Source organism: Bradyrhizobium sp. U531, assembly GCF_051710265.1.
In the GTDB taxonomy this organism is placed as follows: Bacteria; Pseudomonadota; Alphaproteobacteria; order Rhizobiales; family Xanthobacteraceae; genus Bradyrhizobium.
In genome coordinates this window covers 1-226128 of sequence record NZ_JASVEN010000003.1, presented here as the reverse complement: position 1 = coordinate 226128, position 226128 = coordinate 1, and the positions used below count along the sequence as shown (strand labels likewise).

Sequence of the window (226128 nt, the reverse complement as noted above, 5' to 3'; positions counted from 1 at the left end):
TCGAGATTGATGACGGGGACGACGCCGATCTTGAGGTCGGCATAGCGCGCGACGTTGACCTTGTCGGTGACCACGGCGCCGTGCAGGCCCTCGTAGAACAGCAGGTCCGAGCTCTCCGGCAGCTTCTCCCATTCGGTGAAGGTGCCGGGGGCCGCGCCGTGCAGCGCGGATTCTTCCGCGTCGTGGACGTAGTGCCGCGTCACCGCCGTGCCGGTCTCGCCGTAATCGCGAAAGGCGCGCTCCAGCTCCCCGAACAAATTGGTCTCGGGGCTGAAATGGCTGAAATGCCTGTTGCCGCGCTCGGCTTCCTTCGCCATCTGCGCGCGCATCTCGGCGCGGTCGTAGCGATGGAAGGCGTCGCCTTCGATATAGGCGGCGTTGACCTTCTCGCGGAAGAATATCTGCTCGAAGGTCTTCTTGACCGAGGTGGTGCCAGCGCCGGAGGAGCCGGTGATCGAGATGATCGGATGCTTCCTGGACATGCGTGACCTCGCTCAGAGCCGGAAGAATCCGCGCCGCGCGAACAGCGGCGCCGAGACGCTGGCAACCAGCAGCGGATCGCAATGCAATTCCGCGACGCGCCGGACCTCGTTGCTCGAGCCCATGATCAGCGGCACGCGCTGATGCAGGCTGTCCGCCGCGAGGTCGAGGATGCGCTCGCGTCCGGTGGAGGCCGAACCGCCGGCCTGCTCGATGATCATCGCCATCGGATGCGCCTCGTAGGTCAGACGCAGGCGTCCGTCGCCGTAACCGGGGCGCGCATCCGAGGGATACAGGAACACACCGCCGCGGGTGAGAATGCGATAGGCCTCCGCAACCAGCGAGCCGACCCAGCGCATGTTGAAATCGTGGTTGGCCGGACCTTCGACACCGGCGAGGCATTCGTCGACGAAGGCGCGCACGGGCTGATCCCAGTGCCGGCGGTTCGACGCGTTGATCGCGAACTCCTCGCAGGCCTCTGCGATCTGCACGCCGCTGCGGGCGAGACGGAAGCAGCCCGCCTTGCGGTCGAGCGTGAAGATGTCGACGCCCTCGCCGAGCGTCAGCACCAGCGAGGTCTGCGGGCCGTAGGTGACGAAGCCCGCCGCGAGCTGCGCCGTGCCGCGCTGGTGGAAGGCGAGCGAGAGGTCGTCGGGCGCGGGCAGGATCGAGAAGATCGTGCCGACGGTCATGTTGATGTCGATGTTGGAGGAACCGTCGAGCGGATCGATCGCGATGCAGATGCGGCCCTCGCGGTCGCCGATCTGGGCCTCGCGCATCTCTTCCGACGCCAGCGCCGCGATCGGCAGCTTGCTGAGGCAACGGCGCAGGATCGCATCGGCCTGCACATCGAGATTGCGCTGCACGTCGCCGTCGCTGTTGCGGCCGATGGTCAGGCCGGAGGCATCGGCGAGATCACCTGACGCGATGAGGTCGGCGATCTCGATGGCCGCTGCTGCGATGGCGTCGACGGCAGCCGCCACGGCCAGCGCGTGGGGTGCGGTCTCGGAATACCGTTGAAGGTGATCGTCCAGCCTGAGTTGCCCGGTCATCGCGTCCATCCCCTTTGCCGGCGCCGCGTCCATTCCCTCCCCTCTGGAGGTCGGCGCGGTCAGTCCCGGCATCAGGAGATTGACAGGGGCAACTTAATAAGGAAAATTTCTATTCATAATGAGCGTCAAAGATTTTTCTTATAATGGCTCAAGCCATGCGGCAGCCCAGCTCCGGCATCTGACGATCCGGCAGCTGCGCTCGCTCGCGGCGCTCTCGGCCAAGGGCAGCGTGACGGCCGCTTCGGGTCATCTCGGGCTGACCCAGCCGGCCGTGACCCAGCAGCTCCGCCAGCTTCAGGACCTTGCAGGTTTGCCGCTGGTGCAGCGGACCGGCGACGGCATGCTGCTGACCGAGGCGGGCAAGGAGGTGCTGACGCTGGCCGAGCGGGTCGAGGCCGCCATCACGGACTGCCAGGGCGCGCTCGACCTGCTGGCCGGCCGCACCGGCGGCACGGTGCATCTCGGCGCGGTCTCGACCGCCAAATACTTCGTGCCGCATGCGATCGCGGCCTTCTCCAAGCGCTACCCCAAGATCGAGATCAAGCTGACCATCGGCAATCGCGAGGAGATCCGCGAGGCCATGCACGGCTACGACCTCGATTTCGCGGTGATGGGTCGGCCACCGGCCGACGTCACCGTCGACGTCCGCCAGCTCGGGCGCAATCCGCACATCATCGTCGCGCGCAAGGGACACTGGCTGGAGAAGGATTCCGGCCTCAACCTGACCGACCTCGTGCACGAGACCTTCCTCACCCGCGAACCCGGCTCGGGCACGCGGACGCTGATGGAGGGCATGTTCCAGCGGTCCGATCTCGAGCCGATCATCGGCATGGAGATGAGCAGCAACGAGACCATCAAGCAGGCGGTGATCGCCGGGCTCGGCATCGCCTTCATCTCGGCCCACACGGTGGCGCATGAACTCGCGGAGGGCCGGCTCATCGTGCTCGACGTCGCCGGGCTACCGATCGTGCGGCAATGGTACGTGATCCGCCGCAGCGACAAGGTGCTGCTGCCGCCGGCGCAGGCGATGTTCGATTTTCTGGGCTCGGAAGGGGCGAACTATCTGCCCGACGTGCCCGAGTTCGGCGGATGATAGCCCGCCGGCGCTCAGCTCATCAGCTTCATCGCAACGGTCGCCGCCAGGATCAGGATGATCTGGAGCAGGCGCTCGGTCGTGAAGATGCGGTTGAACGTGATCATCGCTTGCCCCGGCCGAGATGAGGGAGGTTTCGGTCGGCCCGTTGCTAGCACAGACGCACCGCGAGACAACTCCGTAATTGCCACGGGGCCAACCTGCCGTCCGCCTGTTGCAAGCGGACCGCACCTCACGCCCTCCCCGGCAGATGATCGTTCCACCATGCGAGGCTGCGCGCGACTCCCTGCTCGAATCCGACGACGGGCGTGCCTGCGGTCACGCCGCGCAGGCGGCGGATTTCTGCGGCAAGGATCGGCTCGGCGTCGACGCCAGTCGCATCGATGGCACCGAACCTGACGAGCCGACGTGCTTTGAGCAGCCCCGCCACATGCTCGATCACGCTGCGCAGGCTGCGTACTTCGCCGCTGGCCAGATTGACCGCGCCAGCGATCTCGCTGTCGAGCACGGCAGCAACCATCTGCGCGAGGTCATCGACATACACGAAGTCGCGCAGTTGCTCGCCATGCGAGCAGGCGAAGCTCTGTCCAACGCGAAGGCTCCGGATCAGCGAGGGGATGAGGCGCGCCTCCGCCTCGTGCGGACCGAACGGAACGAACACGCGGCCCCAGGCCGCGCCCGCTGTGATATAGGCTTCGGCCGTCGCAAGCTTGGCTTGCCCGTACAATGTCGTGGGACGACATGGGCTGGTGCGTTCGTCGCACAGCCCGCTCTGGGGGCCATATTCGAGGCAGCTTCCGATACCTAGGATGCGGCCGGTGCCGCAGGCACGCGCGCGCTTGAGCAGATCGATACTCGCCTCCGTCCACCGCCGGTTGACGGGATCCTCGCGATAGCGGCCCGGCCGCGCTTCCCAGGCGAGATGGACGAGATGCGTCGGCCGCGCCGCGGAGAGCGCCTGCTCACGGCCTGCTTCGGTGAGGAGATCGGCCGCGTGCCACCTCACGCCTGGCGTCGCCGGTTGCGTTGCGCGCGCGATGCCATGCACCTCGAAGCCGCGAGACGCCAGAGCGGGCAACAGCGCACGGCCGACGAAGCCAGACGCGCCCGTGACCAGCACCCGTTTCATGCGAGATACGGCAGCGCGCGGTCGCGCGCGGACAGGATCGGATCGGAGAGCGGCCAGGCGATCGCCAGCGACGGATCGTCCCAGCGAATGCCGGCCGCGCCTTGCGCGTCAAAGGGCACGTCGATGCAGTACATCAGCTCGGTCCGGTCGACGAGCGTCTGGAAGCCATGCGCGCATCCGGCGGGGATGAACACGGCATTGGCACGGTCGGCGCAGAGCTCGACCGCGCACCATCGTCCATAGGTCGGCAGCGATCGGCGCAGATCGACGATCACGTCGAAGGCGCGGCCGGCAACGCAGCGCACCAGCTTGGCCTCCGGCCGGCTGGCCTGATAGTGCAGACCGCGAAGGGTGCCGGCGCGTTCGTTGCGGGACAGGCTGGCTTGCGCGAAATGCGTCGGCAATCCCTGCGCCGCGAACGCCTCGGCATCGAACAGCCGGGCGAAGAATCCGCGCGCGTCGGTTTCCGGCTCGATGTCGATTTCGACCACGCCTGGCAGAGCCAATGCCGTGAACTTCATCTCGCCCCTCCGCGTCGCGACGCCGCCGTTGCGAACGTCCGTTCACCCGAACGCCTTTTCGGTTGCATCATGCGCAACCTTGTCGGAGTTTCCGTGGCTTGTGGGAATTCACTAACAGCCGCGACACGGCGGCACAACGGGACGATCCGGTCATGGACGGGCATCGATGCCGCTTCTGCGCGCGGGAGCTCGACGAGACCTTCGTCGATCTCGGCCTGTCGCCTCTGGCGAATTCCTTTGTGCCGCCGGAGCGGGAGGATGCCGTCGAGCCGGCCTATCCGCTGCACGCCCGTGTGTGCCGCGCCTGCGGGCTGGTCCAGCTTCCGCAATTCGAGCCTGCGGCCAACATCTTCGATCAATATCTCTATTATTCCTCCTATTCCGAGAGCTGGCTGCGGCACTCCGAGGCCTACGCCGCGGACATGATGGTCCGCGCAAGGCTCAACTCCGCATCCGAGGTGATCGAGATCGCCAGCAATGACGGATATCTGCTGCAGTATTTTCGGCGCGCAGGCATCCGCACGCTCGGGGTCGAGCCGGCCAGCGGACCGGCGGCCGCTTCCATCGCCAAGGGCATTCCAACCCGCATCTGCTATTTCGGCCGCGATGCTGCGACGGCGCTGCGCAGCGAGGGCCACGCGCCCGAGCTGATCGTCGCCAACAACGTGCTGCCGCACGTCAACGACATCAACGATTTCGTCGCGGGCCTGCGTATCCTGCTTCCCGACACCGGACGCGTCACGCTGGAGCTTCCGCACCTGCTGCATCTGATCGAAGGGATTCAGTTCGACACGATCTATCACGAGCATCTGTCGTATTTCTCGCTCGCAACCCTCGAGACGGTGTTTGGCGCACATGGATTGCGCGTCTTCGACGTGGAGGAATTGCCGACCCATGGCGGCTCGCTGCGCCTGCATGTTGGTACGGAAGCGGCTGGTGCGAGTCCTTCCCCCGCGCTCGCGCAATTGCGTCGGCGCGAGGCCGCCGCGGGGCTCGACCGGCCCGCGATCCATCGTGATTTCCCGGCGAAGGTGGCGGCGAAGCGCGAAGCGATCCGTGATTTTCTCGCCGCCGCGCAGCGCGCGGGCAAAACGGTGATCGCCTATGGTGCGCCCGCCAAGGGCAACACGCTGCTGAACTATTGCGGCGTCACGCGCGAGCTGATTCCATTTACCGTCGACCGCAATCCGCACAAGCAGGGCTTGCTGCTGCCGGGAACGCATCTGCCGATCCGCGATCCCGCCGAGCTGATCGCGGCCAGGCCCGATTACGTCTTCATCCTGCCCTGGAATCTGAAGGACGAGATCATCGCCCAGCTGGCGGCGATTCGCGCCTGGGGCGGGCAGTTCGTGGTGCCCGCGCCCGAGCTCACGATCATATCGTGAGCGTTGGTTAACGATCAGGCCGCGAGCGGCGCGGCATGGTCCATGCGCATCGCGAAATAGGCTTCCAGCTCCGACAGCGCCCGCTCTTCCCAATCCTTCGCCTGCTCCAGGAGCGACCAGCTCTGGCCCGGGCGGAATGCAGCGGTCTGGCGATAGAGCGATGCGATGCCGCGATAGCGTCGCACGTTCTCCAAGATGGCGTGACCGTTCATGTCCGAAAACTCCCTCGTCATTCCCGGGGGAGAAACTGCGGCCAAATCTTTTTCGAAAAGTTAGCGGCGCGCGGCAGCTGCGCGGATGGTTGCCGGACTGTTGCGCGCAGGCAACGCGCAGCACCGCAGCCGGACGATTTATTGCGGATTCGTTGCCGCGCTCTCGCCCGGAGGCTTCAGGTCGCCGCTGTTGGCGATCCTCATCGTCACGCGGCAGAGATCGGCAAGGCCGATCAGCAGCACGGCGAGCAGGCAGAATAGATTGACGGAATCGGCATTCGCGCTCGACAGCGGACTGAACTGGAAGAAGGGCGGTATGAATGCCCACCACACCAGGGGGATGGTGAACAGCGCCGCAAACGCCGCCGCCGGCGCGCCCGCGACGAGGGCGAGCACGAACAGGCTGGGCAGGAACGCTGCGAAATAGAGTTTTGCGCCGAGCGCGACGCAGATGCCTTGGAGCACAGCCGACACGGCGACAACGATGCAGCCGAGCAGGAACGCCTGCCACGACCACGGCCGTACTTGCGGTACGCCAAACAGCCCCGCCTGCCTCATCAGCCTCCCCCTGCCACCCGTTAACCGGGACCGCTTGAGACGAAAGTACTACAGCCGCAGGCAAACCGCGAGATGGAAATTGCGGCAGAGGCGACCTCGCCGCGGCTCGTGCCCGGGGCTTGGTAAACGGCCGCATCGCACAATTCCGCCAAACCGGCGTCTACTCGGTCGCCGCGTAGAGCAGGCCCGCGACCGGCAACGCGAGGCCAATGGCCGAGGCGAGCGGCCAGCCGCCTTGCGCGAAGGCGTAGGCGCCGATAGCGGAGCCGGCGGCGCCGGCCGCAAAGAACGTCGCCATGTAGAGGCCGTTGAGGCGGCTGCGGTTCTCGTGCCCGAGTGCGAAGATGGCGCGGAAGCCGAGCACGACATTGCCCTGCACGCCGATATCGATGGCGATCGCGGCGACCACCAGGCAGGCGAGGTTCAGCATCGAGCCGGCCGCGCCGACATAGCTCACGAGGAAGCCGCCGGCGGCGAGCAGCATCGCAACCAGCGTCGCCATCCGGCTATGGCCGCGATCGGCGAGCCGCCCCGCGATCGGCGCCGCGAACACGCCGGCGACGCCGGCCAAAGCGAACAGCGCGATGCCGCGCTGGGTGAAACCGAAGGCGTCCGCGAGGTGGAGCGGCGCCACCGTCCAGAACAGGGTGAAGCAGCCGAACAGGCTCGCCTGGTAGAGCGCCCGGCGCCGCAGCAGCGGCGTGCTCAAGGCCAGATGCGGCATCGACAGCAGCAGCGTGCCGTAATGCATGCGCGCGACGGGCTTGCGCCGGGGCAGCGCCAGGCGCAGCACCATTGCCAGCACGATCATCAGCGCGGCGGAGGCGAAGAACACGGTGTGCCACGACGAAGCGGCGGTGACGAAGCTCGACACCGGTCGCGCCAGCATGATGCCGAGCATCAGCCCGGTCGAGACGTTACCGACGACGCGGCCGCGGATCGCCTCGGGCGCCAGATGCGCCGCGTAGGGAATGATGATCTGCACCGCGACCGAGCCGAGCCCGATGAACAGCGCGGCGATCAGGAACGGCAGCGCATGGGTCGAGACCCCCGCGGCCAGCAGCGCCGCGGCACCGAGCATGATGACGGAACAGATCAGCGCGCGATTCTCGACGAGGTCGCCGAGCGGCACGATGAACAGCAGCCCGACGCCATAGCCGATCTGCGTCATGGTCACGATCAGCCCTGCCGCCTCATGCGACAGGCCGAGCGCGGCGCTGATCGGCGCGATCAGCGGCTGGGCATAATAGATGTTGGCCGCGACCATGCCACAGGCCGCGGCAAGCACGAAGGTCAGGCGCTGCGACACCGCATCCGGTTCGGGCGCGGTCTCGATGGTGGCATTCATCGTCATTCCAACAGGCTCCAGAGATCGGGAACGATCGTTCCCTAATAAGACAAAGATTCAGGCGAGCAGCTTCATCGCGACGCCGACCAGGCGGTCGCCGTCGAGCGGCAGGCGGGCCTTGCCGACGACGCGCATGCCTTGCGTGATGCAGATCATCAGCCGCGCGGTATCGTCGACATCGACATGGCCTGGAATCGAACCGTCGGCCTGGCCCTCGCGAATGAGGCCGGCGATGAAGGCCTCGTTGGTCTCGATCTGTGCGTTGACGCGGGCGCGGACTTCCGGGTCGAGCGCGGCGAGCTCGACCGTGCCGCCGACCACGATGCAGCCGCGGCGGCCTTCGATGCCTTGCGAATGCTCGACATAAGACAGCAGCATATGTCGCAGCCGCTCCCGGCCGTTGCTGCCGCGCGCCGCCGCGCTCCGGGTCTGCTCCCGGCGCACCGCGGCGTAACGGTCGAACGCCGCCAGGAACACGGCCTGCTTGTCGCGAAACGCCTTGTAGACGCTGCCGGTGGCCAGCCGCATCGCGGCGGTGAGATCGCCGATCGAGGTGGCGTGATAGCCCCGCTCGCAAAACACCCGCACGGCGCGGTCGAGCGCGGTGTCCATGTCGAATTCCCGGGGACGGCCGGGCGGACGCGGGGCGGCTTGCGATCTGCGAGCGGTGTTTTGCATTGCGGGATAATAGGGAATGATTGTTTCCTAATCAAGGCACGGAGTTGTGATGGGATGGGGGCAGCGGGAAGAGGATTGCAGCTGGGCTCCCGCGTGTCCCGGACGCGCTGCGGCACGTAGTGACGCTGCGCAGAGCCGGGACCCAGGAGCGGCGCGGCGCGCTGCAAAATGGGCCCCGGCTCTGCAGCGCACCACCCCGGACGATGCTCCGCATCGCCGGGCCGCTGCGCTGCGTCCGGGGCACGAGAGCGGTGGGTGTGAGCACGGGCTCTCTCAACGTCATTGCGAGCGCAGCGAAGCAATCCAGGATCTTTCCGCGGAGGGACTCTGGATTGCTTCGCTGCGCTCGCAATGACGGTGGATGACGCGACGGCTTCGCTCTTCCGCAGCATCTTGCTTGCGGACATGCCTTTCCGTTCTCGCGGCTAGTTCGCCCGAGCTTTGCTTGATCTCATCGCCCTCAAATCCAGGAGGGCGCAGGGAAGGCCGGGTGCCGACTACGCACCCGCGGTCCGCTGCGCGAAATGCACACGCAGGAAGAACCGCACAGCAGCATACAGGTGGCGCCGATCACTCGGCCTTCCCTGCGCGGTGGTCGGACGGCTTATGCCGTGCTCTCCCGGGAGCCGAACTTTCCTTTGGCCTCCCTCGCCGTTCGAATTGACGATGCCGTCTGCCCGGTAGGGCTCGCGCGCATCTTCGAACGGCTTGACCGTAGCAACGACGGCCAGGACCACACGGTTTTGCCGTATGCGCGGTTCGCCATTTCGCCGCAGTTTTCCCAGCCCCGTCGACGAAGCTGGAAACTTACAGGCGAGACGAAGCCTAGCAGCGCCGTCGTCCGCACGAAGCCTCGGGCTCACAGGGACACCCCGCCCTGCCCGCACCTCTCATGCCGACGCTGCCGCGTCCACCGCAAGCCCGGCTCGCGATCAAGACGACCTCGAGATCGCCCCTCCTGGTGAGCCGGGATGGGCGAGTGATACGCCGAAACCGAATTTCGGTAAAGTGGAATATTTTTGCGGGGGCGGATTGACAGAGGGCGACCATAGCCTCGGTCCCGTAGCCCGGATGAGCGCAGCGACATCCGGGTCTCCGCGCGCGCTGTCCCGGGTATCGCTGCGCTCACCCGGGCTACGAGAGCGAGAGCGTCACCCCTTCGGGCGCACCGGCGTCCCATCCGCCATCGTCGTCACGCCCTTGCGCTCCACGATCATGCCATAGGCCTGCGGCTGGCGATGGACGTCGAAATTGAAGGTGGTGCGCTTGTAGGAATTGCAGAGATCGAGATCGCAGCGAGCGATCGCGAGCTCGTCGCCCTTGGTCGTGCACCGCGCGATGATCTCGCCCGAGGGCGCGATGATGCAGCTGCCGCCGATGTGGTCGACGCCCTCCTCGACGCCGGCCTTGGCGACGCCGACCACGAAGGTGCCGTTCTGGTAGGCGCCGGACTGCATGACGAGATGATTGTGGAACAGCGAGAGATCGTCATGCTCGGGCGCAGGCGGATTGTGCACCGGCGTGTTGTAGCCGATCATCACCATCTCGACGCCCTGCAGGCCCATCACCCGGTAAGTCTCGCTCCAGCGGCGGTCATTGCAGATCGCCATGCCCATCACGCCGCCGAAAGCTTCCGTCACGCCGAAGCCGCGGCCGGGCTCGAAATAGCGTTTCTCCAGATGCTGGAATTCTCGCCACGGCTCGTGCTCGGCATGGCCGGGCAGATGGACCTTGCGGTACTTCAGGACGATCTCACCGCTCTTGTCGACCAGGACAGTGGTGTTATAGCGGCGGACGATGCTGTCCTCGACCGTCAGCTCGGCATAGCCGAGATAGAAGCCGATACCGAGTTCGCGGGCGAGACCGAACAGGGCTCGCGTCTCCGGTCCCGGCATCTCGCGTTCGAAGAAGCTGTCGATCTCGGCCTGATCCTCGAAATACCAGCGCGGGAAGAACGTCGTAAGCGCAAGCTCGGGATAGACGATGACGTCGCAGCCGTTGGCGTGCGCCTGGCGCATCAGCGCCATCAGCCGCGCCACGACCTCCGTCCTCGTCTCGCTCCTTGCGACGGGACCAAGCTGGCCGGCCGCAACAGTCACAAATCTTGCCACGCGTCATTCCCTCGTTGTCCGGAGCGCGTCCGGCCTGAAAGGCCGGTCCGCCTCATCATCACGACGTGCCACAATCAAATTTCGTGCCGGTGGGTATCATCGTGCAGCGCCCGCGCGGCGTTCGCAAAACATGCCGGGAACTTCGTTGCGAATCTGCAACGGTTCCCCACGGTCTGAAGCCGGACAAAACAAACTCCCATTCCGGCCACGAACCCCTCTCACAAGGCCGTGAGACTATCAGGGGAACGACGATGCGTGCACAACGCGTTTGGAAAGTGAATGGGGATGCCAGCATCGGGCATCTCCAATCGAGACTGGACGATCTGAACAAGCGTCTGGGGCAGCTTGAAAACCAGCATCCTGCGAGCTGGAAGCTCGAAGAGCTCAAGGCGAGCGCGCTCAGCCTGTCGCGCGAGATCGACGACATCCGCTGCGCCGAGGCGACGGCGGCCCTGAGCGAATTGCTGCGGAAGTAGTCAGCACGCGATCCGCCGTAGGATGGGTAGAGCGAAGCGAAACCCATCGACCTCTCTTGCGGAGAGAAGGTGATGGGTTTCGCAAGGGCTCTACCCATCCTACGAGCTCTACGATTGCATCTGGCGCACTGGAACCAACGTCGCGCCCCGCCATTTCCATGAGAGCATGGAGCACGATCATGACCAGGCACCTGACGCGAGCCCATCTCGCGCGCGGCGTAGCCGGCGCGGTGTCCACGCTGGTCCTGTGCGCGACGGCGGCCTTCGCCTTCGCGCGCCATTTCGCGCTGTGAGGGATTTCGCATGACGTCCGATCCCGAGGAATCCGTAAGGCTGCAAGGCTTTGGCGAGATGACGTTGCGCACGGCGGTGGCAACACTGATGCAGCTCGCGCCGCGCGAGCGAGCGGAGGCCGCCATCTTCCGCGTCCGCGACGGCGTGCGCCTCGCGGAAAGCGAGGTCGCCGAGCTGGCATCGCAATGGGGCATCGAGGCCGCGCCGAAGGTGCGATCGCCACGACTGGTCCCCGAGCAGCGCTGGCCCGACATCGTCCGCGGCATGGTGCGCGAAGCACCGCTGCCGGCGCTGCTGGTGGCGTTCCTGGTGGGAGTGGTGGCGACGCGGAGGTAGCCGCGCCGCTACTTGCATGATTATTTCTGCTCGTTCGCCCGCATCTGCTCCGCGAAGGGACGCAGCGAGTCGGACATGGCGTCGAGGCGCTTCTGCCATTCCGCGCCGGGCAGGAAGGCGATCACCGGCTCATCCCCGGGCGAGCTCGCGAGATAATCGGGATTGCGCAGACCCTCTGCAATGCCGGCCTCCAGCTTCTTGACGATGTCGTCCGGAACGCCCTTCGGGACCGCGAAGCCGCGTTCGGCCGTCGTCACGACCGCAAAGCCCGCCTCCTCGGCCGTGGGAACGTCGGGCAGCGCCGCAAACCGCTTCTTCGAGAGGATCGCGATGACGCGGAGCGGTCCCTTGTTGGTGCCATGCAATTCGGGGATCTCGCTCAGACTGACCATCCCGACTTCCAGATGGCCGCCCAATAGATCGGTGCGCTGCGCCGCCGTTCCCCTGTAGGAGATTTCGTTGGGCTCAACCTTCGCGGCGGCCGCGAGCATGCGAATGGCGAGGTGACCGTTCGTGCCGGCACCGTTGTGGCCAAAGGTCACCGAACCCGGCTTGCTGCGAAGTGCGGCAACGAGATCCGGCAGATTCCGGAATCTGCTGTCGGCGGGCACCACCATCACGTTCGGATCTTCGACGACGCGGGCGACCAGCCGGATGTCGTCCGTGCTGTATTGGGTCTTGCGGGTCATCGGCAGGAAATTGTAGCCCGGCACGTTGACGACGCCCATCGCATAGGCGTCGGGTGCCGCGCGCGCGATCGCGGCAAACGCGATCTCTCCGCCGGCGCCGGGCTTGTTGAGGACGACGAACTTCGCCTTGCCGCCCAGCGCGCGCTCGACAATGGGGAGCAGCTTGCGGGCCATGACGTCGGTGCCGCCGCCCGGCGCAAAGCCAACGACGACTTCGATGGGCTTGTCGTCCGGCCACGCGGCCCATGCCGACCCGCAGGCAGCAAAGCCAAACGCTGCAACGAGCGCGACGATTGTCTTGTTCATGATTTCCAACCCTGTTTCTTGTTATTGGCCGATCGCGCTCTCGCACGCGCGAGCGGCTGTGCGTTCATCTAGCCGTCGGCCTGAGCGGAGAGCAACCGGTTATCCCGGACGCGGGGTGACCGGCGGTGATGGTTCGCCAAGCAATTGTGGAGGCATCGCGAGCAAGGGTTGCTTCGCTGCGCGCGGGGGCCGCGTCACGCGCGTGATCGGCGGGGGTCGTCTTCTGGCCGACTTTCCAAGGCGGGAGTCGTACATGCCGGCCATGGCAAGCCATGCCGCTGGAACAAGCCGCCCTGCCCGGCCAAATCGGCCGTGGACCCGATCCCGAAATCGTTGCAAAAAGGCGTTCCGAGGCGGCGGCGGCCGGTCTGCCAAGCCTCTGGAAAACGTCGACTTTTGGAAGAATGGTCGGAGTGGCAGGATTCGAACCTGCGACCCCTGCGTCCCGAACGCAGTGCTCTACCGGGCTGAGCCACACTCCGACAAGAGGCCGGCTTATAGCGTCGGGTTTGGCGCACCGCAAGCGGCCGAGATGAGGAATTTTGTCCCTGTGAAAACGGGTGTTGAAACGCTGATTTTACCGGCCGGCGCGGCCGGCGCGGAAGCTGCCGCCCGGACCCTGGCCTCCGGCGGGCTGGTCGCGTTTCCGACCGAGACGGTTTACGGGCTCGGGGCGGACGCGGCGAACGCGACCGCGATCGCCCATCTCTATGCCGCCAAGGGGCGGCCGGCCTTCAATCCGCTGATCGCCCATGTGCCTGATATCGCCGCCGCGCGCCGGATCGGGCGGTTCGATGCGCGCGCCTTGGAGCTGGCCGAGGCGTTCTGGCCGGGGCCGCTGACGCTGGTGGTGCCGAAGACGGACAACTGCCCGGTGGCGGATCTCGCCACCGCCGGGCTCGACACGGTCGCGATCCGCATTCCCGCCCATCCCGTGGCGCAGGCGATCCTGCGCGCCTTTGGCGGGGCGGTGGTGGCGCCGTCCGCCAACATCTCCGGCCACGTCTCGCCGACGCTGGCCGCCCATGTCGCGAGCGACCTGTCGGGGCGGATCGACCTGATCGTCGACGGCGGGCCCGTCTCGGTCGGCGTCGAATCGACCATCGTCGGCTGCTTCGACACGGCCATGCTGCTGCGGCCCGGCGGGCTGTCGCGCGAACGAATCGAGGCGGTGCTCGGCGCGCCCCTGGCCCGGCCGCCAGCGGAGGCCGAGAGCAACGACAGCCAGCCGCTGGCGCCGGGCATGCTGGCCTCGCATTACGCGCCGCGCGCGCCTGTGCGGCTGCGCGCGCAAGAGGTGGCGCCGGGCGAAGCCCTGCTGGCGTTCGGGCCTGAGCGCCTGCCTGGCCTCGAGGCCGCCGCCGCCGTCATGAATCTGTCGCCCAGTGGTGATCTCGATGAAGCCGCCGCCAACCTGTTCGGCTATCTTCGCAGCCTCGATGCGAAGAGCCCGCGGGCGATCGCGGTGATGGCGATCCCGGACGAAGAATTGGGCGAAGCGATCAACGACCGGCTGCGGCGGGCCGCGGTGGCACGATAAGAAGCTTGAGAAGAGGCACGACAATGAACATCAATCAACCCGCCGCGCCTCCGCTTGCGCCCGAGCTGATCGCGCAATTCCGTGAAATCGTCGGCGACAAGCACGCCATCACCGATGCGAGCGACATCCAGGCTTACGTCACCGAGGAGCGCAATCTGTTCCACGGCCGCTCGCCGCTGGTGCTGCGCCCGGGCTCGACTGCCGAAGTCTCCGCGATCTGCAAGCTCGCCTCCGAGCACAAAATCGCGTTGGTGCCGCAAGGCGGCAACACCGGCCTCGTCGGCGGCCAGACCCCGCACAATGGCGAGGTCGTGATGTCGCTGCGGCGGCTGGACAAGATCCGCGAGGTCGACACCGCCTCCAACACCATGACGGTCGAAGCCGGCGTGGTGCTGCAGGTGGCGCAGCAGAAGGCCTCCGACGTCGACCGGCTGTTTCCGCTGTCGCTCGGCGCCGAGGGCAGTTGCACCATCGGCGGCAATCTCTCGACCAATGCCGGCGGCACCGCCGCGCTCGCCTATGGCGTGGCGCGCGAGATGGCGCTCGGGCTCGAGGTGGTGCTCGCCGACGGGCGCGTGCTCAACGTGCTGTCGAAGCTGAAAAAGGACAACACCGGCTACAATCTGCACAATCTCTTCATCGGCGCCGAAGGCACGCTCGGCATCATCACGGCGGCGACCTTGAAGCTGTTTCCGAAGCCGCGCTCGATCGAGACGGCCTATGTCGGGCTGAAATCGCCGGCGGCGGCGCTCAAGTTGCTGACGATTGCGCAGAGCGAGGCCGCCAATGCGCTCACGAGCTTTGAATTGCTTTCGGAGATGGCGGTGGACTTCTCGGTCCGCCACGGCATCGACGTGCGCGATCCGCTTAGCCAGAAGCATCCCTGGTACGTGCTGATGGAATTGTCCTCGCCGGGCGATGACGCCCGCACGCCGCTGGAGACGATTCTCGCCCGCGCCATGGAGGAGGAGATCGTCGACGACGCCGTGATCGCCGCGAGCCTTGCCCAGCGCAACAATTTCTGGAAGCTGCGCGAGGAGATGTCGGCGGCGCAGAAGCCCGAAGGCGGCTCGATCAAGCACGACATTTCGGTGCCGATCGCGGCGGTGCCTGAATTCATCGAGGAAGCCAACGCCGCCGTGGTGAAGCTGATCCCGGGCTCGCGCCCGGTTCCGTTCGGCCATCTCGGCGACGGCAATCTGCATTACAATGTCAGCCAGCCCATCGGCGCCAACACCGCCGATTACCTCGCGCGCTGGCATGAATTGAACGCCGTTGTGTTCGAGATCGTGCTGCGCATGGGCGGCTCGATCTCGGCCGAGCACGGCATCGGCGTGCTCAAGCGCGACGAGCTGCCCGAAGTGAAGGACAAGACCGCGATCGAGCTGATGCGCGCGATCAAGGCGATGCTCGACCCGCAGGGCATCATGAATCCGGGGAAGGTGCTGTGAGCGCCTCCCCTGCCCCGCTCGCGATCGACGCGATCACCGATGCCGACGTCGAGCCCGTCGTCGCGCTGTGGCAGCGCTGCGGCCTGACGCGGCCCTGGAACGATCCGCATGCCGACATCGCTTTGGCGCGGCGGCGCGACAATTCCACCGTGCTGGTCGGACGGCACGATGGCGCGATCGCCGCGACCGTCATGGTCGGCCATGACGGCCATCGCGGCTGGGTCTATTACGTCGCGGTCGATCCCGACACCCGCAAGCGCGGCCACGGCCGCGTCATCATGGCGGCGGCCGAGGACTGGCTGCGCGCCGCCGGCATTTCGAAGCTGCAGCTCCTCGTCCGCCGCGAGAATGCGCAGGCCAATGCGTTCTACGGCTCGCTGGGCTTCGAGCTGTCGACCTCCGTGATGTTCCAGAAGTGGCTCGACGGCCGCGCCCCCACGCCCTCATCCTAACTCGAATGTCGAAGCCATTGCGACAGCCTGTCGCGATGGCGCCGAGGCGACGATTTTCCCGTTTTGCCACTTGATTGTTGGCGACGTTTGATACACGCTTTAGTAGTTTTTTGAATTCGTTAATTACGAAGGTGGAGGCGCATGCTCGCGATCCACCGCGATCCTTATTTGAATCATTTCAGGGGGCTGCGATGAGCAACATGCAGAACACGATTCTAATCAGTGCCGGCGTCGTTTCGGCACTGCCTTTGATCCCACTCGTTCATTATATCAACCGTGGGTGGACCGTGCGGAAGCAGCAGATCGTGTCGCGGTTTTCCGATGCAGCGGTCAAGCTCTACCGGGACACGTTTTGCCCCCAGAGCGAAACGGAAACCGCCGACGCTTTCGCCAGGGAATATGACCAGCGCTACGGCCGCCAATACTTCGTCGTCCCAACATTGCTGTTCGCCGCAACACTGTTGTTCGCGGCGTTCCACAGCATGAGCTGGATTTTCAAACAGGATTGGATGGGTACAGGCGAGATCGCACCAAAAATCGCGATCTCTGCCTTGGCCGGCGCCTATATCTGGGTGACCTATGATCTGATCAGTCGCGTGCGTCGGAACGACGTGGTGACGTCCGACGTCAATCGGGCAACACTGCGCCTCCTGGTCTCCGTTCCATTCGGCTTCGCGATTGCAGCCTTTGCTGGCACGATCTCCGGAACAAATATCACGCAAGCTGCGCTCGCCTTCTTCGTCGGCGCGTTTCCAACCGACACGGTAATGAAGTTCATGCGCCGGACGGGATCTACGTCGTTAAAGCTCGACGCAGGCTCCTCAAGCGATGATGTCAAGGAACTGCTAACAATTGACGGCGTTGCCACTCCGATCGCGGAGCGCTTTGTCGATGAAGGTATTAACACCAGGTTGCAGCTCGCCTATGCCGATCCGGTCGTGCTGACCATCAAAACCGGGATGGATTTTGCATTCATTCTTGACTGCTGCGGACAGGCTCTCGTCCGAGAATATTTCGACCAAGAGCAAATGAAGATCTTGAACAAATTCGGACTGCCCACAAGCATTGAGGTTATCGGCCTAATTGATCCGCTAGATGAATTCGATAAGGTCACCAAGGATGCAATCGCAAGCGGTAACCAGCCGCCTCCGGCGTCCCCGGCGCAAGATCTAGCTCAACAGCAGCTCACAGTGGTGGCGGCTGCTTTGGCCTTAAATATGACCTCGACACGATTCATTTTGGGGCAAATCGCGGGAGATCCTTACTCGCGCTTTGCATTTGAAATCAGGTGATTTCTGAGTCAGATCTCCTGCTGTCTAACGGGGGCATCGCCCCGAAGAATCAGGAGAATGGTTTGTCAATTTCCGACCGCGTCCGCATCAAGGACGTCAGCGTGCTCTCGAACAACTGGACGCCGCTGAAGAACACGACGTTCGAGTACCGGCGCGCCAGCGGCGAGTGGCAGACGCAGAAGCGCGAGACCTATGAGCGCGACAACGCCGCCGCGGTGCTACCCTATAATCTCGCGCGGCGCACCGTGATCCTGGTGAAGCAGTTCCGCCTGCCGGCGTTCATCCGCGGCTATGACGATCTGCTGATCGAGGCGGCCGCCGGCGTGCTCGACGACGCGGAGCCCGAGGTACGGATCCGCGCCGAAGCGGAGGAGGAGACCGGCTATCGGCTGCACCACGTCCACAAGGTGTTCGAGGCCTTCATGAGCCCCGGCGCCATCACCGAGAAGCTGCATTTCTTCGTCGCCGAGTACGAGCCGGAGATGCGCGTCAGCGACGGCGGCGGTCTGGCGCACGAGGGCGAGGACATCGAGGTGATGGAGCTGTCCATCGACGAGGCGCTGGCGATGATCACCGACGGCCGCATCATCGACGCCAAGGCGATCATGCTGCTGCAATACGCGGCGCTGCATGTTTTCAGGTAGATAAGTCTATCCGCACACGAGGTGCAAACCCTTCTCCCCTTGTGGGAGAAGGTGGCGCGAAGCGCCGGATGAGGGGTCTGCCTCCGCAAATTCGAAAGCGCGAACTCGTGGAGAGAGACCCCTCACCCGTCTCGCCGCTACGCGGCGAGCCACCCTCTCCCACAAGGGGAGAGGGAAAACGAGCGCGGCGAGCCGTTGCGCAACGCAATTCAGACCTGCGCTCCGGTCGCCCCCATTGAGCGCCCCCGAAACTATCTCTAGTCTGGCGCCAACCAAGAACCAGGAGACGCGCCCATGTCCGCCTCGCGCGACGATGAATTCGGCTTTGCGCCCGACTACGATGCACCGATCCCCTACATGCAGCGCACCCGCGATTATTACGCGGCGATCGGCTACACCACGCCCTATCGCTGGGCGCATCACACCTCGGCGCCGTTCCAGCCGCTGAAGAAACCGCTGGCGAAGTCGCGCGTCACCATCATCACCACGGCTGCGCCCTACGATCCCGCCAAGGGCGACCAGGGGCCGGGCGCGGCCTACAATGGCAGCGCGAAGTTCTACCAGGTCTATGACGGCGACACCTCGCAGGCGCATGATTTGCGCATCTCGCACATCGGCTACGACCGCAAGCACACCACCGCGACCGACAACGGCACCTGGTTTCCGCTGCCGCAGCTGTTGAAAGCATCCGCCGCTGGGCGGATCGGCGAAGTCGCACCGCGCTTCTTCGGCGCGCCGACCAACCGCAGCCACCGCGTCACGCTCGACACCGACGCGCCGGAAATTCTGGCGCGCTGCCTCGCGGACAAGGTCGACGTCGCCGTGCTGGTACCGAACTGCCCGGTCTGCCACCAGACCACAGCGCTGGTGGCGCGGCATCTCGAGGCAAACGGCATTCCGACCGTGGTGATGGGCTGCGCCAAGGACATCATCGAGCACGCCGCCGTGCCACGCTTCCTGTTCTCCGACTTCCCGCTCGGCAATTCCGCCGGCAAGCCGCACGACGTCGCATCCCAAGCGCAGACGCTGGAGCTGGCGCTCCAACTGCTGGAGAGCGCGAGCGGCCCGCAGACCACGATGCAGTCGCCGCTGCGCTGGAGCGAGGATGCCTCCTGGAAGCTCGACTACAACAACGTCGCGCAGCTTTCGCCGGAAGAGCTGGCGCGCCGCCGCGCCGAATTCGACAAGCAGAAGGAGATCGCGCGCGGCAACCGCGCCGCTTGACCGTCCTCCGATAAGAACAAACAAGGGGAGAGCGACGTGACGCGACCGTTCGAGGGCGTGAAGATCCTGGACTTCACGCAAGTGCTGGCCGGCCCCTATGCGAGCTATCAGCTCGCGCTGCTGGGGGCCGACGTCATCAAGGTCGAGCGGCGCGAGGGCGAGGACATGCGCCGCACGCCGCTCTCTCGCGAATGGGCAGAGCGCGGGCTGGCGCCGGCATTCCAGGCCATCAACGGCAACAAGCGCAGCCTGACGCTCGACCTGCAGAAGCCGGAGGCGATCGCGATCGTCAAGAAGCTCGCCGCGCAGGTCGACGTCGTCATGGAGAATTTCCGCCCGGGCGTGATGGACAAGCTCGGCATCGGCTATGAAGCGCTCTCCGCGATCAATCCAAAACTGATCTACTGCGCGGTGTCGGGCTTCGGCCAGACCGGCCCGGACCGCCTGCGGCCCGGCTATGACGGCAAGATGCAGGCGCTGTCGGGCATCATGGCCATCACCGGCCACCCCGAGACTGGACCGACGCGTGCGGGCTTTGCGGTCTGCGACGTGCTGTCGGGCGCCACGGCTGCGTTCGGGGTCTCGAGCGCGCTGTATCAGCGCGACCGCACCGGCAAGGGGCAATTCGTCGACGTCTCCATGCTGGAGGCGACGATGGCGTTCCTCTCCGGGCAGATCGCGGACTGGTCGGTCGCCGGCCATCGCCAGACACTCTCGGGCAATCAGGCCGTGAGCCGCAGGACCACGGCGAACCTGTTCAAATGCGGCGACGGCCACATCCTGCTCGCCGTCAACAACGAAAAACAATACCGCGCGCTGATGGCCGCTCTCGGCCGCGAAGACGCGCTGAGTAATCCGCGTTTCTCCGACTGGTTTTCGCGCAACGAGAACGAGCCGGCGCTGCGCGCCATCATCGAGGAAGCGCTCGCCGCAAAGCCGGCGCGCGAATGGGAGCGAATCCTGGAAGACGCCGGCGCGCCTTGTTCCAGCATCTGGAAGGTCGAGGAGGTGATCGACCATCCGCAAGTGAAGGCACGCGGTGCGATTCAGGAGCTGGATACGCCCTATGGCCGCCTGCGCTTTGCCGGCAGCGGTTTCAAGCTCGCCCATGGCGGCGGCAAGCTCGACCGGATGGCGCCGGAGCTCGGGATGGATACGGACGCCGTGCTGGGCGAGATGGGGTTCGATGCGGCGGAGATCGCGGCGTTGCGGGCAAGGGAAGTTGTGTAGAGCGCCACGCCCTTAGCTAGAACAACGAGCCCTGCCCGTCGTCTGATGACGACGCCGCGGCCTTCCGCACCGCCTTCTTCGGCTTCGCCGCCTCGGCCTCGGCTTCCATCTCCTCCGCACTCATCGGCAGCAGCAATTGCTCGTCGTCATTGGCGACGCGGTTGACGCGTGTGGAGACGGGGTGCCACGCGAACTCGCCGATACGCGAGGCCCTCATCAGCGGCAGGATGGCATCGACCTCGTCGCCCTTGGTGTCGAGCCAACGCTCGAAATCGCGTTCGCTGATGGTGACGGGCACGCGGTCATGCAGCGCGGCGAGATCCTCGCCCGCCGCAGCCGTCACGATCGCGACGGTGTCGAGCTCCTCGCCGTTCGGCCCGGCCCAGGTTTCGAACACAGCAGCGAAGCCGAGCGGCGCACCGTCGGCGCGGTGGATGAAGAAGGGCTGCTTGCGGCCGCCCTCCGACTTCCACTCATAGTAGCCGTCGGCCGGAACCAGGCCGCGGCGGCGGCGAATCGCCCGCTTGAATGCGGGCTTCTCCAGCACGGTCTCGGAGCGGGCATTGATCAGGAGCGTGAAGCCTTTGGGATCCCTAACCCAGCCCGGCAGCAATCCCCAGCGCATCAGCCGAAAATGGCGCGCGCCGTTCTCGACCAGCACCACCGGAATCGGTTGTGTCGGGGCGACGTTGTACCGGGACGGGAAGTTCGGCTGCTCGACATAGCCGAACAGTTGCCGCAAGGCCGCAGGGGCCGAAGTTATGACGAAGCGTCCACACATCCCAGGGCTTCTATATAGGGTCCGTTCAGGTCCTTTTAACCCCGAACGTTAACACTGCGGCAGATGAGCTCAACGGCCTCCCAACCCGCGCGGACGCTTGCACAGACGGGCCCCGAGGCTGCCGCCTGGGCCGAACGGCTGCGCGTGGCCAATATCAACCCGCGGACCGGGCTTGCCACTGACTATCTCAACCATTTCAATGAAGCCGTGATGCTGCTGGAGATGGTTCCGGACATGCCGGAATGCGCGGAAGATTTCTTGACCTGGTCGCCGCTGTCCTATGCCGAGCATTTCACGGCATCGAATTTCAAGGCGCGGGATTTGGCGATCGAAGCCTATGAGAAGGCCGATCCCAACGTGCGCGCCCAGTTCGACCACCTCACCGATACCATGACCTCGATCCTGACCGCGGTCGGCTCGGCCATGCGCGAGGTCGACAAGGATTCGACCCGAGTTCGCCTCGCCGAACAGGCCGCCCTCTGGGTCAAGCCGCTGATCGCGGCCTGCGGCGGCATCATCCATGGCGGGGCCGAAGCCGACGTCGACACCATCATGGCGAACTGAGCCGGGTCCTTAAGAAAATGGCCTCGGTCGTCCAGCCCACCCATCCCCAGCTCGCCGTCAGCGCCGCGATTTTCCGCGACGGCAAGGTGCTGCTGACCCGCCGCGCCCGTTCTCCCGCCAAGGGCTTCTATTCGCTCCCCGGCGGCCGGGTCGAATTCGGCGAATCGCTGCACCAGGCCCTGAGCCGCGAAGTGGACGAGGAGACCGGGCTCAGGATCGACATCGTCGGCCTTGCCGGCTGGCGCGAGGTGCTGCCGGCCGCGCCCGGAGCCGGCCATTATCTGATCATGTCCTTTGCGGCCCGCTGGGCGGCCCTGGAGCCCGTCCTGAACGACGAGCTCGACGATTACCGCTGGATCGCGCCCGACGCCCTGTCGAGCCTCGGCGACCTCAAGCTGACCGGGGGGCTGGAAGAGGTGATTCAGTCGGCCGCGCGGCTGGTTGGGGCTTGACCGGAATTCGTCATGCCCGGGCTTGTCCCGGGCATCCACGTTCTCCGTGCGGTCCGGCAAGACGTGGATGGCCGGGACAAGCCCGGCCATGACGCTGTGGGCGCGTTCGATACATCCCTCACGTCATCTTGCGCCAACGGGCCCAAGGGGGCATACACCCCGCCGATGTCGACGCGATTTCTGGCCATTTTTGCCTTGATCCTCGCCTGCGCCTCGGGGCCCGCGAGGGCTCAGGACGTGGCGGCGCCGTTTGACGCCGATTTGCAGCGCCTGGCCGAGATCCTCGGCGGCCTGCACTATCTGCGCGGCATCTGCGGATCCAACGAGGGCAACAAATGGCGGACCGAGATGCAGGCGCTGATCGATGCCGAAACCCCCTCGGGCGAGCGCCGCACCCGCATGATCGCCGGCTTCAACCGCGGCTATAACGGCTTCCAGCAGACCTATCGGAGCTGTACGCCCGCCGCGACGGTCGCGATCCGGCGGTATATCGAGGAAGGCTCGAAGATCTCGCGCGATCTGACGGCGCGCTACGCGAACTGAAAATCTCTCACGGTCATTCCGGGGCGCGCGCAGCGCGAGCCCGGAATCCATTCATCCAGCGTCTTCGCGGCCTGATGGATTCCGGGCTCGCGCTTCGGCGCGCCCCGGAATGAGAGCGTTCGGGTCGCGCGCGCACGCGCATCGGGAACCTGTCATCGACTTTGTACACAGCCGTTAACCGTTCTTAAAGATGTGGCCTAGCGGTCGTTAATGTGCGTGCTACACCTTCGCGCACAGCGCATCGCCGTGGATCGCGCCCCAGCCCCGATCGAGTTTCATGAGCCAGCCGATTTCCTACGCCCCCGCCCGCGCGCCGCTGCCCGATCACGAGCAGAAGCAAGCCGCACTGAGCTATCTCAACGAAGCCTGGGCCGAGGCGCGCCATGACGGCGTCGACGGCGACTGCCTGGCGCAGGCGAGCCTGTTTGCCGCCTTCGCCGAGCTCGTCGGCACCTATGGCGAGGACGCGGTCGCCAAGTTCGTCGAGGGCTTTCCCGGCCGCATCCGCAACGGTGAATTCTCGGTCGACATCTGCAGGCAGTAAGCCCTACCGAAAATGACCCCGCCACGCGGGCGGGGCCAGTCAACGGATGAATGACCCTGCGAAGCGGATCTGGCGAAACGTCTCGCAAAGTCTGCCGCGTTTATCGCACGACCGCTGCTTTCGGCGGCCAAGCATTAGTCTCGCGGCCGTCGGGACATGTTCCCGCAAGCCTCGGGAATGCGCTCCCTGCCCTCATGGCTCGACCTTGAGCGTCGCTTTCATGTTGGGATGATAGCGGCAGTAATAGTCGATCGTTCCCGCCTTCTTCAGCACCGAAATCGCCGATTTTTTCGGCGGCAATGTCACGTCGAAATCGCCGGTCTTCGCCGTGGCGGTGTGGGCGAAGACGTCCTTGTTGATCCACACGATGCTGTCGCCGACCTTGGCCGATATCTCGGCCGGCGAGATCTCGAGGTTCTCCATCGTGATCTCGATCGTCGCGGCCTGCGCCGGGACGACCATCGCCGCGCAGAGAAGCGCGACAGCAAGCGAGAACGGTCGCCCCGACATCATCGCACACTCCCTACTTCAGCTCGGCCGCGACGTGCTCCGCGTGCTGCTGATGGCCCTGGAAGATCTTCAGGCCGGTCTGCAGCAGGCTTTTCAGCTCGGCATTGCCGGCGGAGGGAATGAGCTGAGTTTCCAGCGCGCCGTTGACAGCCTTGTGGTAGGCGACCTCGTTGGCGACATAGGCCTTGTCGAACGCAGCGCCGCTCAGCTTGTCGAGCTCGGCCAGCTTGTCGCTCGCCTGCTTCGACAGCGCCTTGCTGGTGTCGTTGTCCTCAGGGGTGACGTTGAGCTTCTTGACCAGCGCGAGCGCTTGGCTGTTGACGGCCTCGTGGTCGCGCAGCATGTCCTCGGCAAACGCCTTCACGTCCTTGCTCGTCGCCTTCTTCTGCGCCTGCTTGGCCGCGTTGATGTCGATGACGCCAGCAGTATAGGCGATATGGGCGATCTGCGGATCGCTCGGCTTGTCGGCTGCGCGTGCGCTTTGCAGCAGCACGGGGCTGGACAACAGAATGGCTGCGGCCGCTGCCGCGCTCCAACGGAGAAACATGGTCTGACACTCCTGTGCTGCCGGACTTTGGCCGGCGTTGCTTCACGGGAGTTGGATGGAATTTTGTCGCGAACGTTCCCGATAAATTTCAGCCGCCGACGCCCAGCCGCTTCAGCACCGCTTCGGTTAGGCGCTCGCAGCGCCAGCCCGCGAACGGAAATGCATCCATCACGACGGGACCGATCTTCTTCTCGACGTTCTCGCGCAAGAGGGCGCGCGCACGGTGCAGCCGCGTCTTCACGGTCTCGGGCTTGATGCCGAGCAGCTCGGCCGTCTCCTCCATGCTCATCCCCTCCATCACGCGCGCGATGAAGACCATGCGGAAAGTGTCGGGCAATTCATCGACCGCGTGTTCGACGACGCGCTGGATCTCGCGTTGAGCCATGGATTTTTCCGGATCGGTTGCGGCGGACGAGAGGGGAAACTGAATGATCTGCGCTTCGAGCGCTGCCTCCGGCAGAGATCCCAGCTCGACCTGCGGCTTCCGGCCGCGGGCACGTCCGAGCGCCTCGTTGATGGCGATGCGCGACAACCAGGTCGACAGCGCCGACGCACCGAGAAAGCCGTCGAGATGGGTGAAGGCACGGACATAGGTTTCCTGCACCACGTCCTCGGCCTCGCTGTCGCTGCGCAGGATCCCGCGCGCGAGGCGATAGAGCCGGCGGTTGTTGGCCTGCATGATCTCGCGGAGCGCGGCCTCGTCCCGGCGCCGCGCACGGTCGATCAGCTCGGATTCCGACCTGCTGACACCGGCGGACAGGCCGGCTGCGGTCCCTGGCATGGCGGTCACCTCGTCTCCTTTGGCTCCGGACATTGGATGCAGGCGCCGGGGAAAGGTTCCGGGATTTCTGGTCCTGATCTTACCGTCATGGCCGGGCTTGTCCCGGCCATCCACGTCTTTGCCCGGGGCACTGAGAACGTGGATGCCCGGGACAAGCCCGGGCATGACGACCTTCTGTGCAGGTGCAGGCACGATCACCTCACTGAAAGGGCAAGAGCTGCTCTCTAATCCGTCTCGATCGGCAGGGCCGGGTCCCTCGCCCATTCGCCCATCGAGGCGTCGTAGAGGGTCAGCTTGTCGTAGCCGAGCTGGGTCAGCATCAGGAGGTCGATCGTCGCCGAGATACCGCCGCCGCAATAGAGGATGACATGCTTGTCGCGCGTGACACCAGCCGAAGCGAATTTGGCTTCGGCGTCGGCGAGGCTCGTCAGCGTCTTGTCGGCATTGGTGAGCGTGGCCGCGGGGACGTTGACGCTGCCGGGAACGCGGCCGGGCCGGCCGTAGCGGCTCGGCTCGAGCCCCCTGTGAAACTGCGGGGCGAGCGCGTTCACGATCACGGTCGAGGGATCGCCGATGCGTGCCTGCACGGCGGCCTTGTCCACGAAGAAGCCGGCGCGCGGCGAAGCCTTGAAGGTCGTGGCCGGATAACCCTTCGGTGCGCCCGTCTCGGTCGGCCGCGCCTCTTCCTTCCATTTGTCGAGACCGCCGTCGAGCACACGGGCCTCGACGCCGAGGGAGCGCAGCATCCACCAGAACCGCGTCGACCACATCATGGTGCCGATGCTGTAGAGCACCACGATCTTGCCCGCATCGAGGCCGTGGCGGCCGAAAGCAGCCTCCAGCTGGGCCACACCGGGCATCATGAAGAACTGCTGCGCGGAGACGTCGGAGAATTCGCCTTGCAGATCGAGAAAATCCGCGCCGGGAATGTGGCCGGCCGCGAACGTCTTGTCGCCGGGCACGGCGCGGTACGGCACGTCGCTGCCGGGCGGGACGGGCTCGTTATACGTCGTGCAGTCGTAGAGGCGGAGATTGGGATCGCCGAGGATGGCGGCGAGCTGCTCGGTGGTGATGAGGGCGGCTGGTTGGGACATTGGACTACTCTCCCGTTCGAGAGGGAATGTAGGCCTCTCCCCTCGTCATTGCGAGGAGCTCTTGCGACGAAGCAATCCAGGCTGCCGCCACGGAGAGATTCTGGATTGCTTCGCTGCGCTCGCAATGACGGGGATGGTAGGTTCGTCCCCCGACAGAAGCAACCTACTGCTTCAGCGTCTCCAGAAATTGCACCGCCTCGCCCTGAGCGGGCGTGACCAGCTCGCCCTGCCACATCACGCGGCGGCCGCGGATGAAGGTGCCGACGGGCCAGCCGGTGACGCGCACGCCATCATAGGGCGTCCAGCCGGCTTTCGACGCCACCCATTTGTTGGTGATGGTTTCGCTGCGCTTGAGATCGACGATGGTGAAATCGGCGTCGTAGCCGGCGGCGATGCGGCCCTTGCAGGCCATGTTGTAGAGTCGCGCGGGGCCGGCGCTGGTGAGGTCGACGAAGCGGGCGAGCGACAGGCGCCCCGCGTTGACGTGATCGAGCATCAGCGGCACCAGCGTCTGCACGCCGGTCATGCCCGAGGGCGAGGCCGGGTAGGTCTTCTGCTTCTCTTCCAGCGTATGCGGGGCATGGTCGGAGCCGAGCACGTCGATGATGCCCTGCTCGATGCCGCGCCAGATGCCGGCGCGGTGATCGGCACCGCGCACCGGCGGGTTCATCTGCGCCAGCGTACCAAGCCGCTCGTAGCACTCGGGCGCGACCAGGGTGAGATGGTGCGGCGTCGCTTCGCAGGAGGCGACATCCTTGTGGTCGCGCAGGAACTCGATCTCTTCCTTGGTCGAGATGTGCAGCACATGGATGCGCTTGCCGGTCTCGTGCGCGAGCTTGACGAGGCGCTGCGTCGCCATCAGCGCCGCGGTCTCGTCGCGCCACACCGGATGCGAGCGCGCGTCGCCCTCGATGCGCAGCGATTTGCGATCGTTGAGGCGATATTCGTCCTCGGCGTGGAACGCGGCGCGGCGGCGGATCACCTGGAAGATGCGGCGCAGGCTCTCGTCGTCCTCCACCAGTAGCGCGCCGGTGGACGAGCCGATGAACACCTTGACGCCCGCGCAGCCCGGCGCGCGCTCCAGCACCGGCAGATCCTGCACGTTCTCGCGGGTGCCGCCGATAAAGAAGGCGAAATCGCAATGCATGCGATGATGGGCGCGCTTGATCTTGTCGGAGAAGGTCGCCTCCGTCACCGTGAGCGGCGAGGTGTTCGGCATCTCGAACACGGCGGTGACGCCGCCCATCACGGCGCTGCGCGAACCGGTCTCGAGGTCTTCCTTCTGCTCCAGCCCGGGCTCGCGGAAGTGCACCTGCGTGTCCATCACGCCGGGCAGGATGTGCAGACCCTTGCAGTCGATGACCTCGGCGGCGGAGGCCTGCGACAAAGGACCCAGCTCGGCGATGCGGCCGCCCGTGATGCCGATATCGCGAACATTCTCGCCGTCCTGGTTGACGACGGTGCCGTTCTTGAGGATCACATCGAAGCGCTGGGTCATGGCTGAGGGCCTCTCTCATCCCCAAGCGCAGGGCTCGAGGTCTTGTCGTTCTTCGCTTGCGGGCTTACGTTCCGGAGCAACATGTCGCAAGAGATTTTCGCATGAAATCAGCGTTTCTTCCCGCCCGGGGCGTCATCAAGGTCGCGGGCGAGGATGCGCGCAACTTCCTCAACGGCCTGGTCACGACCGATGTCGACAGGCTGAAGCCGGGGCTGGGGCGATTCGGCGCGCTGCTGACGCCGCAGGGCAAGATCATCGTGGATTTCCTGATCACCGAGGTGCCTGCGGGCCACGGCGGCGGGTTCCTGATCGACTGCCCGAAGGCGCTGGCGGACAGCCTCGCCACCAAGCTGAAATTCTACAAGCTGCGCGCCAAGGTCACCGTGGAAAGCCTCGATCTGGGCGTGCTCGCGGCCTGGGACGGCCAGCCTGCGGCGCAGCCGGACCTTGCCTTCGTTGACCCGCGCAACGAAGGGCTCGGCACCCGCATCCTGATCCCGGAGGATCTCAAGCAGAAGCTGTCCGATCTCATCGGTGCCGAGCTGGTCGACGCCGCCGAATACGAAGCGCACCGCATCGCGCTCGGCGTGCCGCGCGGCGGGCTCGACTTCATGTACAGCGATGCCTTCCCGCACGAGACCAACATGGACCGCCTCGCCGGCGTCGATTTCGACAAGGGCTGCTATGTCGGCCAGGAGGTGGTCTCGCGCATGCAGCATCGCGGCACCGCGCGCACCCGCAGCGTGAAGGTGCTGCTCGACGGCCCCTCGCCCGAAGCCGGCGCGACCATTCTCGCCGGCGACAAGCCGGTCGGCACCATCGGCTCGACCTCGGGCGGCAAGGGCATTGCCCTGGTGCGCATCGACCGCGTCGCCGACGCGCTCGATGCCGGCGAGCCGCTCACCGCCGGCGGCCTCGCGCTGAAGCTGGCAGACCCCGACGTCGTCCGTATCCCCCTGAAGCAGCCCACCACATGAGCCGCGCTCCCCGCCTGCATCCCGACGGAAAAACCCGCTGCCCCTGGCCGGGCGAAGATCCGCTCTATGTCGCCTATCACGACACCGAATGGGGCGTGCCGGAATATGACGACCGCGCGCTGTACGAGAAGCTGATCCTCGACGGTTTCCAGGCCGGCCTGTCCTGGATCACGATCCTGCGCAAGCGCGACAATTTCCGCAAAGCCTTCGACGATTTCCAGCCGGAGAAGATCGCGCGCTACACCGACAAGAAGGTGCACGCGCTGATGAACGATGCCGGCATCGTGCGCAACAAGGCCAAGATCGACGGCGCGATCCTCAGCGCGAAGTCCTATCTCGACATCATGGAGAAGGGCCCGGGCTTCTCGAAGCTGCTGTGGGACTTCATGGACGGCAAGCCTAAGGTCAACCACTTCAAGACCACGGCGAGCGTTCCGGCCTCGACGCCCCTGTCGGCGCAGATCTCCAAGGACCTGTCCTCGCGCGGCTTCAAGTTCGTCGGCCCGACCATCGTCTACGCCTTCATGGAGGCGACCGGCATGGTCAACGACCATCTGGTCGACTGCCATTGCCACGCCAGCTGCGGCAAGACGCAGCGCAAGCCGCGCCTCAAGGCCAAATGAGCGCGAAGAAAACGGCAGGCGGCGCGGACACCCGCGCCTGGCAGCGCATGCTGTCGGGCCGGCGGCTCGATCTGCTCGATCCCTCTCCGCTCGATGTCGAAATAGCGGACATCGCGCATGGGCTGGCGCGCGTGGCGCGCTGGAACGGGCAGACCACCGGCGCGCATATCTTCTCCGTCGCGCAGCACACGCTGCTGGTGGAGACCGTGCTGCGGCACGAGATGCCGAATGTCGACCAGCGCATGCGGCTCGCCGCACTGCTGCACGATGCGCCGGAATATGTCATCGGCGACATGATCTCGCCTTTCAAGGCCGTGCTCGCCGGCAATTACAAGGCGGTGGAGATGCGCCTGCTCGGCGCCATCCACATCCGCTTCGGCCTGCCGCCGGTGCTGCCGGAGGAGATCACGCAGGCGATCAAGGCCGCCGACCGCGGCGCGGCCTATCTGGAGGCGACCGAGCTTGCCGGCTTCAGCGCGGCCGAGGCCAAGCGCCTGTTCGGCAAGGATCCCGGCCTCGCCGACAGCGTCCGCCGCGATTACCTCACGCCCTGGACCGCGGCGCGGGCCGAGAAGCAGTTTCTGGAGCGGTTCGGCGCGCTGTTTGCGTAGACATCATCCCTTCGTAGGGTGGGCAAAGCGACTTGTCCGCCATAGCTCGGAGAGCGACGGCGGAAGCGTGCCCACCAAACCGGCGAGGTGCGCGCAATTGCGAGATCGCGCTTTGCGCCTTTGCCCACCCTACAAGCGCTCGCTATAATCGCCGGCAAAAAGGTCCGCCATGATCCACGTCTGCTCCCTCGCCGCGCTTCCCGAAACCGTCCGCCTCACCAGGGCCAGCCACGTGCTGACCGTGATGGCCAATGTCGAGCAGGTGGCGCGGCCGGTCTCCGTGCTGCCGGCCAATCATCTCAAGGTGTCGATGGACGACATCACCGAGGAGATGGACGGGTTTGTCGCGCCGTCCGAGACGCATATCGATCAGGTGCTGAATTTCGTGCGCGGCTGGGACCAAGCTGCGCCGCTGGTGGTGCATTGCTATGCCGGCATCAGCCGCTCCACCGCGAGCGCGTTTGCCGCGGTCTGCGCCCTCAATCCCAATCGCGACGAGATCGAGATCGCCAGGAAGATCCGCGCGGCCTCGCCGATCGCCTCGCCGAACCGGCGCATCGTCGGCCTCGCCGACCGCGCCCTCGGCCGCAACGGCCGCATGCTGCGCGCGCTCGACGAGATCGGCCCGGGCGCGATGATGGTCGAGGGCCGCCCCTTCGTGATCGAGCTCGAATGACAGCTGCGATGTCAGTCGCATGAGCGAGACGCTGCTGACCCCGATCGAGATCGGCCTGACCGCGGCGATCGTCGCGATCGAGGGGCACGAGCCGCTGATCCTCACCGCACGCGGCGGTGACGGGCTGGCCGGCCTGCCGTCCGGCCCGTTCGACGCGCTCGCGCACCGCACCTTCGAGATCGGCCTGCGCGCCTGGGTCGAGGAGCAGGCGGGCTTGCGGCTCGGCTATGTCGAGCAGCTCTACACGTTCGGCGATCGCGGCCGCCATGCCGAGGCCGGCGACACCGGGGCGCATATGGTGTCGATCGGTTATCTCGCCCTGACGCGCGCGGTGGACGGCGAGCTCGCAGCCAACGCGGCGAGCTTCGCGCCATGGTATCACTTCCTCCCCTGGGAAGACTGGCGCGAGCAACCGCCGGCGATCATCGCCCGCGACATCATTCCTGCGCTGACCGAATGGGCCGCGGAGGAGACGCCGGAGAGCACGCGCGCGCTGCCGCGCAAGGATCGCGTGCGGTTCTATTTCGGCCTCGACGGGGCTGCCTGGGACGAGGAGCGCGTGCTCGACCGCTACGAGCTCTTGTACGAGGCCGGGCTGGTCGAGGAAGCGCGGCGCGACGGCCGCCCTGCGGCATTGGGGCGCGAGACGCTGCCTCCGCTCGGGACCTCAATGCGGTTCGACCACCGCCGGATTCTCGCCACGGCGATCGCCCGGCTCCGCGCAAAACTCAAGTATCGTCCTGTGGTGTTTGAACTTTTGCCGCCCGAATTCACACTCACAGAACTGCAGCATACGGTGGAGGCGATCTCCGGCCGGCACCTGCACAAGCAAAATTTCCGCCGCCTGGTCGAAACGGAAGCCCTGGTCGAACCGACCGGGGTGATGTCGACACAGACGGGCGGACGGCCGGCGGCGCTTTACCGCTTCCGCCGCGACGTGCTCCAGGAGCGGCCCGCTCCGGGGTTGCGCGTACGCTCCCGGCGCTAACTCAAGACTTGCGTGATCGGTCCCTGCCCGCCGATCACCTGGAGGCTACATGTTCGACGGCCCGTTCGACGTCTTTGCGCTGATCATCGCGATCATCGCCATCCTGATCGCCATCAAGGCCTCCAGCCAGGCAGCCGAGCTGCGTCGGAAGTTCAACGCGCTCGAAGAGAGGTTCTACGCGCTGCGGCCGGTGCAACCGCCTCCGCCATTGCCCGTACAGACGCAAGTCGAAGCGCCCGCGACGGCTGCAGCCGCCGAGCCCCCGCCGCTCGCCCCTGAGGCCGACGCCGAAGCGGCCATGCCGCCGCCCGTCACTGCAGCGCTTTCGCCGCCCCCGCTCGCAAGCGGCCCGCAGGCCGATGCTCCGCCGCCGCCGCTGCCCGCGCGCGCGCCTGATAGCCGAGAACCCGGCTTTGAGGAGCGGCTCGGCACCCGCTGGGTGGTGTGGATCGGCGGCCTTGCGCTCGCGCTCGGCGGCTTCTTCATGGTGCGCTACTCGATCGAGGCCGGCCTGCTCGGCCCCGGCGTGCGCGTGTTCCTGGGCGGCCTGTTCGCAGCGGCGCTGCTGGCGGCCGGCGAATGGACACGGCGCAAGGAGAGCATCTCCAACATCGCGGCGCTGCCGATCGCCAACATCCCCGCGATTCTCACCGCGGCGGGAACGGCGGTGGCGTTCGCCACCATCTACGCCGCCTACGCGCTCTACGGCTTCCTGGTGCCCGCCACGGCCTTCGTGCTGCTCGGCATCGTGGCGATGTGCACGCTCGCTGCCGCGCTGCTGCACGGCCCGGCGCTTGCCGGCCTCGGCGTGGTCGGCGCCTTCGTGACGCCGCTTCTCGTCTCCAGCGGCAAACCGGACTATTGGGCGCTCTACATTTATCTTGCCGTCGTCACCGCCGCGAGCTTTGGCCTTGCCCGTATCCGGCTGTGGCGCTGGCTTGCGGTCACCACGATCGCCTTCGCGGTGCTCTGGCTCTTCCCGGGTCTCGACACCGAGCAGGTGCAGGTCGCGCCGCACGCCTTCCATGTCATCGCGGGCTTCGTGCTGGCCGCGCTCCTCGTCGTCTGCGGCTTCATGTTCGGACCTGCGATCGAGGACGGCGAGATCGAGCCGATCTCCTCGGGCGCGCTCGGTGCCTATCTGTTCGGCGCGATGCTGATCGTGCTGTCGAGCGCGCATGCCGATCTGGCGCTGGTCACGTTCGCGCTTCTCGTCGGCGGCACCCTGTTCGTCGCCTGGCGCACGTCCGCCGCCACCGGCGCGATCGGCGCGGCCGCGGCGACGGTCTTCATCGTGTTCGCCGAATGGGCGGTACGCGCCAACCCCGACATGCTGGTGCTGCCCGGCGGCCCCATCGCGGGCATCGGCCCCACCGCGACCGACAGCTCCGTCACGCTGCATCTGGTGACGGCCGCGATCTTCGCCGCCGGCTTCGGCATCGCCGGCTTCCTCGCACAGGGCCGGTCGAACTCGGCGATCATCCCCGTGGTGTGGTCGGTCGCGGGCGTTGCGACGCCGATCGCAATCCTGGTCGCGCTCTACGCGCGGATCGCCCATCTCGACCGCTCGATCCCGTTCGCTATCCTCGCGGTGCTGCTCGCAGCAGCCTTCGGCGCGGCGACCGAGGCGCTGACGCGCCGCGAGACCCGGCCGGGCACCATGATCTCCGCCGCCCTGTTCGCAACCGGCACGCTTGGTGCGCTGGCGCTGGCGTTGACCTTCGCGCTGGAGAAGGGCTGGCTGACGATCGCACTGGCGCTGATGTCGCTCGGCACCGCCTGGATCTCGCTGCAGCGGCCGATCCCGTTCCTGCGCTGGCTCGCCGCGATCTTCGCCGGCCTCGTCACCGCGCGCATCGCCTACGATCCGCGCATCGTCGGCGACGCCGTCGGCACCACACCGATCTTCAACTGGCTGCTCTGGGGCTATGGCCTTCCGGCGGCATCGTTCTGGGCCGCGAGCCTGTTCCTGCGCCGCCGCGCCGACGATCCGCCGCTGCGCATGGTCGAAACCGCCGCGATCCTGTTCACTGCACTGCTTGCGTTCACGGAGATCCGGCACTTTGCCACCGGTGGCGACATGATCTCGCCGCCCTCGCTGCTGGAGTTCGCGCTGCAGGTCTGCGTCACGCTCTCGATGGCCATCGGGTTGGAACGCTTGCGGCTGCGCAGCCACAGCGTCGTGCACGATGTCGGCGCCGTCATCCTCACCGCGATCGGCGGGCTCGTCAGCGTTGGCGGCCTCCTGATCCTGGAAAACCCGCTGATCTGGCGGATCGACGTCGGCGGCGCGGTGTTCAACCTGCTGCTGCTCGGCTATGCGCTGCCGGCCGTGCTGATGCTGTTATTGTCCTACGCGGTGGCCGGATCGCGCGGCAAGGCCTACGCCAACACCATCGCCGGCGGCGCGCTCGTGTTCGCGCTGGCCTATGTCACGCTGGAGATCCGCCGCTTCTATCACGGCCCGATCCTCTCGACCGGGCCGACGACCGGCGCCGAGCAATACACCTATTCGATCGGCTGGCTCGGCTTCGGCGTGGTGTTGCTGGGGGTCGGCATTCTCGTCAACTCCGAGCGCGCACGGCTGGCGTCGGCCGCCGTCATCGCCCTGACGATCCTCAAGGCCTTCGTCATCGACATGTCGACGCTGACCGGCGTCTACCGGGCGCTGTCGTTCATGGGGCTCGGCATCGTGCTGGTCGCGATCGGCTGGCTGTACCAGCGCATCCTGTTCCGGCGGCAGGTCGCGCCGCCGCCGGCTCCGCAATCGGGAAGTTGAAGATCAGGCCGCGCGGACCGATTCCAGGAACTGCGCGACCTCGACCTTCAGACGCGTGCTGTCGGTCGCCAGCGATTTCGCCGCCGACAGCACCTCGACGGAGGCTTCGCCCGTCTCGATCGCACCGCGCTGAACGTCAGTGATGTTCGCCGAAACCTCCTGCGTGCCGACCGAGGCCTGCTGGACGTTGCGCGAAATCTCCTGCGTGGCCGCACCCTGCTCTTCGACGGCAGCGGCAATCGCCGCGGACACTTCGGACAGCCGCTCGATGGTGCCGCCGATCTCCTGGATGGCGCTGACGGATTCCTGCGTCGCGGCCTGGATGCCCGACACTTGCGCGCCGATCTCGCCGGTCGCCTTCGCGGTCTGCTCGGCCAGCGCCTTGACTTCGGAGGCGACGACCGCGAAGCCGCGGCCGGCTTCGCCCGCGCGCGCCGCCTCGATGGTGGCGTTCAGCGCCAGCAGATTGGTCTGGCCCGCGATGGTGTTGATGAGCTCGACGACGTCGCCGATGCGGGAGGCAGCCTGCGACAGCGCGTTGACGCGTTCGTTGGTCCGCGCGGCCTGCTCGACGGCTTCCGCCGCCATCCGCGCCGAATCCTGCACGCGGCGGCTGATCTCGGTGATGGAGGACGACAGTTCTTCGGATGCGGAGGCGACTGCCTGCACGTTGGTGGAGGCTTCCTCGGACGCCGCCGCGACCACGGTCGCGAGTTCCTGGCCGCGCTGCGCGGTGCCGGTCAGCGTCGAGGCCGACGCCTCGAGCTCGGTCGAGGCCGAGGAGACGGTACCAACCACTTCGCCGATCATGGCTTCGAACTTGGTGGTGATGGCATCGACGCGGCGGCCGCGCTCGATCTTGGCTTCGGCATCGAGCCGGGCCGCCTCGTCCGCCGCCCGCTTGGCGATCAGCGCTTCCTTGAAGATCTGCAACGCATCCGCCATCGAGCCGATCTCGGTCTTCTCGCCGCGATGCGGCACGTCGGCCGAGAGGTCGCCTTCGCCGAGCGACTGCATCGGCTTGATGATCGAGGCGATGCCGCGCGACACGTCGCGCACGAGATAATAGGCTGCGGCGATCGCGATCACGACCGAGAGGACGATGATGCCGACCAGCACGCGGAAGATCATGGCATAGCTGTCGGCCGCCTGTTTGGTCTCCAGCTCGGCGCCGCTGTTATTCATCTCGATGCCCTTCTGGAGCAGCGGATCGGCCGCCTGCGCCATCTTGGCGACCTTGGTCTGCAGCATCTCATTGGCGTCGGCCGGGAACTTGCCGACGCTCTTGCGCGACAGCGCCATCACGTCCTGCACGCCGGTCAGATAGTCGGCCCAGGCCTTGGTCCACTGCCCATAGAGCGAACGTTCCTCGGCCGAGGTGATCAGCGGCTCGTAGACCTTGCGGGTCTGGTCGATGCGCGCCTGCAGCGAGGCGAGGCGCTTCTCGGCGGCTTCCTTGCCCTCGGCCGTGTCCTGCATCAGATGCAGGCGAAGCGCGACGCGCAGCTCGTTGATGTCGGCGCGCATGGAGCCCAGCGCACGCACGCTCGGCAGCCAGCTCTCGGCGATCTCGACGGTGTGAGAGTTGATGTTCTGCATCGTGCCGATCGCCGTGACGCCGACACCGGCGAGCGAGAGCACGAGGACCGACAGCACGGTCAGCAGCTTGAAGACGATCGACAACTTCGACATCACACAAATCCCGATGAAACCCAAAACGCACAAATCACCTGCGCCGCAATCGTCACGACGGACGACAGGGCGGGGTCATTCCAACAATGCTGGCTGGTTCTTATCCCGTAAGATTGCGCTCATAGTTGCAAACAGGCGTTAACAGGACGCTACGTTGAACTACGGAATTCGGCAGCGGCGCCGTTATATGATTCGCAACAATCCGTTACCGCGGGGCCGGCATGGTGCGTTGCCACATCAGCGCACCGGCCACCTGGCGCGCCGGACCGGCCGGCCGGCCGATCAGGCCGCCCGCACCGTCTCCAGGAAGCGCGAGACCTCGCTCTTCAGCCGGTTGCTCTCCTGCGACAGCGATTGGGCCGCCGAATGCACCTGCGCCGAGGCAGCGCCGGTCTCGCCCGCGCCGCGCTGGACGTCGCCGATATTCGCGGAGACGTCGGAGGTGCCCTGCGCGGCGTGCTGGATGTTGCGTGAAATCTCCTGCGTGGCGGCGCCCTGCTCTTCCACCGCCGCGGCGATGGTCGAGGAGATCTCCGACATGCGCGCGATGGTGTCGCCGATTTCCTTGATCGCGCCGACCGAATCCTCTGTCGCGGTCTGGATCGCGTCGATGTGCTGGCTGATCTCGCCGGTGGCCTTCGCGGTCTGCTCAGCCAGCGCCTTCACTTCGGTCGCGACGACGGCGAAGCCCTTGCCCGCCTCGCCCGCCCGTGCCGCCTCGATGGTCGCGTTGAGCGCCAGCAGGTTGGTCTGCGCAGCGATGGTGTTGATCAGATCGACGACGTCGCCGATGCGGGAGGCGGCCTTCGTCAACTCCGCGACACGCGAATTGGTACGCTGCGCCTGCCCGACAGCGACATCGGCGACGCGGGCGGATTCCTGCACCTGGCGGCTGATCTCGGAGACCGAAGAGGTCAGCTCCTCGCTCGCGGACGACACCGACTGCACGTTCGCGGAGGCTTCTTCGGAAGCCGCGGCCACGGCCGTGGCGAGGCTGTTACCCCGCTCGGCCGCGTGCGTCAGCGTGTTGGAGGACGCTTCCAGCTCGGTCGCCGCCGACGACACGGTCTCGATGATCTCGCCGACCGCGCCTTCGAAGCCGTCGGCGAGCCGCTGCATGTCTATCTTGCGCTGCTGGCGGAGGCGCGCCTCCGCCTCGGCCTGCTCGGCGCGCAACCGTTCGGCTTCAGCCATGTTGGTCTTGAAGACCGCGACCGCGCCGGCCATCTCGCCGATCTCGTCCTTGCGGCCGACGCCGGGGATCACGACGGAGGTATCGCCGTTTGCGAGGCCAGTCATCGACCGCACCATGGCGATCAGCGCGGACGAGATCGAGCGGCCGATGAAGAAGGACACGCTTCCGACCAGCAGGATCGAGCATCCCAGCGCGACCCACATCCACAGCTTGATCGAGGCTCGCGTCGACGCTTCGGCGGCCTGCGCCGCATCGTAGCGCTGAGCAACGCTCTTCTCGATCTCTTCGAGGACTGGTTCGATCACCCGAAACTCCTTGGACATCGCCGAGCCGTGCGCGGTGAGGTCCTGCGCGCCGGCCGCCCAGGCCGAGAAGTCGCCCTCATATTTGGTGAGCTTACTGCCGATATCCGTCTTGATCGCCGCGGGAATCGTCGACGCGTCCACCAGCTTGGAGAACTCCGCGGCGGTCTTCTTGAGAGCCTCCACGTATTTCTGGTCCCGTCGCAGCATGAAGTCCTTCTCGTGACGACGCATCATCAGCATTCCGCTGGTGAGCCTGGGGTCGTCGACCTCCTTGAGCTTGGTCTCGATGTCATGGACCGCCGCGCGCAGCGAGCCCGACAGGCCGAGGGTCTCGTTCAAGCCGAGCTTGACCTCGGCCTTCTCGACGGCCGCAAACTCGGTCACGTATTTCTTGAACCCGGTGCGGGCCTGCGACGCCTTCTCGCCAATCGTCGCGTATCCCGCCGCACGCGCTGCGCCGCCGAGGCCGTCGAGGTTGCGGACGATGTCGGAGGCGAGCTCGGCGTGATGCTTCGCGTAGGACTGGTCACGGCGGAGCTGGAAATCCTTCTCGGCCCGGCGCGCTTCGAGCATTTGCTGCGAGACCCGCTGGTTCAGATCGGACATCCTGCGCGCGCTGTCGGCGGCATCGCGAGACGCGTCCTGGGAGAGGCTGCCGATCTGGTAGATCGAGCCGAAGGCAACGAGCCCGATGAGACCGAACAGTCCGATCGCCATGACCTTGTGCGTGAGGCGAATGGAAATGCCGCTCATGAACCCGCTCCAACGATTGAGACGCAATACGCAATGGGCGACTCAGCACCCGGGAAATTGCGGCAATCATGACCGCATCGGTTTTCCGGAACGTTAATCCTGCGCGCACGAAAATCGCAGCGAAGAACTACGAGAGCGCGCAGCCGCCGCGCAGTCACGCGCGACGGTTGCAGATTGTCTATCGAGAGACGTCGCCGTCAGGCGGCGCGCACGGTGCCGAGAAACTTGCCGACCTCGAGCTTGAGGCGGTTGCTGTCGCCGGACAGCGATTGCGCAGCCGCCAGCACCTGCGAAGACGCCGAGCCGGTCTCGCTCGCACCCTGCTGCACGTCCGTGATGTTCGAGGACACCTGCTGCGTGCCTTTCGACGCCTGCTGCACGTTGCGGGAGATTTCCTGCGTCGCCGCGCCCTGCTCTTCGACGGCCGCGGCGATGGTCGATGAGATCTCCGACAGCTTCTCGATGGTGTCGCTGATGTCCTTGATGGCGCCGACCGAATGCTCGGTCGCGGTCTGGATGCTGGCGATCTGCTGGCCGATCTCGCCGGTCGCCTTCGCCGTCTGTTCCGCGAGCGCCTTGACCTCGGAGGCGACCACGGCAAAGCCGCGGCCCGCCTCGCCGGCGCGCGCGGCCTCGATAGTCGCGTTGAGCGCCAGGAGATTGGTCTGGCCGGCGATGGTGTTGATGAGCTCGACCACGTCGCCGATCCGCGCCGCCGCCTTCGACAATTCACCGACGCGGTCGGTCGTGGTTCGGGCCTGGCCGACCGCCTCGCTCGCGACGCGGGCGGATTCCTGCACCTGCCGGCTGATCTCGTTGATCGAGGACGACAGTTCCTCGGTCGCCGAAGCCACCGACTGCACATTGGTGGAGGCTTCTTCCGACGCTGCCGCGACCAATGCGGTGAGCTCCTGCGTGTGCTCGGCGGTCGAGGTCAGCGTGGTCGCGGAAGCTTCGAGCTCGGTCGAGGCCGAAGACACCGTGCCGACGATCTCGCCGACCGCGGACTCGAACGTGTCCGCGAGCTTGTGCATCTCGACCTTGCGCTGCTCGGCCGCGACCGCATCCTGCCGCACCTTGGCTTCCGCTTCCTCGCGCGCCTTCTGCTCGGACACGACCTTGAATTTCTCCACGGCGCCCGCGACCTCGCCGACCTCGTCCTTGCGGCCGAGGCCCGGGAGCACCACCGAGAAGTCGCCGCCGGCGAGCTTCTCCATCGCCGAGGTCAGCGCGCGCATGGGCCGCGCAATGCTGAAGACGGAGAAGATGCACGTGCCGATCAGGACGAACGCGACCAGCGCGCCTGTGATCATCGACGTCCGGGCCACCGACTCGGCCTCGGCTTCCGCTTCCGCGCGCGCCTCGACGCTCTTCTGCTTGGCGAAATCGGTGATCTGGTTTGCCAGCTCGGAAATTTCTTCGTTGATCGGCGCGAGCGTTCCTTTGCGAATGCGATCGATCTCACTCGCAAGCTTGGCGAACTGCTCCGCCGCTTCCGCGTCCCTTTTCCCTTCCAGCGCGAGCTCCTGCTTGCGAATGGCCGCGATCTGCTGCTGGCCCTTGCCGAATTCGCCGACCAGCGTGGTCAGGCGGTCGATCCGCTTGCGGTTTTCGGGCGAGCGCGAGAGCTTCGCCATTTCGTTCGCAAACTTCGTGGCAGCGGTCTGCCGGTCGTTGAAGTAGGTGGCTGCCTTCTGCATGTCGGCCAGCGAGGCGGACGTCAGAATATCGCGAATGCCGATCTGCATGCCCCGGACTGATGCCTTCGCTTCAGCGGCATTTTGCGCGATCGCCTGCTGTCCCGACGCGGCATTGCCGAGCTTCTGGACATCGGCATTTCCGCTCATCTGCAGGAAGATCATGAGCGCGACGAGCCCGATGGTCAGCGCGGACGTGACGGCGAGCTTGGTGCCAATTCGCAGGTTCTGAATGAACATCATCGAAGTATCCCCGGAGGTACGCATTTGCCGCGACGAAGCGCGTGCTTAACCCGGGAACGCTAACCGCGAGGTACCTCATTAACGTTAAGCAGGGCCACGGGTGAGCTAGGTAGAAATACTGAAAAGCTGTCTAACCTTCTGCGTTCTCGCAGCTTTTGCGTGCAATGAAGTTTAGTTCGCGAATTCGCACGCATCGGCACCGTTAACGCGGTGCCGTCCACGATCGTCAGGGTATGCTCTCGCCGAGCAGGCTGATGCGAAACACCGGCTTCTTGTTCTCGTCGAGCAGCTCCATGCACCACTCGGCGTTGGGCTTCAAGCTGCGTGCGATGCCGCCAAGCAAATTGGCACAGACCTCGGTCATCTCGGTCCAGGCGGCTGTGCGATCCTCGAATTCGTACGGCTGGTCGGCAGCACCGGAATAGCGACCGGTACTGATGCGGAAGAAGTACAGCGACATCGTTGAACCCTTTTATCGGGCCGCGCCCCCCGGCCGTACGCAAACTGGAGCGCGAACAGCTACCAACGCATGAAAGCCGCCGTCCGTATGACTACGGCGCGGCGGCTTCGTGTTCGATGGAGGTCTTCAACGACAAAGTGCGCGGACCGTCCCGCGCGACCGTCTCACTGGGTCGAGCGGCGCAGCTCCAGTGGGCCCTCGTTCCTGGCAGGCTCCGACTTGATCTCCGACTTCACCGGCTCGAGCCGGCTGCTCTCGACGCGCGGCGTCTCCACGCGCGCGGCGACTTCGGTGTTGGCCGGGGTGACCGAACCGGTGTGCTCGGCCCTGTGCAGCGAGCGCGGCCGCGCCGCGGCGCGCGCCATCAGCATCTGATTGCCGCCCTGGTGATGGAAGTCGCAATAGGCGAAGCCCATGCCGGAGACCGAACCGCGGAAGCTGCGATCGTCGGTCTTTTCCAGGTTGAAACAAGGCTCGAACGGAATGCCTTTGATCGAGGCGCAGACGTTCTGGCCGCGGATCTGGAGCGTATTGCCGGGGAGCCGGAGATGCTTGACGGGGCCTGCGCCCGAGAACTGCACCGCACCGGCGGCGCCGAGATCGTCGAGGATGCGGCCCGCACCACGGGTGCCGTCGAAACAGGTGAAGGCAAACACTTTGCCGGCCACGAAGCGACGCGCCTCGTCGGCGTTCATGCCTCCGGCAATGGCCGGCGCAATCGTCGCCGCCGCCGCGACAGCCCCCAACACAATACGCGCAAGCATGCTCAACTCCGAACTAACCCCCGCAGCGGGCGATGCCTTATCTCTTTACCCGCTGCTTACCATACTAACCAAGGCGACATTGAAGCAGCTTGGTTGGTAAAGTCTGAACGCGGTTAAACAATTTTTACCACGATTCGACCGCGGACCTCGCCGGCCAGGATTTTCGCGCCCCATTGGGGCACCTCGTCCAGCGAAATTTCATGAGTAATTTCAGATAGTTTTGCCCGATCCAGATCGGAGGCCAGACGCTGCCAGGCGGCTTTGCGCGGCTCGATTGGGCACATCACGGAATCGATGCCGAGAAGGCACACCCCGCGCAAAATGAAGGGTGCGACAGAAGACGGCAGGTCCATGCCGGCCGCCAGGCCGCAGGCCGCGATCGCGCCGCCGTACTTCGTCATGGACAGGAGATTCGCCAGCGTCGTGGAGCCGACGCTGTCCACGCCGCCCGCCCAGCGCTCCTTGGCGATCGGCTTCGCCGCCCCCGACAATTCGTTGCGGTCGATGATTTCGGCGGCGCCGATGTGCTTGAGATAGTCGGCCTCAGCGGCGCGGCCGGTCGAGGCGATGACGTGGTAGCCGAGCTTCGAGAGCACGGCGGTCGCAACCGAGCCGACGCCGCCGGCAGCGCCGGTCACCACCACCGGGCCGCTCTTCGGCGACAGGCCGTGCTTCTCCAGCGCCAGCACCGACAGCATCGCCGTGAAGCCGGCGGTGCCGATCGCCATGGCGTCGCGCGCCGAGAGCCCTTGCGGCAATGCCACCAGCCAGTCGCCCTTCACCCGGGCCTTCTCTGCATAGGCGCCGAGATGGGTCTCGCCCATACCCCAGCCGGTGCAGACGACCTTGTCGCCGGCTTTCCATTGAGGATGCGAGGATGCCTCGACCGTGCCGGCGAAATCGATGCCTGCGATCATCGGGAAGCGGCGCACCACCGGCGCCTTGCCGGTGAGCGCAAGGCCATCCTTGTAGTTCAGCGTCGACCATTCCACGCGGACGGTGACGTCGCCTTCCATCAGCTCGGCTTCGTCGAACTGCGTCAGCGCGGCGGTGGTGCCCTTGTCCGCCTTGTCGATCCGGATCGCCTTGAATGTGGCCACGACTGAACTCCCTGACTTGTTTGTCGGGATTGTTTAGCCGATCAGGCCGGCTGCGCAACCGCCCGGGCCACCGGTTTCTCCACGATCGGAAGGTTGATCAGCGCCGAGAGCACGCCGAACAGGATCGAGAGCCACCAGATCGGCGTATAGGAACCGAACTTCTCGAACACGAAGCCCCCGAGCCAGACGCCGAGGAAACCGCCGACCTGATGGCTGACGAAGGCGAAGCCATAAAGCGTGGCAAGCCAGCGCGTGCCGAACATCAGCGCCACCAGCGCCGAAGTCGGCGGCACCGTGGACAGCCAGGTCAGGCCGGAGACCGCACCGAACGCGATCGCAGAGAACGGCGTGATCGGGAACGAGATGAAGGCGAGCGTCGCGAGCGCGCGCGTGAAATAGATGACGGAGAGGATATAGCGCTTGGGCACGCTGTTCTGGAGATAGCCGACGCTGAGCGAGCCGATGATGTTGAACAGGCCGATCGCCGCGATCACCCAGCCTCCGGTTTGCGCGGAGATGCCGCGATCGACCAGGAAGGCCGGCAGATGCACGGTAATGAAGGCGAGCTGGAATCCGCAGGTGAAAAAGCCGAGCACCAGCAGCACGTAGGAGCGGTGGCCGAAGGCTTCGGCAAGCGCCCTGGTGAAGGTCTGCTCGTCCGCCGGCGCAGCGTTCGCCGCATGCGCGACCGGCGGCGTCGAGAGCGCCAGCGCCAGCGGGATGATCAGCAGCATCAGGAAGCCGAACACCGAGAGCGCCTGCTGCCAGCCGAAATTGTCGATCAGGGCAACGCCGATCGGCGCGAACAGGAATTGTCCGAACGAGCCTGCCGCGGTGCCGGCGCCGAGAGCAAGACCGCGCTTCTCGGCCGGAAGCAGTTTGGTGAACGCCGACAGCACTAGGTTGAACGAGCAGCCGGCAAGGCCGAAGCCGACCATGACGCCCGCACCGATGTTCAGCGACAGCGGCGTCGAGGAATAGCGCATCAGCAAGAGGCCGCCGGCATAGAGCAGCGCGCCGACGCACATCACGCGGAACAGGCCGAAGCGATCGGCGACCGCGCCGGCGAAAGGTTGACCCAGACCCCACAACAGATTCTGCACGGCGATCGCGAGACCGAACACATCGCGGCCCCAGGAGAATTCATGGCTCATCGGCTGCACGAAGAAGCCCAGCGCCGAACGCGGACCGAAGCCGAGCATGCCGATGGCGCAGCCGCAGAGAATGATGACGGCCGGGGTACGCCAATTGGCGGAACGGGGGGCGGGAGCGAGTTCGCCGATCTGTGCCGACATGGTGTTCCTCGTCAGTCGTTGGCGGGAATCTGCAATGAGCAGCCGCGAGTGAGCCCGTTTAATGCATCTGCATGGAAACCCCAAGTCAAAAACGATTGCATTCCATGAAGAGCTGCCGCCGGAGCATTGCGTTTCAATCTGGCCTTCTACGACGCGAGGAGGAATTGACGGGAATGTGTGCGGCACGGCCTAGCGGCCTTGCCCCAGGCGTGTTATCTTCTATTTACTCAAGTTGAGCATATATAAGCTCGGCGAAACCCGCCCCGGCCTTTTGGCCGGATTTCTCGGGCTCTATATATACTCATATTGAGCATAACTGACATGCGAGGGAGGCTTTCATGCCGATCACTGGAATCTACGGTCCCGACGACTTCGCCATCCGGCCGCAAGGCCACATCCCCGCTCCACGCGCGCCGGTGCCGCTGCGGCCGGCATCGGTGCTGCCGATGCCTTCGCTGGAATGGACCGAAGAGGTCGAGCGCGCCACCGCCCCGGTCTACGAGCGCCTCAAGCACGTGATCCCGCCGATCGAGTGGCCGCTGATGGCGCCGACGATCAACGCGATCAATGAGCTGAAACGTGCGCGCGGCGCGGTCATCCTCGCGCACAATTACCAGGCGCCGGAGATCTTCCACGGCGTCGCCGACATCGGCGGCGACTCGCTGCAACTCGCGATCGAAGCCACCAAGGTGAAAGCAGACATCATCGTCCAGTGCGGCGTGCACTTCATGGCCGAGACTTCGAAGCTGCTCAATCCGGACAAGACCGTGCTGATCCCGGATTCGCGCGCCGGCTGCTCGCTCGCCGCCAGCATCACCGGCGCCGACGTCCGCCTGCTCCGCGAAAAATTTCCGGGCGTGCCCGTGGTCGCCTACGTCAATACGTCGGCGGAGGTGAAGGCCGAGGTCGACATCTGCTGCACCTCGTCGAACGCGGTGCAGGTGGTCGAGAGCCTGGGCGCTGAAAGCGTGATCTTCCTGCCCGACCGCTATCTCGCGAGTTACGTCGCCACGAAGACCGACGTGAAGATCATCGCCTGGAAAGGCGCCTGCGAGGTGCACGAACGCTTTACGGGCGCGGAGCTGCGCGAATTTCGCGAGGCCGATCCCTCCGTGCAGATCATCGCGCATCCCGAATGTCCGCCTGACGTGCTGGCGGAAGCCGACTTCACCGGCTCGACTGCACACATGATCAACTGGGTGCGCGAACGGCGGCCGCGGCGGTTGGTGATGATCACGGAATGCTCGATGGCCGACAATGTGCGGGCCGAACTGCCCGACGTCGAGATGCTGCGGCCCTGCAATCTCTGCCCGCACATGAAGCGCATCACGCTCGCCAACATCCTGGAGAGCCTGCTCACGCTCCGCGAGGAGGTGACGATCGATCCCGCGCTGGCCGATCGCGCGAGGCGGTCGGTCGAGCGGATGATCAATCTGAAGAACTGAGGGCAACCCGTAACAACACACACCGCTGTCGTCCCTGCGAACGCAGGGACCCATAACCACAGGACGATGTGTGGCGAAGAACAGCGTTGAGCAGCTTCGCAAAACAATTTCCGCCGCGGCGTATGGGTCCCTGCGTTCGCAGGGACGACGGCGGAGTGAATGGAGAGAGTCATGACAAACAACATCCACAACCTCAGCCGCGACACCGACATCGTCATCGTCGGCGGCGGCCTTGCCGGGCTCTTTTGTGCGCTGAAGCTTGCGCCGCGCCCGGTAACACTGATCTCCGCGGCACCGCTCGGACAGGGCGCGTCATCGGCATGGGCGCAAGGCGGCATCGCCGCGGCCGTGGCCGAGGGCGACACGCCGGAAGCGCATGCTGCCGACACCATCGCCGTCGGCGGCGGCCTCGTCGACGAAGCGGTCGCGCTTGGCATCGCGCGCGATGCGGCACCGCGCATCCACGACCTGCTCGCTTACGGCGTGCCGTTCGATCGCGATCTCGAAGGCAAGCTCGCTGTCGGGCGCGAGGCGGCGCATTCGGCGCGACGCATCGTGCATGTGCGCGGTGATGGCGCTGGAGCTGCAATCATCGCGGCGCTGAGCGAGGCCGTGCGCCGCACGCCGTCGATCCGCATGGTCGAGGGTTTTATCGCCGAGGCGCTGTTGACCGCGGACAATGCTGTCACCGGGCTTCAGCTTCGCGAGGCCGGCAATCCCTCGGCGACGCCGTTCCTGCTCGCCGCGCGCGCGGTGGTGCTGGCGACCGGCGGCATCGGACATCTCTATGCCGTCACCACCAATCCGCGCGAGGCCTCTGGCTCCGGCCTTGCCATCGCCGCGCGTGCGGGGGCCGTGATCGCCGATCCCGAATTCGTCCAGTTCCACCCGACCGCCATCATGACCGGAGGCGATCCGGCACCGCTCGCGACCGAAGCCCTGCGTGGCGAAGGCGCGACGCTGATCAACGACAGGGGCGAACGCTTCATGGCGGCGCGCCACCCGCTGGCGGAGCTCGCGCCGCGCGACATCGTGGCCCGCGGCGTGTTCGCCGAGATCGAGGCCGGACGCGGCGCCTTCCTGGATGCGCGGCAGGCACTGGGCGCACGCTTCGCCGACAAATTCCCGACCGTCTATGCAAGCTGCATCGCCGCCGGCATCGATCCCGCACGGCAAGCCATCCCGATCGCGCCGGCCGAGCACTATCATATGGGCGGCATCGCCGTGGATGCGAATGGTCGCAGCTCGATTGACGGGCTCTGGGCCGGCGGCGAGGTGTCGTCCACCGGAGCGCATGGCGCCAACCGGCTTGCCTCGAACTCGCTGCTCGAGGCCGTGGTCTATGCCGCGCGCATCGCCGAGGACATCGCCGGCCGCGACCTCCCCTCGCCTGTCCGCCTCTCCGAGGCATCGCTGACACCGCACGGCGGCGCGCCGGACGCTGCGGCCGTGGCGCGGCTGCGGGCGATGATGAGCCTCCATGTCGGCGTCATCCGCGACGGTCGCGGGCTTGCCGAAGCCGTGCGCCACTTCGCAGCGCTCGAACGCGGGGCAGCGAGCCTCGCGCTGCGCAACATGGCAACGACGGCCCTGCTCGTCGCGGCCTCTGCGTGGCGCCGGTGCGAAAGTCGCGGCGCGCATTTCCGCACGGACCATCCGGCGGACGCTCCCGCCATGGCCCGGCGAACGATGACCAACCTCGCCGCAGCGCGCGACGCCGCGAAACTCCTGGGCGAGCGTCCGCTCTCCCACGCCGCCCAACCCGCAATCGCCTGAAGGACCCCCGAGATGACCCCGACCTCCCTGCTCTATCCCGATGCCTTCCTCTCGCCGCTCGCGATCGAAGAGGCCGTGCAGCGCGCGCTCGACGAAGACCTCGGCCGTGCCGGCGACATCACCTCGCTCGCCACGATCCCCGAAGCCACCAGAGCGCAGGCGATCCTCGTCGCGCGCCAATCCGGTGTGATCGCCGGCCTGCCGCTCGCGGTCGCGACGCTGCAAAGGCTCTCGCCCGATATCGAGATACGTGCGCATGTCCGCGACGCCGCGCGCGTCGCCCGCGGGCAGCATGTGCTGACGATCTCGGGGCCGGCGCGCGCCATCCTCACGGCGGAGCGGACCGCGCTCAACTTCGTCGGCCGCCTCTCAGGCGTTGCGACGTTGACGGCCGATTATGTCGCGCGCACAGAGGGCACAAGAATGCGCATCTGCTGCACGCGAAAAACCACGCCGGGATTGCGTGCGCTGGAGAAATACGCGGTGCGCTGCGGCGGCGGCTTCAACCACCGCTTTGGCCTCGACGATGCGATCCTGATCAAGGACAACCACATCGCGGTCGCCGGCGGCATCCGCCCCGTGCTGGAGCGCGCCCGCAGCCGCGCCGGCCATCTCATCAAGATCGAGATCGAGGTCGACACGCTGGCGCAGCTGCGCGAGGTGCTGGACACGGCACTGGCCGATGCCGTGCTGCTCGACAACATGGATGTTGCGACGCTACGCGAGGCGGTGCGGATCAACGAGGGACGGCTCGAGCTGGAGGCGTCAGGCGGCGTCACGCCGGACTCGATTGCCGCCATCGCTGCGACCGGTGTCGATTACGCATCGGCGGGTGCGCTGACGCACTCGGCGCCGAACTTCGACTGCGCGCTGGATATCGAGGCGTGACGTGATCTGCTCGCTCTCCCCGCCTGCGGGGAGAGGGCGGTGAAAACTGGACTCGCGGAGAGTCCCCCTCACCCGGATTGCATCTTCGATGCAATCCGACCTCTCCCCGCAAGCGGGGCGAGGTAAAGGAACCTACCGCCGCTCAGTATTACCCATTTCCGCGGAGCTCTTGGCTTCCTGCGCGAGCTCGGCCGACAGCGCGGCGGTCTGGGCGGGCGTGCCCCAGCTCGGTTCCTCGCTGCCGTCGCCCCAGTTGCGCGGGCGGTAGAAGGTGTGCACGCCGGTCTTGTACATCTTCTTCATCTCGGCGACCCAGGACGGGCGCACCCAATAGGCGTGGTAATGCGTGGACTTGCCGACCTCGGGCAGCCAGATCTGGCCGTCGAGCATGGCTTTCGCGATCTTCTTGGCGCGCTCCCACATCTCGGGTTCGCGGATCACGTCGGCGTTGTTGTCGCAGGCAAAGGTGAACTGGCAGGCGAGATGGCGGTGCTTGTTCTGATAGACCGCCCCGCACACGGTGTCTGGATATTTGCCGGAGAACACCCGGTTCATCACGACCTGCGCCACCGCGATCTGGCCGCGCACGGCCTCGCCGCGCGATTCGAAATAGACGGCTTCGGCAAGACATTTTTCCGACTTGGCGCGCGACTTGTCGTCGAGCGCGAGCCGTTCCGCCGGCGATTTGGTGCGCTGGTTGTCGGCGTTGACCTCGCCCTTCGGCGCGACGCTCTCGCCGCTCTCGATATCCTTGCCGATCTCCGCCGTCGGCGGCATCAGCGAGGCCGTCACCTTCATGTCGGGGTCGGGCATCACGATCAGCGGCTCCGCGCCCGGCTGCCAACTCTCGATGCTCTCGACATTGCCGCCGAGCGAGGAGCTGCCGAAGAACAGGTTGGAGGTCTTGACGCTGAACGGGTCGCGCACGGGCGTCGTCGGCGCGGTGGCGCGCTTCAGCGCTTCGAGCGGCTGCACCGCGAACGAGCGGGCGACGTCGCTGGCCTGCGGAGCATTGGTGTATTGCCGCAGCGGCGGCGCGCGGAGCGCTTCCTGCAGCTCGGGATCGAGCGCGGCTGCGGACTCCGGCGACATCGCTTGTGACAAGGCGGCGGTCTTGGCGCCGAACACCGAGCTGTTCGAGGTCGCGGGATCTTGCTGCGCCGGGCCCGCTGCGGGTGCGTTCGCTTCAGGCGCCTCGGTCGGCGTCACGGTTGCGAGGCGATCACCCTTCATGGAGCGATCAACCCTGGGAAAGTCCGAGGCCTGGTAGCGCGGCGCCGTCTGCAGCGCCGGATTGCGGCTGATCGCGCCGGTGACGTCGCGGCCGTCGAGGCTCGCGAGGCGAACCATCGCGCTCTGCGGAACCGATGTCCCGATGGGACGGGAAAAACTGTAGGTGGCGAGCTGGATCGAGGACGCCGCGGAGAACACCTGCTTCTGCCAACGCTCGGCGACGCCCGGTTGGCGCGCCAGCAAGGAAGCAATGTCCTGATAGCCGGTCTCTCTCGGCATCAATGCGAAGATGCAGAGACCGATTCCGAAGGACGCGAACCGCGCGCCCCTCGGATGGTTACGCAACACTGACATCGTTACGCTCACGCTACGCTTACGCCAGAAAAATCGAACGGCAGTACATCCGTGCAATTCGACCTTTCTCGTAAGTATCCAATTTAGGTTGCCGGGGCGTTAATCGGCGTTGCGCGTGCGGCACACTCAAGCGAACTCAGGTGTTTTCACGGGGCGATTGCGCGCGTGGTGAATGCCGGGTGACGTGAAGCGGTAAACAACCGGTCAACGCGAATGGTGAAGGAACTCTTGCCGGCGCGTATCAATACGGGACGCACGATAGTTCCCAGTGCTGCAAGAAGTATCGCGACGTCCGCAACTGTCATGCCCCGACTTGATCGGGGCATCCAGTACGCCGCCGCCTCTCGGTTCAATCACGAACGCCGCAGCGTACTGGATCGCCCGGTCAAGCCGGGCGATGACAGTTCGTGTGTGGCGCGCACCCACTCCGTCATTGCGAGCGCAGCGAAGCAATCCAGAGTCTTTCCACGAAAACAGTCTGGATTGCTTCGTCGCATCTGCGCAAAATTGCTACGCAATTTTGTCGCTGAGCTCCTCGCAATGACGCGTGGAGAGAGCAGACGTCAACGAAAAGAGGCGGAGCTTTCGCCCCGCCTCTTTCATTCCTGAATTTTAGTTCGTCTTACGCCTGGCTCGCGGCCGCCTTGCCGAGCGCGGCTTGCGCGGCGGCGAGACGAGCGATCGGCACGCGGTAGGGCGAGCACGAGACGTAGTCGAGGCCGATGTTGTGGCAGAAGGCAACGGAAGCGGGATCGCCGCCGTGCTCGCCGCAGATGCCGACCTTGAGCTTCGGACGCGTCTTGCGGCCGCGCGCGACGCCGATCTTGACGAGCTCGCCGACGCCTTCCTGATCGAGCGCGACGAAGGGATCGACCGAGAGGATGCCCTTCGACACGTACGGGCCGAGGAAGCTCGCCGCGTCGTCGCGGCTGATGCCGTAGGTGGTCTGCGTGAGGTCGTTGGTGCCGAACGAGAAGAACTCGGCGCTCTCCGCGATCTCGGCCGCGAGCAGACAGGCGCGCGGCAGCTCGATCATGGTACCGACCTGGTACGCGATCTTGGTGTTGTTGTCGCGCATCACCGCCTTCGCAGTGGAGTCGATGCGCGCCTTGACGAGATCGAGCTCCATCTTGGTCGCGATCAGCGGCACCATCACCTCGAGGCCGACGGCCTTGCCGGTGCGCTTCTCGGCCTCGACCGCCGCCTCGAAGATCGCGCGGGCCTGCATCTCGGCGATTTCAGGATAGGCGATCGCGATGCGGCAGCCGCGGAAGCCGAGCATCGGATTGAACTCCGAAAGCTCGCGCGCGCGGTCGGCCAGGCGCCGCGGGTCGGTGTTCATGGCACGCGCCACTTCCTCGACCTCGGCATGGGTGTGCGGCAGGAACTCGTGCAGCGGCGGATCGAGCAGACGGATCGTGACGGGCAGGCCCTTCATGATCTCGAACAGCTCGACGAAGTCGGCGCGCTGCATCGGCAGCAGCTTGGCCAGCGCGGCGCGGCGGGCCTGCTCGTCTTCGGCGAGGATCATCTCGCGCACGGTGCGGATGCGGGTCTCCTCGAAGAACATGTGCTCGGTGCGGCAGAGGCCGATGCCCTCGGCGCCGAACTTGATCGCGGTGCGCGCATCGTCCGGCGTGTCGCCGTTGACGCGGACGCCGATCTTGCGAACCTGGTCGGCCCAGTTCATCAGCGTGCCGAACTCGCCGGACAGCTCCGGCTCGATCATCGGCATGCGGCCGGCGAGCACCTGGCCGAGCGAGCCGTCGATGGTGATGACGTCGCCGGTCTTGAAGGTGCGCGAGCCGATGCTCATGGTGCCGCGGCCGTAATCGACGCGGATGGTGCCGCAGCCGGAGACGCAGGGCTTGCCCATGCCGCGCGCGACCACCGCCGCGTGCGAGGTCATGCCGCCGCGCGTGGTCAGAATGCCTTCGGCGGCGTGCATGCCGTGGATGTCTTCCGGGCTGGTCTCGATGCGGACCAGAATGACCTTGCGGCCGTCGCCCTGGAGCTTGGCGGCTTCATCCGAGGAGAACACGATCTCGCCGGAGGCGGCACCCGGGGATGCCGGCAGGCCGGTCGCGATCACGTCGCGCTTGGCGTTGGGATCGATGGTCGGATGCAGGAGCTGATCGAGCGACGCCGGATCGATGCGGGTGACCGCTTCCTTCTTCGAGATCAGGCCTTCATTGGCGAGCTCGACCGCGATGCGCAGCGCAGCCTTGGCGGTGCGCTTGCCGCCGCGGGTCTGGAGCATCCACAGCTTGCCCTGCTCGACCGTGAACTCCATGTCCTGCATGTCGCGGTAGTGCTTTTCGAGCAGCGTGTAGATCCGCGTCAGCTCCTTGAAGGCCTCGGGCATCGCCGCTTCCATCGACGCCTTGTCGGAGCCGGACTCCTTGCGCGCTTCCTCGGTGATGTCCTGCGGCGTGCGGATGCCCGCCACCACGTCCTCGCCCTGCGCGTTGATCAGGAACTCGCCGTAGAGCTTGCTCTCGCCGGTCGAGGGGTTGCGCGTGAACGCAACGCCGGTCGCCGAGGTCTCGCCCATGTTGCCGAACACCATGGCCTGCACGTTGACCGCGGTGCCCCAGGATTCCGGAATGTCGTGCAGCTTGCGGTACGTCATCGCGCGCGCGTTCATCCAGGATGAGAACACGGCGCCGATCGCGCCCCAGAGCTGGTCGTGCGGATCCTGCGGGAAGTCCTTGCCGGTCTCGCGCGCGACCGCGTCCTTGTACTTGCCGACCAGATCGACCCAGTCGTCGGCGGACAGGTCGGTGTCGAGCGTGTAGCCCTGGCTGTCCTTGAAGGTGTCGAGGATTTCCTCGAAGTGATGATGCTCGAAGCCGAGCACCACGTCCGAATACATGGTGATGAAGCGGCGATAGCTGTCATAGGCGAAGCGGCGGTCGCCCGACAGCTCCGACAGCGCTTCCACGGTCTGGTCGTTGAGGCCGAGGTTGAGCACGGTGTCCATCATGCCCGGCATCGAGGCGCGCGCGCCGGAGCGCACGGAGACGAGCAGCGGGTTCTTGGCATCGCCGAACACTTTGCCGGTCAACTTGCCGACATAGTCCAGCGCCTTCTCAACCTGCGACTGCAGCTCCTTCGGATAGGATTTGTCGTGGGCATAGAAGTAGGTGCAGACCGAGGTGGGGATGGTGAAGCCGGGAGGCACCGGCAGGCCGAGATTGGCCATCTCGGCGAGGTTCGCGCCCTTGCCGCCGAGCAGGTCGCGCATCTCCGTCCGGCCCTCGGCCTTGCCGTCGCCGAACGTGTAGACCCATTTCCCGGCCTTGCCCGCGGCCGACGCCGCCTTGGCGGGCGCGGCCTTCTTCGGCGCAGGCTTCGCGGCAACCTTCGGCGCAGCCGCCTTGGTCACGGCCTTTGCCGCCGGCTTTACAGCGGGCTTGGCAGCAGGCCTGACAGCAGCTTTGGCGACCGGCTTCGGGGCGCTCTTGGCCAGCGCCTTGCGGGCCGCCGGCGCGGCTTTCGCCTTAGCGGAGGTCTTTGATTTCGCTGGGATTTTCGCGAGGGTCTTCTTCGGCTTCGAGGCGGCTTTGGCCATAGCTTGCACACAACCTGCGAGAGGAATGGGAATTCGCGGGCCTTACACCATTTTGGGCGGGCCCGCGCAAGTCAGACAGTTCCGGAAAATGAACGCCTAGAGGTGGAGCCACTTCAGGAGCCCGAGCCCGATCGCGCCGTTCACGATGAGGAAGATCGCGACAATGAGGTTGAGGAGCCGCGGCATGATCAGGATGAGCACGCCCGCAATCAACGACAGGATCGGCGAAATGTGGGCGACGGTGATGTGCATGAACTATCTTTCTGTGGAGGCAGGGCGAATCGCGGGCGGATCATAGCCCTCCCGGTTCCGCGAGTAGAGACGCGCAACGGGCGAGTCGAGTTCCGCTCCCCACCAAAACTGCCTGAAATTGCCGCGAATGCGGCAGGGCTTTTCCCGGAACATTGCCATCACGCATGCATTGGCAACCGGTCGCGCCACTGGCGCGTCCGAACCATCACGTTGAAGGAGTTGTCCATGCGGAACAGGATTCTTGCTCTTGCAGCGCTCGCGGCCGCGATCGGCTCGCCCCTTGCGGCGCAGGCGCAAAGCGGTGTCACCGTCGGACGCGCGCCCACCGTGGTCGACAGCGCACCGACCATTGCGTCCGACCAGCGGCCGGCTTTCCGCGAATATGTCGTCGAGCAACGTGTGCCGGCCTTCCGTATTCCCGATCGCGTCGTGGTCGGCGCCACCTTACCCGAAAGCGGTGTCACTTATTATGACGTGCCGCAACGCTTCGGCGCCACCACCTATCGCTACACCGTCGTGAACGGCGAAACCGTGCTGGTCGAGCCGCGCTCGCGCCGCATCGTCGAGGTCATGGACTAGCACTGATCGGCAACGAGCACTGATCGACTAGATGTCCGGCGCGTCACTTCAATCAGGCTGGCGCGAGCAGTGAAGCGGACATCAGGCCCCGCCCGGTCTTCCCCCCGCCGGGCGGGGCATTTTTTTGACTGTCATTCCGGAGCGCACTCTCGTGTCCCGGACGCGACGCAGCGCGCAGCGGTGCGGCGCAGAGCCGGGACCCAGAAGCTACGAGCACGCGGCGGCATGGGCCCCGGCTCTGCAGCGCACCGCCAAGTGGCGCTGCGCTGCGTCCGGGGCACGAGTACCGCGTGGCCGCAGCCTCAATCCTGGATCTTCGAGAAATCCGCCACCGCACGCGTGGCGCTGCGGATCTCGTTCAACAGCTTCAGGCGGTTCTCGCGCACCCTAGCATCGTCGTCGTTGACGCGAACCTTGTCGAAGAACGCATCGACCGGCGGACGCAGCTTTGCCATCGCGCTCATGGCGGCGGCAAAGTCTTCCTTGGCGACCGCGGCGCCGGCTTCCGCCTTGACCTCGCCGATCGCCTTGGCCAGCGCCTTTTCCTCATCGAGGCTGTAGAGCGCGGCATCCGGCGCTCCGTCGAAGCTGCGCTTGTCCTTCTTCTCCTCGATGGAGAGAATGTTGCTGGCGCGCTTGGTGCCGGCGAGCAGGTTCTTGCCGTCGTCGCTCTCCAGGAATTTGCCGAGCACCTCGACGCGGCGGACGATCATCAGGAGGTCGTCCTGGCCGCCGAGCGCGAACACGGCATCGACGAGATCGTGCCGCGCGCCCTGCTCGCGGAGCTGGACTTTCAGGCGGTCAGCGAAGAAGACGAGGAGGTCGGCAATCGTGACGTCGGCCTTTGCAGTAACTCCGTGACCACTTGTTGCGTGCTCGTGCCATTCTCTTCGCAGGAGTGGTGTGAGGGGCAGTTTAATGTTGTTCGAAACGATCAGGCGAATAACGCCAAGAGCAGCGCGCCTCAGCGCGTAAGGATCCTTTGAGCCTGTTGGCTTCTCATCAGCAATCCAGAATCCAACCAGCATACCGAGTCTATCCGCGAGACCAACCGCCACACTTATCGGGTGGCTTGGCACGCTATCCGCAGGTCCCTGCGGCTTGTAATGTTCCTCGCTCGCGGCGGCGACGAACGCATCTTCTCCCTGCGCCAGAGCGTAGTACTTGCCCATCAGGCCCTGGACTTCCGGGAATTCGCCGACGACTTCGGTCAGCAAATCTGCCTTTGCCAGACGCGCAGCCCGCTTAGCCTTCGCAACATCAGCACCGATAAGCGGAGCGATCTCGGCAGCTAGCCGCTCGATGCGCTTGATGCGTGCGGCCTGGGTTCCGAGCTTCTCGTGGAAAACGATCTGCTCGAACTTCGGCAGGCGATCCTCGAGCTTGGTCTTGAGATCGGTCTCGTAGAAGAACTTCGCATCCGACAGGCGCGGACGGATCACGCGCTCGTTGCCCGAGACGATGGTCTTGCCGCCGTCGGACGCCTCGATGTTGGCGGTGAGGACGAACTTGTTGGTCAGCTTCCCGGTCTTGGAATCCCTAACGACGAAGCACTTCTGGTTGTTGCGGATGGTGGCGCGGATCACCTCGTCGGGGATCGCCAGATATTCCGCTTCGAACGATCCCATCATCACCACGGGCCATTCGACGAGGCCGGAGACCTCGTCCAGCAGCACCTGATCCTCGACCAGCTCAAAACCTTGGGCAAACGTCAATTCCTTGGCGTCGGCGAAGATGATGTCCTTGCGCGCCTGCGGATCGAGGATGACCTTGGCCGCCTTCAACTTGGCTTCGTAGTCTTCGAAGCGGCGTACCGAGATGGCGGCCGGTGCCATGAAGCGATGGCCGTACGTGGTCTGGCCGGTCGCGATGCCGTCGACCTCGAACTTCACGACATCGGGCTCTTCGGTCTCGGGCCCGAAGGTCGCGACGATCGCGTGCAGCGGACGCACCCAGCTCAGCGAGCCGGGCTTGCCCGAGCGCGCGCCCCAGCGCATCGATTTCGGCCAGGGGAAGGTGCGGATGATGACGGGCAGAATCTCCGCAAGCACCTCGATCGCGTCGCGACCCGGCTTCTCGATCAAGCCGATGTAGAAATCACCCTTGGGATCGCGCTGGATCTTGGCTTCGTCCAGCGACTTCAATCCCGTCGCCTTCAGAAAGCCCTGCACGGCCGCATCGGGCGCGCCGATCTTCGGTCCGCGGCGTTCGGTCTTGAGGTCAGGCTGGCGCGCGGGAATGCCGTGCACCGTGAGCGCGAGGCGGCGCGGCGTCGCGAACGCCTTCGCGCCCTCATAGACGAGACCTTCGGCAACCAGCTTTTCGGTGACGAGGCGGCGCAGATCGTCGGCCGCTTTCGCCTGCATGCGCGCGGGAATTTCTTCGGAGAAGAGTTCAAGCAAAAGATCGGGCATCAGGCCGCTCCGCCCGCTTCAGTATGGATCCACGCTTCGCCGCAGGCTTTCGCCAGCTCGCGCACGCGAAGAATATAGCTCTGCCGCTCGGTCACGGAGATCACGCCGCGCGCGTCGAGCAGGTTGAAGACGTGGCTCGCCTTGATGCACTGGTCATAGGCCGGCAGCGCCATCAGATGCGCTTCGCGCTTGTCGTCCTTCCAACCCGCGTCGAGGTATTTCCGGCACGCCGCCTCGGCCATCTTGAACTGCTCGAACAGCATCGCGGTGTCGGCGACTTCGAAATTGTGCTTCGAATATTCCCGCTCGGCCTGCAGGAAGACGTCGCCATAGGTGACCTTGGCGTCGCCGTCGCGGCCGTTGAAGTTGAGGTCGTAGACGCGGTCGACGCCCTGCACGTACATCGCGAGGCGCTCGAGCCCGTAGGTGAGCTCGCCCGCGACCGGCGCGCATTCGAAGCCGGCGACCTGCTGGAAGTAGGTGAACTGGCTGACTTCCATGCCGTCGCACCAGCACTCCCAGCCGAGACCCCAGGCACCGAGTGTCGGGCTCTCCCAATCGTCCTCGACGAAGCGGATATCGTGCACGGCGGAATCGATGCCGATCGCGGCGAGCGACTTCAGATACAGCTCCTGAAGGTTCGGCGGCGACGGCTTCATGATCACCTGGAACTGGTAATAGTGCTGCATCCGGTTCGGATTCTCGCCATAGCGGCCGTCCTTGGGCCGGCGCGAGGGCTGCACATAGGCGGCATTCCACGGCTTCGGGCCGAGCGCGCGCAGCGTGGTCGCCGGATGGAAGGTGCCCGCGCCCATTTCCATGTCGTAGGGCTGCAGGATCACGCAGCCCTGCTCGGCCCAGAATCGCTGGAGCGCGAGGATGAAGCCCTGGAACGAGCGTTCCGGGCGCATATGGGCGGGCAATGAGGCGTCCATCGTCAGATCAGGCTCTCGCGGGGGTTTTGAATCGCGCGGGACCGTATCGACGGCGGGGGTGGGAATCAAGGCAAAGGGGGCGGAAATGGCCGTCATTCCGGGGCGATGCGAAAGCATCGAACCCGGAATCTCGAGATTCCGGGTTCGGTCCTGACGGACCGCCCCGGAATGACGGCATGTGCGAAATTGCGGAGCGAACTAACCCGGCCTATACGCTCCGGTCACGGGGTCACGCTTCAACGTCTGGATATCCCCCATATGGGCGGCCTCGGCGACGCGCGACAGGCGCATCTCCTCCAGCTCCTGGTTGATCCTCACGGCGGTCTTGTAGGCCCAGCGGACCACGGCAAGCCCACCCAGCACGCCCGCAAATGCAACGAACGGCGGCATCGGTCGATCCTCGTCTAGTGCTCAACCCCCACGCACATTCTTGCGCAGACCGGCCCGCGCCGCAATTGGCTCGGGCTGGACCAAATGGCGCGGGAGCGTGCCGGCTAGAACCCGAATTTCGCCCAAATCGCCCGCGTCTCCACCGCCGAGATCAGATCGTCCGGCAGGCCGGCCATTGATTCCATAGCCGAAAGCTGGCCCGCGCCGGGGGATTTCCGGCCCAAAAGGCCGGAGAGCAGCCCCGTCGGCTGTGCGATCACGGGGGTGAGAACCTTCTCGCCGTAGCGGGCACGAAGAGTTGAGCGGAGATCGCCGATGCTGTCGGCGAGCCCGAGCGCGACCGAGCTCTCGCCGGCCCAGTATTCTCCCGTGAACAGGGTGTCGTCGGCGCCCTTGAGGCGCGCACCGCGGCTCTCCTTCACGAGCGAAATGAAGATCTGGTGGATCTCGCGCTGGAGCGCCTTGAGCTTCGCAACGTCATCCGGGTTTTCGGGCAGGAACGGGTCGAGCATCGCCTTGTGTTCGCCCGCCGTGTAGAGCCGCCGCTCGATGCCGAGCCGCTTGATCGCCTCCTGGAAACCGAAGCTGCCGCCGACCACGCCGATCGAGCCGAGGATCGACGAGGGATCGCAGATGATCTCGTCGCCCGCGCAGGCGATCATGTAGCCGCCGGAAGCCGCAACGTCCTCCACGAACACGAGCACCGGCAGCTTCTTCTCCGCGGCGAGTTGCTTGATGCGCAGGTAAATCTGGCGCGACTGCACCGGCGAGCCGCCGGGTGAGTTGATCACCAGGGCCACGGCTTTGGCGTGACGATACGCGAACGCACGCTCCAGCACCTTCGCGACGCCGGCAAGCGTCATGCCCGGACGCAGCGGCGTCACCGCACCGATCACGCCCGACAGTCGCACAACCGGCACCACAGCGGTGCCGGGGCGGAAGCGCGCCGGCAGATATTGCATGAGCTTGTCGGCCAGGCCGGAACTCTCACGATCGTTCAATTGTTCGGCCATGCCGTTACCTCTGATTAACCATTTCTTATCACGCGACTGTCATTGGAAGTGCCTGGAACGTGTTTTGCAGATTTTCCGTTGAGAAGCTGCAATGAGGCAGCGGAGAACACCATGAAAATCTATCTGCTGATGCTGCTGATCGGTGCGCTGTTCATGGCGATCCGCCTGACGACGCCGCAAGAGCGGCAGTCGGAATCGCTTCCCCAGTAAGCCGTCACGGTTCCACCAGCGGCAAAACCGCTCTTCCCTCCAAAATCTCCGTCACCTCATATCTCGGCACGCGTGCCTCGTCATTGAGCATGAGGCCCGGCAGCAATCGCGCCGGAGCCCGGCCGCCCTTGACCGCGCGCACCAGCACGCGGATCGCGGGACGCCCCGCTTCGCCGTGTACCGGCAGGATCGCAAGGCTGCCGAAGCCGCGCGACAGGACCGCCAGGACGTCGGCGATTCCATCTGCACGCCAGATCAGTGTCAGCACGCCATTCGATCGGAGGATGCGCCGCGCTGCATGCACCCACGCATTCAGCGTCTCCGCCGTTGCCACATGCGCGGTGTGACGCGCCTCGTCCGGCGAGCCGCGATGCCGGGCGGGATCGTTGAAGGGCGGGTTCATCAGCACCGCATCGACGCTGTCGGGGGACAGCCCATGTGAAGCAAAGGTCTCGGCATCGGCCGTCACGTCGAGCACGATCGTCTCGGCGGCGATCGCGTTTCCCGCCGCGTTGTCGCGCGCGAGCCCGGCCAGCTCCGGGTCGATCTCGACGAGGCCCAGCCTGATACCGGGAACGCGCCGGGCCAGCGCCAGCCCGGCCGTGCCGACGCCGGCGCCTAAATCGACCACGCGGTCGCCGGGGCGGGCCTCGGTCGCAGCGGCAAGCAGGATGGCGTCATGACCGGCGCGATGGCCGGTCCGCTTCTGCTTCAGGCGCAACTGCCCGCCGAGAAAGCCGTCCTCGGTAATATTTGCGGCCTCACTCATCGCCGCGCAGTTCGTGGCTGAGGCCGGCTTCGGTGAGCAGCGCCCGCGCCTCCTGGGCGTCGTCCTCATGAACCAGGATCCGCCGCGGCAAAATGCCGAGCGAGCCCTCGATGATGCTCATGTTCTGGTCCAGCACCAGATGATGGATGTTGGCGCCGTCGAGCAGAGCGCCGATCGCCGACACCAGCACGATATCGTTGGTCCGAACCAGTTCGCGCAAATCACGGGTCTCCTGCCTGGAGGGGGGTCGAGCGGCAAATGTCAATGGTTCCGCAGCACTTGCCGCGTCCGCCTGCAGTTTCTATTGTCTTTCCGTCAGAATAGCCCCTCCGGGGCAAATATTGGAGACCGGCGTGGCCGTCATCGTACCTTTCGAAACTCCCGGCGCGTCGATCGAAGAGCTGGTGGCCCTTGTCGCCCCTGATATGGAGCGCGTCAACGCCACGATCCTGTCGCGGACCGGTTCGGACGTGACCATGATCCCGGAGGTCGCCAACCATTTGATCTCCTCCGGCGGCAAGCGGCTGCGCCCGATGCTGACGCTGGCCATGGCCAACCTCGCCGGCTACACCGGCGACGGCCACATCAAGCTCGCCGCGTCCGTCGAGTTCATGCACACCGCCACGCTGCTGCACGACGACGTCGTCGACGAGAGCGAGATGCGCCGCGGCAAGCTGTCGGCCCGCATGCTCTGGGGCAACGAGGCAAGCGTGCTGGTCGGCGACTTCCTGCTCGGCCAGGCTTTCCGGATGATGGTCGAGGTCGGCTCGCTTCGCGCGCTCGACATCCTCTCCGCGGCCGCCGCCACCATCGCCGAGGGCGAGGTGATGCAGCTCGCCGCCGCCAAGAACACGGCGACCACCGAGGACGAATATCTCGCCGTGATCCGCGGCAAGACCGCCGAGCTGTTCGCCGCCGCCTGCGAGGTCGGCCCCGTGATCGCCAACCGTCCCAAGGCCGAGCAGACGTCCTGCCGCTCGTTTGGCATGAATCTCGGCATCGCCTTCCAGCTCGTCGACGACGTGCTCGATTACGGCGGCAAGAGCGCCAAGCTCGGCAAGAACACCGGCGATGATTTCCGCGAAGGCAAAATCACCCTGCCTGTGGTCTTCGCCTTCCGCCGCGGCAACGACACCGAGCGCGCGTTCTGGATCCGGGCGCTCGAGCGCGGCGAGATCGGCGATTCCGATCTCGATCACGCCATCGGCCTGATGAACAAGCACCGCGCGCTCGAGGACACGCTGAGCCGCGCCCAGCACTACGGCGCCATGGCCGTCGACGCGCTGGCGCTGTTCCCGTCCTCGCCGATGAAGAGCGCGCTGGAGCAGGTGGTGGCGTTCTGCCTGGCACGGTCGCATTGAGCGACTGACGACCGAACGCGCGCCGTCGTCCCTGCGAAAGCAGGGACCCATACCGCGTGATCCATCGAGAAAGCCCAGTGTCAGTACCGACAGCGACCAGTCTTCGCCAAACCCCTCCCTGTGGTTATGGGTCCCTGCTTTCGCAGGGACGACGGCGGTGATTTAGGGCCGACTGTCTCCCCCTCGTCATTGCGAGCGCAGCGAAGCAATCCAGAATCCCTCCGCAGAAGCAGTCTGGATTGCTTCGCTGCGCTCGCAATGACGGAGCAAGGTGAAACGGCACCGTTTCCTCTCGCGTCCCGGACGCGCAGCAGCGTGCAACGCTGCTGCGCAGAGCCGGGACCCACGCGCGCCCGGAGATCGGCACCATGGGCCCCGGCTCTGCAGCGCACCGCACCGGACGATGCTCCGCATCGCCGGGAGCGCTGCGCTGCGTCCGGGGCACGAGAGCCCGATCCTTCGGCACACCGTTCTCACCCCAGGACTAGCCGGCGCTTTCTCCCCGCTCCCTCCACCTGCATCGAGCCGTTCCTCCAGTCACTTGCATTTTGCAAGTCACTACCCTACCTTCCGGCCATGCAGCCCAAATCCCCCTCGATCCTGGAATGCCCGGTCGGCCGCGCCGTCGAGACGGTCGGCGAATGGTGGAGCATCCTGATCCTGCGTGATGCGTTTCAGGGGGCGACGAAGTTCGACGAGTTCTCGCAAAGCCTCGGCATCGCGCCGAACATCCTGTCGCGGCGGCTGGCCCATCTCACGGCGTCGGGCATGTTCGTGCGCCGCCGCTACCACGCGCGGCCGCCGCGTTACGAATATGTGCTGACGGACAAGGCGCGGGATTTCTTTCCGGTCATTGCGGCGCTGCTGGCCTGGGGCAACAAGCATCTGGCGCCGCGAGGCGAATCCATCCTGCTGGCGAGCCGCGACGACATTCGTCCGCTCGATCCCGTCGTCGTCGATGCCGGCAGCCTGCAGCCCATCACGCTCGCCAATACGGTCGCAATCGCCGGGCCGCGCGCGAGCCGGGGAATGCGTCGCCGCATCGCGTCGCTCAAGGCCATGAACCCGGCCATCGCGCCGGCGGGAGACTGACATGCGTCGTATCGTCGTGACGGGAATGGGCGCGGTGTCGCCGCTGGCTTGCGGTGTCGAACTGTCCTGGCGCCGCCTTCTGGCCGGTCAGAGCGGGCTGCGCAAGCTGCCGGAATGGGCGCAGGCGCTGCCGGCGCGCATTGCCGGCCGCGTGCCCGACAAGGCCGGCGACGCCGAGGGCGGCTTCGATCCCGCGCTGGCCGCCGCGCCAAAAGACCAGCGCAAGATGGACCGCTTCATCCTGTTCGCCCTGCTCGCCACCGCCGAAGCGGTCGCACAGGCCGGGTGGATGCCGCAGGATGCCAGCGCGCGCGAACGCACCGCGACGATCATCGCCTCCGGCGTCGGCGGCTTCCCGGCGATGGCGGAAGCGGTGCGCATCACCGAGCAGCGCGGCGTGCGCCGGCTCTCGCCGTTCACGATCCCCTCGTTCCTCGCCAATCTCGCCGCCGGTCACGTCTCGATCAAATACGGCTACAAGGGTGCGCTGGGCACGCCGGTCACCGCCTGTGCCGCCGGCGTGCAGGCCATCGGCGATGCCGCGCGCATGATCCGCAGCGGCGAGGCCGATGTCGCGATCTGCGGCGGCGCGGAGGCCTGCATCGATATCGTCAGCCTCGGCGGCTTTGCGGCGGCGCGCGCGCTGTCGAGCGAATTCAACGACGAGCCCGCACGCGCCTCGCGTCCGTTCGATCGCAAGCGCGACGGCTTCGTGATGGGCGAAGGCGCCGGCATCCTGGTGGTCGAGGCGCTGGAGCATGCACTGGCGCGCGGCGCCACGCCGCTCGCGGAGATCGTCGGCTACGGCACCACGGCGGACGCCTACCACATGACATCGGGGCCGCCCGACGGCGAGGGCGCGCGCCGCGCCATGGAGATCGCGCTTCGGCAAGCGAACCTCGCGCCCACCGATCTGCAGCACTTGAATGCGCACGCGACTTCGACGCCGGCCGGCGACGAGAGCGAGCTTGGCGCGATCGCCGCGCTGTTCGGCCGAAATCGTGGCATCGCGGTGAGCGCGACGAAATCCGCCACCGGCCATCTGCTCGGCGCCGCCGGCGGCCTCGAGGCGATCTTCACCGTGCTCGCCTTGCGCGACCAAACCGCGCCGCCGACGCTCAATCTGGAAGAGCCCGACGCGGGCGCGGAGGGCATCGACATCGTCGCCGGCGCCGCGCGGCCGATGGCGATGCAGCACGCCATCTCCAACGGCTTCGGCTTCGGCGGCGTGAACGCCAGCGTGATCTTCCGCCGCACGGGTTAAACCAGGGCCTCAAACGAAAGGCTTGAACGAGAGTCTTGCAATCGCGGCCCGCTCCGTTACGAAAACAGGATGATCGAAACGAATTTCTGGCTGTTCCTCGCCGCCGCCTGTCTCATTGCCGCCGTTCCCGGCCCCGGCATCTTCTACGTCGCGGCACGGACCTTGTCGGACGGGCGCGCGAGCGGCTTTGCATCGACCGCGGGCACGGCGCTGGGCGGGCTGGTTCATGTGGTCGCCGGCAGCCTCGGCATCTCCGCCATCATCCTGGCGAGCGCCGAATTGTTCGCTGCCGTGAAATTCGTCGGCGCGCTCTATCTGATCTGGCTCGGCATCAGGACCTTTCGCAGCGCCGGCCGCGCGCCGTCGTTCGAGAGCGAGCCGGCCGGAGACACGCGCGCATTCCGCGACGGCGTGCTGGTCGAGGCACTGAACCCGAAGACCGCCGCATTCTTCCTCGCCTTCATTCCGCAATTCCTCGATCCCGCGGGATCGAACCCCACGCTGCAATTCATCATGCTGGGTGCGATCTCGGTGGCGTTGAACACGCTCGCCGACATCTTCGTTGTGCTGACGGCCTCCGCGACACGCGCGCAGCTGATCGGGCGGCCGCATCTGATGCGGCGTCTCACCCAAGGCTCCGGCGTCTTCATCGCCGGCCTCGGCCTGTCGCTCGCGCTGGTCCGGCGCCCGGTGAATGGATAGCGCCAAGATGATCGCTCCGAAAAGCTGCTTCTACGAGTCCCATGGCCTCAAGCTGCATTACGCCGATTGGGGCAACGAGAGCGCACCGCCTCTCATCCTGGTTCACGGCGGACGCGATCATTGCCGGAGCTGGGACGTCATCGCCCGCTCGCTGCAACCGCATTTTCACGTGGTCGCACCCGACCTGCGCGGTCACGGCGATTCCGACTGGACCCGGGGCGGCAGCTACGCCCTGACCGAATATGTCTACGATCTGACCCAGCTCCTTCGCATCATCGCAGCGCCCGAGGTGACGCTGATCGGCCATTCGATGGGAGGCATGGTGAGCCTGATCTTCACCGGAGCTTTTCCCGAGCAGGTCAGGAAGCTGGTCGTGCTCGACGGCGTCACCATGCTGCCGGACACGCCGAAACCGCCGGCGCATGAGCGCATCGGCAAATGGGTCACCCAGCTCGACAAGCTTCACGACCGCACGCCGCGCCGTTATGCGACCCTCGAAGCCGCCGCCGCGCAGATGGTGCTTCACAACAAGCGCCTCGCCCGCGACCTCGCGCTGCATCTCGCCACGCACGGCACGCGGCAGAACGACGACGGCACTTTCAATTGGAAGTTCGATCCCTATCAGCGCACCTCGGCGCCGCACCGGCTCTGGCCCGACGATCACGTCGCGCTGTGGTCGCGCATCGCCTGCCCGACGCTGCTGCTCAATGCCAGCGAGAGCTTCCTCGGCGGCACGCGGGCCGCGGGCTTGGAGCGCTATTTCCAGGATGCGCGCATCGAGACCATCTCAGGCGCCGGACACTGGCTGCAGCACGACAAGCCGGACGAGGTGCTGGGCGAGATCCGGCGGTTTTTGGGGCTAGACGAAGAGCGCCGCTAGCCCCGCTGTAGTAGCCCGCATGAGCGAGGCGACATGCGGGGCGCCACGAGCAAGAATCCCGGATATCGCTCCGCTCATCCGGGCTACGGCCGTCGCGGAAGAATCGCTAGCTCAACGTCCCCGCATGCACCCACCAGCCCGGGTGTTCGCGGCGGATCATGTCGGCGGCGGCCTGCGCCTCGTTCGCCGCGCCATAGATCGCAAAGCAGGTCGCACCCGAGCCCGACATGCGGGCCAGCTTGACGCCGCCGGACGCGCGCAGCGCTTCCAGCACCTCGCCGATGACAGGCTGGATGCGCAGCGCCGGTGCTTCGAGATCGTTGGGGACCTTTTCGAGAACCGCGACCCAATCGGCGATCGATCCGCCCTGCTCCGGCCAGGCCGGAGCCCGCAGCACCGCCGTGGCGCCGACCAGAAGCTCGCCGTTGCGCAGGCCGAGCTCCTTAAACACGTCCTTGGTGGCAACGGGCACGCGGGGATTGACCATCACGCAAGGCATGCTCGGCAGCTCGAGCGGCAACAGCTGCTCGCCGACGCCGGTCATGTCGCAGGCGCGCGAGAACAGGCACACCGGCACGTCCGCGCCGGTCGCGAGCGCGACCTTCTGCAGGCGGGGATCGTCGAGCGACAGATCGTTGAGACGCGCCAGGAGCCGCAGCGCCGCCGCCGCATCGGCCGAGCCGCCGCCGATCCCGGCCGCCACCGGCAGCACCTTGTCGAGCGCAAAGGCGCCCAGCTTCAGGTTCGGCACGGCCTCGGCCAGCAGCTTGGCGGCCTTGAACACCAGATTGTCGGATGTGTCGCCACAGGCCGCGGCCAGCGGCCCGGTGGTGGCGAGCCTCAGCTCGCCGCCCGGCTCCAGCGTGAGCCGATCGGCGCAGTCGGCAAACGCGACCACGCTTTCGAGATCATGATAACCATCGGCACGACGGCCGATCACGCGAAGGCTCAAATTGACCTTCGCCCGTCCTTCTTCAATCAACGCCGGCATTCGCGACGACCCCTTGCCCCTCGTTCGGATCAACCGCCCTTGCCGTCGTCCTTCTTCTTGTCCGCCTGCGCGGCCGAAGAGTTCGAATTGTCGTCGGTCATGCCGTTGGCGATCTTGGCCTCGATCTTCGGAAGCTCTTCCGGCTCGGGCTTGAGGTCGCGGGCGTGCGCCCACTGGAATTTGGCTTCCAGCGTGCGGCCGACGCGCCAATAGGCATCGCCAAGATGGTCGTTGATGGTGGGATCCTCGGGCTTGAGGTCGATCGCGCGCTCGAGGTTCTTCACCGCTTCCTCGTAATTGCCGATGCGGTAATGGGCCCAGCCGAGCGAGTCGACGATGTAGCCGTCGTCGGGACGCTGCTCGACGGCGCGCTTGATCATCTTCATGCCTTCGTCGAGATTCACGCCCTGGTCGATCCAGGAATAGCCGAGATAGTTGAGGACGTGAGGCTGGTCCGGCTGCAGCTCGAGCGCCTTCTTCATGTCGGCTTCGGCCTTGGCCCACTCCTTGGAGCGCTCCTCGCAGATGCCGCGATAATAGTACCAGACGCTGTTGGCCTTGTCGGCGCCGGCCGGCAGCACCTCGATGCCGCGCGAGTAGGTCGCGCCGCAATCGCCGAACTTCTTGCGGCCGCGCTCGATGTTGCCGAGCGCCATGATGGCTTCGAGATCCTTGGCATCATCGGTCGTGACGCCCTTGAGGATCTTGATCGCCTCCTCGGTGCGGTCGGCGGAATCCAGATCGATCGCGAGCTGGATCTGCGCGTTGCGCTTGAGCGGCGAGCTCGCCGGCACGCGCTCATAGACCTTGATCGCCATCTGCGGCCGCTTCACCGATTCATAGAGATCGGCGAGCGAGAGCAGCGCCAGCGGATGGGTCGGCTGCAGGTAGAGCGCGAGCTGCAGATAGACCAGCGCCAGATCCTCGCCGCCGCGGCGGGTCAGCGTGGCGCCGATGCCGTAGAGCGCTTCGGCAGCGCCTCCTTGCGCGGAATCGACCAGCGGCGGCATCTTCTTGCCGGCCTTGGTATCGCGCAGGCCTTCCACGATCAGCGGATGACGCGCGAGCTTCTTGTCGAAAGCCTGGTAGACATTGGTCGCGGCAGCGGAATCCTTGTTGCGCGACAGCCAGCGCCCATAGGCCTCGGTCACGCGCAGCATGGAATCGTCGAGCTTGTAGGCGCGCTCGAAGCGGGTGCCGGCGTCCTTCTCCTTGCCCGCGAGCTCGAGGATCATGCCGGCATGCAGGTCCTTGAACAGCGGATACCATTCGGGGCCGGCCAGCTTGTCGATGGTGGCGACGCCACCCTTAGAATCGCCCGCACCATAGGCCGCCCACCCCGACAGCAGCGTGGCGACGAGATCGGTGATCGGACCGCGGATCGACTGGTTGATGTTGGTCTGCGCCGCCGCGTACTTCTTCACCTTGAGGTCATGCACGCCGACGACGAGACGCGCGACGCGGTTGGTCTTGTCGATGGTGAGGATACGCTCGGCGAGCTTGACGGCTTCCTCGATGTCACCGTCGGCGACCGACGATATGAAGGCGCGATCGAGCAGCTCGTTGTTCTTCGGATCGGTACGCAGCGCCGAGCGGTAGAACGCGGCGGCGGAGGCGGCGTCGCGCTCGACGCTGGCATGGCGGGCGGCGAGATAGCTGCCGGCGGTGGTGAGCGACTTCAGATCGTTTCGGGTCGGAAACTGCGCCGCCGTATCGGAGGGATGATCCGGCGTCTGCGCCAGGACCCTGCCGGGGACGGTTGCGATCGCTGTGCCCATGAGGGCGATGGCGGCAACAGTCCAGCGGTTGAAACGATTTGAGAACATCAGGGCTCGCCTTGAGTTGGTAGTGCCTGGGTTTGCAGCAAATGGCCGTACCGCATGCGAACGCGGCCGGAGGCATCCGGACCCGGAACCGTCAGTCCGACAATGCCGCTTTTGGCGCGTCGCCGCAAGGATTCGGACCGGACGTCCCCCTCCGCTTGCCCCAAATCGGCCGGTAACTGGTCAGGAGCAGCCCCAAGACGCCGCCACTATGGCCGTATCGTGGCCGCGCCCCGTGGCCGCGGCCCCCTCCTCACGCGAACGTGCACCGGATCACCTTCGTGATCAGGTCCGCCCGTCCTGGCCGCCCTTACATCGCCTCGTAGTTCGGACCGCCGCCGCCCTCCGGAGGAACCCAGGTGATGTTACCGTTGGGATCCTTCACGTCGCAGGTTTTGCAGTGGACGCAATTCTGGGCGTTGATCTGGAAGCGCGGGCTCGCGCCCTCCTCGACCCACTCGTAGACGCCGGCCGGACAATAGCGATTCGAAGGACCGGCGAAGACGTCGTGCTCGGAGGTCTTCTGCAGGTTCATGTCCGCGACCTTGAGATGTACCGGCTGGTCCTCCTCGTGGTTGGTATTGGACAGGAACACCGAGGACAGCTTGTCGAAGGAGATCTTGCCGTCCGGCTTCGGGTAGCTCTTCGGAGTGTGGCTCTTCGCCACGTCGAGCGTGGCACGGTCGACCTTGGCATGCGACTGGGTGCCGAACAGCGAGGCGCCGAACAGCGTGTTGCACCACATGTCGAAGATTCCTAGCCCGGCGCCGATGAAGGTGCCGAACTTCGACAGCAGCGGCTTGGCGTTGCGGACGGGATAGAGGTCCTTGCCGACGACGGAATCGCGCCATGCATTCTCGTAGTCGACGAGCTCGTCATTGGCGCGGCCCGCGGCGAGCGCGCCATTCACATGCTCGGCAGCGAGCATGCCGGTGCCCATCGCGTTGTGCACGCCCTTGATGCGCGGCACGTTGACGAAGCCGGCGGCGCAGCCGATCAGCGCGCCTCCGGGGAAGCTCAGCCGCGGCACCGACTGATAGCCGCCTTCGGTGATGGCGCGGGCGCCATAGGCCAGCCGCTTGCCGCCCTCGAGCGTGGCACGCACCGCAGGATGGTTCTTGACGCGCTGGAATTCGTCGAACGGCGACAGATAGGGATCGTTGTAGTTGAGGTGGACGACGAAGCCGATCGACACCAGGTTCTCGTCGTAATGATAGAAGAACAAGCCGCCGCCGGTATCGTTGTTCAGCGGCCAGCCGACCGCGTGCTGGACCAGACCCTTCTGATGCTTGGCGGGATCGATCTGCCAGACTTCCTTGAGACCGATGCCGAATTTCGGCGGCTCGCTCTTGGCGTCGAGCGCGTATTTCGCAATGAGCTGCTTGGACAGGCTGCCGCGGGCGCCTTCAGCGAACAGCGTGTACTTGCCGAGCAATTCCATGCCGCGGGTGAAGGAATCGTTCGGCTTGCCGTCACGGCCGACACCCATGTCGCCGGTGGCGATACCGCGCACGGCTCCCTTGTCGTCGTAGAGCACTTCGGCTGCGGCGAAGCCCGGATAGATCTCGACGCCGAGCGCCTCGGCTTTGCGCGCCAGCCAGCGGCAGACATTGCCGAGCGAGCCGATGTAGCAATGATGATTGTCCATCAGCGGCGGCATGATGAAGTTCGGCAGCTTGATCGAGCTGGTCTCGGTGAACCAGAAGAAGCGGTCGTCCTTCACCTGGGTCTTGAGCGAGCAATCGGGATCGTCGCGCCAGTCCGGAAACAGCTTGTCGAGACCGGCGGGATCGATCACGGCGCCGGAGAGAATATGTGCGCCGACCTCGGAGCCCTTTTCCACCACGACGACGTTGAGATCGGCATTGAGCTGCTTCAGCCGGATCGCGGCCGACAGGCCCGAGGGGCCGGCGCCGACGATGACGACGTCGAATTCCATGGATTCGCGCGGGGGAAGTTCTTCGGTGCTCATCTGATCTCAGCCCTTGGACGGTCCTCGGTCGTTTGCGCCCCCTTGTTTCCGATTTTTCCGGGTAGGACAACCTCGGAATCGCATTTCGCCGGGATGCAAGTCCGGCCAAGGTGCTATAAAAGTCAGACTTTCCCATGATCCCCGAACCCGCACCCACCGTCCGAGAGCTTCTCGCCTTCTATCTGGAGGCCGGCGTCGACTGCGCGCTCGCCGAGGAACCGATAGACCGCCTGGCGGAAATCGACGCGCCCCCGCCGGCCCCGCGCGCGGTGCCAGCCGAGGCGCCTCGCCCGGTGGCCGCGCCTGCCACGATGCGCGGCGAGGCCGCGCCTGCGCCCGACATCGCCATCGCGTCGGCGCGCGAGGCGGCGCGCACCGCGCCGACGCTGGAGGCACTGCGCGAGCTGATGCAGAATTTCGAGGGCTGCGCGCTGAAACACACCGCGACGCGGCTGGTGTTCGCCGACGGCAATCCGCAGGCGCGCATCATGTTCGTCGGGGAGGCGCCGGGCCGCGACGAGGACATCGAGGGCCTGCCCTTCGTCGGGCGCAGCGGCAAGCTGCTCGACCTCATGATCGGCGCGATCGGCCTCAACCGCAGCACCGCCTATATCGCCAACGTGATTCCCTGGCGGCCGCCCGGCAACCGCACGCCGACGCCGCAGGAGACGCAGATCTGCCTGCCCTTCATCCAGCGCCACATCGAGCTGGTGAATCCCGACGTGCTGGTGACGCTCGGCAATCCCTCGACCCAGACGCTGCTGGGAACACGCGACGGCATCATGCGCACCCGCGGGCGCTGGTTCGAGTACGAAACCGGCCAGCGCACCATCCGCGCGCTGCCGACGTTCCATCCCGCCTATCTGCTGCGCTCGCCGTCGTACAAGCGCCTGGCCTGGCAGGATCTGCGCGCGATCGCGAAGGTGCTGGCGGGCTAACAGGCTGCCTGGGGTGGCGGGTTGGTGAGGGGCGGAAATACTCCCTCCCCGTCATTGCGAGCGCAGCGAAGCAATCCAGAATCCCTCCGGGGAAAGATTCTGGATTGCTTCGTCGCAAGGGCTCCTCGCAATGACGCCGGAGAGAGCACGTTTGCAGCTCACGTCCCCTTCGGCCGCACGATGGCCCAGCCGACGCGCAGAAGCTGCTGGCGTCCGGTCACCAGCCATTCGAAGGCGCGCGGCACTTCGGGCACGATGCCGGGAAAGCGCTTGAGGATGTCCGGCGGCGGCGTGCCCGCGGTATCCGCCGCGCGCCAGACCACGACGCCTCCGGTCTCGGCAAACTTGGCCTGGTTCATCCAGGGTGTGCGGGCGGGGTCGGCGTCGATGAAGAGATGCGGCCGGCCGGAATGCAGAGTGATCAGGCTCGCCAGCTGCGTCTCGCCCGCGACGGCGCGCAGGCGATGGTTGGTGCGGCGGGCAAAACTCTCGTCGAAGAAATCAGAGATCGCGCGCGCCGGCATCGAGGTCGCGATCTCGTTGGCGCCGGTAAAGGGCAGCAGCAGCACGGCGAGCACGACACCGATCGCGGGCGCCACGACGGCGGCGGCCCAGACCATCCGCAGCATCCGTGCGCGCCGCATCGCGATGAGATCGCCGGCCGCCACCACCACCGCAAGTCCGGACACGACCAGCACGACCCCGGCACCACCGACGAGGGAGTCGAGCCCGAGCAGGCCGGAGATCAGCACCGCACCGAGCGCCGGCGCCAGCGCGAAGAAGTAGACGAAGTTGCGCGCGAGCGGCTCGACCGGCGGCCGATAGATGATCGGCGGCTCCTCACCCTTGCCGGAAAACATGCTGGTGTTGAGGAAGGCCAGCGCGGGAATTGCGGCGGCCCCGAGGACGAGGCCACCGAGCAGCCAGGCCGCATGGATCGCGCGCGCGTTCAGATCGGTGACCGCAGGCAAGGTCGGCAGAACCAGCGTCTCGGCCCGCATCAGCCACGCCGCATAGGGCAGCGCCAGCACGGCCACGACGATCAACGCGAACAGCGGATCTAGCGCGAGCAGCGTGCGGCGGCCGCCAGCGGTCGAGAGCGCGAAGACGACGAGCAGGAGCAGCAGGAAGATCGCGGAAGGCGTCGTCAGCAGCAACAGGCCGGCCTCGATCGACCAGGCGAACCAGGCATTGCCGCGGCGCTGGCCGATGATCTGCCAGGAGTGCAGCAGCAGCAGCGCCCAGAGCGGCCGCGCCAGCACCAGCGGCCCGAAATCGAGCGCGGACGACGAGAAAGCGAGCGCCGTCATGGTCAGGAGCACGGCGAGCACCGCCTGCTGCGAGCCGACCACGGCGCGGGAGAGATAATAGAGCGTGATGAAGGTGGCGATCTCGCAGAGCTCGGCGAGCACATAGACGCCGAACATGTGGCCGCCGGCGGCGCGATAGGCGATGTCGGCGAGCCAGATCGGCAAGGGCGGGCCAAGATCAGTGCCGACCTGGTATTCGCGCCCGAAGGCCAGCAGCGTCGCGAGGCTGCCCGGCGGGCTGCGATAGAACGCCAGCGCCACGAACAGCCACATCGCGGCCTGAAGCAGCACGGCGATCCACACGATCAGCCGCGGCCGGGCGCGAATGAGCTCGATGACCAGGGAGGTAAACCGCATGCAACGTCCGAAAGATGCAGCCAACCCGTCCAGCCGGCCCTATTCGCTCACGACTACTTTGATAAGGGGCGTGACGCGTTGTGGCAACGACCGTCTGCTCGTCATGCCCGGGCTTGTCCCGGGCATCCACGTTCTTCGGAGCGAGCGGCCAAGACGTGGATGGCCGGGTCAAGCCCGGCCATGACGATTCGGAAACTGCGGGGGCTAGACCCTAGAGCCCAACCGAAGCGTCGACCTCGACGACTGCTTCCACCTGCACCTCGGTGACCGCAAACAGATCGGGCACCGGCGCGACGGTCCAGGGCATGTGCTTGGCGCGTGCGGCCGCGACGGGGGCGAAGAAGCTGCGGTGGTGGACGGTGGGACCGAGGCGGTTGAGCGCATCGAGATGATCGGGGACGCCGTAGCCCTTGTGCTGCTCGAAGCCGTAGCCCGGGCAGTCCTGTGCCAGCGCGCACATCAAGCGGTCGCGCGTCACCTTGGCGACGATGGAGGCCGCCGCGATCGAGAGCACGATACCGTCGCCGCCGATCACCGCCTCGCAATCGCACGCCGTATCGAGCCGGTCGCGGCCGTCGACGAAGACGTGGCGGGGCGCCTCGGGCAGCGCCACCACGGCGCGCTTCAGCGCCCAGAGCGAGGCCCTCAATATATTGTCGCGGTCGATTCGCGCGCGCGAGGCGACAGCGACCGAGACCTGTGCGGTGGCGCAGATCCTGTCGAACAGCTTTTCGCGCTCCTCGGCCGTCAGGCGCTTGGAATCGTCAATGCCGCGCGGGATGCGGTCGGGATCGAGAATCACGGCGGCCGCCACCACCGGGCCTGCGAGCGGTCCGCGGCCGGCCTCGTCGCAGCCGGCGACCGGCCAGATGCCGCGCTTGATCAGCGCGCGCTCGCGGCGGAAGCTGGGGGATGCGACGGCGATGATGCCCTTCTTCGCGGCGGGAGCTTTCGACGTCTTGCCCGCAGCCGCTTTCGCCGCCTTGGCGGGCGCAGCCTTCTTGGCGGCGTCCTTCTTGGCAGCGTCCTTCCTGGGCGCGCCTTTGGCTGGTTTCGTCGCGGACTTGTCCCGAATCATGGCCGGGATCGTGCGCAAGCAGCCTTGCCGGCGCAACCGGGAACCAGGCGCAATTCCCGCTATTCAGGCCGCCGCCCTACTCCGCCAGATGCACCCGCCGGTCCTCGCCGACCTCGATGCCCGGCGCGACCACGACCTCCCAGGGATGGCCGTCAGGGTCGGTGAAATAACCGGAATAGCCGCCGTAATCGGTCTCGTGCGCGGGCTTCAGCAGCCTTGCGCCCTTGCCGAGCGCGAAGGCCAGCACGGCATCGACCTCCTCGCGCGTGGCGCAGTTCCATGCGAGCGTCATGCCGCGGAAGGTCGCCGGCCTGGGATCGTCAGGCAGCCTGGCATCGGCGGCGAGCTGATCCCAGGGAAACAGCGCGAGCACCGGACCGCCGGTATCGTAGAACGCCACCGCCTCGCCAGTCGCTTTCAGCCGGCGCGAAAAACCGAGCGCGTCGTAGAAGGCGATGCTGGCGCGGATGTCGCTTACACCCAGGGTGATAACGGTGAGCCGGGGGACCGGCGGATGAAGTTCCTTGACCATGCAACGCCTCTTCCACTTTCGCTCAGAACAGACTGAGCTGATCGCCGTTCCGCTTCGGCCGCGCAAAATGATCCGTCGTCAGCCTGGAGCGCCGCTTGTTGAGCCCGAGCCGCTCGCAGGCGATCTCGAAGCGGCGGCCGATGGTCCAGGCCATCGGTCCCGTGCCCTTCATCCGCTCGCCCCATTTGGCGTCGTAGTCGCGGCCGCCGCGCATGTCGCGGATCAGGGTGAAGACGTGGCGATAGCGGTCCGGATAATTCGCCATCAGCCATTCGCGGAAGAGGTCGCGCACCTCCAGCGGCAGCCGCAGCAGCACATAGGAGGCTTCCCCGACGCCGGCATGGGCGGCGGCATCGAGGATGCGCTCGATCTCGGAATCGTTCAGCGCGGGGATCACGGGCGCGACCATCACGGTGGTGGGAATGCCGGCGTCCGAGAGCTGCTTCAGCGCCTCCAGCCGCTTCGTCGGCGTCGAGGCCCGCGGCTCCATGGTGCGCGCCAGCTTCGGATCGAGCGAGGTGACCGATATCCCGACCTTGGCGAGGTTGCGCTTGGCCATGCGCTGGAGAATGTCGATGTCGCGCACCACCAACGCCGATTTGGTGACGATGCCGACGGGATGGCCGGCACGCTCCAGCACTTCGAGAATGCCGCGCATGATTTTGCGCTCGCGCTCGATCGGCTGATAGGGATCGGTGTTGGTGCCGATCGCGATCATCCGCGGCTCGTAACCGGGTGCGGCGAGCTCCTTCTCGAGCAGCGCCGGCGCCTCCGGCTTCACGAACAGCTTCGATTCGAAGTCCAGTCCCGGCGACAGGCCGAGATAGGCGTGGGTCGGCCGCGCGAAGCAATAGACGCAGCCATGCTCGCAGCCGCGATAGGGATTGATCGAGCGGTCGAAGCCGATGTCGGGGGAATCGTTGCGCGTGATCACCTTGCGCGAGGTATCGACCGCGACGGAGGTCTTGAACGGCGGCAGCTCTTCCAGGCTCTGCCAGCCGTCGTCGAAGGCGACGCGGGCCTCGGCCTCATAGCGGCCGCTGGCATTGGACTGGGCTCCGCGCCCTCGCCGGCGCGCCCGGTCGATGGCGACGCCAAGTTCTGGAAAATCGGCCGGAAAGTCAGAGTCCACACCCGCCGGCTCGGAGGGCGCCTTGACCGGCGGGTGCTTGAGAGCATGAGAGGATGCTGCTGGACTCATGCAGGCAAGATAGCACGCAAATGGAACAAATCAAGAACACAAACGAAAAACTCGAAAACAACCCCCATGCAAAGTAGCCCGCCCAAATTTCGGGCGGGGTCCTTTGACCTCACGCAACACGCCCGTCGCAACCATTTCGTTTGATGCGGATCAGGGATCGATCGTCGCGGAACAATGTTGGTGACGATCGCTGGGTGAAGGTCAGCAGGAACATGACGAATCAACAACAATCGGCCTCAGGACACAGCGACCTCGAACTCCTCGATCGCTATTGGCGCGCCGCGAACTACCTCTCCGTCGGGCAAATCTACCTGCTCGACAACCCGCTGCTGCGCGAGCCCTTGCGCGCCGAGCACATCAAGCCGCGCTTGCTCGGCCATTGGGGCACGACGCCCGGCCTGAACTTCATCTACGCTCATCTCAACCGCGTCATTCGCGCACTGGATGTCAGCGTGCTCTATGTCTGCGGTCCCGGCCACGGCGGGCCCGGCATGGTCGCCAACACCTATCTGGAAGGCAGCTATAGCGAGATCTACCCTGATATCGCGCGCGATGCGGACGGCATGCGCAAGCTGTTCAGGCAGTTCTCGTTCCCCGGCGGCATTCCAAGCCACGCGGCGCCGGAGACGCCCGGCTCGATCCACGAGGGCGGCGAGCTCGGCTACGCGCTGGTGCATGCCTATGGCGCGGCGCTGGACAATCCTGATCTGATCGTTGCCTGCGTGGTCGGCGATGGCGAAGCAGAGACCGGCCCACTCGCGGCGTCCTGGCACTCCAACAAGTTCCTGAACCCTGCGCATGACGGCGCCGTGCTGCCGATCCTGCATCTCAATGGCTACAAGATCGCCAATCCGACCGTGCTGGGGCGGATGAAAGATGCGGAAATCCGCGATCTCTTCCGCGGCTTCGGCCACGAGCCGCTGTTCGTCGAGGGCGACGATCCCGGATTGATGCACCAGGCCATGGCGGATGCGCTCGATGTCGCGTTCGCCAGCATCCGTTCGATCCAGCAGCACGCCCGCGACGGACGGACAAGCATCGAGCGGCCGCGCTGGCCGATGATCGTGCTGCGCAGCCCGAAAGGCTGGACCGGCCCGAAAGAAGTCGACGGCAAGAAGGTCGAAGGTTTTTGGCGCGCGCACCAGGTGCCGGTCGCGGGCTGTCGTGAAAACCCCGCGCATTTAAAGGTGCTCGAAGACTGGATGCGCAGCTACGAGCCGGAAAAACTGTTCGACGCGAGCGGCGCGCTCATTCCCGAGCTGCAGGCGCTGGCGCCCGACGGCACCAGGCGCATGGGCGCCAATCCGCATGCCAATGGCGGCCTGCTCAGAAAGGAGCTGAAGCTGCCGGACTTCCGCAGCTTCGCCGTGAAGGTGCCAAAGCCCGGCGGCGTCACCGCGGAAGCGACGCGCGAGCTCGGCAAATTCCTGCGCGACGTCATCCGCCTCAACGCCGGGGAACGCAACTTCCGCATCATGGGGCCGGACGAGACCGCGTCGAACCGGCTGGACGCGGTGTTCGAGGAGACCGAGCGGGTCTGGATGGAGCCGATCGAACCTTACGACGTGCATCTGGCGCAAGACGGCCGCGTCATGGAGGTCTTGAGCGAGCATCTCTGCCAGGGCTGGCTCGAGGGCTATCTGCTCACCGGCCGGCACGGCTTCTTCTCGTGCTACGAGGCCTTCATCCACATCATCGATTCCATGTTCAACCAGCACGCCAAATGGCTGAAGGTGACGCGGCATCTGCCATGGCGGCGCCCGATCGCCTCGCTCAACTATCTCCTGACCTCGCATGTCTGGCGGCAGGACCATAACGGCTTCAGCCATCAGGACCCCGGCTTCGTCGATCTCGTCGCCAACAAAAAGGCCGACATCGTCCGCATCTACTTCCCGCCAGACGCCAACACGCTGCTGTGGATCGCCGATCACTGCCTGCGGACCTACAATCGCGTCAATGTCATCGTCGCCGGCAAACAGCCGGCGCCGCAATGGCTGTCGATGCAGGACGCCGCCACACATTGCGATGCCGGCATCGGCATCTGGGGTTGGGCCGGCACCGAGGACGCAGGCGGCGAGCCCGACGTGGTGATGGCCTGCGCCGGCGACGTGCCAACGCTGGAGACGCTCGCCGCCGTCGATCTGCTGCGCAAGGCGCTGCCGGACCTGAAGATCCGCGTCGTCAACGTCGTCGATCTCATGACGCTGCAACCGAAGGAGCAGCATCCGCACGGCCTGTCCGACCGCGACTTCGACAGCCTGTTCACGACGGACAAGCCCGTGATCTTCGCCTATCACGGCTATCCTTATCTCATCCATCGGCTGACCTATAACCGCACCAACCATGCCGGCATGCATGTGCGCGGCTTTGCCGAGGAAGGCACCACGACGACGCCGTTTGACATGGTCGTGCTCAACGAGCTCGACCGCTATCACCTCGCGATCGAGGTGATCGATCGCGTGCCCGGGCTTGCGACCAGGGCCGCGCAGGCCAAACAGCAATTCCGCGACAAGCTGATCGAGCATTCGCGCTATGTGAGGGAATACGGCGAGGACATGCCGGAGATCCTGGGTTGGGTCTGGCCCAACAGCTCCGGCGGCAACACCCCGGCCGGAGCCGGCGACTAGCCATGGCGGACACGGTCCTCGTCCTCAATTCGGGATCGTCGAGCATCAAGTTCGGCCTGTTCGATATTTCGGCGACCGAGCCCAGCCTGCTCTGCAAGGGCCTGCTCGACGAGCACGAGGCCAAGCCCCGGCTCGTGGTGCGCAGTCCTTCGGGCGAAGACCTGTTCGAGACGCGAAGCGACGCGGCGGATGCCGAAGGCAGCCATCTGTTCGCCGATGTGCTCGCCTTCATCGAGGAGCGGTTTGGCGAACGCAGCCTGCGCGCCGTCGGCCACCGCATCGTTCACGGCGGACCGGATTATTCAGGTCCTGTCGTGTTGACGGACGAGGTCACCGCGAAGCTCGAAGCCTTGACGCCGCTGGCGCCGCTGCACCAGCCCCGCTGCCTCGCGCCGGTCCGCACGCTCGCGGCGATCCGGCCCGCGCTGACGCAGATCGCCTGTTTCGACACCGCTTTCCACCACGGCCTCGCGCCGCCCGCGAGCCGCTTTGCGATTCCGCGGCGTTTCGAGGCGCGCGGTCTCCGCCGCTACGGCTTTCACGGCCTCTCCTTCGAATATGTCGCAGGCCGCCTTGGAGAGATCGCGCCGGAGCTCGTCGCTAAGCGCACCGTGATCGCGCATCTCGGCAACGGCGCCAGCCTGTGCGCATTGCGCCACGGCCGCAGCGTCGACACCACGATGGGGCTGACGCCGCTCGACGGTCTCGTGATGGGCACACGCTCAGGCACGATCGATCCCGGCGTGCTGCTCTATCTGCAACAGCACGAGAGGATGTCGCTCGAAGACGTCCAGCATCTGCTCTATCACGAGTCCGGCCTCCTCGGCGTCTCCGGCCTCTCCGCCGACATGCGCACCCTGCTGGCGAGCGGCGAGGCCGCGGCGCGGGAGGCGGTCGATCTCTTCACCTTCCGCGCGGCGCAAGCGATCGCGATGATGGCGACGACGCTTGGAGGGTTCGACGGCCTGGTCTTCACCGGCGGCATCGGCGAGCATGCCAAGGAGATCCGCAGCGCGATCGGCGAGCGGCTCGGCTGGCTCGGCGTGCGGATCGATGCGGCGGCGAATGACGCGGCGCGCGAGCGGATCAATGCCGACGACAGCGCCGTCGATGTGCTCGTGATCCCAACCAATGAAGAGCTGACGATCGCGCGGCACTGCGCTGCCCTGATCGGCGGACGTCACATCACGTGACATTTTTATGAATGATCTGCCGCAACGAGACCGTCAAAGTCTCGTGGCATAGGTGCCGCATCAATCATCGAGCGGACAGATCATGAAGACCCACATCATCGAAGAGCTCGGACAAGGCGGCATCCTGTTGCCCGCGCTGATCGCGGAAGGGCTCGCCGCCAACGATCGCATCAAGGTGCGGATGAGTGCATTGCAGGCGGCGGCACAGCATGCGCAGGATCCTGGCCGGCCCGCGAGTGACCTTGCCGTCGAAAGCCAGACGGCGGGCATTGCTCCCACCGTCATCGCGACACTGATCGGCGGAGCCCATCTGATCAGTCACGGCCGGCTCGCGGCGCCCGAACTGGCGAAGCTGATGCAGGAGATCGCGGACGATGCGGCGACCATGATCCGCGCCGTCGGCGCCGGCGCAGCGAGCGAAGGCGAGAGAGCGCAGACGCGCCTCGAGGCGATCCGCGCGGCCGGCCTGCTCGAGCCCAAAAGCGAGATCGCTCTGTCCCACATTGCGCGTCTGACGGGGGTCGCGGATGCGGGCGGCGACAGCCTGCATCGCCTCGTCATGGATCTGCACAAGCAGCTCAACAGGCTCGCAACGAGTTGCGCGGAAGAAACGCTCGACGGCGCCCATGTCTTCGGTCTGCACAGCGAGGACCGGACGGCGGTCGCCGCTTTCATGAAGGGTCTGAACGCGACGCGCGGTCTCAAGTTCAATCACCCCGGCCTCGACACGATGGCCACGCGAACCGACGGCCGGCTGCTGATCCAGAACGACATCGGCACCACGGACGCTCATGTCGTCGTGATCACGGTGAAGAAGAACGCGGTCACGGTGACCTACACCGACGTGCATCTGGCGCGCGCGAAATTCTTCATCTCGCTGTTCGACAAGTTCGAGGCGAATTGGAGCGGCCTCGATCGTCACACCGCCGCGGGCCTCGGAGACGACAATTCCTTCTATCTCGTCACCGGCCAATACCAGCCCGGACACGCCGCCGATCGTAACGAATTCCTCGCGGCGGTGGGTGCCGCGCTGGTCTTTCTGATCGACTGGAACAAGGCACGCAAGCTGCTCAGGACCTGGGTTGCCAAGGACGACGCGGTGCACATACTGGAATGGGGCGCGCGTCAGCGGATCGGCCATCGTGGTTTTCTCGAACTCGGCGGCAACGATCTGCTGGGCTCTGCGGTTCGGAACGCCGCCCCGGCGCGGATCGGCTTCGGCGAGCGGCTCGACCAGGCGCTCGGCCGCAGCGCCGCAATCGATTTTCTGAAGGCTTCGCTGCGCGCTTCCACCGAGGCATTGATCGCGGGCCGCTCGGTCAGGACGGTGCGCGACCAGATCGAAGCAGATCTGATGCGGCATCTGGATCGCGTTGACGGAGCTTTGCTGGCGGCGGTGCTGCGTCAAATCGGTCTCGCCCACGATCTCGTCGCGGCGATCTCGCGTCATATCGCAGCCTTGCGCTCCGGCCGGCCCGCCGACGCCACCCAGCTGACGCGGCGCTGCGGCATGATCGAGCAAAAGGCCGACAGAATCGCATTCGAGGGCCGCAACGAGGTCGACCGCCTCAATGCGCGACCGCTGATCGGGCAACTGATCGATCGTGCCGAGGAAGCCGTCGACGAGCTGGAACAGGCCGCCTTCATCGCCTCGCTGATGCCGGAAAGAACCGATCCGTCCCTGCTGGCGGCATTGGCAGAGCTTTGCGCCGTGGCAGAGACCGCGACCGAGGTCGCCGCGAGCGGCGTCGCCGCCGCGATCGACGTGCCGGAAGGACGGCACGCCGATTCCGAGGATGCTCTCGCCGCCGTGACCCGCCTGATCGATGCCGAACACGCCGCGGACAACCGCGAGCGCGCGACGACTGCACTGGTCTTCGGCGGCGGCTTCGACGTCGCGACCTCGCTGTCGGTGATCGAGCTCGCCCGCGCCGTCGAACGCGCCACCGACCGCTTCGCCGCGTTCGGCCATCTGCTCCGCCGTCACATCATGATCGATCTCGCAGCCTGAGGAAGCCACCATGCATATCGTGCGTATCGGCGCTGAAGCCTCCGAATTGCGGCCCGCCGAAGAGATCGGCGCCAAGGCCGCCAACCTCGCCCGCATGGCGGCCCTGGGCCTGCCGGTGCCGCCTGCCTTCGTGCTCCCGGTCAAGCTCTGCGCGGACATCGTTGCCGGCCATGCCCACGCCGCGCGGCATTTACGTGACGGCCTGGAGCAAGGGATCTCGTTCCTGGAGACCATCACCGGAAGGCGCTTTGGCGACCGCCGGCGGCCGCTTCTGGTGTCGGTGCGCTCGGGTGCGGCGCGGTCGATGCCGGGCATGCTCGACACCGTTCTCAATGTCGGCTGCACGCTGGATGCCGTGCATGGCCTGATCCGTGCGACCGGCCGGCCACGGCTCGCCTGGGATTGCCGGCGCCGCTTCCTGGAGAGCTTCGGCGAGACCGTGCTCAAGCGCGACCAGGTCGAATTTGCAACGCACATCTCCGAGCTCGTCGCGACCGAGGACGCCGGCAGCGACCGCGAGCTCGACAGTGAGGCGCTCGAGCGGCTCGCCGGCCGCGAGCAGTCGCTGATCGAGGATCGCGCCGATGGCTCCCTGGAGGATGCCTTCGCGCAGTTGGAGGCGGCAGCCCAAGCGGTCTATCGCTCCTGGATGAGCGAGCGTGCGCAGACTTATCGAAACCTGCAGCACCTCGAAACGCTCGAGGGCACCGCCGTCACCGTACAGGCGATGGTGTTCGGCAATGGCGGTCTTGCCTCTGGCGCCGGCGTGGCATTCTCGCGCGATCCGTCGACGGGCGCCCCCCGCCCGATGATCGACCTCGTGCTCGACGCGCAAGGGGAGGACGTGGTTTCCGGAAGGCGCGCGCCTGACACCGCCGAGGCCATTGCTCGCGAGCTGCCGAAGCTCGAAGCGGAGCTTGGCGATGTCCTGAGACGGCTCGAGCATGCCTTCGCCGACGTTCAGGACGTCGAATTCACGGTCGAGAATGGCCGGCTCTGGATCCTCCAGACCCGCACCGCCAAGCGCACGCCACGGGCCGCCGTCAGGATCGCGATCGACCTCGTGCATGAAGGCCTGATCTCGAAAGAGGAGGCATTGGGACGGATTGCGGGGATCGACCTCGCCTCACTCACCGAAACCAGACTGGTGTCCTCCGGCAAGCCCGCGACGACCGGCATCGGCGCCTCCGGCGGCATCGGGATCGGACGCGCGGCGTTCTCGTCCGAAAGCGCTCAGAGCCTGTCGGCAGCGGGCGAGCCGGTCATCCTGCTTCGTCCCGACACCAGCACGGCCGACGTCGCAGGCTTTGCCTTGTCGGCGGGCATCGTCACGTCAGTCGGTGCACGCACCTCGCATGCAGCCCTGGTGGCGCGGCAGATGGACAAGCCCTGCGTGGTCGGCTGCCGCGAGTTGAAGATCGATCCTGTCGCAAAGCGGGCCCAGATCGGCGATCTCGGCTTTGCCGAAGGGGATTGGATTACGATCGAAGGCGACACGGGTGAGCTTTATCTCGGACGCTGCGAGACGATCCGGACCCGGCCCGAAGCGGAGCTGGCCGAAATCGCGGCGTGGCAGACGCAAGGCCATCATGGCAGTCACGCGACCGCAACTCAGTGAATGCCGGCAAAGATCTGAAAGCACCCGATCGCGACCTCGATCACGATCAGGACCACGACCGCGATCTCCAGACGCAGCGAGCGCTGGGTGTCGATGATGTCGGTCAGGGCGTTGGCGGTCTCCGACACCGCCGAGAGCTTGCGCTCGAGCGTGTCGAGGCGTTCCTTCAACTCGTACTCGTCCTCGAGGCGGGAATAGAGGCGATCGAGCTCGGGCTTTTCCCAGAGCACGTCGGGCTTCTCGGCGATCGCGACGCGGCCGGCGACGCGCTGCTGCACCAGTAGTGCATTTCCGATCAGTCGCAGAATGCCCTTGCGCCGACGCGGGGTGCGGCCGTGTTCGGCGAGCTCGCGCGCAAAGGGCTCGATCACGTCGAACACCGCGGCGACGCGGCGCTCGTCGCGCGCCAGCGACGTGCTCTTGGCGAGCGCGTCCGCAACCAGCAGCAGCCGCTCGTCCGAGAATTTGGCGAGACAGATTGGACCGCCCGGCTGGATCGCCTCGGCGGCTTCGTCGTTGCAGAGCTGCGCCTGGGCGATCTCCTCCTCATACGGGCTGAGCTCTGCGGTCACGCGTGACTTCAGGTTGTCGATCAACACCTTCTCTTCGGACGGAAGCAGTCCGATCAGCACGACGACGCCGTAGCGGAAGATTACGGCAAGACCTGCATGGACACGGAAGGCGGCCGGCGTCGAGGACACCAACGTGCCGATCTCGAGGCCGGAAGGGTTGATGCGGTCGCCCAGCATAAGCGCGCGGATCCGCAAGGTCGGCACAGCCCCCGGCTTCGGCGATGTTGGCACCGTGCCAACGGCGAGTTGATCTGCATTCATATGGGGCCTCCCCCGGCATTGGGATCACGCATCTGTCCGGCCTTTCCTGCACGCTGCATCCACTTTGGCGAGAGACTGCCCATGCGCATCGCCGTGGAATTACGGTCAATTCGCTCGGGATGAGCTCGTGCCGAAACATTCGGCAACATTGCCAGCCTGCCCGTGACACAATTGGCTGCGATGAGGACCGCGGTTTACCATCGCACGCCGAAAGCGCCGCCGGAAAGTTGCCGACGGCAATGCTACGGGTCTATGACTGCCTCATGACGCGCGACGCGTCTCCCGAAATGCGGACACTGAAGCCTCGAGCATGCTGAGCGTCATCATTCCGACTGAAGGTGTCGAGCAGACGGCGGTGGCAACCCTGGCCGCGCTGGTGCCCGGCGCCGCTGCCGGCCTCATCCGGGAGGTGCTGTTGGTGGACGGCACCCGCAACGGCGTCATCGAGCGGGTCGCCGACGTCGCAGGCTGCCGGTTCGTCGGCTTCGAGGGCTCCTCCCAAGGCGCGGCGCTCGCCGCCGGCGCGCTCCAGGCGCGTTCGCCGTGGCTGATGTTCCTGCCCGCCGGTGCGGTGCTGGACACCGGCTGGATCGACGAAACCACCCAATTCATCCAGGCCGTCGCAACCAGCGGCCGGGATCGGGCCGCGGTGTTCCGCTATGCGCGCTCCCCTTACGCCGATACCGGATTGCGCGACATCCTCCGGGCCGTGGCGCGCAGGCTCGTCGGCCCCCTCGGCGACCAGGGGCTCCTGATCGCGCGCGATCATTACGACCGGATCGGCGGCTACCCACCGCAGGCCCGCCGCTCCGAGGCGCGGCTGCTCCGGCGGCTCGGCCGCTCGTCCCGGACCATGCTGCGCAGCCGGATCGTCATGGTCGGGTGAGCCGACCAGATACTTGCCAAAGTCAAATAATTATTTGACAATGGCAAGTATCGAGGTGTCCCATGCCATTCGAAGCAACCGACGACCAGATCGCCGCCGTCCGCGCCTTCAACCGCTTCTATACCCGCAAGCTGGGGGTACTCGACCAGCACCTCGGCAAGACCCCGTTTTCGCTGAGCGAAGCCCGGGTGCTCTACGAGCTCGCCCATCGCGACGATCTCGCGGCCAAGGAGATCGGCAACGAGCTTGGTCTCGACCCCGGCTATCTCAGCCGCATTGTCCAAAACTTCGACGAAAAGGGGTTGATCACGCGAAAGCCCCTCCCCGCCGACCGCAGGCAATATCAGCTCAGTCTCACCGCCAAGGGCCGCCAGACCTTCGCGAAGCTGAACGCGAGCTCGCAGAACGAGGTCGCGGCGATGCTGGCGCAGCTTTCGCCCGATGATGCAGCGCAGCTGACGCGGGCCATGGCGACCATCGAGACCGTGCTGGAGCCGCAACAAAGCCGGCCCGCGGCTTTCATGCTGCGCAGCCATCGCGTCGGCGACATGGGGTGGGTGACGTCCCGACAGGGCATCGCCTATGCCGCGGACTACAATTGGGACGCCAGCTACGAGGCGCTGGTCGCCGAGATCTGCGCGCAGTTCATCAGGAATTACGACGCCGCGCGCGAGCATTGCTGGATCGCGGAAATCGGCGGCGAGCCGGTCGGCTCGGTCTTCCTGGTCAAGGCCACCGACGAGATCGCCAAGCTGCGCCTGTTGCAGGTGGAGAAGAAAGCGCGGGGCCTCGGCGTCGGCCGCGCGCTGGTCGAGCAATGCATGCAGGGCGCGCGCGAGCGAGGCTACAAGAGGATGACGCTGTGGACGCAGAGCATCCTGGTCGCCGCACGCGGCATCTACAAGAGCGCCGGCTTCGAACTGGTGAAGGAGGAGAAGCACCACAGCTTCGGTGCCGATCTCGTCGGGGAGACGTGGGAGCGGGATCTGTAGAGCTGTCGCTACTCGTCAAAATCGTCGAGTGAAAAAAGTCGCATCAGCGCCGTGCCACGGACCGTGCGTTACGGACAGAGATCGTGGGCACGCTTCGCTTTGCCCACCCTACGATACTATTGACGCGGAGACACTCCCCGAGAACCATCCGCCCTACGCCGTCGCGCCCTGCGCCTTTGGCCTTCGCAGGTGCTCGTCCAGCCGCGGCATGATCTCGACGAAATTGCAGGGGCGCGTGCGGTAGTCGAGCTGGGCCGCCAGGATGCCGTCCCAACCGTCGCGGCAGGCGCCGGGCGAGCCCGGCAGGCAGAAGATGTAGGTGGCGCCGGCGACACCCGCGGTGGCGCGGCTCTGGATCGTGGACGTCCCGATCTTGGCGTGGCTCAGCATGTGGAAGGCGATGGAAAAACCGTCCATGCGCTTCTCGAACAACGGCTCGATCGCCTCCGGCGTGACGTCGCGCCCGGTGAAGCCGGTGCCGCCGGTGGTGATGACGACGTCGACGCCGCTATCCGCGATCCAGCGGCGGACGACGGCACGGATCGCCTCGACATCGTCGGTGACGATCTCGCGCGCGGCGAGATGATGGCCGGCCGCGGCCAGACGATCGGCCAGCGTCTGGCCGGACTTGTCATCGCTGAGCGCGCGCGTGTCGGACACGGTGAGCACCGCGATATTGAGCGGGATGAACTGTTTGGTTTCGTCGATCGAGGCCACGATTTCACTCCTGCTTCCCACCCAGCGCCGTCATCCTGAGGTGCGCGCCGTGCGGTGCAAGCGCACCGCAGGGCGAGCCTCGAAGGATGGGCCGCGGGCTCCGCCATCCCCCAGGGCCCGCCGAAGAGGCGGGCACCTCAGGATGACGCCACTACTCCCGGATTCCCAGACGCACAATTGCGCATCATAATTCCCGCAGCGTCCGGGGCACGAGACCTTGACGACTATCCCCCGCCACCGAACGTGTTGCAGGCCTGGACCGTGCCCTGCTGGTAGCCGGTCATGAACCATTGCTTGCGCTGCGCCGCCGAGCCGTGGGTGAAGGAATCGGGCACGACGCGTCCCGTCGCCTGGCGCTGCAGCGTGTCGTCGCCGATCGCGGTCGCCGTGGTCAGCGCGGCGTCGATGTCGCCGGGCTCGAGGAAGTTCGGACGCTTCTTCGCCTCGCGGTTGACCCAGACGCCGGACAGGCAGTCGGCCTGCAGCTCGACCTTGACCTGCAGCGCGTTGGCCTCCGCCTTGCTGCCGGCCTGCTGCTGCATCCGCGTCACGCGCGGAATGATGCCGAGCAGGTTCTGGATGTGATGGCCAGCTTCGTGCGCGATGATGTAGGCGGTGGTGAAGTTGCACGCCGACTTGCCGGAGCAACCGCGGAAGCGCGTCTCGACCTCGCGGAAAAAGCCGGTGTCAAGGAAGATGGTGCGGTCCGGCGGGCAGTAGAACGGCCCCATCGCCGATTCTGCCTTGCCGCAGCGGCCGCCATTGGTGACGTTGCGGAACAGCACGACCTTCGGGCCGGTGTAGGACTGGCCCGAAGCCTGGAAGATCTCGCTCCAGCGATCGTCGATCTCGCCGAGGATGCCGGAGATCATGCTGCCCATCTCGTCGGTCGGCGCGCCGCGCTTGGCCTGGGACGACGGGCGGTCGCTCTGGTAGCTCGGGGCCTGGCCGCCGCCGGTGAGGATCTCGGCGCCGCCGATCAGGATGCGCGGATCGATGCCGAAGGCATAGCCGACCAGGCCGAGGATGATGATGGTGCCGATGCCGAGCCCGCCGCCGCCCATGGGCAGGCCGAACCCGCCGCCGCCACCGCCGCCAAAGCCGCCACCACCTTCGTCGCGACGATCCTCGACATCGTCGCTGCGGCGGAAGTCATCGTAACGCATGGCGGCTTTCCCTCGGGTCCCGGATTGCAGTTTATCGTGCACAACAGCGCGAAAGCTCAACGCGCCACAGGCGTAAAATTTCCGTTGCTTTTATCAATATCGTGGCCGGCAAAAATTGCCTAGTGCGACAGCATGCCGGGGCGAGCAATTTTTTCCGGGGTCTGGCAATTTTTTCCGAGAGAAAATCGACGCCTTTTTGGCGCCACGATCACTCCCGCGACGCGGCGAAACGCGAAATACGCTGAAAAACAAGATGAATGCGCGCGAGCGATCGCGCGCGACGCGCGTCGCGCGATGTGCTCACGAAAGCGGCGGGTTAAGTCGATTTTTACTTTGCCGCTTCATTGTAACGGTCAGTCGGTTGTTTGGTCCCGCGTCGCCGACAGCGTCGCCTGAGTCAGAGTTCTTGAGTCATGGTAGAGTCGCGTCGCGGGGCGTCTGCAAGGGCGCCCCGCACAAATTTTGAGTCTCCGTCGCATCGTATCATCCTCGGCGATTGCGTCGCCGAGATGTCGAAGCTTCAGGCAGGTAGCGTCGATCTGGTGTTCGCAGATCCGCCCTACAATCTCCAGCTCAAGGGCGATCTCAAGCGCCCCGACGAATCCCACGTTGACGCCGTCAACGACGATTGGGACAAGTTCGAGTCGTTCTCCGCCTATGACGACTTCACGCGCGCCTGGCTGCTGGCCGCGCGCCGTGCGATGAAGCCGTCGGCGACGATCTGGGTGATCGGCTCCTATCACAACATCTTCCGCGTCGGCGCGATCATGCAGGACCTCGGCTTCTGGCTCCTGAACGACATCGTGTGGCGCAAGTCGAACCCGATGCCGAACTTCCGCGGCCGCCGCTTCACCAACGCGCACGAGACCATGATCTGGGCCGCGCGTGACGAGAAGGCCAAGGGCTACACGTTCAACTACGAAACGCTGAAGGCCGCCAATGAGGACGTGCAGGCACGCTCCGACTGGCTGATCCCGCTCTGCACCGGCGAAGAGCGCCTCAAGGGCGCCGACGGCAAGAAAGTGCATCCGACGCAGAAGCCGGAAGGCCTGCTCGCGCGCGTGCTGCTGTCCTCGTCAAAGCCCGGCGATCTCGTGATCGACCCCTTCAACGGCACCGGCACCACCGGCGCCGTCGCCAAGCGCCTCGGCCGCTCCTATATCGGCTTCGAGCGCGACAAGACCTACGCGAAGGCCGCGGAGCAGCGCATCGCCAAGGTCGTGCCGCTGCCGGAGGAAAGCCTCGCCCCGTTCATGACCGCGCGCGAAGCGCCGCGCGTGGCGTTCTCCGAGCTGATCGAGCGCGGCATGATCATGCCCGGCACGAAGCTGTTCGACGCCAAGAAGAAGCTCGGCGCGCTGGTCCGTGCCGACGGCGCCATCATGTTCGGCGACAAGGTCGGCTCGATCCACCGCATCGGCGCCGTGGCGCAAGGCGCCCAGGCCTGCAACGGCTGGACCTTCTGGCACATCGAGACCAAGAAGGGTCTCAAGCTGATCGACGAGCTCCGCGCCGAGATACGCGCCGGCATGGCGGCGGAGTAGCGTCCTCTCCGTCATTCCGGGGCACGCGAAGCGTGAACCCGGAATCCATCCAACCACGTCCATGCTGCCCAATGGATTCCGGGGTCGCGCCAAGAGGCGCGCCCCGAAATGACGGCGTCAGTGGTTGAATGCCGCGCCAGCCAGGACTAATCTCCCCCGATCAGCCCGTCCTGATCGGTCTTCCCATGCGTCGACAGTCCGAGACATTGCTGCTGGTGCCGCTGCTGCCGATCTTCCTGATCGGCATGTTTCCGATGTTCCTGATCGCCCTGCTCGGATTCTTCGGCCTCGCCCTGTTCGGCGTGCTGGTGATCTGTGTCGGGCTCGCCAGCAGCAACGAGGCGCACGACAATTTCAATCACGACATCATCGTGCACGGCTATGCCCGCGGATCGGAGCGCGCGGCGCGGGCTTCCCAGATGCATCTCGCCGCACGCCTCGGGCTGCGCCTGGAGGCCGTCGGCGCGGCGATGGTCCTTACGGCGGCGATCGGCCTTTGTTACGCCGGCTGATCTGCGTGCCGCGCAGATACCGCCCGGCAAACTCGCCGGTTGCCCTCTCCAACGCGCTTCGGGCAAGACAAGGCGGTCCCGCGGCGACGGCGCTGCGGTTGCCCTCGACAAAAAACTCTGGGGAGATGTGTGATGCTCAAATTCTATTTCAACGGCTCGCCGAACCCGACCAAGGTCGCGCTTTTCCTGGAAGAGGCCGGCCTGCCCTTCGAACCGGTCAAGATCGACACCCGCAAGGGCGAGCAGTTCGCACCGGACTATCTGAAGATCAATCCGAACGGCAAGGTGCCGGCGATCGACGACAACGGCACGATCGTGTTCGACTCGAACGCCATCCTGCTCTATCTCGCCGAGAAGACCGGCAAATTCCTGCCCGCCGCCGGCGTGCGCGGCGAGACGCTGTCATGGCTGATGTTCATCGCAACCGGCGTCGGCCCCTATTCCGGCCAGGCGGTGCACTTCAAGCATTTCGCGCCGAAGGACCAGAACCACGACTACGCCCATAACCGCTACCAGTACGAAACCGATCGCCACTACAGGATCCTCGACGCTCACCTCAAGGACCGCAAATACATGGTCGGCGACGATTATTCGATCGTCGACATGGCGCTGTGGGGCTGGGCACGGATGCTGTCGTTCAAGCTGGGCGACGACGCCGTGGCGCGATATCCCAACGTGAAGCGGCTGGTGGACGAGATCTCGGCACGGCCGGCGGCGGCCCGCGCGATCGCGCTGAAGGACAAGTTCACCTTCAAGGCCGAGATGGACGACGAGGCCCGCGCCAACATGTTCAAGCACATGGCGACCAAGGTCGCCTGATCGCACCACGCCGACTGCCGGGCCACGCGCATGCGCGTGGCCCTTTGCTTGTGACGCCTCAGGCGGCGTGAACCGAGCTCAGGAACTTGGCGACTTCCTGCTTCAGGCGGTTGCTGTCGGCCGAAAGCGAGCGTGCCGCGGACAGCACCTGCGACGAAGCCGAGCCGGTGTCCGAAGCGCCGCGCTGCACGTCGCCGATGTTGGACGACACTTTTTGCGTGCCATGCGCCGCCTGCTGGACGTTGCGCGAGATCTCCTGCGTCGCCGCGCCCTGCTGCTCCACGGCGGCCGCGACCGTCGAGGAGATCTCCGACAACCGCTCGATGGTGCCGCTGATTTCCCGGATGGCGCCGACGGATTGCTCGGTGGCGGCCTGGATACTGGAGATCTGCTGGCCGATCTCGCCGGTTGCCTTCGCGGTCTGCTCGGCGAGCGCCTTCACCTCGGAGGCGACCACGGCAAAGCCGCGGCCGGCATCGCCGGCGCGCGCCGCCTCGATGGTGGCGTTGAGCGCGAGCAGGTTGGTCTGGCCGGCGATGGTGCTGATCAGCTCGACGACGTCGCCGATCCGTGCGGCGGCCTTGGAGAGCTCGCCGACGCGCGCATTGGTCCGGCTCGCCTGACCGACGGCCTCGCCGGCGATGCGGGCGGACTCCTGCACCTGTCGCGCGATCTCGGACACCGAGGAGGACAGCTCTTCGGTCGCCGAGGCCACCGCCTGGACGTTGGCAGAGGCCTCTTGCGAAGCGCTGGCGACCTCCGTCGACAAATCCTGCGCCCGCGAGGCGGTCGTGGTCAGGGTGCCGGCGGAGGCTTCGAGCTCGTTCGACGCCGACGACACCGTGTTGACGATCTCGCCGACCGCCTGCTCGAACTGATCGGCGAGCCTGACCATGTCCTTCTTGCGGCTTTCGGCCTGCCGCGCCTCGAGCTCGGTCTGCTCGGCGCGCATGCGCTCGGTGTCGATCATGTTGTCCTTGAACACCTGGATCGCCTTGGCCATGTCGCCGATCTCGTCGGCCTTGCCGCGGCCGGGAATCTCGACCGCGAGATTGCCGCCGGCGAGCAGCCCCATCGCGCGCGTCATCGACGCCAGGGGGCCGACGATGCTGCGGGCGATCACGAAGGCGACGATGACGCCGAACAGCACGGCAAGACCGCCGGCGATCTCCTGGATGGTCGTCGTGCCCGCGATCACGGCTTCGGCCTGGCTGCGCGAGTCCTGATAGTCCTTCTTCAGGGTCGTTTCCGCGGCCTTGAGCCTGCCGATGCTGCCGACGATGAGGGGCGCGAGGTTCTTGTGATAGATCTCGTCGGCCTGAAGTATCGCGGCGGAGGTCGTCTCGAACGCGGATTTGTAGACGCCGAGCGCGGTCTTCACCGGCGCGAGCGTGGATCGCAACTCCGTCGCCTGCGGGCTCTTCTCGATCGCCGCGAGCCGTTGTGCCGCCCTGTCGACGTTGGCCCGGAAAGTCGCCGGTCCCTGTGCGTCGCGCAGCGCCAGGAAACGCCAATTGGCGACCCGCACGAGGAGGATCCTGGATTCGAGGTCGGCGACGAGCGCCGCGGTGTCCTCGTCGACGGCTGCGCGTGCCGTATCGGCCAGCTTGCCCATCTTGACGGCGAGATCCTCACCGCTCGGCAGCAGCGTCGCTTTGCCTGTCCTCGCCTCGTTGACGGCGTCTCCGAGGTTGTCACGCAGGCGTCGCATTTTGGCGATCTCGTCGACGAGGCCGTTGTAGAGCGCCCGCCGCTCTTCCGAGAGCGTCCCCTTCGCGCCGACCTGCAGCAGCTCGGTCGCCGCGGCTTCCCGCTCCTGCGCCTCTTTCATCGCCGGCTCGTTGGCGTCGTAGACGTAACGCAGATTGGCCCGCTGGATCGCCTGAAGATGCGCCGATATCTCCAAAACCCGCGCCGTGCTGTCCGAGAGTGCGGATTGTCTTGCGACCTGATCCTGCACCGACCGTAAATTCCAGACGGCAACCACCGCCATCACGAGACCAACCGCCACCAGGGCCATGAAGCCTGCGTACAGGCGTCCCCTGATCCGCAAACGAAACTTCGGCATTCCCACTGTCCACCCAGATGCATTCCACTTCGAGCGGCCGAACGATTCCGGCGATCGTCACCGGCCACCCTGGCAGCCGCGCGTCGCATCCTTGCGACCCACGCTGCACCGCGACACAATGGGGGACACTCGTTAATTGAACCTTCAAATTCTTCGCGCGTGCGCGCATCGACGCACCTGACATCTGCTGATTTTATCGGCAGCTATGCAGAGTCGTGCAGAAATTCGCAGCGGCGCGCACAGCTCAGCTTGGCTCGGCGCTGGCCCGCTGCAATTTGCCGAGCGCGTGCTCGACCACTTCGAGCGTATACGGCTTCTGGACGACCGGAGCCGACGCCAGCTCCTCCGGGATCGGCGCGCGCTCGCCATAGCCGGTCGCGAAGATGAAGGGCACGCCGATCTCCGTCAGCTTCTGCGCCACCTTGATGCTGCTCTCGCTGCCAAGGTTGAGGTCGAGCAGGGCAAAGCCCGGCCGCGTGCGTTCGATCGAACGCAGCGCCTGATCGACGCTCGCGGCGGTGTCGACGTGGCGGGCGCCGAGATCGAGCAGGATGACCTCCGCCGCCATTGCGATGATCAGATTGTCCTCGACGATCAGCGCGGTCTCGGACAGCCGGGGACGGCTGGACTTCTGTTCCTCGATGCGCATGGCGGCTCCTGCTATTGATGGCACCAGTTCGACGAAGTTGGCGGGAATGACGAACTTCGCCTGCACGCCCAGAAGGTCGAAGCGAATCTCGGCGTCGCCCTTGAGATCGAACGGCACCGACCGCTCGATGATCGTGGTGCCGAAGCCGCGCCGCGAGGGTGGCTGCACCGGCGGGCCGCCGCTTTCCTTCCATTCGATCACGAGGCTCGACGAGGGATCGAGGCGCCAGACCACCTCGACACTCCCCGTGGAATCGGCGAGCGCGCCGTATTTGGCGGAGTTCGTCATCATCTCGTGGACGACGAGGGCGAGCGTGGCAAATGCCTTGGGATCGAGCGCGACGTCCGGCCCGCCCATCTTCACCCGGCCCGCGCGCGCCCCGAGATAGGCGCCGGCCTCTGATTCGACGAGGGTCCGCAGCGCCACCGGCGCCCAGTTCAGATTGGTGATCTGGTCATGCGCGCGGGCCAGAGCCTGGATGCGGCCGCCGAGCACGCCGGCAAACTCCTCCACGCTCGTCGCGGTATCCTTGCTCTGCGCCACCAGCGCACGGACAAGGCTGAGGATGTTGCGGACGCGGTGATTGAGCTCGGCGATCATCAGCTCCTGCCGCTCCTGCGCACCGCGCCGCTCGCGCGCGGCAAGGTCCGACAATTGCAGGATCACTTCCAGGAGAGTGACGCGCAGGCTCTCGGCGATACGGATGTCGGCCACCGACCACGGTTTCGACTGTCCCGCCACCGTCTCCTGCCAGAGCTCGAAACTCTTGCGCGGCGTCAGCCGAGGCCCGTTCGGGCCCTCCTCGTAGACCTTCTCCGGCGCGCCCGCCCATGTCACCGAGCGCAGCACCTCGCGACGGAAGAAGATCAGGCAGTCGCGCGGCGTGCGCGAAATCGGGATCGCGAGAAATCCCGCCGCCCTGTCCCTGAAGGATTCTCCGGCGGCATAGACCTTGGCGATCTCCGCGCTGGCGCAGATCCGGCCCGGCGAGGTCCGGTTGATGAACGCGACCAGCTCCTTCACCTCGTCCTCGGTCGGCGTCTCGCCGTCGAGCGTGATCTTGTTGTCGGACCAGACGGCAGCACCGTCGCAGGCGATCATCTTGCGGAAGTCGGCGACGAAATCGACGATCGCCCGACGGCTATGCTCGTGGGAGGCTGCCGACTCGATCAGGCGCTCCTGGATCTGGTGGGCCCGGGCCTCGTAGGCGACGTCGCCTTCCCGCTCGCGTCCTTCCACGATCCAGGAGAACATCTGGCCGAACAGCTCGGACGCCGTACGCTTCTCGAACGAGATGTAGCGCGGCGAGTAATGATGGCAGGCAAACAGCCCCCACAGCTTGCCGTCGCGCAGGATCGAGACCGACATCGAGGCACCGACGCCCATGTTGCGCAGATATTCGATGTGGATCGGCGAGACCGAGCGCAGCACGCTCATCGACAGATCGAGCAGACCCGCATTGTGCGTGGCGGTCGACAGCAGCGCTGCGGGGGTCTGGTTGATGTCGGCGATGATGCGCAGCCAATTGCGTTGATAGAGGATGCGCGCCTGCTTGGGGATGTCGGAGGCCGGATAGTGCAGGCCCAGAAACTTTTCGAGGCCCGCTTCGGCGGCCTCGGCAATCACCTCGCCGGACCCGTCCGGGTGAAACTGATAGACCATGACCCGGTCGAAGCCGGTCAGCGCCTTGAGCTGACGCGCCGCCTCGCGCGCGAGATCGGTCATGCCGCGCGTCTTGCGGATCCGGTCGAGCATCAGGCGGACGAGCTCGCCTGAATTGACGCCCGGCTCGTGGACGCTCGGCTCCGCCTCGATGATGAGATAGACGCCGGAGAAATGGATCGAGAGGTCGTAGAGCGGCTTGCCGGCCTGGAGCGCGACGCCGAACAGGCGCTCGGTCGCATCCGGCCCGCTCAAATGGTCGACGCGGCTGCGGATGGTCTCGACGGCAGCCTCGGAGATGACGCCAGCCAGGGGCCGCTGCAGCAGGTCGGCGACGTCGCTTCCGAGAAAGCCCTCGACATTGTCGGAGGCCATGCAGATCGTGAAATCCGAGAGCACGGCAAGCATGAACCCGAACGGCTGCACGCTGCCGGGGATGTGGATCGGCTCGCGATCGCAATTGGTGAGATTAACCGCCTCGCTCATGCGCGGTCCGCCGCCCGCTCGAACGCGGCGAAGGCCGCCCTCGCCGCCTCGATCACCTCATCCTCGTCGTAAGGCTCCTCGCAGGCCTCTTCACTTTGCAGCCTCGACAGAAAACTCTGCCAGAGCCGCTTGCCGGCGCCGTGGCCGAGATAGGCCGTTGCTTCGCCGATCCGCGGATCGGCAGAATTCGCGATCGTCTTGAGCAGGAATTTCGCCCCGAGGCGCGAGCCTTCGAGCACATACATCGTCCCCAGCACGCCGCCGGGCGTCATCGGCGGCACCGAGACGGTCGCCTGCGCGTCGCGGCCGAGCCGCGCCAGATCCGTCGCGATCGCCTGGCTGCGCGCCCGCTCCGGCCAGTCCGGAAACATCTCGGCGACACCGGCTTCGACGAGGGCGGCCTCGAGCGGCAGCAGGGCGCCGGCGTTGGCCTGAAGGAAGCGGCGATAGCCGGAAAAGACCGTGAGATCGAACGAGGAGAGCTGGGCGTCGAGCTCGCGGTGCGCCGCCGATGTCGCGTCTCTCAATCTTTCACGGAGTCCGGAAAGGCTATGGCCAACCCGTGTCGAAACGTCCAAAGCCCCAGCCAGCATGAAATTCCCAAACGCGCGCAATGCCTGGGGCGCGATTGCCCCGGACCCCTGCAAACGCGGCTGGAAACTCAAAGGTTCCCGAAAGGATCCTAAAAAAATCGAGGCGGGAGAATGGCCCCGCCTCGCCTGTCCGCCTTACCGGGGCCGACAGAGCTCGTACTCGATCTCCGCCCGGGTGATGCCGCAGTCCTGAAGCTCCCGGTCGGTCATGGCGGCAAGGCGAGACCGGGTTTCGGCCCGCTGCCGCCTGAGACGGACCCCTTGCATCAGCGCCCGCCACCACGGCGCGACCATCGCCGACCGGATCGGACGACGCCGGCCGGCCGACGAGATCATGGCTAGTCCGCTCAGCTTGCGGCCCTCGCCGCTTGTGCCGGCGGGAACGGGCCCAGCGCCCTCTCGGTCAGGATCGAGTCGCAGTATTCCCGGATCTCCTTGATCCTGCCGTCCTCGAGACGGAACACCAGGCAGTAATCATTGTCGTAGCGCACCCCTTCCGGCGTGACGTTGTCGCCCTTGGCTTCCACCACGACGACGTCGCCATCGGCGATGAAGCGGTGAGCCACGGTGCGCGTCCGGTCGCGTAGGCGAGTGCGCACATAGCCGTGCAGATCCTTCAGGATCGCCTCCTTGCCGGTGAAGGTCTGCGACCAGGAATACTGGCCGGTGACGACCCATCTGGCATCGTCGGCAAGGCTTGCGGTGAACAGGGCACGATCGCGCGCGGCCGGATCGGGGTTGGCGGCAGCGGCGAAAATGTCCTGCATCAGTTTCTTGTTGGCGGCAGCGCTCATGGCGGCATCTCCTTCGGTGAGAACGTCAGGGATCATCGCCGCGCGCGGATAATTCTTCAAATCGATAGCCGGTATGATATCTATTCACCCCATGAATTTGAATTCTCTTGACCTCAATCTTCTGACCGCACTCGATGCGCTGCTGCGCGAGGCCAATGTCAGCCGCGCGGCGATGCGGATCGGCCTGTCACAGCCCGCGGCCAGCCACGCGCTGCAACGCCTGCGCGACATCTTCGGCGATCCGCTGCTGGTGCGCACCGGTGCCCGCATGGAGCTGACGCCGCGGGCACAGGCCCTGCGCGCGCCACTGGCGCAGGCGCTGGACCAAGTGCGCGGGCTGTTCGTGCCGGAGGAATTCGACGCGGCGCGCAGCGAACGGCAGTTTCGCCTGATGATGCCCGATCTCGCCGTCGAACTGTTGATGCCGCCGCTGATGGAGAAGGTGACGCGGCTTGCGCCGAACGTCCGCATCGACGTGGTGCCGTGGCGAGGGCCTGCGATCTTCCACGCCGAATTCGCCCGCACCATCGACCTCGTGATCTCGCTCGGCAATGCGTTCAAGGGCTTTCATCGCCAGTTGCTCTACACCGACCGCGATGCGCTGGCGGTGCGGCGCGGCCATCCGATGGCCTCGAAACTGAAGCGGCGCGAGACGTTCCTGGCGGCCCGCCATGTCGGCGTGATCATCCGCGGCCAGCCTGAGGATCTGATCGACACCTGGCTGCGGGCCAAAGGCATCGAGCGGCACATTTCGCTGGTCGTGTCGGGCTATCTCGAAGCGCTGCACGTCGCCGCGCGCACCGACCTCGTCGCCTTCGTGCCGCGCCGGCTGATCGCGGCCCTCTCGAAACGGCTCGGCCTCGTCACCGTGACGCCGCCGCTCGACCCGGGGATCGACGAGCAGTTCATGTTCCATCCGACACGCGCGCAGATGGACCCCGGCTCGATCTGGCTGCGGCGGCTGATGCTGGAGACGGGCCGGGAGCTGGAGAAGGAAGCGTAGGGCGGATTAGCCGAAGGCGTAATCCGCCAAAAGCTTCCTGCTTGGAAACCAAAGCGGCGGGTTACGCTTCGCTAACCCGCCCTACGTTTCGTGGACACGCGCTGCGCGCCCTACAAGAGGCGTGCGCTTACGCCTTCTGCGCGGCCATCACCTTTGCCACGGCGGGGCGATCCGACATGCGTTTGAAATGGTCGGCGATCTTCGGCGTCGCGTTGATGTCGACGCTGTCGCCTTCGAGCCAGGTCGAGAGCGTGAAGAGATAGGGGTCGCAGATCGTGAACTGATCGCCCATCACCCAGGGGCCCCTGAACATCTTCTGCTCCATCAGCGCGAAGCAGGCGGCCATGGTCTGCGGGACCTTCGCCTTCATATCGGCGAACGAGCTCTCCTGCGTCGCCCAGCGCGCACCGCGCATCTTGTGGGCGTGGTTGATATGCACGGTCGAGCACAGATACGAGTTGAATGACTGCACCTGGGCGAAGTCGAAGGGATCGTCGAGCGGCGCCAGCTTCGCCTTGGGGAACATCTGGGCGACGTAAGTCAGCATCGCCGGCGTCTCAGTCAGGATGCCGCGATCGGTCACCAGGGCCGGCACGCGGCCCTTCGGGTTGATCTTGAGGTAGTCCGGACTGTTCTGCTGGTTGTCCTTGAAGCTCAGCCGTTCAGCCGTGTAGTCGGCGCCGGCCTCCTCCAGGGTGATGTAGGTGGCGAGCGCGCAGGTGCCGGTGGCGTAGTAGAGCTTGAGCATGTCGGACCTCATGGGAAAGCCCGAGGTTAACGGCCCTCCGCCCCGCCGTCCATAGGGACCTCTTCGCAGTTGCCCACCGCCGCCCGGCCGTGCGAAGACGCCGTCAATTGGAGGGGGATTTTGTCATGACGGTACTCATCGCCGGTGGCGGCATCGGCGGGCTGACGCTTGCGCTCAGCCTGCATCAAATCGGCGTTCCCGTAAAAGTGTTCGAAAGCGTCGCCGAATTGAAGCCGCTCGGCGTCGGCATCAACGTGCTGCCGCACGCGGTGCGCGAGCTGATCGAACTCGGGCTTCTGGACAAACTGGATGCCAGCGGCGTGCGGACCCGCGAGCTCGCCTATTTCTCCAAGTACGGCAAGCCGATCTGGAGCGAGCCGCGCGGGTTGGAGGCGGGTTACAAATGGCCGCAATTCTCGATCCATCGCGGCACGCTGCAGCAGCTCCTGCTCGACACCGCGGTCGAGCGGCTCGGCCGCGACAACATCCTGACCAGCCATCATCTGACCGGATGGACCGAAACCGAAGGCGGCGTGCGCGCCGACTTCATCGACCGGACGACCGGCAAGGCCGCCGGGACCCATGAAGGCGCGATCCTGATCGCCGCGGACGGCATCCATTCCGCCGCGCGAGAAAAGCTCTATCCGAACGAAGGCCCGCCGATCTGGAACGGCCGCATCCTCTGGCGCGGTGTCACGCCGGCGAAAGCCTTCCTCACCGGCCGCACCATGATCATGGCCGGCCACGAGATCCTGAAATTCGTCTGCTATCCCATCAGCAAGGAGCCGGACTCAAACGGCAACCATCTGATCAACTGGGTCGCCGAGCGTCACATGCCGCCGACCTATCAATGGCGACGCGAGGACTATAACCGCACCGCGCGGCTGGAGGAGTTTCTGCCCTGGTTCGAGAGCTGGCAGTTCGACTGGCTCGACGTGCCCGGCCTGATCCGGAACTGCCCGCATGCCTACGAATATCCGCTGGTGGATCGCGATCCGGTCTCGCAATGGACCTTCGGCAAGGTCACGCTGATGGGCGATGCCGCGCATCCGATGTACCCGATCGGCTCGAACGGCGCTTCGCAGGCGATCCTCGATGCCCGCACCGTCACGCGCGAGATTTTGGCGCACGGCTCGACGAGCGCCGCGCTGCTCGCCTATGAGGCGGAGCGCCGGCCCGCCACCACCGACCTCGTCCTGCTCAACCGCAAGAACGGTCCCGAGCAGGTGATGCAGCTGGTCGAGGAGCGCGCGCCCGACGGCTTCAAGGTCGTCACCGACGTGCTGTCGCAAAAGGAGCTGGAAGACATCGCCGCGAACTACAAGCGCGTGGCGGGATTCCAGGTCGAAGCGCTGAATGCCAAGCCGCCGATCGTGAGCAAGGACGCGCGGGCGCGGGCGTGAGTTTGGGCCAAACGTAGCGCGGATTTCCAGGGTTCGTCATGCCCGGGCTTGTCCCGGCCATGACGACGCGGAAGCTAAGGCGCGGGAACACCAATATCTTACGCGAAGCAGAAAGCCCCTTACTTCCCGACCACCCTCGCCGCCTCCAGCAGCCGCTCGCTCGCGCTTGCCGTCGCGAGCACGGTGCCGTCCTCCGCCATCAGCTTGGCCTCGACGAAGGCGATCGTCTTGCCGAGCTGGGTCACCCTGGCTTCGCCGATGATCGGGCCGGGCCTGGCGGGGCTGAGAAAATTCACGGTCATGCTGATCGTGGTGGTGTAGAGCCGGCCTTCGCTCATCACCAGCACGGCCGGGCCCATGGTGTCGTCGAGCATGGCCGAGAGCATGCCGCCCTGGATGAAGCCCGCCGGATTGCAGAACTCCGGCTTGCCCTCGAAGGCAAGCCTGATCCAGCCCTCCTCGGGCCGGGCATCGAGCAGCCGCCAGCCGAGCAGTACGGCGCAGGGCGGTCTTGGAAAATCGTCGAGCGCGGTCTTGACCATGCGGCACCTCCGGTTCCGTCGATAGCGCAGGCCTGCTGACAGCCTCCTGTCAGCAGCGGAAGGCAACAGCCCGGCGGATCCCCCTAGTTGGAACTCATGGAACCCGAGACATTCAATTCGCTTCAACCAAACGGATTTACGACCGATTCAATACGATCCAATCGGGAAATCCGCCGGTAAGCGGTTGGCAGCTACCTCATGGGACAAGCGACGGCGAAACCGGAGCCTCTCCATGCGGACCTTCCTGCAACGGGCAATTGACCGCCTGCATGCCATCGAAGATCGACTGACGGTACGAACGCAGATCGCCGCGGCCGTCGCCGCGATGTCCATCGTGCTGGTCGGAACACTGGCCGCCGGCGCGGCGCTCATCAGCTACAGAAACACCTCCGCCCTGATCGAAAGCAGCCTGGCCGGGATCGCCTCCAGCACCTCCGGCCGGCTCGACCGCTTCATGGCGACGCGGCAGCAGGAAATGAAGCTGTTCGCCGAGCTTCAGCCCATGCAGCGGCTGTGGCAGGGCAATCCCGACGAATTGCGCAGCGCGCTCGAGGCGCTCCAGCATTCGTTCGATTTCGCCTGGATCGGCTTTGCCGATCTCGACGGCAACGTCGTCGCCTCGACCGGCGGCCTGCTGCAAAACAAGTCCGTAGCCGCGCGTCCCTGGTTCAAGCAGGGCCTCGACAGAATAGCCGTCGGCGACGTGCACGAGGCCATCCTGCTGGCCTCGTTGCTGGTGCAGCGCGCCAACAACGAGCCCTATCGCTTCGTCGATATCGCCGTTCCCGTCCATGATGCCTCCGGCAAGCTGCTCGGCGTGCTCGGCGGACATCTGGACTGGAACTGGGCTTCCAACCTGATTAAGGACGCCGAAGCCAATGACGGCAACACCGACACGGAGCTCTCGATCCTCAGCAAGGGCGGCATGGTGCTGGTCGGTCCGCAGAAGGAAACCGTCCGCTATGCCGGCAACGAACTCACCGACATCCTGAAGGCTCGCGACGGCACGTTCCAGGAGACGGCGGGCGGACGGCAAATGCTGACCGCGTTCCATGTCGGCCGCGGCTATCGCGACTATCAGGGGCTGAACTGGATCGTCACCGCGAGTCAGCCGGCGAGCGTGGCGCTCAAGGCCGCGATCTCCTCGGCACAGACCATCCTCGCGATCGGCGGGGTCATCGCCCTGATCGCCCTGTCGCTGGCCTGGCTGGTCTCGCGCCGGATCGCTGGCCCCATCATCGCCATCACGCAGGAAGCCGATCGCATCGGACGCGCCCACGGCCCGACCATGCTGGCGCGGCAGAGCGGCTCCGCCGAGGTCGTCCAGCTCTCGCGCGCGCTGCGCTCGCTGCTTCGCCGCATCGGACTCGCCGAGGAGCGCACCAAGGAAGCCGAGCTGCGCGCGACCGAGAACGCGATGCAGCTCCAGGAGGACATGCTGAAGCTGCGCCAGCTCGCCGACACCGATTTCATGACCGGCCTGATGAACCGCCGCTCCTTCCTCGCCGTCGCCGACGATGCCGTCGCATTCTGCCGCCGCTACAAGCGCAACATGGCGACGCTGATGATCGACATCGACCATTTCAAGAAGATCAACGACACCCATGGCCACGCCGCCGGCGACGACGCCATCAAGCGCGTCGCCGAGATCGTCAACCAGTCGATCCGGACCACCGACAAGGCCGCCCGCTTCGGCGGCGAGGAGTTCGTGGTGCTGCTGCGCGAGATCGACCAGGAGACGGCGGTGCTGCTCGCCGACCGCATCCGGACCTCGATCGAGAGCGCGACGGTCAGATACGACAATGTCGTCATCCCTCTCACCGTCTCGGTCGGGCTCGCGCTGTTCGACGAGAGCGACCGCGACGTGCAGGACGTGATCGAGCGCGCCGACCAGGGTCTCTATGTCGCCAAGAAGACCGGCCGCAACCGCACCTTCCTGATGCCCGCAGAGGATCAGCGCGCCGCACGCGCTGCCTGACGATGATCAGCCGAGCGCGTGCGCGATCACCTTGCGCATGACGTTCGGCAGCGCCTCGTCGGCCAACGTCGCGAGTGGGACCCAGCGCATGCCGGCAGGCGCGCGCGTGCGGGCTTCGGCCTTTGCGGTATAGACCACCAGCTCCAGCGGAAAATGCGTGAAGACGTGGGTGACGACGCCCACCTTGCGCTGCCAGCGCGACAATCCCTTCAGCTCCGGCGCCTGCTTCTTGGCGGCCGCATCCTCGTGTCCGGCCAGCCAGTCCGAGCCCGGTACTTCCGTCATGCCGCCGAGCAAGCCTTTCTCAGGCCGCGAGCGGACCAGCAACTCGTCGCCGCGCGTGACCACGAAGGCGGCGCCGCGCCGCAAGGTCCCGCTCTTCTTCGGTGCCTTGCGCGGAAAAGTCTCCTGGGTGCCCTGCGCACGCGCCGTGCAATCCTCATTGAGCGGGCAGAGCGAGCAGGCCGGCTTCTTCGGCGTGCAGATCGAGGCGCCGAGATCCATCAGCGCCTGCGCGCTGTCGCCGGCGCGTGAATTGGCCAGCAGCGTCGATGCCAGTTGCTGGATCAGCGGTTTGGCTTGCGGCAGCTCCTCCTCAACCGCAAACAGGCGCGAGACCACGCGCTCGATATTGCCGTCGACCGGCATGGTGTGGCGATCGAACGCGATCGCCGCGATCGCCGCCGCCGTGTACGGCCCGATCCCCGGCAGCGCGCGCAGCCCATCCTCCGTATCCGGAAAGCTGCCGCCATGCTCGCGCGTCACTGCAACCGCGCAGGCATAGAGATTGCGCGCACGGGAATAGTAGCCGAGCCCGGCCCACATCCGCAGCACGTCGTCCTGCGAGGCGTTGCCGAGCGCCGTCACATCGGGCCAGCGCGCGACGAATTTTTCGAAATAGGGTCCAACCGCCTTCACCGTTGTCTGCTGCAGCATGATCTCCGACAGCCAGACACGGTAGGGGTCCGACGTCTCGCCCGGCATCGCGCGCCACGGCAGGCGGCGGCGGTGGCGGTCATACCAGGCCAGCAGCAAGGTGGGGCGGGCCGACGATGTGGTGGCCGTCGTGCTCCGTTCTTTCTTGCGCGCCGTCGTGGAGGACATTCGCTTTTACTAGAGGAGGATTTCGCCTGTGGCCAGCGCGACCGGACCGTTGCGGGCTATAACGCCTTGCGTTATACACAAGCATGATCCAGAGCTTCGCCAACTCCGAGACCGAGTTGATCTGGTCCGGGCGGCGAAGCCGGAAACTGCCGCCCGACATCCAGAATGCAGCTCTGCGAAAACTGCGTTTGCTGAACCAGGCACGGGTGCTGGCCGATCTCAGGGTTCCCCCGGGCAACCGGCTCGAAGCCTTGAAGGCCGACCGCCAGGGTCAGCATTCGATCCGGATCAATGATCAGTGGCGCATCTGCTTTGTTTGGGATGACGGAGGACCGAGAGATGTCGAAATCGTCGACTACCACGACTAGGAACGGGCTCCTCCGCAACCCGCACCCCGGCGAGATCCTGCTGGAGGAGTTTTTGAAGCCGATGGATCTCAGCCAGAACGCGCTGGCGCGCGCCGTGCGCGTGCCGCCGCGACGGATCAACGAGATCGTGCTCGGCAAGCGCGACATCACCGCCGACACCGACCTGCGGCTCGCCCGCTATTTTGGTCTGTCGGAGGGCTTTTTCCTGGGGCTTCAGATGGATTACGACCTGATGCAGCGGCGGCGCGAGATCGATCGCGACCTCAAGGCCATCCGGCCACGTGCGGCGGCCTAGATCCGGTCATGTCCAAATTCCCTCCCAAACCCGGCCCCATCAGCGCCAAGCCGCTCGGGATCCTGCTCGACGACGTCTTTGCCGAGGCGTACGCCAAGCAGGGCTTTGCGGCGCGCGAGCTGGTGACGCGATGGGCGCAAATTGCGGGGCCTGAGATCGCGGCCCATTCCGAGCCCCTGAAGATGCAGTGGCCGCGGCCGGTAGAGGGCCAGCCGCAGGAGCCGGCGACCCTGGTGCTGCGGGTCGAGGGGCCGATGGCGCTCGAGATCCAGCACTCGGCCGACGTGATCCTGGAGCGGGTCAACCGCTTCTTCGGCTGGAGCGCGGTCGGCAAGCTCGCCTTCCGCCAGGCGCCGCTGTCGCGCCCCCGGGCCCGGAAGAGGCCCGGCCCGCCGGATCCCAAATCGGTCGCCAAGGTGGCCGAGAGCCTCGGCGACATCGAAGATGAACAGCTGAAGACGGCGCTGGCCCTGCTCGGAGCCGCCATCAAGCGAAATTGAGCCTTATTTCGCGGCCAATCTGGACCCGTTCCTGCCGCTCGCCATTGCCTCAAACCACGTTTCAAGCTAGCGACAGGCCGCCTGAACGGGAACCCCGACAGGTCCTTGGGCGAGACCACACCAATCCGGGAGCCGACCTTGATCATCACCCGCCGCGCCTTCAACACGATGCTGTCGCTGACCGGGCTTGCCGCGCTCGCCGGGCTCTCGCCGCTGCGCTTCGTTTCCGAAGCAATGGCGCAGTCGGCTGGCGATGTGGCGAAGCCGGTGTCGCTGCCCGACATGGCGCTCGGCCCGAACGACGCCGCCGTCACCATCACCGAATACGCCTCGATGACCTGCCCGCACTGCGCCGCCTTCAACGAGCAGGTATTCCCCAAGATCAAGAAGGAATACATCGACTCCGGCAAGGTGAAGTACATCTTCCGCGAGTTCCCGCTCGACATCAAAGCCGCCGCGGGCTCGATGCTGTCGCGCTGCATCGCCAAGGACGACGCGCCGAAATACTTCGCCGTCACCGACATGCTGTTCCGCCAGCAGAACGACTGGGTGGTGAAGAACACCACCGAGACCCTGACGCGGATCGGCAAGCAGGCCGGCCTCACCCAGCAGCAGGTCGAAGCCTGCCTGAAGGACCAGGCGCTGCTCGACAAGATCGCCGCCGACCAGAAATACGCCAGCGACGTTCTGAAGGTGGATTCGACGCCGACCTTCTTCATCAACGGCGAGAAGATCAAGGGCGAGGCCTCGTTCGAGGAATTCGCCAAGAAGATCAATCCGCTGCTGAAGAGCTGATTCGCACGTCAAGATTCTGATTCGCATCTCGAAAGCCGTATCTTTCCCGGCATAAATCCCTTGGGAAAAGCGGCTTTCGCCGGTTGCCCTCGCGGCGCACCGCGGCCATTGTCCAGCCGCATGAGGCGCCTCGCGCGACTCGCCCCGGATAGCGACACTGCCTTCCATGGTATTGTCCCGGCAGGGGGATTCGCGCCTGCCAACAGAGATGCGTGCTTATGAAAATCACCCGCCTGCGACTTCACGGTTTCAAGTCCTTCGTTGAGCCCACGGACTTCGTCATCGAGCCCGGCCTGACCGGCGTGGTCGGCCCCAACGGTTGCGGCAAGTCCAATCTCGTCGAAGCGCTGCGCTGGGCGATGGGTGAGACCTCATACAAGAGCTTGCGCGCCGCCGACATGGACGCGGTGATCTTCGCCGGCTCCGGCAACCGTCCCGCGCGCAACCACGCCGAAGTGACGATGACGATCGACAACGCCGATCGTACCGCGCCCGCGGCGATGAACGACAGCCAGTTGCTCGAAATCTCCCGCCGCATCGAGCGCGAAGCCGGATCGGTGTATCGCATCAACGGCCGCGACGTGCGCGCCCGCGACGTGCAGATCCTGTTCGCCGACGCCGCCACCGGCGCCCGTTCGCCCGCGCTCGTCCACCAGGGCAAGATCGGCGAGATCATCCAGGCCAAGCCCGAGCAGCGCCGCCGCGTGCTGGAAGACGCTGCCGGCGTTGCGGGTCTGCACGCCCGCCGTCACGAGGCCGAGCTGCGGCTGAAGGCGGCCGAAACCAATCTCACCCGCGTCGAAGACGTGATCGGCCAACTCGCAGGCCAGATGGAAGGCCTGAAGAAGCAGGCCCGTCAGGCCGTGCGCTATCGCGAGGTCGCAGCCAAGGTCCGCAAGGCCGAAGCGACCCTGTTCCATCTGCGCTGGATCGGCGCCCATGCCGACGTCAACGAATCCGGCCAGACCCACGACCTAGCCGTCCGCGAGATGGCCGAACGCACCCAGCACCAGGCGGAAGCTGCCCGCATCCAGGCAATCCGCGCCGCGGAGATGCCGGCGCTGCGCGATGCCGAAGCGCGCGCCGCTGCGGGCCTGCAGCGCCTGACCAATGCCCGCGAGCTGCTCGACCGCGAGGAAGAGCGCGCCAAGGAGCGCGTCAGCGAGCTCGAGCGTCGCCTCGCCCAGTTCGAAGGCGACATCTCCCGTGCCCAGCAGCAGACCATGGACGCCGACGTCGCGCTGCAACGGCTCGACACCGAAGATTCCGAGCTGAAGGAAGAGATCAAGTCGCGCGTCGAGAAGCGCTCCGGCGTCGACGAGCGCGTCGGCGAAGCCGAGGCGGTGCTGACCGAAACAGAGCAGCAATTCGCCGAACTCACCACCGCCCTCGCTGACCTCACCGCCAAGCGCAACCAGCTGGAAGCCAACGTCCGCACCCACCGCGACAAGCTCGCCCGTCTCGACCAGGAGATCACGAACGTCACCGCGGAAGAGCAGAAGCTCACCGAGGCGACCGGCGGCTTCGGCGATCTCGACGAGCTGACCGCTCTGGTCGAGACCGCGGAAGAGACGCTGGCGGCTTCGGAAGCCGCGGCGCAGGCCAGCGAAGCCGCCCACGTCGCGGCCCGCCAGACGCTGGAATCGTCGCGCTCGCCGCTGGTCGAGGCCGACAAGCGCGCGCAGCGGCTCGAAACCGAAGCGCGCACGATCTCCAAGATCCTCAACGGCGAGACCAAGAATCTGTGGCCGCCGATCATCGACGGCATCACCGTCGACAAGGGTTTCGAGAAGGCCATCGGCGCCGCGCTTGGTGACGACCTCGATGCGCCGATCGACCCGTCGGCGCCGATGCGCTGGACCAATGTCGGCCACACCGAGGACGACCCGGCCTTGCCCGAAGGCGTCGAGCCGCTCGCGAGCCACGTTCAGGCCCCGGCCGAGTTGACGCGCCGCCTCGCCCAGATCGGCGTGGTACCGCGCGAGCGCGGCGCCGAGCTGGTCTCGCAGCTCAAGACCGGCCAGCGTCTGGTCTCGCCCGAGGGCGACGTCTGGCGCTGGGACGGCTTCGTTGCCGCCGCTCACGCCCCGACCGGCGCGGCCCGCCGCCTCGCCGAACGCGCCCGTCTCGTCGACATCGAGAACGAGCTGGAGCAGGCCCGCATCGACGCGCAGATCAAGCGTCAGGCGCTGGAGAATGCCGAATCCGAGCTGCAGATGGCCGCCAGCACCGAAGGTGCCAGCCGTGAAGCCTGGCGCGCCGCGCAGCGCGAACTGAACGTCGCGCGCGAACGCCACGCCAACGCCGAGCGCGAGATCAGCCGCCACGCCGCACGCAAGGCGACGCTTTCGGAGGCCCACAGCCGTCTCGCCGCCGACCGCGCCGAAGCCGAAGCCGCCTATGAATATGCCGAGGCCGGCATCAGCGAGCTGCCGTCGAGCGAGGACACCGAGACTCGTCTCGCCGCCGTCCGCAGCGACATCGAAAGCCACCGCCGCATGGCCGCGCAGGTCCGTGCCGAAGCGCAGGCGCTGGCGCGCGAAGCCGAGCTCGCCGACCGCCGCGTGCAGGCCATCCTCGCCGAGCGCACCGAGTGGGCGAACCGCAAGGAGAGCGCGGCCTCCCACATCGACACCATCCAGGCCCGCATCGCCGAGCTCACGATCGAGCGCAGCGAGCTCGAAAATGCGCCGGCGGTGTTCGCCGAGAAGCGCAGCGCGCTGATCACCGAGATCGAGTATGCGGAGAACGACCGCCGCATGGCCGCCGACGCGCTCGCCACCGCGGAAAGCGCGATGGCCGAGACCGACCGCGTCGCCAAGCTGACGCTCGAAGCGCTCTCCAGCTCACGCGAGGCCACCGCCCGCGCCGAGGAGCGCATGGAAGGCGCGCGGCGCCGGCTCGAGGACATCGAGCGCGAGATCCGCGACATGCTCGAGGTCGAGCCGCAGGCCGTTGCAGGTCTGGCCGAGATCGAGCCGGGCGCCGAGCTGCCGCCACTGCACGACATCGAGGAAGACCTCGAAAAGATGCGCCGCGACCGCGAGCGCCTCGGCGCCGTCAATTTGCGCGCCGAGGAAGAGCTGCGCGAGGTCGAGACCCAGCACACCGGCCTCGTCACCGAACGCGACGACCTCGTGGAAGCCATCAAGCGGCTGCGCCAAGGCATCCAGAGCCTCAACAAGGAAGCGCGCGAACGCCTCCTGACCTCGTTCGAGGTCGTCAACAACCACTTCAAGCGTCTGTTCGTCGAGCTGTTCGGCGGCGGCGAGGCCGCATTGCACCTGATCGAGAGCGACGATCCGCTCGAAGCCGGTCTCGAAATCATCGCCAAGCCGCCGGGCAAGAAGCCGCAGACGCTGTCGCTGCTCTCGGGCGGCGAGCAGGCGCTGACCGCGATGGCGCTGATCTTCGCGGTGTTCCTGACCAACCCTTCGCCGATCTGCGTGCTGGACGAAGTCGACGCGCCGCTCGACGACCACAACGTCGAGCGCTACTGCAACCTGCTGAATGAGATGACCAGCTCGACCGACACGCGCTTCGTCATCATCACGCACAATCCGATCACGATGGCGCGGATGAACCGCCTGTACGGCGTCACCATGGCCGAGCGCGGCGTGTCCCAGCTCGTGTCCGTGAGCCTGTCCGAGGCGGTGGACATTCTCGACCAGAACGTGGCGTGATATCTCGGTCGCGCCACCCCCATTGACGTCATCATCCGCGAAAGCGGATGATCCAGTACGCTGTGGCCTCTCGGCTTTGACGGCACTGTCTCGGAGTACTGGATGCCCCGCCTTCGCGGGCATGACCGCGGATGATGATTGCTCCCACGCTTCCTCCCGAACTCAAAGCCGCCCTCGACGGCAAGCTGCAGGGCTTCTCGCGCACCGACGCGGCACAGCGCTCACAAAAGATCTCGACCATCTATCGCGCCGGCGGCACCTCCGGCACGATCAAGTCTGACGCCGACGCGCTCGCTTATGCACTGGCGCGCATGCCGGCAACCTACGCAGCGGTGGCCGCGAGCCTGAACGCGCTGACCGAGATCGCACCGGACCTCGCCCCGCAGACGCTGCTCGACGTCGGCGCGGGCCCGGGCACCGCGAGCTGGGCCGCAGCGGAGGCATTCCCGTCGCTGGACGATTTCACCCTGCTCGACGCCAATGCCACGCTGAGCCGGCTCGCGCTCGACCTCGCACGCGACAGCACGCGCCTCGCGGAGTGCCGCTACCTGCCCGGAGATGCCGGCGGCAACCTCGCTGAGGTCTCGCAGGCCGATCTCGTGATCGCCAGCTACATCATCGGCGAACTCACGGAGGCCGATCAGCGCAAGCTCACCGAGGCGATGTGGGCCAAAGCGCGCCACGCGCTGATCGTGATCGAGCCCGGCACACCCGCCGGCTACGCCCGCGTCCTCGCGCTGCGCCAGCAGTTGATTGCCGCAGGCGCCTACGTCGCCGCACCCTGCCCGCACGACAAGCCCTGCCCGCTCGTCGCGCCCGACTGGTGCCATTTCTCACAGCGCCTGCCGCGCTCGCAAGCGCACCGCCAGATCAAGGTCGCCGAGGTGCCGTTCGAGGACGAGCGTTTCATCTACGTCGCGCTGACCCGCACGCCCCCGGCAACGCGCGCCGCGCGTGTGCTGGCCCCACCGGATGTCGGCAAGGCCGAGATCACGGCCAAGCTCTGCACCGGGCAAGGCGTCGAGCTGACGAAAGTCCCACGGCGCGATAAGGCCGCCTATGCAAGCGCCCGGCGATGGCGTTGGGGCGACGCCGTCATTGCCGAAAGTTAACCTCGCGACCCGCTCTTGCCTTGAACTCGGGCGGCTCCTCATTCGACCAAGCCTTACCTTCCCTCTGCGCGGGGCTCTCTTCCTGCGCCAATTTGGTCTAGGCTGGCCCCGCCATCTTCCCCCTTCAGGAGTTCTCCATGTCGACCGGCTGGATCGTTCTCGGCGTCATCGTCGTTCTCGCCTTCGTGGCCTTCAGCGCCTACAACCGCCTGGTGGCGCTGAGCCAGCGGGTCGGCCAGGCCTTTGCCGACATCGACGTGCAGCTCAAGCAGCGCCACGACTTGATTCCGAACCTGGTCGAGACCGTGAAGGGCTACGCCTCGCATGAGCGCGGCACGCTCGACGACGTCATCAAGGCGCGCAATTCGGCGATGTCGGCGCAAGGCCCGGCACAGGTGTCGGCCGCGGAGAACCAGCTCTCCGGCGCGCTCGGCCGGCTGATCGCGCTGTCGGAGGCCTATCCGGATCTCAAGGCCAACGCCAATTTCCAGCAGCTCGCATCCGAGCTCTCCGACCTCGAGAACAAGATCGCGGCCAGCCGCCGCTTCTTCAACAACGCGGTCCAGGAATACAACACCGGCATCCAGCAGCTGCCCGCGGCTCTGTTCGCCGGCATGTTCGGCTTCACCAAGAAAGACTTCTTCGATCTCGGCGCCAGCCGCACCGAGGTCGAGGCCGCCCCGCAGGTGAAGTTCTGATTGCTTGAGCATGCCCATCATTTCTCTCCGTCGTTCCGGGGCGATGCGTAGCATCGAACCATGGTGCGCAATTGCGCACCAGGGAATCTCGAGGTTCCGGGTTCACGCCTTCGGCGCGCCCCGGAACGACGGACTTTGACAAAGACGCGCCATGGCTGCGTACGGTCTTTACACGCACATCGCCTCGAACAAGTTTCGTTCGATGCTATTGCTCGGCGGCCTGTTCGCGCTGGTCTATGTGCTGGTCTATGCCGGCGCGCTGGTCGCCGAGGTCGTCATCAACGGCAACGGCACGGTCGCCTATTATCTGAGCCACGCCCTCGCCGACCTGAAGGTCGCCGCGCCCGTCGCGACGGTCGCGGCCGCGGTCTGGATCGTGATCGCCTATTTCTTCCACCAGTCGATGATCGACGCCGTGACCGGCGGCCACGACGTGACCCGGCAGGAAGAGCCGCGGCTTTACAATCTGCTGGAAAACCTCTGCATCTCGCGCGGCATCACCATGCCGAAGCTGAAGATCATGGAGAGCCCGGCGCTGAACGCGTTCGCGACCGGCCTCAATCCCCGGCAATATTCCATCACCGTCACCACGGGTCTCCTCGACGCGCTCAATGACAAGGAGATCGAGGCGGTGCTGGGCCACGAGCTGACCCACATCAAGAACGGCGACGTGCAGCTGATGGTGGTCGCCGTCATCATCGCCGGCGTGGTCGGCTTCTTCGGCGAATTGTTCTTCCGCCTGTTCACCAATTTCAGCTGGAGCTCCGGCTCCGGCGGCTCGTGGTCTTCGGGCTCCTCCTCGTCGTCGCGGTCGTCCTCGTCATCGAGCGACAGCAAGAGCTCCGGCGGCGGCGCGGTGATCGTGATCATCATCGCGATCGTGCTGATTATCGTGGCCTGGCTGCTGTCCCAGGTGGTCAAGCTCGCTCTGTCGAGGTCGCGCGAATACCTCGCCGACGCCGGCTCGGTCGAGCTGACGAAGGATCCCGACGCCATGATCTCGGCACTGCGCAAGATGGAGAATCGCGGCGAGCTTCCCGGCGCGACCTCAGCCGTGATGGAGCTCTGCGTCGACAATCCCCGCGAGGGCTTTGCCGATCTGTTCGCAACCCACCCCTCGGTGCAATCCAGGGTCGATGCGCTGGTCAAGTTTGCCGGCGGTCACGATCCGGGCCCGCCGCCGGATCTCACTGAGGAGACGGAGCAGCCCGCGGCGGAACAATCCGAGGCGCAAGCGGCAACGCAGGACGGCCCACCGCCGGCGCCGCATGGCCCGTGGGGCAACGCGGCCAGCCCGCCGCCCGTGCCCGCGCCAAGTCCTTCAGGACCCCCGCTGGGCAATCCCGCGGGAAACTCCATGGGTCCGTGGGGCCGCCACTGAGCCTCGCGTTTGGCCGCGTTTTGCGACGGGTTTTGCGGCTATCGGGAAAAACCTCGGGGAATTGCCGCGACGGGGTGCCAGAGATTTGAATTCTCCCTTGTTTCTGCCATGTTCGCGCCCAACAGCAGACTCGGGACCTTCTTGGGACATCGATTTGGGGCCCGGCCGATTGCGACCTCGCGATCGGGGGCGCGCGTTAGGGGACAGCAATGGCGAAGCCGGCAGTGGTTGTGGTGGGCGCGGACAAGGGCGGGGTCGGCAAGACCACGGTGTCGCGTACCTTGCTCGATTATTTCTCGGCCAACAACGTGCCGACGCGCGCCTTCGATACGGAGTCGCCGCGCGGAACCCTGAAGCGCTTCCATCCTGATATCACCGAGATCGTCGACATGACGACGACGGCGGATCAGATGAAGATCTTCGATACGCTCAACGCGACCAGCCCGTCGGTCACCGTGATCGACGTCCGCGCCGGCCTGCTCTCGCCGGCACTGGCTTCGCTGCGCGACATCGGTTTCCTCGACGCCGCCAAGGCCGGCCAGATCACCTTCGCGGTGTTCCACATCCTCGGCCCCTCGATCGCCTCGCTGGACGAGATCGCCGAGACCGCGGGCTTCATGACGGGCGCAAAATATTTCCTGGTGAAGAACTTCATCAACGACACCCAGTTCTTCCAGTGGGACCAGGCGACCTACAATTCCTACTTCCACCGCATCAAGGACGCCACCGAGCTGACCATCCCCAAGCTCAACGAGATGGCCTATGAGCAGGTCGAGGTGTCCTCCGTTCCGTTCTTGAAATTCGTCGCGAACAAAGGCATCAACGACGAGGCCGCCAACTACTCGTTCGTGCTGCGCGGCTATGTCCGGCACTGGCTAGCCAACGTCTGGAGCGAGTTCGACCGCATCCGCCTGACCGACATCGTGGGTTCGAAGTCGGTCACCCGCAACAGCGAAAAATAGTTGCGAAGTGCGGGCTGATACGGCTGGATTGGTCGTCAAGTTCGACTGATATAGCTGTCGATGCCCGCAACGCCCGTCTACATCATCTGCTCGCCCCGCCCGCAGGTCGGAAAGACCCTGCTGGCGCGGCTGCTCGCCGAATTCCTGCTGCTCAAGAACGGCAATGTCGCGGCCTTCGACGTCAATCTGAAAGAGCCCTCGCTGCTCGACTATCTGCCTGGGATCACCGAGACGGCCGACGTGATCGACACCTTCGGCAAGATGCAGCTGATGGACCGCGTCATCGTCGACGACGGGCTTGCCAAGGTGATCGACCTCGGCTTCCACGCCTTCGACGAGTTCTTCAAGATGACCGAGGAGATCGGCCTGCTCAAGGAAGCGGCGCGCCGCCACGTCGCGCCCCAGATCCTGTTCGTCGCCGACACCGACCGCGTCTCGGCGCGCGCCCATGAGATGCTGCGCGGACAGATCCCGCGCATGAATCTGATCACGGTGGACAACGAATATGTCGTGCGTGGCGAGCTCCCGGCTGCGATGGCTGCCGGCCGGCTGTTCCGCCTGCCGGCGCTGCCGGGCTTCCTGAAGACCTATGTCGACCGCCGGAACTTCTCCTTCACGCGTTACCTTCGCCAGGAGAAGGATTCCTCCACCGAGCTGCACCAATGGACCCGGCGCAATTACCTCGCCTTCCGCGAGCTCGAGCTCAACCTGATCCTGCAGCGCTCCTGAATAATTTTTACCCGGATAATATTGACTGCGGGATGAAGCCGGCCTATTGAGGCGGCCATCGATATCCCCTCAGCAAGGCCCCTCCCCGTGACCATCGACCGGAAAGCAGCGATCGCAGCCTACAAGGAGCGCAAGACCATTGCGGGCATTTTCGTCGTGCGCTGCCCAGCCTCAGGCGAGACCTGGGTCGGTCAGGCGCCGAACCTCGAGACGATCCAGAACCGCATCTGGTTCTCGCTGCGCCAGGGCAACCACACCTGCCGCAGCCTCCAGGCTGCCTGGAAGGCCCATGGCGAGGCCGGCCTGAGCTTTGGCGAATGCGAGCGGCTGGAGGACGAGGAAAGCGCCTATGTCAGGAACGCGCTCCTGAAGGAGCGCCTGCTGCATTGGCGGGACGAGCTGAAGGCAGAAACGATCTGACCGCCGCGGCTTAGTGCCCTTCGAACGTCATCAGCGTGCGCACGGGCACGTCCATGGCACGCAGCTTGGCGGCGCCGCCGAGTTCGGGCAGGTCGATGATGAAGCAGGCGGCGACCACGTTGGCGCCGATCTGGCGCAGCAGCTTCACCGCGCCTTCGGCGGTGCCGCCGGTGGCGATGAGGTCGTCGACCAGGATGACGCGCTCGCCGGGCGAGATGGCATCGACATGCATCTCCATCTCGTCGATGCCATATTCGAGTGAGTAAGCGATGCGCACGGTGGTGTGCGGCAGCTTGCCCTTCTTGCGGATCGGCACGAAGCCGGCCGAGAGCTGATGCGCCACCGCGCCGCCGATGATGAAGCCGCGCGCTTCCATGCCGGCGACCTTGTCGATCTTGTTGCCGGCCCAGGGATTGACGAGCTCGTCGACCGCGCGGCGGAAGGCGCGCGCGTCCGCGAGCAGCGTGGTGATATCGCGGAACATGATCCCCGGCTTGGGATAATCGACGATGGTCCGGACGCTCGCCTTGATGTCGTGGTCAAAGGTCATTGGTGCCTCTCAATCAGCGCGCGCATCCAGCCGGAACGCATTTTCGACAATACGTAGTCCCACCTCGTTGCCGAGCGACATCAGCGATTCCGGGTGGAATTGCACGCCGGCGACCGGCAGGGTCTTGTGCTCCAGCGCCATGGCGACGCCGTCCTCGGTGCTGGCGGTGACGGACAACACCTCCGGCATGCTGTCGCGCTCGACAAAGAGCGAGTGATAGCGGCCGATGACGATCTCGTTCGGCAGGTTACGCATCAAGCGCCCGCCGCGCACCTGCACTCGTGAGGGCCGGCCGTGAGCGGGATGGGTGAGCTGGCCGAGCTCGCCGCCGAAATACTCGCCGATCGCCTGCACGCCGAGGCAAACACCGAACACCGGCAGCTTCTTCTCCAGCGCCGCATCGATGGTCTTCTTGATCGCAAAATCCTCGGGACGCCCGGGGCCCGGCGACAGCACCAGCAAATCCCACGTCCTCTGCTTGAGCATGTCGAGCGCGTGCACATGGCGGACCACGGTGACCTCGGCGCCGACCTGGCGGAAATAATCGGCCAGCATGTGCACGAAGCTGTCGTCGTGGTCGATCAGCAGCACCCGCTTGCCCGAGCCGGTCGCATCGGGCGCGAAGGTCGACAGCGGCTTCGGCGGATCGCCGCGCAGGGCCTGGAACAGGGCGGCGGCCTTGACCTGGCATTCGCGGTCTTCGGCGGCCGGATCGGAATCGAACAGGCAGGTGGCGCCGACGCGCACTTCGGCGAGACCATCCTTCATGCGGATAGTGCGGATGGTGAGGCCGGTGTTGATGCTGCCGTCGAAATTCACTGCACCGATCGCGCCGGCGTACCAGCGCCGCGGCGAGCGCTCGTGATCCTCGACGAACTGCATCGCCCAGAGTTTCGGCGCGCCGGTCACGGTGACGGCCCAGGCATGGGTGAGGAAGGCATCGAGCGCATCAAAGCCGGGGCGCAGCATGCCCTCGACATGATCGACGGTGTGGAACAGCTTCGAATAGGTCTCGATCTGCCGCCGCGCCAGCACCTTGATGGTGCCGGGCACGCAGACGCGCGCCTTGTCGTTGCGATCGACGTCGGTGCACATGTTGAGCTCGAACTCGTCCTTCTCCGAGTTCAGGAGTTTACGGATCTGTTCGGCATCGCCGATCGAATCCGTGCCGCGCGCGATCGTGCCCGAGATCGGGCAGGTCTCGACCCGGCGTCCGTCCGAGCGCACGAACATTTCCGGCGAGGCTGAGACGAGAAACTCGCCCTCGCCGAGATTCATCAGCGCGCCATAGGGCGACGGGTTGATGACGCAGAGACGCTGGAATACTTCGGCCGGCGAGCGCTCGCAGGGCTCGGCAAACAGCTGGCCCGGCACCGCCTCGAACAGATCGCCGCGCGCAAACGCGGCCCGCGCCGTCTCGACGGTCGCCTGATATTCGCCGGGCGCGTGATCGGCAAAGCCCTGGCGCGGCGTCTTCACATAAGGGCTCTCGGCAGTCTCGCGCGGCAGGCTGGCGGTGGATTTGCCCTTCCACGCAAAATCGTAGGTGAGCATGACGCCGCGGCCGGTGGCGCGGTCATAGGCCAGCAGGCGATCGGGCACATACAGCACGATGTCGCGCTGGTCCTGCTCACGGGGGCGCTTCTGCACGAGGTCCTCGATCTGGAACACGAGGTCGTAGGCAAAGGCGCCGAACAGGCCGAGCAGTCCGTCGTCGTTGGCGGAGAAAGCGGCGACGATGTCGCGCACCAGCGACATCACGCTGGCGCGCCGCGTGCGCTGATCCTCCTCGACCGGCGCATCGCCGCGGACGATGTGGCCGGCGAGGCGCGTCACGGTCTTCTCGGAGATCACAACACAGGGCTCGCGCAGAACGTCGCCGAGGAAAGCGATCAGCACCTCTCCGCGCGCGTTGAGAGCTTCGAGCCTGAAATCGACGCCCGTGGTCTCGAGCTTGAGCGGCGGGTCGGAGAAGCCGAGGTCAAAGCTCTCATAGCGGCCCGGCACGGTCGTGCCCGAGGACAGCACCACGCCGCGGCGGCGGTCGAGCAGATTGATCAGATCGTCGAGCCTGTTGGCGCCGCCGGTAAACTGCTCTGCCACGCGCGTGATCGCCAGACCCGCGCGGGTCGCGTACTCACTTCGGGCCGGGAGGGCAAAGACTGTCCTGTTCATGTCGTCCTCTTACGAAACTTGCCGAGGGAACGCCACACAGGACAAACGAGAAGGCCGCCGCGCTGTGCAGGCGACCTCAGACGATTTGGGGAAAATAAATCGCACCGGCCACCTCTTAGGAGGTGCGCCACCAAAGACGGGATGGGCGGGCTGCGGTGCTCATGGGCGGATACTCACCATGGCCGGGGGACGGCGTCAAGGGTGGCGCCGGAGCCGTAGCCCGGATGAGCGAAGCGACATCCGGGTCTCTCTTGGAAGGTTTCCCCGGATATCGCTTCGCTCATCCGGGCTACGGGTTACGTCCCCTACCCCAGATGCTTCCGGAAAAACTCCGTCGCACGGCCCCAGGCGAGCTCGGCGGCTTCGCGGTCGTGCACGGCCTGACGCTGCTCGTTGACGAAGGCGTGCTCGGCGTCATAGCGGAACAGCTCCAGCGACTTGCCGGCGGCCTTCATCGCCTTCTCGAAGCCGTTGACCAGCTCCGGCGTGCACCAATCGTCCTTGTTGGCGAAATGGGCCTGGAGCGGGATCTTGACGTCGGCGGGCTTGGCCGCCTGCTCCGGCGGGATGCCGTAGAACACGACGCCGGCCGCGAGCTCCGGCACGTGCACCGAACCGATGATGGTGACGGCGCCACCGAGGCAGAAGCCGGTCAGCCCGACCTTGGCGCCGTTGCGCGCCAGATATTGCGCGGCGCCGCGCACCGTCTGCGTGGTGGCGTCCATGAAGTCGAGCGAGTTCATTTCCTTGTTGGCGCTGTCCGTGTCGTGATACGGCACCACCTTGCCCTTGTAGAGATCGGGCGCGAGCGCATCGAAGCCGGCGAGCGCAAAGCGGTCGCACAGGCCCTTGATCTGGTCCGACAGGCCCCACCATTCCTGGATCACGACCACGCCCGGCGCATTGCCGCGCGCGGCGTTGGCGAGATAACCCGAGGCGTCCTTGCCGTCCGGGCGCTTGAAGGTGATGGCGGTTCCCATGGTGTCCTCCGGTGAGTTCTTTGGGGGAGCGATTTACGATATCTTGGCCGCTGGAAGCGCGCGGCGCAATCCACACTCCCGTCATTCCGGGGCGCGCGATAGCGCGAGCCCGGAATCCACCAAGCCGCAGAGTTGGTGGATGAATGGATTCCGGGTTCGATGCTGACGCATCGCCCCGGAATGACGGAGAGGCAAGCCAACAAAAAAGCCCCCTTGCGGGGGCTTTCTCATTTTCGTCTCGTCGAGCGCGCTCAGTGCGAGTCGGCCCAGACCTTTTTCTTGGTGAAGTACATCAGGCCCGCGAACAGGATCAGGAAGATGAAGACCTGAAATCCGAGGCGCTTGCGCGCTTCCATGTGGGGCTCGGCCGTCCACATCAGGAAGGTCGTGACGTCCTTGGAGTACTGCGCGATCGTGGTCGGCGAGCCGTCGTCATAGGTCACCTGGCCGTCGCTGAGCGGCTTCGGCATCTTGATGGCGTGACCCGGGAAGTACTTGTTGTAGTAGGAGCCTTCCGGGATCGTCACGCCCTCGGGGACGTGGTCGTCAAACCCCTGGAGCACTGCCGAGACGTAGTCCGGGCCCTGCTCCTGGTACTGGGTGAAGAAGTCGACGATGAACATCGGGAAGCCGCGGCCGTAGGAGCGCGCCTTGGTGATCAGCGACAGGTCGGGCGGCGCCGCGCCGCCGTTGGCTGCGCGCGCGGCCTGCTCGTTCGGGAACGGCGAGGGGAAGTAGTCCGCCGGCCGGCCCGGACGTTCGAACATGTCGCCGGCATCGTTCGGACCGTCCTTGACCTTGTACTCGGAGGCAAAGGCGGCCGCCTGGGCCACGGAATAGCCCGGGCCACCGTCTTCAGCGAGGTTGCGGAAGGCGATGTAGGACAGGCCGTGACAGCTGGCGCAGACTTCCTTGTAGACCTTGAGGCCGCGCTGGAGCGCGCCGCGATCGTACTTACCGAAAGGGCCCGAGAACGACCATTTGTTGCCCGGCGGCTTGTCGCTGCCTTCGGAGGCACGCGCATCCTGCAGGCTGCCGAGGAACAGCGCACCTGCGGCGACGAGCGCGACCGCGACGGAGGCCACGGCCTTGCCGCCCTTGGCCAGGATCGCCTCCGAGATCGAGTTCGGCACCGGCCGCGGCTTCTCGATGCGCGAGAGCAGCGGCAGCACGATCAGGAAGTAGGCGAAGTAGCAGACCGTCAGAACCCGGCCGGCGATCACGTAGATGCCTTCCGGCGGCTGCGCGCCGAGATAGCCGAGCAGGATGCAGACCGCGACGAAGATCCAGAAGAACTGCTTGGCCAGCGGCCGGTACTTCGACGACCTCGTCCTGGCAGCGTCGAGCCAGGGCAGGAAGCAGAGGATGATGATCGCCGAGAACATTCCGATCACGCCCGCGAGCTTGTTCGGGATCGAGCGCAGGATCGCGTAGAACGGCAGGTAATACCATTCCGGCACGATGTGCGGCGGCGTCACGCCCGGGTTCGCCGGGATGTAGTTGTCGGCGTCGCCGAGATAGTTCGGCATGTAGAAGATGAACCAGGCATAGAGCAGCAGGAAGCAGGCGACACCGAAGCCGTCCTTGATGGTGGCATGCGGCGTGAACGGGACCGTGTCCTTTTCCGTCTTCGGCTCGACGCCGTCAGGATTGTTCTGGCCGGCGACGTGCAGCGCCCAGACGTGGAGCACGACGACGCCCGCAATCAGGAACGGCAGCAAATAGTGCAGCGAGAAGAAGCGGTTCAGCGTCGGGTTGCCGACCGAATAGCCGCCCCACAGCAGCGTCACGATGCTCTCGCCGACATAGGGAATGGCCGAGAACAGATTGGTGATGACGGTGGCGCCCCAGAAGCTCATCTGGCCCCACGGCAGCACGTAGCCCATGAAGCCCGTCGCCATCATCAGGAGGTAGATGATGACGCCGAGGATCCACAGCACCTCGCGCGGCTCCTTGTAGGAGCCGTAATACAGACCGCGGAGCATGTGGATGTAGACCGCGAAGAAGAACATCGACGCGCCGCAGGCGTGCATGTTGCGCAGCAGCCAGCCGTAATTGACGTCACGAACAAGCAGTTCGACCGACTTGAAGGCGAGATCGGCATGCGGCGTATAGTGCATCGCCAGGATCACGCCGGTCAGGATCTGCATCCCCAGCATGAACGAGAGGATGGCGCCGAAGGTCCACCAATAGTTCAGGTTGCGCGGGGTGGGATAGACGACGAAGGAGGAGTGCATGAGGCCGAGGATCGGCAGGCGCCGCTCAAGCCATTGCAGGGCCGGGTTACTCGGCTGGAAGTCGGATGGTCCGCTCATGATGCGATCCTGAAGATATAAAACGACGAGACGGCGCGAAGCCTCGGACGCGGGTCCGAAGCTCAGCCGATCTGGATTTTGGTGTCGGAAACGAAAGTGTACGGCGGCACCGGCAGGTTCGCGGGCGCGGGCCCCTGGCGGATGCGGCCGGACGAATCGTACTGCGAACCATGGCAGGGGCAGAAGAACCCGTCGTAATTGCCTTCATGGGCGATCGGAATGCAGCCGAGATGGGTGCAGATGCCGATCACGACCAGCCATTGCTCGTGGCCCGACTTGACGCGGGCCTCGTCGGACTGCGGATCGGGCAGGCTCGCCACGTTGACGGCGCGCGCCTCGTCGATCTGCTTCTTGGTGCGGTGGCTGATGTAGATCGGCTTGCCACGCCAGAACACCTTGATGTCCTGGCCCTCGGCGACCGGGCTGAGATCGACCTCGATCGGCGCACCGGCGGCGATGGTCGACGCGTCAGGATTCATTTGGGAGATGAAGGGCCAGAGCGCAGCCGCGCCCCCTACTGCTGCAGCTGCCCCGGTTGCAACGAATAAGAAATCACGGCGTGTCGGATGGTCCGCCGAAGACGCTGTCGTCACGATTCCAACCCTTTCTTCTTACGCAGCCGGCAGAACCGCTCCAGGAGGCGCCCATGAGGTCCCCGGAAAGGCTGCCGGCGCCCGCGGCCCCCCGCGGCGGCAGAACTTCGCTCATTCGCCTCTAAACAGGCGAAACAGCAGTCCAGAATCGTTCTATTGGCACCCTTGCCGGGCGAGCGCAAGCCCGCTATCGGCGCAGGAGCGTGCCATGCACGAATTCCCGGGCAGACGATGTTTTATTGAGACATTTCCGCCCCGCAACCAACCCGCCGGCCTCAATGCAGATAGCGCTTTTCCAGCCCGACATCCCTCAGAACACCGGCACGATTCTCAGGCTCTGCGCCTGCCTGGGACTGGCCGCCCATATCATCGAACCGGCAGGGTTCCCGGTCTCCGACCGCGCGTTCCGCCGGGCGGGAATGGATTACCTCGACCATGTCAGCATCGTCAGGCACGACTCCTGGCTGAGATTCGAGGAGTGGCGTGCCGGGCATGGCTACCGCCTACTGCTGTTCACCACCAAGGCCGCCACCGACTATCGCGATTTCCGTTACCAGACGTCGGACATCCTGCTATTCGGGCGCGAGAGCGCCGGCGTCACCGACGCGGTGGTCGAGGCCGCGGATGCGCGGCTGGTGATCCCGATCAGGGCCGGGCTGCGGTCGCTCAATGTCGCCATGTCGGCGGCGATGGCCGCAGGCGAGGCGCTGCGGCAGACCCGGAACCCGCAAGTTTGAAGCTTTGAGGAGAGACGATTGAGTTACGCGGTCAAGGAAATCTTCCTGACCCTGCAAGGCGAAGGCGCCCATGCCGGGCGCGCCTCCGTGTTCTGCCGCTTTGCCGGCTGCAACCTCTGGAGCGGGCGCGAGGCGGACCGCCTCGAGGCTACCTGCAAGTTCTGCGATACGGATTTCGTCGGGACCGACGGCACCCTCGGCGGCCGCTACGGCACCGCCGCGGAACTCGCCGACACCATCGCCGGGCAATGGCGGGCCACCGAAGCCAACCGCTACGTGGTGCTCACCGGCGGCGAGCCCCTGCTCCAGGTCGACGCCGCGCTGGTCGAGGCGCTCCACGCCCGTGGCTTCGAGATCGGCGTCGAGACCAACGGCACCATGGCGGCTCCCGAGGGGCTCGACTGGATCTGCGTCAGCCCCAAGGGCGGCAGCGAGCTGGTGCTGCGCCAGGGCCATGAGCTGAAGCTGGTCTATCCGCAGGCCCTCGCTGCGCCCGAGACGTTCGAGAACCTCGCCTTCGAGCGCTTCTCGCTGCAGCCGATGGACGGCCTTGACGTGATCGAGAATACCGCGCGCGCGATCGACTATTGCCTGCGCCATCCGCAATGGCGGCTCAGCGTGCAGACGCACAAATCGCTCGGCATCAGATAGGACGCGACCGGGAATGCAGATGGACATCTCGACGATCGAAGACCGCAAGGCCCGCGCCCGCAGCTGGTTCGAAGCCTTGCGCGACGACATCTGCGCAAGCTTCGAGCGGCTCGAGGACGACGCCCCCCAAGACCTCTATCCGGGCGAGGCCGGCCGCTTCAAGCGCACGCCCTGGCAGCGCACCGACCATACCGGCGCGCCCGGCGGCGGCGGCGTGATGTCGATGATGTCGGGCCGGCTGTTCGAGAAGGTCGGCGTGCATTGCTCGACCGTGCATGGCGAGTTCGCCCCCGAGTTCCGGGCTCAGATTCCCGGCGCCGCAGACGATCCGAAATTCTGGGCCTCCGGCATCTCGCTGATCGCCCATATGCGCAATCCGAACGTGCCCGCCGTGCACATGAACACGCGCTTCGTCGTCACCACGAAGGCCTGGTTCGGCGGCGGCGCCGACCTCACACCGGTGCTCGACCGCCGGCGCACGCAGGACGATGCCGACACGCTCGCTTTCCATGCCGCGATGAAGGACGCCTGCACGCAGCCGAGCGGCGTTGCCGACTACGACAAGTACAAGAAATGGTGCGACGAGTATTTCTACCTGCCGCACCGCAAGGAGGCGCGCGGCATCGGCGGCATCTTCTACGACTGGCACGACAGCGGCGACTGGGATGCCGACCTCGCCTTCACCAAGGACGTCGGCCGCGCCTTCCTGAAGATCTACCCCGAGATCGTCCGGCAAAATTTCGCCAACGCCTGGACCGCCGCCGACCGCGAAGAGCAATTGATCCGGCGCGGCCGCTATGTCGAGTTCAACCTGCTCTATGATCGCGGCACCATCTTCGGACTCAAGACCGGCGGCAATGTCGACTCGATCCTGTCCTCGATGCCGCCCGAGGTGAAATGGCCGTGACGACGATGAAGCCCGCCCAAAAGCCCCTCCCCCGCGCCATGCTGATCGACATGGACGACACGATCCTGTCGGCCTATGGCCGGCCCGAGATCGCCTGGAACACGATCACGAAGGAATTTGCCGACGAGCTTGCGCCGCTTCCGCCCGAGCTGGTCGCAACGACGGTCCTCGCCTTCGCGCGAAACTTCTGGGCGAATGCGGAAGCTGCATGGCGGATGCGGCTCGCCGAGGCGCGGCACCTCACGGTCAAGGGCGGCTTTGCCGCGCTTGCGGCGGCCGGCCATCGCGCGCTGCCCGACGACCTCGCCGTCCGCCTCGCCGACCGCTTCACGGCCTATCGCGAGGAGGAGATGTTCGTCTTCCCGGGCGCACATGACGCGATCGACCACTTCAAGGCGCTCGGCATCAAGCTCGCGCTCGTCACCAACGGCGCCTCCGACATGCAGCGCGCCAAGGTCGAGCGCTTCGAGCTGGCGCATCGCTTCGATCACATCCAGATCGAGGGCGAGCACGGCTTCGGCAAGCCCGAGGAGCGCGCCTATCTGCATGCGATGGAGGCGCTCGGCGTCACGGCTGCGGACACCTGGATGATCGGCGACAATCTGGAATGGGAAGTCGTGACGCCGCAGCGGCTCGGCATCTACGCGATCTGGATCGACGTGCACGGCGATGGCCTGCCCCAAGGCTCGACCGTCAGGCCCGACCGCATCATCCGCTCGCTCACCGAGCTGGTGCCGGACAGGTCCTGAGCAGGCCTTCAAGCAAAATATCGAAAAACAACCCCATGCACAGTAGACGGCCCTTGCAAGATCAAGGGCTTACGGATTTCACGAAACGGCGCTCGACCCGTCGGGCAAAACAGGGGTGTGGTGCGATCCCCTCCACGGGCCCAACGCAAATCCCCCCGGCCCGCCTGCCTCGTTGGACGTGAAATGCTTCACAAGCCGCGATCCCGGATTGCGGTAGCCTGTCCGCCATGGGGCGTGGTGAGTTGGAGGCGATCATGGAGCAGGACCTTCCGAAGCAAACGGCACGCACGCAACCGACGATCGAGGCGCCCGGCGTATGGCAGAAGATCCAGTTCTGGGACAGCCGCCTGTCGGTCACCAAGGGACTGACGGCCGTCACGCTCTTGACCGGATTGGTCGGCGGTTACTTCCAGTACATGAGTTCCTACGACCAGAAGATGGGTGACCAGGCCAAGTCCGACATGGACATGGCGACGCGAACCTTCCTGGAGATTTCGGACGCCTTCGCCGAGGTGCAGACGCAGCAGGAGACCATGCTGCCCGAACAGTTCGGCTCGCTGAAGGCGCAGGTCAATCCGGCCTTCATCCCGGTGGACACCAAGGCGATCGAGACATTCCCGGACTATTGGAAGGCCCGCACGGCCCTGCGGCGGAACGGCACCATCTTCGCGCGCAAGGCGGAGATCTACATCGACTGGCCCAGCGATCTCGGGCGCGATGCGGCCTCGGAGCACACGCTCGACCAGGACCCGCTGACGGCGACGCTGCTCACGAAGTACAATTTCGATTGCGATGCCGAAGCCAATCTCCCGCAGTTCAAGGGCGCCATCTACAACGGAGGCGAGGCGAAGCGCCCCAGCGAGGAACTCTGCAATGATCCGACCGCCAATGGGCTGAAATCCTATGTGGATCTCTGTGCCCGGCGCGCCGACGGCGAGATCGATCCGTTGCAGAAGGTCGTGACCATCAACTGGTGGAGCGCCAAGCACCACGTCCTGGTGATGCACCACTGCTTCGAGGTGCTGCGGGGCCAGGTGAACCCGCTGCAAGCCCAGGCGATGAGTGGCGATGATCGCAAGCTCGACGGCATGACGCCGCGCGACAGCAACGAGCGCAGGTTGCAGCTTCAGGCCCGCCGGCTCGACGCGTTCATGACGTTGACCATGTCGCAGCTGGACCGGATCAGGGTGCGATACCGCCCGACCGCGTTCGTCTGCCATGTCCCGCTGGTTCGTGGCGCCGTCGGCTATTTCAGCAATCAGTGCCTGCCGAACCAGCCGATCGTGCGTGAGCGCAGCTAGAACGGTATCACGGGTTCGCACCATCGCCCCGCCTCGAGGCGCCCGCGTTTGCGGGCTCTCGGGACAAGAGCGACATGTGCGGCCTCCAGCGCACCAAATTCTTTCACCGGCTGGTGTAACGTCCCCGCGACCTCGCACGTAGATGACCCTGCGAGCGCCTTCAGCGCTCGCAGAAGATTCTGAGAAGGCGCAAGGGAGATACGGCATCGTGAGTGGAGCATTGAGCATCCGAAAGGCCCAGGCGAGCGACTATGCCGCAGTGCGCAGCCTCGCGGACGCATTGGCGGCCCATATCGAAGAACCGCCACCACCCCTGACGCTCGACCGCTATGTCGCGTTCTATGTCCGCGAGCATGCGCCAGTGCACCTTTTCGTCGCGCTGCTCGAAGATCGCGTCGTCGGCATGATTGCGTGGATCCTGACGCACGAGCTCTACAGCGCTCAGGCCGGCATGTATATCAGCGACATTGCGGTTGATGCCGACGCGCGCCGGAAGGGCGTCGGCAGTGCGCTGATGACGAAAGCAAAGGAATGGGCCCTCGATCACGACGTGTCCAAGCTAGGCTGGGACGTGTGGAAGCACAACGCCTCCGCTATGCAATTTTACCAGCGCCTGGGCGCAGCGCCCGACACCGAGGCTGTGCCGCATCTTCTGCGGCTGAAGACCAGCTAGCTCTGTCATGACCGACTGGCGGCTGCGGGCGTCGCGGCCTGACGATATCGAAGCAATGTACGAGGTGTGGCACGCGGCCGTGCTGGCCACGCACGATTTCCTGAGCGCATCCGATTTCGCGGACATCTGCCTGCAGGTCCGAAGAGACTATCTTCGAAACCGCGATTTCATCGTGGCGGTCGACGATGGCGATCGGGTCGTCGGATTCATGCGGGTGGACGGCACGGAGATCGACTCGCTTTACATTGCCCCCGCCTTTCATCGTCAGGGATTGGGACGGGGTTTCGTGGACGAGGCGGCCTCCGGGATCGAGACCCTGGAGGTCGAAGTCAACGCGCAGAACACCCATGCTGTCGCGTTCTAAGGCGCCGTGGGCTTTCGCGTGATCGCATCGATGCAGGCCGATCGTGAGGGGCGACCTTATCCGCTGCTGCGCATGCGGCGGGAGATGCCTCGCGATCTCTCCTGATCTGCCCCAACCGCAGAATTCCTCGCGCGGCCAGCGTGATCAGGGTGTCATGACCGCTTGCTAGGGTCTCGTCCGTGTCGAACACGCGAAAGGATGATCCATGGACTTGAAAGCCGGCGATGTCGTGATGCTGAAATCTGGCGGCCAACCGCTGACGGTTGCCGAGGTGAAGCAGGACGAGGTGCTCTGCGTCTGGATGGGCATGGAAGGCGATCTATTCCGCGAGACGCTGCCACTGGCCGTGCTGGTCCAGGTGGAAGCGGACGAGGAAGAAGATGACGAAGACGATGAGGACCAAGAATAGGCACGCCTGAGGCTGCATCCCGCCTGGGACGATGCGCCCCGGCTGCGTCGCGGAGCCGGGCCGGCAAGAGCAGCGCAACAGGGTCACGCCATCGCGGTGCGCGGCGAACGATAAGCAAGAACATCTGCCGGGAGACCAACCAGAGATCTTTGGGACCGCATGCGCTCGCGTTTGGAGGCCGTCAGGAGTAGAATCGGGCTTTGGAACGCGATCTGACAGCATTCGAACCCAAGGATTTTGCGCGTGCGCCATTTGCTCTATTTCTCGTTGTGATTTCGTCTCCTGCGTTCGCACAAGCGGGTCACGCGGGGAGCTGGAAGCTCGAGTTTGACTCGCGCGAACTGCCGTCCATGAGCTATTCGGAGGACGGCAAGGTCGTCTTCCTGATCGGCTGTGGCCGGGCATTCGGCCTGCACGCCAGATATCCCGGCACGCCCCGCAAATCCGGAAAGGCCTCGATCTCGATCGGGAGCGCCCGGTCCCGCATGAAGCTGATCGGGGAGTTCGAGGAGGCGGATGGCGATGACCAGACCACCTTCGTGCAATGGGACCTCGGCTTTTCCCGGCGCGATCCCGGGCTGTTCGGCAAGCGCTGGGACCGGATCCAGTCGCGCCTGCTGTCTCTGATCGAAAAGGCGGACCCGCTGGTGATTTCGGCGGCCGGCAGCGAGTACAGGCTGCCTCGCGTGGACGCCCCCAACTGGCGCTCCGCCATCGAAAAGTGCGGCGGCAAGTAGGCCCGCAGGCCCTATCGCCAGGCGACACGGCAAATCCTGTCGATCGGAAATCCGGCAGAGACTTCCAGAACGGCATCGCCACCCCCTAATATTCCGGTCCGACCAGGGAGCAGCATTGCCGCCATGTCAGAGATCGACCAGAAGCTCGCCGCCATTGCCCGCCTGGAAGCGGCGCTTGGGCCGCACGACCTGAAGGTCGCGGACGCCCTGGAGGAGCTCGCGCTCTGGTACGCCGATAACCGGATCTATTCGGGGGCGGTCCCCTATTTCCGTCGCAGCCTGGAGATCCGGGAAGCGAAGCTGGGTTCCGACATCAGGGTTGCCGACGCGCTCGACCGCTGGGCGGAACGCGCCGAACGCAAGGACAAACCCGAGGCGACCGAACTGTTCGAGCAAGGCCTGGCGATCCGGCAAAGCGTACTGGGCCCGGCAAGCCCGGATCTCCTGCCCGCGCTCGACGCACTTGCGGAGCACTATCTGCGCAAGTTTCGCGTTGCGGATGCCGCGTCGTGCCGGACCAGGGCTCTGGCGATCGCCGAGAAGGTCCATGGGCCTGCCTCCAGGGAGATCGCGACGCGGCTGCTCTATATCGGCGAGCATCATCTTGCGGAGAAGGATCTGGCCGCAGCCGAGCCGCTGTTTCGCAGAGCCCTGGAGATCCGTGCCGAACTCGCCGCGCCCGACGATACGCTGGTCGCAAAGATGCTGGACGGATTGATCCGCACCTTGGCTGCGATGCGGCAGCCCGACGAGATCGCGGCACTGTTGCAGCGCAGCCTGAGGGTCAAGGCGACGTTGTTTGCGGAAAGCCCAACGGCGCTGATCAAGGCCTTCATGGCGACGGCCGAGGCGGTCGCAACCTATGGCCATGTCGAGCACCTGACGTCCCTGTTGCCTGAAGGGCCTGCCACGATATGGCCTGACAAGATCAGGCTGCTGCTTCACCTCGGACGCCAGTTGATCAGGAAAGGGCACAGCGCGGAGGCCGACGACGTCGTCGGGCGCGCAGTCGATGTGCTGGACAAGATCCTCGCCCTTCCCCGCGAGGATCGCCGCGCCGTGCTGCACGAGCTGTTGGCCGTGGACCACGACCTCGTCGAGCAGCTCAGCAGAAGGCCCGATCCGACGGATGAGCGGCTGGCGGGAGCCCTCGGCTGGCTGGCCGCGAACCCCGAGGGGATCTCCGGGCACCGGCCGCCGAACATTCTGGAGTGAGCGCGTGCGAAACGACGTTGGTGGCCCCGCCGACGTTACCAATTGATCGAAAAACAAGACCCGATGGATATTATCCGGCCGACGCCGCAAATTGGATCAAGATCCGTGCTTTTCCGCTTCGCCATTGCCGCTGCAATCCTTCTCGCTCTCTCCGCGGCCCCGGGACCCGCCACGGCCGCTCGTGCCGCCAAGCCGAAATTGGATCCGATCACCGATCTCATGCGCATCCACGGGCAGCCCGATTCCGTCGACATGGTTGGCCGGCACAACCGCGCTTACCATTGGCGGTTGACGACGGACGTCGGCTTCGAGGACGACAAGCCGGCGAGGCGCGAGAGCTTCACCTGCAACGTCACGGCACTGGTCTCACCGAGCGGGCGTATCCTGCGAATAGCCGCTGAACCGGTCGACCCCGGTGCGGCCGCGATCGCTTCGGTAGGACGGTTCGGCCCACTGTGCGAGAAGAGGTTCGGCATGAGGCCGCACACTGCGCGCGGCACGACACCGCGTGCCAAGGCGCGATGATGGGTCGAGCCCGCCACGTCGATGGTCGCGAGACCGAAGTATGCCGCGCCACTTTGCGGGCGCCCCGGAGGCCCGTCGTCTGATGTTCGAAGACCACCTTGCCCATATTGCCCGGCTGGAGGCCAAGTTCGGCGCCGAGAGCGACGAGGTGGCGACCGCACTCAACACCCTGGCTTTCCTGATCTGCCAGTCGGGCGATCCCGCGGACGCGCTGCCTTATTTCGATCGCAGCATCACGATCCGCGAAGCGCTGCACGGTCCGGAATCGCTTCTGCCCCAGCTCAACCAATGGATCGATCAGAGCGGTCCGGTCCAATTCCGGCATCTGGAGCCGTTCCTGCTCGGACGCCTCGAAATCATGACCACCGCTTGGGGCGAGATCGACCCGAGAATTGCCGAGGAATGCGATCGCATCGCGTCCCGTTATCTGTATCGGCACGAGCCCAAGCAGGCCAGGCCGTTCCTCGAGCAGAGCCTTGCCATCGTGACGGAGTTGCACGGTGCCGACAGCGAGGAGGTCGGCAAGGCGCTCGAGCGATTGGTCGAGGCCTGCCTTCGTGCCGGCGATCAAAAGCTGGCGGCCCGTCATCGCGAGCGCCGCATCGCCGTGGCTGAACGTGCGCACGGTGCTGATAGCGCGGAGGTTGCGGCGACGCTGGTGTCCCTTGCGCTTGCTGCGATCACCGCAAGCAAGCAGGCGCCGCGGGAGCTTGTCCAGCAGGCAATACGCCGCGAAGCCGAGGAGCTGTGCGACCGGGCCTTGTCGATCGAGCAGGCCGTGTTTGGACCGGACAGCCTGCAGGTCCAGAAGACGCTGGAGGCCGTCTCGCGCGCCTTGCTCGACTGTCGGGACTTTCACAAGGCCGAGCGCCTGCTTCGGCGCCTGCTCGACATCTGCGAGCGCGCTCACGGCAACGACGCCGCGGCGCTCCTGTGGATTCTGGCAAACCTGGCGCAGATCTATGCGTACGACCGATCGCAGCTCGCCGAGCCGACGCTCGAGCGATGCTTTGCCATCCTTCGTCGCTTCCTCGACGTCAGGCGGCCGACGATGACGACCCGCATCACGGATTTGAAGGACGGCGAGACGCTCTACAGCAGCAACTCGTCAGGCCTGCTGGAGATGCTGGTCCGGATATCGGAAAGGGTCGACTACAATTCCAGAAAGCGATGGGGCGGCTAAGCGCTCCGGACAAGGCAAGACAGCCATCCCATGACGGACTACGACAGAGAAAAGCTGCGTTGCTATTGCTGCGGCCAGAGCTCCGAGCAAACGATCCTGATGAGCACGAATTCCTTTGGCTCGCCGGACCTCGACCAGCGACCGGCGGGCATGGCACGCGCGACGGCCGGGAGCTGGCTGCTGGAATGTCCGTTTTGCGGGTATGTCGCCGAGAGCATCGACCGCGGCAGCGCGAGGGCGCGTGCCTTCCTCGAGACCGCCGAATTCCGCGCCGCGTCGCTGGAGCCTTTGCCCGATCCTGCGGCGCGCCGCTTCCTGGTGCGGGCCGCGCAGGACGCCTATGAGGGCGACCGCACGGCGGCGTTCAGACACACCCTGTCGGCGGCCTGGATCGCTGACGACAGAAAGCAGGCCTCGCAGGCGACAGCGTTCCGTCTCAGGGCCGCCGAGCATCTCGGCGACCGCCCGATCCGCTCGATCGACGTCAGGCTGGAGCTGCTCGACGTGCTGCGGCGCGCGGCGAGCTGGGAGCGCGCGGCTACATTGGCCGAAGAACTGACTGCCGAAGGGCTCGAACACCCCTTCGCTCCGATCGTGGCGTTTCATCGCCGCAAGATCGCGGAGAAGGACAGTAGCCGCTACACCATCCAGCAAGCGCTCAGGAGGGAGCGGGGCAACGACGAAGCTACCGCCGAGATGCTGAAGCTGTTGACGCATCACCTGCAGAAGAGACGTACGCCCGATCGACCGATGTGAGGGAGGTCAGTCGCAATCGTGCGATGGCCATCTACGCGACGAGGTGCTTCGCGGCGGCCGAGATCATCACCAGCCCGCCCGTGATGACGGCCACGTCGAGGATCGCGGTGTGGATGTGCAGCGGCATCCGCTCCACAAAGGCTTTGGCCAGGAATGCACCAGGGATCGCGATCGCGCCGATCAGGAGCGCGAAGGCGAGCACCTGCGCGGTGACGGCGCCGGCGAGGCCGAACACCGATATCTTGATGAGGCCGGTGCCGAGCGAGATCATCGCGTCGGTCGCGATCACCGCTGCGCCTTCGAGGCCGGCCGCCATCAGCAGCGACAGCAGGATCACGCCGGAGCCGGAGGTGCCGCCGACCAGCACGCCGTAGCCCACCGAGCCCGCGGCAAGGCCGCCGTCCCCGATCTTCACCTGCCGGCGGCGGAGCACGCGGCGCAACGGCACGCTCAGCATCAGCATGGTGCCGATCACGAGCGCCGCGCCGGCATTGGTGAGACGCGTGTAGCCGTAGGCCCCGAGCGCCGTCGTCAGCGCGGCGCAGGCGAGCACGATCAAGGCGCGGCGACGATCGACGTAACGCAGATAGGCGATCGCGCGGCTGCAATTGGTGAAGATCGCGGAGATCGCGATGATCGGCACCACGGGCTCGGCGCCGACCAGCGGCACCAGCACCAGCGGCATCAGCGCGCCGGTGCCATAGCCAGCAAGACCACCGATGATCGAAGCAAACAACGCCATCAACGCGACCAGCAGAAGCTGAAAGATCGAGATGTCGGCGAAGGCTGAGACGATGGTCACGTTCTCTCGTCGCGGCTGACGCGGGCCGCAGCTTGATCGGCGATGGAAGCGAGCGCGGCTTCATCTAGTGGAAAATCCGCCGCAAGCCAAGCGTCCTCGGCGAGCGCCAGCACATGTCCGAGCGCAGGTCCTTCGGCCAGACCGCGCGCGATGAAGTCGGCGGCCTTCACCGGAAATTTCGGCGCAGTCCAGCGCTGCGGCAGCTCGGCGAGCACGCGCCAGTGCTCTGACGTGACGTCGCCGCCGTTCCTGGCCCAGCCGAGCAACACGCGATCGTGATAGCGTTCGGCGCCGAGCCGGTAGAGCAGCCGCCGTGCGTCGGCCTCGTCCTTGGTGGCGAGGCGCCACCAGCGATGCCCCATCGAATCCAGCGCCTTGGTCTCGGCATTGGAGAGCCGCAGGCGCGCGGCGACGCGCTTGGCATCCTCGGTCACGGCGACGGTCAGCGCGGCCAGGCGCCGCGTGCTGCTGGCGGCGAGGCCGAGCTCGCGCTCGATCGCGATCATCGCCGCCAGCGGCCCGGTGTAGACGACGCCGCCGACCAGCGCCTGCAGCAGGCCGCCCTCGGCCATGGCCAGCGCGGCCGCGGATGCGCCCGATGTCACCAGCAGCTTCAGCATCTCCATCCGCACCCGCTCGGCGGACAGGCTGGCAAGACCGGCGCGTCCGCGGATGCAGGCGAGCGTGCCGTCGCGATCTGGCTCACCAACACCGAAGGCGGCGTGGATGCGGAAGAAGCGCAGGATGCGCAAATAGTCCTCGGCGATGCGCTGGTCGGGATCGCCGATGAAGCGCACGCGGCGCGCCTTCGCATCGGCAATGCCGCCGACATGGTCGTAGACGACGCCCCTCGCGTCCACCGACAAGCCGTTCATGGTGAAGTCGCGCCGCTCGGCGTCCTTCACCCAGTCGCGGCCGAACGCGACCTTAGCCTTGCGGCCGAAGGTTTCGGTGTCCTCGCGCAGCGTCGTGACTTCATAGGGGTGGCTGTCGATCACCAGCGTGATGGTGCCGTGGTCGATGCCGGTCGGCACGCTCCTGATGCCGGCCGCCTTGGCGCGGCGGATCACTTCCTCGGGGCGCGCCGTGGTCGCGATATCGATGTCGCCGGGCACGAGGCCGAGCAGCGCGTTGCGCACCGCGCCGCCGACCACCCGCGCTTCCTCGCCGTCGGCGTTGAGCAGCGCCAGGACGCGCGCGGTGCCGCCTGCGGTCAGCCAGGGCGCATCGGCGAGTATCGGCTCCGCGCTCATCCTGCCGTCCCTATTTTTCCACGCCAGGCACCAGCCTGCCATTCTCGATATGGGCGGGAATGTAGGTCGAATCCGGGGCGGCGCCGGAGAAATGCGCAAAGCCGATCAGCCCCGCAATGACGAGCACGAGCGCCGCCAAAGCGAGGCGCGCGACGACCGTGACCGGCCAGGACGATCGCGCGAACAGGCCGGACCGCGTCGCGGCCAGGAACAGCGCATAGACGGCAAAGGGAATGAGGAAGATTCCGATCTCGGTCAGAACCGGCCGGATCATGATGAATAGATCCGCTCATACAGCACACGCAGCATTCCCGCCGTCGCACCCCAGATGTAACGTTCCGCGAACGGCATGGCGTAGTAGAACCGCTCCATGCCGCGGAATTCCTTGCTGTGCACCTGGTGGTTCACCGGGTTCATCAGGAAGGAGAGCGGCACCTCGAAGGCGTCGTCAACCTCGGAATGGTTGATGGTGAGGGAAAAGCCCGGCCGCACCCTGGCGACCGTCGGCAGGATGCGGAAGCCGAAGGCGGTGCCGTAGAGATCGAGATAGCCGAGCGGCTCGACGAAATCCCTGGACAGCCCGACCTCCTCCTCGGCCTCGCGCAGCGCGGCGTCCAGCGGCGAGGAATCAGTCGCGTCGATCTTGCCGCCGGGAAAGGCGATCTGGCCGGCATGGTCGTTGAGATGCGCCGAGCGCTGCGTCAGCAGGATGGTCGGCTCGGGATGGTCGACCACGGCGATCAGGACCGCCGCGGGGCGCACCGGCTGCTCGCGCGCGACGATCTCCAGCATCTTGTCGGTGCCGGGATCGCCCGAGGCGGGAATGATGTTGGGATCGTAGAGGGCGGCCGGCACGTCGAAGCCAAGCGTCGCCTTCGAGCGGGCGAAGAAATCCGCCGCGCCCATGGTGGCGGGATCGCGCGTAGCCTCGCTTCTGGGGATAGGCTTGTTCAAAGCGCGGCCCTCACCTGCTCCGCATCGGCCATGGCGAAGAATTCGCCCGACGATTCGACGCCGAACATCGGCTGGCCATCGACCATCCGCTCCTCGCCCATGTCAACCAGATCGTAATAGAGCGCCCTCGTGACCTTGGCCCAGAGATCGGCGCGGACGTGCAGATACGGCGTCAGCCCGCCGTCCGCCGCCTGCTCGAACCGCAGCCGGTGCGCGCCGTCGCAGGTCACCCAATCGTCGACATTGGTGCGGAAGTGCAGCACGCGATGCTTCTCCACGCCGTCCTTCTGCATCTCGACCGCCATGAAGGGCGCGTCATCAACGCGGATGCCGACCTTCTCCACCGGCGTGACCAGGAAATGCTTGTCACCCTCGCGCTTCAGGACGGTGGAGAACAGCCGGACCAGCGCGGGGCGCCCGATTGGCGTCCCCAAGTAGAACCAAGTACCATCGGAGGCGATTCGGATGTCGAGATCGCCGCAAAACGGCGGATTCCACAGGTGCACCGGCGGCAGGCCCTTCTTGCCGTCTTCGGTGTTGGCTGCATTCGTTGCAGCATTTTTGGCAGCTTCCGTCAGCCCTTCGAGACCACGATCGGCGCTCTGCCCTTGGTTCGCCATGGTTTACCCTGACTTTGTCTTTGGCACGATTGGTGCAGGTCTACGTTGTAGTCGGGCCAACGGTTCCACCCCGGATTGACCCGGTGTGGAGGTCGCCACTTCGTGATGCCGTACATAACCCGAAGCCGATAAGGTGGGGATAGGTTAATTCAACGAATACATGGCCTTCCTGCAAGTCTAGCATAGGGCCCATGATCTGAAATGATGATCTGAATCGACGATCTGAAACGATGACCTGCGCGATGTGTGACATGACGGCAAAGGCGAGCCGCGTGGCGGGCTGAAGGAGCGAACGAATGGCGGAGAGTGTCGAGAAACTCGAGGACGGGATCGTCCGTTCGGCCGAGCAGGTGTCGAGCCAGATTCGCGCCGCGAAGGAAGCGATCGGATCCGTCATCTTCGGCCAGGATCGCGTGATCGAGAACACGCTGGTCACGATCCTCTCCGGCGGTCACGCGCTTCTGATCGGTGTCCCCGGCCTTGCGAAAACAAAACTGGTCGAGACGCTCGGCGTCACGCTCGGGCTCGATGCCAAGCGCATCCAGTTCACGCCGGATCTGATGCCCTCGGACATCCTCGGCGCCGAAGTGCTGGATGAGAGCACCACGGGCAAGCGCGCGTTCCGCTTCATCTCGGGTCCGGTGTTCGCGCAGCTCCTGATGGCCGACGAGATCAACCGCGCCTCGCCGCGCACGCAGTCGGCGCTGCTGCAGGCGATGCAGGAGCAGCACATCACGGTCGCCGGCGCGCGCCACGATTTGCCGAAACCCTTCCACGTGCTGGCGACGCAAAACCCGCTGGAGCAGGAAGGCACCTATCCGCTGCCGGAAGCGCAGCTCGACCGCTTCCTGATGGAGATCGACGTCGACTATCCCGATCGCGACGCCGAACGCCGCATCCTGTTCGAGACCACCGGCGCCGAGGAAACGCTCGCGAGGGGATCGATGACGGCGGATGCGCTGATCACCGCGCAGCGGCTGATCCGCCGCCTGCCGGTCGGCGATTCCGTGGTGGAAGCCATCCTGTCGCTGGTGCGCTCGGCTCGTCCGGGTCCCGACGCCGGCGAAGCCGGCAAATTCATCGCCTGGGGCCCCGGCCCGCGCGCCAGCCAATCCCTGATGCTGGCGGTGCGCGCGCGTGCGCTGATCGACGGGCGTCTCGCACCCTCGGTCGACGACGTGCTCGACCTCGCCGAGCCCGTGCTGAAGCACCGCATGGCGCTGACGTTCCAGGCACGTGCCGAAGGCCGCACCATTCCGGACGTGATCAAGCAGCTCAAGACACGGATCGGTTGATGGCAGCGGACAACGGGCACACGGCGAAGGAGATCATCGCGATCCGACGTGCCGATGGCGAAAGCCGCACGCTCGCCGCGTCCTTGCCGCGCCTGGTGTTAGAGGCCCGCCGCATCGCCGCCAACGTCATCCACGGCCTGCATGGCCGGCGCCGCGCCGGCTCCGGCGAGAATTTCTGGCAGTATCGCCGCTTCGTCTCGGGCGAGCCCGCACAGAACGTCGACTGGCGCCGTTCGGCGCGCGACGACCATCTCTATGTCCGCGAGCTCGAATGGGAAGCCTCGCACACGGTCTGGATCTGGCCGGACCGCTCGCCCTCGATGGCGTTCGCCTCGAAGACCGCGCGTGAGTCCAAGCTCGAGCGCACGCTGATCGTCGCCTTCGCGCTGGCCGAGCTGCTCGTCTCCGGCGGCGAGCGCGTAGGCATTCCCGGGCTGATGGCGCCGACCGCGAGCCGCAGCGTGATCGACAAGATGGCGCAGGCGATGCTGCATGACGATGCGGACCGGCTCAGCCTGCCGCCGTCCTTCGTCCCCGCGGCGCTGGCGGAGACGATCGTGCTGTCGGATTTCTGGTCGCCGATCTCCGAGATCAGGACGACGCTGGCAGGCCTCTCCGGCTCCGGCGCGCATGGCACGCTGGTGCAGATCGTCGATCCCGCCGAAGAGAGCTTCCCTTATTCCGGCCGCGTCGAGTTCGTCGAGCCTGAAGGCTTCGGCGTCATCACCGCCGGCCGCGCCGAGAGCTGGGCGGAGGACTACACCGCGCGCCTCGCGCTGCATCGCGACCAGATCCGCGCCGAGACCAACAAGCTCGACTGGCTGTTCACCACGCACGCCACCGACCGCTCCGCGGCCGAGCTCTTGCTGTTCCTGCATGCCGGCATGCAGGTGAGCAAGTCGGGCGCGCGCACCACCTCGATCAAGGCGGGGCCGGCCGCATGATGGGATTGCCGCTCGCCTTCACCGAACCGCTGCTCCTGATCGGCCTCGTCAGCCTTCCGGTGCTGTGGTGGCTGCTGCGCGTGATGCCGCCGCGGCCGCGCCGCATCGAGTTTCCGCCGACGCGCCTGTTGTTCGACATCGCCCCGCGCGAGGAGACGCCATCGCGAACGCCGTGGTGGCTGACCGCGTTGCGGCTGCTGGCTGCGGCGCTCGTCATCTTCGCCGCCGCCGGACCGATCTGGAATCCGCAAACCGGCCTTGCCGGCGGCAAGGCGCCGCTGATGATCATGTTCGACGACGGCTGGAGCGCGGCCTCGCACTGGGACGTCAGGATCCGGGCCGCCGACGAGCTGATCGCCAATGCCGAGAACGACCGCCGCGCCATCGCGCTGGTGCCGCTGTCCGAGCCGAACCGCGACATCACGCTGATGCCGGCGGGCGCCGCGCGCGTCGCGCTGCGCCAGCTCGCGCCAAAGCCCTATTCGATCGACCGCGTCGAGACGCTGGCCGCAATCGACCGTTTCCTGAAAGCCACCGGCGATTGCGAGATCGCCTGGCTGTCCGACGGCGTCGACACCGGCCGCGGCGAAGACTTCGTAGGCAGCCTCGGCAAGACCATCGGCGAGCGCAGCCTGACCATCTTCGAAGGCGGCACCTCCTCGCCGCTGGCGCTGGTCGCGGCCGAGAACGCCGCCGCGAAGATGACGGTGAAGGTGCTGCGCACCGACAGCGGCATCGCGGTCGGCACCGTGCGCGCGCTGGATCAGAAGGCCTCGCCGATCGGCGAAGCGCGTTTCTCGTTCGGTCCGCAGGACAAGGAGACCGACGCCGCGTTCGACCTGCCGGTCGAGCTGCGCAACGACATCACCCGGCTCGAAATCTCGAGCGAGCGCTCCGCCGGCGCGGTGCAGCTGCTCGACAAGCGCTGGCGCCGCCGCGCCATCGGCATCGTCTCGGGCGCGACCAGCGAGACCGCGCAGCCGCTGCTGGCGCCGACCTTCTACCTCACCCGCGCGCTGGCGCCGTTCGCCGACGTCAGGCTCGCCGATAAGGGCTCGCCGCAGCAGGGCATCACGCAATTCCTGGACCAGAAGCTGCCGATGATCATCCTCGCCGATGTCGGCACCATCGCGCCCGAGCTGCGCGAGCGCCTCAATGCCTGGGTCGACCAGGGCGGCGTGCTGGTGCGGTTCGCGGGTCCCCGCCTGGCGCAAGCCGAGGACGATCTCGTGCCGGTCAAGCTACGCAAGGGCGGCCGCACGCTCGGCGGCAGCCTGACCTGGGAGAAGCCGCAGCATCTCGCCTCCTTCGCCGCCGACGGCCCGTTCTCCGGCGTCGCGGTCCCCAAGGACGTCACCGTAAGCCGCCAGGTGCTGGCCGAGCCCGACGCGGTGCTCGCCACCAAGAGCTGGGCCTCGCTCGAAGACGGCACACCGCTGGTCACCGGCGAGCATCGCGGCAAGGGCATCGTCAGCCTGTTCCATGTCAGCGCCGACATGCGCTGGTCTGACTTACCGATGTCCGGCATCTTCGTCGAAATGCTGCGCCGTGTCGTCGACATGTCCGGCTATACGTCCAAGCCCGGCGCCGGCGTTGCCAGCGAAGCGACCACCGAGACGGTGGCGCCGCTGCACATCCTCGACGGTTTCGGCGCCTTCGGCCCGCCGCCGGCGACCGCAAAGCCTCTGCCCGCGGATTATCGCGACCGCGCGACATCAGATCATCCGCCGGGCTTCTATGGACCGGCCGAAGGACCGCTCGCCGTGAACACGCTTGCCAGCGCCGACCGCATCGCGGCCCTCAACACCGCGAGCCTGCGCGCCCGGCACGCCACCTACACCAATGCCGAGCCGCGGGACCTGCGCGGCTGGCTGCTGTCGACGGCGCTCGCACTGTTCCTGATCGACGCCATCATCGTCGCGGTGCTCGGCGGCGGGATCGCCGCGCTGCTGCGCCGCCGCGCCGCGCCCGCGATGATCGTGCTCGGTCTCGCGCTCGCAGGCCTCGTCGCGCTCACGCCGACGGCTTCGCGTGCGGACGGCGCCGCGGATGATTTCGCGATGCGCGCGACGGCGCAGACCCGTCTCGCCTATGTCATCACCGGCAATGCGGACGTGGATTCCATCGTCAAGGCCGGCATGTCCGGACTGACGCTGTTTCTGGCGCAGCGCACCGCGCTCGAGGCGGGCGATCCCGTCGGCGTCGATCCCGCGCGCGACGAGCTCGCCTTCTTCCCGCTGATCTACTGGCCGATCGTGCCCGGCGCGCCCAAGCCGCCGCAGGACGCGCTCAACAGGATCGACGCCTACATGAAGCAGGGCGGCACCGTGCTGTTCGACACCCGCGATGCCATCGAGGCCCCGCCCGGCGCGAACGGCGCGGCGCAAACCCCGGGCATGCAGACGCTGCGCGAGATTCTGTCCTCGCTCGACGTGCCCGAGCTCGAGCCGGTGCCGCGCGAGCACGTGCTGACCAAGACTTTCTATCTGCTGCGCGACTTCCCCGGCCGCTTCGTCACCGGCCAGACCTGGGTCGAAACCCTGCCGCGCGAAGACGAGGACGAGGACAACGCGCAGCGGCCGGCGCGCGGCGGCGACGGCGTCTCGCCGATCATCATCACCTCGAACGATCTTGCCGGCGCCTGGGCCGTGCGGCCCGACGGCCAGGCCATGCTGCCGGTGACCGGCGGCGACACCCGCCAGCGCGAATTCGCCTACCGCGCCGGCGCCAACATCGTGATGTACACCCTGACCGGCAACTACAAGGCCGACCAGGTGCACGCACCGGCCCTGATCGAACGGCTGGGGCAATGATGCGGATGAAGAGCTTGAACCACACGCCCCGTCATTCCGGGATGGTCCGGAGGACCAGACCCGGAATCTCGAGATTCCGGGTTCGATGCTTCGCATCGCCCCGGAATGACGCTCATAGGTCTGTCTGATGAACTACGGCATCGCATTCACGCCGCTTGTCCCCACGATCGTGCTGTGGCTCGCGCTCGCCGCGATCGTCGTCATCGCAATTGTGCTGCTGGTGGCGCGTGCGCGCGGCGCCGCGGTGCGCGTCGCCGCGCTGGCGCTGTTCCTGCTCGCGCTCGCCAATCCCTCCTTCACGCGTGAGGATCGCGATCCCCTGACCTCGATCGCCGCGGTCGTCGTCGACAAGAGCCCGAGCCAGAATTTCGGTAATCGCACCGTCGAGGCAGCCCAGGCCCAGGAAGCGCTGGTCGACAGCCTGAAGAAGGTCAAGGGGCTGGAGGTGCGTGTCGTCGACGCCGGACAGGCCGACGGCGAGACCGACGGCACCAAGCTGTTCGGCGCCCTCGCCTCGGCCTTGTCGGACGTGCCGGTCGACCGCGTCGCCGGCGCGTTCCTGATCACCGACGGCCGCGTCCACGACATTCCCGCGAACGCCGCCGCGCTCGGCTTCCAGGCGCCGGTGCACGCGCTGATCACCGGCCAGAAGGACGAGCGCGACCGCCGCATCGCAATCACGGCCGCGCCACGCTTCGGCATCGTCGGCCAGACCCAGACCATCAGCTACCGGCTCGACGACCAGGGCGTCACCAACGAGCGCGCCAGGGTCACGATCCGCCGGGACGGCGAGGTCATCAACGAGCGCACGCTCTCGAGCGGGCAGGCCGCGAGCGTCGACGTTGACATCAAGCACGCCGGCCCGAACATCGTCGAGATCGAGGCCTCGCCGCTCGAACGCGAGCTGACGCCGGTGAACAACCGCGCCGTCGTCGCCATCGATGGCGTGCGCGACAAGCTGCGCGTGCTGCTGGTCTCGGGCGAGCCGCATTCCGGCGAGCGCACCTGGCGCAATCTCTTGAAGTCCGATGCCAGCGTCGACCTCGTTCATTTCACCATCCTGCGTCCGCCGGAGAAGCAGGACGGCACGCCGATCAACGAATTGTCGCTGATCGCATTCCCGACCCGCGAGCTGTTCCAGCAGAAGATCAACGAATTCCAGCTGATCATCTTCGATCGCTATGCCCGCCAGGGCGTGCTGCCGATCGCCTATTTCGACAACATCGCGCGCTATGTACGCGGCGGCGGCGCGGTGCTGGTCTCGGCCGGCCCCGACTACGCCTCCAACACCAGCATCTGGCGCACGCCGCTGGATTCGGTGCTGCCGGCGGAGCCGGTCGGCGTGACGGAAAAGCCGTTCTATGCGCATCTGTCCGACGTCGGCAAACGCCACCCGGTCACGCGCGGCCTCGAAGGCTCGGCCAGCGAGCCACCGCGCTGGAGCCGGTTCTTCAGGACGGTCGACACCCGCAATTCGGTGAACCCTCCGGTGATGACGGGAGCCGACGGCAAGCCGCTCCTGTTCCTGTCGCGCTTCGGGGAAGGCCGCGTCGCGTTGCTGCTCTCCGACCACATCTGGCTGTGGGCCCGCGGCTATGAGGGCGGCGGCCCGCATCTGGACCTGCTCAGGCGGATGTCGCACTGGCTAATGAAGCAGCCCGACCTCGACGAGGAGGCACTGCGCCTGCAGGTGCAGGGCAAGAATCTCGTTGTGGTGCGCCAGACCATGGCGGACAGCGTCCAGCCGGTCAGCGTGACATCGCCGTCTGGCGCTTCGCAGGATCTGACGCTGAGCCCCGGCGAACCTGGCGAATGGCGCGCCAGCCTGCCGGCCAGCGAGCTCGGCCTGTGGCAGGCCACCGACGGCACGCTGAAGGCGCTGATCAATGTCGGCCCGACCAATCCGAAGGAGTTTTCGGAAGTTACCTCCACCACCGACACATTGAAGCCGCTCACCCAGGCGACCGGCGGCAATGCCGTGCGCGTGGCCAGCGGTACCAGCGTCGAGCTGCCGCGCATCCTCCCCGTGCGTTCGGCCAGCGTCTTCGCCGGTGACGGCTGGATGGGCGTGCGGATGCGCGATGCCAGCGTCGTCAAGGGCGTCGGCGTGCTGCCGATCTTCGCCGGCCTGATCGGCCTCTTGCTGCTGCTCGGCGCGTTTGCGGCGACCTGGGTCCGCGAGGGGCGGTAGCGCTCCGTTGCTCGAACGCCACATCGGCCCACCACCCGCGCTGACGAGTCCGCGGGCCGTTGACATCTGCTGACGGGTCGGGCGATGTTACATTATAACGTCGCGGCCGCTCGAAAGTGGCGCCTCGCGATGCGGGGGTGGCTTTTCCGATGAAGTGGTTCCGGTCGAATATCAGGCACGGCGCCCGGCTCGCGTTGTTCGCGATGCTGGTGCAGTTCGCGCTGACGTTCGGCCACAGCCATTGGTTCGCGCAGGCCGCGCCGCTTGCCCAGGCCACGCTCCAGCAGGCTGACGGCGCCAGCGGCGTTGCTGCAATCGACCGCACCGCGGTCCGGAAGCAGGCGCCCTCGAGCCCCGACCGCGAACACCCGGGCGAGGACAATTGCGCGATCTGCGCCGTCGTCGCGATGGCGAGCGCCGTCGTGTTCGCGGCACCACCTGTACTGCTGCTGCCGCAGGCGATCAACCTGCTCTACCGCACCACTGATGCCGAATTTCTCCACCTGAAATCGGCCGGCACGGCGTTCCAGCCGCGCGCCCCTCCCGCGTCCTGACTCCAGACATCGCTGATCACGCCTGGGCTCGCCGCACATCGGCGAGGCCCGGGAGAAGTTGAAGTCGAATTCCGTCGCGCCGCGACGGCAGGCCGCCTCCGATCACAGACCATCATGCGGACGGCGCCTGATTGGAATCAGGACCATGTCATATCAACTGCGACGCGCGCAGCGTCTTGGCGGAGCAAGCCTGCTCATGCTCGGCGCCGCCGCCACATCCGCGTTCGCGCAAACGCCCGCGCAAGACAAATCGTCGACCGAGATCCCCGCCGTTACCGTCACGGCCCCGAGCCCGATCGTGCGCAGGGCGGTAGTTCCGTCCCGCAACGCAGGCCGCGGCACGCGGACCGCGCGGGTGCGAAGCCGTGAGCAGACGGCCGACGCGGCGCCGGCGGCCTCTGCGCCCACGGCACCCCAGCAGGGCGTGCTGCCCGTGGTGACCAACCAGTTCGCGACCGTCACCGTGGTGCCGAACGAGGAGATCCGCCGCGAGGGCGGCGGCCAGCTCGGCGATCTCCTGTTCTCCAAGCCCGGCATCACCGGCTCCAGCTTTGCACCCGGCGCCTCCAGCCGGCCGATCATCCGGGGTCTCGACGTCAACCGCGTCGGCATCGTCGAGAACGGCACCAATGCCAGCGGCGCCTCCGACCTCGGCGAGGATCATTTCGTCCCGATCGATCCGCTCGCGACCAACCAGATCGAAGTGGTGCGCGGACCCGCTGCGCTGCGCTACGGCTCGACCTCCATCGGCGGCGTCGTCAGCGCCACCAACAACCGGATTCCCGATGCGGTGCCGAGCTGCGCCCCGTCGTTCCAGGCTTACGGACTGCCGGCCAAGGCGCCGCTGGCGAGTGCCGCAACATCGCCTTGCGTCACCGCAGAGACCCGCACCGCGTTCTCTTCGGTCGACCGCGGCGTCGAAAGCGGCGTGCTGCTCGACACCGGCGGCGGCAATTTTGCCTTCCATGCCGACGCCTATGGCCGCACGACCTCGGACTATTCCATACCCAGCTATCCCTATCTGAACGATCAGACCCGGGCGGTGAACGGCCGCCAGCCGAACTCGGCAACGCGTTCGGACGGCGCCTCGATCGGCGGCTCCTACTTCTTCCAGGGTGGCTATATCGGCGCGTCGATCACGCAGAACGACTCGCTCTACCATATCCCCGGCATCGACGGCGCCGACCACCGGACGCGGATCGACGGCCACCAGACCAAGATCAACGTCAAGGGCGAGTACCGCCCCGACGCGACCGCGATCGACACAGTTCGCTTCTGGGCCGGCGCGACCGACTACCGTCACAACGAGATCGGCCTTGCCGATCCCGCCGACCTCAACAGCGACGGCATCCGGCAGACCTTCACCAACAAGGAGCAGGAGATCCGCACCGAGGTGCAGTTGATGCCGTTCAACGCGCGCTTCGCCGAGGTGACGACGGCGCTCGGCTTTCAGGTCGGTCATCAGGAACTGAGCGCGCCGAGCCCGGACAATCCCGGTACGCTGTTCAACGGGCTGTGGGACCCCAACAACAGCACGCGCGTTGCGGGCTATGCCTTCAACGAGTTCAAGTTCACGGAGGCGACGCGGGCGCAGATCGCCGGCCGCATCGAGCATGTCGAGCTGCACGGCACGACGCCGGACTTCCCGGCCGACTATCTGCCCGACGGCACGCCGCAGGCGGCGATCTCGCGCAACCCGTCCTTCACGCCGAAGAGCGGCAGCATCGGCCTGCTGCAGGATTTGCCGGGCGGCATGGTCGGCAGCATCACCGCGCAATATGTCGAGCGCGCGCCGAAGGCGGCCGAGTTGTTCTCGCGCGGCGGCCATGATGCCACCGCGACGTTCGACATCGGCAATCCCAATCTCACCATCGAGACCGCGAAATCGGTCGAGCTCGGCGTGCGCAGGGCGACGGGACCGTTCCGCTTCGAGGCGACCGTCTACTACACGCATTTCGACAATTTCATCTATCGCCGCCTCACCGGCGTGTCCTGCGACGGCGACTTTGCGTCCTGCGGCACGCCGGGCGCCGAGCTGAACCAGGCGGTCTACTCGCAGCGCAATGCGAATTTCCGCGGCGGCGAATTCCAGTCGCAGCTCGACGTCGGCGCATTCCAGGGCGGCATCTGGGGCATCGAGAACCAATTCGACATGGTCCGCGCCACCTTCAGCGACGGCACCAGCGTGCCGCGGATTCCTCCGATGCGGATGGGTGGCGGCGTGTTCTGGCGCGACGACAATTGGCTGATGCGGGTCAATCTGCTGCACGCCTTCGCGCAGAACAACGTCGCGGTGATCGCGGAGACGCCGACAGCGGGCTACAATCTGCTGAAGGCCGAGATCAGCTACAAGACCAGGCTCGATCGCAACTGGTTCGGCGCGCGCGAGATGATGGCCGGCATCGTCGGCAACAATCTCCTCAACGAGAACATCCGCAATTCGGTGTCCTACACCAAGGACGAGGTGCTGATGCCCGGCATCGGCGTGCGGGCGTTCGCGAACTTCAAGTTCTAGCGCGGATCAGGCCGGGGTCTGCGGGCCCCGGCTTCAGTCATTGCGAGGAGCCCGTGACAAAATTGCGTAGCAATTTTGCACTGGTGCGACGAAGCAATTCAGGATCTTTCTGAGGAGGGATTTCTGGATTGCTTCGCTGCGCTCGCAATGACGGTGGATGAACCGCAGCCGCTCGCCCCAGCAACAGCCTCGTAGCCCGGATGAGCGAAGCGACATCCGGGGCGGTGCATTTGCGGCAACCAGCTTCCCGGATTGCGCTACGCTCCATCCGGGCTACGGACTATGGGCTGCGTGCGAGCCGCTTCTCGAAGCGCCATTGATCGACGGGGAACGGCCCCTGCGACGTCTCCGACATCATCACGAAGGTGCCGGCGTTGCGCCAGCCGCTCTTCTCGTAGAAGCGCGCGGCGCGCATGTTGCCGACCGCGCAGGCGAGCCACGCCAGCTCGACACCGCGCGCGGCGAGGCGGGCCTCGGCGTCCGCGAGCAGCGCGGCAGCCACACCAGTGCCGTGCGCAGTCGGCGACACGAACAGCTGGTACAGTTCATCGCCCTTGACGGAGCAGAAACCGAGCGGCGCACCGAAGGGGCCAGCGACGCTGATGGTGTCGAGCATGGCCGCGAGCCGGTCGCGAAAATTCGCCAGCGTGCGGAGGCGGACCAGTTCGGGCGGCGCAAGCTGTGCATGCGAGCCGTGCCAGGCATCGTGCCATAGCTGTGCGAGGTGATCGATCTCGGCGGGGTCGGCGGGACGCACCTGCATGGACATCTCCAGTAGCCCGGATGGAGCGCAGCGCAATCCGGGACAGTGCATCCATAGCGGCAGCTTTCCCGGATTTCGCTGCGCTCATCCGGGCTACGAACGATCCTACCCCGCTCGCGCCTTGCTCCAGTCCGGTGCGACCTGCCCCGACACGCCCTCGAAGGCGCCGTCGACGAGCTCGAACACGAGGATGCGGGCGGCATCGACCGGGCCCGGCATGGTGACGCGGCCCTTCGGCACCGGCTTGAAACCGACGCGGCTGTAATAGGGCTCGTCGCCGACCAGCAGCACGATGGCGTGGCCCCTGGCTTTCGCGTCCTTCAGCGCGCGCTCCATCAACAGCCTTCCGATGCCGCGGTCGCGGAACGGCGGCTCGACCGTGAGCGGCCCGAGCAGCAATGCCGGCGTGTCGCCGACCAGCACCGGCAACTGCCTGACCGAGCCGACCAGCAGCGTGCCGATACGCGCGGTGAAAGAGACGTCGAGCAGATGGTCGACATGCTCGCGGATGCGGTAGGCGCTGAGCACGAAGCGGCCGGGACCGAAGGTGCGTTCGTGCAGCCGCTCGATCGCCTGAGCGTCGCCGGGGGCCTCGGGAAGGATGGTGAGTGAGAGATCGGTCATGTCAATCGCGGGATAGCACCTGAACGCCGCGCGGTCCATCGGGCTGCGACGCCGCTCAGCTCCTTTTCAAGGTCGGTTGAGACAAGTAGGCCAGCATCTTCATCTCCCGCCGCCCTCGCGTCACCGTGTCGAGAACCAGGCCCGAGGATACCGCGAGCAGGGCCATGATCATCAGGCCCATCGACAGCACCGCGGTGGGCAGGCGCGGCACGAGGCCGGTCTGGATGAAGGTGATCAGAACCGGAATCGCAAGGATCAGCGAGGCCACCGCCAGCAGGATTCCGATCGCCGAGAAGAAGCGCAGCGGCCGCTCCGATCGGTAGAGCTTCAATATGGTGCCGAGGATGCGAAACCCGTCGCGCCAGGTGTTGAGCTTGGAGAACGAGCCTTCAGGACGCGCGTAATAGGGTGTCTCGATCTCGGCGACGGGCAAGGACAATTCCAGCGCATAGACGGCGAGCTCGGTCTCGATCTCGAAGCCGTCGGAGAGGACCGGAAAGGATTTTACGAAGCGGCGCGAGAACACCCGGTAGCCGGACAGGATGTCCTTGAAGGCGTGCCCGAAAGTCGAGGCCAGGAAGCCGGTCAGCATGCGGTTGCCGGTGCGGTGGCCGAGCCGGTAGGCGGCCTGGACCTGATCGACGCGACGGCCGACCACCATGTCGAGATGATCGTCGAGCAGCCGGTCGATCATGCCTGGCGCACTCGGCGCATCGTAGGTGGCATCGCCGTCGACCAGCACATAGACGTCGGCCTCGACGTCGGCGAACATGCGGCGCACGACATGGCCCTTGCCCTGCCGGCGCTCGCTGCGCACGATCGCGCCCGCTTCGCGCGCGACGATCGCGGTCCGATCGCGCGAATTGTTGTCGTAGACGTAGATCGCGGCCGAGGGCAGCGCCTTGCGGAAATCGGCAACGACGGTCGCGACCGCCGCTTCCTCGTTATAGCAGGGCACCAGCACCGCGATGCGGAGTTGCTCCGAAGTCATCGCGGCGACACTCCGAGGCTTGCCGGCTCGCGCCCGAGCGGTGCGGCCTGCCGCGCCTGCGCCGGCTGCATCAGCCAGGCGAACGAGGCGCTCCACAGCGAGAGCATCGCGATCGGCACGACGTAATACGGCGTGAAGATCGGATGGCTGAGGAAGAACACGAGGTTGACGGCAAGATTGCCGGCGACGACGAGGGCCACCTGCCGCACGCTCCCCTCGCCCACCCGCAACAGCTGGGCGGTCGAACCGAGCGCCAGCACGATCAGCACGAATTGCATGTCGTGCAGATAATGGCCGAACACCGTAACGTCGAAGGCCGGTGCGACCACGTCGGCGCTGCCATAGGTCGTGGCCAGCGGGCTGCCGGCATTGATGGCCTGGGCAATCAATGTCGGGGCCATGCCGACGAGGATACCGGCAGTGAAGCCGAGACCCTGCACGAAGGCCGCAAGCGTGCGCGCCCGCAGGAACGCGACGCCGAGATAGATGACGTAACCGGCCGCGAGCAACGCATTCGGCAATCGGAAATTGACGGACATGCCGATCAGGAGGCCGATCAGCGCAATCAGCAGCACCTTGCGCTTGTCTCTGCTCAGCCACAGCGCCGTCAGGAAGCCGGCCATCGCGCACACCGCCATGGTCGGCGCAACCGAATAGCTCGCCTTCGCCGGGTTGATCATGAGGTACATCGCAAACGCGCCGAACAGGCCGGCCCCGACGACCGACGACAAATTGCGCGCCATGGCAACGCCCGCTATCGCAAGGCCGCAGACGATCAGGCTGGCGGCAATGTAGAGCGGCACCACCTGGTGGCCTTCAGGAAACAGCGCCAGCAGGAAGCCGGTGCCCGGCGGGTATTGCAGCACGATCTTGCCGCTCGGCATCGGATTGTGGCACGGCCAGCGGATCGGATCGCTCCACTCGGCGAACGCGATCTCCTTCAGCCTGCCCTCGAAATAACGGTCGTCGTCGAGCGCCACGTTGGTGTTGAGCCCGCCGACGCCGAGGCGCTGGAACAGATGCGCCTGCCTGAGATAGCAGATGTCGTCATAGACCCCGCGCGCCTCGCTCCAGCGCGACATCGTGACGATGTTGCTGGCGAGGATCGCAAGGCAAATCAGACCGAAAACGAGTTTGGCAATCTTCATCCGGTGGCGCTCTTTCGGTCAGCTTACTAGCACAGGCCGCCCTCAGCGCCACGTCGCAATCGGGGGCGTGCCGCCCAGCACCTCGGCGATCCGCAGCCGCGTCCCTCGCGTGGTCCCCTCTGGCAGCGAGCCGATCTCGAAGAACCCGCATTCGGAGATCTCGCGGTTGGGCTCAGGGAGGCGGTCCTGCCTGAATTGCCTGACCACGTAGACCGCGACATGGTCGCGGCGGGAGACGTGGCTGTTGAGGAAGATGCCGTGCAGCACGGCTTCTCCGGTGAGGTCAATATCGCCCTCCTCCTTGAGCTCGCGCCGCATCGCCTGTTCCATGGTCTCGCCATGGTCGACGCCGCCGCCGGGCAAATACCAGCCGCTGACATAGCTGTGCCTGACCAGAAACACACGATTCTTACCATCCAGCACCACGGCGCGGACGCCCAGCGTCATGCCGCGGACGACGAGGAAATAGGCGTGGAAGAATCGCCGCAGCAGCGGCTCGCATCGCCGTCGGATCCGGTTCAGACGCTCTCCCATCAGGTTTCCTCGACGCCCTGGTTCGGGCCCGGCTTGCGCGATGCGTGCGACCTTGCCATTACAGCGGAGCAATAGCGAGGCACTCGCGCGCCATGACTCCCAACACGCCGGCCCCCTTCACGCTCGCCCATCTGTCCGATCCGCATCTGGCGCCCTTGCCGAAGCCGCGGCTGATCGAGCTCGCGGGCAAGCGCGCGCTCGGCTACGTCAATTGGACGCGCAACCGCCACAAATACCAGCGCCGCGAGGTGCTCGACGCACTGGTCGCCGACATGAAGGCGCAGGCGCCCGACCACATCGCAGTGACCGGCGATCTCGTCAACCTCGCGCTGGAAGCCGAGTTCGCGCCGGCCCGCGCCTGGCTCGACGAGGTCGGCCCGCCCGATCGCGTCACCACGATTCCAGGCAATCACGACGCCTATGTCCGCGCCACCGCGCATCGCTTCGGCGAGACGTTTGCGCCCTATCTCGCCGGCGACGACGGCGCCACCGGCTTTCCCTCGGTGCGCCGGCGCGGGCCGCTGGCGCTGATCAGCCTGTCCACGGCGGTGCCGACCCTGCCGCTGATGGCGACGGGCACGCTCGGGCGCGACCAGCTCGCCGCTCTCGAACGCCTGCTCGAACGGCTCGCGGCCGAGGACGTCTTCCGCGTGCTGCTGGTGCATCATCCGCTCAAATCCGCCGCGCGCCAGAAGCGCATGACGGACTCCGCGGATCTCCTGGCCGTTCTGAAACGCCATGGCGTCGAGCTGATCCTGCACGGGCACGACCACATTCATTCGACGATGTGGTTCGAGGGACCCAACGGCAAGATTCCCGCGCTCGGCGTGCCCTCGGCTTCCGCGCTGGCGCATGGCGACTATCCGGCGGCGGCGTACAATCTGCTCAGGATCGAGAAGGACAATGCCGGCTGGCGCTGCGAGCAGACGGTGCGGGGGCTCGGCGCGGGATATCAGGTCGGACAGGTCAAGCATGTGAGGCTGATGTAGCTCGCCGTCATTCCGGGGCATGCGAAGCATGAACCCGGAATCCATTGGGCCACAATACGTGCTGAAAAATGGATTCCGGGCTCGCGCTTCGCGCGCCCCGGAATGACGGCGGAAAATGCCTCACCAGCTCCGCAACGCCGCCAGCACCGCAAGCCCGAATAGCGCGGCGGCACCGAGCACGAAGCCGAACAGGAACGGCCAGAAGCGCGAACGGCGCGGCGGCGGCTCGGTAGCCGGGACTTGCGGTTCGGGCGGAATCACCATGGCCCGTTCGCGCTCGACCATGCGGCGCGCGACATAGTCGGTGACGGCCTCGACGATGACAACGGTGTCGTGCGATTCGGCGAGCACGATGCGGCCGAACCGGGTGTCCTGGACGAAGCGGTACATCCGCTTGTCGCGTCCCATCACGACGTGGGCGACGACGTCGATCCAGAGTTTCGGCGTATCGCCCTGGCTGATGCCGCGATCGAACAGATCGATCCTGTCGGGCACCTGCGCGAACAGCGGATCGAGCGCATCGTTGAGGATCTCGAGCCGCGCCACCTCGGCGTCCCGCAAGTCGACGACGACGCCGGTCCGGTCGGCGGCCTCGATCCGCGCGCGCAGCAGCGCATCGCGCAGCCGTACCGGGCGCGGCTGGCCGGGATGGGTCCCGCTGGTCTCGGGCTCTGACATGGTCGGCCTCGTCCTCGACTGATCCCCATTAACCTATCAGCAACCACGAGGCCCGCAAAGGGCTCACAATTCCAGATACTTACGGTGCCCACAGGCCCTTGACCTGTGCCAAAAACAGACGATCCCACCCAGGCAGCGCCTGGATGGGACCATCCGTCCTTGGACGTCTTCTTGATTGAGGTTGGCAGCTCGGCCCTTAGGCCGAGACGCGCGAGGGCTCTTCCACGATCGAGAAGCGGACGCCGGCCTTGTGGCGGCTCTCTTCCGACACTTCCTTCCAGCAGTCCTCGGCTTCCTTGCGGGACTTGAAGGGTCCCTTCACCTGGGCCGAGCCTTCCACGAGCTTGTGGAAATTCATCGAACCGAACTCGCCGCCGATCACCCAGAAATTGCTGTTGGTCATTGTCAGTCTCCTCTCGAAGCGCGTGTGTTAGCCGAACTGGTTCATCGTGTTGTGGGCGCCGCCCGCCTTCAGGGCCGCATCACCCGCGAAGTACTCCTTGTGGTCGTCACCGATGTCGGAGCCGGCCATGTTCTGGTGCTTGGCGCAGGCGATGCCCTGACGGATCTCCTGGCGCTGCACGTTCTTGACGTAACCGAGCATGCCCTGCTCGCCGAAATATTCCTTGGCGAGGTTGTCGGTGGACAGCGCAGCCGTGTGATAGGTCGGCAGCGTGATCAGGTGGTGGAAGATGCCGGCGCGCTTGGCCGAATCCGCCTGGAAGGTGCGGATGCGCTCGTCGGCTTCCTGCGCCAGCGGCGTATCGTCGTATTCCGGCTTCATCAGCTCGGCGCGGTTGTACTTGCTGACGTCCTTGCCGGCTTCCTTCATCGCGTCGTAGACCTGCCAACGGAAGTTGAGGGTCCAGTTGAACGACGGCGAGTTGTTGTAGGCGAGCTTGGCGTTCGGGATGACCTTGCGGATGCGGTCGACCATCTTGGCGATCTGCTCGATATGCGGCTTCTCGGTCTCGATCCACAGCAGGTCCGCGCCGTTCTGCAGCGAGGTGATGCTGTCGAGCACGCAGCGGTCCTCGCCCGTGCCGGGACGGAACTGGTAGAGGTTCGAGGGCAGCCGCTTCGGGCGCATCATCTTGCCGTTGCGGTTGATGATGACGTCGCCGTTGCGGGCGTTCTCAGCGGTGATTTCCTCGCAATCGAGGAAGCTGTTGTACTGGTCGCCGATGTCGCCGGGCTTGTGGCTGACGGCGATCTGCTGCGTCAGGCCGGCGCCGAGCGAGTCGGTGCGGGTGACGATGATGCCGTCTTCGACGCCGAGCTCGAGGAAGGCGTGGCGGCACGCGCGGATCTTCGCGATGAAGACCTCGTGCGGCACGGTGACCTTGCCGTCCTGGTGGCCGCACTGCTTCTCGTCCGAGACCTGGTTCTCGATCTGCAGCGCGCAGGCGCCCGCCTCGATCATCTTCTTGGCGAGCAGATAGGTCGCTTCCGCATTGCCGAAGCCCGCGTCGATGTCGGCGATGACGGGGACGACATGGGTCTGGAAGTTGTCGATCTTCGCGATCAGCTCCTTCTCGCGGGTCTTGTCGCCTTCCTTGCGCGCCTTGTCGAGCAGACGGAAGATATCGTTGAGCTCACGGGAATCCGCCTGACGCAGGAAGGTGTAGAGCTCCTCGATCAGCGCCGGCACCGAGGTCTTCTCGTGCATCGACTGGTCGGGCAGCGGGCCGAACTCGGAGCGCAGCGCCGCGATCATCCAGCCCGAGAGGTACAGATAGGTGCGATCGGTCTTGCCGCCGAAATGCTTCTTGACCGAGATCAGCTTCTGCTGGGCGATGAAGCCGTGCCAGCAACCCAGCGACTGGGTGTACTTGGTCGGGTCCTTGTCATAGGCCGCCATGTCGGCTCGCATCAGCGCCGCGGTGTAGCGGGCGACGTCGAGGCCGGTCTTGAAACGGTTCTGCAGGCGCATGCGCGCGACGGCCTCGGCCGACACGCCGTTCCAGGTCGGCTGGGTCTCGAGGAGCGCCTGGGCCGCCTTGACCTCGTCCTGATAGGACGACGGGCCCTGGAGGGTGCTGATGCCGCGCGGCTGGTAGTTCATCTAACTGATCCTTTCGCTGACGATGGCGATGGCTGGCCATCGACATTCTTGACACTGCATTGCGAGATGCGTGTCAGAAGCTAAACGCCAAAACAGAAAGATCGTATAGATGGCTTGTTTCTTAATGGTGATGTCATGTAACATCAGAACATGTAATAGATGTTATTTTGTAAAGTTTGTAAATAATAGGTCAGCATAACTGTCCTTGATGCAGATGGAGATATGAGACATGGCCGCCGAATCCGGCAAGAAACTCTTCGTCGGCCCGCGCTTCCGGAGGATCCGGCAGCAATTGGGGCTGTCGCAGACCCAGATTGCCGAGGGACTCGGGATCTCGCCGAGTTACGTCAACCTGATCGAACGGAACCAGCGCCCGGTGACTGCCCAGATCCTGCTGCGGCTGGCCGAGACCTATGACCTCGACCTGCGTGACCTCGCCACCGCCGACGAGGACCGGTTCTTCGCCGAGCTGAACGAGATCTTCTCCGATCCTCTGTTCCGCCAGATCGACGTGCCCAAGCAGGAGCTGCGCGACCTCGCCGAGCTCTGTCCGGGCGTGACCCATGCGCTGCAACGGCTCTATGCGGCTTATACCGAGGCCCGCCAAGGCGAGACGCTGGCTGCCGCCCAGATGGCCGACCGCGACGTCGGCACGCGCTACGAGGCCAATCCGGTCGAGCGCGTGCGCGAGCTGATCGAGGCCAACCGCAACTATTTCCCGGAACTCGAGCAAGCCGCGGAGAATCTTCGCGACGAGTTGAACGTGCCTGCCGAGGAGCTCTATGCGGCGCTCGCGGCGCGCCTGCGCGAAAAGCATTCGATCCAGACCCGCATCATGCCGGTCGACGTCATGCGCGAGACGCTCAGGCGCTTCGACCGCCACCGCCGCCAGCTCCTGATCTCCGAGCTGGTCGACCCGCCCGGCCGCGCGTTCCAGCTCGCCTTCCAGCTCGGCCTCGGCGAATGCGCGCAGGCCCTGGAGACCATCATCGGCCGCGCCGGCCCGCTCGACGATGCGCCGCGCCGGCTGTTCCGCATCACGCTCGGCAACTACTTTGCGGCCGCCGTGATGATGCCCTACCCGACATTCCTCGCCGCCGCCGAAGCGCTGAACTACGACATCCACGTGCTGGCGCAGCGCTTCAATTCCGGCTTCGAGCAGGTCTGCCATCGCCTCACCACCCTGCAGCGGCCGAACGCGCGCGGCATTCCGTTCTTCCTGCTCCGCGTCGACAATGCCGGCAACGTCTCCAAGCGCTTCTCATCGGGCACCTTCCCGTTCTCGAAGTTCGGCGGCACCTGTCCGCTGTGGAATGTGCACTCGACCTTCGACACGCCGGACCGCCTGCTCAAGCAGGTGATCGAGCTGTCCGACGGCACGCGCTATTTCTCGATCGCGCAGATGGTGCGCCGCCCGGTCGCGCCGCATCCGCTGCCGCAGCCGCGCTTCGCCATCGGCCTCGGCTGCGAGATCCGCCACGCCGCGCGCCTGACCTACGCCGCCGGCATGGACCTGGAGAAGACCGAGGGAACCCCGATCGGCGTCAACTGCCGCCTCTGCGAACGCGAAAACTGCGCCCAGCGCGCCGAGCCGCCGATCACGCGCACGCTGATCCTGGACGAGACGACGAGGCGCGTGTCGAGCTTCGCGTTCTCGAATGCAAGGGAGTTGTGAGGCAGGCGGAGGTCTCGTGTCCCGGACGCGCTGCAGCGTGCAACGCTGCTGCGCAGAGCCGGGACCCACGCAACACCCAGCGATCGGCAATATGGGCCCCGGCTCTGCGGCGCACCGCTCCGGACGATGCTTCGCATCGCCGGGCGCGCTGCGCCGCGTCCGGGGCACGAGACTGCCGGCTGAGCATGCAGACATTTCGACAGCGCGATTGAGACGGCAACCTACGCCAGCGTATGCACGATCACCGGCCCGGCCGCCGCGCTCGCATGTCCCGCCAGCAGCGGGCCAAGATCCTTCTCGATCCAGGCGATCGCGCGCCTGTTCGCTTCTTCGGCCTGCTCGAATTTGTCGAAGATGGAAATCGCGGTGACCGTGTCGTCGCCGGCATAGACGACGTAATAGGCGCGGAAACCGTCGACGTCGCTGATGATCGGAACGGCGCCGTCCTTGATGCGGCGCGCCAGCTCTTCCGCGCTCCCGCTTTTCGCCTTGGCCTGACGGATGGCGGCATACATGGCATCCTCCCTTCCGGCTCGTAATGTGGGGCGTGCTGCCCTCGGGTGAGTCTACACCCTCAGTGTCCATCCCGTCATCCTGAGGTGCGAGGCATGGGACGCAATGCCTCCCATGGGGAGCCTCGAAGGATGTACGGCCCCGCTGCCGGAGCCGGGCTGTCGCCCTTCGAGGGCCGCTGAAGAAGCGGCCACCTCAGGGTGACGGTCACAGGCCTGCGCTCGCCGCATCGGCCTTGGTTAATCCGTCCCTAATCCGCGGCAGCGTTCTGCAACCAACGGTTAAGCACGCCTCAACATCGGTGCCCTAGTCTCGCCCCACTCACTTTTCGCAAACAACGGTGGCCTATTCTGCCGGGCGAAGTGACATCAGGGGGTTCATCATGCGCATTGCGTTGCTGCTGGCCGCAACCGTCGTCGGCGCGCTCTTCGCCGGTCCATCTCGTGCCGGATCGCTCGAAGCCGACGCGGCGCAGCCGCTGCCGCCGGGTTTCCAGAGCTATCGCGGCTACATGTTCGACCTCACGGAGAATGCCGACCGCAAGGACGTCGACAAGCTCACCGACAATCTGAAGCAGCAGATCGACCTCGTCGAAGGCGCGGGCCTCTCGCCGCGCGTGCTGCGCTTCTTCCACACCGTGCCGATCGTCGCGAGCGAGCTGGCCTGCCTCGACGAAGGCGCCGCGACCGCGTGCTACGGCCGGGTCACGCCGGATATCCGCCGCACCGCGCCGCGGGCTTTGACGGTATGGGATCCCAGCAAGCAGCGCTGGACCAATCCCAACGCCGTCGACCTCGCGGTCGATTCCGGGCTCGGGGTGATCATGCTGCGCCCCGACATGATGCGTTACGAGAAGGAGGCCGTGCTGCTGCATGAGCTCCTGCACGCCTATCATGCGCGGCTGCTGCCGGACGGCTATGCCAACAAGGGCGTGATCGGCTACTTTGCCCTCGCCAAGTCCAAGGACATGCTGCCCAAGGACTCCTACGCGATGAAGAACCCGATGGAGTTCTTCGCCGTGACCTCCAGCATCTTCCTTTCCGGAAAGAGCGAATTCCACGATCCGAAGTCGCGCGCGGCGCTCAAGGAGAAGATGCCGGACTACTACAAATATCTGGTCGGCGTGTTCGGCTTCGACCCCGAGCCGTCGGCGTCGAGCGGCCCTGTTGCCTCGCTGAAGTAAGGCGACCCGCCGAAACATCCAAAAAGCCGCGCGAGATGCGCGGCTTTTTTCATTCTGGCGGCCTGGAAGCTGCGGATGACGCACCGCCGGGAATTGCCAAGGCGGGGCCCGATCTGCATAGTCCCGCCCGCATCGATACCGATTTTCGAAGGGGATAAGAGAACATGGCGGACGCCGACCTGGATGTCGTGATCCGGCAACTGGCCAGACAGCTGCATACGGGCCTGATGACCCGCGCCAAGGAGCGGCGGGATCGCTTCAACGGCCTTGCGGCCAAGGCCAAGAGCAAGGAAACCGCCGACCGCTTCAAGATGATGGCCAAGGCCACCCTGGAGCAGGCCACCGCCGCCGCCAAGCGCCTGCAGATGTCCGCCGACAACGTCGCCGACAGCTACGCGCGGTCGATGCGGATTGCCGCGAGCACGCCGGTCGCGGTGAAGGTCGAGAAGAAGGCCGACAAGCCGGCCAAGAAGGCTGCCAAGGCGAAGAAGGCCAAAGCCAAGAAGGCGAAGTGACAGCGGCGCCTCCTCTCTCGTAAGGGGAGAAAGGCGAGCTGCATCCGCCCCGTCATTGCGAGAAGCGAAGCGACGAAGCAATCCAGACCCTTTCCGTGGAAAGATTCTGGATTGCTTCGCTGCGCTCGCAATGACGGTGTGGGACGAACCAAGCCTCGTCGGGCAAAGCGACTTGTCCACGCACCCCAGGGCTTCCGGGATCGGCGGGACAGAGACCCTCACCTTCTCGGCGCAGCGACCGGCATCGGCTCGGCGCTGGCAAGCTCGGCGAGTTTTGCGCGTGCCGCTTCGCGCGCACGGCCGTCCTTGCCGGCGGGCAGCGCCAGCGCCGCCTCGAAATCGGCGCGCGCATCGTCGGCCTGGCCGCGGGCGAGATACGCAAGGCCGCGATCGAGGCGGACCTGCGCATCCGACGCATCGAGGCGGATCGCCGTGTTGTAGCTCAGGATGGCGCGATCGAGATCGCCGGTGGCGGCGAGCGCCAGCCCGCGGTGATGATAGGGCGCGGCGGGCCTGGGATCATGCGCGATCGCCTCGTCATAATCCTCGATGGCAAGCTCGAGATCACCGTTCTGACGGCGCGCCAGCGCGCGGTCGCGATAGAGCGAGGCGCGGTTCGGATTGAGGTGGATCGCCTCGTCGAAATCGGCGATCGCCCGCCTGAAGTCGCCATGGCGCAGCGCGATCCGCCCGCGTCCCTCATAGGCGAACGCGATCAGCGAGCCGCGCAGCGGCGAGAAGCCGATCACCGCCGAGCAGATGTCGGGATCGTCCTCGTCGCCGCAATTGACCACCATGTGCGTGGAAAGGCCCATCAGCACACAGAGGACGATCAGCAATGGTAAGGCAACTCTGGTCATCTTCGACCGTGGCCAGCAGCGGGCCGGCCACGCATCCCCTTTCGAAGAAAGCATCTCCCCCCGCTGTTAGCACCGGTCCCGGCGATCCTGTGTGCGCCAGGTCACAAAGCGCGAATCCGCTGGAGGTTTCGTCAGCCCCAAGGACCGCGTGCAGGACCTCGTGAAGTCGAGCGGCCCCACGGGCCGCGCGGAGGATAATTCTCGTTGGCGCCGACCGACGGCGCGGCCTGCGTGCCGAGCTCGGCCGCGAGTTGCCGAAGCGCGGCGATGCGGTTCTGCGTCGAGGGATGGGTGGCGAACAGATTGTCCACGCCGTGGCCCGACAGCGGATTGATGATGAACATGTGCGCGGTCGCGGGGTTTCGCTCGGCCTCTTGGTTGGGCACCTGGTGCGCGGCTCCCTCGATCTTCACAAGCGCGGAGGCCAGCCACATCGGTTGCCCCGCGATGCGCGCGCCGAGATCGTCCGCGGCATATTCACGGGTGCGGCTGATCGCCATCTGCACCAGCATGGCGCCGATCGGAGCGAGGATCATCATCAGGATCGAGCCGACGATGCCGAGACCATTGTTGTTCTCGCGGTTGCCGCCGAAGAACATGCCGAATTGCGCCAGCATGGAGATGGCGCCGGCGATGGTCGCGGTGATCGTCATCAGCAGCGTGTCATGATTCTTGATATGGGCGAGCTCGTGCGCGATCACGCCGGCGAGCTCCTCGCGGCTGAGCTGGCGCATCAGGCCGGTGGTGACGGCGACCGCGGCATTTTCGGGATTGCGGCCGGTCGCGAACGCGTTCGGCTGCACCTCATCCATCAGGAACACGCTTGGCATCGGCAGGCCTGCACGGCCCGCAAGCTCGGCGACGAGCCCGACCAGCTCCGGCGCGGTCGAACGGTCGACCTCGTGGGCGCCGTACATCGACAGCACCATGCGGTCCGAGTTCCAATAGGTGAAGAGATTGGTCGCGGCGGCAATGACGAGCGCGATCATGGCGCCGGCGGCGCCGCCGATCAGATAGCCGACGCCCATGAACAGGGCGGTGAGGCCTGCGAGCAGCATTGCGGTACGAAGATAGTTCATGGCCGTCTCCCGGGCGCGGCCGCGGCAAAGCTGCGGCCGCCGCACTTCAGGTGGGGATGACACCTGTCCGATCGCAAGGTTTCAAGGTGCGTCGCGGAGCCGCGGCACTGGTTCGGACGCAATCAATCCATTAAAGTTCGTCAAGAATCCCAGCGTCTCCCCCTTCCGGAAACCTCATGCTCCAGACCCGATTTGCGATCGCGGCCGCCGCTCTGCTCACGCTCGCTCTCCCCGCCTCCGCGCAGTTCGCACCGCCGCCCGCCAAGCCTGCCGCCCCCAGGGCAACAGCCCCTTCGCCGCGCGCAGCGTCATGTCATAACGGGGCGAATTTCGATCGCTTTCTGGCCGACGTGAAGAGCCAGGCTGTCGCCGCCGGCGTGTCGCAGCGGACGATGGCGGAGGCCTCGCCCTATCTCGTCTACGACCAGGGCATCGTCAATCGCGATCGCGGCCAGCGCGTGTTCGGTCAGCTCTTCACCGAGTTCGCGGGACGCATGGCCGCACCCTATCGGATGCAGAACGGCCAGCAGCATATCAAGCAACATGCCGCGGCGTTCGCGCGCGCGGAGAAGGAATATGGCGTGCCGCCGGCGGTGATCGCCGCATTCTGGGGCCTGGAGAGCGACTTCGGCGCCAACATGGGCAATCTGCCGACGCTGAAATCGCTGGTGTCGCTGGCCTATGACTGCCGCCGCTCGGAGATGTTCGTGAACGAGACTATCGCCGCGCTGAAGATCATCGATCGCGGCGATCTGCATCCCGACGAGATGATCGGCTCCTGGGCCGGCGAGCTCGGGCAGACCCAGTTCCTGCCCGTGCACTACGTCAACTATGCCGTCGACTATGACGGCGACGGACGGCGCGATTTGCTGCGCTCGCCCGCCGACGTGATCGGCTCGACCGCGAACTACATCGCGAGCGGCTTGAAATGGCGGCGCGGCGAGCCATGGCTGGAGGAGATCAAGGTGCCGCCGAACCTGCCGTGGGAGAAGACCGATCTCACGGTGAAGGAGCCGCGCTCGACCTGGGCACAGCTGGGCGTCACCTATCCCGACGGCCGGCCGCTGCCGAACGACAATCTGCCGGCGTCCGTGCTGCTGCCGATGGGCCGCTTCGGGCCGGCCTTCATGGCTTACGCGAATTTCGCGGCCTACACCGAGTGGAATAACTCGCTGATCTATTCGACCACGGCGGGTTATCTGGCCTCGCGCATCGCCGGCGCCGCCCCCATGCGCAAGCCGGCGCAACCGGTACCGCAACTGCCGTTCAACGAGCTCAAGGAATTGCAGCAGCTCCTGGTGCGCGCCGGATTCAACGTCGGCAAGGTCGACGGCGTGCTGGGCCAGCAGAGCCGCGCCGCCGTGAAGGCGATGCAGGTCAAGTTCGGCCTGCCCGCCGATTCCTGGCCGACCACCGAGTTGCTCGCCCGCATGCGCGGCGGCACGGCACAGGCACAGCCGGGGGTCGTGCGGTAGAATTTTCGCACCGCACAAGCCTCTCCCGCGATTGTATTTTTCCATGAGCCTCCCATGTGAGTGGCTCAGGTTTTCTCCTGAGATTTTCCATTCACAAGCGAGCATCACATGTCCTTCTACGACGCCGTCGTCCCCGCCTATTTGCAAATGCTGAACAGCGTGACCGGGCTGCTCACCAAAGCCGAGGCGCATTGCGCGGCGAAAAAGATCGACCCGAGCGTGCTGCTCGGCTCCCGCCTCTTTCCGGACATGCTGCCGCTGTCGAAGCAGATCCAGCTCGTCAGCGATTTCGCCGCCAAGGGCTGCGCCCGGCTGACGCACAGCGAAGTCCCCTCGACGCCCGACACCGAGACGAGCTTTGCGGAATTGAAGCAGCGGCTGGCAAAGACGATCGACTATGTGAAGTCGTTCAAGCCGGAGCAATTTGAGGGTGCCGATACCAAAGACGTCACCTTCCCGGCCGGACCGGACAAATCCATCACCATGAAGGGCCAGCAATTCCTGAGTGCGTTCTCGCTGCCGAACTTCTATTTCCACTGCGCAACCGCTCACGGCCTTTTGCGCCACAACGGTGTCGAGATCGGCAAGCGCGATTTCATGGGCGCGAACTGATTTGTCAGATCGCACGGCGGCGATAGCCGAATTCCGTCGTCGCAGCCGATATTGCACATGAATTATGCTACGCGGCCGTTGCCGCGTAGCTCGCCTGCACTTTCCGTATGGCTCCTCCCTTGCGCTCGATGGCGCGATGCACAAGTGTCCCTGACCTTTCACCGTCTGGAACACCCCTCATGAGCCGTTCGACCAAATTGTTTGAGACCTACAAGCTCGGCCCGATCACGCTGGCCAACCGCCTCGTCATGGCGCCGCTGACGCGCAACCGCGCCGTGCCGGGCACGTTCGTCCCCGGCACGCTTGCCGCCGACTATTATAGCCAGCGCGCTTCCGCAGGCCTTCTGATCACCGAAGCAAGCCAGGTCTCGCAGCAGGGCCAGGGCTACCAGGACACTCCCGGCATCTATTCGAAGGACCAGGTCGCCGGCTGGCGCAAGGTCACCGACAAGGTCCATGCGCGCGGCGGCAAGATCTTCATCCAGCTCTGGCATGTCGGCCGCATCTCGCATGTCGATCTGCAGGCGAATGGCGCAGCCCCGGTGGCGCCGAGCGCGATCCGCGCCAAGGGCAAGACCTTCGTGAACGGCGGCTTCGCCGACGTCTCCGAGCCGCGCGCGCTCGAGCTGTCCGAGATTCCCGGCATCGTCGACGATTTCAGGCGCGCGACGAAGAACGCGCTGGAGGCCGGATTTGACGGCGTCGAAATCCACGGCGCCAACGGCTATCTGCTCGAGCAGTTCGCCAAGGACGGCGCCAACAAGCGCACCGATGCCTATGGCGGCTCGATCGAGAACCGCGCGCGGCTGATGCTGGAGGTCTCCAAGGCCGTCGTCGCCGAAGCCGGCGCCGACCGCACCGGCATCCGCATCTCGCCGGTGACGCCTGCCAACGACATCTCGGATTCCAACCCGCAGGCGCTGTACGACCACATCGTGGACGGGCTCAGCGCGCTCAAGCTGGTCTATCTGCACGTGGTCGAAGGCGCCACGGGCGGGCCGCGCGACATCGCGCCGTTCGACTATGCGGGCCTGCGCAAACGCTTCTCCGGCGCCTACGTCGCCAACAACGGCTACGATTTCGAACTCGCCACCAAGGTGCTGGACGCGAACGCGGCCGATCTCATCGCCTTCGGCAAGCCGTTCATCTCCAACCCCGACCTCGTCGAGCGGCTGAAGCAGGGCGCGGCGCTGAACGACTGGGACAAGAACACGTTCTACGGCGGCGGCGCCAAGGGCTACACGGATTACCCGACGCTGGCAGCCGAGCCGGCGGAGTAAGGGATCATTCACACGACGACTGTCATTCCCCGCGAAGGCGGGGAATCCAGTACGCCGCGGCTTCTCGGTTCAATCATCATCGTCTCGGAGTACTGGATTGCCCGCCTTCGCGGGCAATGACAGCGAGAATGTGAGACGCGTTGGTGCCTCAAGCACGTCATCGCAAGCTCAAAGCAAAAAGGCCGGGATCGCTCCCGGCCTTTCGCATTTGATGACGTTACGCGCCGCTTACTTCGCTTCCGCGCGCTTCGGGGGCTGCGCCGGCCACGACTTGATCAGCGTGTCGTAGTCGACCGTTTCACCCTTCGGCTTCTCGTTGGCGAGCTTGCGCTGGGGCGCGATGGTGCCGTCCTTCTCGGCCTTCGCGAACCAGTATTCCGGCTTCTCCTTCTTGTGGAGCTTCGGACCGCAGGCGCCCTGCACGTTGGACTTCTCAAGGCGCTCCATGACGGAGTCCTGAGCCGCCGCGAGGGCATCCATCGCCGCTTGCGGCGTCTTCGCACCGGACGACGCATCGCCGATGTTCTGCCACCACAGCTGAGCCAGCTTCGGATAGTCGGGCACGTTGTTGCCGGTCGGGGTCCACTGCACGCGCGCGGGCGAGCGGTAGAACTCGATCAGGCCGCCGAGCTTCGGCGCACGCTCGGTGAACGACTTGTCCCAGATGTCGGATTCACGGATGAAGGTGAGACCGACATGGCTCTTCTTCAGGCTCACCGACTTGGAGATGATGAACTGGAGATAGAGCCAGGCCGCCTTGCGGCGGTCCGCGGGGGTCGACTTCAGAAGCGTCACGGAGCCCGCGTCCTGATAGCCGAGCTTCATGCCTTCCTTCCAGTACGCACCGTGCGGCGAGGGCGCCATACGCCATTTCGGCGTACCGTCCGCGTTCATCACGGCGATGCCCGGCTTCACCATGTCGGCGGTGAAGGCGGTGTACCAGAACATCTGCTGGGCGATGTTGCCCTGGGCTGGCACGGGGCCTGCCTCGGAGAACGTCATGCCCTGCGCCTGCGGCGGCGCATACTTCTTCAGCCACTCGAGGTACTTGGTGATCGAGTAGACCGCGGCCGGACCGTTGGTGTCGCCACCACGTTCGACCGAGGAGCCGACCGGGCGGCAGCCTTCCATGCGGATGCCCCATTCGTCGACCGGCAGGCCGTTCGGAATGCCCTTGTCACCGTTGCCGGCCATCGACAGCCAGGCGTCGGTGAAGCGCCATCCGAGCGAGGGGTCCTTCTTGCCATAGTCCATATGGCCGTAGACTTTGACGCCGTTGATCTCCTTGATGTCGTTCGTGAAGAACTCGGCGATGTCCTCATAGGCGGACCAGTTCACGGGCACGCCGAGCTCGTAGCCATACTTGGCCTTGAACTTGGCCTTGTAGTCGGCGTTGGTGAACCAGTCGTAGCGGAACCAGTAGAGGTTGGCGAACTGCTGGTCAGGCAGCTGGTAGAGCTTGCCGTCGGGACCGGTCGTGAACGACTTGCCGATGAAGTCGTTGACGTCGAGCATGGGGTCGGTGACGTCCTTGCCCTCGCCGGTCATGTAGTCCGACAGCACGATCGTCTGGCCGTAGCGGAAGTGGGTGCCGATCAGGTCGGAGTCGTTGATCCAGCCGTCATAGACGTTCTTGCCGGACTGCATCTGGGTCTGCAGCTTCTCGACGACGTCACCTTCCTGGATGAGGTCGTGCTTGAGCTTGATGCCGGTGAGCTCGGAGAACGCCTTGGCCAGCGTCTGCGATTCATACTCGTGCGTGGTGATGGTCTCGGAGACGACGTTGATCTCCATGCCCTTGAAGGGCTCGGCGGCCTTGGCGAACCACTCCAGCTCCTTCTTCTGGTCTTCCTTCGACAGCGTCGAGGGCGTGAATTCCGCGATCCACTTCTGGATCACGGCGTCGTCGGCGGCGCGGACCGGCGCCGAGACGGCGAACGACACCGCCATGATGGCGGCGGCGCTGGACATGGTCAGAAAACTGCTCTTGGTCAATGGACCTTTCCTTCTCCTAAACTGTCGCATGTTGTTCCTCCGTTGCAGCGACAAACTTTTATACAGACCCGGATTGCCCCCGGATCTGGCCGTCCCTTCGCGAGCTTCAGACCGTGCGAAAAATGAGCACGGCCGTCACCAGCGAAATTCCACTTGCAAGCCAAAGGCGCGAGATTTCGACGCCGTCCTCGCCGATCGGCAGCGTTGCGATCGCGTCGGTGCCGAAGAAGGCGATCCAGAGAAGGTGGATGACCGCCGCCGTGATCAGCGAGATGAACAGGCGATCGCCGCGCGTGGTCGGGATCCGCAGCACGCCGACGCGCTCGGCCTCAGGGTAGACCGCACCAAGCCACGTCATCACGGCGAGCGTGCAGGCGAGCGCGACGAAGAAGATCGCCGTCGGCAGTGTCCAGGCCATCCATGCGATGGATTCCATTGATGCCTCCCTAGACTCTGCCGAGCGCGAAACCGCTCGCGATGTAGTTACGGACGAACCAGATCACGAGCGCGCCCGGGATGATGGTGAGCACGCCGGCGGCCGCCAGCAAGCCCCAATCCATGCCCGACGCAGACACCGTGCGCGTCATGATCGCGGCGATCGGCTTGGCCGACACCGAGGTCAGGGTGCGCGCCAGCAACAGCTCCACCCAGGAGAACATGAAGCAGAAGAAGGCGGCGACACCGATGCCGCTCGCAATCAGCGGCACCAGGATCTTGATGAAGAAGCGCGGGAAGGAATAGCCGTCCAGGAATGCCGTTTCGTCGATCTCGCGCGGCACGCCGGACACGAAGCCTTCCAGGATCCACACCGCCAGCGGCACGTTGAAGATGCAGTGCGCGAGCGCGACGGCCCAAGGCGTATCGAACAGGCCGATCGCCGAATAGAGGTTGAAGAACGGCAGCGCGTAGACCGCGGCCGGCGCCATGCGGTTCGACAGCAGCCAGAAGAACAGGTGCTTGTCGCCGAGGAAGCGGTAGCGCGAGAAAGCATAGGCCGCCGGCAGCGCCACCGAGATCGAGATGATGGTGTTGAGAACGACGTATTCCAGCGAATTGATGTAGCCGGAATACCAGCTCTCGTCGGTGAAGATGCGCTTGTAGTGCTGCAGCGTCGGCGTGTGCGGCCACAGCGTCATCGTCGAGACGATCTCGGCGTTGGTCTTGAAACTCATGTTGACGAGCCAGTAGATCGGCAGCAGCAGGAAGATCAGGAACAGCCCCATGATGAGGCGGCGGCCGGGGATCGAATGCATCACGCGGCTCCTTCCTGCTGTTTCCGGTCAGAGCCCGCATTGGTCATGACGGTGTAGAAGATCCAGCAGACGATCAGGATGATGAGGTTGTAGACCAGCGACAGGGCAGCCGCCTTGCCGAGGTCGAACTGGCCGAGCGCGATCTTGACGAGCTCGATCGACACGAAGGTGGTGGAGTTGCCGGGGCCGCCGCCGGTGACGACGAACGGCTCGGTGTAGATCATGAAACTGTCCATGAAGCGCAGCAGCACCGCGATCAGGAGCACGCGGTTCATCTTCGGCAGCTGGATCGCCTTGAACACGGCCCAGCGCGAGGCGCCGTCGATCTGCGCGGCCTGGTAATAGGCTTCGGGTATCGACTTCAGGCCGGCATAGCACAGCAGCGCGACGAGGCTGGTCCAGTGCCAGACGTCCATCACGATGACGGTGACCCAGGCATCGATGTCGTTGGAGACGTAATTGTAGTCGATGCCCGCGGCATTGAGGACGTAGCCGAGCAACCCGATGTCGGGACGTCCGAAGATCTGCCAGATCGTGCCGACCACGTTCCACGGAATCAGCAGCGGCAGCGCGAGGATCACGAGGCAGGCCGCCACCGTCCAGCCCTCGCGCGGCATCGACAGCGCAACGACGATGCCGAGCGGCACCTCGATGGCAAGGATCACCATCGAGAAGAACAGGTTGCGGCCGAGGGAGGCGAGGAAACGGCCGCCCAAATCGGTCGAGGGATCGAGCAGCTCCTTGAACCAGCCCACCCCGTTCCAGAAGAACTGGTTGTTGCCGAAGGTGTCCTGCATCGAATAGTTCACCACCGTCATCAACGGCAGCACCGCCGAGAAGGCGACGACCAGGAACACCGGCAGCACCAGGAACCAGGCTTTTTGGTTGACGGTCTTGTCCATCAGGCGGCTCCCTCCACCAGAAGGCTGTCGGCATAGACGTGGACGTGGGACGGGTCGAATTTCAGCCCGGCCGTGCCATCCGCGCTCGTGAAGCCGGCCGGCGCGCGCGCAGCAAGCTTGGCATCGCCGAGGCGTGCCCGCGCAAAACGGATGCGGCCGAGATCGTCGAGGCGCTCGATCTTCGCCGTGAGCAGGCCCGGCGCGGGCGCGACCACTTCGACGAATTCGGGACGGACACCGATCTCGATTTTTGCGCCGGCGGGCAAATTGTCATAGGCGCGGTTGAGCGCGATGACGTGACCGCCGATGTGCGCCTCGCGCCCCCTCACCTCCGCCGGCAGGATGTTCATGCCGGGCGAGCCGATGAAGTAGCCGACGAACGTATGCGCCGGCTTGTCGAACAGCTCGGCCGGCGTGCCGCTCTGCACGACGCGGCCGTCATGCATGACGACGACGGTGTCGGCGAAGGTCAGCGCCTCGGTCTGGTCGTGGGTGACGTAGATCATCGTGAGGTCGAGCTCGCGATGCAGCGCCTTCAGCTTGGAGCGGAGCTGCCATTTCAGTTCGGGATCGATCACCGTCAGCGGCTCGTCGAACAGCACGGCGGCAACGTCGGAGCGGACGAGGCCGCGGCCGAGCGAGATCTTCTGCTTGGCGTCGGCCGTCAGCCGCGTCGCCTTGCGGTTCAGATAGGGCTCGAGATCGAGCAGGCGGCCGATCTCGGCGACGCGCTTGTCGATCTCGGCCTTGGGCACGCCGCGGTTCTTCAGCGGAAACGCCAGGTTCTGTCCGACCGTCATGGTGTCGTAGATCACCGGAAACTGGAACACCTGGGCGATGTTGCGCTTCTGGGTTGACAGCGGTGTGATGTCCACGCCGTCGAACAGGATTTTCCCCCGGGAGGGCGTGATGATGCCGGAGATGACGTTGAGCAGCGTGGTCTTGCCGCAGCCGCTCGGACCGAGCAGCGCGTAGGCGCCGCCCTGCCGCCAGGTCATGGTCACGGGCTTCAGCGCAAAGGTCTCTTGCGGCGCGTCATTGCCGCCGTAGGAGTGCGCGAGATCGACGAGGTCAATGCGGGCCATATCGCACCTCCCTCAAGAGGTCGGCGCCGCGACCAGGCGGTCGGCGGCATCGAAGACAAAAACATCGTTGGGATCGAGCACGGCGTCGAGCGTCTGGCCGGGCTCGAACTCGTGCACGCCGTGCAGCACGGCCACCCAGTTCGATCCGTCGCGGGTCAGATGCACGAAACTCTCCGAACCGGTGATCTCGGTCACCGTGACTGTGGCGTGGAACGCATGGCGGTCGGCCTCGCCATTGGCGAGCGCGAGCTGATGCGCGCGGAAGCCGACGCGATAGCTGCCGTCGGCAAGGCCCGAATAGAGACCGGAGGCCGGCGACGCCGTGCCGCCGGCATATTGCACGGAGCCGTTCTTCTTCTCGATGCCGACGAGGTTGAGCGGCGGATCGGAGAACACCTGCGCGACGCGCAAGGTCTGCGGCCGGCGATAGACGTTGGCGGTCTCGCCCATCTGCAGCGCCTGGCCTTCCCACATGCAGACCGTGTTGCCGCCGAGCAGCAGCGCCTCGGTCGGCTCCGTGGTGGCGTAGACGAAGATCGCGCCGGAGGCCTCGAAGATCCGCGGCAGCTCGGCGCGCAGCTCCTCGCGCAGCTTGTAATCGAGATTGGCGAGCGGCTCGTCGAGCAGCACGAGATCGGCGCCCTTGACCAGCGCGCGCGCGATCGCGGTGCGCTGCTGCTGGCCGCCGGAGAGCTTGAGCGGGGTTCGCTTCAGGAACGGCTCGAGCCGCAGCAATTTGGCGGCCTCGGCGACGCGCGCCTCGATCTCGTCGCGCGGCTTGCCCTGCACGCGCAGGGGCGAAGCGATATTCTCGTAAACCGTTAGCGAGGGGTAGTTGATGAACTGCTGATAGACCATCGCGACCGAACGCTGGCGCACGTCGGCGCCGGTGACGTCCTTGCCGTTCACCACCACCTTGCCGCTGGTCGGCTTGTCGAGGCCGGCGAGCAGCCGCATGATCGAGGTCTTGCCGGACAGCGTGGGCCCGAGCAGCACGTTCAGCGTGCCGCTCTCGAGCGTCAGCGAGACGTCGCGGATGTGCTGGACGCCCTCGACGGTCCGGGTCACGTGGTCGAGTGTCACGGTCATGAGCGTCCTCCCGCTTCCAGCAGGGGACTTTGCGGCACGGCGTGGGTTCTGATCCAGTCGTCCAGCACGGCAATCTCGTCGGCAGATAGTCGCAGGCCGAGCTTGGACCGGCGCCAGACCACGTCCTCGGCGGTGACGGCCCATTCATTGGTCATGAGGTAACGAACCTCGCGCTCGGTCAGCGTTGCGCCGAAGGCCTGGCCCATGTCGGCCGCCGTCTTCGCATCGCCGAGCAGCTTCGCGGCCCGGGTGCCATAGGCACGCGCAAGCCGGCGGGCGTGCTCGTGGCTGAGGAAGGGATAGCCGCGCTGGAGCTCGGCGATCAGACCATCGACGTCGGAGACGCTCATGTCGCCGCCCGGCAGCGAGGCCTTTCCGGTCCAGCCTTCGCGCGCCTTCGCACTGCGAAGATAGGGCGCCAGCCGCTCCAGCGCCTCTTCGGCGAGACGACGATAGGTGGTGATCTTGCCGCCATAGATCGACAGCAGCGGCACGCCGCCGGGCATGTCGAGCTCGAACACGTAATCGCGGGTGGCGGCCTTGGCTTCGCTGGCGCCGTCGTCATAGAGCGGACGCACGCCGGAATAGGTCCAGACCACGTCGTCCGGCGTCACGGGCTTGGCGAGATATTCGCTCGCCGCTGTGCAGAGATACTGGATCTCCTCGGGCGTCGCCTTCACCTTGGCGGGGTCGCCGTCATAGTCGCGGTCGGTGGTGCCGATCAGCGTGAAATCATCCTGGTACGGGATCACGAAGATGATGCGGCCGTCGGCGTTCTGGAACATGTAGGCGCGGTCGTGCTCGTAGAGCTTCCTGACCACGATGTGCGATCCCTGCACCAGGCGCACCTTGGCTTTCGCATTGACGCCGGCACCGCGGCCGAGCACGTCCTCGACCCAGGGGCCACCTGCATTGACCAGGGCCTTGGCCTGGATCTGCGAGCGCTCACCGGTCAGCGTGTTGACCATGCTCACGGTCCAGAGGCCGTCGGACTGCTTGATGTCCGTTGCACGGGTGCGGGTGCGGATCTCGGCGCCCTTGTCGGCGGCATCGCGCGCGTTGAGCACGACAAGGCGGGCATCGTCGACGAAGCAGTCGGAATATTCGAAAGCGCGGCTGTAGCGATTCGGGATCAGCGGCTTGCCGACCTCGTCACTCCTGAGATCGACCGAGCGGGTGGCGGGCAGCAGGTGCCGGCCGCCGATGTGATCGTAGAGGAAGAGGCCGAGCCGCAGCAGCCAAGCGGGCCGCAAGCCGGCATGATGCGGCAGGACGAAACGCAGGGGGCGAATGATGTGGGGTGCGATGCCCCAGAGAATCTCGCGCTCGATCAGCGCCTCGCGAACCAGCCGAAACTCGTAATATTCGAGATAGCGCAGGCCGCCATGCACCAGCTTGGTCGACCAGGACGATGTCCCGCTCGCCAGATCGTTCATTTCGCACAGGAAAACGGTATTGCCGCGGCCCACCGCGTCACGCGCGATACCGCAACCGTTAACACCGCCTCCAATGATCGCGAGGTCGAAAATACGCTCCAACAGACGCATCCCCCGAAGACCGCCCGTTCCGTCGAGCGGTTACTTTCGTTTTTGATTAGATCACACCGAAAAACGAAAGCAAGACGAAAGAGAGACGAAGGGAAGCGAAAGAAGAACATTTTGGTGGGCAATTGGGCGGAGAAATCGGCAGATTTGCCGGCCATGCGAGAGGCACGGCGCACTTGATCGGTCAGTATCCAGACATTATGGTCATAATAGTCATATTGGTTTTTTTACCCATGATCGACCGAAACACTGCACCTGATGCGCTTCCGCCTGATGACATCTGGACACTCGCCAACGCCAAGGCGCGGCTGTCCGAGGTGGTCGACCGCGCTCAAGCCGGCCCTCAGATCATCACCCGGCACGGCAAGCCAAATGCAGTCGTCGTTTCCGCCGAGGAATGGGCACGGAAGACTGCACGCAAAGGCACGCTCGCCGAATTCCTGCTGGCCTCGCCGTTGCGCGGGGCTGACCTTGATCTTGAACGCATCCGGGATGAACCGCGCGACGAGCTGCCGTGAACCTGCTCCTCGACACCAATGTGCTGTCAGAGGTTCGGCGCCCGGCGCCTTCCCCGAAAGTCCTTGCGTGGCTCGATACAATCGATGAGGACCGCGCGTTCATCAGCGTCGCCTCTATTGCCGAGCTTCGTCGCGGCATTGCACTGCTGGACGACGGCCGGCGGCGCGGGGCCTTAACAGCCTGGCTTGCCCATGATCTGCCGGCGCGATTTGAGGGGCGCATCCTGCCGATCGACCATGCCGTGGCTGAACGATGGGGCGACCTGATGGCGCAGAGCCGCCGCACTGGTGTTGCACTGTCCGTGATGGACGGCTTCTTTGCGGCCAGCGCGCTCGTCAGCAACCTCACGCTCGTCACACGCAACGTGAAGGATTTTGCGGCCTTCGGTGTCCCCCTGCTCAACCCGTGGGACAACGCCTAGTCTTAGCGCAGCCGCACCACCGGCGCGGCTTCCGGCGCCGCATCCTGGCCATCTGCCGGCGCATCGTCGATGTCCGGGCCTTTCGGCATCGCCGCCATCACCTCGATGCCCTTGCTATGGCAGATCGTGGCAAGGCGCTCGGGCAGCTCCTGGTCGGTGACGAAGGTCTGGATCTGGGTGATGTGGGCGATGCGCACCGGCGCGCTGCGGCGGAGCTTGGTGGAATCGGCGACCAGCATGACGGTGCGGGCGTTGGCGATGATGGCCTGCGCGACCTGGACCTCGCGATAGTCGAAGTCGAGCAACGCGCCCTCCTCGTCGATCGCGGAGGCACCGATGATGGCGTAATCGACCTTGAACTGGCCGATCAGCTGCGTCGCGGTCGAGCCGACCACGGCGCCGTCGGCGCGCCGCACCGTGCCGCCGGCCACCACCACCTCGATGCGGGGATGGCGGTACAGCAGCATCGCGACGTTGAGATTGTTGGTGATGACGAGGAGATCCTCGTGCGAGGTCAGCGCGCTCGCGACCTCCTCGGTCGTGGTGCCGATGTTGATGAAGAGCGAGCAACCGTTCGGGATCAGGGACGCGGCGGCAGCTCCGATCGCCTTCTTCTCGTCGGCGGCAACGAAACGCCGCGCCTCATAGGCGAGGTTTTCGACGCCGGAGGCGATGATGGCGCCGCCATGGATGCGGGTCAGCGATCTCCGCTCACAGAGGTCGTTGAGATCCTTGCGGATGGTCTGCGCCGAGACTTCGAAGCGTCGCGCAAGCTCCTCGACCATGACGCGGCCCGAAGCTCGCGCAATGTTGAGGATTTCGGCTTGGCGATGGGTCAGTCCGGTCACGGCAAGGGCCTCAAATCAGGAGGATGCATGGTGCGGCCGTTCGCGCCTTCGGTCAATGCGCGCGCCGATCACGGTTAACGGATGGGCGGGCTCACCAGGCCATCGCGGCGGCAAGGCGCACGAGCAGGTCCGGATCGTCGAAGGCACTTGCGGAGCCGACGGCACCGGCCCCGACCAGATCGTCATGGCTGAGGCTGGTCCGGATTCCGATCGTAGGAATGCCGGCGGCGGCGGCCGATTGCACGCCGGAGCGCGAATCCTCGAACGCGACGGAAACCGCAGCACTGCCGCCGACGAAGCGCAGCCCCTCCTGATAAGGCAGCGGATGCGGCTTGCCATGGGGCAGCTCGTCGCCGATCACGATCGCCTTGAACCGCTCGGTGATGCCGAGGCCCGCCAGCAGCAGCTCGGCGTTGAGACGCGGCGCGTTGGTGACGGCGACCATGGGAATGCCGGCCGCGTCCGCGCGATCGAGCAGCGCCATCAGCCCCGGCAACGGCTCGACCTGCCCGGCCACGAGCGTGCGGAAAATCTCCTCCTTCTCGGCGAGGATCTCGGCACGCCGCGCCGGCGTTTCGTCGGGCAGGAAGCGCTCGCCGATCGACACATTGGCGAAGCCCTGCAGCTCCCTGGAGAAGCGCGCGTGGTCGAACACATGGCCGCGGGGACCCAGCACCTGGTTGAAGGCCTTGAGATGCAGCGGGTCGGTGTTGGCGAGCGTGCCATCGATGTCGAACAACAATGCCCTGCCGATTGCCTCGATCATTTCTCTACTTTCCCAAATCCGCGGCGCATCAATGCGAAAGACGTATCAATACGGCCTCTCGCGCGCAATGACGCCTGGACATGACGACAATGCGCCACTCGACAAAGTCGCGCGCGGCTGCAACACTCCTCGCAAGATCAAAAAGGAGGAAACGATGATCAACCGACGCGACCTGGCTCTTTCGACTCTCGCCGTCTCTGCGCTTGCGCTCTCGGTCCCGGCGCTCGCCGCCTCGGCAGACGACGAGGCGGTGGCGAAAAAGGTCGAGGCCTTCCGCCTCGCCCAGATCGCGGCCGATCCCAAGGCGCTCGGCGCGCTGTGCTGGGACGATCTGAGCTACAGCCATTCCAGCGGCAAGGTGGAGGACAAGGCGACCTTCATTGCCAATGCCACGGACGGCAAATCGAAATTCCTGTCGATCGACTACAAGGATCCGACCATCAAGGTCGTCGGCTCCGCCGCAATCGTGCGCTTCCACTGGCTGGCAGAGCAGGAAATGGCCGCTGATGGAAAGAAAGTATCGACCAATCTCCACATCCTGATGAACTGGCAGAAGCAGGGCGACGAGTGGAAGCTGCTGTCACGGGCTGCGACGAAGTTGTGATCGCGCTCTGACCCTCTCCCCTTGTAGGAGGGGGTCGCTCGCCGCGCAGCGGCGAGACAGGTGAGCGGTATTTCTCCGCGAACTCATTTCCATTTTGGTTCGCGGAGAGATACCCCTCATCCGGCGCTTCGCGCCACCTTCTCCCGCAAGGGGAGATGGAAGAACGGAGGATAAGATGACACTGAATCGCGATCATGCTGCGGACCACGAGGCGGTGGCAAGGAACGTCGAGGCATTTCGCCTCGCCCAGATCGCGGCCGATCCGAAGGCGCTCGGCGCCTTGTGCGCGGACGATTTGAGCTACAGCCATTCCAACGGCTTTCTCGAGGACAAGGCGGCCTTCATCGCCAACGCCACCGACGGTAAGACCGAATTCCAGTCGATTACGTACAAGGATCCAACCATCAAGATCGTGGGTCCTGCCGCGGTCGTGCGCTTCCACTGGCTGGCCGAGATGACGACCGGTGGCCAGAAAGTGGCAAACAGCCTTCACATCCTGATGAACTGGCTGAAGCAGGGCGACGACTGGAAGCTGCTGTCGCGCTCCGCGACCAAGCTGTGATGATTTCTCCGCCCCTCTCCCCTTTGGGAGAGGGTGTCTCGCCGCGAAGCGGCGAGACGGGTGAGGGAATTCTCTCGACGAGCAAATCTCTCGCGATCGAAGTCGCGGAGACATACCCCTCATCTGGCGCTTCGCGCCACCTTCTCCCACAAGGGGGAGAAGGAAAAAGCAGCTGGCATCAAGGGCTGCAGAAATTTCCGACCACGCTTTGCGCGTCAGAATGACAAGCGGCCGGCGCTTAGGCCGCCTGCTTCAGATCGCCGTCAACCAGCTTGCGCGCGGCGCGTTCGGCTTCGCGGGCGTTGCGGAAGAGCTGGCCTTCGAGGCGGTTGAATTGGTGGGATGAGGCGAAGAAGCAGTAGCCTCCCTGACCGCGAACGACGATACCTGCGGTCTGCGAATTGACTTCGATGATGTAGCTGTCCGGCATGGTCCGTGGATTCCTCAGTGCGGGCGAATAACGGCATGCCTGCGCAAAGGTTCCGCAGGCATTTGAGCCGTTTCCATCCCGAATCGACACGCAACTGAGTACGCCGGGACCTCATCCGTTTTATGACTGGTTCTTGACTGGTTCTTGGCAAAGCCGCGATGCCTTGACTTGCTCGCGCCGCGTTTGGCGGCGCTTGCCACGCGATCGTGAGGTGAGGCGGAGCGTCGCGCGCGATTAGGTCGCGATGACCGTGTCAGTCGACCGGACCGATTGCGGGCGGCCGTGCTCGTCGATCGAGACATAGGTGAAGTTGCCGTCGGTGACGAGAAACGGATGCTCCTCCCCGCGGCGCAGCGCCCACGCCTCCAGATGCACGGTGAGCGAGGTGCGACCGACCCGCACGAGGTTGGCATAGACCGAGACGAGATCGCCGACATAGACGGCTTTGCGAAAATTCATCGCCTCGATGGCGACCGTCACGGTCCGCGACTTCGCGACCTTCGAGGCAAACACGCCGCCGCCGACATCCATCTGGCTCAGCAGCCAGCCGCCGAAGATGTCGCCATTGGCGTTGGTGTCGGCGGGCATCGCCAGCGTGCGGATACAGAGATCGCCGCCCGGCCCGGGGCCGGCGCTGACAGGGGTGTGGACGTGCGTGTCGGTCATATCGTTGATCTCCCGCGGCTCTGGGCTCTGGATACAAAGCCACGGCGCCTTGCGCAACATCGACACCAGACGAGCTTGTACTATCCAGCCAGCCCCGTCATGTCGGCCAAGATGCCGGCATCGTTTAGCTTGCTTTGCCACTCCGCATCGTCGGCCCGCGGCGCGCGTCCGGTGATGGCCGTGACCAGCCGCTCCAGTCTGCTCCAGAGCCGGAGACGGTCGCACGGATAATTGGCCCATCCATTGATGACGCAATAGCGGATGGTGTGGTCACGGTGATGGCACCAATGATGCTCGGGCGAGCAGACCAGATGCAGCCGCTGCGCCATGCGCAGTAGCGGCGGGCGGACCGGCCAGTGCGCGAGATTGTGAAAGCTCATGCCAAACAGCATACAGGTCGCGATCACGGACCACACGATCATCAGCGCATAGGTGAGCGCGGAAACCGGAAACAACGCCGTGACGGTGGCCGCGACCCCGACCACCACTGCGCTCGGCGCCGCACCGAGCGAGGCCTGGTCGAGGAAGTCATAGAGCAGAACGTGGCCGGGGTGGGTGTGATGCTCGCGCGTGATCGCGATGCCGCGACCGAGCATTCCCTCGTCGAGCCAGGTGTCGACCACCCAATGCACCAGCCCAGAAAAAAGGTCAGCGAGGAAATATCCGGCCAGCAGCGCCACGATCAACCACGGCCAGCGCAATCCCACCGCCGGATAGCGCCCGACGAGATAGCCGGCGCAACACAGGATGACGACGACATCGGCCGCGCAGCACAGCCGCGTGATGGCGATCTCGCGCCGGGTCGCGTGCTTGAAGAACGGGATCGTCGGCATCGGCGATGCTCCCAAGGGCTTCACCGCCCATGATAGCAGCTTTTATCGACGGCCCCCTATCGCAAACTGTCCCAGCCCGGATCCGGCGTGAAACGCCCGCCGAAGCGCTCGGCCAGTCCGCGCAAGGTGGACACGACATTCTCCACGCCGCGCGTGCGCGCATAGTTCAGCGGGCCGCCGCGGAACGGCGCATAGCCCGTTCCGAAGATCATCGCGCCGTCGACCGCATCGGGATCGTCGACGATGCCCTCGCGCAGCGCCGCAACGCAGACATTGGACATCGGCAGCACCAGTCTGTCGATCATCTGGTCGGTGACGCGAGGACCGGTCTCGGGCAGCGGCGTCTTTTCCGCCTTGCCGTCCTTCCAGGTGTAGAAACCCTTGCCGGTCTTGCGGCCGAGCTCGCCCTTGGCCACCTTGTCGCGCAGCCAGGCCGGCGTCGGCGGCAGCAGATCGCCGAACTTGGTGCGCAGCATGTCGCCGACGTCGAGGCAGATGTCGAGCCCGACCTGGTCGGCCAGCTCGATCGGTCCCATCGGCATGCCGAACTGGACGGCCGCGGTGTCGATCAGGCGCTGGTCGATCTTCTCGTCCAGCATCACCATGGCTTCGAGCATGTACGGCGTCAGCGCGCGGTTGACGAGAAAGCCCGGCGAACTCTTCACGGGCAGCGGCAGGCGGTCGATCGCACCGACGAAGGCAAGCGCCTCCGTCAGCACCTGCGCGTCGTTGCCGTCGTGGCTGACGACTTCGACCAATTGCAGCCGCGACACCGGATTGAAGAAATGCAGGCCGACCAGCCGCTCCGGCCGCGCCAGCGTCGTGCGCAAGTCTTGCAGCGGAATGCTCGACGTGTTGGTCGCAAGGATCGCGCCCGGCTTCATCCGCGGCTCGATGCCGGCGTAGACCTTCTGCTTGAGCTCGAGCTTCTCCGGCACGGCCTCGATGATGAGATCGGCGTTGCGGACGCCCTCCCCGTCCATGTCCGGGATCAGGCGGTCGAGCGCGTCGCGCACCTCGGTCGGCTTGCGGATAATCTTGCCGTAAAGCTCGGCGGCGCGCTTCACCGCACCCGCGATCGGCTCAGCCTTCATGTCGGCGAGCGAGACCCGCAGTCCCTGCCCGGCGACCCAGGCCGCGATGTCGCCGCCCATGGCCCCGGCGCCGATGACATGGACATGCCTGATATCGTTGCCGCTGCCTGCCGCCTTCTTCATCTGCTCCCGCAGAAAGAACACGCGGATCAAATTCTGCGCGGTCGGCGTCACCATCAGCCTGGCGAAAGAGGCCTGCTCGGCCTTCAGCATCGCCGCCTTGCTGCCGCCATTCGTCTCCCAGAGATCGATCAACGCGTAAGGTGCGGGATAGTGCTCGCGAGGTGCGGCCTTCGCCGCCTCCGAGCGCATGCGTTTTGCCAGTAGCCCGCGCACGGGGGCAAAGTTCGCCGCGCGGGTCAGGAGGCCGGGACGTGCCCGTTTCAGCCGGCCGAACAGCGCATCCTTCACGGCCCCGCGCACGTGACGCTCCTGGGTGACGGCATCGACGAGACCAAGCGACTTGGCGCGGCGCGCATCGATGGTGCGGCCGGTCAGCATCAACGCCATCGACTGCGTGGGATTGACCAGCGCGGTGAACCGCGCGGTGCCGCCAAGGCCGGGATGCAGGCCGAGCATTACCTCGGGGAAGCCGAAGCGCGCGCCATCGATCGCAATGCGCGATTGGCAAGCGAGCGCGACCTCGAGCCCGCCGCCGAGGCAGAAGCCGTGGATGACAGCCACCGTCGGCAGCTTGAGCGCTTCCAGATGATCGACCACCGCATGCGCAGCGCGGATACGCGTCTCCACCGTCTCCGGATCGGTCGCGCCCAGGAATTCGTTGACGTCGGCACCGGCGATGAAGCCCGAGGGTTTCGCCGAGCGGATCACGAGGCCGGCCGGACGCTCGGTCTCGATCACGGCGAGCGCGGCGTCGAATTCCTCCATCACGTCGGACGAGAGCGTGTTGGCGCTCGCGCCGGCACGGTCGAACAGCAGCCAGGCGACGCCGTCGTCATCGCGCGTCAGCTTGAAGTGCTTGTAAGGACTGTCCGTCGCTGGCTTGGGTCCGAGCTCGAGGACGCGGTCGCCGAGCGCGGTCATGATCTTGGAATCCATGGTCACACCGCCTCGATCAGCATGGCGCCGCCGAGCCCGCCACCGATGCATTCGGTGGCGACGCCCCGCCGCGTGCCGAGCCGCTTCATCGCATTGACGAGATGCAGCACGATGCGGTTGCCGGAGGTGCCGACGGGATGGCCGAGCGAGATCGCTCCGCCATCGACGTTGAGCCTTTCACGGTCGATCTCGCCGGCCGCGCCGTCGAGACCGAGGATCTCGCGGCAGAACTTGTCGTCGTTCCAGGCCGCAAGGCAACCGAGCACCTGCGTCGCAAAAGCCTCGTTCAGCTCCCAGGTCTCGACATCCTGAACCGCAAGGCCATTACGTTTAAGCAGCGGCGTCGCGGACATCACCGGGCCGAGACCCATGATGCCAGGATCGAGCGCGGCCCAGTGGCTGTCCACGATCGCAGCCTTCGGCGTAAGCTTGTGCTTGGCGACCGCTGCGTCGGAGGCGAGGATCACCCAGGAGGCGCCGTCGGTGATCTGCGAGGAATTGCCGGCGGTGACCTGGCCCCAGGGGCGCTCGAACACCGGCTTCAGCTTCGCGAGGCTTTCCGCCGTCGAGTCCGGCCGGACGCCGTCGTCATGGTCGAAGAACTTGCCGTCGCGCGAGAACGCGGTCTCGACCTCGCCCTTGAGAAAGCCCGCGCCTTGCGCATGTGCGAGCCGGCGATGGCTCTCGGCGGCATAGGCGTCGGACTGGGCACGGGTGATGCCGAAGAGATGGCCGACGACCTCGGCGGTCTGACCCATGTTCAGATCGGTGACGGGATCGGTCAGCCCGCGCTCGAGGCCGATGATCGGCTTAAGATCGCGCGGACGCAGCTTGAAGGCGGCGGCGAGCTTGGCGGCCACGCCCTTGGCGGTCGCAAGGCCGGCGAACCAGCGCACGCCCGAATTGGGCCAGACCAGCGGCGCGTGGCTCAGCGCCTCGGTGCCGCCAGCCAGGATCATGTCGGCATGGCCTTCGCGGATATAGCGATAGGCGGTGTCGATCGACTGCATGCCCGAGCCGCAATTGATCTGCACCGTGAAGGCGACCATGTCCTCGCCCATGCCGAGCCTGAGCGCGGCAACGCGGGCGGGGTTCATCTCGTCCGCGATCACGTTGACGCAGCCGAGGATGACCTGGTCGAAATCCGTGGCCGCGAACGGCTGGCGCGCCAGCAGCGGCCGGCCGCATTGCACGGCAAGATCGACCGGCGTGAACGGTCCCGGCCCCGAACGCGCTTTCAGGAACGGCGTCCGGCTGCCGTCGACGATGAAAACCGGTCGTGCCATCAGCTCGCCGCCCTCTGTTCACCGAGTTCCTGGAAGAACTGATGCACGTCGCCGGATTTCTTGTAAATCGGCGACAGCGCCTCCGGCGCAAAATCGTCGACCTCGATCACGCCACTGACGGCGTCGTGCGCGGCCGCCAGTTGCTCGCCCTCGGCCTGCGTGATCACACCCTTGGTGACGGCATCCTTCCAGTCGCGGATGTGCGCGGCGCGCATGCGCTTGGCGATAGGATCAGTGGCGGTAACCAGCTTGAAAGCGCGCTCCAGTCGGGCGAAGCCGCCGTCGTCGTCGACATGGGCCAGATCCGGCGTCAGGCGCTCGCGCGCCGCCGACGGCTCCAGCACGATGGCAGCGCATTGATGGACGACGCGATCGGAGGGGCCGAGCACGCGGGCACCGAACGGCTGCACCACGAGCTTGAGGAAGCCGGCGACAAACCGGTTCGGTAGATTGGCGAGGATCTCGGCCAGCCGGTTCTCGATCGTCCTGAAGCCGGTCGCCATGCACCATTCCAGCGCGGCGAAGTCTTCCTTCTGCCGGCCCTCGTCCTGCCAGCGTTTGAGCGCGGCCGACAGCAGATAAAGTTCGGACAGGATGTCGCCGAACCGCGCCGACAGCATCTCCTTGCGCTTGAGCGCGCCGCCGAGCGTGAGCAGCGCCATGTCGGCGCAGAGCGCAAAGGCCGCGGAGTAGCGCGAGAGCTGGCGATAGAATGGCGTGGCATCGCCGGCGTCGGGCGCAAGCGCGAAAGCGCCGAAGGTCCAGCTCCGGCCGAAAGCCCGGAACAGCGTCTGGAAGCTGTGGCCGACATGCTTCCAGAACGCCTTGTCGAAAGCGGTGAGCCCACGCTCGCGATCGGTATCGGCCAGCGCGGTCATCTCGTCGAGCAGATAGGGATGGGCGCGGATGGCGCCCTGCCCGAACACGATGAGATTGCGGGTCAGGATGTTGGCGCCCTCGACCGTGATGCCGACAGGCACGGCGCGGTGCAGATTGCCGAGATAGTTCTGCGGACCGTCAATCACGGCCTTTCCGCCATGAATGTCCATGGCGTCGTCCACCGCGACGCGCATCCGCTCGGTCGCGTGCAGCTTCATGATGCCGGAGATGACCGCGGGGTGGACGCCAGCATTCAGCGCCGAGCAGGTCAGCCGGCGTGCCGCGTCGAGCTGGTAGGCGGTGGCGACGATGCGCGCGAGCGGCTCCTCGACGCCCTCGAATTTCGAGATGGAGATGCCGAACTGTTCGCGGATACGGGCATAGGCGCCGGTGGTGCGCGCGGCGTAGGCGGCGCCGGCGGCCGAGAGCGACGGCAGCGAGATGCCGCGGCCGGCGGCGAGCGCAGTCATCAGCATCTTCCAGCCCTGGCCGAGGCGTTCCTTGCCGCCGATGACGTAGTCGAGCGGAATGAAGACGTCGCGGCCCCGGTTCGGGCCGTTCTGAAACACCTGCATCGACGGCAGATGGCGCTGACCGATCTCGACACCGGGTAAATTCGTCGGGATCAATGCGACGGTGATGCCCAGCTCTTCTTCGGGGCCGACGAGATGGTCGGGGTCATAGGCCTTGAAGGCAAGGCCCAGCAGCGTCGCGACCGGCCCGAGCGTGATGTAGCGCTTGTGCCAGTTGAGCCTGAGACCGAGGACTTCGCGGCCCTCGAACTGGCCCTTGCAGATAATGCCGGTGTCGACCATCGAAGCGGCATCAGAGCCGGCCTCGGGGCTGGTGAGGCCGAAGCAGGGAATGTCGCGGCCATCGGCGAGCCGCGGGAGCCAGCGCTGCTGCTGCTCCCCAGTGCCGAAGCGCATCAGGAGCTCGCCGGGCCCGAGCGAATTCGGCACCATCACGGTGACGGCCGCGGCGATCGAGCGGGTCGAGATCTTGCGCACCACTTCCGAATGCGCGTAGGGCGAGAAGCCGAGGCCGCCGAACTCCTTCGGGATGATCATGCCGAAGAACTTTTCGCGCTTGACGAAGTGCCAGACATCAGGCGGCAGGTCGCGCCATTCCCAGGAGATCTTCCACTCGTCGAGCATGGCGCAGAGCTCGTCGACGGGACCGTTGAGGAAGGCCTGCTCCTCCTCCGTCAATCTGGCCGGCGCAATTTTCAGCAGTTTCGACCAGTCGGGGTTGCCGGTGAAGAGATCGGCGTCCCACCAGACGTCGCCCGCCTCCAGCGCCTCTCGCTCGGTGTCGGACATCGCCGGCAGCACGCCGCGGGCCCGGGAGAAGATCGGCTTCGTGATGTTGTCGCGGCGGAAGCTCATGGCAGACCTCATGCATCGGCGCGGTTGTCGGGCATTTTAGCGGAAAGTGGCCGGCGGCGGTGAACATCTCGCCTGCGACATTGACGCGGCCGGGCGGCCGCCCGGGCAATAACGACCGGGGCGTGGGGGCAGTTCCGGGAGGGGGATGGGGCGAGATGTCTCCCGCGTCATTCCGGGGCGCGCCTCTTGGCGCGAGCCCGGAATCCATTGGGCAGCAGTGTCGGTGTATAAATAGATTCCGGGCTCGCGCCTGACGGCGCGCCCCGGAATGACGGTGGAGAGAGCTTGCCCGGCCTAATCCGGCCGCACCATCTCGAACATGTTTTCCGGCTTGATCTCGAAATAGTCGCCGCGGCGGCCGGCGCGGACGATGGGGCGGGCGGCGGCGGTCTGGTAGACGCCGTCCTTGATCATGGCCTTGTCGATGTGGACGGCGACGACCTCGCCGAGCGTCAGCCAGGCATCGGCCTCCTTGCCGTCCGCGCCCTTGAGGCGGACGATGTCGGACACCTTGCACTCGAAGGCGACGGGACTTTCGCCGACGCGCGGCACGTTGACGAGCTTGCCGGGCACGGCGGTGAGGCCCGCGACCTCGAACTCGTCGACTTCAGGGGCGACATGGGCGGCGGTCGCGTTCATGTGCTTGGCAAGGTCCATCGTGGCGAGATTCCAGACGAACTCGCCGGTCTGCTTGATGTTCTCGACCGTGTCCTTCCAGTTGGTGGAGGAAAAGCCGATGATCGGCGGCACGTAGCAGAAAGCGTTGAAGAAGCTGTAGGGCGCCAAATTGACGTGGCCCTTGGTGTCCCGGGAGGAGATCCATCCGATCGGGCGCGGCGCGATGATGGCGTTGAAGGGATCGTGCTTGAGGCCGTGGCCCTTGGAGGGCTCGTAGAAATAAAGGTCTTTATCGGTCACGCGCTGCTTCCTTTTCGTCATTGCGAGCGCAGCGAAGCAATCCAGAATCCCTCCGCGGAGACAGTCTGGATTGCTTCGCTGCGCTCGCAATGACGGAGTTTGTTGATCCGTCCTGGCCACTCCCGGCAGGTCAGCCTCGGGGCGGTCGGCCTGCTTATAAGGGGAAACCCGCCCGCCCGTCAGTGGCGCGGCGACAGACCCGCGATGACGAAATCGATCATCTGGTCGATGGTCGGGCCCGGCTTGGTGGCGCACTGGGCGATCATCTGGGGGTGGAAGAAGCGCATCATCGCGGTGCAGGCACACAGGGCGGCCAGTTGGAGGTCCGGCGCCTCGAACTCGCCGGAGGCCACGCCCTGGGCGATCATCTGACCGATCACGCCGGCGATGCACTCCATATGATTGACGCAGACCTGCCAATCCTCCTGCATCGCGATCTCGACCATCTCGTGCAACTTGTTGTCGCCGACATAGCGCTCGGTATTCATGCGGTGAATGGTGGTGAGCAGTTCCCGGAAGCGCTCCGGCACCGGACCGGGCCGCGCCACGATCCGCTGGGCCTCGAGTTCGACCTCGCCCATCAAGCCCCGCGCCACCGCCTGATGGATCGCCTTCTTCGATTCGAAGAAGCGATAGACATTGGCGGGGCTCATCCTGAGCTCCTTGGCGATGTCGCCGACCGTGGTCTTCTGGTAGCCGATCTGGCGGAACAGCCGCTCGGCCACCTCGAGGATACGATCCCGGGTGTCGCCTTCGATATGTTCCGCAACCAGTGTCATCTGTCAGGACTCGTCAATCAGCACTTCATCTCACTTATTCAGCCGCTTCAGCAAGCGGAATTGCTGGATGTTCATCGCTGCCATGCTGCGGCGCGGCAGGCTGTTCCGGCGTACCGGCCTCGTCCAGGCTCTTCCTGAACCAGAGTGCATAGAGGCCCGGCAGGTACAGCAGGGTGAGGAAGGTCGCGACGAACAAGCCGCCCATGATGGTGATCGCCATCGGGCCCCAGAAGGCCGAGCGCGACAGCGGGATCATGGCGAGGATGGCCGCGAGCGCCGTCAGCACCACCGGACGGGCGCGGCGGACGGTGGCCTCCACGATCGCCTCGCGCCGGGTCAGGCCGTGGGAGACGTCGGTCTCGATCTGGTCGACCAGGATGACCGTGTTGCGCATGATCATGCCGGCGAGCGCGATCAGGCCGAGCAACGCCACGAAGCCGAACGGGGCGTTGGCGACGTTGAGGCCGAGCGAGGCACCGACGATGCCGAGCGGCGCGGTCAGGAACACCAGGATAAGGCGCGAGAAGCTCTGCAGCTGGATCATCAGCAGCGTCAGCATCACCATGACCATCACCGGGAAGAGGATGAAGATCGAGGCATTGCCCTTGGCCGATTCCTCGAACGCACCGCCCGCCTCGATCCGGTAGGCCGGCTCGAGGTGATCCTTTATCGCCTTCAGCTTCGGCGCGATCTGGCCCGTGACGTCAGGCGCCTGCACGCCGTCGACGACGTCGGAGCGCACGGTGATGGCCATGTCGCGGTTGCGTCGCCACATGATCGGCTCCTCATGCGCATACTCGATCTTGGCAATCTGCTGCAGCGGCACGGCGACGCCATTACGCGAGGTGATGGTGAGATCGCCGACGCCGCCGAGATCGAGACGCTCGGACGGGATCGCACGGGCGACCACGCCGACCTTCTCGATACCGTCGCGCACGGTGGTGACCTGCGAGCCCGAGATCAGCATCGCGAGCGCCTGCGAGACCTCCTGCGGGGTCAGGCCCATGGCGCGGGCGCGATCCTGGTCGACGACGAGCTTCAGGTAGGGTGACTGCTCGTTCCAGTCGAGCTGGACATCCTTGACGCTCTTGTTCTGCCGCATGACGTCGCGGACCTGGTAGGCGATCTCGCGCACCTTGTTGGCGTCGGGGCCGATCACGCGGAACTGGACGGGGAAGCCGACGGGCGGGCCGAAATTGAAGCGGTCGACGCGAACGCGCGCCTCCGACAGCATGCCCTCGGCAACCGCGTTCTCGATCTTGGCCTTGACGCGCTCGCGACCCTCGACGCCCTTGGCGACGATGACGATCTCGGCAAAGGCCTCGTTCGGCAATTGCGGATTGAGGCCGAGCCAGAAGCGCGGCGAGCCCTGGCCGACATAGGACGTGTAGGTCTCGATGTCCTTGTCGTCCTTGAGCAGGGTCTCGGCCTTCTTCACCGCCTTTTCGGTGACGTTGAAGGCGGTGCCTTCGGGCAAGCGCAGCTGGAAGAACAGCTCGGGCCGTTCCGACAGCGGGAAGAACTGCTGCTGGACCTGGCCGAAGCCGACGATCGAGGCGACGAAGACGCCGACGGTAGCCGCCACCACGGTGATGCGGTGGTTGACGCACCATTGCACGATGGCGCGCAGGCCCCGGTACATGCGGGTCTCGTAGACCGCGTGCGGATCGTGGTTGTGGTGCGCCTTCATCTCGGGCAGCAGCATGACGCCGATATAGGGCGTGAAGATCACCGCCACGAACCAGGAGGCGACCAGCGCGATCGCCACGATCCAGAAGATGCTGCCGGCATATTCGCCGACCGCCGAATTGGCAAAGCCGATGGGGAGGAAGCCAGCGGCCGTGACCAGCGTTCCCGTGAGCATCGGAAACGCAGTAGATTCCCAGGCAAAGGACGCCGCTCGCACGCGGTCCCAGCCCTGCTCCATCTTCACCACCATCATCTCGACCGCGATGATGGCGTCGTCGACGAGCAGGCCGAGCGCGATGATCAGCGCGCCGAGCGTGATGCGGTGCAGGTCGAGCGACATCGTGTTCATGACGATGAAGACGATGCCGAGCACCAGCGGCACCGACAGCGCGACCACGATGCCGGTGCGCCAGCCGAGCGCCAGGAACGACACGAACAGCACGATCACGAGCGCTTCCATGAAGGAGTGCACGAACTCGCCGACGGCGTGCTCGACCACCTTGGGCTGGTCGGCGATCAGCTTGACGTCGACGCCCTGCGGCACGGCCTTCATGAACTCGGCGGTGGCCTTCTCGACCTCCTTGCCGAGCTCGAGGATGTTGGCGCCCTTGGCGGTGACGACGCCGATGCCGATCGCGGCCTTGCCTTCCTGGCGGACGACGAAGCTCGGCGGATCGACATAGCCGTGGGTGACCGTGGCGATGTCCCCCAGTCGGAACACGCGGCCATTGCTCTCGACCGGCGTTTCGGCGACGGCCTTGGCGCCATCGAGCGCACCGGTGACGCGCAGCGGCACGCGCTGCGACGAGGTCTCGACCGTGCCGGCCGGGGTCACGTTGTTCTGCTTGGCGAGCGAATCGAACAGCGCCTGCGGCGTGATTCCGAGGGTCGCGAGCTTGGCGTGGCTGAACTCGACGAAGATGCGCTCATCCTGGTTGCCGTAGACGTCCACCTTGGTCACGCCGGGCACCTTGAGCAGGCGCTGGCGGAAGCCTTCGGAGACCTTCTTGAGCTGGGCATAGTCGGCGCCGTCGCCGGTCATCATGTAGAGGATGGAATCGACGTCGGAGAACTCGTCGTTGACGACGGGCCCGAGGATGCCGGAGGGCAACTGGCCCTGCACGTCGACCAGCTTCTTGCGCAAGAGATAGAAGAGATAAGGCACGTCCTTCGGCGGCGTCGAGTCGCGGAAGGTCACCTGGAGCGCGGTGAAGCCCGGCTTGGAATAGGTCTGCACCTTCTCGAAGTAAGGCAGCTCCTGGATCTTCTTCTCGATGGGATCGGCGACCTGCGCCTGCATTTCCTGCGCGGTCGCACCCGGCCACAGCACGGAAACGTTGACCACCTTCACCGTGAAGAACGGATCCTCGGCACGGCCGAGCTTCTCATAGGAGAAGAAGCCGGCGACGCCGAGCAAGAGCATCAGGAAGAGAACCAGCGTCGGATGGCTGACCGCCCAGGCCGAAAGGTTGAAGCGCTTCATCGCTCTCTCCGAAAGACGATCCAGTTGTCAAAGACCACAGCCGCTCAGTTCAAACCGTCGTCGCGAGGCAGCGAAGCAATCCAGGGGGCTGGGCAGGTTCTGGATCGCTTCGCCGCTTCAGCCTTTGCTTAGGGACAAAGGCCGAAACTCACCTCACACGACGTAACTCTAAAAAAGCTCAGAAACTCAGTGATGACACGACCCGCACCCGCTGGCCCGGATCGAGCTTCTGCACACCGAGGGCGACGATCTTGGCGCCCTCGTCCACGCCGCCGGTGATGACGACGTCGTTGCTCTCGTAGGATTTCACCGCGACCGGCTTCAAGGTGAGCGCGCCGTTGTCGTCGACGACGTAGAAGGACGGCTTGCCGCCTTCGTTGAACAGCGCCGACAGCGGCAGGCGCGCGACGCGCTCTGTCGCGGCATCCGACAGGGTCAGCGTCGCGGTCATGCCGAGCGCTACCTTGTCGTCGGCCTCGGGGAGCGAGAATTTCGCCAGATAGGTCCGCGTGGCGGGATCGGCTGCCGGCGCAATCTCGCGCAGCTTGGCTGCGTACTTCTTGTTCGGCTCGGACCAAAGAGTGACGCTGGCGACGCCCGACTTGGCGCGTCCAACCAGCGTCTCAGGGATCGCGACGACCGCTTCCTTTTCGGCAAAGCGGGCGACACGGATCGAGGCCTGGCCCGCGGCGACCACCTGGCCGGGCTCGATCAGCGTTGCGGTGACGACGCCACGGGCGTCGGCGTTGAGCGTCGCGTAGGAAAGGGAATTCTTGCTCAATTCGAGCGCGCGCTCGGCGCGGTTGAGGCGGGCACGGGCTTCGTCGGCCGCGGCGCGGCTCGAATCCATCTGCGCGTCCGTGGTCCAGCCCTTGGCCTTCAGGTCCTTGGCGCGCTGCTCGGCGGCGGCCGCCTGGGCCAGCACACCGGTCGCGGCGGTCTGCTCGGCGAACGCCTGCTCGGCCTGCAGCTTCAGATCGACCTCATCGAGGGTGGCGAGCGGCTGGCCGATCTCGACGGTCTGGCCGACCTCGACCAGGCGCTTGGCGACCTTGCCGGCGACGCGGAAGCCGAGGTCACTCTCGATCCGGGGCCGCACAGTGCCGACGAAGCTCCGCTCCGGGGTCTCGGCATCATAATGCGCGGTCGCGACCAGAACCGGCCGCGGCGGCTCGGCTTTTTCAGCGACGGTGTCATTGCACCCGGCCAAAGTAGCGGCCATCAGAGCCAGCGACACACCTGCCAACAGCCTGGAATAGCTCGACAAAATGGACCGGACGAACATCGAAGGACACTCCTGCAGCTCGAATGAGAGGAATGTCGACTAATCACTGATAAAAGTCAATAATCGTCAGTCATCAGGAATGCGTGATCGTTAAGGGGTGGTAAGGGCGCGAACTCCATCCGCCGCTGGCAACGCTCAACACTTTCTGATACGGTTACATGTAACCGATGAGGATACCCCATGGGCCCTTCAAAGCTTAAGCCATCCCGTTTGAAGGTTCAGGCCCATCGCGATCGATTGCGTGCGCAAGGCCTGCGGCCAATCCAGATCTGGGTGCCGGATATCCGCTCGCCGTCCTTCCGGTCCGAAGCCCATCGCCAATCGCTGGCGGTTGCAACCAGCTCACATGCATCCGAAGATCAAGGCTTCATCGACGCCATATCCGATTGGACCGATGAATGAAGCGAGGCGAGATCTGGACCGTGGCAGGCGGCAAGGACTATGCAGGCAAGCCGCGCCCAGTCGTCGTCGTGCAGGACGACAGCTTCGACGCCACAAGCTCCATCACCGTCTGCGCTTTCACAACCGACGAGACCGAGGCTCCCCTCTTCCGGCTAAAGGTTGAGCCGAACGAACGTAACGGCCTTCGTGCGTCGTCCCGGCTGATGGTCGATAAGATGACCACCGTGCCGAAAGTTAAGGTCGGAACGCTGGTGGGGCGCCTGGATGATGATGACCTGCTGCGCCTCAACCGCGCCATGTTGGTGTTTTTGGGATTGGCTGGCTCACAGCGAAGCGCCGACGCTGATTAGCCGGCAGCGTGGACGGTGCGCTCTACCGCCCCTCCCCGACGAACTCGTGCTTGGTCTCGTGGCCGCCGATGAACACCAAAATGCCAGCGAGCAGCGGCAGCACCGCGAGCACCAGAAGACCGGTCGAGGTCTGGCCCGTCGCTTCCTTGACCCAGCCGATCAGATACGGCCCGCCGAAGCCGGCGAGATTGCCGATCGAGTTGATCAGCGCGATGCCTCCGGCCGCCGCGGTGCCGGAGAGCCAGGCGGTCGGCAGCGTCCAGAACACGCCGAAGCAGCAGAACACGCCGATCGCGGCCACGGTCAGGACGACCATCGTCATGGTCGGATCGGTCAGATAGCTGGACACCGCGAGCGCGACGGCGGTGAGCAGCAGCGGCGCGCCGACATGCGTCACCCGCTCGCGCGTCGCATCCGAATGCCGCGCCCACAGGATCATGGCGATGGTGCCGAACAGATAGGGGATCGCGGTGACGAAGCCGGTCTGGGCATTGGTGAGCCCGAACGCCTTGACGATCTGCGGCAGCCAGAACTGCATGCCGTAGAGCGCCCCGACGAAGCCGAAATAGATCAGGCTGAGCGCGATCACCTTGGGCGAGGACAGCGCTTCGCCGAGCGAGAAATGCTTCACCGCCTGTTTGGCCGCGATCTCCGAATCGAGCTTCGCCTTGAGCCAGGCCTTCTGCTCGGCCGAGAGCCAGTCCGCCTTCTCAGGCTTGTCGGTGAGATAGAACCAGGTGACGATGCCGAGCAGGACCGAGGGGATGCCCTCGATGATGAACAGCCACTGCCAGCCCTTCAGGCCCATCATGCCGTCGAGCCCGAGCAACAGGCCCGAGATCGGCGCCCCGATCACGGTCGAGACCGGCACCGCGATGGCGAAGGCCGCAAGGAAGCGGGCGCGATATTCGGCCGGATACCAATAGGTGAGATAGAGGATGATGCCGGGGAAGAAGCCGGCTTCGGCGACGCCGAGCAGGAAGCGCAGCACGTAGAAGCTCGTGACGCCGCTCGTGAGCGCCATCAGCGCGGAGATGATGCCCCAGGTCACCATGATGCGGGCGATCCAGCGGCTGGCGCCGAACTTCTCCAGCGCCAGATTGCTCGGCACCTCGAAGATGAAATAGCCGATGAAGAAGATGCCGGCGCCCCAGGAGAAGATCAGCGGCGTGAACTTCAGCTCGGCGTTCATGGTCAGCGCGGCGAAGCCGAGATTGACTCGGTCGAGATAGGAGAAGAAGTAGGCCAGCACCAGGAACGGGATCAGGCGCCAGGAGATGGCGCGGATGGTCGAGGTCTCGATCTCCGACTTGGCAGCGCCGGCATAGGTGGTGGTCTGGCTCATGGCTTCCCCCGAGTTTTTGTTGTTTTGGGCTGACGGCGGTTTTGAGCATCGCGGACAAAGAGTCAATGGAGCGAGCAATGCACGGGACGCAGCCGGATCGAGCCATTGCACCGCTCCGGACATCGCTGATTCGTGCCGCCCTCGCGCTGATCGTCATCGCCTGCGGACTGTCCTTGCGCTGGTACGGCTTTCCGCTCGGGCTGCCTGCGTTCATCGTGAAATACGGCGGCTCGCTGCTGTGGGCGACCATGGTGTTTCTGCTGGTCGGTGTCGTGCTGCCGCGGCTGACGCGGGGCCAGCTTGCAGCCATCGCGATGCTGATCGCGGCGGCGGTCGAGTTCTCCCGGCTGGTGCATACGCCATGGCTCGATGCGTTCCGGCTGACGACGGCCGGCGCGTTGCTGCTCGGGCGCATCTTCTCGCTGTGGAATCTGGTGGCTTATGCGATCGGGATCGGGTTCGGCGCAGGGATCGATCGGATGATCGCGATGCGTAGGGCGGATTAGCGGAGCGTAATCCGCCGCCGCTCTTTCTCCGCTGTGACAGCCGTGGCGGATTACGCCTTCGGCTAATCCGCCCTACGGTCTGTCACTCCGCCAGCTGAAACCGCTCGAACCGATCGAGCTCGTCCTCGATCTTGCCCTTCAGCTCCTTGCGGCCCGCCGTCTTCTTGCCCTGCCCGGCCCAGGTCCATTTCTGCATCAGCAGCTTCTTCGCCTGCCGGTCGGTCTTCAGATCGAGCGCGGCCACGATCTCGTCGCCGACCAGCACCGGCAGCGCGAAATAGCCGAGCTTGCGTTTGGCCTTCGGCACATAGGCCTCGAACAGATGGTTGTAGCCGAAGATGAGATTGGTGCGCTTGCGCTGGATGATCAGGGGATCGAACGGCGAGAGGATGTGGACCAGATCGGGTGAGACCACCTCGCCGTTAGCTTCCAGCGCGCCGGGCGGAGCCCAATGCTCCTGCTTGCCGGCGCCGTCGATCGCGACAGGCACGAGCTCGCCGCGGCGGACGCGGGAGGCGATCAGGCCGGCCACCGCCTTCTTGCGCGGCGCGTCGAGGTGACAGATCGAATCGAGGCTGACCACGCCTTGCGACCGCAGGGCGCGGTCGAGCAGATAGGCCGTGATCTCCCTCGCTGAGGCCGGCCTCGGCAGCTTGTCCCAACCGAAATGGCGCGTCATCAACTCGTAGGTCTTGAGCATGCCCTGCCGCTCGCTGATGGTCACGGCGCCCGTATAGAAGGCGAGTTGCAACGCCCGCTTCGAGGGCTTGCGGCTCTGCCACAGATGCTCCTTCTCGGTGAGGACGTCGTCCTCGATGTCCCGGATCGTCAGCGGCCCGGCGCGCACCAGCCGCATCACCTTGCGCATGTCGGCCGGCTTCACCGAGGCGAACCATTTGTGTCCCTCGCGCCGGTGCTCGCGCATCGCCGGCAGGAACAGACGGAAGTCACCGCTCGGCACGTAAGAGAGCGCATGCGTCCAATACTCGAACACGCTTTTGTCGGCGCTCTGGGCGTGGCGCAGATCGGCGCGGCGGTAGGACGGAATGCGGCTGAACAGGATGTGGTGGTGGCAGCGCTCGATGACGTTGATGGTGTCGATCTGCACGTAGCCGAGATGGGCGACCGCGTCCGCCACGGCCTGCGCACCCTCGCCGAACGGCGCCCGCTGATCCAGCCGTTGCGCATGCAGCCAGATCTGCCGGGCCTGTGTCGTGGTGAGGGGAAGCGGTTTGGGCGCGCGTGACATTGCAGAACGCAATGTAGCGGGATTCGCGCCGGGAGAAAGAACCTGGCCAACACCGGCGACGAAAAAGCCGCGCTGCCATCTGCTGACAGCGCGGCTCGGTGAGGCTGCCGAGGCTTACTTCGCCATCATGGCCTTCTGCGACTTCATGTAGTGCATGCAGGCGCTCTTCATCTTGCCATTGCTCATGTCCGTGTTGGCCATGGCCATTTCCTTGTTTGCCGCCATCTTGGCCGGCGTGTCGGGCGTGCCGCCCATCATGGCAGCGGACTTCATCATGTTGTCGCTGGTGCACGCCATCATCGCAGCGGACGCCGGGGACAGCGAAAGGGTGAACGCGACAAAGGCTGCGGCGGTGAGCAAGATCTTCATCGAAAAGTCTCCTCCGTAAAACGAAACCGGCGTCATGCCGGCCTTCGCAATTACGTATTCTCTCGCGCCGGCGTTTCGCGGAGAAGACAATTTTCTTGCTGCGGTGCAGCGGCGGGCGCCTCAGCGCCCGGTCTTGGGTGCCTTGGACCGGTCACCGAGGCTGCCGGTGGCAACATCAGGCTCGCACAGGGCCTTACCCCGCCCCTCGGCCTGGCAGCGATAGACGCTGCCGGTGAGGCGGTCGACCAGCCACAAATTCTCCTCGGTCGGACCCTCGAGCCCGACATAGCGTGAGGTCAGCCCCGTGATCAGCGTCGACAGCAGGATCGCCACCGCGATCATGGCTGCGCCGATATAGATGGGCATCGAGTTCAGGGACACTGTCCGATCCGGCGGGCCACCGCGATAAAACTGGGAGTCGCGCTGATAGTCGCTTGGCCTCGGCACGGGACGGAACTCGGCTCCTTCATTCGCGATGGCGGGGTAATTTCGTGCTAGGCGCGCATCTGGCCGATTTCTTGTTCGCGGCCGGGCCGCGCGGCGACGGCTTTGCGACGATCGGTGTGTGAAGATTTCTGCCCCAGGCTGCGCCTCAACGTGATTTCAATCACACCGGTCCTCCGCCGGTTTGAACCCACGCCGCGGAGGATGCGACCACCACTATTGGCGCGATCGGCCCTGCTTCCGGAGCGATCGCGAAACGGACCAATTCAAACCCCCAAACGCCGGGAAAGACCCGACCATGAGCCTGGAAGCACGATCGCGACCGTGACTGGGATCACGTCAGGGCTTTTGAACCCGTCCTATGCTCGCAGCATCAAATCGCTATCAGGTGTAACAGAGGATACGACCATGACCCATTTCAATAAGCACTTTGGACTGAAGGCGATCACCATTTCCGCCGCGCTGTCGATGACGGCCGGCCTGGCGCTGGCCGGCGACAGCAACGTCACCACTGGCCAGATCCTGGATGCTCTGAAGCCGAAGCCGGCGACCCGCGGCCTGTCCGTCGGCCCGCAGGCCGACACGACCGCGCAGGCCAAGGAGCAGGCCAAGGAAGCGACCTTCCTGAACACGGTGCGCAACCGCTCGACCCGGTCGCTCTCGACGGGCGAGCGCGAGCAGATCGCCGAGCTCGCCGCGACCAAGCCGAACATCGATCTGGAAATCCAGTTTGACTACAACTCGGCCGATATCGCCAAGACCTCGGTTCCGTCGGTGCAGGCGCTCGGCAAGGCTCTGTCCGACCCTGCCCTCAAGGGCTCGACCTTCGTGGTCGCAGGCCACACCGACGCGGTGGGCGGCGAAGGTTACAATCAAGGACTCTCCGAGCGGCGCGCCGACACCATCAAGAAATACCTGGTGCAGAACTACGGCCTCAACGGCACGGATCTGGTCACCGTCGGTTACGGCAAGACCAAGCTGAAGGACACCGCCAATGGTGCCGATCCGATCAACCGCCGCGTCCAGGTCGTGAACATGGACACCAAGACCGCGTCGAAATGATCTGCCGAAGATCCGCCTGCCGCCACGCGGCGGGCGGATCGCAAGCTCAAGCCGGCACCGGCGCGGCGAGCGCCTCCCGGACCAGCCGCGCGAGCTCGGCCTTGCGGTAAGGCTTCTCCAGGATCAGCGCGCCCTGCCGGACATGGCCGTTCGCCGCGAGCGTTTCCAGCGCATAGCCCGAAGTCAGCAACACGTGCAGATCGGGCCTCTGCTTGCGGGCGAGGCCCGCGAGCTCCCATCCGTTGACACCGCCGGGCATGACGACGTCGGTGAACAGCAGATCGACATGCGGTGTTGCCGCAAGCGTCTGCATGGCCTCCTTGCCGTCGACGGCGGAGATCACCTTGTAGCCCAGGCTCTCCAGGCTCATGACCGCATAGGAGCGGACGAACGGATCGTCCTCGACGACCAGCACGGTCTCCGAACCGCTCTGGACCACCTCCTTCTCGATCGCGAGCGGCACGTCCTGCGACGTGGACAATACGGCCGGAAGATAAATTCGCACGGTCGTTCCCAGGCCCGGCTCGCTGTAGATCGTGACATGGCCGTTGGACTGCTTGACGAAGCCGTAGACCATGCTGAGTCCGAGCCCGCTGCCCTTGCCGACCTCCTTGGTGGTGAAGAACGGTTCGAACGCGCGCTCCAGCACCCGCTTCGGCATGCCGCAGCCGGTGTCGGTCACGGCGATCACCACATACTCGCCCGGCCCGACGTCGGGATGAGCGTTGTGGTCGCCCGCATCGAGCGATGCGTTCGCGGCCGAAATGGTCAGGCGTCCACCCGTTGCCATCGCATCCTGGGCGTTCAGCGCGAGGTTGAGGACCGCCGATTCGAGCTGCACGGGATCGGCGAAGGCGCGCCGCAGCACAGGATCGGCCTGCATGGCGATGTCGATGTCTTCGCGCAGGGTTCGTCGCAACAGCTTGTACATGGACTCGACGAGCTTGTCGCATTCGGTCTCGACCGGCCGCAGCAGCTGCTTGCGGCTGAAGGCGAGCAGACGCTGCGTCAGCTCGGCGCCGCGTTCGCCGGCGCTGCAGATGTCGTCGGCGAGGCGCTTGAGGTCCACCCGCGGCACCAATTGCTCGGACAGATATTCGGCATTGCCGACGATCACGGTGAGCAGGTTGTTGAAGTCGTGAGCGATGCCGCCGGAGAGCTGGCCGACCGCCTCCATCTTCTGCGCCTGGATCAGTTGGGCCTCGGTGCGCTTGCGCTCGCTCAAATCGTGGATCATGCCGACGAAGATGGATGAGCCGTCCTGCTTGGCCTCGCCGACCGAGAGATCCATCGGGAAGGTGGTGCCGTCCTTGCGCCGGCCCAGCACCTCGCGGCCTATGCCGATAATCTTCTTGTCGCCGGTCGTGATGAAATTGCGGATGTAGCCGTCATGCTCGGCCCGGTAAGGCTCCGGCATCAGCATCCGGACATTCTGTCCGAGCACCTCGTCGGCTTCGTATTTGAACAATCTTTCGCAGGCCGGATTGAACTTCAGGATGATGCCGTCGGAATCAATCAGGATGACGCCGTCCACGGCGGTGTCGACGACCGCGCGCAGCCGCGCTGCGCTCTCGCGCAGCTCGCGCTCGACCCGTTCGCGCTCGGTAAGATCGTGAATGATGCCGACGAAGATCGAATCGCCGGCGGCCTGTTTGCTCTCGCCGACCGACAGGTGCATCAGGAAGGTGGAGCCGTCCTTGCGCTGCCCCGCGACCTCGCGGCCGATACCGATGATCTTGCGCTCGCCGCTGACGTGATAATTGAGAAGATAGCCGTCATGCGCATCGCGGTAGGACGACGGCATCAGGACCTTGACGTTCCGCCCGATGACCTCCTCGGCGGAATAGCCGAACAGCTTCTCGCAGGCCGGATTGAACATCAGGACGCCGCCGCGCGCGTCGATCAGGATCACGCCGTCCACCGCAGTATCGACGACGGCCTGCAGCCAGTCGGCGTTGGGATGGCCCGGCCTGGCGCTGCGGTCCTCCATATTCACCCGGCGACTCTCCGATTCGGATCGTGTCAGCCCAGTCCACACGCGACGATTGATTCAGGCAAGACAATTCCGCCGGCGCTATGCACGCAAGCGGGCACTAGATCCAGCTTTGAAACAACATCAATCGGCTGAAGCTCTGCATCGAGGTGCCGATGAAGGCCGCCGAGATCGGCAGCATCACGACGAAGCCAATCGCGGCAAGACCGACATAGGCCCAGAGCAGCCAGCGCGGCAGTCCGTCCCGGCGTAGCACATAGACCAGCGCGAGCGAGGCCGCCGTGGCGGCCGGCAGGTAGTAGTAGATGAAGCCCAGCGTGCGCGGCAGCAATGCCCAGGCGAGCCAGGGACCGAAATAGAACGCCGCGATCAGGAACGCGTCCCGGCGGCGCTCCACGACGAAATCGCGCAGCACGAGCGCGAGCGCAAGGAGAGCCGGCCACAACACCAGGGGATTGCCGAGGAAGACGACCGCGGAGACGTTGTCTTCCGTGCTCTTGTCGAACAGAAACCAAACCGGTCGCGCGAGCAGCGGCCAGGACGGCCACGCGCTCATATAGGTGTGCCCCGCGATCGCGGTCGTGGTGTTGTCGGCGAAGATGCGGCGCTGCGCCTCGATCAGGTCCGGCAGCGACAATCCATGGAGCGGAACGAAACAGGCGAGATAGGCCACGCCGGGCAGGACCGCGAAGCACAGCACCAGATGATACAGCCTCAGGCCGGGCCAGAGGTCCGGCCGGTACCAATCGCTCGGCTTCGCGTCGGCGAACAGCGTGCGCCAGCCCTGCATCAGGCGGATCACCGCAACGATGACGATGCAGACGCCGAGCGGAAACAGACCGCTCCATTTGCAGGCCGCGGCGAGGCCGAACAGGCTGCCGGCAAGCGCGAACAAAGCCTGCGGCCGCTCCCGCCTGAAACCATGCATGAAGGCGGCGGTCGCAAGCAGACCGAAGCCGAGTGCGAAGATGTCGAGCATGGCGATGCGCGCCTGAACGTACAGCATCTGGTTGAACGCCGCGATCAGCGCCGCGGCGATCGCGGGTCCCTGCGCGGCGAACAGCGCAAGGCCGCACAGATAGATCGCGACGACCGCCAATGCGCCGAACAACGTCGCGGGGTAGCGCCAGCCGAGCGAATTGTCGCCAAAGGCCGCGATCGAGGCCGCGATCAGCTCCTTGGCCAGCGGCGGATGCATCGGATTGAGCATCGGCTGCGACATCGCGGGCGCCAGCATCTGCCGCGCGGCGGGCACGTAGTGCACCTCGTCGAAGACGAACTTGTTCGGCGTCGTCAGGCCGATCAGCAGCGCGATATGAGCGACCAGGAAAATTGCGACAGCAACCACTGCGCTTGGCGACACTCTCGGAACTACGGACGGTTCAAGCGGCTGCTGTGGGGATGTTTTGCGTGGCAAATTTGCGTCACCGCGGACAAAAATAAAGATCGCGGCTTTCATTGAACGCATTCCGCCGCGGCTGTCACTAAGCTTAACGCACGTCCGCGCCGCTTGTGATAATTTCGCCACATCAGAAGCGCGCGCGATCCGGTACGATCAGGGACACATCGATCGGTTGTGAAATGAATTTGCGTTTCTGGCTTTTCCCCACCCTGTTGTCGGCCGCCTTGTGCGCCGCGCCTTGCGCGCAGGCACAGACGCGCGTCGGCGAAGCCGTCGTGATTCAGAAAGAAGTGGTGCGCGTGGCCGCGAGCACGACGCCGATCAATGTCGGCGACAGCATGCTGCGCGACGAGACTGTGCGCACCGGCGCCGACAGCGCCGCGCGCTTCGTGATGGCCGACAGCACCAACCTGTCGCTCGGGCCCAGCGCCACGCTGAAGCTCGACCGCACCGTCTTCAACGACGAGCACAGCTATCGCGACGTCGCGATCCGCATGACCACCGGCGCATTCCGTTTCGTCACCGGACATTCCGAGAAAGCCGCCTACAAGATCACGACGCCGCTTGCGACCATCGGCGTGCGCGGCACCACGCTCGACATCCTCTCGCAGCGCGGCCGCTCCGTCGTGGTGCTGCAGGACGGCGCCGCCAGCGTCTGCACGACGAACTTCCAATGCGTGCAGCTCACCCAGCCCGGCGACACCGCAATCATCACATCGACCGGCGGCAAGGTCAGCATCACCAAGACCAACACGCCGCCCTGGACCTTCGCCGCCAATTGCGCCGCAAGCGCCGGGCTGTGCGCGGTCAACCAATATGCCGACGCCTCGCCGACCATCACGCCCGCCGTCCATGACGACGGCATGCTGTGCGGGCGCTGACGATGGCAGGGCTCCGCATCCGCGACCTGCTGATTGCCGCCACGCTGGCGACCATGGCCGCCATGACTCTGGCCTGGAGCTTTCAGCCGGCCTCCGCCGCGAGCCTGACCCTCACCAATTGCGAGTCCGGGTGCGGCGAACAAAATCCCTATCCGTCACCTTCGCCGAGCCCCTATCCCTCTCCGTCCCCTTCTCCCTCGCCCAATCCTTATCCGTCGCCGACCCCCACCCCGACCGGCGCCGATTCCAGCGGCAATTCGATCGGCGGCCTCGCCGACCAGCGCTTCAACCAGATGATCACCAACCGGGTGCTCGGCACGGTGCTGCTCGGCGTCAACGAGCAGGTCAATTGCAGCGACTGCATCAGCGCGTTCGGCTCGGCGGGCTCGTTCTCGGCCGGCATCCACGGCCGCAAGGAATTGACCAACAATCTGTCGCTGCTCGCCGGCATCGCCTACACGCAATACAACGAGGGCGGCTACAAGATCACCAGCGCGCCGATCGGCGCCTTCGCGCTGCGCTACGACTTCACCGACTGGGGCTCGTCACGTCCGTTCTTCGACGTCGGCACCATCCTGACGCCGTGGGAGAAGGCGCGCTACACCCGCAGCTACGACACCAGCCTCGGTCCGGTCAGCGTGACGAGCTCGACCAATGCCTCGAACTACGCGGTCTACGGTCGTGCCGGCTGGATGAGCCGCGTCTCGCCGCGCGACGAGGTCGCCGCCTCGATCGAGGTCTGGCGGCTCTGGCAGCGCGTCTCCGGCTACAGCGACAGTGCCGTGGCCTTCAACCCGTTCGACGCCAGCATCGCCACGGGCACCGACCGCACCAGCCTCGTCAAGATCGGCGGCCAGTGGACGCATCTGTTCAGCGGCAACATCGAGACCAACATCAACGGCGGCTGGGTGCAGTCGTTCGCGAGCCGCAGCGGCATCGTCGCCACCGTGACCGGCCAGGGCATGGTGGTGCCGACCATGGGCAACCAAGGCTGGTTCGAATATGGCGGCCGCCTCGGCTTCCGCGTGCAGAAGGGCTGGATCGTCGACCTGTTCGCGAACGGCACGCTGGGGCCGCAGCCGGTCGGCAACACCATCCACGGCGGCGTGGGGCTGCGGATCAATTATTAGGGCGTGCTCTCACCTCATATCCGCTGTCATGCCCCGCGCAGGCGGGGCATCCAGTACGCCGCGACAGCCGTTGTGAGAGCGAGCTCTCTGACAAAGGTCTCTGGATACTGGATCGCCCGCCTTCGCGGGCGATGACACCTATCGCGTAGCGAGAGCGCTCTCCTCACGCCGCCGACTTGCCCTCGAACGCCCGGCGCAGGACGTCCACATCCAGCTTGACCATCTTCATCATGGCCTGCATCGCGCGGGCGGCAGCGGCCTTGTCGGGGCTGGTGAGAAACTCGAACATCACCTTCGGCACCACCTGCCAGGCCACGCCCCAGCGATCCCTGAGCCAGCCGCACTGCTCCGCGTTGCCGCCATTGGCGAGGAACGCGTTCCAGACGCTGTCGACCTCTGCCTGGTCGTCGCAATAGATCATCAGCGAGATCGCGTGGGTGTACTCCATCTTCATGCCGCCGTTGAGCGCGACCAGCGGCTGGCCGGCCACCGTGAACTCGACCACGAGCACGGAGCCTTCCTTGCCGGACGGATTGTCCGACACATTGCGCTGGACGTGCGTGACCGCCGAATTCGGCACGAGCGAGGTGTAGAATTTCGCGGCTTCCTCGGCATCGCCGTTGAACCACATGCAGGGGACAAGCTTGGACATCGTAAGTGCTCCTGTTCTGTTGAGCGTTCGAGGACGGCGATCAGGAATTGGCCATGGCGGGCTGCGGAGGGACCGCCGCCATGTCCAGCCAGTTCACACCCCACATATGACCGTCCGGATCCTCGAAGCTGCGGCCGTACATAAAGCTGTATTCGTCCTTCGGGCTGGGATCGGCGACCCCGCCCGCCGCCTCGGCCCTGTCGACGATCGCGTCGACCTCGCTGCGGCTGTCGGCGGAAATGCAGAACAGCGCCTGGTTCGAGGTCTTTGCATCCGCGATCGGCTTCGGCGTGAAGTGACGGAATTTCTCGTGGGTCGCCAGCATCACGTAGATGGCCTCGGAAAAGACCATGCAGCTCGCCGTGTCGTCGGAAAATTGCGGGTTCCGGGTCGCGCCGACCGCCTCATAGAAGCTGGTCGCACGCTTGAGATCGGTCACCGGCAGATTGAGGAAAATCATCCTGGGCATCGGAGGCTCCTTGGGCGGGTTCTGCCCAAGGACGGACGGGGCGACACCCGTCCGACACCGCCTCCGGATATTTTTTGGATCAGGTCCGCCGGCTCTGCCGCGCAGAACCGGCAGGGGACCGACAGACCCTACTTCTTCTCGTTCGGATCCCGGTGAATGGGATCGACCCACAGCACGGTCTCGGGCTTCTCGACCGGCTCGATGTCGAGGTTGATCGCCACCGCCTCGCCGTCGCTGCGCACCAGCACGCATTCCAGCACCTCGTCGGGGCTGGCGTTGATTTCCTGGTGCGGCACGTAAGGCGGGACGAAAATGAAATCGCCGGGGCCGGCCTCCGCGGTGAATTGCAGGCTCTCGCCCCAGCGCATCCGCGCCTTGCCCTTCACGACATAGATCACGCTTTCGAGATGGCCATGGTGATGCGCACCGGTCTTGGCGTCAGGCTTGATGCTGACGGTGCCCGCCCATAATTTCTGCGCGCCGACTCGCGCGAAGTTGATGGCGGCGGCACGGTCCATGCCCGCCGTCGACGGCACGTTGGTGTCGAGCTGGTTGCCGGGAATGACGCGCACGCCGTCATGTTTCCAGCGATCGTCATGATGATGATCGTGGTCATGGTGGGAATGCGAATGGTCATGGCCGGTCATGGGACTTCTTTCTGCTGGTTCCGTGCGCGGCAAACTAACCCGAAGCCGCACGCGCGAGCCATACCAAAATCGGAACCCTCGTAGCCGTCAAACGTTGTCTGTCCGAGCAAAGCAAACCGGAAGGAGCGTTTCATGGGTAGCACGAGCGACAAGATCAAGGGTACCGCCAACGAAGCGATCGGCAAGGCCAAGCAGGGCATCGGTGAAGCCACCGGTTCCGAGCGTTTGAAGGGCGAAGGCGTGGTCCAGGAAGTCAAGGGTAAGGGCCAGCAGGCCATGGGCGATGCCAAGGATGCCGCCAAGGAAGCGATCGATCGCGCGGCGGCCGCCGCAAAGCGCGCGGCAGAGTGACGCGCGGCAATCTGAAAGCGAAAAGACCGGCCGAAAGGCCGGTCTTTTTGTTTGGATTAATCTTTGTTTGGACTGATCTTGATCCGTCATGGCCGGGCTCGACCCGGCCATCCACGTCTTGGCATGCGGTTGGAAGAACGTGCATGCCCGGGACAAGCCCTGGCATGACGACGTCCGGAGCCGTCACTTCACGCCGAGCAATTCCACGTCGAACATCAGCGTCGCATTCGGCGGGATGACGCCGCCGGCGCCGCGCGCGCCGTAGCCGAGCTGCGGCGGGATGATCAGCGTGCGCTTGCCGCCGACCTTCATCGTGGCAACGCCCTCGTCCCAGCCGGCGATGACGCGGCCCTTGCCGATCGGGAATTCGAACGGCTCCTTGCGATCGACGGATGAATCGAATTTCTTGCCCTTCTGGCCGTTCTCGTAGAGCCAGCCGGTATAGTGCATCACGCAGATCTGGCCGGGCTGCGGCGACGCGCCGGTGCCGACGGTGGAGTCGATGATCTGCAAGCCTGAAGCTGTGGTCATGGTCTTTCCTGCGGTCTGGGCCGAGGCCGTGGTGGAAACAAAATGCGACACGCCGGCGATCACGGTGATCGCGAGTGCCGACATCAGGGTGAGGAGTGCGCGCTGGAAACGCTGCATAAGCCACCTTCCGTTTGAGGCGGAAGGTGTCTAGCGCAACGCGGGTGCGGTTTCCACCCCTCTAGACCTCGATATTTTCCAGGCGAACCGGGAGCTTGCGGATGCGCTGGCCGGTGGCGTGGTAGATCGCGTTGCAGATCGCGGCATTGGTGCCGACATTGGCGAGCTCGCCGAGACCTTTGACGCCGGCCGGGTTGATGCGATCGTCCTGCTCGGTGAGCATGATCACCTCGACGCCGGATACGTCCGCATTCACGGGCAAGAGATAGTCGGCCAGATTGTCGTTGACGTAGCGCGCGGTGCGCTCGTCGATTTCCGTGGCCTCCAGCAGCGCCGACGACATGCCCCAGATCAGCCCGCCCATCAGCTGGCTCCGCGCCGTGCGGGGATTGACGATGCGGCCCGCCGCGAAGGCCCCGACCAGCCGGGGACAGCGGATCTCGTGCGTGAAGCGGTTGATGCGGACTTCGACGAACTCCGCGCCGAACGCGTAGGCGATCTGGTCCTTCATCTGGTGACCGCCGACGAGCCTGGGGTGCCCGCTGTGCATGGCGCGGAAGGAATCCAGAGGCGCGCCGTCCGGCTTCCACTCGCCATATTCCTCGACGACGCCGACGCCGAGCGCGTCGAAGGCCTTCTCGAGGTCGACCGGACGATCACTCTTGGCAGCCTGGGTCGTCGGCGCCTGGCCGATGCCAACGGTCTCCTTAGCCTTGTCCGTGAGACTGTCAGGCATCATCGCCTTGAACAGGCGCTGGCGGATTTGATCGCACACCATCATGACCGCCGAGCAGGTGCTCGCGGTCGAGTTCGATCCGCCCGCAACCGGCGCCGGCGGCAGGTCGCTGTCGCCCATGAAGACGGCGACCTTCTCGAGCGGCACGCCAAGTCGCTCGGCCGCGGTCTGTGCGATCACCGTGTAGGCCCCGGTGCCGATCTCGTGGCCCGCGATCTCGACCCGGGTACGACCGTCGCGCTGCAGGCGCACGCGCGCAGCAGATGGCGCCATCTGCGTTGGATAGCAGGTCGCTGCGCAGCCATGGCCAATCAACCAGTCGCCGTCCGACATCGATTTCGGCTGCGGCGAGCGCTGCGCCCAGCCGAAAGCCTTGGCGGCTTCGTCGAAGCACGCCATCAGCGAGCGCGACGTGTAAGGTTTTCCGCCGATCGGCTCATTGGTGGTGTCGTTGATGCGGCGGAGCTCGACCGGATCCATGTTCAGCTTCACCGCCAGCTCGTCCATCGCGCATTCCAGCGCAAACAGATACGGCACCTCCGGCGGCGAGCGCATGAAGCCCGGCGTATTGCGATCGGCACGTACGATCGACACCAGGCTGTCCACGTTCGGGCAGGCATAGAGCCGTGTCGTGGTCTTGGTGCCCCCGACGCAATAGGCGTCCGCGCGCGAGGAGACTTCCGCACCTTCGTGCCGCAGAGCGACCAGCTTGCCGTCCCGGCTCGCGCCGAGCTTGATCTCGTGCCGAGTCTCGGCGCGATAGGTCGCGATGGTAAAGCCCTGGTCGCGGGTCGGGACCAGCTTGATCGGGCGGTTCAGGCGCCTGGCAATTCCGGCAATGATGGCGGTCCGTGGCGTCATCGAGCCGCGCGAGCCGAAGCCGCCGCCGACATAAGGATTGACCACGCGCACCTTGTCGGCGTCGATGCCGAGCTGCTCGGCCACGCCGTTCTTCAAGCCATAGACGTATTGGCTGCCTTCATAGATGACGAGATTGTCTCCCATCCACGCGCAGCTCGTCGTGAACAGCTCCATCGGATTGTGGTGTTGCGCCGGCGTGTCGTAGGCCGCGGTGATCTTGACCTCGGCCTCGTCGAACCCCTTGGCGAAATCACCGACCTTGGCGTCTTCCTTGAACTGTGCGCTCTGTCCTTTGGCCGCAGCCGCGGTCGTTCCCGGCGAGTCGAAGGTCGCGCTTGGGGCGACTGCGGTGTAGCTGACCTTGACCCGATTTGCGGCCTCACGCGCGGCCTCATAGGTTTCCGCAACGACGACGGCGATGATCTCCCCGTCATGGGATATCTCGGCGGACTTCAGTGGCTGGATCGTGGTCCCGGCATAGCCGCCGTCGCTGAAGAGCTTCGACTCCTTCAGCTTCGGGGCGTTCTCGTGCGTCACGATCTCGATCACGCCGCGAACGCTCTTGGCGTCGTCGAGATCGAAACGGTCGATGCGCCCCTTGGCGATCGCGCTTGTGACGAGGAACGCATAGGCGGGATTGTCCAGCGGCATGTCGGAGGCGTAGGTGGCCCGGCCCGTTACCTTCACGACCGCATCATAGCGCGGCACGGGCTGGCCCATATTCTCCTTCGGCTCGGGAGCTGCAGCGGTCATGATCGGATCTCCATCGTTACGGCCTGCTGCAGCGCGCGCGCCACCACGCGCTTGCCGAGCGCAATCTTGAAGCTATTGTGCCGGCGGCCGCGCGCCTCGGCGAAAGCGGCATCCGCAACGCGTTGCGCGAGGCCGTCGTCGAACTTCTGTCCCTTCAGAAGCGCTTCCGCGTCCCGCGCCCGCCACGGCACTGTGGCGACGCCGCCCAGCGCAATCCGCGCGTCCCGGACCGTGCCGTCCTGCACGTCGAGGGCGATCGCCGCCGACGACAGCGCGAATTCATAGGATTGTCGGTCGCGCGCCTTGAGATACACCGAACGCGGCCAGCGGCCGGAGACCGAGAAGGCCGAGATCAGCTCGCCGGGCTGCAGCGTGGTCTCGATGTCGGGCGTGCTGCCCGGCGCCTTGTGCAACTCCGCGAAAGGCATCTTGCGGATGCCGGACTTACCGGTGATCTCCACGACGGCATCCAGCGCGATCAGCGCCTGGGCAAAATCGCCGGGATAGGTCGCGATGCATTGGTCGGACACGCCGAGCACCGCATGCATGCGGTTGACGCCGTCCATGGCGGCGCAGCCCGAGCCGGGATTGCGCTTGTTGCAATTCTCGTAACTGACGTCGCGGAAATAGCTGCACCGGGTCCGCTGCATCACATTGCCGCCGAGCGTCGCCATGTTGCGCAGCTGGGCGCTGGCCGCGAGCTTCAGCGAATCCGCGATCACCGGATAGTTGCGCTGGACCTCGGCATGGGCGGCGACGTCCGACATCTTGGCGAGCGCGCCGAGCCGCAGGGTGCCGTCACCCCTGGGCTCGATCGCCGACCAGCCCTCAGCCAGCGGATTGATATCGACGATCCCCGCGGGCCGCATCACGTCGAGCTTCATCAGGTCGATCAGGGTGGTGCCGCCGGCCAGCGGCTGCGACACCGCCTTGGTCAGGGGCGTGTTGGCAGCGGCCGCAGCGCTGAGCGCCTGCACGGCCGCGGCCGGGTCGGTGGCTCTCTGGTACGAGAATGGTCGCATCCGCCTAGCCTTTCATGATCTCGGGCGCGGCCTGCTTCACGGCGGCGACGATGTTGGGATAAGCGGCGCAGCGGCAGATGTTGCCGCTCATATATTCGCGGATATCGGCCTCGCTGCCGGCGTGACCCTCCCTCACGCAGGCGATCGCCGACATGATCTGGCCCGGCGTGCAATAGCCGCACTGGAAGGCGTCGTTGTCGATGAAGGCCTGCTGCATCGGATGCAGGCGTTCGTCGGTGGCGAGGCCCTCGATGGTGGTGATCTCCTGCCCTTCCGCCGCGAGAGCGAGCGTCAGGCACGACACCACGCGCCGCTCGCCGATCAGCACCGTGCAGGCGCCACACTGGCCGTGATCGCAGCCCTTCTTGCTGCCGGTGAGCTTGAGATGGTCGCGCAGCGCATCGAGCACCGTGGTGCGCGCATCGATGCGCAGACGCTTCTCCTTGCCGTTGACCCGCAGCGTGACCTCGACGGGCAGCGACGGATCCTGTGCGACCGGAGCCCTGGCCTCCTCAGCGGCCGCGCGCGCCGCGATCGGTACGAGCGCGCTACCGGCCGCGCCGGCCACGAAGGCACGGCGATCGAATCCTGATGGCTTGGAACTTGACGAGTCCGACATCGACGCCTCCGCCGCTTCCTGCAAAAGCGGCGCACGCCTGCACCGCTCATCGCCCCTTAACCGAAAGCGATGAGCGCAGTTCCGAACGAGAAAGGGCGGCGCAGCAAATGCCGCACCGCCCTTCGTCAACTTTTCCTGATCCTGCGATAGGAACCTTGCGCGCCGATCAATACCCCAGCGCGCAGCCATCCTTGCGCGGATCGGAGCCGCCGGTGAGGGTGCCCTTGTCCCAGTCGATCCAGATCGCCTGGGCGCCGCCGAGCGGGCCGACCACATTGGTGGTCTTGTGGCCGAGCTTCTTCAGGCCCTCGACGACGTCGGCGGGAACGCTGTCCTCGAGCTGGTACTGGCCCTCGTAATGCAGGCCGCGCGGCATGTCGATCGCCTCCTGCACGTCGCAGCCGTAGTCGAGGATGTTGGTGAGCAGATGAGTCTGGCCGGTCGGCTGGTACTGGCCGCCCATCACCGCGAACGACATCGTGGAACGGCCGCCCTTGGTGAGCAGGCCCGGCATGATCGTGTGCAGCGGACGCTTGCCGCCTTCGATGCAGTTGGGATGGCCCGGCTGGATGCGGAAGCCGCCGGCGCGGTTCTGGAGCAGCACGCCGGTCTTGTTCGAGACGATCGCCGAGCCGAAGGAATGCGCGACCGAGTTGATGAAGGAGCAGACGTTGCGGTCCTTGTCCACCACCGTGATGTAGATGGTCGAGGGATTCATCGGCGGCGCAACGTTCGGCAGGTCGAGCATGCCGTCCAGGCGGATCTTGCTGATGTACTCGTCGGCAAAGCTCTTCTCGAGCATCTCGGCGACGTTGATCTTCATGTGATCGGGAGAGGCGACATGCATCTCGCGGTTCATGTAGGCGATCCGCGCGGCCTCCGCCTCGAGATGGAAGCGCTCGACGCTGACGGGCGCGTACTTGGTCAGGTCGAAGCGCGACAGGATGTTGAGCATCAACAGCGCGGTGACGCCCGGGCCGTTCGGCGGGCACTGCCAGACGTCGTGGCCCTTGTACATGGTGCCGATCGGCGTCGTCACTTCGGTGGTGTGCGCGGCGAAATCGTCGAGCGTGTGCAGGCCGCCGATGCCCCGCAGCGTCTCGACCATGTCTTCGGCGATCGCGCCCTTGTAGAAGGCGTCGCGGCCGTCCTTGGCGATCGCGCGCAGCGTCTTGCCGAGCTCGGCCTGGCGGATGACGTCGCCGGCCACCGGCGGCTTGCCGCCCGGCAGCAGGTAGCGCACGGTGTTGGTGCCGGCCTTCAGCTTCTCGAACTGGTTCTTCCAGTCGAAGGCGATGCGGGGCGCGACGACATAGCCTTCCTCGGCCGCCTTGATCGCCGGCTGCAGCAGGCGGTCGAAGCCGAACTTGCCGTGATCGCGCAGGACGGTCGCGAAAGCATCGATCACGCCGGGGATCGAGACTGCATGCGCCGAGGTCAGCGGCACGGAGTTGATCTTGCGCTCGAGATACCAGTCGGCGTTGGCAGCCTTCGGCGCCCGGCCGGAGCCGTTATAGGCGATGATCTTGCCCTCGCCGCGCGGCTGGATCAGCGCGAAGCAGTCGCCGCCGATACCGGTCGATTGCGGCTCGATCACGCCGAGAATGGCCGAACCCGCCACCGCCGCGTCCACCGCCGTCCCGCCCTCGCGCAGCACCTCGATCGCGGCCAGCGAGGCCTGCGGATGCGAGGTCGCAACCATCGCGTTGGTAGCGTGGACGGTGGACCTGCCGGGGAAGTGGAAGTTTCTCATCGAATTCTTGCTCTCGTTAGGCCCTCATGGGCCGCTGGCGCGGGGGCCCGCGCATCTCGGAAAAACCGGGCTTACATGACACATTCCGGCCCGCCCCGGCAATGGCTGGCATACCAGGGATATGGCTGCCATCCGCTGGGCGTATAGACCTTTTGCCGCCCGGGGCCACGCGGGTTTTCTGGGCGGCGGCCGCCTGCTAAACGAGCCGGCATGATCTTCAAGGTCGCCGCCTTTTACCAATTCGCCGCCCTGCCCGATTACCGCGAGCTGCGTGAGCCGCTGCGCGCGTTTTGCGCCGGCCTCTCGCTCAAGGGCAGCGTGCTGCTGGCCCAGGAGGGCATCAACGGCACCATTGCGGGCGCCCCTGAAGCCATCGATGCCCTCGCCCTTGAGCTCGCACACGGCGAGCTGTTCGGCGGCAGGCTCGACAATCTCGAATTGAAATTCTCGGCCGCCGAGGCGATGCCGTTCGGTCGGCTCAAGGTGCGGCTGAAGAAGGAGATCGTCACGCTGGGCGATGCGGCCGCCGATCCGACCCGCCGGGTCGGCACCTATGTCGATGCCCGCGACTGGAACGCGCTGATCTCGGCGCCCGATACGCTCGTGCTCGACACCCGCAACGCCTTCGAGGTGGCGATGGGCACGTTCGAAGGCGCGGTCGATCCTGAAATCAAGAGCTTCGGCCAGTTCAAGGACTTTGCCGCCGAGAAGCTTGATCCGGCAAAACATCGCAGGATCGCGATGTTCTGCACCGGTGGCATCCGCTGCGAGAAGGCGAGCGCGCATCTGCTCGCGCGCGGCTTCGCCGAGGTCTATCACCTCAAGGGCGGCATCCTCAAATATCTGGAACAGGTGCCGGAGGCGCAGAGCCGCTGGCGAGGTGAATGCTTCGTGTTCGACGAGCGCGTCACGCTTGGCCATGGCTTGCAGGAAATGGGTCTGCGCGAACGGAATAAGGACGCAACGCGTGACGAATGAGATCAGGACGCTGAGCGAGCGCATCGACACGCTGGAGACGCGCCTCGCCTACCAGGACGACACGATCGAGACGCTGAACCAGACCATCACCGCGCAGTGGAAGCAGATCGACATGCTGACGCGGAAGATCACCGAGCTCGGCGAGCGGCTGCAGGAGGCCGAGACGAATGCGCCGGGCCCCGCCAACGAGCGCCCGCCGCATTATTGAGCTCTCGTGGCGATGCGCTGCTGAACCGGGGCCCAACTGGCGCGAAGAAAGAGCCTGGCTCAGCGCCGCACCGTTTCACGCTGCGTCGCGTCCGGGACACAAGCCCCCATCGGCCACCTTACTGGCCGGATGCCTTGGGCAGCAGATTGACGAGCTCGCCGGACATCATCAGGCGGTCGCGGCCCGCTTCCTTGGCGGCGTAGAGCGCCTGGTCGGCGGATTCGACCAGCGAGGACACGCCCGCCGTCCGCTCCAGCGCCGGCCGGCAGGTCGCGCCGCCGACGGAGACGGTGACGCATCCCGACGTCTCATTGCTGCTGTGAACGAGGCCGGCATCGTGAATGGCCTTGCGGATCCGCTCGCCGACGAGCGCGCAGCCGGCCGCATCGGTGTTCGGCAGCAGCATTGCGAATTCCTCGCCGCCGTAACGCGCCGCCAGATCGCCGGCGCGCTGCGTCTCGGCCGCGATGATCTTCGCCACCAGACGCAGGCAGGCATCGCCCGCGGGATGACCGTATTCGTCGTTGTAGGCCTTGAAGTGATCGACATCGATCATCAGCAAAGCGAGGCTGGAGCGATCGCGATAGGCGCGCGCCCATTCCTCCTTGAGCCGGTCGTCGAAGCGACGGCGATTGGCGAGGCTGGTGAGGCTGTCCTCGATTGCCAGCGTCTCGAGCCTGTTTTCCAGCTTCTTGTGCTCGGTGATGTCGCGGGAGATCGCGACCACGCCGTCGACGCGACCATTGTCCTTGCGCGTCACGCGCATGGTCGATTCCAGCCAGACCTCGCCGTTCTTCCGGTGCGAGTTGCGGTAGGTGAGGCGCGCCTCCTCCCGCTCGCCGCGCTTCATGGCGTCGACGATGGCCTGGACCTCCGGCAGATCCTCCGGGTTGATGCCCGCCAGCGCCGGGGTGCCGATCAATTGATTGGCGCGCCAGCCGACGACCCGCGAGGACGAGGGCGAGACATAACGCAGCCGCTCGTCGAGCCCGATGCGGGTCACCATGTCGCTGGAGCCTTCGGCGAGCAGGCGGAAATGCGCCTCCTTCTCGACCAGGGCCGCGGCCATACGCTGGCCGCGCTGCAAATGCCGCACCAGCACGGCGCCGATGATGGCGATCAGCATCACCAGTGCGACGACGTAGAGCATGCGGGAGACCGCCGCGGCACGCCAGGGCGCGAGCAGCTCCTCCTTGTCCAGCGTGGCCAGCATGACCAGCGGATAGCGGCCGGAGCGCTTGAAGAAGCTGAGGCGCTCGGCGCCGTCGAGCGGCGACTTGAAATGATAGACGCCGCTCGCCCGCTGCAGGCTGGCATCGCGGAACAGCGGCGTATCGCCGACGCTGTGGCCGACGAACTTGTCGTTGCTGGGATTGCGGGCGATGATCAGTCCGTCGCCATGCATCAGCGCCGTGGAGCTGTTGCGGCCGATCTCGAACTGCTCGTAGAAATGCGCAAGATAGCGGGAGCTGATGGTCGCGAGCACCACACCGCCGAAGCTGCCGTCCGGCTTGTTGAAACGGCGCGACAGGGTGACCACCCATTCGCCTTCGAGGAGGCTCTTCACGGGATGGCCGACAAAGGGCTCCCGTTTCGGCGAGAGCTGATGATAGCGGAAGAAGGCATCGTCGCTGAGGGTCGACGCGATCGTGCCGGGCGAGGTCAGCCAGTTGCCGTGCTCGTCGATGATGGCAAGGCTGTGGATTCGCGGCACGGCCTTCTTGCGTGCCTCGAGGACGTTGCCGAGCTTGGCGATCGTCTCGGGACTGGTCCCGTCCATCTCGATCCGGCTGACGTTGCCGACGACCCCGGAATCCAGTAGATCGAGGCTGTCCTCGGCATGTTGAGTGAGCGAGCGCGTGACGTTCGCCATCTCGGTCTCGGCGCCCTTGAGGACAGCATCACGCGCGGCCCATTCGCGCCAGGCGCTGACGCCGAGGATGGTCACGCAGGTCAGCGCAACGAAAGCCGCCGCACGTAGCGGCAGGTGGCTCCATCCAGCTCGTTGGGTCGCAGGGCTCATGCGGCAGAATTCTCCGATCGTTCGGAAACTCTGCCGCTTCTATTAGTGAACTCTGAAATGACTGCTGGAATCGGCGGCTCTTTGGCCGGGTTCCAGTAGTCCTACGGATGCCGCGATTAGTGCATCGCTAACAAGCTGTTAGCGGGCCTATCGGAATCCGGCGCCCCTCCGCCTGTTAGCTGAAGATCGCCTTGACCTTGTCCCAGAGCGAGGGACTGTCGGCGTCCGCATCGGCCTTCGACGGCGTCGGCTGGGCGGCGCTCACGGGATCGGATGCCGGGAACGAGTCCCTCAGTCCGGCGTCGAGCTTGGATTGCCGGTCGGCGGCGAGCGCCTCGTGCAGATCGTCGGCGTGCTTGTCGTGCGGCGCGGGATTGAATGTCTCAGCCATGATCTCCTCCATCGGCCTAATCAACGCGGCCCGATTGAGCTGGTTCCCCTGTTCCGCTGAGGGCCGAGGCGGTGTATCAGGGGCGACAACCCTGTTCAGGACCATTCGTGCCCCAATCTGCCAAAATGCCCTTCATCGACGTGCTCTCCGGCCAGCGTCAGAGCATCCCGCCCATGTGGATGATGCGGCAGGCCGGCCGCTATTTGCCGGAATATCGCGAGGTGCGCGCCAAGGCCGGCGGCTTCCTCGACCTCTGCTTCAACCCGGAGCTTGCGGCCGAGGTGACACTGCAGCCGATCCGCCGGTTCGGCTTCGACGCCGCGATCATCTTCTCGGACATCCTGGTGATCCCCTACGCGCTCGGGCGCTCGGTGCGATTCGAGGTCGGCGAGGGCCCGCGGCTGGATCCGCTGGATGATCCCGCAAAGGTCGCGACGCTGGCGCCGCGCGCCGATCTCGACAAGCTTCAGCCTGTATTCGACGCATTGAAGCTCGTGCGCACCGCGCTCGATCCCAAGACCGCGCTGATCGGCTTCTGCGGCGCGCCGTGGACGGTGGCGACGTACATGGTCGCAGGCCAGGGCACGCCCGACCAGGGACCAGCCCGGATGATGGCCTACCGCCATCCGGAGGCGTTTTCGAAAATCATCGACGTGCTGGTCGAGAGCTCCATTCAATATCTGCTGGCGCAGCTCGAAGCCGGCGCCAACGCCTTGCAGATCTTCGACACCTGGGCCGGCGTGCTGCCGCCGGCCGAGTTCGCGCGCTGGTCGGTCGAGCCGACGCGGCGCATCGTCGAAGGCGTGCGGGCCAAGGCGCCGGATGCCAGGATCATCGGCTTCCCCCGCGGCGCCGGCGCACAGCTGCCCGGTTACGTCGAGGCAACCGGCGTCAATGCGGTCAGCATCGACTGGACCGCGGAGCCCGCCTTCATCCGCGAACGCGTGCAGAGCAAGGTCGCCGTCCAGGGCAATCTCGACCCCCTGGTGCTGATCACCGGCGGCGCCGCGCTCGACCGCGCGGTCGACAACGTGCTGGCCAATTTTGCGCAAGGCCGCTTCATCTTCAATCTCGGCCACGGCATTCAGCCGGAAACGCCGATCGCCCATGTCGAGCAGATGATCAAGCGCGTGCGAGACGGGCGCGGTTAGATCCGGGGATCACAAGGACGCGCTCTGCCAGCGGCCCTCTCCACCCGCAACTGCCGCGACGGGGTTTGTTCGACTGCGCCGGCCTGCCTCGAAAGTCGCGATCGCAAGCTGGGCTATCGTCTTGACCCCGGCCTTTCGCATGATGCTGGCGCGATGGTCCTCGACCGTTCGCGGGCTGAGGTTCAATTTGCGACCGATGATCTTGCTGGTCGAGCCGGCAAGCAAATGATCCAGCACTTCCTGCTCTCGCCTGGTCAGCCGCCAGGACGTCTTGAAGTCGTCGGCCGGAGCCGGCGCGCGCGTCTCGACGCTCGCTCCGGCATCCGCAATCCGCGCGATGAGATCGGCGGCGTTGAACGGCTTCTCTACGAAATCTGCGGCGCCCAAATGAAGCGCGCGTACCGCGGTCGGAATGTCACCTTGGCCCGATAGCATGAGGACCGGCGTAGGATTGGACATGCGCCGGAGTTCGCTCAGGACGTCGAGCCCGGATTCGGCCGGCAGACAGAGGTCCAGGAGGATGCAAGCCGGGCAGCTCTGGCCGAGGCGCGCAAGCAACGAACCGCCATCCGCGAAAAACACCGGTCGATATCCGGCGCGCTCGAGAACTATTCTCAGCATCGCGCGCATCGTGAGATCGTCTTCGAGAATGAAGACTTCATTGCCAGCCATCGTCGCCACTCTTTTTTGTCAAAGTGACGGCTCTATGCGCCCGCGCGGCCGGCAGGAGAAGCGGAAGATGTTAAGACAGTTCTCGATTAGATAAGGGCAACTTTACCTAAAACTTGCTCGAATTAGGCTGGAATTAATCTTCTAGCGCGGCCGGCTGCGCTCGATGATCTCGGCGGCGCCCTTCATCAGCAGGTCCAGACCCACCGCACGGCCGAGTTCGCGCGGACGATCGGCAGGGCCTTGGCGCGAAGCTTCGATGATGGTGTTGCCGGAGAGGTCGAGCACGGAGGCGGTGAGCGACATCTGATCGCCCGCGATGGTCGAGAAGCCCGCCACCGGCGAATTGCAATGACCGTTCAGCACCCACAGCACCTCGCGCTCGGCATCGGCAGAGGCGTGCGCGGCGGGATCGTCGATCGATGACAGGATCTGCCGCGTCTGCCAGTCCTGCGCGGCGCATTCGACGGCGACGATGCCCTGCCCCGCCGCCGGCAGCATCTCGGCCGCGGTGAATTCATAGGCGATCCGGCCGGCGAGGCCGACGCGGTCGAGGCCCGAACGCGCCATGATAAGCGCGTCGGCCGGGCCCACGGCGCCGCCATCCGGCAGGCGCTGCAGCTCGCCATTGTCGAGCTTTCGCACGCGCGTGTCGGCCGCGCCGCGGAAGTGGATCACCTCGACATCCGGAAACAATCGATGCGCATAGGCGGCGCGGCGCACCGCGTTGGTGCCGATCTTGAAGCCCTTGCCGCGGGACTGACGCAGCGCTTCCAGCGTCACGCCGTCGCGCAGCACCAGCGCATCATTGGGCGGATCGCGCGACAGCGTCGCCCCAATGACGAGGCCGGGCGTGTCCTCGTTGCCAGGCATGTCCTTCAGCGAATGCATCGCCGCCTGCAGGTCGCCCGACACCACGGCAGCCCGGATCTGGGCCACGAAGGCGCCGCCCTTGCCGCCATGGGGCAGCAGCTTGCTGGTCTGGTCGGTATCGCCCGTGGTGTCGAACTTGACGATCTCGACGTCGAGGCCGGGCACGGCGGCGGTCAGGCGGCGTGCGATCTCTTCCGTCTGTGCCAGCGCCATCGCGCTCTTGCGTGTGCCGATCCTCAGTCGCGTAGCCAAGCAATTGTCCTTTCGAGCGGCGAATTACCGCGCATCCTCCAATATCATGTCGGAGGCCTTTTCGGCGATCATGATGATCGGCGCGTTGGTGTTCCCCGACACGAGATCCGGCATGATCGAGCCGTCGACGACGCGGAGGCCTTCGAGCCCCCTCATCTTCAGCCGCTGATCGACCACCGCGAGCGCGTCGTTGCCCATACGACAGGTCGAGGTCGGATGGTAGATGGTGCTGCCACGGTCGCGGCAATAATCCAGAATTTCGGCATCCGTGGATACCTTCGTGCCAGGGTCGTACTCGCCGACCACGAACGGCTTCAGCGCCGGCGCATTGAGGATTTTGCGCAGGATCTTGATGCCCTCGACATTGGTGGTGCGGTCGGTCTCGGTCGACATGTAGTTGATGCGGATTTCCGGCGGCACGGCCGGATCGGCGCTCCGGATGCGCAGGGAACCACGGCTTTCGGGACGGAGCTGGCAGATCGACGCCGTGAAGCCGGAGAAGTCGTGCAGCCTCTCGCCCATCTTGTCGGTCGAGAACGGCAGGAAGTGCACTTGGATGTCGGGCGAGGCCAGGCGCGGGCTGGTCTTGAAGAACGCGCCCGCGGTGCCGGCCGCGATCGTCAGCCAGCCTTTCCGGAACAGCGCATAGCGGGCGCCGGCCAGGGTGCGGCGGAGTGGATTGTTGACGGTGTCGTTGAGCGTGATCTTCTGCGAGCAGCGCATGACGATGCGGACCTGCATGTGGTCCTGCAGATCGTGGCCGACGCCCGGCGCATCGAGCACGACATCGATGCCGTGACTGCGCAAGAGATCGGCAGGGCCGACACCGGAGAGCTGCAGCAGCTGCGGCGAATTATAGGCGCCGCTCGACAGCACGATTTCCTTGCGCGCACGGGCGCGGCGGATTTGCGCACCCTGCCGATATTCGACACCGACGGCGCGGCGGCCCTCGAACAGCACGCGCTGGCCGAGCGCTTCCGTCTCAACCTTGAGATTGCCACGGGCCTTCGCCGGGCCGAGATAGGCCACCGCGGTCGAGGCGCGGCGGCCGTTGCGCGTCGTGGTCTGGAACAGGCCGACGCCTTCCTGCTTGGCGCCGTTGAAGTCGGGATTATACGGCAGACCGGTCTCGACCGCGGCGTCCATGAAGGCTTTCGACAGCGGATCGGTCACGATCATGTTCGATACCGGCAACGGTCCATCCGCGCCGTGATACTGATCGGCGCCGCGCGACTGGTTCTCGGCCTTCTTGAAGTAGGGCAGCACGTCGTCATAACCCCAGCCGGTATTGCCGAGCTGGCGCCAGCGATCGTAATCCTCGTGCTGGCCGCGGACATAGAGCAGGCCGTTGATCGAGCTCGAGCCGCCCAGCGTCTTGCCGCGCGGCTGGAACACCTGCCGTCCCTTCAGCTCGGGCTCCGGCTCGGTCTGGTACATCCAGTTGACGGTCTTCTCCTTGAACAGCTTGCCGTAGCCGAGCGGCACGTGGATCCAGATATTCGAATCCTTCGGGCCGGCCTCGAGCAGCAGCACGCTGTGCTTGCCGTTCGCGGAGAGGCGGTTGGCGAGCACGCAGCCGGCGGAGCCGGCGCCGACGATGATGTAGTCGAATTCGGGATCAGACGGCGTCAGGGCTGAGTTTGCGTTCATGCGCTACTGTTCTTCTTGTTGGAGCGGGCGTTTCCGTATCGTCACTAGCACGATCATGGCTTGGCGCGCAGCGCCTCGACCAGCGACTTGAACGCACGGGCATATTCCGCGCCCGCTCTTGCGATATCGGCGCGCCCGGCGCAGGCGACCGCAGCCTCCGTCACCGCGCCGAGCAGCAGCCGCGCCAGCGGCTCGACCGGCTGGCGTGCGATCAGGCCGGCCTCCATGGCGGCCGCGATCGCACGCGGCAGCTTGCCGCCGAAATGCTGCGCGTCGATCTCGCGCCAGCGCTCCCAGCCGAGCACGGCCGGGCCGTCGCGCAGGATGATCTGGCCGGTCGGGCCCTTGGCGGTCGCAGCAAAGTAATGCTGGGTGCCGGCGACCATCGCGGCGAGCACGTCCTTCTCGGCGCGCGCGGCCCCGTCGATCTCGACGACGAGGTCGCGCGAGACCTGGTCGAACACGGCCTCGAACACGGCCTCCTTGGTCTTGAAGTGATGATAGACCGCGCCCTTGGCGATGCGGGCGCCTTGCGCGATCTCGTCCATGGTGGTGGTGGCAAAGCCCTGCGTCCCGAACAGGCGGCGCGCCGCCGTCAGGATCGCTTCCGATGTTGCCGCCCGCCGTTCCGCCTGCTTGGCCATGATCCCGTCTAATCCAATCGTGCGCGCCCCGCCAGTTGACTTTTCGACCATCGGTCGGTATTTACCGACTATCAGTCGGTTTTATTCTGAGGTGCGCCATGCCGAGCCGTGACGTCGTCGAAGCCTTTGCCAAGCGTCTTGAGGACGGGGATTTCATTGGCGCGATCGAACATTTCTATGTGCCCCACGCCGCGACCTACGAGAACAATGCCGCCCCGACGGTCGGGCGGGAAAATCTGGTAGCCAAGGAGCGCGGCGTGCTGGCCGCGACCAAGGTGGTCAAGGCCGTCCGCATCGGCCCGAGCCTGATCGAGGGCGACCATGTCGCGACGCGCTGGACCTTCAGCTTCACCAATGCCGAAGGCGTCACGCGGACGCTGGACGAGATCGCGTGGCAGACCTGGCGCGGCGACAGACTGATCGAGGAGCGGTTCTTTTACGACCCGAAGCAACTCGGGCGGTGATGAACCGCGCCCTGCGTGATCTTCAGCCGGGATCGACCGGTGCGATCATCGCGTCTGCGAGCTTGCGCATCAAACGTACCAAGTCCTCGACATCCTGTTCATCCCAAGTTGCGAACATTGACCCAACGATCCGTTCGCGCGCTCTGTCGACCGCGTCCGTCATCGCCTTGCCGGTGGGGGTGATGGTGGCTTCACTGATCCGCCGGTCCGCTTCGCTGGCTTGGCGCTTGACCAAACCCAGCGTTTCGAGCTTCGCCACCTGGCGGCTGACCGTCGTGTAGTCCCGCCCCATACGATCGGCGAGGTCGACGACGCCGATCGGACCACGCCGCTCAATGCCGACCAGCAACGGGAACAGCGCGCGATCGAGCGATATCCCGGCCTCCCGGATCATCGTCTCATCACCCTGTCGGCGGTTCATGACGCTGACGATGTCGATCAACGCCTCGTGAAGCGAACGCACCTGCTTCCTAATATGTGTATTTTGCACCCTTCTTGACATCCCGACTGCCCTCTGCCTAATATGTGCATATTACACATATTGAGGGTGCCATGACAAAGCAATTCACAGCTGACGTCCTGATCTGCGGCGCAGGTGCGGCCGGCCTCACGCTTGCCATCGATCTGGCGCGGCGGGGCGTATCCTTCCGGCTGATCGACAAGTTGGACCGTCCGTTCCACGGCTCTCGCGGCAAGGGAGTTCAGCCGCGCACCCAGGAGATCTTCGAGGATCTCGGCATCATCGACCGCATCGTGGCGGCCGGCGGGCTCTACCCGCCGCAGCGCGTCTACCGTGCCGACGGCGGCTTCGTTGAGTTCGAGGTCGCGGAGCATGTCGCTCCAACGCCGGCCGAGCCGTACCACATGGCGCTGATGATCCCGCAATTCTTGACCGAAAGCGCGATGCGCGAGCGTCTGCTCGAACTCGGCCAGCGCGTGGAATTCGGCCGCGAACTGGTTGGCCTGGAGCAGGACGAGGACGGCGTAACTGCGCGCCTATCGGGCGCGGCGGACGAGGAGACGATGCGGGTACGCTACCTCGTCGGCGCCGATGGCGGCCGCAGCTTCGTGCGTCACGCCCTCGATATCGGCTTTCAGGGCAAGACGCTCGGCGTGCGTGCCGTCGTCGCCGATATCGCCCTGACCGGTCTGGATCGCAGCGCGTGGCACCGCTTCAACGATGGCGCTATGGATCGCCAGATCTCGCTGTGTCCGCTGGCGGGAACGGAGCTGTTTCAGCTGCAGGCGCCGATCCCGCTCGACGGCGAGGTCGATTTGTCGGCCGAGGGTCTCTCGGCGATGATCGCCGAGCGTACCAGGCGCAACGACGTACGCGTTCAGTCCGTGCACTGGGCGTCGGCCTATCAGATGAACGCCCGCCTCGCCGATCGTTACAGGGATGACCGTGTGTTCCTGATGGGCGATGCGGCTCACATTCATCCCCCGACCGGCGGACAAGGTCTCAATACGAGCGTGCAGGATGCCTACAATCTCGGCTGGAAGCTCGCGGCTGTCATCGACGGTGCGTCCGCAACTCTGCTCGACAGCTATGAATGCGAGCGACGTCCCGTCGCCGCTGGCATGCTCGGCCTCGCCGGCGAATTGCTGGAAGCCGCCAAGCGCGGCGACTTGAAGCGCGGCCGCGAGGTGCAGCAACTCGACATCGGTTATCCCGGTTCGCCGCTCGCGCTGGAAGATCCGGCACGCCCGAACGGCGTGTTCGCGGGAGATCGCGCACCGGATGCACCGCTACGCGGGGCCGCGGGGCAACCCATACGCCTGTTCGAGTTGCTCAAGGGATCCCACTGGACCCTGCTCGGCTATCGGGTGAAACAAGAATCCGTGCCGGCGCGCACGGGACTGCATATCCATTGCATCGGTCCGCAGGGAGAGTTCATCGACGAAAGCGAGCACTTCCGCAGCGCGTACAGCGTTTCACCCGGGGATTGGGTGCTGGTGCGTCCTGACGGTTACATTGGGGCGTTCGTGGGCTCGCAGCAGGTGGACAAGCTCACGCATTTCCTGGCCGAACAGGGGCTCCCCAACACCGGCCCCCTCGAAGGCGGGCGATCCGACACGACGAGACGGTTGTGATCGATTGGCAGGCCGTGGCGAACTGGATGTCCCGCTTTCGCGGGACATGACAGCGGAGCTAGTCGCCAACATTTCTCCGCCATCGCGCATTTGTATCGATTTGTTATCGATACTCTGTTGCGAACACGCAGAAGTGGTCGCGCGAGGGCCGCGAGGCAGGATAATTCATAGTTCGTCAAAGGTTTGCGGCGAATTCTCCGGACCGAGCCGGACGAACGGCCCCTGCTGCTAGGCTCTGGAATGCGGACTCACCTGACCACCTATTTCGCGCGGCTGTTTGCCGGCGATCTGTCGGCGTTCGGCGGTCCCGTGACGGACGAGGCCGTGGCCGGCCACATCCGCGCCGAGCAGATGTCGCTCGTGCTCGGCTATTCCGTCGGCATCATGCTGGCGAATGCCTGCAACGCCATCGTGCTCGCCATCGCGCTGTGGCAGTCGCCGGACCGGATCTCCGCGCTGATCTGGGCCACCGCCGTGGCCGGCTCTGCGATCGCCTTCGGCCTGCAATCCCACGCCGCACGCCGCATCACCAAGCCGCAATTCGTCTCGCGCCGCGCCATGCAACGCCTGGTGCGCAACGCCTTCGTCCTCGGCACCGCCTGGGGCATCGTCCCCGTCGCCTTCTTCACCGATGCTTCGACCGGCGGCCAGCTCGTCATCACCTGCCTGTGCTCGGGCATGCTGGCGGGCGGCGCGCTCGCCTTCGGCACCATCCCGATCGCGGCCATCGCCTTCACGGCGCCGATCTTCATCGGGATCGCCATCTGCCTCGGCAGGAACGGCGACCTCGCCTTCCTGCTGATCGCCTTCCTCGTCGTGGTCTATGGCAGCGTGTTGATCCGCGGCGTGTTCGTCAATGCGTTCTCGTTCGCGCGGCGCGTGACGCGGCAGATCGAGGCCGAGCGCTCGGTGCGGCTGGATCCCCTGACCCACCTGCCCAACCGCGTCGCCTTCAACGAGACGCTCGAGGCTGCGCTTAAGCGGCTGACATTGTCCGGCGAGGAGTTCGCGGTGCTCCTGCTCGATCTCGATCGCTTCAAGGAGGTCAACGACAAGTTCGGCCATCCCGCCGGCGACGAATTCCTGGTCGAGGTCGCAAGCCGCCTGCGACGCTGCACGCGTCCCGCCGAGCACGTCGCGCGCATCGGCGGCGACGAGTTCGCGCTGGTGATGGCCAACCTGGCACGACCCGAGGACGCGCTCGAGATCGCCGAGCGTTTCGTCGCGGCCTTCACCGAGGCGTTCCGCATCGAGGGCCGCCAGATCGTGGGCGCGACCAGCGTCGGCATCGTGCTGGCACCGCGCGACGGCACGACGCCGCTCGACGTCATGAAGAATGCCGATGCCGCGCTCTATCGCGCCAAAAAGGCGGGGCCCGGCACGATCCGCTTCTTCGAGGCCAGCGACGACAGGGTGTCACGCGACCGCAAGGCGCTGCAATCGGACCTCGAGGGCGCGATCGCGCGGAACGAGCTGTTCCTCGTCTTCCAGCCGTTCCTCGATCTCGACGAAGGCCGCATCACCGGCTTCGAGGCGCTGCTGCGCTGGCAGCATCCCGAGCGCGGACTGGTGCCGCCGAGCGAATTCATCCCGATGGCGGAGGAGACCGGGCTGATCCACGAGATCGGCGAATGGGTCATCCGCCGCGCCTGCGCGACGGTCGCCCAATGGCCCGATGACATCCGGGTCGCCGTGAATTTCTCCGCGGCGCAGTTTCACAACGCCGGCATCCTCCAGATCATCGTGCAGGCGCTTGCCGAGGCGAAGATCGCGCCGCACCGGCTGGAGATCGAGATCACGGAATCGATGCTGCTGTCGAAATACGGCTCGGCCGAGCCGGTGTTGAACGCGCTGCTGCAACTCGGCGTCACCGTGGCGCTGGACGATTTCGGGACGGGCTTCTCGTCCCTCACCTATCTGCGCAAGCTGCCGTTCAGCCGCATCAAGATCGACCAATCCTTCATCCGCGACATGCTGGCGCAGCCGGACTGCGCCGCGATCGTGAAGTCGGTGATCTCCCTGGCACGCGACCTCGACATCGACGTGGTCGCCGAGGGCGTCGAGACCGCCGACCAGCTCGAATATCTCAGGCAGTTCAATTGCGACGAGGTGCAGGGCTATCTGATCAGCCGCCCGGTCTCGGCCGATGGCGTGCTGGCGCTGCTGGAGACGAAAAAGCTCCGGGCGACGTTCGCGGCGTAGGTTTTCCCGCGCGGCGATCCTTCGATGGCGCCGTAGCCCGGATGGAGCGAAGCGCAATCCGGGACAGCGCGCGCCGGGGCAAGACCGCCCCGGATTTCGCTTCGCTCCATCCGGGCTACGATCCTTTCCGACCTCAAACCGCGTCCGCGCGCAGCAGCGTGTCCACGGTGATGGTGCCGCGGGCACGGGAGACGCAGGCGCAGATCTTTTGGTTGCTCTCTTTCTGATGATCGCTGAAGAAGACGTCGCGATGGTCGATCTCGCCGTCGACCTCGACGACGTCGATGGCGCAGAGCCCGCATTCGCCGCGCTTGCAGTCGGATATCACCTCAAAGCCGCTGGCGTTGAGCACGTCCAGCATCGAGCGCTCGCGCGGGATTTCGAGCTCGATATCGGAGCCCTTCAGGCGGACGCGGAAGGTTTCGGTCGGCAGCGTGCCGCTGGAGCCGAAGGTTTCGTAGCGAAGGTCCGTCAGCGGATGGCCGGCCCCGATCCAGGCATGGCGCGCGGCATCAAGCATGCGCATCGGACCGCAGAACAGCGCCAGCGCGCCTTTCGACACCGAGGCGAACAGTGCATCGAGATCGAGGCGCCGGCCTTCGTCGCCGGCATGAACGACCAGGCGATCGCCGAGCAGCGCGGCGAGATCGTCGAGATAGGCAGCCTCCGCCCGTGAACGCACAGCATAATGCAGCGTGAAATCGGCGCCGCGCCGTGCCAGCGCCTGTGCGGCGCCGAGGATCGGCGTGATGCCGATGCCGCCGGCGATCAGGCAATAGTTTTCGCGGGACCAGTCCACCGCGAGCAGCGAGGCCGGCTGCGTGATGTCGAGCCGCGCGCCCGGCTTAAGCTGCCACATGTAGCGCGAGCCGCCGCGGGAATCCTCGGCGCGGCGCACCGCGATCCGCAAGCCGGCCGGCGAGGCTTCGCCGACCAGCGAATAGGATCGCGTCTCGGGCAGACCGTCGATGGTCACGTTGACATTGATGTGGCTTCCGACCGGATAGGCGATGCCGTCGAACCGATCGGGGCGGATCAGGAATTCGCGGATGCCGGGCACGAGATCGCGCGTCGAGACGAGCGTCGCCGGAGTCCAGGTTTCGATGAAGCGCATGGCGAGGGCCCTCAGTCGGTTGCGGACTTGATCAGCGCGAGCGCCGGCAAGAGGTCCAGATGGGTCCGGTTGCGCAGCGCCAGCCGCAGATTGCGCACTGCCAGTCGCGCGTGCTCGCGCATGATGGCCTCGGCGCGCGCGCCTTCGCGGTTCTCGATGGCGTCGATCACGATCCGGTGGTGGTCCTGCCCGATGATCAGGATCTGCTGCGCTTCGGGCAGCGCCGATTGCGCCATCACGAAGCCGCTCGGCGAAGCGAACGGCAGCGCCGAGGCGCGGTCGATCTGGCGGATCAGCGGCGGGCTGCGCGACAATTCGGTGAGCAAAGCGTGGAAGCGCGCGTTCAGCGTCACGTAGGACGAGAACGCCTCGATCGAGATCGGCACCTGGCGCAGCAATTCGTCGATCGCGGCCAGGCATTCCTTCAACGGCTCGAGCTCGCGCGCGGAGACGCCGCGCTCGGCCGCGAAACGCGCCGCCAGGCCTTCCAGCGTGCCGCGCAGCTCGATGGAATCGGAGATGTCGCGCTCCGAGAACGCTTTCACCATGAAGCCGCCGGACGGGATCGCCTCCAACAGGCCCTCCTCCTCCAGCCGCACCAGGGCCATGCGCACGGGGGTGCGCGAGGCGCCGGTGGTTTCCACCGCCTGCAGCTCGGAGATGCGCTCGCCCGGCCGCAACGCGCCGGACAGGATCTGGTCGCGCAGCGCGAGCTGCGCCTTCACGGTCTGCGAGACGGAGCGGTCGACTTCGCGCTCGGCCATGCTCTACTCCGCGGCCTGCAGGCGCGGCGGCGTGCTTTCCTTTGCCACCATGTTGTCGATCAGCTTGCGTGACCACATCGCGCCGGCGTCGATGTTGAGGTTGTAGAAGATGCGGTCCGGGTTCTCGTCCATCGCGCGCTGCTGGGCTTCGAGGATCAATTCGTCCTCGTGGAAGATGCCGGAGACGCCCTCGCGGATCTCGGAGGTGATGCGCTGCTCGTCGAGCTGGTAGTTGCGCACGAAGGCCCAGAAATAATGGCAGGTCTTCTCGGTCTCGGGCGTGATGGTGTTGAGCACGAAGCCGTTGACGCCTTGCGAGCGGTCGCCTTCCGGCGCGCCGGTACCCGTCGGCGCCACGCCGACGTCGATGGCTATGGTGCACGGGGCTTCGAAACGGATGATCTGCCAGCGATCGACGGGGACGGTCTTGCCGAGCTGCTTGGCCCAGAACGGCGGCGGCTCGATGTTGCGCATCCAGCGCGTCACCGTGACCGTCTTCTCGCCATGGGTGACGTCGAACGGCGCCTCGGCCACCGCCTCGTTGCCGATCGACGAGCCGTGCACGAAGGTCTCGTGGGTGAGGTCCATGAGATTGTCGAGCACGAGGCGGTAGTCGCATTTGACATGAATGGTCTTGCCGTCGCCGGCCCAGGCCGGATCGTGATTCCAGTGCATGTCGGGCACGAGCGCGGGATCGGCCAGCGCGGGATCGCCCATCCATAGCCAGATGTAGCGGTGACGCTCGACGACGGGATAGGAGCGCACGCAGGCCGACGGGTTGATGGTCTCCTGCGAGGGCATGAAGGTGCAGCGCCCCTGCGCGTTGTATTTGAGGCCGTGATAGCCGCAGACGACGGTATCGCCCTCGAGCCGGCCCTTGGACAGCGGCACCAGGCGGTGCCAGCAGGCATCCTCCAGCGCGGCGACCGAGCCATCGGCCTTCCGATACACCACGACATGCTTGCCGCAGATCGTGCGCGGCAACAGCGCCGGCTTCACCTCGGCATCCCAGGCGGCGGCGTACCAGGCGTTCATCGGGAAGGGTTTTGTCATCGGTCTCACTCCCACGGCTTATGTATGCGTTATGTATACAATAGCGACGGGGTGGAATCGTTCAAGGCCATATTTGGCGTAATATAATACCTATACATGACCTAGTGTATACATACAAACGAGATGTCATCGCCCGCGAAGGCGGGCGATCCAGTACCCCGCGGCGGAAATTTTCAGGACAAATGACCGCCGCGGCGTACTGGATTCCCCCACTTCGCGGGAATGACAGCGGTGATCGCAGCGCAGGCCCGCGGTGCAGCCAACCCTCCCCCGCAAGCGGGAGAGGGGGCGCACCGTCATTGTGGCCGGAGCGCCGCTGCTCTCTGAGCGGCTACGCCCCGAACACCTTCGCCAAACCCGCCTGCGCCTCTTCCTGGATGCGCTTCAGGTGCTCGGTGCTGCGGAAACTCTCGGCGTAGATCTTGTAGACGTCCTCCGTCCCCGACGGCCGTGCCGCGAACCAGCCGAAATCGGTCTCGACCTTGATGCCGCCGAAGGGCTGGCCATTGCCGGGCGCCTTGCTCAGCGTTGAGCGGACCGGATCGCCGGCGAGATTCCTGAGGCCCAACTGCTCGGGCGTGACGGATTTGAGGATGTTCTTCTGCGGGCCGGTCGCGGCGACGTCGATGCGCGCGTAATGCGGCATGCCGAATTCGGCGGTGAGCTCGCCAAACAGCTGGCTCGGATCGCGGCCGGTCTTCGCCATCATCTCGGCGGCGAGCAGGCCGAGGATGACGCCGTCCTTGTCGGTGGTCCACACCCCGCCGTCGCGGCGCAGGAACGAGGCACCCGCGCTCTCCTCCCCGCCGAAGCCGAAGCCACCGGTGAGGAGGCCGTCGACGAACCATTTGAAGCCGACCGGCGTCTCAACCAGCTTGCGGCCGAGCTTCTTGGCCACGCGGTCGATGATCGAGCTCGACACCACGGTCTTGCCGATCGCGGCATCCCTGCCCCAGTTCGGGCGGTGCGCGAACAGATAGGAGATCGCGGTTGCCAGATAATGGTTCGGGTTCATCAGGCCGCCGGTGCGGGTGACGATGCCGTGGCGATCGGCATCGGTATCGTTGGCGAAGGCGACGTCGAAGCGGTCGCGCATCCCGATCAGGCTCGCCATCGCGTAAGGAGACGAGCAGTCCATGCGGATCTTGCCGTCCCAGTCCACCGTCATGAAGCGGAAGGTCGGGTCGATCGCCTCGTTCACCACCGTCGCCTTCAGGCCGTAACGGTCGATGATCGGGTGCCAATAGTGCACGGCGGCGCCGCCGAGCGGATCGATGCCGATATTGATGCCGGCGGATTTGACCAGCTCGAGATCGACGACGTTGCCGAGATCGGCGATGTAAGGCGTGACGAAATCATAGGCGCGGACGTTCGACGATTTCAGCGCCCTGGCATAGTCGATACGCTTCACGCCCTTGAGGCCGTCGGCGAGATAGGCATTGGCGCGCTTCTCGACGACGCCCGTGACATCGGTGTCGGCCGGGCCGCCATGCGGCGGATTGTACTTGTAGCCGCCGTCCTCCGGCGGATTGTGCGAGGGCGTGATGACGACGCCGTCGGCGAGGCCGCCGGTCCGCCCTTTATTGTAGGTGAGGATCGCATGCGAGATCACGGGCGTCGGGGTGTAGCCGCCGTCCTTGTCGATCATGATGTCGACGCCGTTGGCGGCGAACACCTCGACGGCACTGACCAGCGCCGGCTCGGCCAGCGCATGGGTGTCGATGCCGATGAAGAGCGGGCCGGTCAGGCCCTTTTCGCGCCTGTAATCGCAAATCGCCTGGGTGGTCGCGAGAATGTGGCCTTCGTTGAAGGTGTTCTTGAACGAGGTGCCGCGGTGGCCGGAGGTGCCGAACGCCACCCGCTGAGCGGGGTCCGTGACGTCGGGCTTGCCGGCAAAATAGGCCGTCACCAGCCGCGGAATATTGGTGAGCGCGTCCGGCGAAGCCTGCTTGCCTGCCGCGGGATGAACATCAGCCACTGGAAAGTCCTCGTTCTGTCGTAACAGAGATAGCGGAGCACCATAGCATCGGCCGGGCCCTCGCCAAGGGCACAACACGCGCGACGGGGGAGGCGTTCCCTGGAGGGGATTGCCGTGGCCTGGATGAGCGAAGCGATATGCGGGACCATCTGCCCCGGATATCGCTTCGCTCATCCGGGCTACGGACTGGAGTTGGACGGGACCAAGGAATTCCGTCGAGAGCCGGGTGGCCCGCGCGCTCTCGTCGTCATTGCGAGGAGCCCTTGCGACGAAGCAATCCAGAACTGCCTCCGCGGAGGCAGTTCTGGATTGCTTCGCTGCGCTCGCAATGACGGTGGATGCGGTGGCAGCCTGCTTCTCCACCAACACTGTCATTCCCCGCGAAGGCGGGGAATCCAGTACGCCGCGGCTTCTCGGTTTGATCACTACGGCCTCGGAGTACTGGATCGCCCGCCCCCGTGCGCAATCGCGCACAAGGCGGGCGATGACACTGAGTGTGATAACGGACATGCCTGTTCGGCCTCGCGGCTCAATTCGCCCGAGCTTTGCTTGGTCTCGCCACCCTCAAATCCAAGAGGGCGCAGGGAAGACCGGGTGCCGACTACGCACCCGCGGTCCGCTGCGCGAAATGCACACGCAGGAAGAACCGCACAGCAG

General features: G+C 65.6%; 212 protein-coding genes and 1 tRNA gene (1 of these 213 only partly in view). 97 read left to right on the top strand and 116 right to left on the bottom strand.

The window, feature by feature from the left end; translation table 11 throughout:
* Positions 1–482 carry the 5' portion of a phosphoribulokinase gene (locus QRQ56_RS17285; protein ID WP_438741746.1) on the bottom strand. The gene continues 394 nt to the left of window position 1, outside the view, so the window shows 482 of its 876 coding nt (coding positions 1–482); its start codon is at positions 480–482; the stop codon falls past the left edge of the window.
* A gap of 12 nt (positions 483–494) precedes the next feature.
* Positions 495–1532, bottom strand: a complete 1038-nt coding sequence (locus QRQ56_RS17280; protein WP_438741745.1) for a class 1 fructose-bisphosphatase — start codon at positions 1530–1532, stop codon at positions 495–497.
* 118 nt (positions 1533–1650) lie between these two features.
* Between QRQ56_RS17280 and QRQ56_RS17275 the strand changes: the two genes are divergently transcribed.
* Positions 1651–2625: a LysR family transcriptional regulator gene (locus QRQ56_RS17275; RefSeq protein WP_438741744.1), complete on the top strand. Its 975-nt coding sequence runs from the start codon at positions 1651–1653 to the stop codon at positions 2623–2625.
* Positions 2626–2857: 232 nt separating this feature from the next.
* Here the strand turns inward: QRQ56_RS17275 and QRQ56_RS17270 are convergent, their stop codons facing one another.
* Together QRQ56_RS17270 and rfbC are read right to left on the bottom strand one after the other, a co-directional pair.
* A complete protein-coding gene (locus QRQ56_RS17270) occupies positions 2858–3754 on the bottom strand; it encodes an NAD-dependent epimerase/dehydratase family protein (protein ID WP_438741743.1) in 897 nt (298 codons plus the stop codon).
* Positions 3751–4275 (bottom strand): dTDP-4-dehydrorhamnose 3,5-epimerase, encoded by a 525-nt coding sequence (gene rfbC / locus QRQ56_RS17265; RefSeq protein ID WP_438741741.1) that lies wholly within the window; start codon positions 4273–4275, stop codon positions 3751–3753. The genes QRQ56_RS17270 and rfbC overlap by 4 nt, the downstream gene beginning before the upstream one ends.
* 152 nt (positions 4276–4427) lie before the next feature.
* Here rfbC and QRQ56_RS17260 point away from each other — a divergent pair, with 152 nt between their 5' ends.
* On the top strand, positions 4428–5660 hold the full coding sequence (locus QRQ56_RS17260; protein WP_438741740.1) for a class I SAM-dependent methyltransferase: 1233 nt from the start codon (positions 4428–4430) through the stop codon (positions 5658–5660).
* 14 nt (positions 5661–5674) lie between these two features.
* On the opposite strand, the gene QRQ56_RS17255 is transcribed toward QRQ56_RS17260, so the two are convergent.
* From QRQ56_RS17255 to QRQ56_RS17235, 5 genes are all read right to left on the bottom strand, one after another.
* Positions 5675–5872, bottom strand: a complete 198-nt coding sequence (locus QRQ56_RS17255; protein ID WP_438741739.1) for a hypothetical protein — start codon at positions 5870–5872, stop codon at positions 5675–5677.
* Between the two features lie 138 nt (positions 5873–6010).
* Positions 6011–6430: a DUF4118 domain-containing protein gene (locus tag QRQ56_RS17250; RefSeq protein WP_438741738.1), complete on the bottom strand. Its 420-nt coding sequence runs from the start codon at positions 6428–6430 to the stop codon at positions 6011–6013.
* A gap of 160 nt (positions 6431–6590) precedes the next feature.
* The gene (locus QRQ56_RS17245) at positions 6591–7784 is read right to left on the bottom strand and encodes an MFS transporter (protein WP_438741737.1); all 1194 of its coding nucleotides are present in this window, start codon (positions 7782–7784) and stop codon (positions 6591–6593) included.
* A gap of 51 nt (positions 7785–7835) precedes the next feature.
* Positions 7836–8456: a TetR/AcrR family transcriptional regulator gene (locus QRQ56_RS17240; protein ID WP_438741735.1), complete on the bottom strand. Its 621-nt coding sequence runs from the start codon at positions 8454–8456 to the stop codon at positions 7836–7838.
* 1151 nt (positions 8457–9607) lie between these two features.
* Positions 9608–10567: an N-carbamoyl-D-amino-acid hydrolase gene (locus QRQ56_RS17235; protein WP_438741734.1), complete on the bottom strand. Its 960-nt coding sequence runs from the start codon at positions 10565–10567 to the stop codon at positions 9608–9610.
* Positions 10568–10656: 89 nt separating this feature from the next.
* On the opposite strand from QRQ56_RS17235, the gene QRQ56_RS17230 reads away from it, so the two are divergent.
* The gene (locus QRQ56_RS17230; RefSeq protein ID WP_438741732.1) at positions 10657–11043 is read left to right on the top strand and encodes a hypothetical protein; all 387 of its coding nucleotides are present in this window, start codon (positions 10657–10659) and stop codon (positions 11041–11043) included.
* Positions 11044–11346: 303 nt separating this feature from the next.
* Positions 11347–11673, top strand: a complete 327-nt coding sequence (locus QRQ56_RS17225; RefSeq protein WP_438741731.1) for a hypothetical protein — start codon at positions 11347–11349, stop codon at positions 11671–11673.
* 20 nt (positions 11674–11693) lie between these two features.
* Here the strand turns inward: QRQ56_RS17225 and QRQ56_RS17220 are convergent, their stop codons facing one another.
* Both QRQ56_RS17220 and QRQ56_RS17215 read right to left on the bottom strand, forming a co-directional pair.
* On the bottom strand, positions 11694–12668 hold the full coding sequence (locus QRQ56_RS17220; protein ID WP_438741730.1) for a tripartite tricarboxylate transporter substrate-binding protein: 975 nt from the start codon (positions 12666–12668) through the stop codon (positions 11694–11696).
* Between the two features lie 405 nt (positions 12669–13073).
* A tRNA-Pro gene (locus QRQ56_RS17215) sits at positions 13074–13150 on the bottom strand.
* Between the two features lie 68 nt (positions 13151–13218).
* Here QRQ56_RS17215 and QRQ56_RS17210 point away from each other — a divergent pair.
* The 7 genes from QRQ56_RS17210 to QRQ56_RS17180 all read left to right on the top strand — a co-directional run bounded on the left by QRQ56_RS17210 (position 13219) and on the right by QRQ56_RS17180 (position 20501).
* Positions 13219–14208, top strand: a complete 990-nt coding sequence (locus tag QRQ56_RS17210; protein ID WP_438741729.1) for an L-threonylcarbamoyladenylate synthase — start codon at positions 13219–13221, stop codon at positions 14206–14208.
* 23 nt (positions 14209–14231) lie between these two features.
* A complete protein-coding gene (locus tag QRQ56_RS17205; RefSeq protein ID WP_438741728.1) occupies positions 14232–15659 on the top strand; it encodes an FAD-binding oxidoreductase in 1428 nt (475 codons plus the stop codon).
* A complete protein-coding gene (locus QRQ56_RS17200) occupies positions 15656–16111 on the top strand; it encodes a GNAT family acetyltransferase (RefSeq protein WP_438741727.1) in 456 nt (151 codons plus the stop codon). Before QRQ56_RS17205 ends, QRQ56_RS17200 begins: the two co-directional genes overlap by 4 nt.
* Before the next feature lie 191 nt (positions 16112–16302).
* Entirely contained in the window at positions 16303–17403 is a 1101-nt protein-coding gene (locus tag QRQ56_RS17195) for a hypothetical protein (protein ID WP_438741726.1), read from the top strand.
* Positions 17404–17465: 62 nt separating this feature from the next.
* Positions 17466–18047, top strand: coding sequence for an NUDIX domain-containing protein (locus QRQ56_RS17190; protein WP_438741725.1), 582 nt, complete (start codon positions 17466–17468; stop codon positions 18045–18047).
* 294 nt (positions 18048–18341) lie between these two features.
* Complete coding sequence (locus QRQ56_RS17185) at positions 18342–19271, top strand: glycine reductase (protein ID WP_438741723.1); 930 nt, start codon at positions 18342–18344, stop codon at positions 19269–19271.
* Between the two features lie 36 nt (positions 19272–19307).
* On the top strand, positions 19308–20501 hold the full coding sequence (locus QRQ56_RS17180; RefSeq protein WP_438741722.1) for a CaiB/BaiF CoA transferase family protein: 1194 nt from the start codon (positions 19308–19310) through the stop codon (positions 20499–20501).
* Positions 20502–20517: 16 nt separating this feature from the next.
* Here the strand turns inward: QRQ56_RS17180 and QRQ56_RS17175 are convergent, their stop codons facing one another.
* Positions 20518–21282 (bottom strand): SOS response-associated peptidase, encoded by a 765-nt coding sequence (locus tag QRQ56_RS17175; protein WP_438741721.1) that lies wholly within the window; start codon positions 21280–21282, stop codon positions 20518–20520.
* A 63-nt stretch (positions 21283–21345) separates the two neighbouring features.
* Here QRQ56_RS17175 and QRQ56_RS17170 point away from each other — a divergent pair, with 63 nt between their 5' ends.
* From QRQ56_RS17170 to QRQ56_RS17155, 4 genes are all read left to right on the top strand, one after another.
* Positions 21346–21846 (top strand): hypothetical protein, encoded by a 501-nt coding sequence (locus QRQ56_RS17170; protein WP_438741719.1) that lies wholly within the window; start codon positions 21346–21348, stop codon positions 21844–21846.
* A gap of 17 nt (positions 21847–21863) precedes the next feature.
* On the top strand, positions 21864–22298 hold the full coding sequence (locus QRQ56_RS17165; protein WP_438741718.1) for an NUDIX hydrolase: 435 nt from the start codon (positions 21864–21866) through the stop codon (positions 22296–22298).
* A gap of 165 nt (positions 22299–22463) precedes the next feature.
* Positions 22464–22841: a TIGR02301 family protein gene (locus QRQ56_RS17160; protein ID WP_438742331.1), complete on the top strand. Its 378-nt coding sequence runs from the start codon at positions 22464–22466 to the stop codon at positions 22839–22841.
* Between the two features lie 277 nt (positions 22842–23118).
* The gene (locus tag QRQ56_RS17155) at positions 23119–23385 is read left to right on the top strand and encodes a hypothetical protein (protein ID WP_028134933.1); all 267 of its coding nucleotides are present in this window, start codon (positions 23119–23121) and stop codon (positions 23383–23385) included.
* Between the two features lie 192 nt (positions 23386–23577).
* Here the strand turns inward: QRQ56_RS17155 and QRQ56_RS17150 are convergent, their stop codons facing one another.
* The 5 genes from QRQ56_RS17150 to QRQ56_RS17130 all read right to left on the bottom strand — a co-directional run bounded on the left by QRQ56_RS17150 (position 23578) and on the right by QRQ56_RS17130 (position 27815).
* On the bottom strand, positions 23578–23898 hold the full coding sequence (locus QRQ56_RS17150) for a cupredoxin domain-containing protein (RefSeq protein ID WP_438741717.1): 321 nt from the start codon (positions 23896–23898) through the stop codon (positions 23578–23580).
* Positions 23899–23908: 10 nt separating this feature from the next.
* Complete coding sequence (locus QRQ56_RS17145) at positions 23909–24442, bottom strand: DUF4142 domain-containing protein (protein ID WP_438741715.1); 534 nt, start codon at positions 24440–24442, stop codon at positions 23909–23911.
* 88 nt (positions 24443–24530) lie between these two features.
* Positions 24531–25223, bottom strand: a complete 693-nt coding sequence (locus tag QRQ56_RS17140) for an RNA polymerase sigma factor (RefSeq protein ID WP_438741714.1) — start codon at positions 25221–25223, stop codon at positions 24531–24533.
* Between the two features lie 224 nt (positions 25224–25447).
* Positions 25448–26317: a sulfurtransferase gene (locus tag QRQ56_RS17135; RefSeq protein ID WP_438741713.1), complete on the bottom strand. Its 870-nt coding sequence runs from the start codon at positions 26315–26317 to the stop codon at positions 25448–25450.
* Positions 26318–26480: 163 nt separating this feature from the next.
* Complete coding sequence (locus tag QRQ56_RS17130) at positions 26481–27815, bottom strand: dihydroorotase (protein ID WP_438741712.1); 1335 nt, start codon at positions 27813–27815, stop codon at positions 26481–26483.
* 101 nt (positions 27816–27916) lie between these two features.
* On the opposite strand from QRQ56_RS17130, the gene ygfZ reads away from it, so the two are divergent.
* The 6 genes from ygfZ (at position 27917) to QRQ56_RS17100 (ending at position 34469) form a co-directional block, all read left to right on the top strand.
* On the top strand, positions 27917–28792 hold the full coding sequence (gene ygfZ, locus QRQ56_RS17125; protein ID WP_438741711.1) for a CAF17-like 4Fe-4S cluster assembly/insertion protein YgfZ: 876 nt from the start codon (positions 27917–27919) through the stop codon (positions 28790–28792).
* Complete coding sequence (locus tag QRQ56_RS17120; protein WP_438741710.1) at positions 28789–29415, top strand: DNA-3-methyladenine glycosylase I; 627 nt, start codon at positions 28789–28791, stop codon at positions 29413–29415. Before ygfZ ends, QRQ56_RS17120 begins: the two co-directional genes overlap by 4 nt.
* Entirely contained in the window at positions 29412–30026 is a 615-nt protein-coding gene (locus tag QRQ56_RS17115; protein WP_438741708.1) for a YfbR-like 5'-deoxynucleotidase, read from the top strand. Before QRQ56_RS17120 ends, QRQ56_RS17115 begins: the two co-directional genes overlap by 4 nt.
* A gap of 169 nt (positions 30027–30195) precedes the next feature.
* Entirely contained in the window at positions 30196–30702 is a 507-nt protein-coding gene (locus QRQ56_RS17110) for a tyrosine phosphatase family protein (RefSeq protein WP_438741707.1), read from the top strand.
* Positions 30703–30721: 19 nt separating this feature from the next.
* Positions 30722–31690, top strand: a complete 969-nt coding sequence (locus tag QRQ56_RS17105) for an NUDIX hydrolase (protein WP_438741705.1) — start codon at positions 30722–30724, stop codon at positions 31688–31690.
* A gap of 49 nt (positions 31691–31739) precedes the next feature.
* The gene (locus tag QRQ56_RS17100) at positions 31740–34469 is read left to right on the top strand and encodes a DUF2339 domain-containing protein (RefSeq protein ID WP_438741704.1); all 2730 of its coding nucleotides are present in this window, start codon (positions 31740–31742) and stop codon (positions 34467–34469) included.
* A gap of 3 nt (positions 34470–34472) precedes the next feature.
* On the opposite strand, the gene QRQ56_RS17095 is transcribed toward QRQ56_RS17100, so the two are convergent.
* The 7 genes from QRQ56_RS17095 to QRQ56_RS17065 all read right to left on the bottom strand — a co-directional run bounded on the left by QRQ56_RS17095 (position 34473) and on the right by QRQ56_RS17065 (position 43973).
* The gene (locus QRQ56_RS17095) at positions 34473–36161 is read right to left on the bottom strand and encodes a methyl-accepting chemotaxis protein (protein ID WP_438741703.1); all 1689 of its coding nucleotides are present in this window, start codon (positions 36159–36161) and stop codon (positions 34473–34475) included.
* Between the two features lie 282 nt (positions 36162–36443).
* A complete protein-coding gene (locus QRQ56_RS17090) occupies positions 36444–38414 on the bottom strand; it encodes a methyl-accepting chemotaxis protein (protein WP_438741702.1) in 1971 nt (656 codons plus the stop codon).
* A gap of 197 nt (positions 38415–38611) precedes the next feature.
* The gene (locus tag QRQ56_RS17085) at positions 38612–40354 is read right to left on the bottom strand and encodes a methyl-accepting chemotaxis protein (RefSeq protein ID WP_438741701.1); all 1743 of its coding nucleotides are present in this window, start codon (positions 40352–40354) and stop codon (positions 38612–38614) included.
* A gap of 226 nt (positions 40355–40580) precedes the next feature.
* Entirely contained in the window at positions 40581–40814 is a 234-nt protein-coding gene (locus tag QRQ56_RS17080; protein ID WP_438741699.1) for a DUF6894 family protein, read from the bottom strand.
* Positions 40815–40978: 164 nt separating this feature from the next.
* Positions 40979–41578 carry a hypothetical protein gene (locus tag QRQ56_RS17075; RefSeq protein ID WP_438741698.1) on the bottom strand — a complete coding sequence of 200 codons (600 nt, stop codon included), beginning with the start codon at positions 41576–41578 and terminating at the stop codon, positions 40979–40981.
* A 113-nt stretch (positions 41579–41691) separates the two neighbouring features.
* Positions 41692–42678, bottom strand: coding sequence for an acrylyl-CoA reductase (NADPH) (gene acuI / locus QRQ56_RS17070; RefSeq protein ID WP_438741696.1), 987 nt, complete (start codon positions 42676–42678; stop codon positions 41692–41694).
* 41 nt (positions 42679–42719) lie between these two features.
* Positions 42720–43973: an MFS transporter gene (locus tag QRQ56_RS17065; protein ID WP_438741695.1), complete on the bottom strand. Its 1254-nt coding sequence runs from the start codon at positions 43971–43973 to the stop codon at positions 42720–42722.
* A gap of 338 nt (positions 43974–44311) precedes the next feature.
* Here QRQ56_RS17065 and nadA point away from each other — a divergent pair, with 338 nt between their 5' ends.
* The 3 genes from nadA to nadC all read left to right on the top strand — a co-directional run bounded on the left by nadA (position 44312) and on the right by nadC (position 48082).
* Positions 44312–45418, top strand: a complete 1107-nt coding sequence (gene nadA / locus QRQ56_RS17060; RefSeq protein ID WP_438741694.1) for a quinolinate synthase NadA — start codon at positions 44312–44314, stop codon at positions 45416–45418.
* A 171-nt stretch (positions 45419–45589) separates the two neighbouring features.
* A complete protein-coding gene (locus tag QRQ56_RS17055; RefSeq protein WP_438741693.1) occupies positions 45590–47194 on the top strand; it encodes an L-aspartate oxidase in 1605 nt (534 codons plus the stop codon).
* A 12-nt stretch (positions 47195–47206) separates the two neighbouring features.
* Positions 47207–48082: a carboxylating nicotinate-nucleotide diphosphorylase gene (nadC, locus tag QRQ56_RS17050; protein WP_438741692.1), complete on the top strand. Its 876-nt coding sequence runs from the start codon at positions 47207–47209 to the stop codon at positions 48080–48082.
* Positions 48083–48214: 132 nt separating this feature from the next.
* Here the strand turns inward: nadC and QRQ56_RS17045 are convergent, their stop codons facing one another.
* The 3 genes from QRQ56_RS17045 to QRQ56_RS17035 form a co-directional block, all read right to left on the bottom strand.
* Positions 48215–49669: a cell wall hydrolase gene (locus QRQ56_RS17045; RefSeq protein ID WP_438741691.1), complete on the bottom strand. Its 1455-nt coding sequence runs from the start codon at positions 49667–49669 to the stop codon at positions 48215–48217.
* A gap of 622 nt (positions 49670–50291) precedes the next feature.
* Entirely contained in the window at positions 50292–53243 is a 2952-nt protein-coding gene (gene ppdK / locus QRQ56_RS17040) for a pyruvate, phosphate dikinase (protein ID WP_438741690.1), read from the bottom strand.
* Positions 53244–53339: 96 nt separating this feature from the next.
* Positions 53340–53495: a DUF3096 domain-containing protein gene (locus QRQ56_RS17035; protein ID WP_018648785.1), complete on the bottom strand. Its 156-nt coding sequence runs from the start codon at positions 53493–53495 to the stop codon at positions 53340–53342.
* 225 nt (positions 53496–53720) lie between these two features.
* On the opposite strand from QRQ56_RS17035, the gene QRQ56_RS17030 reads away from it, so the two are divergent.
* Positions 53721–54074, top strand: coding sequence for a DUF1236 domain-containing protein (locus tag QRQ56_RS17030; RefSeq protein WP_438741689.1), 354 nt, complete (start codon positions 53721–53723; stop codon positions 54072–54074).
* A gap of 302 nt (positions 54075–54376) precedes the next feature.
* Here QRQ56_RS17030 and glyS read toward each other — a convergent pair whose 3' ends face one another.
* From glyS to QRQ56_RS17000, 6 genes are all read right to left on the bottom strand, one after another.
* The gene (gene glyS / locus QRQ56_RS17025; RefSeq protein ID WP_438741688.1) at positions 54377–56488 is read right to left on the bottom strand and encodes a glycine--tRNA ligase subunit beta; all 2112 of its coding nucleotides are present in this window, start codon (positions 56486–56488) and stop codon (positions 54377–54379) included.
* Positions 56488–57423 carry a glycine--tRNA ligase subunit alpha gene (locus QRQ56_RS17020; RefSeq protein ID WP_038948278.1) on the bottom strand — a complete coding sequence of 312 codons (936 nt, stop codon included), beginning with the start codon at positions 57421–57423 and terminating at the stop codon, positions 56488–56490. The genes glyS and QRQ56_RS17020 overlap by 1 nt, the downstream gene beginning before the upstream one ends.
* 198 nt (positions 57424–57621) lie before the next feature.
* Positions 57622–57813: a hypothetical protein gene (locus QRQ56_RS17015; protein WP_027558178.1), complete on the bottom strand. Its 192-nt coding sequence runs from the start codon at positions 57811–57813 to the stop codon at positions 57622–57624.
* Positions 57814–57917: 104 nt separating this feature from the next.
* Positions 57918–58826: a S49 family peptidase gene (locus QRQ56_RS17010; RefSeq protein ID WP_438741686.1), complete on the bottom strand. Its 909-nt coding sequence runs from the start codon at positions 58824–58826 to the stop codon at positions 57918–57920.
* A 214-nt stretch (positions 58827–59040) separates the two neighbouring features.
* Complete coding sequence (locus tag QRQ56_RS17005; RefSeq protein ID WP_438741685.1) at positions 59041–59805, bottom strand: tRNA1(Val) (adenine(37)-N6)-methyltransferase; 765 nt, start codon at positions 59803–59805, stop codon at positions 59041–59043.
* Entirely contained in the window at positions 59798–60025 is a 228-nt protein-coding gene (locus tag QRQ56_RS17000) for a putative signal transducing protein (RefSeq protein ID WP_097659764.1), read from the bottom strand. The genes QRQ56_RS17005 and QRQ56_RS17000 overlap by 8 nt, the downstream gene beginning before the upstream one ends.
* Positions 60026–60158: 133 nt before the next feature.
* Between QRQ56_RS17000 and QRQ56_RS16995 the strand changes: the two genes are divergently transcribed.
* The 5 genes from QRQ56_RS16995 (at position 60159) to QRQ56_RS16975 (ending at position 65104) form a co-directional block, all read left to right on the top strand.
* On the top strand, positions 60159–61166 hold the full coding sequence (locus QRQ56_RS16995; protein ID WP_438741684.1) for a polyprenyl synthetase family protein: 1008 nt from the start codon (positions 60159–60161) through the stop codon (positions 61164–61166).
* A 576-nt stretch (positions 61167–61742) separates the two neighbouring features.
* Positions 61743–62258, top strand: a complete 516-nt coding sequence (locus tag QRQ56_RS16990) for a winged helix-turn-helix transcriptional regulator (protein WP_438741683.1) — start codon at positions 61743–61745, stop codon at positions 62256–62258.
* 1 nt (position 62259) lies between these two features.
* Entirely contained in the window at positions 62260–63522 is a 1263-nt protein-coding gene (gene fabF / locus QRQ56_RS16985) for a beta-ketoacyl-ACP synthase II (protein ID WP_438741682.1), read from the top strand.
* A 69-nt stretch (positions 63523–63591) separates the two neighbouring features.
* Positions 63592–64224, top strand: a complete 633-nt coding sequence (locus tag QRQ56_RS16980; protein WP_438741681.1) for a LysE family translocator — start codon at positions 63592–63594, stop codon at positions 64222–64224.
* A gap of 7 nt (positions 64225–64231) precedes the next feature.
* Positions 64232–65104, top strand: coding sequence for an alpha/beta fold hydrolase (locus tag QRQ56_RS16975; RefSeq protein WP_438741679.1), 873 nt, complete (start codon positions 64232–64234; stop codon positions 65102–65104).
* Between the two features lie 106 nt (positions 65105–65210).
* Here QRQ56_RS16975 and QRQ56_RS16970 read toward each other — a convergent pair whose 3' ends face one another.
* The 3 genes from QRQ56_RS16970 to QRQ56_RS16960 all read right to left on the bottom strand — a co-directional run bounded on the left by QRQ56_RS16970 (position 65211) and on the right by QRQ56_RS16960 (position 69890).
* Positions 65211–66095 (bottom strand): 4-(cytidine 5'-diphospho)-2-C-methyl-D-erythritol kinase, encoded by an 885-nt coding sequence (locus QRQ56_RS16970; protein WP_438741677.1) that lies wholly within the window; start codon positions 66093–66095, stop codon positions 65211–65213.
* 29 nt (positions 66096–66124) lie between these two features.
* Entirely contained in the window at positions 66125–67921 is a 1797-nt protein-coding gene (locus QRQ56_RS16965; protein WP_438741676.1) for a tetratricopeptide repeat protein, read from the bottom strand.
* A 307-nt stretch (positions 67922–68228) separates the two neighbouring features.
* The gene (locus QRQ56_RS16960) at positions 68229–69890 is read right to left on the bottom strand and encodes an electron transfer flavoprotein-ubiquinone oxidoreductase (RefSeq protein WP_438741675.1); all 1662 of its coding nucleotides are present in this window, start codon (positions 69888–69890) and stop codon (positions 68229–68231) included.
* Between the two features lie 134 nt (positions 69891–70024).
* On the opposite strand from QRQ56_RS16960, the gene QRQ56_RS16955 reads away from it, so the two are divergent.
* Positions 70025–70828: a uracil-DNA glycosylase gene (locus QRQ56_RS16955; RefSeq protein WP_438741674.1), complete on the top strand. Its 804-nt coding sequence runs from the start codon at positions 70025–70027 to the stop codon at positions 70826–70828.
* A 158-nt stretch (positions 70829–70986) separates the two neighbouring features.
* Here the strand turns inward: QRQ56_RS16955 and QRQ56_RS16950 are convergent, their stop codons facing one another.
* From QRQ56_RS16950 to QRQ56_RS16935, 4 genes are all read right to left on the bottom strand, one after another.
* Complete coding sequence (locus QRQ56_RS16950; RefSeq protein ID WP_438741673.1) at positions 70987–72495, bottom strand: glycosyltransferase family 39 protein; 1509 nt, start codon at positions 72493–72495, stop codon at positions 70987–70989.
* 211 nt (positions 72496–72706) lie between these two features.
* Positions 72707–73573: a ribonuclease HII gene (locus tag QRQ56_RS16945; RefSeq protein WP_438741672.1), complete on the bottom strand. Its 867-nt coding sequence runs from the start codon at positions 73571–73573 to the stop codon at positions 72707–72709.
* 76 nt (positions 73574–73649) lie between these two features.
* Positions 73650–74105: a VOC family protein gene (locus QRQ56_RS16940; RefSeq protein WP_438741671.1), complete on the bottom strand. Its 456-nt coding sequence runs from the start codon at positions 74103–74105 to the stop codon at positions 73650–73652.
* A gap of 22 nt (positions 74106–74127) precedes the next feature.
* Positions 74128–75306 (bottom strand): PA0069 family radical SAM protein, encoded by a 1179-nt coding sequence (locus QRQ56_RS16935; RefSeq protein WP_438741670.1) that lies wholly within the window; start codon positions 75304–75306, stop codon positions 74128–74130.
* Between the two features lie 212 nt (positions 75307–75518).
* On the opposite strand from QRQ56_RS16935, the gene QRQ56_RS16930 reads away from it, so the two are divergent.
* From QRQ56_RS16930 to QRQ56_RS16915, 4 genes are all read left to right on the top strand, one after another.
* On the top strand, positions 75519–77933 hold the full coding sequence (locus tag QRQ56_RS16930) for a phosphoketolase family protein (RefSeq protein WP_438741669.1): 2415 nt from the start codon (positions 75519–75521) through the stop codon (positions 77931–77933).
* 2 nt (positions 77934–77935) lie between these two features.
* A complete protein-coding gene (locus QRQ56_RS16925; protein ID WP_438741668.1) occupies positions 77936–79126 on the top strand; it encodes an acetate/propionate family kinase in 1191 nt (396 codons plus the stop codon).
* Between the two features lie 82 nt (positions 79127–79208).
* Complete coding sequence (locus tag QRQ56_RS16920; RefSeq protein ID WP_438741667.1) at positions 79209–81137, top strand: hypothetical protein; 1929 nt, start codon at positions 79209–79211, stop codon at positions 81135–81137.
* Between the two features lie 10 nt (positions 81138–81147).
* Positions 81148–82755 carry a PEP/pyruvate-binding domain-containing protein gene (locus QRQ56_RS16915; protein ID WP_438741666.1) on the top strand — a complete coding sequence of 536 codons (1608 nt, stop codon included), beginning with the start codon at positions 81148–81150 and terminating at the stop codon, positions 82753–82755.
* On the opposite strand, the gene QRQ56_RS16910 is transcribed toward QRQ56_RS16915, so the two are convergent.
* On the bottom strand, positions 82749–83588 hold the full coding sequence (locus QRQ56_RS16910) for an RMD1 family protein (protein ID WP_438741665.1): 840 nt from the start codon (positions 83586–83588) through the stop codon (positions 82749–82751). The genes QRQ56_RS16915 and QRQ56_RS16910 overlap by 7 nt on opposite strands.
* Before the next feature lie 310 nt (positions 83589–83898).
* On the opposite strand from QRQ56_RS16910, the gene QRQ56_RS16905 reads away from it, so the two are divergent.
* Both QRQ56_RS16905 and QRQ56_RS16900 read left to right on the top strand, forming a co-directional pair.
* A complete protein-coding gene (locus QRQ56_RS16905) occupies positions 83899–84474 on the top strand; it encodes a glycosyl transferase (RefSeq protein ID WP_438741664.1) in 576 nt (191 codons plus the stop codon).
* 62 nt (positions 84475–84536) lie between these two features.
* Positions 84537–85466, top strand: a complete 930-nt coding sequence (locus QRQ56_RS16900) for a bifunctional helix-turn-helix transcriptional regulator/GNAT family N-acetyltransferase (protein ID WP_438741663.1) — start codon at positions 84537–84539, stop codon at positions 85464–85466.
* Between the two features lie 153 nt (positions 85467–85619).
* Here the strand turns inward: QRQ56_RS16900 and moaB are convergent, their stop codons facing one another.
* Entirely contained in the window at positions 85620–86183 is a 564-nt protein-coding gene (moaB, locus tag QRQ56_RS16895; RefSeq protein WP_438741662.1) for a molybdenum cofactor biosynthesis protein B, read from the bottom strand.
* 224 nt (positions 86184–86407) lie between these two features.
* Positions 86408–87349 (bottom strand): KPN_02809 family neutral zinc metallopeptidase, encoded by a 942-nt coding sequence (ypfJ, locus tag QRQ56_RS16890; protein ID WP_438741661.1) that lies wholly within the window; start codon positions 87347–87349, stop codon positions 86408–86410.
* 413 nt (positions 87350–87762) lie between these two features.
* Here ypfJ and QRQ56_RS16885 point away from each other — a divergent pair, with 413 nt between their 5' ends.
* The 3 genes from QRQ56_RS16885 (at position 87763) to QRQ56_RS16875 (ending at position 90224) form a co-directional block, all read left to right on the top strand.
* Positions 87763–88893, top strand: coding sequence for a site-specific DNA-methyltransferase (locus QRQ56_RS16885; protein ID WP_438741659.1), 1131 nt, complete (start codon positions 87763–87765; stop codon positions 88891–88893).
* 185 nt (positions 88894–89078) lie between these two features.
* Positions 89079–89405 carry a hypothetical protein gene (locus QRQ56_RS16880; RefSeq protein ID WP_438741658.1) on the top strand — a complete coding sequence of 109 codons (327 nt, stop codon included), beginning with the start codon at positions 89079–89081 and terminating at the stop codon, positions 89403–89405.
* 132 nt (positions 89406–89537) lie between these two features.
* Complete coding sequence (locus QRQ56_RS16875; protein ID WP_438741657.1) at positions 89538–90224, top strand: glutathione S-transferase family protein; 687 nt, start codon at positions 89538–89540, stop codon at positions 90222–90224.
* Positions 90225–90282: 58 nt separating this feature from the next.
* Here QRQ56_RS16875 and QRQ56_RS16870 read toward each other — a convergent pair whose 3' ends face one another.
* The 5 genes from QRQ56_RS16870 to QRQ56_RS16850 form a co-directional block, all read right to left on the bottom strand.
* A complete protein-coding gene (locus tag QRQ56_RS16870) occupies positions 90283–92292 on the bottom strand; it encodes a HAMP domain-containing methyl-accepting chemotaxis protein (RefSeq protein WP_438741656.1) in 2010 nt (669 codons plus the stop codon).
* Positions 92293–92536: 244 nt separating this feature from the next.
* On the bottom strand, positions 92537–95089 hold the full coding sequence (locus tag QRQ56_RS16865) for an HWE histidine kinase domain-containing protein (RefSeq protein WP_438741655.1): 2553 nt from the start codon (positions 95087–95089) through the stop codon (positions 92537–92539).
* Positions 95086–95682 carry a biliverdin-producing heme oxygenase gene (locus QRQ56_RS16860; protein ID WP_438741654.1) on the bottom strand — a complete coding sequence of 199 codons (597 nt, stop codon included), beginning with the start codon at positions 95680–95682 and terminating at the stop codon, positions 95086–95088. The genes QRQ56_RS16865 and QRQ56_RS16860 overlap by 4 nt, the downstream gene beginning before the upstream one ends.
* Positions 95683–95817: 135 nt before the next feature.
* On the bottom strand, positions 95818–95949 hold the full coding sequence (locus QRQ56_RS16855; RefSeq protein ID WP_438742328.1) for a DUF1127 domain-containing protein: 132 nt from the start codon (positions 95947–95949) through the stop codon (positions 95818–95820).
* 80 nt (positions 95950–96029) lie between these two features.
* Entirely contained in the window at positions 96030–96476 is a 447-nt protein-coding gene (locus QRQ56_RS16850; RefSeq protein WP_438741653.1) for a nuclear transport factor 2 family protein, read from the bottom strand.
* A gap of 91 nt (positions 96477–96567) precedes the next feature.
* Here QRQ56_RS16850 and QRQ56_RS16845 point away from each other — a divergent pair, with 91 nt between their 5' ends.
* The gene (locus tag QRQ56_RS16845; protein WP_438741652.1) at positions 96568–97479 is read left to right on the top strand and encodes a LysR family transcriptional regulator; all 912 of its coding nucleotides are present in this window, start codon (positions 96568–96570) and stop codon (positions 97477–97479) included.
* A gap of 127 nt (positions 97480–97606) precedes the next feature.
* Here the strand turns inward: QRQ56_RS16845 and QRQ56_RS16840 are convergent, their stop codons facing one another.
* A complete protein-coding gene (locus QRQ56_RS16840) occupies positions 97607–98227 on the bottom strand; it encodes a glutathione S-transferase family protein (RefSeq protein ID WP_438741651.1) in 621 nt (206 codons plus the stop codon).
* A 125-nt stretch (positions 98228–98352) separates the two neighbouring features.
* On the opposite strand from QRQ56_RS16840, the gene QRQ56_RS16835 reads away from it, so the two are divergent.
* On the top strand, positions 98353–99630 hold the full coding sequence (locus QRQ56_RS16835; RefSeq protein ID WP_438741649.1) for a flavin-dependent oxidoreductase: 1278 nt from the start codon (positions 98353–98355) through the stop codon (positions 99628–99630).
* A gap of 119 nt (positions 99631–99749) precedes the next feature.
* Here QRQ56_RS16835 and QRQ56_RS16830 read toward each other — a convergent pair whose 3' ends face one another.
* Positions 99750–100172 (bottom strand): PaaI family thioesterase, encoded by a 423-nt coding sequence (locus QRQ56_RS16830; protein WP_438741647.1) that lies wholly within the window; start codon positions 100170–100172, stop codon positions 99750–99752.
* Between the two features lie 232 nt (positions 100173–100404).
* On the opposite strand from QRQ56_RS16830, the gene QRQ56_RS16825 reads away from it, so the two are divergent.
* Positions 100405–102150: a sensor domain-containing diguanylate cyclase gene (locus QRQ56_RS16825; protein ID WP_438741646.1), complete on the top strand. Its 1746-nt coding sequence runs from the start codon at positions 100405–100407 to the stop codon at positions 102148–102150.
* 6 nt (positions 102151–102156) lie between these two features.
* Here QRQ56_RS16825 and mutY read toward each other — a convergent pair whose 3' ends face one another.
* A complete protein-coding gene (mutY, locus tag QRQ56_RS16820; RefSeq protein WP_438741645.1) occupies positions 102157–103254 on the bottom strand; it encodes an A/G-specific adenine glycosylase in 1098 nt (365 codons plus the stop codon).
* 83 nt (positions 103255–103337) lie between these two features.
* Between mutY and QRQ56_RS16815 the strand changes: the two genes are divergently transcribed.
* From QRQ56_RS16815 to QRQ56_RS16765, 11 genes are all read left to right on the top strand, one after another.
* Positions 103338–103622: a type II toxin-antitoxin system RelE/ParE family toxin gene (locus QRQ56_RS16815; protein WP_063692033.1), complete on the top strand. Its 285-nt coding sequence runs from the start codon at positions 103338–103340 to the stop codon at positions 103620–103622.
* Positions 103594–103917 (top strand): HigA family addiction module antitoxin, encoded by a 324-nt coding sequence (locus QRQ56_RS16810; protein ID WP_028134868.1) that lies wholly within the window; start codon positions 103594–103596, stop codon positions 103915–103917. The genes QRQ56_RS16815 and QRQ56_RS16810 overlap by 29 nt, the downstream gene beginning before the upstream one ends.
* An 8-nt stretch (positions 103918–103925) precedes the next feature.
* Complete coding sequence (locus tag QRQ56_RS16805; RefSeq protein WP_438741644.1) at positions 103926–104417, top strand: DUF721 domain-containing protein; 492 nt, start codon at positions 103926–103928, stop codon at positions 104415–104417.
* Positions 104418–104555: 138 nt separating this feature from the next.
* The gene (locus QRQ56_RS16800) at positions 104556–105212 is read left to right on the top strand and encodes a DsbA family protein (RefSeq protein WP_438741643.1); all 657 of its coding nucleotides are present in this window, start codon (positions 104556–104558) and stop codon (positions 105210–105212) included.
* Between the two features lie 218 nt (positions 105213–105430).
* Positions 105431–108895, top strand: a complete 3465-nt coding sequence (smc, locus tag QRQ56_RS16795; protein WP_438741642.1) for a chromosome segregation protein SMC — start codon at positions 105431–105433, stop codon at positions 108893–108895.
* Positions 108896–109026: 131 nt separating this feature from the next.
* Positions 109027–110007, top strand: coding sequence for a small ribosomal subunit Rsm22 family protein (locus tag QRQ56_RS16790; protein ID WP_438741641.1), 981 nt, complete (start codon positions 109027–109029; stop codon positions 110005–110007).
* A 137-nt stretch (positions 110008–110144) separates the two neighbouring features.
* A complete protein-coding gene (locus tag QRQ56_RS16785) occupies positions 110145–110705 on the top strand; it encodes a LemA family protein (protein ID WP_063196574.1) in 561 nt (186 codons plus the stop codon).
* Positions 110706–110856: 151 nt separating this feature from the next.
* Complete coding sequence (locus QRQ56_RS16780; protein WP_438741640.1) at positions 110857–112086, top strand: M48 family metallopeptidase; 1230 nt, start codon at positions 110857–110859, stop codon at positions 112084–112086.
* A gap of 209 nt (positions 112087–112295) precedes the next feature.
* Entirely contained in the window at positions 112296–113048 is a 753-nt protein-coding gene (locus tag QRQ56_RS16775; protein ID WP_063196576.1) for a hypothetical protein, read from the top strand.
* A 60-nt stretch (positions 113049–113108) separates the two neighbouring features.
* Complete coding sequence (locus QRQ56_RS16770) at positions 113109–113777, top strand: hypothetical protein (RefSeq protein WP_438741638.1); 669 nt, start codon at positions 113109–113111, stop codon at positions 113775–113777.
* A gap of 87 nt (positions 113778–113864) precedes the next feature.
* Positions 113865–114197 carry a GIY-YIG nuclease family protein gene (locus QRQ56_RS16765; RefSeq protein ID WP_438741637.1) on the top strand — a complete coding sequence of 111 codons (333 nt, stop codon included), beginning with the start codon at positions 113865–113867 and terminating at the stop codon, positions 114195–114197.
* 10 nt (positions 114198–114207) lie between these two features.
* Here the strand turns inward: QRQ56_RS16765 and QRQ56_RS16760 are convergent, their stop codons facing one another.
* The 5 genes from QRQ56_RS16760 to petA all read right to left on the bottom strand — a co-directional run bounded on the left by QRQ56_RS16760 (position 114208) and on the right by petA (position 120810).
* Entirely contained in the window at positions 114208–114747 is a 540-nt protein-coding gene (locus QRQ56_RS16760) for an adenine phosphoribosyltransferase (RefSeq protein WP_438741636.1), read from the bottom strand.
* Positions 114748–114756: 9 nt separating this feature from the next.
* Positions 114757–116922 (bottom strand): anthranilate synthase component I, encoded by a 2166-nt coding sequence (locus QRQ56_RS16755; protein ID WP_438741635.1) that lies wholly within the window; start codon positions 116920–116922, stop codon positions 114757–114759.
* Positions 116923–117227: 305 nt separating this feature from the next.
* Positions 117228–117902, bottom strand: a complete 675-nt coding sequence (locus tag QRQ56_RS16750) for a dienelactone hydrolase family protein (protein ID WP_438741634.1) — start codon at positions 117900–117902, stop codon at positions 117228–117230.
* 251 nt (positions 117903–118153) lie between these two features.
* Positions 118154–120217, bottom strand: coding sequence for a cytochrome b/c1 (gene fbcH / locus QRQ56_RS16745; protein ID WP_438741633.1), 2064 nt, complete (start codon positions 120215–120217; stop codon positions 118154–118156).
* Positions 120218–120279: 62 nt separating this feature from the next.
* Positions 120280–120810, bottom strand: a complete 531-nt coding sequence (gene petA / locus QRQ56_RS16740) for a ubiquinol-cytochrome c reductase iron-sulfur subunit (protein WP_041748489.1) — start codon at positions 120808–120810, stop codon at positions 120280–120282.
* A 278-nt stretch (positions 120811–121088) separates the two neighbouring features.
* Here petA and QRQ56_RS16735 point away from each other — a divergent pair, with 278 nt between their 5' ends.
* The 13 genes from QRQ56_RS16735 (at position 121089) to QRQ56_RS16675 (ending at position 131017) form a co-directional block, all read left to right on the top strand.
* On the top strand, positions 121089–121547 hold the full coding sequence (locus QRQ56_RS16735) for a tRNA (cytidine(34)-2'-O)-methyltransferase (RefSeq protein ID WP_438741631.1): 459 nt from the start codon (positions 121089–121091) through the stop codon (positions 121545–121547).
* A gap of 18 nt (positions 121548–121565) precedes the next feature.
* A complete protein-coding gene (queE, locus tag QRQ56_RS16730; protein ID WP_438741630.1) occupies positions 121566–122198 on the top strand; it encodes a 7-carboxy-7-deazaguanine synthase in 633 nt (210 codons plus the stop codon).
* Between the two features lie 19 nt (positions 122199–122217).
* A complete protein-coding gene (gene hemF / locus QRQ56_RS16725; RefSeq protein ID WP_438741629.1) occupies positions 122218–123105 on the top strand; it encodes an oxygen-dependent coproporphyrinogen oxidase in 888 nt (295 codons plus the stop codon).
* Positions 123096–123854, top strand: a complete 759-nt coding sequence (locus QRQ56_RS16720) for an HAD family hydrolase (RefSeq protein ID WP_438741628.1) — start codon at positions 123096–123098, stop codon at positions 123852–123854. The genes hemF and QRQ56_RS16720 overlap by 10 nt, the downstream gene beginning before the upstream one ends.
* A gap of 254 nt (positions 123855–124108) precedes the next feature.
* Entirely contained in the window at positions 124109–125155 is a 1047-nt protein-coding gene (locus QRQ56_RS16715) for a hypothetical protein (RefSeq protein WP_438741627.1), read from the top strand.
* Between the two features lie 142 nt (positions 125156–125297).
* Complete coding sequence (locus QRQ56_RS16710) at positions 125298–125828, top strand: GNAT family N-acetyltransferase (protein WP_438741626.1); 531 nt, start codon at positions 125298–125300, stop codon at positions 125826–125828.
* Between the two features lie 7 nt (positions 125829–125835).
* On the top strand, positions 125836–126192 hold the full coding sequence (locus QRQ56_RS16705; RefSeq protein ID WP_438741625.1) for a GNAT family N-acetyltransferase: 357 nt from the start codon (positions 125836–125838) through the stop codon (positions 126190–126192).
* A gap of 205 nt (positions 126193–126397) precedes the next feature.
* Positions 126398–126601, top strand: a complete 204-nt coding sequence (locus QRQ56_RS16700) for a YodC family protein (RefSeq protein WP_438741624.1) — start codon at positions 126398–126400, stop codon at positions 126599–126601.
* A 200-nt stretch (positions 126602–126801) separates the two neighbouring features.
* Positions 126802–127338 (top strand): hypothetical protein, encoded by a 537-nt coding sequence (locus QRQ56_RS16695; RefSeq protein WP_438741623.1) that lies wholly within the window; start codon positions 126802–126804, stop codon positions 127336–127338.
* 123 nt (positions 127339–127461) lie between these two features.
* Entirely contained in the window at positions 127462–128553 is a 1092-nt protein-coding gene (locus tag QRQ56_RS16690) for a tetratricopeptide repeat protein (protein ID WP_438741621.1), read from the top strand.
* A gap of 105 nt (positions 128554–128658) precedes the next feature.
* A complete protein-coding gene (locus QRQ56_RS16685) occupies positions 128659–129078 on the top strand; it encodes a hypothetical protein (RefSeq protein ID WP_438741620.1) in 420 nt (139 codons plus the stop codon).
* A gap of 82 nt (positions 129079–129160) precedes the next feature.
* Positions 129161–130261 carry a tetratricopeptide repeat-containing protein gene (locus tag QRQ56_RS16680; protein WP_438741619.1) on the top strand — a complete coding sequence of 367 codons (1101 nt, stop codon included), beginning with the start codon at positions 129161–129163 and terminating at the stop codon, positions 130259–130261.
* 30 nt (positions 130262–130291) lie between these two features.
* Positions 130292–131017, top strand: coding sequence for a hypothetical protein (locus tag QRQ56_RS16675; protein ID WP_438741618.1), 726 nt, complete (start codon positions 130292–130294; stop codon positions 131015–131017).
* Positions 131018–131048: 31 nt separating this feature from the next.
* Here the strand turns inward: QRQ56_RS16675 and QRQ56_RS16670 are convergent, their stop codons facing one another.
* Genes QRQ56_RS16670 through QRQ56_RS16650 form a run of 5 tightly spaced genes read right to left on the bottom strand, consistent with a single transcriptional unit; the run spans position 131049 to position 134646 of the window.
* The gene (locus QRQ56_RS16670; RefSeq protein WP_438741617.1) at positions 131049–131819 is read right to left on the bottom strand and encodes a sulfite exporter TauE/SafE family protein; all 771 of its coding nucleotides are present in this window, start codon (positions 131817–131819) and stop codon (positions 131049–131051) included.
* A complete protein-coding gene (locus QRQ56_RS16665) occupies positions 131816–133072 on the bottom strand; it encodes a CCA tRNA nucleotidyltransferase (protein ID WP_438741616.1) in 1257 nt (418 codons plus the stop codon). Before QRQ56_RS16665 ends, QRQ56_RS16670 begins: the two co-directional genes overlap by 4 nt.
* A 10-nt stretch (positions 133073–133082) precedes the next feature.
* The gene (locus tag QRQ56_RS16660) at positions 133083–133346 is read right to left on the bottom strand and encodes a DUF6111 family protein (RefSeq protein ID WP_438741615.1); all 264 of its coding nucleotides are present in this window, start codon (positions 133344–133346) and stop codon (positions 133083–133085) included.
* Positions 133343–134026 (bottom strand): CoA pyrophosphatase, encoded by a 684-nt coding sequence (locus QRQ56_RS16655; protein ID WP_438741614.1) that lies wholly within the window; start codon positions 134024–134026, stop codon positions 133343–133345. The genes QRQ56_RS16660 and QRQ56_RS16655 overlap by 4 nt, the downstream gene beginning before the upstream one ends.
* Positions 134023–134646 carry a DUF1285 domain-containing protein gene (locus tag QRQ56_RS16650; protein WP_438741613.1) on the bottom strand — a complete coding sequence of 208 codons (624 nt, stop codon included), beginning with the start codon at positions 134644–134646 and terminating at the stop codon, positions 134023–134025. The genes QRQ56_RS16655 and QRQ56_RS16650 overlap by 4 nt, the downstream gene beginning before the upstream one ends.
* A 296-nt stretch (positions 134647–134942) precedes the next feature.
* On the opposite strand from QRQ56_RS16650, the gene QRQ56_RS16645 reads away from it, so the two are divergent.
* The 6 genes from QRQ56_RS16645 to QRQ56_RS16620 all read left to right on the top strand — a co-directional run bounded on the left by QRQ56_RS16645 (position 134943) and on the right by QRQ56_RS16620 (position 144958).
* The gene (locus QRQ56_RS16645) at positions 134943–135941 is read left to right on the top strand and encodes an AAA family ATPase (RefSeq protein WP_438741612.1); all 999 of its coding nucleotides are present in this window, start codon (positions 134943–134945) and stop codon (positions 135939–135941) included.
* Positions 135941–136885, top strand: coding sequence for a DUF58 domain-containing protein (locus QRQ56_RS16640; RefSeq protein WP_438741611.1), 945 nt, complete (start codon positions 135941–135943; stop codon positions 136883–136885). Before QRQ56_RS16645 ends, QRQ56_RS16640 begins: the two co-directional genes overlap by 1 nt.
* A complete protein-coding gene (locus QRQ56_RS16635; RefSeq protein WP_438741610.1) occupies positions 136882–139698 on the top strand; it encodes a DUF4159 domain-containing protein in 2817 nt (938 codons plus the stop codon). The genes QRQ56_RS16640 and QRQ56_RS16635 overlap by 4 nt, the downstream gene beginning before the upstream one ends.
* Before the next feature lie 127 nt (positions 139699–139825).
* Entirely contained in the window at positions 139826–141889 is a 2064-nt protein-coding gene (locus QRQ56_RS16630) for a hypothetical protein (RefSeq protein WP_438741609.1), read from the top strand.
* A gap of 149 nt (positions 141890–142038) precedes the next feature.
* A complete protein-coding gene (locus QRQ56_RS16625) occupies positions 142039–142443 on the top strand; it encodes a DUF2946 family protein (RefSeq protein WP_438741608.1) in 405 nt (134 codons plus the stop codon).
* A gap of 145 nt (positions 142444–142588) precedes the next feature.
* Positions 142589–144958 carry a TonB-dependent receptor gene (locus tag QRQ56_RS16620; RefSeq protein WP_438741607.1) on the top strand — a complete coding sequence of 790 codons (2370 nt, stop codon included), beginning with the start codon at positions 142589–142591 and terminating at the stop codon, positions 144956–144958.
* 280 nt (positions 144959–145238) lie between these two features.
* Here the strand turns inward: QRQ56_RS16620 and QRQ56_RS16615 are convergent, their stop codons facing one another.
* The 5 genes from QRQ56_RS16615 to QRQ56_RS16595 form a co-directional block, all read right to left on the bottom strand.
* Entirely contained in the window at positions 145239–145721 is a 483-nt protein-coding gene (locus QRQ56_RS16615) for a GNAT family N-acetyltransferase (protein ID WP_438741605.1), read from the bottom strand.
* Positions 145722–145826: 105 nt separating this feature from the next.
* Positions 145827–146345: a GNAT family N-acetyltransferase gene (locus QRQ56_RS16610; RefSeq protein WP_438741604.1), complete on the bottom strand. Its 519-nt coding sequence runs from the start codon at positions 146343–146345 to the stop codon at positions 145827–145829.
* 55 nt (positions 146346–146400) lie between these two features.
* Positions 146401–147336 carry a glycosyltransferase family 2 protein gene (locus QRQ56_RS16605; protein WP_438741603.1) on the bottom strand — a complete coding sequence of 312 codons (936 nt, stop codon included), beginning with the start codon at positions 147334–147336 and terminating at the stop codon, positions 146401–146403.
* Complete coding sequence (locus tag QRQ56_RS16600) at positions 147333–148484, bottom strand: hypothetical protein (protein ID WP_438741602.1); 1152 nt, start codon at positions 148482–148484, stop codon at positions 147333–147335. The genes QRQ56_RS16605 and QRQ56_RS16600 overlap by 4 nt, the downstream gene beginning before the upstream one ends.
* 42 nt (positions 148485–148526) lie before the next feature.
* Entirely contained in the window at positions 148527–149018 is a 492-nt protein-coding gene (locus tag QRQ56_RS16595; RefSeq protein ID WP_438741601.1) for an NUDIX domain-containing protein, read from the bottom strand.
* 92 nt (positions 149019–149110) lie between these two features.
* Between QRQ56_RS16595 and QRQ56_RS16590 the strand changes: the two genes are divergently transcribed.
* Positions 149111–150007: a metallophosphoesterase family protein gene (locus QRQ56_RS16590; protein WP_438741600.1), complete on the top strand. Its 897-nt coding sequence runs from the start codon at positions 149111–149113 to the stop codon at positions 150005–150007.
* A 120-nt stretch (positions 150008–150127) separates the two neighbouring features.
* Here QRQ56_RS16590 and QRQ56_RS16585 read toward each other — a convergent pair whose 3' ends face one another.
* The 3 genes from QRQ56_RS16585 to QRQ56_RS16575 form a co-directional block, all read right to left on the bottom strand.
* Positions 150128–150685, bottom strand: coding sequence for a hypothetical protein (locus tag QRQ56_RS16585; protein ID WP_438741599.1), 558 nt, complete (start codon positions 150683–150685; stop codon positions 150128–150130).
* Between the two features lie 196 nt (positions 150686–150881).
* Positions 150882–151088 (bottom strand): DUF4170 domain-containing protein, encoded by a 207-nt coding sequence (locus QRQ56_RS16580; RefSeq protein ID WP_254145489.1) that lies wholly within the window; start codon positions 151086–151088, stop codon positions 150882–150884.
* 27 nt (positions 151089–151115) lie between these two features.
* Positions 151116–152750 (bottom strand): isocitrate lyase, encoded by a 1635-nt coding sequence (locus QRQ56_RS16575; RefSeq protein WP_438741598.1) that lies wholly within the window; start codon positions 152748–152750, stop codon positions 151116–151118.
* Positions 152751–152979: 229 nt separating this feature from the next.
* Between QRQ56_RS16575 and QRQ56_RS16570 the strand changes: the two genes are divergently transcribed.
* Positions 152980–154425: a helix-turn-helix domain-containing protein gene (locus QRQ56_RS16570; RefSeq protein WP_438741597.1), complete on the top strand. Its 1446-nt coding sequence runs from the start codon at positions 152980–152982 to the stop codon at positions 154423–154425.
* 221 nt (positions 154426–154646) lie between these two features.
* Here the strand turns inward: QRQ56_RS16570 and QRQ56_RS16565 are convergent, their stop codons facing one another.
* Positions 154647–154940, bottom strand: a complete 294-nt coding sequence (locus QRQ56_RS16565) for an antibiotic biosynthesis monooxygenase (RefSeq protein ID WP_014497428.1) — start codon at positions 154938–154940, stop codon at positions 154647–154649.
* A 380-nt stretch (positions 154941–155320) separates the two neighbouring features.
* Between QRQ56_RS16565 and QRQ56_RS16560 the strand changes: the two genes are divergently transcribed.
* Together QRQ56_RS16560 and QRQ56_RS16555 are read left to right on the top strand one after the other, a co-directional pair.
* Positions 155321–156121 carry a hypothetical protein gene (locus tag QRQ56_RS16560; protein ID WP_438741596.1) on the top strand — a complete coding sequence of 267 codons (801 nt, stop codon included), beginning with the start codon at positions 155321–155323 and terminating at the stop codon, positions 156119–156121.
* A gap of 164 nt (positions 156122–156285) precedes the next feature.
* Positions 156286–156636 (top strand): hypothetical protein, encoded by a 351-nt coding sequence (locus QRQ56_RS16555; protein ID WP_438741595.1) that lies wholly within the window; start codon positions 156286–156288, stop codon positions 156634–156636.
* Positions 156637–156854: 218 nt separating this feature from the next.
* Here QRQ56_RS16555 and QRQ56_RS16550 read toward each other — a convergent pair whose 3' ends face one another.
* Positions 156855–157496 (bottom strand): tetratricopeptide repeat protein, encoded by a 642-nt coding sequence (locus tag QRQ56_RS16550; RefSeq protein WP_438741593.1) that lies wholly within the window; start codon positions 157494–157496, stop codon positions 156855–156857.
* A 131-nt stretch (positions 157497–157627) separates the two neighbouring features.
* Positions 157628–158575, bottom strand: coding sequence for a zinc metalloprotease HtpX (gene htpX / locus QRQ56_RS16545; protein ID WP_438741591.1), 948 nt, complete (start codon positions 158573–158575; stop codon positions 157628–157630).
* A 176-nt stretch (positions 158576–158751) separates the two neighbouring features.
* Here htpX and QRQ56_RS16540 point away from each other — a divergent pair, with 176 nt between their 5' ends.
* The 3 genes from QRQ56_RS16540 to QRQ56_RS16530 all read left to right on the top strand — a co-directional run bounded on the left by QRQ56_RS16540 (position 158752) and on the right by QRQ56_RS16530 (position 161942).
* Positions 158752–160050 (top strand): lytic murein transglycosylase, encoded by a 1299-nt coding sequence (locus QRQ56_RS16540; RefSeq protein ID WP_438741589.1) that lies wholly within the window; start codon positions 158752–158754, stop codon positions 160048–160050.
* A gap of 108 nt (positions 160051–160158) precedes the next feature.
* Complete coding sequence (locus tag QRQ56_RS16535) at positions 160159–160662, top strand: DUF1993 domain-containing protein (RefSeq protein WP_438741587.1); 504 nt, start codon at positions 160159–160161, stop codon at positions 160660–160662.
* Positions 160663–160841: 179 nt separating this feature from the next.
* Entirely contained in the window at positions 160842–161942 is a 1101-nt protein-coding gene (locus QRQ56_RS16530; protein WP_438741585.1) for an alkene reductase, read from the top strand.
* Between the two features lie 228 nt (positions 161943–162170).
* Here QRQ56_RS16530 and QRQ56_RS16525 read toward each other — a convergent pair whose 3' ends face one another.
* From QRQ56_RS16525 to glpD, 7 genes are all read right to left on the bottom strand, one after another.
* Complete coding sequence (locus tag QRQ56_RS16525; protein WP_438742325.1) at positions 162171–163913, bottom strand: ABC transporter substrate-binding protein; 1743 nt, start codon at positions 163911–163913, stop codon at positions 162171–162173.
* A gap of 130 nt (positions 163914–164043) precedes the next feature.
* A complete protein-coding gene (locus QRQ56_RS16520; protein ID WP_438741583.1) occupies positions 164044–164373 on the bottom strand; it encodes a DUF2160 domain-containing protein in 330 nt (109 codons plus the stop codon).
* A 10-nt stretch (positions 164374–164383) separates the two neighbouring features.
* On the bottom strand, positions 164384–165190 hold the full coding sequence (locus QRQ56_RS16515; RefSeq protein ID WP_194406557.1) for a carbohydrate ABC transporter permease: 807 nt from the start codon (positions 165188–165190) through the stop codon (positions 164384–164386).
* A complete protein-coding gene (locus tag QRQ56_RS16510) occupies positions 165190–166092 on the bottom strand; it encodes a carbohydrate ABC transporter permease (protein WP_438741580.1) in 903 nt (300 codons plus the stop codon). Before QRQ56_RS16510 ends, QRQ56_RS16515 begins: the two co-directional genes overlap by 1 nt.
* Positions 166092–167177 (bottom strand): ABC transporter ATP-binding protein, encoded by a 1086-nt coding sequence (locus tag QRQ56_RS16505; RefSeq protein ID WP_438741578.1) that lies wholly within the window; start codon positions 167175–167177, stop codon positions 166092–166094. Before QRQ56_RS16505 ends, QRQ56_RS16510 begins: the two co-directional genes overlap by 1 nt.
* A 12-nt stretch (positions 167178–167189) precedes the next feature.
* Positions 167190–168266 (bottom strand): ABC transporter ATP-binding protein, encoded by a 1077-nt coding sequence (locus tag QRQ56_RS16500; RefSeq protein WP_438741576.1) that lies wholly within the window; start codon positions 168264–168266, stop codon positions 167190–167192.
* Positions 168263–169813, bottom strand: a complete 1551-nt coding sequence (gene glpD, locus QRQ56_RS16495; protein WP_438741574.1) for a glycerol-3-phosphate dehydrogenase — start codon at positions 169811–169813, stop codon at positions 168263–168265. Before glpD ends, QRQ56_RS16500 begins: the two co-directional genes overlap by 4 nt.
* A gap of 230 nt (positions 169814–170043) precedes the next feature.
* On the opposite strand from glpD, the gene QRQ56_RS16490 reads away from it, so the two are divergent.
* Both QRQ56_RS16490 and QRQ56_RS16485 read left to right on the top strand, forming a co-directional pair.
* Positions 170044–170328 carry a type II toxin-antitoxin system Phd/YefM family antitoxin gene (locus tag QRQ56_RS16490; RefSeq protein WP_438741571.1) on the top strand — a complete coding sequence of 95 codons (285 nt, stop codon included), beginning with the start codon at positions 170044–170046 and terminating at the stop codon, positions 170326–170328.
* Complete coding sequence (locus QRQ56_RS16485) at positions 170325–170750, top strand: type II toxin-antitoxin system VapC family toxin (RefSeq protein ID WP_438741569.1); 426 nt, start codon at positions 170325–170327, stop codon at positions 170748–170750. Before QRQ56_RS16490 ends, QRQ56_RS16485 begins: the two co-directional genes overlap by 4 nt.
* 2 nt (positions 170751–170752) lie before the next feature.
* Here QRQ56_RS16485 and QRQ56_RS16480 read toward each other — a convergent pair whose 3' ends face one another.
* Positions 170753–171598, bottom strand: a complete 846-nt coding sequence (locus QRQ56_RS16480; RefSeq protein ID WP_438741568.1) for a DeoR/GlpR family DNA-binding transcription regulator — start codon at positions 171596–171598, stop codon at positions 170753–170755.
* A 91-nt stretch (positions 171599–171689) separates the two neighbouring features.
* Positions 171690–172364 (bottom strand): HAD family hydrolase, encoded by a 675-nt coding sequence (locus QRQ56_RS16475; protein ID WP_438741567.1) that lies wholly within the window; start codon positions 172362–172364, stop codon positions 171690–171692.
* A 154-nt stretch (positions 172365–172518) separates the two neighbouring features.
* Here QRQ56_RS16475 and QRQ56_RS16470 point away from each other — a divergent pair, with 154 nt between their 5' ends.
* Positions 172519–172968, top strand: coding sequence for a nuclear transport factor 2 family protein (locus QRQ56_RS16470; RefSeq protein WP_438741566.1), 450 nt, complete (start codon positions 172519–172521; stop codon positions 172966–172968).
* Positions 172969–173143: 175 nt separating this feature from the next.
* Positions 173144–173530: a nuclear transport factor 2 family protein gene (locus QRQ56_RS16465; protein ID WP_438741565.1), complete on the top strand. Its 387-nt coding sequence runs from the start codon at positions 173144–173146 to the stop codon at positions 173528–173530.
* 238 nt (positions 173531–173768) lie between these two features.
* Here the strand turns inward: QRQ56_RS16465 and QRQ56_RS16460 are convergent, their stop codons facing one another.
* The 10 genes from QRQ56_RS16460 to QRQ56_RS16415 form a co-directional block, all read right to left on the bottom strand.
* Positions 173769–173960: a hypothetical protein gene (locus QRQ56_RS16460; protein WP_438741564.1), complete on the bottom strand. Its 192-nt coding sequence runs from the start codon at positions 173958–173960 to the stop codon at positions 173769–173771.
* Positions 173961–174194: 234 nt separating this feature from the next.
* A complete protein-coding gene (locus QRQ56_RS16455; protein WP_438741563.1) occupies positions 174195–174626 on the bottom strand; it encodes an acyl-CoA thioesterase in 432 nt (143 codons plus the stop codon).
* Between the two features lie 80 nt (positions 174627–174706).
* Positions 174707–175459, bottom strand: a complete 753-nt coding sequence (locus QRQ56_RS16450; protein WP_438741562.1) for a fatty acid desaturase CarF family protein — start codon at positions 175457–175459, stop codon at positions 174707–174709.
* A 56-nt stretch (positions 175460–175515) separates the two neighbouring features.
* Complete coding sequence (locus tag QRQ56_RS16445) at positions 175516–177612, bottom strand: 3-hydroxyacyl-CoA dehydrogenase NAD-binding domain-containing protein (RefSeq protein WP_438741561.1); 2097 nt, start codon at positions 177610–177612, stop codon at positions 175516–175518.
* Positions 177613–177614: 2 nt separating this feature from the next.
* Entirely contained in the window at positions 177615–178898 is a 1284-nt protein-coding gene (locus QRQ56_RS16440; protein WP_438741560.1) for an acetyl-CoA C-acetyltransferase, read from the bottom strand.
* A complete protein-coding gene (locus QRQ56_RS16435) occupies positions 178898–181165 on the bottom strand; it encodes an acyl-CoA dehydrogenase (protein WP_438741559.1) in 2268 nt (755 codons plus the stop codon). The genes QRQ56_RS16440 and QRQ56_RS16435 overlap by 1 nt, the downstream gene beginning before the upstream one ends.
* 294 nt (positions 181166–181459) lie before the next feature.
* Positions 181460–182083 carry a flavin reductase family protein gene (locus QRQ56_RS16430; protein WP_438741558.1) on the bottom strand — a complete coding sequence of 208 codons (624 nt, stop codon included), beginning with the start codon at positions 182081–182083 and terminating at the stop codon, positions 181460–181462.
* A 179-nt stretch (positions 182084–182262) separates the two neighbouring features.
* Positions 182263–182862 (bottom strand): TetR/AcrR family transcriptional regulator, encoded by a 600-nt coding sequence (locus QRQ56_RS16425; protein WP_438741557.1) that lies wholly within the window; start codon positions 182860–182862, stop codon positions 182263–182265.
* A 34-nt stretch (positions 182863–182896) separates the two neighbouring features.
* A complete protein-coding gene (locus QRQ56_RS16420) occupies positions 182897–186034 on the bottom strand; it encodes an efflux RND transporter permease subunit (protein ID WP_438741556.1) in 3138 nt (1045 codons plus the stop codon).
* Positions 186035–186212: 178 nt separating this feature from the next.
* Complete coding sequence (locus tag QRQ56_RS16415) at positions 186213–187319, bottom strand: efflux RND transporter periplasmic adaptor subunit (RefSeq protein ID WP_438741555.1); 1107 nt, start codon at positions 187317–187319, stop codon at positions 186213–186215.
* A gap of 180 nt (positions 187320–187499) precedes the next feature.
* Here QRQ56_RS16415 and QRQ56_RS16410 point away from each other — a divergent pair, with 180 nt between their 5' ends.
* Together QRQ56_RS16410 and QRQ56_RS16405 are read left to right on the top strand one after the other, a co-directional pair.
* Entirely contained in the window at positions 187500–187721 is a 222-nt protein-coding gene (locus tag QRQ56_RS16410; protein ID WP_438741554.1) for an antitoxin MazE family protein, read from the top strand.
* Positions 187718–188071, top strand: coding sequence for a type II toxin-antitoxin system PemK/MazF family toxin (locus QRQ56_RS16405; protein ID WP_438741552.1), 354 nt, complete (start codon positions 187718–187720; stop codon positions 188069–188071). The genes QRQ56_RS16410 and QRQ56_RS16405 overlap by 4 nt, the downstream gene beginning before the upstream one ends.
* Before the next feature lie 22 nt (positions 188072–188093).
* Here QRQ56_RS16405 and QRQ56_RS16400 read toward each other — a convergent pair whose 3' ends face one another.
* A complete protein-coding gene (locus QRQ56_RS16400; RefSeq protein ID WP_438741551.1) occupies positions 188094–189416 on the bottom strand; it encodes an MFS transporter in 1323 nt (440 codons plus the stop codon).
* A 77-nt stretch (positions 189417–189493) separates the two neighbouring features.
* Here QRQ56_RS16400 and QRQ56_RS16395 point away from each other — a divergent pair, with 77 nt between their 5' ends.
* A complete protein-coding gene (locus tag QRQ56_RS16395; protein ID WP_438741550.1) occupies positions 189494–189922 on the top strand; it encodes a DUF2809 domain-containing protein in 429 nt (142 codons plus the stop codon).
* A gap of 82 nt (positions 189923–190004) precedes the next feature.
* Here QRQ56_RS16395 and QRQ56_RS16390 read toward each other — a convergent pair whose 3' ends face one another.
* The 3 genes from QRQ56_RS16390 to QRQ56_RS16380 all read right to left on the bottom strand — a co-directional run bounded on the left by QRQ56_RS16390 (position 190005) and on the right by QRQ56_RS16380 (position 191906).
* Positions 190005–191171 (bottom strand): winged helix-turn-helix domain-containing protein, encoded by a 1167-nt coding sequence (locus QRQ56_RS16390; RefSeq protein WP_438741549.1) that lies wholly within the window; start codon positions 191169–191171, stop codon positions 190005–190007.
* A 114-nt stretch (positions 191172–191285) separates the two neighbouring features.
* The gene (locus QRQ56_RS16385) at positions 191286–191540 is read right to left on the bottom strand and encodes a hypothetical protein (protein WP_438742323.1); all 255 of its coding nucleotides are present in this window, start codon (positions 191538–191540) and stop codon (positions 191286–191288) included.
* A gap of 120 nt (positions 191541–191660) precedes the next feature.
* A complete protein-coding gene (locus tag QRQ56_RS16380) occupies positions 191661–191906 on the bottom strand; it encodes a hypothetical protein (RefSeq protein ID WP_438742320.1) in 246 nt (81 codons plus the stop codon).
* 486 nt (positions 191907–192392) lie between these two features.
* Between QRQ56_RS16380 and QRQ56_RS16375 the strand changes: the two genes are divergently transcribed.
* Positions 192393–193046: an OmpA family protein gene (locus tag QRQ56_RS16375; protein ID WP_438741548.1), complete on the top strand. Its 654-nt coding sequence runs from the start codon at positions 192393–192395 to the stop codon at positions 193044–193046.
* Between the two features lie 46 nt (positions 193047–193092).
* On the opposite strand, the gene QRQ56_RS16370 is transcribed toward QRQ56_RS16375, so the two are convergent.
* Both QRQ56_RS16370 and QRQ56_RS16365 read right to left on the bottom strand, forming a co-directional pair.
* Positions 193093–195036 (bottom strand): PAS domain S-box protein, encoded by a 1944-nt coding sequence (locus QRQ56_RS16370; protein ID WP_438742319.1) that lies wholly within the window; start codon positions 195034–195036, stop codon positions 193093–193095.
* A 103-nt stretch (positions 195037–195139) separates the two neighbouring features.
* A complete protein-coding gene (locus QRQ56_RS16365) occupies positions 195140–196498 on the bottom strand; it encodes a phospholipid carrier-dependent glycosyltransferase (protein ID WP_438741547.1) in 1359 nt (452 codons plus the stop codon).
* Positions 196499–196620: 122 nt separating this feature from the next.
* Between QRQ56_RS16365 and QRQ56_RS16360 the strand changes: the two genes are divergently transcribed.
* Positions 196621–197322, top strand: a complete 702-nt coding sequence (locus QRQ56_RS16360) for a FecR family protein (protein ID WP_438741545.1) — start codon at positions 196621–196623, stop codon at positions 197320–197322.
* 2 nt (positions 197323–197324) lie between these two features.
* The gene (locus QRQ56_RS16355) at positions 197325–198452 is read left to right on the top strand and encodes a hypothetical protein (protein WP_438741544.1); all 1128 of its coding nucleotides are present in this window, start codon (positions 197325–197327) and stop codon (positions 198450–198452) included.
* Positions 198453–198615: 163 nt separating this feature from the next.
* Here the strand turns inward: QRQ56_RS16355 and QRQ56_RS16350 are convergent, their stop codons facing one another.
* The 3 genes from QRQ56_RS16350 to QRQ56_RS16340 form a co-directional block, all read right to left on the bottom strand.
* Positions 198616–199104: a VOC family protein gene (locus QRQ56_RS16350; protein ID WP_438741542.1), complete on the bottom strand. Its 489-nt coding sequence runs from the start codon at positions 199102–199104 to the stop codon at positions 198616–198618.
* 40 nt (positions 199105–199144) lie between these two features.
* Positions 199145–199573, bottom strand: a complete 429-nt coding sequence (locus QRQ56_RS16345; protein ID WP_438741541.1) for a VOC family protein — start codon at positions 199571–199573, stop codon at positions 199145–199147.
* Between the two features lie 128 nt (positions 199574–199701).
* Positions 199702–200220, bottom strand: a complete 519-nt coding sequence (locus QRQ56_RS16340; protein WP_438741539.1) for a cupin domain-containing protein — start codon at positions 200218–200220, stop codon at positions 199702–199704.
* Between the two features lie 132 nt (positions 200221–200352).
* Between QRQ56_RS16340 and QRQ56_RS16335 the strand changes: the two genes are divergently transcribed.
* Complete coding sequence (locus QRQ56_RS16335; protein WP_438741538.1) at positions 200353–200571, top strand: CsbD family protein; 219 nt, start codon at positions 200353–200355, stop codon at positions 200569–200571.
* Positions 200572–200754: 183 nt separating this feature from the next.
* Here the strand turns inward: QRQ56_RS16335 and QRQ56_RS16330 are convergent, their stop codons facing one another.
* From QRQ56_RS16330 to ggt, 5 genes are all read right to left on the bottom strand, one after another.
* A complete protein-coding gene (locus tag QRQ56_RS16330; protein WP_438741536.1) occupies positions 200755–201219 on the bottom strand; it encodes an FKBP-type peptidyl-prolyl cis-trans isomerase in 465 nt (154 codons plus the stop codon).
* Positions 201220–201280: 61 nt separating this feature from the next.
* Positions 201281–203569, bottom strand: coding sequence for a xanthine dehydrogenase family protein molybdopterin-binding subunit (locus QRQ56_RS16325; protein ID WP_438741534.1), 2289 nt, complete (start codon positions 203567–203569; stop codon positions 201281–201283).
* Entirely contained in the window at positions 203566–204591 is a 1026-nt protein-coding gene (locus tag QRQ56_RS16320) for an FAD binding domain-containing protein (RefSeq protein WP_438741532.1), read from the bottom strand. The genes QRQ56_RS16325 and QRQ56_RS16320 overlap by 4 nt, the downstream gene beginning before the upstream one ends.
* A gap of 4 nt (positions 204592–204595) precedes the next feature.
* Positions 204596–205210 carry a (2Fe-2S)-binding protein gene (locus QRQ56_RS16315; protein WP_438741531.1) on the bottom strand — a complete coding sequence of 205 codons (615 nt, stop codon included), beginning with the start codon at positions 205208–205210 and terminating at the stop codon, positions 204596–204598.
* Between the two features lie 166 nt (positions 205211–205376).
* Positions 205377–206963, bottom strand: coding sequence for a gamma-glutamyltransferase (gene ggt, locus QRQ56_RS16310; RefSeq protein WP_438741529.1), 1587 nt, complete (start codon positions 206961–206963; stop codon positions 205377–205379).
* A 210-nt stretch (positions 206964–207173) separates the two neighbouring features.
* Between ggt and trhO the strand changes: the two genes are divergently transcribed.
* Both trhO and QRQ56_RS16300 read left to right on the top strand, forming a co-directional pair.
* Positions 207174–207941, top strand: coding sequence for an oxygen-dependent tRNA uridine(34) hydroxylase TrhO (gene trhO, locus QRQ56_RS16305; protein WP_438741527.1), 768 nt, complete (start codon positions 207174–207176; stop codon positions 207939–207941).
* Complete coding sequence (locus tag QRQ56_RS16300; protein WP_438741525.1) at positions 207931–208149, top strand: SlyX family protein; 219 nt, start codon at positions 207931–207933, stop codon at positions 208147–208149. Before trhO ends, QRQ56_RS16300 begins: the two co-directional genes overlap by 11 nt.
* Before the next feature lie 118 nt (positions 208150–208267).
* Here QRQ56_RS16300 and QRQ56_RS16295 read toward each other — a convergent pair whose 3' ends face one another.
* Both QRQ56_RS16295 and QRQ56_RS16290 read right to left on the bottom strand, forming a co-directional pair.
* Positions 208268–210172 carry a sensor domain-containing diguanylate cyclase gene (locus tag QRQ56_RS16295; protein ID WP_438741524.1) on the bottom strand — a complete coding sequence of 635 codons (1905 nt, stop codon included), beginning with the start codon at positions 210170–210172 and terminating at the stop codon, positions 208268–208270.
* A gap of 175 nt (positions 210173–210347) precedes the next feature.
* Complete coding sequence (locus QRQ56_RS16290; RefSeq protein ID WP_438741522.1) at positions 210348–210563, bottom strand: hypothetical protein; 216 nt, start codon at positions 210561–210563, stop codon at positions 210348–210350.
* Positions 210564–210670: 107 nt separating this feature from the next.
* Between QRQ56_RS16290 and hemE the strand changes: the two genes are divergently transcribed.
* The gene (hemE, locus tag QRQ56_RS16285) at positions 210671–211714 is read left to right on the top strand and encodes a uroporphyrinogen decarboxylase (RefSeq protein WP_438741520.1); all 1044 of its coding nucleotides are present in this window, start codon (positions 210671–210673) and stop codon (positions 211712–211714) included.
* Between the two features lie 9 nt (positions 211715–211723).
* On the opposite strand, the gene QRQ56_RS16280 is transcribed toward hemE, so the two are convergent.
* The 4 genes from QRQ56_RS16280 to QRQ56_RS16265 all read right to left on the bottom strand — a co-directional run bounded on the left by QRQ56_RS16280 (position 211724) and on the right by QRQ56_RS16265 (position 215802).
* Complete coding sequence (locus QRQ56_RS16280) at positions 211724–212386, bottom strand: response regulator transcription factor (protein WP_438741519.1); 663 nt, start codon at positions 212384–212386, stop codon at positions 211724–211726.
* Between the two features lie 141 nt (positions 212387–212527).
* Positions 212528–213508, bottom strand: a complete 981-nt coding sequence (gene hemC, locus QRQ56_RS16275) for a hydroxymethylbilane synthase (protein WP_438741516.1) — start codon at positions 213506–213508, stop codon at positions 212528–212530.
* Between the two features lie 24 nt (positions 213509–213532).
* A complete protein-coding gene (locus tag QRQ56_RS16270) occupies positions 213533–215158 on the bottom strand; it encodes a GMC family oxidoreductase (RefSeq protein ID WP_438741514.1) in 1626 nt (541 codons plus the stop codon).
* Between the two features lie 53 nt (positions 215159–215211).
* On the bottom strand, positions 215212–215802 hold the full coding sequence (locus QRQ56_RS16265; protein WP_438741513.1) for a TetR/AcrR family transcriptional regulator: 591 nt from the start codon (positions 215800–215802) through the stop codon (positions 215212–215214).
* A gap of 98 nt (positions 215803–215900) precedes the next feature.
* Here QRQ56_RS16265 and QRQ56_RS16260 point away from each other — a divergent pair, with 98 nt between their 5' ends.
* On the top strand, positions 215901–216266 hold the full coding sequence (locus QRQ56_RS16260) for a nuclear transport factor 2 family protein (protein WP_438741511.1): 366 nt from the start codon (positions 215901–215903) through the stop codon (positions 216264–216266).
* A 22-nt stretch (positions 216267–216288) separates the two neighbouring features.
* On the opposite strand, the gene QRQ56_RS16255 is transcribed toward QRQ56_RS16260, so the two are convergent.
* The gene (locus tag QRQ56_RS16255; RefSeq protein WP_438741509.1) at positions 216289–216768 is read right to left on the bottom strand and encodes a MarR family winged helix-turn-helix transcriptional regulator; all 480 of its coding nucleotides are present in this window, start codon (positions 216766–216768) and stop codon (positions 216289–216291) included.
* A 50-nt stretch (positions 216769–216818) separates the two neighbouring features.
* On the opposite strand from QRQ56_RS16255, the gene QRQ56_RS16250 reads away from it, so the two are divergent.
* Together QRQ56_RS16250 and QRQ56_RS16245 are read left to right on the top strand one after the other, a co-directional pair.
* Complete coding sequence (locus tag QRQ56_RS16250) at positions 216819–218360, top strand: FAD-dependent oxidoreductase (protein ID WP_438741507.1); 1542 nt, start codon at positions 216819–216821, stop codon at positions 218358–218360.
* Between the two features lie 240 nt (positions 218361–218600).
* Positions 218601–220562: a putative bifunctional diguanylate cyclase/phosphodiesterase gene (locus tag QRQ56_RS16245; RefSeq protein WP_438741505.1), complete on the top strand. Its 1962-nt coding sequence runs from the start codon at positions 218601–218603 to the stop codon at positions 220560–220562.
* A 133-nt stretch (positions 220563–220695) separates the two neighbouring features.
* Here QRQ56_RS16245 and QRQ56_RS16240 read toward each other — a convergent pair whose 3' ends face one another.
* From QRQ56_RS16240 to pgm, 4 genes are all read right to left on the bottom strand, one after another.
* Positions 220696–221676: a PDR/VanB family oxidoreductase gene (locus QRQ56_RS16240; protein ID WP_438741504.1), complete on the bottom strand. Its 981-nt coding sequence runs from the start codon at positions 221674–221676 to the stop codon at positions 220696–220698.
* A gap of 11 nt (positions 221677–221687) precedes the next feature.
* A complete protein-coding gene (locus tag QRQ56_RS16235; RefSeq protein ID WP_438741502.1) occupies positions 221688–222440 on the bottom strand; it encodes a GntR family transcriptional regulator in 753 nt (250 codons plus the stop codon).
* Between the two features lie 3 nt (positions 222441–222443).
* Complete coding sequence (locus tag QRQ56_RS16230; RefSeq protein ID WP_438741501.1) at positions 222444–223493, bottom strand: aromatic ring-hydroxylating dioxygenase subunit alpha; 1050 nt, start codon at positions 223491–223493, stop codon at positions 222444–222446.
* A 331-nt stretch (positions 223494–223824) separates the two neighbouring features.
* Positions 223825–225471 (bottom strand): phosphoglucomutase (alpha-D-glucose-1,6-bisphosphate-dependent), encoded by a 1647-nt coding sequence (gene pgm / locus QRQ56_RS16225; protein WP_438741500.1) that lies wholly within the window; start codon positions 225469–225471, stop codon positions 223825–223827.
* Positions 225472–226128 lie beyond the last annotated feature (657 nt).

Coding starts and splice junctions, on each gene's coding strand:
- QRQ56_RS16710 (WP_438741626.1), top strand. CDS start 125,298: ATGACCCTGCGAGCGCCTTCAGCGCTCGCAGAAGATTCTGAGAAGGCG.
- QRQ56_RS17205 (WP_438741728.1), top strand. CDS start 14,232: ATGAACATCAATCAACCCGCCGCGCCTCCGCTTGCGCCCGAGCTGATC.
- QRQ56_RS16355 (WP_438741544.1), top strand. CDS start 197,325: ATGGCAGGGCTCCGCATCCGCGACCTGCTGATTGCCGCCACGCTGGCG.
- QRQ56_RS17085 (WP_438741701.1), bottom strand. CDS start 40,354: ATGATGTTCATTCAGAACCTGCGAATTGGCACCAAGCTCGCCGTCACG.
- QRQ56_RS16905 (WP_438741664.1), top strand. CDS start 83,899: ATGCTGAGCGTCATCATTCCGACTGAAGGTGTCGAGCAGACGGCGGTG.
- QRQ56_RS16630 (WP_438741609.1), top strand. CDS start 139,826: ATGAACTACGGCATCGCATTCACGCCGCTTGTCCCCACGATCGTGCTG.
- QRQ56_RS16665 (WP_438741616.1), bottom strand. CDS start 133,072: ATGAGCGCGGAGCCGATACTCGCCGATGCGCCCTGGCTGACCGCAGGC.
- QRQ56_RS17035 (WP_018648785.1), bottom strand. CDS start 53,495: ATGCACATCACCGTCGCCCACATTTCGCCGATCCTGTCGTTGATTGCG.
- QRQ56_RS16390 (WP_438741549.1), bottom strand. CDS start 191,171: ATGTCACGCGCGCCCAAACCGCTTCCCCTCACCACGACACAGGCCCGG.
- fbcH (WP_438741633.1), bottom strand. CDS start 120,217: ATGAGCGGACCATCCGACTTCCAGCCGAGTAACCCGGCCCTGCAATGG.
- QRQ56_RS16785 (WP_063196574.1), top strand. CDS start 110,145: ATGTCGACCGGCTGGATCGTTCTCGGCGTCATCGTCGTTCTCGCCTTC.
- QRQ56_RS16950 (WP_438741673.1), bottom strand. CDS start 72,495: ATGCGGTTTACCTCCCTGGTCATCGAGCTCATTCGCGCCCGGCCGCGG.
- QRQ56_RS16540 (WP_438741589.1), top strand. CDS start 158,752: ATGCTCCAGACCCGATTTGCGATCGCGGCCGCCGCTCTGCTCACGCTC.
- QRQ56_RS16720 (WP_438741628.1), top strand. CDS start 123,096: ATGGCCGTGACGACGATGAAGCCCGCCCAAAAGCCCCTCCCCCGCGCC.
- QRQ56_RS16380 (WP_438742320.1), bottom strand. CDS start 191,906: ATGCCCATCTATATCGGCGCAGCCATGATCGCGGTGGCGATCCTGCTG.
- QRQ56_RS16405 (WP_438741552.1), top strand. CDS start 187,718: ATGAAGCGAGGCGAGATCTGGACCGTGGCAGGCGGCAAGGACTATGCA.
- QRQ56_RS16635 (WP_438741610.1), top strand. CDS start 136,882: ATGATGGGATTGCCGCTCGCCTTCACCGAACCGCTGCTCCTGATCGGC.
- QRQ56_RS17010 (WP_438741686.1), bottom strand. CDS start 58,826: ATGGCCGAACAATTGAACGATCGTGAGAGTTCCGGCCTGGCCGACAAG.
- QRQ56_RS16775 (WP_063196576.1), top strand. CDS start 112,296: ATGGCGAAGCCGGCAGTGGTTGTGGTGGGCGCGGACAAGGGCGGGGTC.
- QRQ56_RS16270 (WP_438741514.1), bottom strand. CDS start 215,158: ATGAACGCAAACTCAGCCCTGACGCCGTCTGATCCCGAATTCGACTAC.
- QRQ56_RS17090 (WP_438741702.1), bottom strand. CDS start 38,414: ATGAGCGGCATTTCCATTCGCCTCACGCACAAGGTCATGGCGATCGGA.
- QRQ56_RS16600 (WP_438741602.1), bottom strand. CDS start 148,484: ATGAAGATTGCCAAACTCGTTTTCGGTCTGATTTGCCTTGCGATCCTC.
- QRQ56_RS16920 (WP_438741667.1), top strand. CDS start 79,209: ATGAAGACCCACATCATCGAAGAGCTCGGACAAGGCGGCATCCTGTTG.
- QRQ56_RS16970 (WP_438741677.1), bottom strand. CDS start 66,095: ATGCCGGCGTTGATTGAAGAAGGACGGGCGAAGGTCAATTTGAGCCTT.
- QRQ56_RS17005 (WP_438741685.1), bottom strand. CDS start 59,805: ATGAGTGAGGCCGCAAATATTACCGAGGACGGCTTTCTCGGCGGGCAG.
- QRQ56_RS16640 (WP_438741611.1), top strand. CDS start 135,941: ATGGCAGCGGACAACGGGCACACGGCGAAGGAGATCATCGCGATCCGA.
- QRQ56_RS16325 (WP_438741534.1), bottom strand. CDS start 203,569: ATGACCGCTGCAGCTCCCGAGCCGAAGGAGAATATGGGCCAGCCCGTG.
- QRQ56_RS16590 (WP_438741600.1), top strand. CDS start 149,111: ATGACTCCCAACACGCCGGCCCCCTTCACGCTCGCCCATCTGTCCGAT.
- ygfZ (WP_438741711.1), top strand. CDS start 27,917: ATGAAATCAGCGTTTCTTCCCGCCCGGGGCGTCATCAAGGTCGCGGGC.
- QRQ56_RS16645 (WP_438741612.1), top strand. CDS start 134,943: ATGGCGGAGAGTGTCGAGAAACTCGAGGACGGGATCGTCCGTTCGGCC.
- QRQ56_RS16520 (WP_438741583.1), bottom strand. CDS start 164,373: ATGGAATCCATCGCATGGATGGCCTGGACACTGCCGACGGCGATCTTC.
- QRQ56_RS16415 (WP_438741555.1), bottom strand. CDS start 187,319: ATGTTCGTCCGGTCCATTTTGTCGAGCTATTCCAGGCTGTTGGCAGGT.
- QRQ56_RS16650 (WP_438741613.1), bottom strand. CDS start 134,646: ATGGCGAACCAAGGGCAGAGCGCCGATCGTGGTCTCGAAGGGCTGACG.
- QRQ56_RS17030 (WP_438741689.1), top strand. CDS start 53,721: ATGCGGAACAGGATTCTTGCTCTTGCAGCGCTCGCGGCCGCGATCGGC.
- QRQ56_RS16805 (WP_438741644.1), top strand. CDS start 103,926: ATGTCCAAATTCCCTCCCAAACCCGGCCCCATCAGCGCCAAGCCGCTC.
- QRQ56_RS17280 (WP_438741745.1), bottom strand. CDS start 1,532: ATGACCGGGCAACTCAGGCTGGACGATCACCTTCAACGGTATTCCGAG.
- QRQ56_RS16555 (WP_438741595.1), top strand. CDS start 156,286: ATGGCGGACGCCGACCTGGATGTCGTGATCCGGCAACTGGCCAGACAG.
- QRQ56_RS16410 (WP_438741554.1), top strand. CDS start 187,500: ATGGGCCCTTCAAAGCTTAAGCCATCCCGTTTGAAGGTTCAGGCCCAT.
- QRQ56_RS16450 (WP_438741562.1), bottom strand. CDS start 175,459: ATGCCGACGATCCCGTTCTTCAAGCACGCGACCCGGCGCGAGATCGCC.
- ppdK (WP_438741690.1), bottom strand. CDS start 53,243: ATGGCCAAAGCCGCCTCGAAGCCGAAGAAGACCCTCGCGAAAATCCCA.
- QRQ56_RS16575 (WP_438741598.1), bottom strand. CDS start 152,750: ATGAACTACCAGCCGCGCGGCATCAGCACCCTCCAGGGCCCGTCGTCC.
- QRQ56_RS17260 (WP_438741740.1), top strand. CDS start 4,428: ATGGACGGGCATCGATGCCGCTTCTGCGCGCGGGAGCTCGACGAGACC.
- QRQ56_RS16875 (WP_438741657.1), top strand. CDS start 89,538: ATGCTCAAATTCTATTTCAACGGCTCGCCGAACCCGACCAAGGTCGCG.
- QRQ56_RS16260 (WP_438741511.1), top strand. CDS start 215,901: ATGCCGAGCCGTGACGTCGTCGAAGCCTTTGCCAAGCGTCTTGAGGAC.
- QRQ56_RS16395 (WP_438741550.1), top strand. CDS start 189,494: ATGCACGGGACGCAGCCGGATCGAGCCATTGCACCGCTCCGGACATCG.
- QRQ56_RS16515 (WP_194406557.1), bottom strand. CDS start 165,190: ATGCATTCGATCCCCGGCCGCCGCCTCATCATGGGGCTGTTCCTGATC.
- QRQ56_RS16940 (WP_438741671.1), bottom strand. CDS start 74,105: ATGGTCAAGGAACTTCATCCGCCGGTCCCCCGGCTCACCGTTATCACC.
- QRQ56_RS16945 (WP_438741672.1), bottom strand. CDS start 73,573: ATGATTCGGGACAAGTCCGCGACGAAACCAGCCAAAGGCGCGCCCAGG.
- QRQ56_RS17100 (WP_438741704.1), top strand. CDS start 31,740: ATGTTCGACGGCCCGTTCGACGTCTTTGCGCTGATCATCGCGATCATC.
- ggt (WP_438741529.1), bottom strand. CDS start 206,963: ATGAGAAACTTCCACTTCCCCGGCAGGTCCACCGTCCACGCTACCAAC.
- QRQ56_RS16470 (WP_438741566.1), top strand. CDS start 172,519: ATGATCAACCGACGCGACCTGGCTCTTTCGACTCTCGCCGTCTCTGCG.
- QRQ56_RS17165 (WP_438741718.1), top strand. CDS start 21,864: ATGGCCTCGGTCGTCCAGCCCACCCATCCCCAGCTCGCCGTCAGCGCC.
- QRQ56_RS16955 (WP_438741674.1), top strand. CDS start 70,025: ATGATCCCCGAACCCGCACCCACCGTCCGAGAGCTTCTCGCCTTCTAT.
- QRQ56_RS16330 (WP_438741536.1), bottom strand. CDS start 201,219: ATGCAGCGTTTCCAGCGCGCACTCCTCACCCTGATGTCGGCACTCGCG.
- QRQ56_RS17175 (WP_438741721.1), bottom strand. CDS start 21,282: ATGTGTGGACGCTTCGTCATAACTTCGGCCCCTGCGGCCTTGCGGCAA.
- rfbC (WP_438741741.1), bottom strand. CDS start 4,275: ATGAAGTTCACGGCATTGGCTCTGCCAGGCGTGGTCGAAATCGACATC.
- QRQ56_RS17115 (WP_438741708.1), top strand. CDS start 29,412: ATGAGCGCGAAGAAAACGGCAGGCGGCGCGGACACCCGCGCCTGGCAG.
- QRQ56_RS16760 (WP_438741636.1), bottom strand. CDS start 114,747: ATGACCTTTGACCACGACATCAAGGCGAGCGTCCGGACCATCGTCGAT.
- QRQ56_RS16445 (WP_438741561.1), bottom strand. CDS start 177,612: ATGGATTCCAAGATCATGACCGCGCTCGGCGACCGCGTCCTCGAGCTC.
- nadC (WP_438741692.1), top strand. CDS start 47,207: ATGACCCCGACCTCCCTGCTCTATCCCGATGCCTTCCTCTCGCCGCTC.
- glyS (WP_438741688.1), bottom strand. CDS start 56,488: ATGCCCGATCTTTTGCTTGAACTCTTCTCCGAAGAAATTCCCGCGCGC.
- QRQ56_RS17045 (WP_438741691.1), bottom strand. CDS start 49,669: ATGTCAGTGTTGCGTAACCATCCGAGGGGCGCGCGGTTCGCGTCCTTC.
- QRQ56_RS16500 (WP_438741576.1), bottom strand. CDS start 168,266: ATGACCGTGACACTCGACCACGTGACCCGGACCGTCGAGGGCGTCCAG.
- QRQ56_RS16660 (WP_438741615.1), bottom strand. CDS start 133,346: ATGATCCGGCCGGTTCTGACCGAGATCGGAATCTTCCTCATTCCCTTT.
- QRQ56_RS16700 (WP_438741624.1), top strand. CDS start 126,398: ATGGACTTGAAAGCCGGCGATGTCGTGATGCTGAAATCTGGCGGCCAA.
- QRQ56_RS16510 (WP_438741580.1), bottom strand. CDS start 166,092: ATGGACAAGACCGTCAACCAAAAAGCCTGGTTCCTGGTGCTGCCGGTG.
- QRQ56_RS16455 (WP_438741563.1), bottom strand. CDS start 174,626: ATGACCGACACGCACGTCCACACCCCTGTCAGCGCCGGCCCCGGGCCG.
- hemF (WP_438741629.1), top strand. CDS start 122,218: ATGGACATCTCGACGATCGAAGACCGCAAGGCCCGCGCCCGCAGCTGG.
- QRQ56_RS16490 (WP_438741571.1), top strand. CDS start 170,044: ATGATCGACCGAAACACTGCACCTGATGCGCTTCCGCCTGATGACATC.
- QRQ56_RS16830 (WP_438741647.1), bottom strand. CDS start 100,172: ATGGTCAAGACCGCGCTCGACGATTTTCCAAGACCGCCCTGCGCCGTA.
- QRQ56_RS16885 (WP_438741659.1), top strand. CDS start 87,763: ATGGTAGAGTCGCGTCGCGGGGCGTCTGCAAGGGCGCCCCGCACAAAT.
- QRQ56_RS17015 (WP_027558178.1), bottom strand. CDS start 57,813: ATGCCGCCGTTCGTTGCATTTGCGGGCGTGCTGGGTGGGCTTGCCGTG.
- QRQ56_RS17055 (WP_438741693.1), top strand. CDS start 45,590: ATGACAAACAACATCCACAACCTCAGCCGCGACACCGACATCGTCATC.
- QRQ56_RS16860 (WP_438741654.1), bottom strand. CDS start 95,682: ATGCTGGCTGGGGCTTTGGACGTTTCGACACGGGTTGGCCATAGCCTT.
- QRQ56_RS16230 (WP_438741501.1), bottom strand. CDS start 223,493: ATGACAAAACCCTTCCCGATGAACGCCTGGTACGCCGCCGCCTGGGAT.
- QRQ56_RS16825 (WP_438741646.1), top strand. CDS start 100,405: ATGCGGACCTTCCTGCAACGGGCAATTGACCGCCTGCATGCCATCGAA.
- QRQ56_RS16255 (WP_438741509.1), bottom strand. CDS start 216,768: ATGTCAAGAAGGGTGCAAAATACACATATTAGGAAGCAGGTGCGTTCG.
- QRQ56_RS16990 (WP_438741683.1), top strand. CDS start 61,743: ATGCAGCCCAAATCCCCCTCGATCCTGGAATGCCCGGTCGGCCGCGCC.
- QRQ56_RS16505 (WP_438741578.1), bottom strand. CDS start 167,177: ATGGCCCGCATTGACCTCGTCGATCTCGCGCACTCCTACGGCGGCAAT.
- QRQ56_RS16475 (WP_438741567.1), bottom strand. CDS start 172,364: ATGATCGAGGCAATCGGCAGGGCATTGTTGTTCGACATCGATGGCACG.
- QRQ56_RS16780 (WP_438741640.1), top strand. CDS start 110,857: ATGGCTGCGTACGGTCTTTACACGCACATCGCCTCGAACAAGTTTCGT.
- QRQ56_RS16840 (WP_438741651.1), bottom strand. CDS start 98,227: ATGCTCAAGCTCTACTACGCCACCGGCACCTGCGCGCTCGCCACCTAC.
- QRQ56_RS16690 (WP_438741621.1), top strand. CDS start 127,462: ATGTCAGAGATCGACCAGAAGCTCGCCGCCATTGCCCGCCTGGAAGCG.
- QRQ56_RS16465 (WP_438741565.1), top strand. CDS start 173,144: ATGACACTGAATCGCGATCATGCTGCGGACCACGAGGCGGTGGCAAGG.
- QRQ56_RS16900 (WP_438741663.1), top strand. CDS start 84,537: ATGCCATTCGAAGCAACCGACGACCAGATCGCCGCCGTCCGCGCCTTC.
- QRQ56_RS16675 (WP_438741618.1), top strand. CDS start 130,292: ATGACGGACTACGACAGAGAAAAGCTGCGTTGCTATTGCTGCGGCCAG.
- QRQ56_RS16810 (WP_028134868.1), top strand. CDS start 103,594: ATGTCGAAATCGTCGACTACCACGACTAGGAACGGGCTCCTCCGCAAC.
- glpD (WP_438741574.1), bottom strand. CDS start 169,813: ATGCGTCTGTTGGAGCGTATTTTCGACCTCGCGATCATTGGAGGCGGT.
- QRQ56_RS16850 (WP_438741653.1), bottom strand. CDS start 96,476: ATGAGCGCTGCCGCCAACAAGAAACTGATGCAGGACATTTTCGCCGCT.
- QRQ56_RS16280 (WP_438741519.1), bottom strand. CDS start 212,386: ATGGCTGGCAATGAAGTCTTCATTCTCGAAGACGATCTCACGATGCGC.
- QRQ56_RS16865 (WP_438741655.1), bottom strand. CDS start 95,089: ATGAGCGAGGCGGTTAATCTCACCAATTGCGATCGCGAGCCGATCCAC.
- QRQ56_RS16365 (WP_438741547.1), bottom strand. CDS start 196,498: ATGAAAGCCGCGATCTTTATTTTTGTCCGCGGTGACGCAAATTTGCCA.
- mutY (WP_438741645.1), bottom strand. CDS start 103,254: ATGTCCTCCACGACGGCGCGCAAGAAAGAACGGAGCACGACGGCCACC.
- QRQ56_RS16435 (WP_438741559.1), bottom strand. CDS start 181,165: ATGAGCTTCCGCCGCGACAACATCACGAAGCCGATCTTCTCCCGGGCC.
- QRQ56_RS16975 (WP_438741679.1), top strand. CDS start 64,232: ATGATCGCTCCGAAAAGCTGCTTCTACGAGTCCCATGGCCTCAAGCTG.
- QRQ56_RS16910 (WP_438741665.1), bottom strand. CDS start 83,588: ATGAATGCAGATCAACTCGCCGTTGGCACGGTGCCAACATCGCCGAAG.
- QRQ56_RS16770 (WP_438741638.1), top strand. CDS start 113,109: ATGCCCGCAACGCCCGTCTACATCATCTGCTCGCCCCGCCCGCAGGTC.
- QRQ56_RS17065 (WP_438741695.1), bottom strand. CDS start 43,973: ATGTCGGCACAGATCGGCGAACTCGCTCCCGCCCCCCGTTCCGCCAAT.
- QRQ56_RS16925 (WP_438741668.1), top strand. CDS start 77,936: ATGGCGGACACGGTCCTCGTCCTCAATTCGGGATCGTCGAGCATCAAG.
- QRQ56_RS17095 (WP_438741703.1), bottom strand. CDS start 36,161: ATGTCGAAGTTGTCGATCGTCTTCAAGCTGCTGACCGTGCTGTCGGTC.
- QRQ56_RS17155 (WP_028134933.1), top strand. CDS start 23,119: ATGAGCCAGCCGATTTCCTACGCCCCCGCCCGCGCGCCGCTGCCCGAT.
- QRQ56_RS16320 (WP_438741532.1), bottom strand. CDS start 204,591: ATGCGACCATTCTCGTACCAGAGAGCCACCGACCCGGCCGCGGCCGTG.
- QRQ56_RS16350 (WP_438741542.1), bottom strand. CDS start 199,104: ATGTCCAAGCTTGTCCCCTGCATGTGGTTCAACGGCGATGCCGAGGAA.
- QRQ56_RS16530 (WP_438741585.1), top strand. CDS start 160,842: ATGAGCCGTTCGACCAAATTGTTTGAGACCTACAAGCTCGGCCCGATC.
- QRQ56_RS17250 (WP_438741738.1), bottom strand. CDS start 6,430: ATGAGGCAGGCGGGGCTGTTTGGCGTACCGCAAGTACGGCCGTGGTCG.
- QRQ56_RS16335 (WP_438741538.1), top strand. CDS start 200,353: ATGGGTAGCACGAGCGACAAGATCAAGGGTACCGCCAACGAAGCGATC.
- QRQ56_RS16705 (WP_438741625.1), top strand. CDS start 125,836: ATGACCGACTGGCGGCTGCGGGCGTCGCGGCCTGACGATATCGAAGCA.
- QRQ56_RS16915 (WP_438741666.1), top strand. CDS start 81,148: ATGCATATCGTGCGTATCGGCGCTGAAGCCTCCGAATTGCGGCCCGCC.
- QRQ56_RS17145 (WP_438741715.1), bottom strand. CDS start 24,442: ATGTTTCTCCGTTGGAGCGCGGCAGCGGCCGCAGCCATTCTGTTGTCC.
- QRQ56_RS16835 (WP_438741649.1), top strand. CDS start 98,353: ATGACGGTACTCATCGCCGGTGGCGGCATCGGCGGGCTGACGCTTGCG.
- QRQ56_RS16525 (WP_438742325.1), bottom strand. CDS start 163,913: ATGTCCAGCGCCGCCGCCATCATGGCGGTGTCGTTCGCCGTCTCGGCG.
- QRQ56_RS16570 (WP_438741597.1), top strand. CDS start 152,980: ATGGCCGCCGAATCCGGCAAGAAACTCTTCGTCGGCCCGCGCTTCCGG.
- QRQ56_RS16605 (WP_438741603.1), bottom strand. CDS start 147,336: ATGACTTCGGAGCAACTCCGCATCGCGGTGCTGGTGCCCTGCTATAAC.
- QRQ56_RS16715 (WP_438741627.1), top strand. CDS start 124,109: ATGGAGCAGGACCTTCCGAAGCAAACGGCACGCACGCAACCGACGATC.
- QRQ56_RS17120 (WP_438741710.1), top strand. CDS start 28,789: ATGAGCCGCGCTCCCCGCCTGCATCCCGACGGAAAAACCCGCTGCCCC.
- QRQ56_RS16460 (WP_438741564.1), bottom strand. CDS start 173,960: ATGCCGGACAGCTACATCATCGAAGTCAATTCGCAGACCGCAGGTATC.
- QRQ56_RS17160 (WP_438742331.1), top strand. CDS start 22,464: ATGTCGACGCGATTTCTGGCCATTTTTGCCTTGATCCTCGCCTGCGCC.
- QRQ56_RS16565 (WP_014497428.1), bottom strand. CDS start 154,940: ATGTATGCCGCCATCCGTCAGGCCAAGGCGAAAAGCGGGAGCGCGGAA.
- QRQ56_RS16385 (WP_438742323.1), bottom strand. CDS start 191,540: ATGAAGATCTTGCTCACCGCCGCAGCCTTTGTCGCGTTCACCCTTTCG.
- nadA (WP_438741694.1), top strand. CDS start 44,312: ATGCCGATCACTGGAATCTACGGTCCCGACGACTTCGCCATCCGGCCG.
- QRQ56_RS16620 (WP_438741607.1), top strand. CDS start 142,589: ATGTCATATCAACTGCGACGCGCGCAGCGTCTTGGCGGAGCAAGCCTG.
- QRQ56_RS16425 (WP_438741557.1), bottom strand. CDS start 182,862: ATGACACTGGTTGCGGAACATATCGAAGGCGACACCCGGGATCGTATC.
- QRQ56_RS16400 (WP_438741551.1), bottom strand. CDS start 189,416: ATGAGCCAGACCACCACCTATGCCGGCGCTGCCAAGTCGGAGATCGAG.
- QRQ56_RS17135 (WP_438741713.1), bottom strand. CDS start 26,317: ATGTCCCAACCAGCCGCCCTCATCACCACCGAGCAGCTCGCCGCCATC.
- QRQ56_RS16610 (WP_438741604.1), bottom strand. CDS start 146,345: ATGACCGATCTCTCACTCACCATCCTTCCCGAGGCCCCCGGCGACGCT.
- fabF (WP_438741682.1), top strand. CDS start 62,260: ATGCGTCGTATCGTCGTGACGGGAATGGGCGCGGTGTCGCCGCTGGCT.
- QRQ56_RS16680 (WP_438741619.1), top strand. CDS start 129,161: ATGTTCGAAGACCACCTTGCCCATATTGCCCGGCTGGAGGCCAAGTTC.
- QRQ56_RS17170 (WP_438741719.1), top strand. CDS start 21,346: ATGAGCTCAACGGCCTCCCAACCCGCGCGGACGCTTGCACAGACGGGC.
- QRQ56_RS17270 (WP_438741743.1), bottom strand. CDS start 3,754: ATGAAACGGGTGCTGGTCACGGGCGCGTCTGGCTTCGTCGGCCGTGCG.
- QRQ56_RS16735 (WP_438741631.1), top strand. CDS start 121,089: ATGCAGATAGCGCTTTTCCAGCCCGACATCCCTCAGAACACCGGCACG.
- QRQ56_RS16750 (WP_438741634.1), bottom strand. CDS start 117,902: ATGGGAACCGCCATCACCTTCAAGCGCCCGGACGGCAAGGACGCCTCG.
- QRQ56_RS17020 (WP_038948278.1), bottom strand. CDS start 57,423: ATGGACGCCTCATTGCCCGCCCATATGCGCCCGGAACGCTCGTTCCAG.
- QRQ56_RS16550 (WP_438741593.1), bottom strand. CDS start 157,496: ATGACCAGAGTTGCCTTACCATTGCTGATCGTCCTCTGTGTGCTGATG.
- QRQ56_RS17225 (WP_438741731.1), top strand. CDS start 11,347: ATGACGTCCGATCCCGAGGAATCCGTAAGGCTGCAAGGCTTTGGCGAG.
- QRQ56_RS16245 (WP_438741505.1), top strand. CDS start 218,601: ATGCGGACTCACCTGACCACCTATTTCGCGCGGCTGTTTGCCGGCGAT.
- QRQ56_RS16845 (WP_438741652.1), top strand. CDS start 96,568: ATGAATTTGAATTCTCTTGACCTCAATCTTCTGACCGCACTCGATGCG.
- QRQ56_RS16250 (WP_438741507.1), top strand. CDS start 216,819: ATGACAAAGCAATTCACAGCTGACGTCCTGATCTGCGGCGCAGGTGCG.
- QRQ56_RS17075 (WP_438741698.1), bottom strand. CDS start 41,578: ATGCTTGCGCGTATTGTGTTGGGGGCTGTCGCGGCGGCGGCGACGATT.
- QRQ56_RS17245 (WP_438741737.1), bottom strand. CDS start 7,784: ATGACGATGAATGCCACCATCGAGACCGCGCCCGAACCGGATGCGGTG.
- QRQ56_RS16420 (WP_438741556.1), bottom strand. CDS start 186,034: ATGAAGCGCTTCAACCTTTCGGCCTGGGCGGTCAGCCATCCGACGCTG.
- QRQ56_RS17275 (WP_438741744.1), top strand. CDS start 1,651: ATGAGCGTCAAAGATTTTTCTTATAATGGCTCAAGCCATGCGGCAGCC.
- QRQ56_RS17080 (WP_438741699.1), bottom strand. CDS start 40,814: ATGTCGCTGTACTTCTTCCGCATCAGTACCGGTCGCTATTCCGGTGCT.
- QRQ56_RS16615 (WP_438741605.1), bottom strand. CDS start 145,721: ATGCAGGTGCGTCCCGCCGACCCCGCCGAGATCGATCACCTCGCACAG.
- QRQ56_RS17110 (WP_438741707.1), top strand. CDS start 30,196: ATGATCCACGTCTGCTCCCTCGCCGCGCTTCCCGAAACCGTCCGCCTC.
- QRQ56_RS16535 (WP_438741587.1), top strand. CDS start 160,159: ATGTCCTTCTACGACGCCGTCGTCCCCGCCTATTTGCAAATGCTGAAC.
- QRQ56_RS16870 (WP_438741656.1), bottom strand. CDS start 92,292: ATGCCGAAGTTTCGTTTGCGGATCAGGGGACGCCTGTACGCAGGCTTC.
- QRQ56_RS16585 (WP_438741599.1), bottom strand. CDS start 150,685: ATGTCAGAGCCCGAGACCAGCGGGACCCATCCCGGCCAGCCGCGCCCG.
- QRQ56_RS16235 (WP_438741502.1), bottom strand. CDS start 222,440: ATGGCCGAGCGCGAAGTCGACCGCTCCGTCTCGCAGACCGTGAAGGCG.
- trhO (WP_438741527.1), top strand. CDS start 207,174: ATGATCTTCAAGGTCGCCGCCTTTTACCAATTCGCCGCCCTGCCCGAT.
- QRQ56_RS16240 (WP_438741504.1), bottom strand. CDS start 221,676: ATGCGCTTCATCGAAACCTGGACTCCGGCGACGCTCGTCTCGACGCGC.
- ypfJ (WP_438741661.1), bottom strand. CDS start 87,349: ATGCGTTACGATGACTTCCGCCGCAGCGACGATGTCGAGGATCGTCGC.
- QRQ56_RS17195 (WP_438741726.1), top strand. CDS start 16,303: ATGAGCAACATGCAGAACACGATTCTAATCAGTGCCGGCGTCGTTTCG.
- QRQ56_RS16440 (WP_438741560.1), bottom strand. CDS start 178,898: ATGGCACGACCGGTTTTCATCGTCGACGGCAGCCGGACGCCGTTCCTG.
- QRQ56_RS16370 (WP_438742319.1), bottom strand. CDS start 195,036: ATGGAGGACCGCAGCGCCAGGCCGGGCCATCCCAACGCCGACTGGCTG.
- QRQ56_RS16290 (WP_438741522.1), bottom strand. CDS start 210,563: ATGGCTGAGACATTCAATCCCGCGCCGCACGACAAGCACGCCGACGAT.
- QRQ56_RS16880 (WP_438741658.1), top strand. CDS start 89,079: ATGCGTCGACAGTCCGAGACATTGCTGCTGGTGCCGCTGCTGCCGATC.
- QRQ56_RS17150 (WP_438741717.1), bottom strand. CDS start 23,898: ATGATGTCGGGGCGACCGTTCTCGCTTGCTGTCGCGCTTCTCTGCGCG.
- QRQ56_RS17140 (WP_438741714.1), bottom strand. CDS start 25,223: ATGCCAGGGACCGCAGCCGGCCTGTCCGCCGGTGTCAGCAGGTCGGAA.
- QRQ56_RS16340 (WP_438741539.1), bottom strand. CDS start 200,220: ATGACCGGCCATGACCATTCGCATTCCCACCATGACCACGATCATCAT.
- QRQ56_RS16580 (WP_254145489.1), bottom strand. CDS start 151,088: ATGACCAACAGCAATTTCTGGGTGATCGGCGGCGAGTTCGGTTCGATG.
- QRQ56_RS17130 (WP_438741712.1), bottom strand. CDS start 27,815: ATGACCCAGCGCTTCGATGTGATCCTCAAGAACGGCACCGTCGTCAAC.
- QRQ56_RS16375 (WP_438741548.1), top strand. CDS start 192,393: ATGACCCATTTCAATAAGCACTTTGGACTGAAGGCGATCACCATTTCC.
- QRQ56_RS16855 (WP_438742328.1), bottom strand. CDS start 95,949: ATGCAAGGGGTCCGTCTCAGGCGGCAGCGGGCCGAAACCCGGTCTCGC.
- QRQ56_RS16560 (WP_438741596.1), top strand. CDS start 155,321: ATGCGCATTGCGTTGCTGCTGGCCGCAACCGTCGTCGGCGCGCTCTTC.
- QRQ56_RS16360 (WP_438741545.1), top strand. CDS start 196,621: ATGAATTTGCGTTTCTGGCTTTTCCCCACCCTGTTGTCGGCCGCCTTG.
- QRQ56_RS17220 (WP_438741730.1), bottom strand. CDS start 12,668: ATGAACAAGACAATCGTCGCGCTCGTTGCAGCGTTTGGCTTTGCTGCC.
- QRQ56_RS16315 (WP_438741531.1), bottom strand. CDS start 205,210: ATGTCGGACTCGTCAAGTTCCAAGCCATCAGGATTCGATCGCCGTGCC.
- QRQ56_RS16595 (WP_438741601.1), bottom strand. CDS start 149,018: ATGGGAGAGCGTCTGAACCGGATCCGACGGCGATGCGAGCCGCTGCTG.
- QRQ56_RS16965 (WP_438741676.1), bottom strand. CDS start 67,921: ATGTTCTCAAATCGTTTCAACCGCTGGACTGTTGCCGCCATCGCCCTC.
- QRQ56_RS17255 (WP_438741739.1), bottom strand. CDS start 5,872: ATGAACGGTCACGCCATCTTGGAGAACGTGCGACGCTATCGCGGCATC.
- QRQ56_RS17240 (WP_438741735.1), bottom strand. CDS start 8,456: ATGCAAAACACCGCTCGCAGATCGCAAGCCGCCCCGCGTCCGCCCGGC.
- QRQ56_RS16265 (WP_438741513.1), bottom strand. CDS start 215,802: ATGGCCAAGCAGGCGGAACGGCGGGCGGCAACATCGGAAGCGATCCTG.
- QRQ56_RS16345 (WP_438741541.1), bottom strand. CDS start 199,573: ATGCCCAGGATGATTTTCCTCAATCTGCCGGTGACCGATCTCAAGCGT.
- QRQ56_RS17185 (WP_438741723.1), top strand. CDS start 18,342: ATGTCCGCCTCGCGCGACGATGAATTCGGCTTTGCGCCCGACTACGAT.
- QRQ56_RS16625 (WP_438741608.1), top strand. CDS start 142,039: ATGAAGTGGTTCCGGTCGAATATCAGGCACGGCGCCCGGCTCGCGTTG.
- QRQ56_RS16935 (WP_438741670.1), bottom strand. CDS start 75,306: ATGAGTCCAGCAGCATCCTCTCATGCTCTCAAGCACCCGCCGGTCAAG.
- htpX (WP_438741591.1), bottom strand. CDS start 158,575: ATGAACTATCTTCGTACCGCAATGCTGCTCGCAGGCCTCACCGCCCTG.
- QRQ56_RS16930 (WP_438741669.1), top strand. CDS start 75,519: ATGACGAATCAACAACAATCGGCCTCAGGACACAGCGACCTCGAACTC.
- QRQ56_RS16980 (WP_438741681.1), top strand. CDS start 63,592: ATGATCGAAACGAATTTCTGGCTGTTCCTCGCCGCCGCCTGTCTCATT.
- QRQ56_RS16295 (WP_438741524.1), bottom strand. CDS start 210,172: ATGAGCCCTGCGACCCAACGAGCTGGATGGAGCCACCTGCCGCTACGT.
- smc (WP_438741642.1), top strand. CDS start 105,431: ATGAAAATCACCCGCCTGCGACTTCACGGTTTCAAGTCCTTCGTTGAG.
- QRQ56_RS16790 (WP_438741641.1), top strand. CDS start 109,027: ATGATGATTGCTCCCACGCTTCCTCCCGAACTCAAAGCCGCCCTCGAC.
- QRQ56_RS16755 (WP_438741635.1), bottom strand. CDS start 116,922: ATGAACAGGACAGTCTTTGCCCTCCCGGCCCGAAGTGAGTACGCGACC.
- QRQ56_RS16960 (WP_438741675.1), bottom strand. CDS start 69,890: ATGAGCACCGAAGAACTTCCCCCGCGCGAATCCATGGAATTCGACGTC.
- QRQ56_RS17105 (WP_438741705.1), top strand. CDS start 30,722: ATGAGCGAGACGCTGCTGACCCCGATCGAGATCGGCCTGACCGCGGCG.
- QRQ56_RS16815 (WP_063692033.1), top strand. CDS start 103,338: ATGATCCAGAGCTTCGCCAACTCCGAGACCGAGTTGATCTGGTCCGGG.